Origin of the sequence: Bradyrhizobium sp. HKCCYLRH1034 (genome assembly GCF_051168375.1) — a bacterium.
Lineage (GTDB): Bacteria > Pseudomonadota > Alphaproteobacteria > Rhizobiales > Xanthobacteraceae > Bradyrhizobium.
In genome coordinates this window covers 1-230,686 of the sequence record NZ_JBNPUW010000008.1, presented here as the reverse complement: position 1 = coordinate 230,686, position 230,686 = coordinate 1, and the positions used below count along the sequence as shown (strand labels likewise).

Below are 230,686 nucleotides of genomic sequence, written 5' to 3'. Positions count from 1 at the left end.
ACCGAGGCGATCTGCGTGCGTGCCAGCCCCTCGCGCAGGCGTGCCTCGACGCCGTGCGCCCTGGCCACGTCGAACAGCCGCCGCGGCTGGCCGGAGCTCGTCAGCGCGATCGCATCGACCTTGCCGGCGATCATCTCGTCGATCGCGGTGAGGATGTTCGCATCCGCCGCCTTGGCGTCATAGACGTAGGGCAGCACGGGATCGACCTCGGCGCCCGCGGCCTTGATGGCGCCGATCAGTGCCGAATGGTCCTTGTCGGGATAGAGCTGCAGGCCGAGCCGATGACCCTGGAGATCGTAGCGCGACAGCAGCTCAGCCACGCCTTCGGATGTCGGCTTCTCGGTCGTGACCTGCGGCTCGAGCCCGAGCTCGCGCAAAGCGCGACCCGGCTTCGGGCCACGGGTGAACTTGCGTGTTTTGCCGAGCGCGGCGATGAACTCCGCTTGGAGGCCGATCCGGCGCACCACGGTCATCAGCCGCCGCAGGCCTTCGCCGGTCATCAGCACCACGTCATCGAACGGCCGCTCGATGCAGCGGCGGATCCAGGCCTCGATCGGCACCGGGTCCGGCGCATCCTCGATCGTGAACATCGGACATTGCAGCACGTCGGCGCCCTGCTCGGCGAGCAGTCGCGAGAACTGCGCCTCCTCGCGGGTTTCCAGGATCAGGATGCGGTTGCCGGTCAGCCTGTCAGCCATGGCGATGCTCGAAGTTTGAGAGTTGATGTTTTGTTCATCCTGCCCCCGCGCCGGGCGTTGGCGCAAGCGCGCGGAGGGTGGTAGAGCAGGGCCCGAACGGGCGCCAAGCCTGCCGCATCATTCCCCTCATATCATCCGCCCGGTACGTCATCGCCATGTCCGACCACCAATATGTCCTGACCCTGTCCTGCCCGGATCGTCCCGGGATCGTCTCGGCCGTTTCGACCTTCCTCGCCCACAATGGCCAGAACATTCTCGATGCCCAGCAGTTCGGCGACTTCGAGACGGGTCACTTCTTCATGCGGGTGGTGTTCACGGCCGCCGATCTCGCCGTCAACCTGCCGGCGCTGCAGACCGGCTTCGCCGCGATCGCCGAGCGCTTTGCGATGGACTGGCAGATGCGCGACCGCGCCGGGCAGCGCCGGGTGATGCTGCTGGTGTCGAAGTTCGACCATTGTCTGGTCGACATCCTCTATCGCTGGCGCACCCGCGACCTCGCGATGATTCCGACCGCCATCGTCTCCAACCATCCGCGCGAGACCTATGCCGGGCTCGATTTCGGCGACATCCCGTTCCACCACATGCCGGTGACCAAGGACACCAAGCGCGACCAGGAACAGGCGATCCTGAAGCTGGTCGATGAGACGAAGACCGATCTCGTCGTGCTGGCGCGCTATATGCAGATCCTGTCGGACGAGATGTCGGCGAGCCTGTCGGGCCGCTGCATCAACATCCATCATTCGTTCCTGCCGGGCTTCAAGGGCGCAAAACCCTATCACCAGGCCTATGAGCGCGGCGTCAAGCTGATCGGCGCCACAGCTCATTACGTGACCCGGGATCTCGACGAGGGTCCGATCATCGACCAGGATGTCGAGCGCATCAGCCATCGCGACACGCCGGAGGACCTCGTGCGCAAGGGCCGCGACATCGAGCGGCGCGTGCTGGCGCGGGCGATCCGTTATCACCTCGAGGATCGCGTCATCCTCAACGGGCGCAAGACCGTCGTCTTCATGGATTGATGTCGCGACCGCCCGTCAGCGGCCGGGGACGGTCGCCTGCGCGTTGGCGTTCGACTGCGTCTCCTTGTCGCGTTCGGCGGCCGGCATCTGCCGCTGCCGCTCGCGCTCCTGCATGAAACGGTCGTATTCCGGGGTTCCTGGACGGGGCGGCGCACCGGCCGGCAGGCCGCCGGCCCATTGCGGCATCAGGTCGCCCATCCCCGCGCCGACCTTCTCATTGATCGACGAGCAGCCGGCGAGGATCGGCCCAGCCATGGCCAGAAGCATCATCGCGGCCGGAAACAGTCTGGTCCGGTGGGGGTGTCTGGCCGGCATTGATGGGTGACCTTTCGTGCTGCGGGCGACCCGCGGCCCGGACCCTAACGACTTGCCATCAATTGGCAAAATTTGGCCGTTCGATGATTGGGGTATTAATATACCTATCACGGATTGGTGGTCCGTTGCGGAAACCTACCGTTCACGAAGCCTCCCATGATCGCCATTGACAACGGGGTCCCGAGTCCGCAGCGATGCGCCCGCGATATCGTGAACGAGATCGCACGGTTAAGACAACAATGGCCGGGGGCTGCGGTCCTGATCCGACCAGGGAGGTAGTTTCAATGTTCGTGCGAAGCAAGACACTGACGCTCGCCAGTGCGGCTCTTGCCGCGGCTGCGCTCGCGTCCGGTGCGGCGCGGGCCGAAGACGCGTTCAAGATCGGCCTGATCGTGCCGATGACCGGCGGCCAGGCGTCGACCGGCAAGCAGATCGACAATGCCATTAAGCTCTACATGCAGCAGAACGGCGACACCGTCGCCGGCAAGAAGATCCAGGTCATCCTCAAGGACGACGCGGCGCTGCCCGACAATACCAAGCGTCTGGCGCAGGAGCTGATCGTCAACGACAAGGTCAACGTGATCGCCGGCTTTGGCGTGACGCCGGCGGCCTTCGCCGCCGCGCCGCTCGCCACCCAGGGCAAGATCCCGGAAGTCGTCATGGCGGCCGGCACCTCCATCATCACCGAGAAGTCGCCCTACATCGTCCGCACCAGCTTCACGCTGCCGCAGTCCTCCACCATCATCGGCGACTGGGCGGTCAAGAACGGCATCAAGAAGGTCGCCACGCTGACCTCGGACTACGCGCCCGGCAACGACGCGCTGGCCTCGTTCAAGGAGCATTTCACCGCTGGCGGTGGCGAGATCGTCGAGGAAATCAAGGTTCCGCTGGCGAACCCCGACTTCGCTCCCTTCCTGCAGCGCATGAAGGACGCCAAGCCGGACGCCATGTTCGTGTTCGTGCCGGCCGGCCAGGGCGGCAACTTCATGAAACAATATGCCGAGCGCGGCCTCGACAAGAGCGGCATCAAGGTGATCGGACCGGGTGACGTCACCGACGACGACCTGCTCAACGACATGGGCGACGCCGTGCTCGGCGCCGTCACCGCGCACATCTATTCGGCGGCGCATCCGTCGGCGAAGAACAAGGAGTTCGTCGCGGCCTACAAGAAGGCGTTCAACAGCCGTCCAGGCTTCATGGCAGTCGGCGGCTACGACGGCATCCATCTGATCTACGAGGCGCTGAAGAAGACCGGTGGCAAGACCGACGGCGATTCCCTGATTGCTGCGATGAAGGGCATGGCCTGGGAGAGCCCGCGCGGTCCCATCTCGATCGATCCGGAGACGCGCGACATCGTTCAGAACGTCTACATCCGCAAGGTCGAGAAGGTCGACGGCGAGCTCTACAACGTCGAGTTCCAGACCTTCGACGCCGTCAAGGATCCGGGCAAGGCCAAGAAGTGACGCGATAGGCGTCATCGAGGGACGCGCGGCACGACAGGTGCCGCTCCCTCTCCCGCTTGCGGGGGAGGGCTGGGGTGGGGGCGCCCCGCGGCGCGCTGGTTGTGTGCAGAGAGTTCCCCCACCCGGATCGCATCTTCGATGCGATCCGACCTCCCCCGCACGCGGGGGAGGCGCAGACCGAGCGAAGCGTGACATGTGTGCCCTTCCCTGGAAGGGATAGGACCGGGGACCGACGTACACTTCAATGACCGCCATCCTCACCAACCTGTTCGACGGCGTCGCCTACGGCATGCTGCTGTTCGTGCTGGCCTGCGGGCTCGCCGTGACGCTCGGCCTGATGAACTTCGTCAACCTCGCCCATGGCGCCTTCGCCATGGCCGGCGGCTATGTCTGCGCCGTGCTCGTCAACCGGATGGGATGGCCGTTCTTCGCGGCGCTGCCGCTGGCCTTCGTCGCGAGCGCCATGATCGGCGCGCTGCTGGAGCGGACGCTCTATCAGCATCTCTATGCGCGCAGCCATCTCGACCAGGTGCTGTTCTCGATCGGGCTCGTCTTCATGACGGTGGCCGCGGTCGACTACATCATGGGCTCCTCGCGAATCTTCATCAATCTGCCCGATGTGCTGCAGGGCCAGTTCGACGTCTTCGGCGTTGGCATCGGCCGCTATCGGCTGATGATCATCGTGATCTGCGGGCTGCTCACGGTGGGGCTGCAGCTGGTGCTCTCCAAGACCCGGTTCGGCAGTCGACTGCGCGCCGCCGTCGATGATCCCCGCGCGGCGAGCGGCCTCGGCATCAACGTGCCGCAGGTGTTCGCCTTCACCTTCGCGTTCGGCTGCGGGCTCGCTGGCCTGGGCGGCGCGCTCAGCGCCGAGATCCTCGGCCTCGATCCGTACTTCCCGCTGAAGTTCATGATCTACTTCCTGATCGTGGTCACCGTGGGCGGCTCGTCCTCGATCACCGGGCCGTTCCTGGCCTCGCTGCTGCTCGGCATCGGCGACGTCGCCGGCAAATACTACGTGCCGAAGCTCGGCCCCTTCGTCATCTACACCATCATGATCGTGATCCTGATCTGGCGTCCGAACGGCCTGTTCGGTCGCACGGCGACGCGGTGAGGATCGCATGACCACGAACGCACAAGCCGAGGTCGGATTTCACGCCAGGCAGCATGGCCGCTGGCACTGGAGCGAGTTCGCCTTCTGGATCGTCGTGCTGGCGGTTGGCCTCGCGTTTCCCTCGCGCTACCTGATCATGACCGAGATCCTGCGGCTGGCGTTGTTCGCGCTGTCGCTCGACCTGATCCTCGGCTATGCCGGCATCGTCTCGCTCGGCCACGCCGCCTTCTTCGGCGTCGGAGCCTATTGCGCGGGCCTGCTCTCGGTGCACGGCATCATCAACGAGCCGGTGCTGGCGCTGATCGTGGCCGGCCTCGCCGCCACCGTGCTTGGCTTCGCCACCAGCTTCCTGGTCATCCGCGGCGTCGACCTGACGCGGCTGATGGTGACGCTCGGCATCGCGCTGTTGATGGAGGCGCTGGCGGAGCGCTTCTCCAACATCACCGGCGGTACCGACGGTCTCCAGGGCATCGACATCCAGCCGATCTTCGGCGTGTTCGCCTTCGACATGTTCGGCAGGACCGGCTTCTTCTATTCGCTTGCGGTGCTGTTCGTGCTGTTCCTGCTGGCGCGGACCATCGTACACTCGCCGTTCGGCTTGTCGCTGCGCGCGATCAAGAACAATCCGTTGCGCGCGGCCGCTGTCGGCATTCCCGTCAACAAACGCCTGATCGCGATCTACACCGTCGCGGCGTTCTATGCCGGCATTGCGGGGGCGCTGTTCACCCAGACCACGGCGCTCGCCTCGCTGGACGTGTTCGCGTTCGAGCGCTCGGCCGATCTGGTGCTGATGCTGGTCATCGGCGGCTCCGGCTATCTCTATGGCGGGCTGATCGGCGCCGCCGTGTTCCGGATGTTGCAGGAACTGTTCCAGTGGATCACGCCGCAGTACTGGATGTTCTGGATCGGCCTCGTGCTGGTCGTCATCGTGCTGGTCGGCCGCCACCGCATCCACGCCTATGCGCTGTGGCTGCCCAACCTCGTCCTGCGCCAGATCGCCGGCCGCAAGGCCGCGGTGGCCCTCACCGATAACGAGGCGCCATGACCTACGCATTGGAAACCCGCGGCCTCGACAAGCATTTCGGCGGCCTTCACGTCACCCGCGACCTGTCGCTGCAGATCGCGCCCGGCGCGCGCCACGCGCTGATCGGTCCGAACGGCGCCGGCAAGACCACGGTCATCAATCAGCTCACAGGCGTGCTGGAGCCGAGCGCGGGCCGCATCCTGCTCGAAGGCCAGGACATCACCGATCTGCCGGTGCACAAGCGCGTGCTGCGCGGCCTGTCGCGCACCTTCCAGATCAACCAGCTGTATCCCGACCTGACGCCGTTGGAGACCATCGGGCTTGCGGTCTCCGAGCGGCTCGGCGGCGGCGGCAATTGGTGGCGGCGCATGGGCACGCGCGACGACATCAATGCCGAGATCGCCGAGACGCTCGAGCGCTTCCGGCTGCTCGACGTGATGAACGACCGCACCTCGACCTTGCCCTATGGCAAGCAGCGCCTGCTGGAGATCGCGGTCGCGATCGCCGCCAAGCCCCGCGTGCTGCTGCTCGACGAGCCCGCCGCCGGCGTGCCCGAGGGCGAGCGCAAGGACATCCTCGCCGCCGTCGCCGCGCTGCCGCGCGACGTCACGGTGCTGCTGATCGAGCACGACATGGACCTCGTCTTCTCCTTCGCCGACCGCATCTCGGTTCTGGTCTCCGGCGCTCTGCTGGTTGAAGGCACGCCCGACGAGGTTGCGCGTGATCCGCAGGTCAAGGCGGTCTACCTCGGCGAGGCCGCGTGATGACCGATCTGCTCGCGATTGAAAATCTTCGCGCCGGCTACGGCCAGGCGGTCGTGCTGCCGAACATGTCGCTCAAGCTGCCCGAGGGCCAGGTGCTGGCGCTGCTCGGCCGCAACGGCACTGGCAAGACCACGTTGATCAACTCCATCGTCGGCGTCACCCGCCGCTTCTCCGGCAAGCTCGCGCTCGCCGGCACCGACATCACGGCTCTTCGCGCCGACCAGCGCGCCCGCGCCGGCATCGGCTGGGTGCCGCAGGAGCGCAACATCTTCCGCTCGCTCACGGTGGAGGAGAACATGACGGCGGTGGCGCAGCCGGGACCCTGGACGATCGAGCGCGTCTACCAGATGTTTCCGCGGCTCAAGGAGCGACGCAACAATTTCGGCAATCAGCTCTCCGGCGGCGAGCAGCAGATGCTGGCGATCGGCCGCGCGCTCACCCTGAATCCCAAGGTGCTGCTGCTCGACGAGCCGACCGAGGGCCTCGCGCCGATCATCGTCGAGGAGCTGCTGGCCGCGATCGGCACCATCAGCCGCGCCGGCGGCCTGTGCTCCGTGATCGTCGAGCAGCACGCGCAGAAGCTGCTCGCGCTGGCTGACCGCGTCGTCATCCTGGAGCGTGGCACCATCGTGCATGACGCGCCGTCGAGCGCCTTGAAGGCCGATCCGGCGCCATTGGAGCGGCACCTCGGCGTCGCGAGCGCGGCCGCGCATTGACCTGATCGTCGGGCTTGAACGCTACAGGGCGAAGCGTCATCCTTGGTTGCAGGGACGGTGTGGCTCGCGCAGTCAGCGTGAAGGCCATGCCGGAAGATCCGGCGGTATGGTGCGGCCGCCGTGGACACCGGTATGCAGGATCCGGTCGTTACAGCAGGAAGGCTGGCCAGCGCCGTTGTCGCGATGGCACTTCACCTGGAGGCGGATTTGATGGGTTCACCTCAGGATGCCCCATTGAACGAGGTCAGGGTAGGTCAGCCCATTGCTCGGGCCATGGATTGCGCCATGCCCCTCCACGATCTCTCCTCGATAGAATTGTATACCGACCGGATACGGGGTAGGGGATGGACCCAGTCCATCACGCTTTGCCCAGGTAACCAGCCAGGACAGATCGCAGCCGGTCCAACAACCCTATCCAACGAATCGACGCCTTCCAAGGAGTGAGCACATGCAACGCACCAAGCCCCCATTCCGCGCCGACGAAGTCGGCAGCCTCTTGCGGCCGCAGAAGATCAAGGAAGCCCGCGCCAAGCTCGAGAAGGGCGAGATCTCGGCCGACGATCTCCGAAAGATCGAGGACATGGAGATTGAGAAGGTCGTGCATCGCCAGGCCTCGACCGGTCTCAAGCTCGCCACCGACGGAGAGTTCCGTCGCTCCTGGTGGCACTTCGACTTTCTCGCCAAGCTGACCGGATGCGAGCTGTTTCACCCGGACACCGGCATCCAGTTCACCGGCGTGCAGACTCGTCATGACGCGGTGCGCGTGATCGGCAAGCTCGACTTCCCGGATAGTCATCCGATGCTCGACCACTTCCGCTTCCTCAAGAAGCACGCCGACACCGCGCATGTCACGGCGAAGATGACGATCCCGTCACCGGCGGTGCTGCACTTCCGTGGCGGCCGCAAGTCGATCTCCAAGGACGTCTATCCCGATCTCGACGCCTTCTACGAGGATCTCGGCAAGACCTATCGCAAGGCCGTGAAGGCCTTCTACGACGCCGGCTGCCGCTACCTGCAGTTCGACGATACGGTCTGGGCTTATCTGTGCTCGCAGGACGAGCTCAAGAAGGCGCGCGAGCGCGGCGACAATCCCGACGGTCTGCAGCAGATCTATTCGCGCATCATCAACTACGCGATCGCCGAGCGGCCCGCCGACATGACGATCACCACGCATGTCTGCCGCGGCAATTTCCGTTCGACCTGGATCTCCTCGGGCGGCTACGAGCCGGTCGCCGAGACCATGCTCGCCAATACCAACTACGACGGCTATTTCCTGGAGTATGACAGCGAGCGCGCCGGCGGCTTCGAGCCGCTGCGCTTCCTGCCCAAGGGCAACAAGGTCGTCGTCGTCGGTCTCGTGACCTCGAAGGTCGGCGAGCTCGAGAAGAAGGACGACATCAAGCGCCGCCTGGAAGAGGCCTCGAAGTTCGCCCCGCTCGACCAGCTCGCGCTGTCGCCGCAATGCGGCTTCGCCTCGACCGAGGAGGGCAACATCCTCTCCGAGGAAGAGCAGTGGGCCAAGCTGCGCCTCTGCGTCGAGCTTGCCGAGGAGATCTGGGGGAAGTAAGCGCGCCGTGAACACTGCACGCCTCGACATGGGGCGTGCTGATCAGTGATGCGGAAGCGGGGCCGGAGCAATCCGCTCCGCTTCTTTTTTGCGCAGCAGCGCGCGGCGGATCAGCCGCTGTGCCGGGGCCTCGAACCCGGAATAGGTGAGATACGCCGCGGTCAGGGTCAGCCCCATGAAGCCGACCCAGAACGAGGGGCTGCCGTAGGGCATCGCTCGTCCAAGCGCGCCGAAAGCCAGCGCGATCGTGAGCTGGATCGGGAAGTGCAACAGGTAGCACGAATAAGTCATGTTGCCGGCGGCCTGCAGCAGGACTTCGGTGCGCCGTGGAAGCGTGATGGGCGTCGCGCAGACGAACAAGAGGATGGGTGTATAAACGAGCAGGAGCGCTGCGGAGCGCTCGGCAAGCTCAACGCCGGAGAGCCAGAGGGCCGGCGGAATTGTAACGACGGCGCACGCGGCGAACGCTTCCAGCCGCGCGCGGTACGGGGCATCGGCGACGCCCTGCCGCGCCATGGCGGCCAGTCCGCCGGCATAGAAGAACACGAAACACTTGCCGACCAGTGTCCCGCTCGCGATGCCGGCCAGGATCATCGCCAGGTTCAACAGCGGTGATGTGGTGACGAAACGCAGCGCCAGGAAGAAGGCCGCATAGACCAGAACCTCGATCGAGACCGACCAGATCGGGCCGTTGAAGCTGACCCCGGTCGGCGGCAGCCAGTCGCTCGCCATGAAAAGCTGGGTGACGAAATGAGCGAGATCGTTGCTCTGGTAGACGAAGAAGACGCCGTGCTGCGCGGCATAGAGGGCCTGCAGCCCCGCGACCAGCAGCAGCGTTGCGAGATGCAGCGGATAGAGCCGCGACACCCGGTTGACGAAGAAGGTCCAGCCATCGACCGTGCCATCCGGGATGATCGCGCTGTACTTCCAGAAGAAGATGAAGCCCGAGATGCACCAGAAGATCACCACGCCGTATTCGCCGAGCTCATAGAACGGAAACAGGACATTGTAGAACGGCAGCTCGCTGCGGACGAGATCGACAGGGGCATCGGCGATGTAGGCGAAGTGCGGGTAGTGCCACAGCAGCACCGAGATCGTGGCGAGGAAACGCAGCAGCTCCAGCCCGAGCAGCTTGTGAGTCCCAGGCGATGTCGATGTGTGAAGCGGGGCCATGCGGTGATCGTTAACCGTCTCGACGGGATGTGCGCCCCCATCCTAGCCGGCGCGAAGTGAAGGATTGTTTTCGCAGCCTGCGGGATCAGCGGCAGGCGAGCTCGGTTCCCTGCAGGATCGCCTGGTCCCAGGACCGATAGCCCGTGGCATTCAGGTGGATGCCTTCGAGCGTGAACGGCGATTCCATCGGCGGCAGGGGCAGGAAGGTCGCGCCGGTGCGCCTCGCGAGGTCCGGCAGCATGGCGCGATAGCCGGTGATGCTCGCCATGGCGGCCTTCTCCATGGCCGGCGTGAATGGCCCGCGCGCCTCGACGGAGGGAAACTCGGTGACGAAGATGCGCGTGGTGAGCTTTGACAGCTCGCGCAGCAGGGCCGCGTAGCGCCCGGCGAAGGCCTCGCTGGAGTCGGACTTGGCGGTCAGCGCATCGTTCACGCCGAGGGAGACGATGATCGCGAACGGCCGTTTCGGGCCGAGTGCGGGCTTGAGCCAGCCGGCCAGGTCGCTGCGCGTCCCGGCGCCGGCGAGACCGGCGTTGACGATCGGATGTCCGCAGGCGCTGGCCGGCAGCGTCGCCGCCTCGACGATGCTGTCGCCGAGCACGACGATCGGGTCATCGGAGCGCGCCATCAGGTTGTAGTGGACGATGAGTTGGCGAACCGTGCGGTGGTTGCTGCCCGACGGCGTCGCGGAGCGGCGCGCCAGCACGAACGTCGCGGCTGCTGCGGCAATCACCGCAAACAGCACGAATCCCAGCCGCGCCTGCGTCTTTGCTGCCATATGGACGATCGATGCCTTGATGCGACCCGACCGTAGTCTGAATTCGCAAACGGAGCTCTAATTCGCCCGCGTCCAGGTCGAGGAACGGCAGATGACGCCGCCAAAGGCGCAACCGGCGGTCGTCAGGGTGCCGCCGGTGAGCGTCATCTTGGCATCATAGGTCTTGCCGTCATCGGGATTGCTGTAGCTGCCGGCCCAGGCATTGGGGCCGGTCGGCTTCATCCCGGAGAACAGCCGCTGTCCGACCTTGGCGGGAGTGTCGGTGCCTTCCTTGATCCAGACCAGCGTGCCGCAGACGGCGCCGCCGCAGGGCGCGAATTTGACCTTGGAGGCGCCGCTTTCGCGCAGCCAGACGCCGGTGACATCGTCGGCGAGCGCCGGGCCTGCGGCCAGCACGACTGACAGACCAAGTCCAACAACGAAACGACCGATCATGCGAGCCTCCCTGATCCTTCGAGACGAGCTTGTTGCCGGCGGATCGTGTCGGCGATTGGGCGGGCCGACGGCGATACGCTTCGTCTCCATTGTGCGGCAGCATATCAGGATTCGGGCATGCTGCACCTGACTCCCCGAGGGCCGTGACGGTCGGGCTGGGGCAGCGCCTGCCCAGCCGCAGGTCTATCTCGCCGCCAGATAGACCTCACCGAGCAGCGAGGAGTTCGACCACGGCACCTGCTTGTTCTTGGTGCCGGCCACGACCTCGGCGCGAACGCGCGTCAGCATCTGCTGCACCTCGAGACCGGGCGTGCCGATGTGGCGGGTCAGCGCCGCCGAGAACGGGCTGTTGTCGCCGTCGCCGTCGAGCGCGACCTTGCCCGGCGCCGTCGCGAACGCGATCAGCGTGCCGGCCCCGGACGTCGCGCCGGTACCGAGCGACGTTGGTGCGGCGAGCCCGCTGGCGCTGAGACCCCGGCCGGGGCCGGCGCCTGCCGTCTCCGGCGGGGCGAACGGATTGTTGCGGCAGGCATCGAGGATCAGGATGTTGGTGCGGACCTGGTCGTCGAGCCCGGCCAGGATCTGGTCCATGTCGACCATCGCCGTGACCACGTCGCTGCCTGCAGACGGCGCAATGTCGGTGGGGACGAGATAGTTGCGGCCGTCGATCTGCACGCCGTGGCCGGCATAGAACACCACGGCGACCTGCGCCCGCGCCGCCTCGCGCAGGAAGTCGCGCGTCTTCGCCTGCATCGCCGCGCGGTCGAGATCGAGGCCCTCCGTCACCGTGAAGCCGATGTCGCGCAGGCTCCTGGCGATGGTTCGCGCGTCGCGCGGCGGATTGGGCAGCGGCTGCACGTGCGTGTAGGCGCCGTTGCCGATGACCAGCGCCATGCGCTGCCCGGTCGGCACCGCTGCGGCCGAGGAGGGGGCCGGGGATTCCGGCCGCTGCTGGGGGCGCGCCGCCGGCTCCGACAGCAGCGACAGCCGCACCCTGGCGGTGGCCTGGCTGGCCTTGCTGCCGGCATCGGATGCGGTGGGCTTCAGCGCCGCGGCGTAATCCGCCTTGGCCGCATCGAACTCGCCCTTGGCCTCATAGGCCAGCGCGCGATGCACGTGGGCTGAGATGACGACGCTGCCCGGCGGTGTCATCACGTTGGCCGGCGGATTCTGCGCCAGCCGGACCGCCTCGGAGGCGTCGGCAACGGCGCGGTCGAGATGGCCCTTGGCGCGCCAGATCACGCTGCGGTTGATCAGCGGCGAGGCCAGCGCCGGATCGAGCCGGATCGCCTCGTTGATGTCGCCGAGCGCGCCGTCGAGGTCGCCGGTCGCTTCCTTGGAGATGCCGCGATTCTGCCAGGACAGCGCGGATTTCGGCGTCAGCCTGATCGCCTGGTCATAGTCGGCAATCGCCCTGGCGTAGTCGCCGGTGCCGCGATAGGCGTTGCCGCGGTTGTGGAAGAGCGTGCCGCTCGGCGCGCCGCTCTTGATGGCGTCGTTGAAGTCGGCGATCGCGATCTCGTACTCGCCCTTGTCGTAATAGGCCGAGCCGCGCAGATTGTAGATCGCCTGCGCCGGCTGCAGCCGCAGCGCCTCGGTGGCATCGGCGATGACGTGGGTGTAGTCGCCCTTCTTGTTCCAGCCGACCGCGCGCCAGAAATAGATCGTGGCGAGCTGGCTGCCGGAGAACACCTTCAGCGCGATGATCTTGGTGCAGGCGGCGATCATCTGGTCGGCCGGCGTCGTCTCGGTGGTACAGAGGGGGCCAAGCTGGGACTTCGACTGGGCGAGGCCGGGAGACGCCCAGAGGGCAGCCAGCAGCGGTATCAGCAGCAGGAGGGAGCGGCGCATCGGCACGGACCGTGGGGGACGAGAGGCGGGAACCTATCCGGTTTGTTGCGTCCGGAAGGTTCCGGGTTCAGGCTCTTTCCAATGGTGGGCAGATGGTGCTAGGAGGTTGGGCCAAGGGCGCGTTGCCCACTCCTGTTTCCCACCCGTCGAGCCGAATGAAGAACGACCAGCTGCTCGCCCAGATCACGGAGTTCTGCCGCCAGTCGGACATGGCGGAATCGACGTTCGGCCGGCGCGCCGTGAACGACGGCAAGCTCGTGCAGCGGCTGCGCGAGGGCAAGCGCATCACCATCGACACGCTGGATCGCATCCAGGCCTATATCGCGGCCTCGACTGGCACGCTGCCGCCGCCGCGGCTCGACGTCGTGCCCGAAAAGCGCGATCCCAAGAGCAATTTCCGCTTCTTCGAGAACCGTCAGAAATACCTGCTGTTCGTGCACACCTGCAGCGAGAAGCGGGTGGTGGCCGAGCGCGTCGGTCTCGAACTCGCCAGCATCCATCCGCGGCCGCCGGCGCTGCGGCTGTTCGACGCCGGCGTCGGCGACGGCACCGTGCTGTCGAAGGTCCTGCGCACCATGCACGGCCGTTTTCCACACATTCCGTTCTATGTGGCCGGCAAGGAGCTGAGCCTCGAGGATGTCAGGCTGACACTGGAGAAGGTCCCGGACCGGCTGTTCGAGCATCCGGCCAGCGTGTTCGTGTTCACCAACATGAACTATGCCGAGGCGCCCTGGCTGACGCCGGCGTCGCCTTCGGTAGCCGCCTCGATGATCTGGCACGAGGTCGTGCTGCAGGGCGATTCGTCCGGGGATTTCGAGGCCCAGATCACGGCGCTGAAGCCGTTTCTGGAGCAGAACTGGCGCGCCAACGTCTCCCCGCGCACCGGCATGCCGGTCTATGAGCGGCCGATCGCCTTGGTGCTGTATCGCGAGGATCACCGCTTCCTGCTCGACGGCATCATCCCGCGGGCCGGTCGGGTCGAGGCCAATTTCGACCTGATCATCGCCTCGCAGCCCTACCGGGCCCGGTCCTCGGTCAATTTCCGCGCCAAGCGCATCATCGCACCGCTGGCGCGGGCGCTGAAGCCGGGCGGCCGGCTGATCGGAATCCACTCCCACGGCCAGGATCCGGGCCTGGACATCATCCAGGCGGTCTGGCCGGGAGAAAATCCTTTCTCGGTCAGCCGCCATGAGCTATTGCGCGCCGTGAAATACGAGCTCGGCTCCAGTGGGCGGGACTTAAATTTTAACGCCTATGCGGACAATCGCTCGATTTTCAGGTATGAGATGGAGGCTCTGCCCAACGAGGTCACCGGTGCGATCGGAACCTCGACGGCCTTTGCAGCCTGGAACGCGGCGGTGTATGTCGCGCAGATCGAGGAAGACCGCCTGACCGAGGTGGCCCACTCGTCCCGCGCGCTCGACGCCGCCAGAGAGGTTCTGCGAAAGCACAACGGGCTGTGGTTCTACGATGAATCCTACGTCATCTCGCGGCGTCGCGACTGACATTCCTTAGGGATCAATACAAACGACCGCCGTGGGCGGCGAAGAAGGGGTTGCTTGATGCGCGCGTCATATCTGTTCACCTCGGAGTCGGTGTCCGAAGGCCACCCGGACAAGGTCTGCGACCGTATTTCCGACGAGATCGTCGACCTGTTCTACCGTGAAGGGCCGAAGGCCGGCATCGACCCCTGGCAGATCCGCGCCGCCTGCGAGACGCTCGCCACCACCAACAAGGTCGTGATCGCCGGTGAGACCCGCGGCCCGGCTTCGGTCACCAACGAGCACATCGAGCACGTCGTCCGCGAGGCCATCAAGGACATCGGCTACGAGCAGGAAGGTTTTCACTGGAAGACCTGCGACATCGAGATCCTGCTGCATCCGCAGTCGGCCGACATCGCCCAGGGCGTCGACGCGCTGCAGCCCGGCGAAGTCAAGGAAGAGGGCGCCGGCGACCAGGGCATCATGTTCGGTTACGCGACCAATGAAACGCCGGATTTGATGCCGGCGCCGATCTTCTATGCCCACAAGATCCTGCGGCTGATCTCGGAAGCCCGCCACGCCGGTGTCGAGAAGGTGCTCGGTCCGGATTCCAAGAGCCAGGTCACCGTGCAGTATGAGAACGGCAAGCCGGTCGGCGTGCGCGAGATCGTGGTGTCGCACCAGCATCTGGTCGAGGACATGACTTCGGCGCAGGTCCGCGAGCGCGTCGAGCCCTATGTGCGCAAGGCGCTGCCGGAAGGCTGGATCACGCCGAAGACGATCTGGCACATCAACCCGACCGGCAAGTTCTACATCGGCGGTCCCGATGGCGACGCTGGTCTGACCGGCCGCAAGATCATCGTCGATACCTATGGCGGTGCTGCCCCGCATGGCGGCGGCGCGTTCTCCGGCAAGGATCCGACCAAGGTCGACCGCTCCGCCGCCTATGCCGCGCGCTACGTCGCAAAGAACATCGTCGCCGCCGGTCTCGCCGATCGCTGCACATTGCAGCTCGCCTATGCGATCGGCGTGGCGCGGCCGCTGTCGATCTATATCGACACCCACGGCACCGGCAAGGTGCCGGAGGAGGTGCTCGAGAAGGCGGCCGCTCAGGCGATGGACCTGACGCCGCGCGGCATTCGCACCCACCTCGACCTCAATCGCCCGATCTATGCGCGCACCTCGTCCTACGGCCATTTCGGCCGTACGCCGGACAATGAGGGCGGCTTCTCCTGGGAGAAGACCGACCTCGTCGAGGCGCTCAAGCGTGCGGTGTAGCTCTTAGTGCCGTCATTCCGGGGCCGCGCGACAGCGCTGAACCCGGAATCTCGAAGTGATGGATTCCGGGTTCGCGCTGACGCGCGCCCGGAATGACGCCTTTTACAGACAGGAACCCCACATGACCGCCAAGCCAGGTTTCAACGACTACATCGTCAAGGACATTTCGCTCGCCGAGTTCGGACGCAAGGAGATCTCGCTCGCTGAGACCGAGATGCCCGGCCTGATGGCGACGCGCGAGGAGTACGGCCCGAAGCAGCCGCTGAAGGGCGCGCGCATCGCGGGCTCGCTGCACATGACCATCCAGACCGCGGTGCTGATCGAGACGCTGAAGGCGCTCGGCGCCGACATCCGCTGGGTCTCCTGCAACATCTATTCGACCCAGGACCACGCGGCCGCCGCGATCGCCGCCGCCGGCATTCCGGTGTTCGCCGTCAAGGGCGAGACGCTGGTCGACTATTGGGACTACACCGCAAAACTGTTCGACTGGCACGGCGGCGGCCATCCCAACATGATCCTCGATGACGGCGGCGACGCCACCATGTATGTCCATCTCGGCCTGCGCGCGGAGAACGGCGACACCGCGTTCCTCGACAAGCCGGCGTCCGAGGAAGAGGAGGTGTTCTTCGCGCTGCTGAAGAAGCAGCTCAAGGAGAAGCCGAAGGGCTACTTCGCCGAAATCGCCAAGTCGATCAAGGGCGTCTCGGAAGAGACCACCACGGGCGTGCACCGCCTGTACGACATGCAGAAGGCCGGCACGCTGCTGTGGCCCGCGATCAACGTCAACGACAGCGTCACCAAGTCGAAGTTCGACAACCTCTATGGCTGTCGTGAGTCGCTGGTCGACGGCATCCGCCGCGGCACCGACGTGATGATGTCGGGCAAGGTCGCGATGGTCGCCGGCTTCGGCGACGTCGGCAAGGGCTCGGCCGCCTCGCTGCGCCAGGCCGGCTGCCGCGTCATGGTGTCCGAGATCGACCCGATCTGCGCGCTGCAGGCGGCAATGGAGGGCTATGAGGTGGTGACGATGGAGGACGCCGCGCCGCGCGCCGACATCTTCGTGACCGCCACCGGCAACAAGGACATCATCACCATCGAGCACATGCGCGCGATGAAGGATCGCGCCATCGTCTGCAACATCGGCCACTTCGACAACGAGATCCAGGTCGCCTCGCTGAAGAACCTGAAGTGGACCAACATCAAGCCGCAGGTCGACGAGATCACCTTCCCTGACGGCAAGCGCATGATCCTGCTGTCCGAAGGCCGCCTCGTGAACCTCGGCAATGCGATGGGCCACCCGTCCTTCGTGATGTCGGCGTCCTTCACCAACCAGACCTTGGCCCAGATCGAGCTCTACGCCAACAACAAGGACGGCAAGTACAAGAAGGAAGTCTACGTGCTGCCGAAGTCGCTGGACGAGAAGGTGGCGATGCTGCATCTCGCCAAGATCGGCGTGAATCTCACCAAGCTGCGCCCCGACCAGGCCTCCTACATCGGCGTCAAGCCGGAAGGCCCGTTCAAGTCGGACCACTACCGCTACTGATATCCGGCGCACCGCGCGGCTGACATGGCGAAGGCCGGGGCATTGCCCCGGCCTTTTGCTTGCTTCGGCGTAGTTGTGAGTTGAATCTGCGCCTGCCTCCGATCGGCATTGCGAGCCACCTTGTCCCCGCAGGTGCGCGGCCCGATGACAAGCTCCGCGAAGCAATCCAGAGTCGTGGACGGGACTCTGGATTGCTTCGTCGCTTTGCTCCTCGCAATGACGGAGATCGCGGCGCGCTCTATGAAATCAGCGGAACGCCGCGACCTGCGGTGAACGTGACAATCAGCTCGTTCGCCGCGAGGCCAGCGCCGACGCGCGGATCGCCTTCGTACGCTTCGCCGCATGATGCTCAGGCCGTGCCGCGATCCGCTTGTGCTTCTTCGTCTCCGCCGCTGCCACCTTCACGGCCGGCGCGCGATGCTTGGCATATTCCTCGCCGTCGACCGGGCCGACATGCGGCGGGTCGTGATCGAGATAGGGCCGGCCGATGCCGAACGTCTTGCCGTTGGCATCGACCCATTTCCACAGCGCCTCGGTCGCCACCCAGCGCTGTGCGCGCGTCGCGCCGTTGACGCTGACGATGTCGGCCGCGAGTCCGTGGCCGTAGCCGCCGCGCAGGCTGCCGCCGTGATAGGAGCGGTTGCTGGCGGCCTTCAGGCCGCTCGCGATCTCCTGCCGGTAGTCGTCGCGGAAGCCGCTGGTGATGCCGGGCGCGAGCCCTGCGGCCTCGGCGGCATGCAAAGTGTGAAACAGCTTCAGCTTGAAGCCGCGGTCCATGCCGCCGATCACATACTCCATCATGCTGCGGCCGATGCGCTCGGCCGCCTTCGGATCCTTCCAGGTGAAGTCGTTGTCGACGAGCTTGGTGAAGCTGCGCGTCACCTTCACCATGCGTCCCTTGCGCTTGACCGTGACGACGCGGCGCTCGGTCTCGCGGATCTTGTCGAGCTTCGGTGCGCGCTCGTACAGCGCCCACAGATAGCGGTCGATGCAGGCATCGATGTCGGGGCACTCGTCGAGGATCTCGATGCGGTCGGCGCTCGCGACGGTGGGCCGGGGCGGTTCGGTCGCCGCGCCGGGCGCGGCCTGTTCGTCCGCCGGCAGGACAGCCGATGGAGTGATCGACGCGGTCGTCAGCGCAGTCTCGGCTGCGGTCGGCTGCGGCGACGTCGCGATCGGCTCCGCGGCGACGGGCGGCGTCGCTGCCTCGATCTCGGCGGCGGCCGCGGGCCATGCCGCTGCACAAGCTACCAGGACAACGGACCGACACAACGCACGCGCCAAAAGCTGCTGCGAGCTCATCATCCGGCCTCCCCAAAATCCGAGCCCCTGCTGGTGAGGGGCGGTCAGGCATCCGATACCTGCGATTGTTCGGCGCAAGACGGCCCGGCGCAATAACGCATCTCCGCGCCCGCGCAGCTTTTGCGAGAACTGTGGCCTGCGTGCAACGATCGTGAGTTCCGTGTGTGGCGCGACTCGCAGCGAACGATCGTTCAGCGATGACAGGTGGCGGAGACCGCAGGGCCTTCGGCCGACGCTCGGTTGCCAACGCCAGCCGCGCCGCGTACTCTCTTGGAACTCGTTCGTGGAGCTGGCTACATGAGCACCATCGAGATCATCGTCGGTGGCACGAGGTTGATCCGGGACTACGCGCCCGAGGATTCGATCTGGTCGCTGCCCGAGGAAAAGCGCGAACGCAAGGCGCTGGCCGATGCGCAGTGCGATCTCGCCGTGTGGGGGCCGACCGTCTGGCACAGAGGCCCTACGCCGTGCGCGGCTGAGCCGCCCGGTCAGCGCGAGCCGCGCCGCAGCAGCTTGCGCCCCGTCAGCATGGCGCGGGCGAGATTCTCGCGCTGCAGGCGGCTCACCAGCACGACGCCGGCGACATGCAGCACCACCAGCGGGATCAGGAGATATGACGTCACCTCATGGGTGTCCTCGACCCACCAGATGCCGAAGAAGCGCACGGTCACCTGCATCGCGCCGGTCATCGCGGAGACGATGAGCAGAAGCAGCAGTGCGAGTTGCATCGCCGTGCCCGCGGGATTCAGCCCGAGATAGCGCCCGGTCTTGCCGCGCCGCAGATTCCACAGGTAGGCCGGCGTCGCGCGCAGCCGGGGCTTGAGACTGCGGAAGCGCGAATGGCGCGTACCCATGATGCCCCAGATCAGGCGAAAGGCGAGCAAGCCGAGGATCGCGTAGCCCGCGATCCGGTGCAGGCCGTCATGGACGTTCGGCGTCACCCAGGCGATGAGCACCAGCACGGCCAGCATCCAGTGCCACAGCCGCAGCGGCAGGTCCCAGACCTGCACGGTCTCGGCGGCGTCCTGGCGTTTCAGGCTGGCTCGGGAGGCTGTGCCGTGCATGGCTCTCACGTCACGTCGTCCAGCACGCTGGGCGACGCTTGCGCCAACTACTTGGCGATCGTGTGCTTCAGGCTGAGATCCTCCGGGCTGTAGAACAGCTCATGGAGCTTGCCGCCCTTGACGCCGTAGACCTCGTAGCAGGAGCCTTCGATCTTCGAGCGGCGCACCTCGTAGCCCGCTTCCTTGGCCTTGGCTTCCGCCTCGGCGGCCGGCTTCCACTGGGCCTTGTCGAGCTTGGTGCAGTCCTTGTAGCCGTCGGCCAGAGCCGGCGAGATGGCGAAGCCGGCGAGTGCGGCACCGAGCACGGCCGCGATGGTCAGTCTCATCAATCCCTCCAATGAGCAAATTCAAATACGATGCATCGTGGGATCAGTGGAGACGGCAACCGCCCCGATGTGTCAACGGAGCGGCGGCTGGAATCGCTCTTAGAGCTTTTCCAAGTTCGTGAGATCCGCGATTTCGGCCGAGAAACGCAGACGGCGTGATGCGCGACGTTACGTCTCGCTCGTGCCGCTCGTCGCGACGCCGGCGTCAGAATTCCAGGTTCGCACCCAGATAGAACGAACGTCCGGGGCCGGGAACGGCGGTGCCCCACATCGTCGCGGTGCCCGATACGCCGCCGCCGGTGGCAGCGACGGTGCCGGCCTCCTTGTTGAACGACATCGATGCGCCCTCGCCGATATAGGCGCCGCCGAGCGGCAGGTAGTAGAGCTTGTTGAACAGGTTCTCGACGCCGAAGCTGATGCGCAGCCTCTGCCAGGTGTAGTTGCTGCGCAGGTTCACCAGGCTGTAGCCCGGGGTCTTGAGCTCGTTGCGGGCGACGGAGACGTCGGACTTGCGGCCCACCATCACCAGCTCGAGGCCGCTGTCCCAGCCGTCGAGCCGGTGCGTGAGCGTCAGCTTGCCGTTGATCGGCATGATGTTGTAGAGGCCGCTCCCGGTGTCGAGGTTCCTGCCGTTGGTGTAGCTCAGGACTCCCTTCAGGCCGAACTCGCCGATCGACGTCGTGCCCAGCGGCACTTTGCCGGACAGATCGAACCCGTACAGCCGCGCCTGCTGGTTCATGTATTTCATGATTACGAACTGGTTGGCGACGGCAGGCACGGCGGCGGTGTTGGTGGCGGCCTTCCACTGCACCGCATCGATGTAGTCGCGCACATGGGTGTAGTAGGGGGTGAGCCGGATCTCGGCCTCATGGTCGGCGCTGTGCCAGGCGCCGGTGAAGCTCACGGTATGGGCGACCTCGGGTCTCAGATTGGGGTTTCCGAGATAGCCGTTGCCGTCGCCGACGAAGTTGTTCATCTCCAGCGCCATGGTGTTGCGCGACCAGGAATAACGCTCGTAGAGATTCGGCGACCGGGTCTTCTGCATCGCGCCGAACTCGAAGGTGAGATGGGCGCTCGGCGTGTTTCGAAACAGCGCCGTCAGGTCGACATTGTTGTCCTTTCGCGAGCGATCCATGGCGTTGAACGCCGCGCGGGAGCCGACCGAGCTCGTCTCGTACATGCCGGACATGAATCCCGATGTCAGCGGCGTGGTGCTGGTGTTGTAGCCGACGACCGGTCCGGTGTCGGTCTCGACGCGTTCGAACCGCACGCCCAGCAGCGACAGCCAGGACGGGCTCCACTTCGCCTCCCACTCGCTGAACACGCCGGCTCGGTCGCGCTTGCCGCCGTTGATGTTCCAGAACGTCAGCGGCGCCATGCCGCCGATGCAGTTGCCGACGCCGCAATCGGGGGCCGGCGGCCACCAGTCGTCGAGACGGTAGGTCTGCAGGTCGACGCCGACGCGGACCACGTCGCGGGGCGACGGCGTGATGTCGGCCTTGGAGGTCAGGCCGTTGGTCTTGGTGCGCGTATACATCGGCATGCCGTTGACCGGATAGCGCGGACCCGTCGTGTTCGGCGGGCTGAGTGTGCCATACGAGAACAGCCGATCACCGCCGAAGTCCATGTAGTGATCGACGGACTGGTGGTAGAGGCGGGTGTCCAGATCGCCCCAGTCGAACCGGCCGAGATGGTGCAGGTTGAAGCTGTAGGCATCGTTGCCCAGCATGTCCATGCGCTGGTTCGGGTAGAGCTGATAGGGGACCTCCTGCACTCCCGCCTTCAGCTCGATGAGCTGGCCGTCCTTGTTCCAGGCGATGCCCATCAGATGATTCCTGGTCTCGTAGGCGGACGAGCCGACCTGATCGAGGGGAAGCACCGGCGTGATCGCACTCCTCAGGGTGAAGTTCTTGAAGTTGCCGCCGGCCGTATAGTTGTCGGCCTTGACCGCAGCGCCGCTGTAGCTGACGCTGTAGTTCTCGGTGGCCATGGTGGCCGACAGGTTGACGCCGCGCACGTTGCCGTTGCTGCGGTAGAACGTGCCGATGCTGCCTTTGGTCAGCAGGCTCTGCCCCGGCGCCGCGAACAGGGCCGCCGGCGAGCTGACGGCGACGGTGCCGCCGATCGAGTCGCCGCCGACGCTCACGGGCGTGATGCCCGCCCAGACCTTGGCCGCGGCGACCTGGGCCGGATCGATATAGGACAGCGCCGGGTTCATGTGATTGGGACACGAGGCGATGGTGTCCATGCCGTCGACCTTGATGCGCAGGCGGTCGTCGGCGAGGCCATGGATCGCCGGCAGGCTGGAGACCCCTCCGGCCGAATAGAGGCTGACTCCGGGGACATCGGCAAACAGCGCAGCCGTGTCGTTCGTGGTGGCCCGCTTCGCCAGGATGTCATCCGGTGCAACCGAAGTGGCGCCGGGAGGCGCGCCGACGCCGTCGGATGAGGCCGCCTGCGGCGGTGGCGCGCTGGCCGGATTGGTCGCCGCATGTGCGCCCCTGCGGCGGGCTGCCGTTCGGGCGGCCGGCCGGGGCTTCGGGACAGCGACCGTCACCTGCGGCAGCGTGGCGGCGGAGCGAGCCTGCGATGGGCCCTGCGCGAGCACGGGACTCGAAAGGGCGAATGCCAGCAGCGCCGGCGATGTGAGCACGGTGGTTGAGCGGAGCAACCGCCGCCGGACGGGTGTCGAACAATGGTCCATGAGGGGATCTCGGAATAGGAATGGGAGAGGCGCCCGGCTGCGAGCGCGCCGTGGCCTCGTGAACATGTCGCGACGAGGCGGCTCCGGGCACGGCTGCGGCGACCGCCGGACGGCAGCCCACAGCGCGCGCGGACGAGACCGGCCGCATCGTGACGGGATGAGATGTCTGGAGTATCGGCCTAGAGGGCCGCCGGTGGTCCGCGAGCGACCGGCAGTTCGAGCGCAGGCCGAGGCGCCGCAACGAGGTCTGTCCGCTCGATCAGGATCGCCACGACCACCGGCATCGGCCGCGCCACGGCGGGGACGTGCGGGACAGTGACGCCGCGCCCGAGCGCACAGAACGGACAACTCGCGCATTGCTTGGCCGCAGTGCCGATGTCGTCCGACGTCGGACCGTCGACGGAGCTCTGACAGATGATGGCGACGGCATCGGGAGCAGCAACCGCAGCGCTCATCGCGGAGAGCGCCAGCGCGGACTGGAAGATCAGGGCCCATGCCGCAAACCAGACGAGAGCGCCGCCGAGCCGCGACAGCGCTGCGCGCCGCCGTGCTGAGCGCATGCGCGCCTCACGTCGTCCTGATGCGATGCCTTGTAGTTGACGCCCTTGACGAGCCACCGACTGACGCCCCCGTCCCTCGCAACTACCTACAGGAGCGGACATCCGGTTGGCAATGGACGACACGCGGCCGGCTCGACTCCCGTCGCAGTGGATCAATTCGGCCACAGTGAAGTGAGTTCAACTCATTCGCGAGCGGCCGGCCCGACTGAAATGCGCGCGGGCCATTCTTGCGAGTCGAACTCAATCGCGGTGCGGTCTCGCGACGGATGACGGCCGGGCCTGGACGCCGTCAGCGACATCTGTCAAATATATCCTCATGACCTTCCGCATTCGCATCGCAGGCGCTGCCGTCAGCAGCCGAATTACCGACCCGGCCTGATCCGTCGGGCCGGGCGCTTCCGCCTGCGAGAATTGCCTGTGAATGCTCTTGGCGCCCGAAGCGGCGCCGTATGCGAGGTCTGTATCCGTGTCTCCCAACCAACCGACGCTGCACCTCGTGTGCGGCAAGATCGCTGCCGGCAAATCGACGCTCACCGCGGAGCTCGGCCATCGCCCGGCCACCGTCGTGGTCGCCGAGGACGACTGGCTGTCGCGGCTCTATCCTGGCGAGCAGAGCAGCCTGGCGGACTACGTGCGCAATTCGTCACGGCTGCGCAGCGTGATGGGGCCGCACGTCGTCGCGCTGTTGCGGGCCGGCGTTTCGGTCGTGCTCGACTTCCCCGCCAACACGCCGGCGAGCCGCGCTTGGATGCGCGGTCTGTTCGAAGCCGCCGGCGTGCCGCACCAGTTGCACCATCTCGACGTGCCCGACGAGGTCTGCAAGGCGCGGCTGCGCGCGCGCAACGCAGAAGGCCGCCACGCCTTCACCGTGACCGACGAGGAGTTCGACCTGTTCACTTCCTACTTCGTGGCGCCGACCCCGGAGGAAGGATTCGACGTGATCGTGCATCGGCCGTGACCTTGCGGAGGCGACCGGGACTGCTGTCGTCCCGCTGGCTTGTTGGCGGCAATCCTGGCGGTGCGCGTCGCCGCGCAACCGTCAGCCGTGCCGCGGCGATCACCGCCTGGTCTCAGAAGATTGCGTCCAGCGCGCTTTCGGCAGCGGAGATGAGCTCGCGCACCTTTGCGCTCTCAGACAGTAGCGCGGCGAATGACGGGTCCGCGCCGATGTGCTGATCCAACTCATCCAAGGCGTTGCGCCACTGCTGCAACTCTTGCTGGAGGCGTTCGGTGTGGGGACGCAGGAGTGCCCGACAAGCCGCCACGGCGTGCTGTTCGACGAATCGCGAGGAATCGGGAGCAGGAAAATGAATGATGTCGGCCACGGTCTTCTCGTCAGCGCCTTCTTGTGAACGCCCCCATTCGATCGCTTATGGGGCGGCGGCCCGCCGGGCTCCGCCGCCCTGGTCGCGCGCAGCTAAGCCGCGGTCCGGGCGGCCAAGGCCTGAGCTTCGGCTGCGGCGCGGGCCATGCTGGACGACATCTCGTTCGTCACCGTGCTCTGCTCTTCTACCGCCGCCGCCGTCGAGGTGACGTATTCGCTGACGCTGTTGATCGCCTGCTTGATCGAGTTGAGCGCCGTCACGACGTCGCCCGAGATGCCGTTGAGGTTCTCGATTTCCTGGGCGATCTTGTCGGTGGCCTGCTTGGCCTGGTTGGCGAGGTTCTTGACCTCGGCGGCGACGACCGCAAAGCCACGCCCGGCTTCGCCGGCGCGGGCGGATTCGATGGTGGCGTTGAGCGCGAGCAGGTTGATCTGCCCGGTGATGTTGTTGATCATCTCGACGATGCCGCTCATCGCCTGCGTGGCTTCGGACAGCCGCTGCGCCTGGCCGTCGGCGGATGCTACCTGACCGACGGCGCCCATCGCCGTCTCGCGGGACTTGGTCATGGCTTCGGAAATCTCCCGCACAGACGCGTTCAACTCCTCGGAGCCTGCTGCGACGGATTCCATCATCGCACGGACGCGCTCGTTGCCTATGCGCACCAGCACCTGCCTGGTGACGTCGGTCGCATACTTCACGACCTTGAACGGCTTGCCGTTGAGATCGAGGATCGGATTGTACGAGGCCTGGATGTAGACCTCCTTGCCGCCCTTGCCGATGCGTTTGTATTCCGCCGCCTGATACTGCCCCCGGTTCAGGTCGGCCCAAAACTCGCGATATGCGGCACCATCGCGCTCCGAAGGCTCCACGAACATGCTATGATGTTTGCCTTTGACCTCGGCCAGGGTGTAGCCGAGCACATGCAGGAAATTGTCGTTCGCGGTGATGATCGTGCCGTCCATGTTGAACTCGATCACAGCCTGCGACTTGCCGATCGCATCGATCTGGCCGGCCAGATCCGCGTTCCTGAGCTTCTGCGCGGTGACGTCGGTCGCGAACTTGACCACGCCGAACGGCTTGCCGGCGGTATCGAGCATGGGATTGTAGGTGGCGAGAATCCAGACCTCCTTGCCTCCCTTGCCGATGCGCTTGTATTCGCCGCCTTGATATTCGCCGCGATTGAGGGCCGTCCAGAACTCGCGATACGCCGCGCTGTCGCGCTGTGACGGCTCGACGAACATGCTGTGATGCCGGCCCTGGATCTCGTCGAGCCGATAACCCAGAACGTCGCAAAAGTTCTGGTTCGCCGTCACGACCGTTCCGTCCAGCTTGAACTCGATCACGGCCTGGGCGCGATCGATGGCAGCGATCTTGGAGCCGTCCGCCATGCTGCGCAGCTTTTTCGCGGTAATGTCGGTCGCGAACTTCACCACCTTCACCGGTCGGCGGTTGCCGTCGAGAACCGGATTGTAGGACGCCTCGATCCAGACCTCGCCGCCGCCTTTGGTGATCCGCTTGAATTCTGCGGCCTGGAATTCGCCGCGGTTGAGAGCCGCCCAGAATTCGCGATAGGCCGCGCTGTCCCGCTCGGCCGGCGCCACGAACATGCTGTGATGCTTGCCCTGGATCTCATCCAGCCGGTATCCGAACGTATCGAGGAAGTTCTTGTTTGCCGTGATGATCGTGCCGTCCATGTTGAACTCGATCACGGCCTGCGAGCGGCTGATCGCGTCGAGCATGGCCTGTGCGTCACCCTTGGCGTGTCTGCGGCCGAACATTCTCTTTCCTCTCTAGGTCTGCTCTGCCGGGGTTTCGGCACATGCACGTCTGTCGATTTCCAGGACCTTGGTTCGCTGGGGCCAAACGCCGCCGCGAGGCCCGACTCTGGTCCAGAGTGAGCGGATCGTAGTTGAATCGAATTATCCAAGTATTTGTCCGATCCCCGACAGATCGGCCGTATGCTGCCGCTCCGATGACCCCGATACCCATCGCATTTGGCCGCTTGGTACGCCGTTGTTCCGAGCGAGCCATTGGACGACCCGGCGCAGACCACGGCCAGCCCCGCGAGGCAGCATTCTGTCCGTAACAATACGGGGTGTTCGGTTATCACCGCGAAAATCGTACGCCCCCTCGCGCCGGGACGTTGTCCGAACTGTGGAACTGAACGAAATTCGTGCTTGCCACGTGTCCTAACGCACGGCCTTGTGCTCACGCGCCTGACGATTGCACGAGGGTTGACCAGGTGGTGATGCCGATCGGGCGGAGGAGCTGTTTGGGTCAAATCTCATATCTCGATCGATATCCGCTGTTTCGCTCGCGTGATCGCGAGTTCGCGCGCGATCGCTTGTTCAGCATCTACGCCGTCGATCGTTTCGACAGCTCCGACTCCAGCTTCGGCATCGAGGCCAATCTTGCGCGGCTCAGCACCGCGGGGCTGGCGTTCTGCTCATATGCGGGCGCGGCGTCGGTGTCGTTTCCGGAATCGACGATCTACAGACAGTTCTTCTCGATCCAGGGCACTGCCGGATACAGGACTGCGCGAGGCCACCAGGCGATCGTCGCCTGGAGTCCCCTGATATCCGGGGATTCAAGACTGGATCTCGAATTTCCTGCCGGCTACTGCCAACTGGTGGTCAGGGTCGAAAGCGCGCCTTTGCACCAGCTGTTGAGAGCCATGCTCGGCGATGACAGAGATACGAATCTGACCTTTGACGAAGGCCCAACCGATCCTGCTGTCATGGCTCTCGTCCGCCAGGACGTTTTCAGGCTTGCCGGTGAGTTGCAGATGTTCGGAGCGGACTACTCGCCGATAGCCATCGCAGAGCTCGAGCGGAGCTTGATGATCCGGCTCCTGCTTGCAAATCGGCACAGCTTTAGCAGCCGCCTGCTGAATGCGCCCCAGCGAGTCAACCGTATGGTTGTCGATACCGTCGAGTCCTATATCGAGGCACATTGGGACGAGCCTCTGGACCTCGAGAAGATTGCCGCGATCGCGGGGGTCAGCGTCCGGTCGATTTTCCGCGAGTTCTCGGAGTCGGGACGCGGATCACCCGGCCAGTTTGCCAAGCGCGTCCGACTTCAGCGGGCATCCGAACTTCTGCGACGGCCCGATGCCAACACAAGCGTCGTGTCGGTCGCCTTCAAATGCGGCTTTGGCAATCTGGGCCGCTTTGCCAGCGAGTACCGTCAGATGATGGGTGAGTTGCCCTCGGAGACGTTGCGGAACGCAAGGAAGACGTGAGCTTCCATGGGATCACGGACGCGCCTGCGTTACAATCGTATCGGACGTCGAGCGATGATATACGCGTTTGACAATGTGCATTGCGACGCCGGCCGTTTCATCGCGAGCCGCGCGATTCTCAAGCCGTGACGAATCCGATCCTCAACCGCCGGTTCTGCCGGCCCTTGTTGTCGACCTTGAGAATGCGGATCCGCCGCGCCTGCGCCGTCGAGACCAGGTGCGTGCCGCCGCAGGCCTGGCGGTCGAGGCCGTCGATGTCGACGATGCGGATCAGGCCGTCGGCCTGGCGCGGCGGGGCGACCGATTTGGCGCGAAACAGGCCCGCGGTCGCCTGCGCGTCGTCATAGGGCATGTCGAAGGCACGCACCGGACGATCGTCCGAAATCGCGGCATTCACCGCATCCTCCACCGCGCGCAGTTGCCCCGGCGCCACCTTGGGCAGATCGAAATCGACGCTGAACTCGTCGGTCTCGGTCATGCGGACGCCGGTCAGCAGCGCGCCGTCGAACAGGGTGTAGACGGCGCTGTTGACGAGATGCGCCACCGTGTGCTGCTCGCTCATGCGCTGCCGGAACGCCGGATCGACGCGCAGCTCGATCGCCCCGTCGGGGATGGCGTCATCACCGATCAGGTGCCAGATGCCGTCGGCGGTCGGCTCGAACCCGGTGACGACGCGGACGATCCCGTTCCACGCGATCGTGCCGCGGTCCGGCAACTGGCCGCCGCCGCCGGGATAGAACGGCGAGCGCGCCACCAGCACCGCGCCGGGGCGCGCGTCGAGCGCGGTGATGTCGAGCTCCAGCACGTCGGGACGATCGACAGCGAAAGGGCGGGGCAGGAAGTCGGTCATGCAGAACGGCTCGCAATCGCATCGCCCGGATGAGCGGAGCGACGTCCGGGTTCATCGAGACGGCGCGTGAGGCCCCGCATATCGCTGCGCTCATGCGGGCCACGAAGCTACGACGATACGCAGCATCGCCGCGCTGCGCAAATGGCCGTTCCTGTCTCGGCCGCAGCGCCGGGTCTCAACGGCATGCGGCCACCGTGAACCACGCCATGCGAAACGCGCCATCGCCCAGGCGCAGGCACACGGTGTCGCCCGGCTGCAACCTTTCGTACAGCGCCTGCGCAACATGGGCATCGGTGGCTCGCGCGAACGGGCCCCACGGCTCGAGCGTCACCTGATGCGTGGCGAGCCGGCTGTGGCCGAGATGCTTGGCGAGCACGCGGCTGCGCAGCAGCGCCGGCGCCGAGTGGTCGAGCGCGGTGTTGAACTGGCCAAGCGTCCCGAACGCATAGGCAGCGACGAAGAGAGCGGCGAGCAGCAGCCGCCAGCCGCGGCGGCGGAGCTGGGTTTCGAACCGCGCGGCGACGATGAGGAAAATGATCGCGACCGCGGTCGCGAAGGCTGTCAGCGGCAGCCAGTCGACGAGATTGATGTCCGACAGCGTGCGCGCGGCAAGCGTGCCGGCCGCCACGATGCAACCGGTGCCGAGATTGGCGCCGTAGCCGGAGCCGAGGCCGATGCGGAACCGCCCGGGAAAGCGCAAGGTGAGGATGAGCGCCACCAGCGGGATGACGGTGACGACCGCGATCAGCTGGCCGGCCGGAAAGCTCGGGAAGAGCGACCAGGCTGCGAGCCCGATTGCGAACAGCGAAAAGCCCAGGGCGATGCGCTGCGACGGCGCACCACTGCCGTCCCGGCTGTCGCTGTCGCCGGGCCTGTCGTCGCGCGGGTGGGGAGCGTTCATCACCAGATCCGTATCGAGGGTGTTTCCCGCTGATAGCGGAGGAGGGTTGACCGACGACGAATGCGCCGGCGATTTGACAGCGACGAGCCGGGTTGCGACTGTCCGCAGCCAGAGCAAGAAAGCCGCACCAGGAAACGCCAGGAACACCTCATGTCAACAGAGCATGTCGACGTGCTGATCGTCGGCGCCGGGCTGTCCGGCATCGCCGCCGCCTATCATCTGCAGCACAAGTGCCCGAGCAAGCGCTTCGCGATCCTGGAGGGGCGAGGCGCGATCGGCGGCACATGGGACCTGTTCCGCTATCCCGGCATCCGCTCCGACAGCGACATGTACACGCTCGGCTATTCGTTCAAGCCGTGGACCGATCCGAAGGCGATCGCCGACGGGCCGCAGATCCTGAAATACGTCCAGGACACCGCGACCGAGAACGGCATCGACCGCCACATCCGGTTCAACCATCGGGTCCGGCGCGCGTCGTGGTCGAGCGCGGACGCACGCTGGACCGTCGAGGCCGAGCGCCGGACGGAGCAGGGCACGGTCGAGACAGTGTCGATGACCTGCGGCTTTCTGTTCATGTGCTCCGGCTACTACCGCTACGAGTCGGGCTATCTGCCGGACTTCAAGGGCATGGCCGATTTCAAGGGCCGCATCGTGCATCCGCAGGCCTGGCCGGAGGATCTCGACTATGCCGGCAAGCGCGTCGTCGTGATCGGCTCCGGCGCGACCGCGGTCACATTGGTGCCGGCGATGGCCAAGTCCGCCGCGCATGTGACGATGCTGCAGCGCTCACCGACCTATGTGGTGTCGCGCCCGGCGCAGGACGCGCTCGCCAACAAGCTGCGCCGGCATCTGCCCGCTGGCCTCGCCTATCACCTGATCCGCTGGCGCAACGTGCTGTTCGGGATGTACTTCTTCCAGCTCAGCCGGCGCAAGCCGCAGCGGGTCAAGCAGCTGATCCTGGGCGGGGTGCGCGCCGCGCTGGGTCCCGATTACGACGTCGCCACCCATTTCACGCCGCGCTACAACCCGTGGGACCAGCGGTTGTGCCTGGTGCCGGATGGCGACCTGTTCAAGACCATTCGCGAGCAGCGCGCCTCGGTGGTGACGGCCGGGATCGAGACCTTCACCGAGCGCGGCTTGCGCCTCACCGACGGCCGCGAAATCGAGGCCGATATCGTGGTCACCGCGACCGGGCTGGTGCTGCAGGTGCTCGGCGGCATCGAGGTCGTCGTGGATGGCCGCACCGTCGATTTCGCCAAGACGCTCAACTACAAGGGCATGATGTATTCCGACGTGCCGAATCTGGCGGCGACGCTCGGCTACACCAACGCGTCGTGGACGCTGAAATGCGACCTCACCTGCGAATATGTCTGCCGTCTCCTGAACTACATGGACCGGCACGGCTATCGCCAATGCGTGCCGCACAATGACGATTCCACCGTTACGCCGCTGCCGTCGCTGAGCTTCAGCTCCGGCTATGTGCAGCGCGCGGTCGCCGACCTGCCGAAACAGGGCTCCAAGCGGCCGTGGCGGCTGTACCAGAACTACGCGCTGGATATCGTCTCGCTGCGCTTCGGCAAGGTCGACGACGGCGTGATGCGGTATTCGTGAGGGCAGGGGGGCACGAGCGGCGCTCGCCTCTATGACGTCAGCTTGGGGCGGCTCTCTCCACATCGTCATGGCCGGGCTGGATCCGGCCATCGATGTCGTTGGGCTTGGAAGAACGCGGATGCCCGGAACCGGTCCGGGGCATGACGGGTAAGCAACCAGCAGTTTTGCTTGGGCTTACCGCTCCGCCGCCCCCTCCCGCAGCGGCGCGCGGCTGAGATCGTTGCCGGCGGCGATCGCCTTCTGCATGAGGCGGACCAACTCCTTCGCCTCGGCCTCGCTGAGGCCGCGCACCATCAGCCGCTGCGCTGCCTCGACCGCCGGCGTGATCGCCTCCAGCGTCCTTCTCCCCTCATCGGTGATCAACAGCTCCCGTGACCGGCGGTCGCGCGCGCTCGCACGGCGGACGACGAGGCCCTTCTGTGCGAGCCGGTCGATCACTCCGGTGATCGTGGTGCGGTCATAGGCGATCAGGCCAGCGAGCGTGATCTGGTCGATGGCCGGGTTGGCCGCGATCGCCGCCAGCGCCGCATATTGCACCGGCGTCAGGTCGAAGCCGGCCGCTTCCACCTCCGCCAGGAACACCGCCACGGCGATCTGCTGAAACCGGCGCGCCAGGTGCCCCGGCATGTCCCGCATCTCGGTCAATTCGAATCTCCTGTCACCAGCTTGACAAGCATACTGATGATCAGCATACTGATCAATAAGAATGGCGAGGGAAGGTGGTCACGTGCAGTTTCATCTCAACGGCTTCCAGCCGGGCGATCCCGAGATCTTCGACGCGGCCGAACGTGTGGCGAGCGCCGGCGCGACCGGCCCGCTGCCGCCCGAGGCCGATGTCCTCATCGTCGGCTGTGGCCCCGCCGGGTTGAACCTCGCTGCCCAGCTTTCCGCTTTTCCGGACATCAGGACCTGCATCGTCGAGCAGAAGCCGGGCCGGCTGCTGCTCGGCCAGGCCGACGGCATCGCCTGCCGCACCATGGAGATGTTCCAGGCCTATGGTTTTGCCGAGAAAGTGCTGAGGGAAGCGTGCTGGATCAACGAGACCACGTTCTGGAAGCCGAGCGACCAGGACAGCAAGCATATCGCGCGCAGCGGTCGCGTGCAGGACGTCGAGGATGGCCTGTCGGAGATGCCGCATGTCGTGCTCAACCAGGCTCGGGTCCACGATTTCTTCCTGGACGTGATGCGCCGTTCGGCCGCGAAGCTCGAGCCGCACTACGCGCGGCGACTGCGTGATCTGCGGATCGATCCGGCCGCAGGCGTCGACGCGCACGGCGTGACCGTCAGCTTCGATCGCATAGACCCGGAGCATGAAGGCCAGGTGGAGACGGTGCGCGCGCGCTACGTCGTCGGCTGCGATGGCGCGCGCAGCGTCGTGCGCAAGGCGATCGGCCGCGAACTGCACGGGGATTCCGCCAACCACGCCTGGGGCGTCATGGACGTGCTCGCCGTGACCGATTTTCCCGACATCCGCTTCAAATCGCTGATCCAGTCCGCCAAGGACGGCAGCCTGCTGGTGATCCCGCGCGAGGGCGGCTATCTCGTCCGGCTGTATGTCGAGCTCGCCAAGCTCGAGGTCGGCGAGCGCGTGGCCGGGCGCAACATCACCGTCGACGAGGTGATCGCCAAGGCGCAGCGCATTCTCGCGCCGTATACGCTTGAGGTGAAGGAGGTCGCGTGGTGGTCGGTCTACGAGATCGGCCAGCGCATCACCGACAAGTTCGACGACGTGCCGGAGGCCGAGGTGGCAACGCGGCTGCCGCGCGTCTTCATCGCCGGTGACGCCTGCCACACCCACAGCCCGAAGGCGGGGCAGGGCATGAACGTGTCGATGCAGGACACGTTCAATCTCGGCTGGAAGCTCGCCGCCGTGCTGGGCAGGCGTTGCGCGCCGCAGCTCCTGCACAGCTATTCGGCCGAACGGCGGGCCATCGCCCAGGAGCTGATCGATTTCGATCGCGAATGGTCAGGAATTCTTGCCTCCGCCGCCAAGCAGGGCGGCGCCGACGCGGCCAAGACGCAGGACTATTTCGTCCGTCACGGCCGCTACACGGCGGGCACCGCCACGCACTATCGGCCCTCCGTCCTCACCGGCGACGACACCTTCCAGCCGCTCGCCACCGGCTTCGTCATCGGCAAGCGCTTTCACTCGGCGCCGGTCATCCGGCTCGGCGACGCCAAGCCGGCGCAGCTCGGACATGTCGTGCAAGCCGACGGCCGCTTCCGCATCTTCGCTTTCGCGGCCGCGGAGGATCCGGCCGCGCCGGGGTCCGCGATCCGCCGCCTGTGCACATTCCTCAGCGAGGATTCGGCCTCGCCCGTGCGCCGCCACACCCAGGTGGGCGCCGACATCGACTCCGTGATCGATCTGCGCGCGGTGTTCCAGCAGGGGCATCGCGAACTCGCGCTCGAACGAATGCCGGAGCTGCTGCTGCCGCGGAAGGGCCGTTACGGTCTTATCGACTACGAGAAGATGTTCTGTGCCGATCTGAAGAGCGGCCAGGACATCTTTGCGATGCGCGGCATCGATCGCGCCGCGGGCTGCATCGTGATCGTGCGGCCCGATCAGTATGTCGCCGACGTCCTGCCGCTCGACGACGTCGGGAGGCTGTCGGCGTATTTCGATCGTGTGCTGCTGCCGGTCCGCTGAGGGATGCAGAGGGTAAACGAAACCCAAATCCGGTCGCCGGATTTCCGGGCTTGGCGCTAGCCAGATCCCAAGGTTTCCTCGCTACAAACGAGGTCTCCGGATTGGACGATTGAGTGGGTGAGACGTCGAAATGTTGATGTTGGCGAACCGTCGCAAGAGTGAACGTCGGCTGTGCAGGAGGATCGCGAAGATTCACTATGGCAACGGCAGCCTGCCGCGGGACTGCACGGTCACGGATATTTCCGACGGCGGCGTCAAGGTGATCGCCGAATTCGTCGAGATTCCCCCGCAGTTCACCATCGTCTTCGCGCCCGACCACCAGCGCAAGTGCCGGCTGGCTTGGCGCATCGGCTGCGAGTTCGGCGCCGAATTCATCGATTGAGCGGGCCGGCCGCGCCCGCTTAACGGGACCTTAGGGTTAATCTGCCAGCGTGCAGATCATCTGGTCCCGAAGTAGTTCAGTTGCATGCGTACGCGGCCCCTTCGCTCTCTCCCTCTGCTCCGGCCGGCCGCGTTCGCGCTGTCGTTCACGGCCGTGCTGCTCGGTCTCGGCGCCTGCCAGACCACCGATCTCAGCGAGGTCACGGGGGCACTGGGCGGCAATCCCGAAAAGAGCCGCGCGGCCGCCGCCGACCCGCGCGCCGAGATCGACCAGCTCCGCGAGCGCTTCCGCGCCAATCCCAACGATCCCGAGGTGGCGCTGCGCTATGGCAGCGCCCTGCGCGGCACCGGCCAGCGCTCGCAGGCGGTCGCCGTGCTCGAGCAGGCGACGATCGCCAATCCCGGCAACAAGGCGCTGCTGGCGGCCTTTGGCCGCGCGCTTGCCGACAACGGCAATTTCCAGCAGGCGTTCGACGTGCTCAGCCGCGCGCATTCGCCCGAGGATCCCGACTGGCGCATCCTGTCGGCGCAGGGCGCCACGCTCGACCAGATGGGGCGCAACGAGGAGGCCCGGCAATACTACATGACGGCGCTGAAGATCGCCCCTGACGATCCTTCCGTGCTGTCCAATCTCGGTCTCTCCTATGCGCTCTCGAACGAACTGCCGAAGGCCGAGGAGCAGTTGCGCAAGGCCAGCGCGCACCCCGATGCCAGCCCGCGGGTCCGGACCAATCTCGCCGTCATCGTCGGCCTGCAGGGCCGGATGAGCGAGGCCGAGAGCATCGCGCGTTCGGGGCTGCCGCCGGAGCAGGCCAGCGCCAGCGTCGCCTATGTCAAGCGCATCCTGGAGCGCCGCAAGATCGCGCAGCGCGAGCTGTCGCCGCGCCGCGACCGTCCGGTGGCCGGCGAGCCCGACAAGGCGCTGGCGCGGGCACTCAGCCGGTCCGACGACTAGAGCATGATCCGGAAAGTGGAAACCGGTTTTCCCTCGCGACAAACGCCAACGGCATTTACGCGGAGATCATGCCCAAACAAAGAGATGAGATCATGATGCGAGTCCCTGGAATCGCATCATGATCTCAGGCGCTATTTCGCGCCGAGCAGTTTCGCGATCGGCGCCAGCAGCGAGCCGCGCTGCGGCTTGTGGTCGATCCGTCCGGTGAGCCGGTTCGCGATGTCCTGGAACAGTTTTGGCGTGCGGCTCAGCCCCGATATCTCCGCGATCATCTGGCCGTTGTTGGCGGCGGTGCCGAACAGTTTGCAGTCGAACGGGATGACCGCGACCGGCTCGGCCTCGACGGTCTTGGCGAAGCGCTTCAGGTCGATCTCCGGCCGCTTGGGCATGCCGACCTGGTTCAGGCAGTACAGCGGCGGCCGGTCGTTGGGACGGGAGGCCTTGAGCACGCCGAGCAGGTTCTTGGCGTTGCGCAGGTTCGCCAGATCGGGCTCGGCGACCACCAGGATGTCGTCGGCATTGATCAGCGCATGCCGCGTCCAGGCCGACCATTGGTGCGGCACGTCGAGCACGATGCATTGCTGGGTCATGCGCAGGGTGTCGAAGATCGCGTCGAACGCGTCGGCGCCGAAATCATAGACGCGGTCGAGCGTCGCGGGCGCGGCGAGCAGGTTGAGATTTTCGGTGCATTTGGCGAGCAGGCGCTCCATCAGCGCCGTATCCGGCCGGTCCGGCTGGAACACGGCGTTGGCGATGCCCTGCAGCGGATCCTGGTTGTAGTCCAGCCCTGCGGTGCCGAACGCCATGTCGAGATCGATCACGACCGAATCCAGCGTCAGGTCGCGCGCCATGCTCCAGGCGACGTTGTGGGCGACGGTGGAGGCGCCGACGCCGCCCTTGGCGCCGACCACGGCGATGATGCGGCCGGTGATGACGGCCTCCGAGGCCGAGAACAGGCTGCAGACCGAGCGGATCACGTCGATGGTCTCGACCGGGCCGAGCACGTAGTCGTTGACGCCGCGCCGGACCAGCTCGCGATAGGCGACGCCGTCGGACGGGCTGCCGATCAGCACCACGCGGGTGCCGGGATCGCAGACGCTGGCGAGATCGTCGAGGCCGCCGAGAATGTCGCCGCCGGGCCTGGTCTCGATCACGATGACGTTCGGCGTCGGCTGCGAATGATAGGTCTCGATGGCGCGCGGCATGCCGCCCGCCTTGATCGTGATGTGCGCCTTGCCGAGCCGGCGGTCCTGGCTCGCGGCGAGGATCGCGGCCGAGGTCTGGTCGGTTTCGCAGAATGCCTGCACCGAGACGCGCGGGACCGGCGCGATGTGATCGTCGAGGGCCGGGCCGGTGGGGCCGGGCTGCTCATCCTGGCTCTGACGGGACGCGTTGATCATTTGCCTGTATCGCTGAGCTTGGCCTTGTCGGACTCCGGATACGCCACCGCCGTCGACTCGCCCTTGCGGTACTTCTCGAACAGCGCGGAGCGGCGCGGCGTGTAGGCGGCCATCTCCGAGCGCGGCTGCTCGAGATCGGCCGGGTTGTCGATCATCGCAGCGAGGTTGCGCTGCGTGGCGCAGCCGAAATTCTGATAGTGCTGGTTGCTGCTGTAGCCGGGATTGCTGAAGTTCGGCCCGAGGTCGTCGGGCCACAGCCCGCAGGGACCGGCGACGGCGGCGATCTTCGGATAGCTCAGCCGGATGACGGCGAGCTGCCGCGGATCGTCGGGCATGGTGTTGCGCAGGGTGATCGCGTGCGAGGGAACGCCGCCGGCGGTCAGCACGGCGCGGATCTCGCGGTAGGCGTCGGCCGCGGCGCGCGCATTCGACGTGCCCGTCGGCACCTCCGCCATGATCCCGCCGGTGCCTTCGCGCAGCCATGAGCGCGCGAGCCCCGCGACGTCCACGCGCTGCTGGTAGGTCAGGCCGCCGCGGCCGCTGCCGATGAAGACGACGGTCGACTGCCGGCCTTCCTCGATCGCGATCGGATGGCGGATCTTGTAGTCGTCCGGGATCGTCGCGACGACCTCACCGGTGGTGGTGTTGCAGGCGCCGAGCGTGAGCGCCAGCCCCGCGATGGCGACGATCCGGCGCAGCGCGCGCCTGCCGTCTGGTATGGATGTTGCCGACATGATCGTTCCCCCGTGCCCCGTCGTCCCGCAATCTCAGTCGATGATGAAGCCGAAGCCGGCCGGCTGCCCCGTGGCCGCGTCGACCCTGGCGGCGATGCCGTACAGCCGGTTCATGCGGCCGAGCAGCGCCGACTCCGAGTCGGTGGCCGGCGCGAAGCCGTCGTCCGGACGCGACAGCTCCTTCTGGGCGACGGCGCGCACGACATAGGGCGTCACCAGCACCATCAGCTCGGTCTCGTTGTTGACGTAGTCCTGGCTGCGGAACAGCTGGCCGAGCACCGGCAGCTGGTTGAGCCCGGGCAGGCCGTTGATCGCCTGCTTGGTCTGGTTCTGGATCAGGCCGGCCATCGCCATCGAGCCACCGGAGGGGATCTCGACCGTGGTCTCGGCGCGGCGGGTGCGGATCGCGGGGATCGTCACCGACGAGGTCGAGGCCGAGGTCAGCGCATAGGACACCGTGATCGCGTTGTCGTTCGACAGCTCCGACACCTCCGTCATCACCCGGAGGCTGATGCGGCCTTCGCCGAGCACGACGGGCGTGAAGTTGAGCGAGATGCCGAACTTCTTGTAGGTGATCGACGTGCTGCAGACCCGCGTGGTGGGATCGCAGGAATAGCCGCCGGGAATCGGGAACTCGCCGCCCGCGATGAAGGTCGCGGATTCGCCGGAGATCGCGGTCAGGTTCGGCTCGGCGAGCGTCTTGACGACACCGGCCGTCTCCATGGCGCGCAGCGTCGCCGAGACCGACGACAAGCCGCCGCCGGTGGCGGAAAGGCCGTTGGGGCCGACCAGCGACTTGCCATAGGCGGTGAACGGGTTGGTGTTGTTGAAGTTCACCACCGCGGTGCCGTAGTTCAGGCTGGCGCTGAGATCGATGCCGAGCTGCTTGACGATCTCGCGCCGGACCTCCGACACGTTGACCTTCAGCATCACCTGATCGCGGCCGCGCACGACGATCGAGTTGACCACCTTGTCGGCACCGCCGACCAGGCGTGCGGCGATCTCGCCGGCCTGCTGCGCCTCGACCGGGCTCGACACCGATCCGGTCAGGATCACGCCTTCGCCGACGCCGTCGATCTTGACGCCGGGAATGCTCTGGCTCAGCGCCTGGCGCACGCCGTTGAGATCGCGCTTGATCGCGATGTCATAGGCCGCGACCTGCTGTCCCTCGCCGTCGAAGAACACGACGTTGGTCTGGCCGACTGCGGCGCCGATGATGTAGGCGCGTCGGGCCGAACGGACGACGGCGTTGGCGACCTTGGGATCGGCCACCAGCACGTCCTTGACGTCCTGCGGGAAGTCGACGACCACCGACTTGCCGATGCCGAGCGAGAGGAAGCGCACCTTCGACGAGCCGACCGAAACCACCGGCGTCTCCAGCCTGTCGTCGGCCGCCTTCACCGGCGTCAGCGCCGGATTGAGCGCAAGCCCGATCACGGCCGATGTCGATAGCGCGCGGACGACCCACGTCCCGAACTTTGCGCGTTGATGCCCACCCATCATCTTCCTCGTCCTTTCGGTCACTTCTGCGCCGTCAGCGAGCTCGTGATCCCATAGCGAATGATCTCGATGGCGCTGCCCCGACGCGCCATCTGCTGCTGCTGTTGCTGCGCCTCGGTCTTGTTGCCGTCGGCGGCGTTCACGTCGGCGATGCTGCGCAGCGCCAGCGCCAGCGAGCCGGCCTGTCGCGCGCGCGCCAGGGTCTCGGCCTGCTCGGGCCTGAGCTCGAGCGTCACCGTCTTGCCGACGACGGTGTTCTGGCCTTCCTTCTCCTTCGGCGCCTGATCGATCGCGAGCACGCGGACGTTGGAGAGAATGATCTCGGAGCTGACGAAGTCGGCGGCGCCGGGCTTGTCAGGGTTCTTGTCGCGCTTCGACAGGATGACGTCGACGCGGTCGTTCGGCAGGATGAAGCCGCCGGCGCCGGTCTCGGGCGAGATCTCGGTGGAGATCGCGCGCATGCCCGCGGGCAGGATCGCCGCCATGAAGCCGGAGCCGTCCGCCTTCACCAGCTTCTGCTCGCGGATCGGCTCGCCGATCACGAACGGCGAACGGGCGATGGTGCCGACCAGCTGATTGGCCGCCTCGGGACGGTCGCCGCGCCGGATGAAGATGTTGCTCGCGGCCTCGGGCCAGGTCTGCCAGATCAGGTCGCCGGGCTTGATCGCCTGTCCGAGCCCGATGTCGGTCTTGGCGACCAGCACCTCGACCGTCGGCAACTGCACGACCGGCGCCACGGGCGCCTGCCGCTGGCCGTCGGAATTGCTGACCAGATAGGCCGCAACGCCGCCCGCGCCGAGAGCGATGGTTAACACCACGATGCGTGCGGTCATCATACGCGTGACTACTTTGCTTACTCATACGCCCGGGGCGACGCGCGAGCCGACTGACAGCCGTCCCCCTCACTTACGACTAAGCGGCAATAGTATATGCGAAATTGAACAGCATAGGCGGCAGCCGCTGCCGTGCGGACCGATTGCGCAAGTGGTGAACAGGTTGTTAGCGAGCAAATAGCGAAACGACACGAACGTGTTAGCTGTTTGCTGGCAGCGCGGTTGCGCGCGCTGATAGTTGCTCATCTGATTGAATGAAATTGTGAGTTGCAGCTGCGCCTCAGTGGCCGCGCGTCAGAGTGAATCATTGACTAATCGCGTTGGACGCGAACGCACGCTCATCGTGAGCCGGTGTGCGTCGTGGCGCGATGGCGCCGCGGCTGATGCGATCAGCCGCTCGTGCCCGGACGAACAAGTGCCGCGCCGCACCGTAATCCGACGGGCCGACATTTTCAGAAAGCAGAAACGGGTTGGACATACGATTCCGTTGAGCGGGATTTCCGTTTCGGATTCAGATTTCCTCAAGAATTTGCGCGCACGGTCCGGGGCATGGCGGCTTTGCCCATTTCGAGTTAGTTCGACCGAAAATGCACGCAGAAATTGTAACAGGCATATCGTGCCTCGGCGGGGGCCGGGCCATCGGGGACATCATGGGTTCGAGGGGAGACGTGCAATGTCGGTTGCTCGATTCCTGAAGCAGCGCGCGGTCAGGATTCAGACGGTCGGGTCCTACACGCTTCCGAACTGGTATTCGCCGGAAGGACGGCTGCGATCCTTCGCCTGCCGCACCACGCGGGTGTCGCCGTTCCGCGCGCTGCTCGAGGTGCCCGTGGTCGGCAAGGTCGGCGATCGCCTGACCTCGTATTTCCGCGACTTCGGCAAGTTCGAAGGCGAGATCAGCGACACCGTGCATGGCGGCTTTCTGCTCGAGCTGGAGATGACGCGCGCCGAGCGCGCCAAGCTCGCCGAGAAGCTGGTCTGGCTGGAGAAGAAGCAGAAGGATCCGTCGATCCGCGATTCCCGCCGCGATGCGCGCTTCGTGCCGAACTCGCCGCATTCGGCGCTGACGCTCGCCGACGGCAGCTGCATCCCGTGCTTCGTGATTGATGCCTCGATGTCCGGCGCCGCGGTCTCGGCGGAGATCCAGCCGGAGATCGGCACGCCGCTGGCGGTGGGCAGTTGCATCGGCCGTGTCATCAGGCATTTCCCCGACGGCTTCGCCGTCCGCTTCGTCGACCAGTTGCCAGGCGCCAACGAGCTCGAACGGCGGGTCATCACGCCGCCGGTGCGCCCGATGCGGCGGAAGCTCGTGGTCCACGGCGATGACCGCCTGATCGGGGCGCCGGAGGACTTCTTCCTGGTGTGACGGCGGCGCTCCTGCGGCGCTCGACGGCGGCCGCGCCGGCCTGCGCGGTTTCGCGTATGGAGCGGCGGCAGGAATCGCGGCATGGGAACCGGCGGCCGTCCGCACGGTTAACGCGATGTTAATCGGCATCGTGACAGCTTGCGCGTGCCGGGTGCATTGCCAGGAGGACCAGTCCCATGGAGGCCCAGAAGACCGCGGTGGATGCCATCGTCGTCCTCACCGGCTACGACCGCGACGCGGTGGCCGCCTTCATCCGCCGCATGTATCTGGCCGGCGTCCGGGACCCCAAGCGGCTGACCTTCAAGGGCCTGCAGGAGCTGACGCGGGCTTAGCGCGATCGCGAGCCGGGGCCGGCGGCTGTTGCAGCCGGGTCACGCCGCAGAACTTTCAACCCCGATTCCCGTTCACAACCCTCGTGCGAAGGGATGCGGCCGGTCGCGCTTGCGGCTAAATTGAGGCCCTTGGCCGGCATCAGAGCACCCCTTCGATCTCGCCCAGAAGGCGACACATCTGCGCAACACGCTCTGAGCGGCCGGATCATGGGTCCCGGACATGCTCAGACAGCTCTTCGCGCCACAGCTCATCGGCCTCTACATCCTGATCGGGGCCACCATCTACGTCCACTTCCGCGGCAAGCAGCGGCTGCGCTTCGCCCGCCAGCTCGGCGACCACTCCACCTATCTCGCCCCCTACAATGTGCTGATGTATGCCGGCTCGGCTGTGCCCAACACGCCGGTGATCCCGGTGGAGCAGTTTCCCGAGTTGAAGAAGCTCACCGATAACTGGCAGACCATCCGCGAGGAGGCGGTACGCCTGTTCGACGAGGGCTTCATCCGCGCCGCCGCCGCCAACAACGACTGGGGCTTCTACTCGTTCTTCAAGAGCGGCTGGAAGCGCTTCTATCTGAAATGGTACGACGACTTCCTACCGTCGGCGCGTACGCTGTGTCCGAAGACGGTCGAGCTTTTGAACTCCATCCCGAACGTGCATGGCGCGATGTTCGCGATGCTGCCGCCCGGCGGCAAGCTCGGCGCCCACCGCGATCCCTTCGCCGGCTCGCTGCGCTATCATCTGGGGCTCGTCACGCCGAACTCCGACAAGTGCCGCATCCTGGTCGACGGCGTGCCCTGCGTCTGGCGCGACGGCGAAGCCTTCATGTTCGACGAGACCTTCATCCACAGCGCCGAGAACGCCACCGACGTCAACCGCATCATCCTGTTCTGCGACGTCGAGCGCCCGATGAAGCTCGGCTTCATCGCCGCCATCAACCGCTGGGTCAGCCACCACATCGTCAAGGCCTCGGCGACGCAGAACGTCGACGGCGAGCACGTCGGCGTGCTGAACAAGGTGTTCGGCAAGCTGTATGAGCTTCATCTGGCCACGCGGAAGGTGAAGGCGTGGAACAGGACGGTGTATTATGCGGCGAAGTACACGTTGACGGTGGCGATCGTCGGCGCCATCGTGGTGTCGGCGTTTCGGTGAGATTGGGGAGTAGGGCGGATTAGCGGAGCGTAATCCGCCGCTTCTTCTCCGCGGAGGGACGGCGGATTACGCCTTCGGCTAATCCGCCCTACGCGTTCCAAAGATGGGTTCGGAACGGACGTTCGCGGTCACTCTGCCGTGGTCAGGGGTATGGCGGGTGCCAAATCGCAAATGGCGGGCTCCATTGGCCGGAATCGTTCAGTACGAGCAGGACCGCAGCGCCACGCGCCGCCGAGGTCCCATTGAAGAGCGAGAACTGGATGCTGTGGTCATTTCGTTCCTCTCCCTTGAAGAACGCCGAAGTCTTCATCGCCTTCGACGCCACGTCGGCCGTACAACCTTCCGCGGGAAGGTGACGGTGCACGACCGAAAGAACTTCATTCAAGTCTCGAGGGTGCTGCGCCAGTAGATTGTCGATCTTCAAGACGAACGTGGAAAGTTGGCTTTCACAGTTAGCGCGCCCGGCATCTTGCGCGTTGGTTGAGGGCGTGCCACCCGAGACGCCAACGAGTGCTGCTGCCAACGCCACTATCAATTTTCTCTGCATCTACTCCACCTGGGCTCAGGTACCTTGCCGCAATCGACGCAAACGGCAAATGGATGGCCAAGACGTTGAGATCTCGATGATTGTGTTATTGCCTACGTCAAGCCCGGCCGCTATCGGCGCAGCGATGGTTCGTTAAGCGGAATCTAACGGAGCTAAGACTGTCCGCTGTGCGGATCACCATCAGGGGACTGCCGACCTCTTCTAAAAAGATACGAGCTGCTTGACAATTTCGCCAAATCAGCATTATGGTCCGCCCCATCCCGTTGCACGGTAGGGGACGGTTCGCGGTCGTCACGGACGTTGGCAGCGGGGAGCGGTGGACGCGGGGCGGCGGCGTGTGATGAGCACGGACGAACGCTTTCCTCGTGGACGGTGAAGGCGTGTGGTTCTGATACTCCGATGCTAGTATCAACGTTGCGACAAAGCTTCGCTTTGCGCAGCGGATGGTGGCCAGAAAGCCCGGTGCACCAGGAAGAGCGCGCTATAGCCCGTTAAAACCATCGCGCGGGGAAGGCCGGGTGTGTTCGGCCAGACCTGTGGTGACTGCCGCCTGCTTTTTTTCTGCAGGCGGGCCACGGGCGCGGCCAGCGCCCGGCCTTCCCTGCGCCCTCCATCTGGAGAGGGCGGGAATTGGAGCATCACTCGGGCGCGGAATGCGTCGCGAGAAGGTGGGTGCTCGTCTCTTCCTTGATGCTGTTTGAGATTGTGGATCAGTGTTGCCGCTCGGCCGGTCCCACCCTCCCCTGGAGGGGGAGGGTCGCTCGCGCGCGAAGCGGGCGAGCGGGGTGGGGTGATCTCTCCACGCGCACCGGTGCCAGAGGAGAGATCACCCCACCCCGCCTCACGTGTCGCTTCGCTCCTCGTGAGGCGACCCTCCCCCTCCAGGGGAGGGTGAACCAGTCCTCGGCTGCGATTGGGCTTCAATGAAGGAAAGCCGTTCAGGGCGCGGACTGCGTCGCGAGAGCGTGGATGTTCGTCTCAGCCTGAACGCTGTTGAGATTGTGGATCAGATGATGTCGCAAAGCAGGTCTGACCCTCCCCCTCCAGGGGAGGGTGACCCCGGTGCCTGGCTGCGATCGGGCGCCAGACCGAAAAAAGCCGCGCAGAGCGCGGCCTTTTTGGAAGTGTTGCGAGGGACCGTGGGCGCCGCTTACGCCGCCGCAGGCCCGATCGAGACCTTCAGTGTGCCCACGCCGTCGACGCCGCATTCGATCTTGTCGCCCGGAACGACCGCCGCGACGCCGGCGGGCGTGCCGGTCATGATGATGTCGCCGGCGGCGAGCTCGACCTGCTGGGAGAGCTTCCAGATGATCTCCGGCACGTTCCAGATCAGCTCGGAGAGGTCGCCGGTCTGGCGCTCGGTGCCGTTGACCGACAGCCAGATCTTGCCCTTCGCGGGGTGGCCGATCTTGGCCGCGGGCTGGATGGCCGAGCAGGGCGCGGAATGGTCGAACGACTTGCCGACCTCCCAGGGGCGCTGCATCTTGCGGGAGGCGAGCTGCAGGTCGCGGCGGGTGAGGTCGATGCCGACGGCGTAGCCGTAGACGTGGTCGAGCGCCTTGTCGGTCGGAATGTTGAGGCCGCCGCTCTTCAGCGCGACCACCAGCTCGACCTCGTGATGCATGTCCTTGGTCAGCGGCGGGTAGGGGATCACGGCGCCGTCCGGCTCCAGCATGTCGGCATGCTTGGCGAAGAAGAACGGCGGGTCGCGCTCGTCATTGCCCATCTCGCGGATGTGCTCGAGATAGTTGCGGCCGACGCACCAGATGCGGCGGACCGGAAAGACGCCGGCTTCGCCGACGACGGGAAGCGAAGGCTGCGGGAAGGCCGGGATGACGGTGGAGGCGCTCATGAAATGGATCTCGGGTGCGGTGAAATAAGCGGGTCAGGAGGTTGCGGTCATGGGGATGACGTTAGGCCCCATGTCGCGCTGTTGCAGGCGGAAGAACGAAGCATAGCGGCCGCCACGGCGCAACAGATCGTCATGCCGGCCGCGCTCGACGATCTCGCCGGCTTCGACCACCAGGATGGCGTCGGCGTTCATGATGGTGTGCAGGCGATGCGCGATGACGATGGTGGTGCGGTTCTGGCAGAGATGCTCGATCGCCTCCTGCACCTGGCGCTCGGATTCGGAGTCCAGCGCCGCGGTGGCCTCGTCGAGCAGGATGATCGGCGCGTTGCGGATCAGCGCGCGGGCGACCGCGATGCGCTGGCGCTGGCCGCCGGAGAGCTGGGTGCCGTGCTCGCCGACCGGCGTGTCGTAGCCAAGCGGGAAGCTCATGATGAAGTCGTGCGCGCAGGCCGCCTTCGCCGCCTCGATGATCTCGGCCTCGGTCGCGCCGGGCTTGCCGAAGGCGATGTTGGCGCGGATGCTATCGCGGAACAGGTAGACGTCCTGGCCGACATAGGCGGCCTGCTCGCGCAAGCTACGGCGCGACACCTGCGCGATCGACTGGCCGTCGATCAGGATGTCGCCCGCGGTCGCCTCGTAGAACCGCAGCAGCAGCGCCAGCACCGTCGACTTGCCGCCGCCGGACGGGCCGACCAAAGCGGTGACCTTGCCGGGCTCGGCCGTGAAGCTCATGCGGTTGAGCACCGGCTCGTTGTCGCGATAGGCGAAGGAGACGTCGCGCAGCTCGATCTTGGCCTGCGTCAGCTTCAGCGCCGGCTTGTCGTCGTCCGGCTGCTCGCTGGCGGGGCTGTCGACCACTTCGAGCAGCATGCGGGCGCCGACGAGCTGGCTGTTGAGATCGATGTTGAGCCGCGCCAGCCGCTTCGCCGGCTCGGTCGCCATCAGGAAGGCGGTCATGAACGAGAAGAACTGGCCGGGCGTGGCGTTGAGCGCGACCACGGCATAGCCGCCGTACATCAGGCAGCCGGCGACGGCGAAGCCGCCGAGCATCTCCATCAGCGGGTTGGAACGGTTGGAGACGCGGGCCATCTTGTTGGCGTTGCGCTCGACCACTGCGATGTTCTCGTCGATGCGGGCGCGCATCGCGTCCTCGAGCGTGAACGCCTTGACGGTGCGGATGCCCTGCAGCGATTCCTGCATGGTCTCCAGGATGTCCGCATTGCCGGTAAACTGGCTGTGCGCGAGGCCCTTGATGCGCTTGACCAGCTTGCGCAGCACCAGCATCGCCGGCGGCACGACGACGAGGCCGAGCAGCGACATCCAGGGGTCCTGCGCGACCATCACGGCGATCATGCTGATCAAGAGCAGCAGGTCGCGGCCGATCGCGTTGATCAGCATGGTCAGGACGTCGGTGATCGACTTGGCGCCGGCGGTGAGGCGGGCGAGGAACTCCGACGAGTGCCGCTCGGAGAAGAAGCCGATGCTCTCGCTCATCAGCTTCGCGAACAGCGCGCGCTGGTTGTTGGCGAGGATCGCGTTCGAGATCTTCGACAGGATCACCGCGTAGCCGTAGGTCGAGACGCCCTTGACGAACAAGAGCAGCACGGTGACGCCGGAGAGCACCGCGATGCCGGGGATGCTCTTGTCGACATAGGCCTTGTTGATGACCTGGCCGAGGATGTAGGCGGCGCCGGCGCTGGCGCCGGCCGAGACCGCCATCAGCGCGAAGGCGGTGAGATAGCGGCGCCAGTAGAGAATGCCCTGTTCCATCACGAGGCGGCGGATCAGGATCGCGGCGCCATAGGGATCGTCGGTGATCTTCTTCGGAAATTCGGCCATTCTGGTCCCTGGCCGCCGGGACAAATCGCCGGGCGGACAGCAGTGCTTGCCCGCTCGGGGCGGCTTTTTCAAGCCCCCCGGCGTCCGGCTAAGTCGTTGATTCTAGGCCGAGGCCCGCTGCAGCACGCCGCTGTGGCGTTCCAGGAACAGTTTCTCCTCCCAGGCCAGCGCATGGGCGGCGATCGTTTCCAGATCGTCATAGATCGGCGTCCAGTCGAGCAGCGCCTTCAGACGGCTGGTGTCGGCGACCATGCTCATGATGTCGCCGGGGCGCCGCGGCGCGTATTGGACGGGAATGGCGCGGCCGGAGACGCGCCGGACGGCCTCGATGGTCTCGAGCACGGAATAGCCGCGGCCGTACCCACAATTCAGCGTGACCGAGCTGCCGCCGGCGCGCAGATAGGCCAGCGCGGAGCGGTGCACCTGGGCGAGATCGCAGACATGGATGAAATCGCGGATGCAGGTGCCGTCGGGGGTCGGATAATCCGTGCCGAAGACGTCGATCTTGGCGCGCTGGCCGGTGGCGACCTCCATCGCGATCTTCATCAGGTGCGTCGCGCCGACGGTGGCAAGCCCGGCTCGTCCGAACGGATCGGCGCCGGCGACGTTGAAGTAGCGCAGCACCACGTAGTTGAGGTCATGTGCCGAGGCCACGTCGTGCAGTATGATCTCGGCCATCAGCTTCGAGGTGCCGTAGGGCGAGGTCGGACGGGTCGGCGCGCTCTCGGGCACCGGCACCTCGTTCGGATTGCCGTAGACGGCCGCGGTCGAGGAGAACACGAAGCGGCTGACGCCGCGCTTGACCGCCGCATTCAACAGGCTGCGCGTGGTCATGGTGTTGTTGCGGTAGTAGAGCAGCGGATCGCGCACCGATTCCGGCACCACGACCGAGCCCGCCAGATGGATGATGCTGTCGACGCCGTGCTGGCCGATGACGCCGTCGACGAGATTTTCATCGCCGGCATCGCCGATGAACAGCGGCACGCCGTCGGGCACGAAGGCGGAAAAGCCGCTCGAAAGGTTGTCGATCACCACGACGCTTTCGCCGGCTTCCGCCAGCGCGAGCACCATGTGGCTGCCGATATAGCCGGCGCCGCCGGTCACGAGCACGGTCATTGTTTGACGCGATCCCTGTTTGTTTCCGGCAGACTAACGCCCGCGAAATGAACGACCTGTTGCGTGCATAGCGAACTGGCGGCGATGCTTAATGTTGCGTATAGGGAACCGCTGCAATTGGAGTTGAGTGTGCAAGCCGAGCCGTTTTCCGCCGCAGATCTCGACGTGATCGTGCCCAACCTGCACCGGCGCTATTCCGGCGTGACCGCGACCAACCGGATGGTGGCGCCGAAGCTGGCGAGGCTGGTGCGCGCGGCGTGGCTCGGCTCCTACGCGCCCGAAGGGATCGCGCGGATGCGCGCGAGCGATCTGTTCAAATTGTGGGGCCGGCGGCGGCCGCTGATCTGGCATGCCCGCCGCAACGACGAGATGATCGTCGGCGTGATCATGCGGGCGCTCGGCTGGCCGTTGAAGCTGGTGTTCACCTCGGCCGCGCAGCGCCATCACAGCTGGATCACGCGCTGGCTGATCCGCCGCATGGACGCGATCATCGCGACCAGCGACATCTCGGCGTCCTATCTGAAGCGCGAAGCGACGGTGGTGACGCATGGCGTCGACACCGACGTGTATTCCCCGCCGGCGGATCGCGCCGCGGCCTTCGCCGAGAGCGGACTGCCGGGCAAATATGCCATCGGCTGCTTCGGCCGCGTCCGCGCGCAGAAGGGCAGCGACGTGTTCGTCGCGGCGATGTGCCGGCTGCTGCCGCGTTTTCCGGATTTTTCCGCGGTGCTGGTCGGCGCCGTGACGCCCGAGCAGATGCCGTTCGCGAGCGAGCTGAAGAAGCAGATCGCCGCCGCGGGCCTGGAGCAGCGCATCGTCATCACCGGCGAGCTCGACATCGCCGACGTGCAGCGCTGGTACCAGCGTCTCACGATCTACGCCTTCACCTCGCGCAACGAAGGCTTTGGTCTCACGCTGATCGAGGCAATGGCGGCAGGAGCCGCCCTGGTCGCGGCGCGTGCCGGGGCGGCGGAGATCGTGGTCGAGGATGGCGTCACAGGCGTGCTGGTCCCGCCCGGCGACGTCGATGCGCTGGTCGCAGCGCTCGAGCCATTGATGCGGGATCCGGATGCCGCACTAGCGATGGGCGCGCGGGCTCGGACGCGCGTGGTGGAGAAATTCAGCCTCGAGGCCGAGGCCGACAAGATCGCAGCCGTCTATCGCGAACTGGTCTGAGCGATGATGTCGGCGACGAACGCATCGAGATCGCCGCCGGCGAACAGGAAGCCGGGCAGGCCGGCGGCTTCGGCCGCCGCGATGTCCGAGGCGCGGTCGCCGATCACGAAGCTGCCCTCGCGCCTGATGGGCCAGTGCTGCATCAGGTCGAGGATCATGCCGGGCGCCGGCTTGCGCCAGGGATGCTCGCGCAGATAGCGCTCGACCGAGCCTTCGGTGTGGTAGGGGCAATAGCGGACGTCGTCGATCACAGCCCCCTGCGCCGCGAGCTCGGCCCGCATCCAGTCGTGCAGGTCCGTGACGTCATCCTCCGAGAACAGCCCGCGCGCCACGCCGGACTGGTTGGTGAACAGGAACACGTGATAGCCGGAGTCGTTGAGCCGCCGGATCGCCTGCGCCACGTTCGGCATCCAGCGGATGCGATCGGGCGAGCCGATGTAGTTGTCGTCGTGATTGATGACGCCGTCGCGGTCGAGAAACGCCGCCGGCTTGAGCTGAGCGGTCGTCATCTAGCCCTCGTCCTGCATCAGCGCCGCCTCGATCATCTCGCAGATGCCATGCGCCGTCGCGAGATGGATCTGCTGGATCAGCGGCGTGTCGTCGCTCGGCGCCACCAGCAGCTCGTCACACAATTCGCCCATCGGGAGGCCCTTGGCGCCGGTGAAGCCGACCGTGACCAGTCCGCGCTCGCGCGCCTTGCGCAGCGCGTTGAGGATGCTCGGCGAGCGGCCGGAGGTCGAGATCGCCAGCAGCACGTCGCCCGGTGTACCGAGCCCTTCGACCTGGCGGGCGAAGACGTGATCGAAGCCGTAGTCGTTGCCGATCGCGGTCAGCGCCGAGGTATCGGTCGTCAGCGCGATCGCGGCATAGGCGGGCCGCTCCTGCCTGTAGCGGCCGACGATCTCGGCGGCGATGTGCTGCGCGTCCGCCGCGCTGCCGCCATTGCCGACGATCAGCAGCTTGTGGCCGCCACGCAGCGCAGAGATGATTTTCGTTGCGATCCGCCCGGCGCTGGTGAGCATCGCGGCATCGTCGGCCGCGCGCTCCATGGCGGCGCGGGAGCGGGCGAGATGGTTGGCGATCGGGTCGAGGGCGCGGGTCACGTGGCGGCTCAGGTTACGTCAGGGCCGGTGTATGGGGCGCGGTGTCGCTTCGCAAGCTAGTGCACGACCGGTATTGCCGCGTCGGCAAGGACCTGCTGGGCGATGGCGGCGACATCGGTCGCCGGAATGTCGCGCATGCAGCGGTGGTCGTTCATCCGGCAGACCGGCCGGTGGCAGGGCTGGCAGGGGACCTGTGTCCTGGTCTGGACCGTCGCCGCGAGGCCGTTCAGCGGCGCCCAATGGTATGGGCTGGTCGGACCGAAGATGCCCATGGTCGGCGTCCCCAACGCCGCGGCGATGTGCATGAGCCCCGAATCATTGGAGATCGCGACGCTGGCCGCCGCCATGGCCAGGATGCCGTTGCGCAGGTCGGTTCCGGTGAGGTCGCGGACGTCCGGGCCGCCAGCGGCGACGATCTCGGCGGCGAGCGCTTTCTCGCCGGGGCCGCCGACCACCCAGACGTCGAGGCCGGCCCCGCGCAGCAGCCGGGCCGCCTCGCCGTAATAGGGCCAGCGCTTGGCGGCACCCACCGATCCCGGTGCCAGCGCCACGGCCGGGCGGTTCCCCAGGCCATTGGCCTCGCGCCAGCGCGCGACGTCCTCCGGCGGCACCCGCAGCTGCGGGACCGGCCATTCCGGCGGCAGGGGCGCCCCGTCGGGCAGCGCCAGCGCGGCATTCTTGTCGATGAAGCGGGGCAGCGCCTTCTCGCCCCAGCGCCAGCGGTTGAGCAGGCCGAAGCGGACCTCGCCGACGAAGCCCACCCGCTCGGGGATGCCGGCCAGCGCCGGTGCCAGCGCCGATTTCCAGGTCCGCGGCATCACCAGGGCGGTCCGATAGCGACGTTCGCGCAACATCGCGGCGAGCTGCCATTGCCGGCCGAGCGCCAGCCGGCTGCGCGGCAGATCCCAGACGATGCCGGAGCGGACCCCGGGCATGTAATCGACCAGCGGCGCGCACAGCGACGTCACCAGCAGGTCGACCGGCCGATTCGGCCAGCGCTCCTTGAGCACCCGCACCACGGTGTGGCCGCGCACGAAATCGCCGATCCACATATAGGGGATGATCAGGATCGGGCTGGTGTCCGCCGCGTCCACCTCGACCTTGGCCGAATTCGAATTCATTCTTTGTCTGCCTAGCTCAGGCGCGCTGGTAGCCGCTCGGCCGCCGCAGGTAAAGTGGGCCGAGCGGGCCGTCACCAAAGCGCTTACACTTTGCCGCCGCATGCGCTACGCGAGGGCCGGGGTTTTCGGGATCAGGACGGGTTGCGGAATGTTGCTGGTGACCGGCGGCGCCGGGTTTATCGGATCGAATCTGGTCGCGGCGCTGAACGACGCCGGCCGGACCGATGTCGTGGTCTGTGACACGCTCGGCAGCGAGGGCAAGTGGCGCAACCTGGCCAAGCGGCAGCTGGCCGACGTCGTGCCGCCTTCCGATCTGGACGTCTGGCTGAAGGGGCGCCGGCTCGAGGCCGTCCTGCACATGGGCGCGATCTCCGCGACCACGGTGGTCGACGGCGATCTCGTGATGGAGCGCAACTTCCGCAGTTCCTTGCGCCTGCTCGACTGGTGTACGGCCAACACCACGCCGTTCATCTACGCCTCGTCGGCGGCGACCTATGGCGACGGCGCGCAGGGCTTCGTCGATGAGCCGTCGCTGGCGGCGCTGAAGACGTTGCGGCCGATGAATCTCTATGGCTGGAGCAAGCATCTGTTCGACATGGCGGTGGCCGCGCGCGCCGAGCGCGGCGAGAGGCTGCCGCCGCAATATGCCGGGTTGAAGTTCTTCAACGTGTTCGGTCCCAACGAGTACCACAAGGGATCGATGATGAGCGTGCTGACCCGCCGCTTCGACGACATCAAGGCCGGACACACCCTGCAACTGTTCAAGTCGCACCGCGAAGGCATCGCCGACGGCGACCAGCGCCGCGACTTCATCCATGTCGACGACGTCGTCCGCGTGATGCTGTGGCTGTTGGCCTCTCCCTCCGTCTCGGGCCTGTTCAACGTCGGCACGGGCCAGGCGCGCAGCTTCAAGGACATGATGCTGGCGGCCTATGCTACGCTCGGTGCGACGCCGCGGATCGAGTACATCGACATGCCCGAAGCGATTCGCGGCAGCTACCAGTATTTCACCCAGAGCAAGGTCGACCGGCTGTTGGCGGCCGGCTACAACGGCGGCTTCACGTCGCTCGAGGATGCGGTCGCTGGCTATATCCGGAACTATCTCGATTCCGCCGACCGCTTCCGCTAGACGATCTGGTTCCGACCATTGCACCGAGACTGCCGCTGATGTTCGACTTTGACGATCTCTCGCAAGCGATCGCCCGCCAGACGGTGCTGTGCATCGGCGACCTGATGCTGGACGAGTTCGTCTATGGCGAGGTGTCGCGGATTTCCCCCGAGGCGCCGGCGCCGGTCATCGCGGTCCAGCGAAGCGAGACCACTATCGGCGGTGCCGGCAACGTCGCGCGCAACATCGCCGCGCTCGGCGCCCGCTGCATCTTCGTCGGTCTCGTCGGGCAGGATGCGGCCGGCGACCAGCTGGAGGCCGAGCTCGCCAAGGAGGGCGGCATCGAGAGCGTGCTTGTCCGTGATCCTTCGCGGCCGACGACGCGCAAGGTGCGCTTCGTCTCCGAGCATTTCTCCACCCACATGCTCCGCGCCGACTGGGAGCGCGCCGCACCGGCGGCCGGCGAGATCGAGCAGAAGCTGATCGAGGCCATCCTGCCACTGATCGCGCGGGCCGATATCGTGCTGCTGTCGGACTACGCCAAGGGCGTGCTCACGGCGCGCGTGTTGCGCAACGTGATCGACGCGACGCGCAAGGCCGGCAAGCGCGTCATCGTCGATCCCAAGAGCGCGAATCTCGCGATCTATCGCGGCGCGAGCGTGCTGACGCCGAACCGCAAGGAGTTTTCGGAAGCGACCCGCAGCCGCGCCGAGACCGAACAGGAGATCGCCGCGGCCGCGCAGGATGCGATCTATCTCGCGGACTGCGAGGCGATCCTGGTGACGCAGAGCGAGCGCGGCATGACGCTGGTCCCGCGCGAGGGCGATCCGATTCACGTGCCGGCCTATCCCGTGAAGGTGCGCGACGTCTCCGGCGCCGGCGACACGGTTGTTGCGGTGCTTGCCGCGACGCTCGCGGCCGGCGCCGCCTGGGCGGATGCGTTGCGGATGGCGAGCGCCGCGGCGGCGGTGGCCGTCAGCAAGCACGGCACCGCCAGCGTGACATCGGCCGAGCTGCGCCGAAAGATCCTGCCGCATGCCTATCGTGCCGCTGAGGAGAAGATCATCGAGAGCGATGACGAGCTCGCCGCCCGCGTCGAGGTCTGGCGGGGAGAGGGCCTGCGCGTGGGCTTTACCAATGGCTGCTTCGACATTCTGCATCCCGGCCACGTCAAGGTGCTGACCGCGGCGCGCGCCGCCTGCGACCGGCTCGTGGTCGGGCTGAACAGCGATGCCTCCGTCAAGCGGCTGAAGGGCGAAAGCCGGCCCGTGCAGGACGAGCGCGCGCGCGCCGAGGTCCTGGCCGCGCTCGAGGCGGTGGACCTCGTCGCCATCTTCGCCGAGGACACGCCGCTCCGCTTGATCGAGCTGGTCCGGCCGAGCGTCCTGGTCAAGGGCGGCGACTATACGCGCGAGCAGGTGGTGGGGCATGAGGTCGTCGAGGCCGGCGGCGGCGAGGTGATCCTGATCGACATCCTGAAAGGGCACAGCACGACCGCGCTGGTCGATCGCGCCCGGAGCGAGGCGCGATGAGCGCGCTGGCAGGTCATCCCGGCCCGGCGCTGCTGGCGCGCCGCTGGCGCGATCCGGCGGCGTGGCGGACGACGGTCGATGTCGTGGCGATTCTGCTGGCGGCCTCGCTGCCGTGGTCGACCTCGCTGGTGTCGATCCTCGGCGTCGTCATGCTGATCACGATGGTGCCGTTTCTCGATGTCGAGCGTCTGCTGCAGGTCCTGAAGCGGCCGATCGCGCTGGCGCCGATCGCGCTGTTCCTGCTGGCGCTGGTGGGAACGCTGTGGTCGGACGTCGCATGGGGCGCGCGGTTCTACGCGGTGGGACCTGCGGCCAAGCTTCTGGTGCTGCCCGCGCTGCTCTACCATTTCCAGCGGTCGGAGCGCGGCCTGTGGGTCTTCACCGCGTTTCTCGCCTCCTGCGTGCTGATGGTCGTGGTGTCGACCGCGGTCGCGTTCAATCCTGCGCTCGCGCTCAAGGCCAATGCCGATCGCGGCATCTTCGTGAAGAACTACATCGACCAGGGCCAGGAGTTCTCGCTCTGCGCCGTGGCGCTGGCCTATCCGATCGCCCAGTTGCTGCGCGCCCGCCGCTTCCTTCCGGCCGGCCTGCTCACTGCGATCATGATCGCGTTCCTCGCCAACATGATCTTCATCGTTGTCTCGCGTACCGCGCTGGTGACGATCCCGATCCTGCTTGCGGTGTTCGGGCTGATCCACCTGAAATGGCGTGCCAACCTGCTGATCGCGGCCGTTGCCCTTGCGCTGGGCCTCGCGGCATGGACCGTGTCCCCGCAATTGCAGGGCAAGGTGGCGACGTTCACGAGCCAATATCAGGACTACAGGAACGATCGCGCGGTGACGTCGATCGGCGAGCGGCTCGAGTTCTGGCGCAAGTCGTTGCGGTTCCTGGCCGACGCGCCGCTGATCGGGCACGGCTCGGGCTCGACGCGTCATCTGTTCGAGCTGGCCGCGAGCGGGTCGCGCGACCTCTCCTCGAGCCAAGTCGTCAGCAATCCGCACAATCAGACGCTCTACGTGGCGGTCCAATGGGGGGCGCTCGGGATCGTGATTCTCTACGCGATGTGGGCCGTGCACCTTCTGTTGTTCCGCGGCGACGGGCTGGTGCCCTGGATCGGGCTGCTCGTCGTCGTGCAGAACATCTTCACCTCGCTGTTCAATTCCCACATCTTCGATTTCCACGAGGGGTGGATGTACGTGATCGGCGTCGGCGTGGCCGGCGGAATGGTGTGGCGATCGCGGACGCCGCCTGATGCTAGGCAGGGGACGCTCGAACCATGACGCGTCCGTCTCAACTGACCTACCGGAATATGCTGATCGCCGCGCATGACCTCCTGGTCAGCGTCGTCGCGCTGTTCGCGGCGTTCTATATCCGCTTCGAAGGCGCCAGCACCTTCTGGGAGCGGGTGTCGCTGCTCTTGCAGATCCTGCCGTACTTCATCGCCTTCAGCTTCGTCGTCTTCTACTTCTCGAGCCTTCTGACGACGAAGTGGCGGTTCATCTCGCTGCCGGACGCGCTGAACATCGTCCGAGTCGCGACCGTGCTGACGCTGGCGCTGCTGGTTCTCGACTACATCATCGTTGCGCCGAACGTCCGCGGCACCTTCTTCTTCGGCAAGCTCACGATCATTCTCTACTGGTTCCTGGAGATCTTTGCGCTGAGCGCGCTGCGTTTCGCCTATCGCTACTTCCGCTACACGCGGGTGCGACGGCACGCGCGGTCCGAGGACGCTGCCCCCGCGCTCCTGATCGGCCGTGCTGCCGACGCCGAGGTCGTGCTGCGCGGCATCGAGAGCGGCGCGGTCAAGCGGATCTGGCCGATCGGCATTCTCTCGCCATCGGCCGCCGACCGGGGGCAGTTGATCCGCGGCGTGCCGGTGCTGGGCGGCATCGACGATGTCGAGGATGTCGCGGCCGACTTCGCCCGCCGCGACCGGCCGATCGCGCGCGCCCTGATGATGCCGACGGCGTTCGATCCGGACTGTCATCCGGAAACCTTCCTGATGCGGGCGCGCCGGTTGCGCCTGATCGTGAGCCGCCTGCCGTCGCTGGAGAGCGGCGATGCGCCGAGGCTCGCGCCGGTCGCGGTCGAGGACCTCCTGCTGCGGCCGAGCGAGAAGATCGATTACGGACGTCTCGAAGCGCTGGTGCGTGGCAAGGCGGTGGTCGTCACCGGCGGCGGCGGCTCGATCGGGGCCGAGATCTGCCAGCGCGTCGTGGCATTCGGCGCGGCGCGGCTGCTCATTCTGGAGAATTCCGAGCCGGCGCTCTACGCGATCACCGAGGTGCTCGCGGCCGATCCCGAGGCTGCCGTCGCCGTCGAGGGGCGCATCGCCGACATCCGCGATCGCGACCGGGTGTTCGCGCTGATCGGCGAGTTCAAGCCGGATCTGGTCTTCCATGCCGCCGCCCTGAAGCATGTGCCGATCCTCGAGCGCGACTGGAGCGAGGGCGTCAAGACCAACATCTTCGGCTCGATCAACGTGGCCGATGCCGCGGTGGCCTCAGGGGCCGAGGCCATGGTGATGATCTCGACCGACAAGGCGATCGAGCCGGTGTCGATGCTCGGCCTCACCAAGCGCTTCGCCGAAATGTACTGCCAGGCGCTCGATCGCCAGCTCGCCGACCGGCCGGTGGGACGGCCGCCGATGCGGCTGATCTCGGTGCGCTTCGGCAACGTTTTGGCGTCGAACGGCTCGGTGGTGCCGAAGTTCAAGGCCCAGATCGAGGCGGGCGGTCCTGTCACGGTGACGCACCCGGACATGGTGCGCTATTTCATGACCATCCGCGAGGCCTGCGATCTCGTGATCACCGCGGCCTCCCATGCGCTGGCGCCGCAGCGCCCGGACGTCTCGGTCTATGTGCTGAACATGGGCCAGCCGGTCCGCATCGTCGAACTGGCCGAGCGCATGATTCGCCTGTCCGGCCTGCAGCCGGGCTACGACGTCGAGATCGTGTTCACGGGCATCCGGCCCGGCGAGCGCCTCAACGAAATCCTGTTTGCGAGCGAGGAGCCGCCGGTCGAGATCGGTGTCGCCGGCATCATGGCCGCCAACCCGAACGAGCCGCCGATGCCGACGCTGAAGGCCTGGATCGCGGCGCTCGATCAGGCGATCGCGCGCAATGATCCAGTGACGATCAAGTCGGTGCTGAAGGATGCGGTGCCGGAATTCGGCTCGAGCGCGGCCTGAGTCTTCAATGGCGCCGCCGCGAGAAGCGGCTCAGCACCCAGGTGACGGCGCCGAGACCGAAGACGAGCAGGATGGCGTCGACCGTCATGGAACGCTGCGCGACCGAGATGGCTGCGAGCGTCGCAAGCACGATATTGAGAATGAACACCTCGCTGACGACGCGCGAGACGGTGAAGCCGTTATCGGTGGCCTGTTGATAGAAATGCGTGCGGTGCGCCGCCCAGAATGGCTCGCGCTGCGCCATCCGCCGCAACAGGGTGAAAGTGGCGTCGATTAGATAATACAGCGGCAGCAGCAGCGCCGCTGCGACGTCGCCCTGCCAGGCAAGATGGAGCAGGCCCCAGCCGAGCAGCAGCCCGATCGGCAGGCTGCCGACATCACCGAGAAAGACCTTTGCGACGGGACGGTTGAAGGGCGCAAAGCCGAGCATGGCGCCACCCAGCGCCGCAGTGATGGCAGTCGCCGGCCAGGGCAGTTCACCGGAGAGGCCAAACAGGACGAGCGCCGCCGTGATCGGCACCGCCTCGGCCACGGTCATCAAATCGAGCCCGTCCATGAAGTTGACGAGGTTGACGAACCACAGGCCGGCGATCAGCAGCAGCGCGCGCTCGACCGCCAGCGGGATCGGAAACAGCCTGAGATCGTCAGGCGCGGTGAATACGACGAGGCCGACGGCCAATCCCTGCAGGACCAGGCGCGGCAGCACCGGGATCGGCCTGATGTCGTCGATCAGGCCGACCAGCGCCAGCATCGGCACGGCGATGAACAGCATCAGCAGCGGCGCGAAACCGGCCACGGAGGCGAACGCGCCGCCGACAACGATCGTGGCGCCGATCACGGCAATGCCGGCCCCCTGCGGCGTCGGGATCTTGTGCGACGAGCGCGCATTCGGCCGCGCCAGCGCGTAGCGTTGGAGCACTGGACGCAACAGCACGATCAGGATGGCGCACATCGCGGCCGCGAGCACGGCGATGGCGGCAAGGACCGCGGTGGGATCGGCGATCATCCGCAGACCTCTGCGGCCGAGATGAGGCGATCATAGAGCGCCACCACCGAACGGCCAATGATCCTGGCCGAGAGCTTGTCCTCGACCAGTTGACGGGCCGCCGCGCCATAACGTGCGCGCATCTCGGGCGACGCCGCCAGCTGCGCCATCGCCTGCGCGAGCGCCGCCGCATCCTCGACCGGCACGGCGAGTCCGGTCTGGTCGTGGATCGCAATCTCGCGGCAGCCGGGTGCATTGGTGGAGATCAACGGCCGGGCGCAGGCGGCGGCCTCCAGCAGGCTGACCGGAAGTCCTTCGCGATGCGACGGCAGCACGGCCACGTGGCAGCGGCGCCAGAGCTCGGTGATGTCCTTGATCTGGCCGAGCAGGGTGATGCCGGGTTCCTTCCGCCAGGCCTCGACCTCCTCGGCCGAGACCGAGGCAGGATTGGCCGGATCAGGCGAGCCGGCGATCAGCAACTGGTCGTCGCGGCCCTGCTGGCGCAGCATGCGGTGCGCAGCGACCAGGGCGCGGACGCCCTTGTCGGTCAGCAGCCGTCCTGCGAAGCCGAAGGTGATCGGCCCGTCCGGTTCTGGCAGCGGCTGGAAGCGGTCGGTATCGACGCCCGAGCCCGGGATCAGCGTGATCTTGTCGCCCCGGACGCCCATGGCTTGAAGCGCCTCGCGATCGTCGGGATTCTGGACCAGCACGCAGCTCGGTGTCCGGTTCATGAGCTGCGGCAGCAGCCACAGCAGGCCCTGCTTGAGCAGACGCGAGCGCCAGCTCGCCGATGTGAACACATAGCCGAGGCCGGTCATGGCGTTGACGACCGGAGTGGTGCGTCCAAGCGCGGCGAGCGAGCCGAGCACGCTCGACTGCAATCCGGAATGATGCACCACGTCGGGGCTGATCGCAGCCTCGACGGCGCGGATCGCGCGGATCGTGGGCAGGGCTGATGACGGCGACAGCCCGCCGCGTTGGAACGGGATCGGATGCAGCAGGAACCGCTCGGCGGCGATCGCGGCGGCGCCGGCGTTGACGTTGGTCGCGACATGTACCTCGTAGCCGGCCTCCCGCGCCGCGCGCGCCATCGGCAGGCGATGCATCAGGAAGGCGTAATCCTCGTTGGCCACGTAGAGCAGGCGGCGCGGCGAAGCGGAGCGGGGCGGGGGCATCAAACTCACGGTGTAGGATGGTCGAAGCGCCGTATAGGGCAAGAGCGGCCCTCGCGCGAGCCGTTATCTGTCCTGCGGCGGGCGGAAACCGCCCGCCGGGCACCCTTCGCCCGCCGAATGGCGGAGACGACGCCTCGAATGCCGCCGGTCTCAGACCAGATGGAAGCTCGACAGATGAGACAGCAGCTCGGCCGTCGACACGTGCTGAATCGTGATGGTGTCGAGTGCCGGATCGGTGATGACGGCGTTGCCCGCGGCGTCGTCATGGATGGCGGCCTGCAGCGTGGACGGGTCCGCGAAGATGCTCTGGCTGAACACGATCTTGTCGGTGCCGACCGCAAAGTCGGCGATGTTCACCTGACCGAAATGCTCGGCGAACACGAAGGTGTCGTGTCCCTGCAGCGACACCGATGAGGATGCCGCGCCGGAGATCGAGGTCCCGGAGATCAGAGTGCCGCCCTGGCCGTCCGCTGCGAAGTGAAAGCTGTCCTGCGACAATGGGCCGACGAAGTGCAGCGACGCGCTGTTGGACCCGTCGCCCAGCGACAGCATTCCGCTCGTCTCGTCGAAATGCATCTGAAGCGATGTGAATGCGATGCTCTTGAGATCGATCTGAGCGGCGGTGCTACCGAATCCGATGAGATTGCCGCTGAAGGAAGGCGCGGCGAGGACCAGGTCGGTCGCACCCGACGTCGTGGCCGTCTCTGCGCTCGCCGTCACCGAGCTGACGGTCGGGATCCCGATCGTGCCGTCGCCATTCAGATCCTGATGGAAGCTGCTCTCGAGGGCTTCAAGGGACGTCGAGCTGCCGGAAACGGCGCCGATGGCATTGCCGGTGTAGTTGCCGCTGCTATCGGTGTTCCAGACCGTGTAGAGGTCGGCGCCGGCCATCTTCCAGGCGACCTGATAGCCGCCGCCCGAGACCTCCGCAGCGATCGCCGCCCAGCCGCCGAGCTGGCCGGCAACGATGACGTTGCCGCCGAACATGACCTGCGTTGCGGTGCCTCCCGACACCGGCGCCATCAGGTAGGTCGTGCCCGACAGCGACAGGCTGGTAGACCCGAGCGCTTCGATCACGCTGCCGCTCGGTGTCACGCTTGGGGCGCCGATGGTGCCGTCGCCGTTCAGATCCTGGTGGAAGCTGGGCTCCAGCGCTTCCAGGGCTGCGGAGCTTCCCGCAACCGCGCCGATGACGTTGCCGGTATAGTTGCCGCTGCTGTCGGTGTTCCAGACGGTGTAGAGATCGGCGCCCGCCATTTTCCAGGCGATCTCATAGCCGCTGCCGGACGGCTCCGCGGCGATCGGCGCCCAGCCGCCGAGCTGACCGACGGTCACGATGCTGCCGCCGAACATGATCTGCGGACCAGTGCCGCCGCCGACGGGATTGAGGAAATAGCTCGACCCGGCCAGCACCAGGCTTGTCGATCCCGCGGCCTCGATGACCGTGCTCGGAACGCCGATCGTGCCGTCGCCGTTCAGGTCCTGGTGAAAGTTCGGCTCCAGCGCCTCGAGCGCGCTGCTGGCGCCATTGACCGCGCCGATGGCGTTGCCCGTGTAGTTGCCGCTGCTGTCGACGTTCCAGACGGTGTAGAGGTCGCTGCCCGCCATCTTCCAGGCGATCTGATAGCCGCCGCCGACGGCCTCTGCAGCGATCGGAGTCCAGCCGCCCAGCTGCCCGGGGCTGACGGTGCTGCCGTTGAAGCTGATCTGCGGTCCTGTCCCGCCCGCGACCGGATTGAGGAAATAGCCGTTGCCGGACTGGACCAGGCTCGTGGCCCCCGCGGCCTCGATGACCGTGCTGACAATGCCGATCGTGCCGTCGCCGTTCAAATCCTGATGGAACGCCGTCTCGAATGTTTCGAAAGCGGACGAGCTTCCGGAGACGGCGCCGATCGCGTTGCCGATGTAGTTGCCGCTGCTGTCCACGTTCCAGACGGTGTAGAGATCCTGCCCCTGGAATGTCCAGGCGACTTCGTAGCCGCCGCTTCCATTGGCTTCGACGCCGATCGGCGTCCAGTTGCTGAGCTGGTGAACGACGACGTTGGCGCCGTTGAACCGCAGCGCCACCGATGTGCTCGCACCGATGGTGTTGAGATCGTAGATGACGCCGACCTGGGCGAGGCTGATCGATCCGAGCGCCTCGACGATGGTGTTGGCGAAATAGGGGGCCGATCCGACGGCAGGATTGATCTGGGCGAGACCCGCGCCGGCGACCGCCGGATTGGCCATCGGCACCGCCGTCTGCTGCAGGATCTCCGAGACGTTGGCGTAGCTCAGCGTCGGGTTGGCCGTCAGGATCAAGGCCGCGATCGCGGCAACGCTCGGTGCGGCTGCGGAGGTGCCGTAGAAGTCGGTCATTCCGGTGACGGTCGTCGAGATGTTGTCGATGCCGGAGACCACGACTGGGCTGAGCTGGAGCGGCGTCGTAAGGCGCGTGCCGTCGTTGGCGAACAGGATCTCGGTCCCGGCGCCCGACGATGAAAAGCTTTCCGAGACCGGTGTTGCGCCAAAGGCAGGCGTGTTGGCGGCATCGACGGCTCCGACGGTGATGACCCCCGGGGTCATCGCGTGACCGAAGACAGTTCCGATATTGGCGCCGCTGATGGAGACCGGGAGGCCGTTGCCTGCCAGGATCTCCTTGATCGTCGATGGCGTGGAGCCGGAAACGTCCGCAATGACGATCTGGTAGGTGCCGGAGACCGCGAAATGCAGGCCGATCCACGGGTTCTGATAACTGTTGGGAACGTGTCCGAGATATTGTCCATTCTGGTACACGTTGACCGAGAGATGAGACGCGGCTTGACCCCAAGCCTCGTCCCATTGCACGAGCAGGTTGGCGCCCGCGGTCACGGTGATGGTTTGCGCGATGTTGCCGCCGAAGCTCAGCGCATTGCCATCGTAGTACATTCCTCCGATGCTGCCGGAGATCGAGGTCCAGGACGTCTGATAGGCCGTGCTGCCGTTGTTGCCGGCCGACGTCACATAGGTCACGCCCATGGCCTGAACGGTCTGAATGGCCTGGGCGACAACGCCGTTCTGGAAGAACGGCTCGTCCGAATAGCTCACATCGTCGACGATGACCTTGCAGCCGGCATTGGCGAGCGCGATGATGCCGTCGGCGAAGTCCTGTTCGCTCTGGAACGCGGTATAGAAGGCGAGACTGGCGTCAGGCGCAATGTCGTGGATGACCTGCATCATCGCACGGCCTTCGTCCGTCCCGCCCGATGGCATATCCTTGAGGATCTGAATCTTGGAGGCCGAAGGCAAGGCTCCGCCGGCTTCGTCCGCAGCGGCGCCGCCGAGATTGTTGAAGCTGCTGGAGAGGACGCCGATCTTGATGCCGGCTCCCGTCACGCCCGTGGAGTTGCCGCCGAGCGCCTGAACGACCTGGGCGCTGGTCGCACCTTGTGCACTGACCGCCGAGGCGATGGCTTCCGTCACTGCGTCCTGAAGCGACGGCGCGGGCGCGCCGCTCGGCCCGGCCTGCGCTGTCGCGGGCTTTCCGAGGCTGCTGAACGACCATGTCTGCAGCGATGCGCTGGCGCTTGACCACATCTCGACGCTGATCGAGAGGACGAATCCGGTCTCGTTGGTGCTTGGCCCGGCATACGCCGGTTCGACGGAGACGTTGCCCGCAATCGCTGGGGCCGGATGGAAGGACGTCTCGGTGACTTGCCAGGTCGAGCCGGCGACCACCGTCCGAGCCGTTAGCTCGGCCGCCTCCTGGGCCGACGTCTGGGCCCGCGCGCTCACGTCGAAGAGTTGTGCGACCACCGTTGCCTCGCCGTCGCCGTGCGCGAGGAGGCCCGGCGCCTCGCTCGGAGCATCGGCGCTCGGCGCAGGAGGGGCAGGATCGATCTGCCCGGCCGGGCCAAGCAGCGTCTGCGCGATGGCGGAGGCCGGCTTGAATTCGTACTCGGCGGGCGCGGCAGGCTGCTGCACATGCGACTCGTGACGGCCGCCAGCAACAGGATCGAAAATGAGGGACTCGGCAGCTTCCCGCCAACGGTCAGGAATGTCTTCGGTACGGCCAGATTGGTAAAGCATGCATGCAGCGATGGTGATCCTGTCCTCGAGGCCGACAGGCGAAATGGGATTGAAGCATCGCGCAGTGATGCCCCTCGATCTTGTATAAAATGGTACCGAAGAATGGCGGCTCCGGCCATACGTCATTGTTCGATCTGTTTGATCGATTTCAACCATTGATTGTGTTCGGGGGTGGCAGCTCCGGACGGTCGCGGAGATCGGAGCGTGCGCTGCAGCGGATCGCTCCCGCCAGCCTGCCCCGAAGACCGCTGGCGCGCCGATCAGACCAGGTGGAAGCTGGACAAATGGGTCAGCAGGTCTGCCGTCGTGACGTGCTGGACGGTGATCGTGTCCTGCGCGGCATCGGTGATCACGGCGTTGCCGGCCGCATCGTCGTGAATCGACGCCAGCAGAGCCGCCTGACTTGCGAAAAGGTCGTGGCTGATGACGATCGCGTCGCTGCCCAGATGGAAGTCGGCGACGCTGACCTGGCCGAAATGCTCGGCGAAGACGAAGGTGTCGTGTCCTGCCAGGGAGACGGCCTGCGGAGCAGGGCCGCTCGCCGGACCCGCGGCCGCCGAGATCATCGTGCCGCCCTGGCCGTCATTGGCGAAGCGGAAACTGTCCTGCGACAGCGGTCCGAGGAAATGCAACGAGGTGCTGCTCGCGCCGTCGCTGAGCGACAGCAGCCCGCTGCTGTCGTCGAAATGCGCCTGCAGCGAATGAAAGGCGATGCCGTTGAGGTCGATCTGATCGCCGCTGCTGCCGAACCCGATCAGAGAGCCGCCGAAGCTGCCGGGCACCGTCAGGACCACGTCCGGGCCACCGGCCAGCGTCACGGCTTGCGTGCTCGCCGCGACGTGCGCGGGCACACCGATGGTGCCGTCGCCGTTCAGATCCTGATGAAAGCTGGTCTCCAGCGTCTCCAGCGCCGCCGAGCCGCCCGGAACGGCGCCGATTGCATTGCTGACGTAAGCGCCGCCGCTGTCGGTATTCCAGACCGTGTAGAGGTCGACTCCCGCCATCTTCCAGGCGACCAGGTAGCCGCCGCCGGAGCTCTCTGCGCCGATCGGGTTCCAGCCGCCGAGCTGACCAACGGTGACGACGCTGCCGCCGAACACGATCTGTGGCCCGGTGCCGCCGCCGACCGGATTGAGGAAGTAGGTCGAACCGGATTGCACCAAGCTCGTCGATCCCAGCGCTTCGATCACGGCCGAGGGGATGCCGATCGTGCCATCCCCGTTCAGATCCTGATGGAGGTTCGTCTCCAGTGCTTCCAGCGCGCTGTTGGTGCCGTTGACGGCGCCGATCGCGTTGCTCGTATAGGCGCCGCTGCTATCGGTATTCCAGACCGTATACAGGTCCGCGCCCGTCATCTTCCAGGCGATCTGATAGCCGCCACCGACGGTGTCCGCCGCGATCGGCATCCAGCCGCCGAGCTGACCGACGACGAGAACGGAGCCGCCGAACGTGACCTGCGGACCGGTGCCGCCGCCGACCGGGTTCAGATAGTAGCTGGATCCGGATTGGACGAGGCTGGTCGATCCCAGGGCTTCGATGACGGTGGTCGGAATGCCGATCGTGCCGTCGCCGTTCAGGTCCTGGTGGAGGTTGGTTTCCAGCGCTTCCAGCGCACTGTTGGTCCCGCTGACCGCGCCGATCGCATTCGTCGTATAGGCACCGCTGCTGTCGGTATTCCAGACCGTGTAGAGGTCGGCGCCGGCCATCTTCCAGGCGATCTGATAGCCGCTGCCCACGACGTCGGCTGCGATCGGCGTCCAGCCTCCGAGCTGACCGACCACCAGGTTGGCGCCGCCGAACTTGACCTGCGGGCCGGTGCCGCCGCCGACGGGATTGAGGAAATAGCCGTTGCCGGCCTGGACGAGACTCGTCGATCCCACGGCCTCGATGACCGTCGTGGGAATGCCGATCATGCCGTCGCCGTTCAAGTCCTCATGGAACGACGTCTCGAACGCCTCGAATGCAGCCGTGCCTCCCGAGACGGCGCCGATGGCATTGCCGGTGTAGTTGCCGCTGCTGTCGACATTCCACACCGTGTAGAGATCCGCCCCCGACATCTTCCAGGCGACCTGATAGCCGCTGCCGCTGGTCTCGCCCGCGATCGGGGTCCAGCCGCCCATTTGTCCGGGCTGGACGACGCTGCCGCCGAACTTGATCTGCGGTCCGGTACCGCCGCCGACCGGATTGAGGAAGTAGCTCAGTCCGAGCTGCACCAGGCTGGTCGATCCCAGCGCCTCGATCGTCACCGGCGTTGCGGAAACGAGATGGAAGCCGAGCGCGTCCATCTGCTTGAGATCCACGGCCGTCAGCGTCTGCAGCGTGCTGTAGGTGTAGAATTCGTTGAACGGATCGTTGCCGCCCTGCACGCCGCTGTTCAGGAAGTCGCTGGGGTCCGAGGACTGGCCGTAATCCGCGAGCTTCGTATAGCCGCCGTCGACCGAGAAATACGCGGTCCCCGCCGTCGCGCCGCCGGTCATCAGCCGGACGCCCGGGCTGGAGAAGCGGAACAGATCGAACACGTCCGGCTGCGGCCCGTAGGGCACGCGGCCGAACGCGTGCGTCAATTCGTGCAGCGCCACGCCGACCAGCAGGTTTGAATTGATGTCAGTCGCGAAGGTCGCGCTGCCGTCGTCGGTGGTTGCATCGTTGGCGCCGAGGCCGCCCCACAGCTTCAGCTGCGAATTCCACACCGCGACGTAGGACTGTCCCTGGATGCTGGATCCCGCCGGCAGGGCATTGAAGGTGGTATCGCCTGGGCTGGCATAGTTGATCAGGTTGGAGCTGACGCTCGAATAGCTCATCCACTGGCCGCCGTCAGGACCGGCCGCCGCGCCGCCGCCGACGCCGCTATAGTCGATCTTGATGTTGACGGTGATATGATCCGAGATCATCGAGGTGAGGATCGCGGCGGCCTGCTGAATGCCGGCGCGAAAGCTCGCCGGTGCATTCATCGCCGCCGTGTCGAACAGCAGATTGATTGTCAGTCCGCCGGCGCTCACCGCGGTGACCGCGCCGATCCCGCCGAAGTCACCCTGCGCGAGCTGGGCCTGGACCGCCTCGTCGGGCAGCTCCACGGGATTCGACGGCGGAGGGACCCCCGCGTCGTACGGAGGTGAGGTCGTGACCGACTGTAAGGTGGACACTCCGGGCATTGCCTCAGTTCCGGCTAATCGCATGAGCGGCGCATGGCTCGACCGTATCGACGCGCTGCCGAGCCGAATCGCGACCATCCCAAGTTACAGGGCATCGATCTTGCTCGGAGGTTAACGGGAGCCCCGAAGCACTGGAAAACGACCCGCGATGGCCGTCGCGGGCGTTGATCGAACCGAGGCCGGGTTACGCGTTCAGTGCAGCAGCTCGGGCAGGCGGTCCAGGAACGCGGGGACCGGTAGCGCAGCACCAAAATTGTAGGGGTTGCTGCTGAGCGCTGCGCGATAGCGATCGAGCTGCGGGCCGCCCTCACGCAGGGATCTGCCGGTTCCGTCCAGGCAATCGAGCTTGTAGCGGACGGCTGCCGTGATGTCCTGTGCGGTATTGGGGTGGATTTCGAGCCCGTGACGGGCCAGCACGGCGGTGTCGATCAGCAGCGCCTGCAGCGGCTGGCGGTAGGTCTCGCGCAGCGAGAGGTAGCGCCGTCCACGCCGGTCATAGACCGGCCGCACGGTGAAGTCGGTGCGGTCATGCCAGAACTGGCAGTCGTTGGAGATGCAGTTGACCAGCAGCATCGGCGTTCCCAGCGCCTGCACGGCCGTGGTCAGGCCCGATGTCGTGCCGACGAACAGACGAGCTGCGGCGCAGAGATAGAGGTCCATCTCCGCCGATTTGATGTCGCTGTGCGCGTAGTCGAACACGCCGGCCATGCCGCGCAGCGGCGTCATGCTGCGATCGCCGAGCCTGACCACGGCGCCGCCGCGTGAGGTGATTGCGGCGATGGCGTCCAGGTAGTCGCCGACATTGGCGGAGCGATGCTGGCGCGTGGTGCCTGGTCCGTCGCCATGATAGCCGCCCTCGCGGATGTGCATCGCGACGAACCAGTCCGCGGTGACACCTGCGGCGCGCAGCCTGGCAGCCCCGGTGTCCATCAGCTCCGATGGGACCTTCACGATCGGCAGCCGCCGCTGTTCGGCCCAGGCGACCTGCGCGCGCGACGCCGCGTGGGCCCATGGCTCAGCCAGGCCGTCCTGGCCGCGGACGGCGATGAACTGGTCGCCGACCAGCCGCTGATAGGGCAGCAGGTCGTCGACGAGAGCGGGGTCCTCGACGATCGTGACATGCGGCGCGAACAGCCTGAGGAACGGTTGGTTGACCACCTTGCTCGCCGGAGCAAGCAGGACGTAGTTGGCGCGCGGCAGCATGCCGAGCGCGGCCATGCGCAAATGGCAGTCGATGAAGCCGATGTGGCCGATCAGCGTCACCCATTCGTAGCCGAGCAGCCGGACCGGGAGCGCGGGATCGAAGATGCTGCTGGCGCCGGCAATCCGATCGATCAGCGCGCCGGGAATCGACCATTTGGCCGCCAAGGCGTCCTGATGGTCGAGCGCGGCCTGATAGCAGCGGAACGTGTCCTCGTAACGGCCCTGGTGATAGAAGTTCTCGCCGAGCTGGATCAGATTGTCGTAGATCAGGAGCTCGCCGGCATGCTCCAGCTCCCAGGCGCTCGGCGTGTAGGTCGACGGATCATAGCCGCCGGCATAGTTCTGGTGCGCCATCACCGAGCGGGGATCGCGCGCGACCGACGCCCTGAAGCAGGCGGCGGCCCGGACGTGGTCGCCGGCCAAGGCGTGGACGGCGCCGAGCTTGCGCAGCGCGTTGCCGTCGCCGGAGGCCGCAGCCGCTGTCAGGAAATGGGCCGCGACCGGCAGATTGTCGCGATACATGTGGGCGACGCCGACCGCGAAATTGATCGCGAAGCTGTCGATCGTCTCGGGCCGTGGCACGTCGCGCACGATCCGGTCATAGGCGCTGCACAGCGCCAGCGTGGTGAAATAGGCCTGCGCGCCCACACCGGCTCGCGCACGCACGTTGCTGCGGAAGATCAGGTTCAAGATCCGCACCGCACGCAGCGCGCTCGGCTTGCGGCTTGCGGCCAGATGAACCTGCGCGGCGGCGGCCAACGTGGTCGAGGTCGTCAGCGCCAGCAAACGGCCAAGGCGCGATCCCCTTGCCAGTTGCCGGTCCATCAGCCGGAGCAGCGTCGCCCCGGCCGGCGCAACGATGAGCCTGCTGTCGACGATGTTCGCGGCACGAGTGGTCAGCGGCAGCAATTGCCGGCGCCGCGCGCTCAGGAACGCGTAGAGACGAAATGCGGATGTCGTCAGCCACGTCCGCGGCGACCAGCGGCTGCGCGGCGCCTGCGGCGATGGTTGCGCCGTCGGCATCGCGCGGATCGGCGCAGGCGCCGCCTTCGCGCCGAGGCGGCGCCGGAGAGAGCCGAAGGGGGCGCGGACCGTCATGGCGCGCGATAGCCGGGCGTGGTGGACAAGATCGCCCGTCGCGTGGCGGCCTGGGCGAGCAGGCGAGACAGCGACATCGGCCGCGTCCGCAAGGTGATCCAAGCCAGCGCAGCAAGGCGGCCGCTTGCGCCGAGGCTCAACATCAGCCCAAGCAGGTGCGTATCGAGCGCATTGCCGTCGAGCAAGGCGGATACGCGCGCTGCCTTGGCCGACGCTGCCGTATCGCCGCCCAGTACCATCCGCGCGGCGCCGAAGCGATTGCGCCGGGCGAACACATCCTCATACCCCTTTGGGAACAGCCTGCTCTGCGCAATCAGCGCGCCGATCTCCGCGAGCTTGGCGTTGAGCGAAGCCGGATCGGTTGCGGTCGCCGTCGAATAGTTCTGGCCGTGGATGCGCCAGTAGCCGAGCGCCTCGGCGATGAAGCAGCAGCCATAGGTCAATGCCAGCCGCCGGGCGAGAAACGCGTCCGAGAACGAGCCGAGCTTGACGTCGAATCCGCCGAGCGCCTGCAAGGCCGTGCGGCGGTAGAGCGAGGTGGTGCCCGAAAAGTAGTTGTCGCCAAAACGCAGCGCGTGGCGAACGTCGGCCGGCGTCAGCATCGCCGATGCGGAAGCCGGCAGCATCACCGGCCGCAGCATCCGTTTTGCGGACGGTCCCTGAGGGCCGATGATCTCGCAGCAGGCGAAGACCAGACCGGCTTCGGGATGGGTGGTCGCCTGCGCCATCGCCTTTTCGAGATAAGCCGGATGCAGCGCATCGTCGGCCCCGAGAAAACCGATCCATTCGGTGTCCGCGATCGCCAGGGCCTCGTTCTGACCGCGCACGACACCCTGGTTGGTCTCGTGGCGGATCAGTCGCCAGCTCGGCCGTTCCGCCACGAAGCGTGAAATGACCGCGATGCTGTCATCCGTCGAGCAGTCGTCGATGATGATGACGCGGTCGGGGGCGCGGGTTTGGTTCGCGATGCTGCCGAGCGACTCGGGCAGGTAGTGGGCGTGGTTGAAGTTCGGGACGACCAGCGTAACGGTCGGGGAGGCAGCGCGGGCGGGCGTCGTGGTCATGGTTCAGCGAGCTTCCTGCCGCATGCTGTCGAGCCCGGCCGCTCAAACCTTGGGCAGCTCTTTCAGAACGTCGTCCAGGGCGCCGAAGGCCCGCACGCGGCCGCCATCGAGATAGAGCCCGAGATTGCAGGTGTCGCGCAGCAGGCCATGATCATGGGTGGCGAGCACGACGATTCCCGAGCGCATCGTGATGTCCTGCAGCCGGCCGTGAGTCTTCTTGCGGAACTGCGCGTCGCCGACCGCGATCCACTCGTCCATCAGGATGATGTCGCCGTGAATCGAGGCTGCGATCGAGAACACGAGACGCAGCAGCATGCCCGAGGAATAGGTCCGGATCGGCAGCTCCAGATAGTCGCCGAGCTCGGCAAATTCGGCGATCTCGGGCACGCGCTGCTCGATCTCCTCGGGCGAGAGCCCGAGGATGAGGCCGCGGGTGCGAATGTTCTCGTAGCCCGAGGCCTCTTCGTCCATGCCGAGACCGATGTCGAACATCGGAACGTTACGCCCTACGGTCCGCAGCGAGCCGCGCGTCGGCTCGTAGATGCCGGCGAGCACGCGGATCAGCGTGGTCTTGCCGGCGCCGTTGTGGCCGATCAGGCCGAGCCGGTCGCCCTGCTTCAGGGTGAAGCTGATGTCATCGAGCGCCTGGACGAACTGGAACGAGCCGTCGCTCTTCGAGACCCGGCCGCCGACGCGCGAGGCCGCCTTGATGGCCAGATGCCGGAATGATCGTGCGTTCGGCGGCGCGACCGGAAATTCGATGCCGATTTGCTTGGCTTCAATGAGAGTCATTCGAGGCGGATCCAGAGCTCCCGGCCATGATGTCAGGCCCAATACACGACGCGCGACCGATAGCGCGTGTAGATATAGATCATGGCGGCGGTCAGGACCGCGACCGATCCAATGGCACCGGCCCAGGTCGCAAGGCCGGGAACGTCGCCCATCAGCGGACCGCGCGTGACCGACAAGAGATAGGCGATCGGATTGAGCGTGACGATGAGCTCGCCGCCGCGGATACTCGACGGTTCCCAGATGATCGGAGAGATGAAGAACAGGAGCTGCAGCACCGCCGCCATGACGGGCGGCACGTCGCGATAGCGCACGCAGATCATCGAGACGATCACCGAGGCGCTGACGACGAAGACGTAGACGATCATCAGGCCGAGGATGGCGAGGACCATTCCGAACCCGACCGACCATGGATAGACGAGCCAGATGAACGGGATCACCGCGATGTTGTGCAGGAAGATGATCAGGTTGCGCTGAACCATGCGCATGACATGGATCAGGATCGGCATGTCGACGGCTTTGATCATGCCGCCTGCATTGATCATCGTATAGCAGGCCTCGCTGAGCGAGGACGAGATGAAGCTCCAGATGGTCATGCTGACCATGAAGTGGGGCAGGTAGGTCTTCATGTCGGCGCCGAGGAAGCGGCCGGCCACCGTGCCCATGATCAGGGCGGTGATCGCGTTGGTGGCCGTGATCCACCACGGGCCCAGCATGGTGCGGCGGTATTTCGATCGGATGTCACCGGCAGCGAGCGCGCGCCAGGTGACGTGACGGGTGATGAAAGGCGCGATGTCCTCGCGGCAGCGCGCCCAGGAGATGCGACGCCGATCCGCAACCACGAACCGCTCGACCTGTCCATCGGTCAGGGTGGTCATCCTTGTACCTCGCGAGAGCCGTAAGTGTTTGTCTTACCAGCTGAATGCGGTTGGACCCCCGCCACGCCGGCGGCCCATCGCCGGGGCTTGCTGGACCATGTTACGAGGGCACTGTCAACCGGTCAGCTCAGGCCGCCGCCGCGGCTCAGATCGCGACCGAGCCCGAGGCGTCGACGATCCGCGGCTCCGGCAGCGGCACCAGGAATCGACCGCCTGCGTCCAGGTAGGCCTGGTTGCGCTTCAGGATCGGGTCCGCATAGATCCAGGCGAGGACGACGACGATGTCGGGCTTTCGCGTCGCGAGCTCGCTGGAGGGCAGCACGGGGATGTGGGCGCCCGGGCTGAAGCGGCCGTGCTTGAGCTGGTTGTCGTCGACGATGAACTTGATCCGGTTCTCCAGCTCGAAATGGTAGAGCAGGGTGGTGGTGGTGGTCGAGGCGCCGTAGGCCGCGACCAGCTTGCCCGCGGCGATGGCCTCGTCGAGAGTAGCGAGCACCCGGCGCTTGCAGTTCTCGATGGCGACGAACCAGTCACGGTAGATCTGCGGCTTGGTGACGCCGCGCCGTTCCTCCTCGGCGATCAGCGTCGACAGCTCCGCCGAGCGCGGGCGCTTGCCGGTCGATTTCGGCTGCGCAAAGGCGCGGATCGAGCCGCCCTTGGTGCCGGTGCGTTCGACGTGGAACAGCGTCATGTCGTGCCGGTTCAGGAAGGTCTCGAGCGGGATCAGCGCGTGATGCGAGACGTGCTCGTGGTAGATCGTGTCGAACACCATGTTGTCGATCATGTCGACGATGTAGGAGACCTCGAACACGAAGGCGCCGTCGTCGGCGAGCAGGAGGCGGATGCCCTTCACGACGTCGGACATGTTGTCGATATGCGCAAACACGTTGTTGGCGCAGAACAGCTTGGCTTCGCCCTGCTCCGACTTGATGCGGGCCGCCAGCGCGCTGGTGAAGAAATCCGGGATCGTCGGCACGCCTTCCTTGGTGGCGGTCGCCGCGATGTCGCGGGCGGGGTCGATGCCCTGCACGCGCATGCCCTCGTTCTTGAACGCCTTGAGCAGCGAGCCGTCATTGCTGCCCATCTCGGCGACCAGGCTGCCCTTGGGGATGGCGAGCGAGGACACCACCGATTGCGCATAGCGCTTGAAATGCTCGACGAGGCCGAGCGAGACCGAGGTGCGGTAGGTGTAGTCGCGGAACAGGATGTCGGGATCGACGACATCGAGATTCTGCAGATGGCCGCAGTCGAGGCAAAGATAGCAGTCGAGCGGGTAGAGGTCCTGCTTCTCGCCCAGCCGGTCCGCCGTCACGAACGCGTCGCCGATCGCCGAAGGCCTGATCGGCAGCACGTGATCGAGCGAGGTCGAGCCGCAAAGGCGGCAATCGGTCTTGTGCTTGACGTGCTGCATGAGGTGTCGATCCTGGGTTGGCGATCCCGCAGGCGGGACGGTCGGCCGAAGAGGAATTTGCGGCGGGTTTTACAGGCCGGCGAAGCTCTTGGCGACCTCTTCTTGCCAGACTGTGGACACTCCGCCATCCAGAAACAGGCTCTGCCCGTTGATGAACGAAGCGCGCGGGCTGCAGAGGAAGTCGAGGGCGTCGGCGCATTCCTCGGCCGTCCCGAGCCGGCCCAGCGGGACCAGCTTGCGGTAGGTCTCCATCAGCTTCTCGTTCTGCTCATAGAAGATGCGCGATTCGCGCTTCAGATAGGTCAGCGGCATGATCGCGTTGACGCGGATGCCGCGCCGGCCGAGCGTCGCGGCGTAATGCCGGACCATGGCGTTGAGGCCGCCCTTCACGACATGGTAGCCGACCGGCTGCGAACTGCCGACGAATTCGGCATAGACCGAGCTGACCACGCCGATGGCGCGGTCGCCATCGTCAGCGAAATGGCCGGAAAAGCCCTCGATCAGGTCGCGCGAGGCGGTCAGGCCGACCTGGATTTCCCCGGCCCAGGGATCGCCCTGGCCGCGAAAGCGCTGGCTCAGGACGAGGTAGCGGACCGGGCCGTTGGCCTCGGCGATCTCACCCCAGAGCCCGGCAAAGCTCTCGCTGCGCTCGAGATCGGCGGAAAAATGCTTCAAGCCGGGCTGATCGGGAAAATCGGCCGGGCGCTGCCGCGACACGACGCTGACGGCGCAGCCGCGCGCCAGGAAGCGTTCGACGACCACGCGGCCGAGGCCGCGGGTGCCGCCGACCACGACGGCATGGCTGGTCATGCGGCAACGCCCTGCCGTGCGGCGACACGCCGGACGAGATCGGCCTGATAGGCCTCGGCCCCGGCGGCGTCGCTGTCCTCGGGCGCGAAGTCGGCGAACACGCTGGCGCCGGGGCGGAACGGGCCGTTGGTGATCTCGTGCACGATCAGCAGGTCGCTGCGGATGATCAGGGTGTGAAAGAATGCATTCGACATGCGATAGTAGAAGGGGCGCGCACCGCCCGGCGGCCCCAATTCGACGACACGCTCGATCTGGCCGTCATCGTCGAACACCACGATATCGACCTCGCCCTCGATGATGTGGAACGCCTCGCTCTTGCCGGGGTGCTTGTGCGGACGGATGTAGGAGCTGGAATCGATCGCGATGATCATTTCATGCAGGCTGTCATCGCCGTCCGGATGGGCGTTGATGCGGGCCCGCCGCTTCGGGCTGGCCTTCACCGCGGCCTTCAGGGTGTTGATCTCGGCCGCGCCCACCGATGAAATGGGGCCCTCGGCCAGGAATACCTCGGGGGATTTCTGGACGAGCGTCATGCGTGATCCCTCATGATCGAATTGTCGAGCGCCGCGTAGATCGAGCGGAATTCCACGCCCCTGGCAGCGAGCGGCGCGAGCTTTTCACGCACCTTGCCCTCGATGTGCGGCGCGATCGCAAACAGGCAGAGCCTGATCCGCTCGTCATCCAGCAGCCGCTGGGAGCCTACCACAGGTGTACGGAAGCCGGGGGGGAAAAAGCCTGTCTTGTCCGCATCATCGTCGACGGCCACCGCGATCAGGTCGGCCAGGCCGAAGGCGTTGACGAACATGATGGCGTGATGGCCGATGCCGAACAGCGCGATCCGGTCGCGGTCGGGACCGGCCAGGGCCGTCAGCCTGCTGCGCAGTCGCGCGCGGGCGGGGACGAAATTGTCACGGTAGACCTGGAACAGGCTGGAAGGTCCGCGGGGCTCCACCGGAGTGGCGGGAATATCGGCCGGGGTGAGGACGGCGACCAGGGCATCTTCCAGGGCTCCCGGATAGCGAAGCAGGGCCAGAACGCGATAGCCGCTCACCTCAGCCAGGCGCCGCAGCGTGTCCTCGACGAAGTAGCAGCTATGCTCCTCCCACAGGAAGCAGTAGTCGCGCGCCGCGAGGAACTTGCTGCTGTCGGGGACTTCGATCAGCAGCAGGCCATCGGGATTTAGCAGAACCCTGAGCGCTTGCAGCGCCTGCACGGGCTCCGGCGTGTGCTCGAGGATGTAGCGGCACGATACGATGTCGAAAGTGCCAAGCTGCGCCGCTTCGGCGGCCAGCCGTTCCTCGCGGAGGCTGGCCTGCCAGGTTTCCAGATAGGGATAGCGCCCCGGAGCGCCGGCGGCGCCGAGCGCGAGGGCGCTCGCGGTGAGCCCGCGGGCCTGCAACCTGCCCAGCAGAGGCCCCTCGAACGGACCGGTGCCGAGGGCGGTGCCGGCCCGTGGCTTCAACGACAGCAGCTCTCCGACCAGGGCGTCGAGATGGCCTTCCGGCTCCCGGTAGCGGATCCATGGCACCTCGGGAACAAGCGCCTCGGGTGGCGGAAGCTCGCGGAGCTGGACGAGTTGACAAGTGTCGCACGCGACGATGTCGAGGGTTACCCGAAGCTGGACACGGTTCTCACGCGCGAACCGGTTGCAGACCGGGAGCTCACCAAGCGGGAGCGCCTGCGTGGAGATCGGCTGACCGCACAATCGGCAGCCGGATAGTGGTCCGGTGGACATGGCTCGGCTGGATCGCTCGATCAATGGGCACACTCAGGCTCGCCGCTGCGTCCAGCGCGCCGGCTGCTATGGATGTTGCCATCTGGAGGCAACCTCAATAGCAGTGTAATCGGGAACATGACAACGTAAAATGTTCGCCTGGCACAGACCCTGGAACTCGCGTCATTTGTGATGTTTCGCGCTGCTGTTGCTCTTTGAGCGCTCGCATCACTCCCTCTCGGTTCAACCGGCGAATCAGTGTCAATAACGCCAGCAGATTTTTGTTCTACCGCAGCGGGATTGCGCGACTGGGCAGTCTTCCAGCGGAGATGCTACAGACGATGCTGAGGGGCTTTGGCGGCTATTGTTCGGCCACATGAGATCTAACGTTGGTAAGAGGGGGCGCCTGCGTGAAGGATATGGTTCTCGTTTTGCGATCGATCTTGCGCACCGTCTGCGTGAGCACGGTCCTCTTCTGTGTTCTTCTTGCGGTCGGCGCAGGGTTCCTCAACGCCTTGCTTGCGGGATTTGTGGCTTTCGTATTCATCTCGCTGGGAATCGGCCGGCTCGTGCTCGAGCGGCTGGCTCTGTGGTCGACAATTCTGCTGATTGTCGACAGGGCAGGGCTGTTGCCGGTCACCGAGTGGGTTCATGGGATCATCATACTCATTGGTCGTGGGTTGGCTTGACAGCCCGATAGGCATGCGGCGTGTATTGCTGAAGCCAATTCGAGACAGGCGACAAACGGCATAGCCTTCTCCTGGTCTGCCGCAGGGCGGTCTGGATGTTCGAGAACGGGGGCTGGCCGTGAGCCGGAGATGGAGTTGGGGTAGCCGATGCAGCGCTTCAAGGAGCCGCTAGTTCTGCAGAGCCCTGTGCGCAGACGCGGATTCCTTGAGCTGTTCAACGCACTGGAAACTCTGCCAGCCGAAACGGCGCGTTGGGGAGAGCGGTCTCTGTTGGCGCCGCAGCGATGGGCGCGCATCCTGATTGTCGGCACTGCCAGGCTGCTGCGCCTGCTGCCGCCGCGGCTGGCCTTTCTGATCCTCGCCTTGTTCGAGATCGGAGAACTTCGCGACCGCCGCCTGCTGCAAAGAGCCTATCAGGTCCACTGCGCGTCTCTGCTGGCGAAGGACCCTGACCTGCGGTTTTCGGGATTGCTCAGACGGAGCTTTCCGATGCTGGCAGCGGAACTGCTGCTTCGGATCGGAGCCGATTGGGAAGCCTATGATCTGGTCCTCCGGCGTCAACTCGCAGCCCGCTCGCCGGAACTTGCGCACATGATGGTTCGCGCGCTCTTCGAGCTCGGGGAGTTCGACAAGGCCTATCGGTTGGCATCGCAGCTGGATCTGAGGGCAAGGTCGGAATCGGAGATACATCTCACCTTTCTCAAGGGCATGCTCGAGATCATGGTCGGCAACGAGGCCCGCGCGGTCGAATGCATGTCGGACGCATGCCGTGGTATTCCCGACTACATGCGTCCTCATCAGAACATGGCGTCGCGGCCGGCGCGAAACTATCATCCCAACCCTCTTGATTTCGCCTGCGGCGCCGCGGGCAGGCTGTTCGATCTCTGCAACTTCACCGGCCAGCGCGTGACTCATGTCGGCTCTGGCGACATCGGCATCGGTCTGTTCACGAGAGCGCTCGCGGCGCAGTCGGAGCTCGGCGAGGCGGCGCCAGCCATATCAGCGGAGGCCAGCCACCTGTTGCGCAGGTTGGGAATTCCATTGGAGCAATTGCGGGTCCTTCCCGAGGAATGGACGACCCAGATCGGTCACCTCGGCATGCTGGACATCCTGTTCCGAATGCGCGACCTGGGGTGGTGGTCGGGAAGACCGCTGATCGTCGTCCGTCCGAACTGCGTGGCCAACAGGGCGTTTCTTCGGCTGTTCGAAAGGTTCGCCGATGTCGTCGTGATCGGGGAAACCGTCTCTCACGCGCTCGGCGAAGAGCTGCTGTCGCTGCAGCGCTGGTACGGCATGAACTTCAATGTGTTCCGGCTGCCGAACGGCGACGTCGTGCCGTGGCAGGAAGCCGGGGCGCTTGCCATGCTGCAGTGGGAGCGGGATGGCCGCGGGCATCCCTTGCGCGACCAGTATGACCGGATCTACGAAGCGGCGCCGAAGGTGCAGGACGATTATCGGCGGATGCGCGAATCCTGGGGCATGAAGCCGGACGACTGGTACGTGTGCCTGCACACCCGTGACGGTTCCCACTATTCCGAGGTCGACGGGACCGGCCAGACCCACCGCAATGCGCCGATCGAGACCTACCTCGATGCCATCCACGCGATCACCCGCAGGGGCGGCTGGGTGATCAAGCTCGGTGGCCCAAATTCACCCGGACTTCCGCCGCTCGACCGTGCAATCGATTATGCGCAGAGCAAGTTCAGATCCGAACTGATGGACATCTGCCTCATCCGGAATGCCAAGGCCTTCATTGGCACGACTTCAGGGTTGACGAATGTCGCGATCAGCTTCGGCATTCCAAGTGCCCTCGTGAATTGCATCACCACGGATCCGCAATTGTGGAACAGCGCTGTTCGGTTTGCGCTGAAGCCGGTGCGTCTCGCCGACGGAAGGATGCTGACCCAGACGCAGCTCACCTCGTCCCCCTGGCGCTGGCGCCTGTTCGACGCCTGCGTTCTCAGCCGCAACGGAGCGCAGCCGTTGAACAACACGTCAGACGAAATCCTCGCGGTCGTCGAGGAGGTCGTCGATCTCGCTTGCGGACATGCGGCCGACACCGCCTCGCAGCAACTCTTGTCGCTCTGGAGGGAGCAGCTTGTGCCGCCTCACTATTACGGCGGCGGCACGATCAGTGCCCACTATCTCGCGAAGTACGAAAGCGCATTCTTGGTGCCTGGAGCGGCCCCGCCGAGGAGCCTTCCCGAGGTCGCCAGGGCGCGACAACGTTAGTCCGACAGCATGGCCCTACTGTTCGCGGCCGACGTCCTCAGGTGCGCGCCAGGTCCGGGCGGCATCGCTTGATGCATCGCGCTGTCCTCACGGTTCTCTCAGCAGGTCTTGAGCGTATTTCTCGAGGAAGTACCTACTCGGCCGCGAACTGCCGAAGAAGCCCGGCACCTGGACGTGACGCTCCCATTTGCCGTCCACGCCGGGGGCGGGTCCTTTCCGCCGGGGATCGGAGATTTCGAGCACCTCGCGCACGGCTTCCAGGATTTCGTCCGAGCTGCTCTCGCTCACGACGAGTTTGGCACGCGCCATGGATTCATGGGTAGGGTAAGCCCAGCGATACTCTTCCGAGGTCCATTCGCTCAGCGAAAGCATCTGGCCATCCGCCCTGTGCACGGGCTTGAGCGCGAAGCGGGTGTCCGTCGACCACAGCAGGCCGATCGAGCTCAATGCATTGACCATCGCAGTCGGGATGCCGAAGCTGCTTGCCACATAGGCGAAGCCGGAGGTCGTGCCGATGAACATGCGGGCACGGCGCATCAAGTGAATGTCCATCTCCGGAAACGCGTCGTCGCTGCGGGCGTAGTCCACCACGCGTTCCATTTGCGGGAACGGCGGCACCTTGCGACCGCCCATCCGGACAACCCATCCGCCGCATTCGGTGATGTGGCGGACGGCATCGAGATAGCTCGCGAGCGACGCGTTGCGGATGGATTCGCCGACGCCTTCGGTATCATTCCGGGTCTGGGCATCCCGCACGTGCAGGCAGACGAACCAGTCGCCGTCCGCCATGCCCCACTTGCGCCGGTAGTCCTGGTACGTCTGCTCGACGCGGTTGTCGGAAAGCAGGCGGCGGTCGTAGATGTCGCGCAGCGGAAAGCTTCGCTGCCGGCTTTCCCATTGCTTGAGCGCGAGTGAGCCCGCATCGTTCCAGTACACCGCGCGTCCGTCCTCGAAGCGGAATGCCTGGTGGGAGTCGCCGATGAACGGGGTGAGGCTGGCGAGTTCGTGCCAGACTCCGGCGGTGACGTTCTCGCCCAGGGTGAGCGTCGGACAGATCTCCGAGAACAGCGACAGGAACGGCTTGTTGGCGATCCGGTCCTTGTAGGCCAGGAGCAGCGGCTGGCCCTGCCACCACCCCATCTCGCGCATCATCAGATGAACGTTGAGATGGCCGTTATGGCCGATCAGCGCGCTCCAGTCCGGCGAGAGCAGCCTGACGTCCGACAGATCGGTGTCGAGCTTCTTGAGAAGGGCCTTGAGCTCGGGGCTGGGCGCGGGAAGATGACGGCGCAACCGCTTCTGTGTCTCCGTCAGCTTGGTGTAGACCTGCGGGACATGGAAGCCCTCGCCGCTGTGATATGTCGTCAGCAGCAGGTGGCGATAGGCGTAGAACAGGTTGATCTCCGACAACACCTTGCGCTGCGGATGATCGGCGGGAAAGCGCTCCCAGTATTGGCCGCGGTCCTCGCGTGCGGCGAGGATATCGTCGTGCCGGGGGAGACCGAGCTGAGTGACGAGGGTCTCGATCAGCTCCTTGTCGCAGAAGAAGTCGGGAACGTAGCGGTCGAGCGGGGCTTCGAACGGCTCGGGGTCGCCGTCTCGGCGCGCATCGTATTGCCGTCCTTCGAAGGACGTCTGCTCGAAACGAAAATTCCGGTGCTCCAGCATGATCTTGATCAGCTCGGCAAACCGGCGCAGGTCCTGCGGACGAAGCGCGGTCCAATTGATGGTGTGGGCCTGCGCCAGCAGCTCCATGAAGTAGCCGGATGTCAGCTTTTTCGTCAGCTTGCCGATCGCCTCCATGAACTCGTCATCGACCCGGTCCCAGTCGATTCTGGGAAACAGCTCCAGAACGCGCTTCTCCTTCTCGCACATGAGAAGGAAGAGGATCAGCTCGTTGCAGTACTGACCCGAGTGGCCGCGGGTGAGCACCCATTGCATCTCTTTTTCGATGTCGGGACCGCAGAAATAGCGGAATTGCCGGTCAAACTCGTTCCGGTGTGCATAGCGGTGGAAGACGAGCGCCACCATGAAGGCCTGTCTGAAGGTCAACAGGGCGAAGATCAGGTCCTTCAACGATTCCGCCCGTTCCTGCCCGGCTGCATTCAGAAACCAGCCGATCGCCCTCGCGGCACGGCCGGCGAGGTTCGACTTCAACGCCTGGACCCGACTGCGTTGGCGTGGCGCGGGATGCCCGGCTGGATTTGAGTGGACGGACTCGACGAACATTTCCAAGGCCCCATGACGAAAGCGAAGGTTTCACCGGCGCACTGCTTCGGCAGCACAACCGCCCGGCATTGAAACAGGCCTGCCAGCTTTCCGGACTGGACAGGGATCGCGCCCAAGCGTGGCACGAGCATAGAGCGCGCGTGGGTTGGCCGCCAGTCCAGGCGCTCGCCGCCCGTCAGGAGAGAGGGACTTGAGCGGACCACCGCCAGCGACACGCGAGGACGGCGGCTTTCCGACCGGAGGTGGCGGCTTCTTTCGCCCGATTCGGGTTGATCGGGTCGGGCCTTCACAGTAATCGTTGCCTGCTGTTTCCGAGGTTGCGCCGGAGGTGCGGTTTGCCGCTCGACACCATTTCGACCGAGGGCCGGCCTGTCGGCAGCGCTCCGGTCCGCGACCTGACTCGCGCGGAACGTACATTCGGCCGATATTATCCTCTATTGCGCCTTCTCGCGCGGCTTCCGGGTCGGCATTTTCTGCGCAATCTGGCATTCACGGTGTTGCCGTTCAGGGCGAGATTTTGGCTGACGGTACAATTCCGCCACTTCTTCCAGCATCCGGGCCTGGACCGCCACTTCGTCTTTTTCTGCGGTCCCTTCCTGGGCCGGCACTTGCCCTGGATATTCAACAGCTCTGTTTGGGAGCGCTACCCGAACGAGGTGGCATTCTATCTTCTACTCGCGGGGTACCGGAAAGAAGCGCTGCCGCTGTTCCGCCGGTTGAGGTGGGACGGGGAGCGCCCGATCGCCGAGCTCGCCTTGCACGGAACGGGCGTCGTCGGTGACGGCTACTCGATGGATCTGCTGACGCAGATTCATTTTCTCGACTGGCAGCAGGTTGCCGAGCGGTCGCCGGCGATGCGGACCTTCGTCCGGCTGATGTTGGAGCATCGCAACTTTCAATATGAGGAACGGGCTTTTCGCGGGCGTGTCGAGTTCGATCACGTTCCGAGGGACGTCCCGGTCGAGCAATTCATTCCTTATTTCTTCCGCGACCGCGAGGTGATCGTTCGCCTGATGCAGGAACTCGGTCTCGTCGATTCGACGGGCGTCCTTCGAAAGCTGGACGAGTCCGGGCAGTACTGGGAAAGCCTTCCCAGATATCTGCCCGACCGCATGGTCTGTCTCGACATCTACCTGTTCTATGCTTATCGCGAACTCCTGCTGAGGACTTACCACAACGGGGAAGGGGACAAGGTTCCTCTCGTGTACAGCCGCGGTCTGGATACGCAGCGTCGCCTTCGCCGTCAGCTTCCGAAGCCGTCCGCCGAGCTGAAGCGCGTGCTCGACGGGGTCGGTGTCGAGCTCGGCGATGTCAGATTGCTCTCACCCGATTGGAGCGCGCTGATCGGTCACAATGGTCATCTGAACGTGCACCTGATGATGCGGAGCATGGGGTGGTGGAAGGGACAGCCGGTCCTGCTCGCCTACAAGGATCGGATCGCCAACAAGCCTTTCCTGTCGCTGTTTTCCGAGATTTGTCCGACGCTCACCCTGGGTGAGAACGTTTCCCCCGGTGTCTGGTACGAGCTCGCCAGCCTGACGCCTTTCCTCGGTGACTCGCATCAGGCCTTCCAGTTCGAGGATGGCCGGACGATGTACTGGAACGATGCAGGCGCGATGGCACTCCAGCAGTGGGAGCGCGAGGGCAAGGGTTTCCCGTTGCGCGACATCTATGACGCGCGCATGCAGGCGGACGACAGGACCGAGGTGCTGTACCAGTCGCTGCGTCGGAAATGGGGGCTCACGCCCGGTGATTGGTTCGTGTGCCTGCATATGCGCGACGCCGAGGCGCGCGGCGAGACCCTCGGAACGGGCGAGTCGATCCGCAGTGCCACCATCGGCAACTATCTCGAGACCGTCCGCTACATCACCCAGCAGGGCGGTTGGGTGATCCGCATGGGCGGACGCAAGGCGCCGCCGCTGCCGGACATGCCGCGCGTGGTCGACTACGCGCGAAGCGAGGATCAGGTGGCGGAGATGGACATTCACCTGATGCGCCGTGCCCGCATGTTCATCGGCACGACCTCGGGCTTCGCCTATGTCGCGACCAGCTTCGGCATTCCGACCGCCATGGTGAACGCCTTGAGCTCCGTCGGCTTGCTGTGGTCGAAGGATACGCGCTTCTCGCTCAAGCCCGTGCATACGCGCGAGGGGCGCATGCTGTCGTTGAGCGACGTCACCTCCGAGACATGGCGCTGGACGTTCCCGACCTATGAGACGGTCAAGGCTGCCGGCCTCACGGTCGGCGAGAGCTCCGCCGACGAGATCCTGGAGACCACCCGGGAGGTGCTGGATCTGTCGTCCGGGGCGCCGCCCGTCATTCCGCCGGTCGACGATGTCTGGGAAAAATGTGTGAACATCCAGGGATTCTTCGGCAATTCACGGCCGTCCCGCTATTTCCTGGACAAATATGCGGCGTCTCTGCTCGATCGCTCCTGAAACGAAACGGTCCGATGAACTTCGCCCAACCGAACATGACCCTGGAAGAAGCCCGCGCCACCCCGCTCGGCTATCGCGCCGACATCGACGGCCTGCGTGCCGTCGCCGTGCTGCCGGTCCTTCTCTACCACGCGTTTCCCGCGGCCGTCCCCGGCGGCTTCTACGGCGTCGACATCTTCTTCGTCATTTCCGGTTATCTGATCACCGGGATCATCCACAAGCAGATGCTGTCGAAGACGTTCAGCATCGCCGATTTCTATGCCCGCCGGATCCGCCGCATCTTTCCGGCGCTGATCACGGTGGTGCTGGTCACCTTCCTGATCGCCTGGTTCTTCCTGCCGCCGCGCGAGCTGAAGTCGCTCGGCACCAACATTGCCGGCGGCGCCGTCTTCATCCAGAACTTCATCCTGCTCGGGCAGGTCGGCTATTTCGACCTCGCCGCCGAGAAGAAGCCGCTGCTGCATCTGTGGTCGCTGGCGATCGAGGAGCAATACTACATCGTCTGGCCGCTGCTGCTGATGCTGATCGGCTCATGGCGGCGCAGGAGCCTGGCGATCACGGTCGCGCTGGCGGCGGCGTCGTTCGTCGCGTGCCTGATCGTGCAGCCGCGCGCGCCAGAGTATGCGTTCTATCTGCCGGTGACGCGGGCTTGGGAATTGCTGGTCGGCTCGGGACTGGCGCTCTGGGTCAACGGGCGCAGCGCGGAGGCCGGCCCGCGGCCGCTGATCGACGTCCCGCTCGTCCGCGAGCTCATCGCGCTGGCCGCGATGCTCGCGATCGTGGTCGCGTTCTGGCGCTACGGTCGGCTCACCCCGCATCCAGGCGTTCACACGTTGCTGCCCGTGCTGGGCGCAGCCGCCCTGATCGCGACCAGCGGCACGCTGGTGCATCGTTATGTGCTGTCCGCGACGCCGGCGATCTTTGTCGGCCTGATCAGCTATCCGCTCTATCTCTGGCACTACCCGCTGATGGCCTATGCGCGCATCCAGTTCATCGATCCCGTGCCGGCGTGGGTCATGGGTGCGATCATCGTGGCCAGCCTGGTGCTTGCCTGGGCCACCTACCGCTTCATCGAGCGGCCGATCCGCTTCGGCCGGCGCCTAGTGCCGCTCAAGGTCGGCGGACTCGTCGGCGGCATGGTCGCGCTGGGCATCGTCGGCGTGGTCGCCGACCGCACCAATGGCCTGCCGGCGCGCATTCCCGCCGAGCTTCGCGGCTTCATGCTGGACGGCAGCGAGACGGCCCGCTTCTGGCGGGCCGACAAATGCCTGCTGAAGCCGGATCAGAGCGCGTCCGAATTCTCACCGGAATGCGCCGGCACCGGCCGCCATCCGCTCATTTTGGTCTGGGGCGACTCCTATGCCGCCTCGCTCTATCCGGGACTCGCTCATTTCGGTGCCGAGCGAGGATTCGAGGTCGCGGAATACACAGCCTCCGCCTGCCCGCCGCTGCTCGGTTTCGTCCATCCGGAACGGCGGTTCTGCAAGGGCGCGAACGACTTCGTCATCCAGAAGGTCGCCGAGCTGAAGCCGGATCTGGTCGTGTTCTATTCGACCTGGAGCTATGGTCCGGACGACCTGCGCAACGGGCTGGACAGAACGGTCACGGCATTGAAGGAGCTCAACGTCCCGAAGATCGTCCTGCTCGGGCCGCCGGCGACCTGGCTTGGCGAAAGCCTGCCGGCGAACATTCTCGACTATTATTTCCGGACGCATTCGCTGCTGCCGGCGCGCACCAAATTCCGCTCCAACGACAATTGGACGCGGGCGCTGGACGAGTTCCTCGAGGCGCAGGCGCAGCGCGTGGGCATCCAGTACATCTCGGCGCGCCGCATGATGTGCAACGATGACGGCTGTCTGGCGCGGATCGGCGCGGACGGATCGGACCTGACCGCGTATGACAGCGGCCATTTGACTAACCCCGGCTCCCTCTTCATTGCCAGACAGGCGCTGGAGGCGTTGCCTGGCTTCGATAAATAGCCGCGTCGTCCGCCCCGGGGCCACCATGGATCGTCGGACAGAGCAGAGCGGTCGCGCCGGATACGAGGCCGGGAACGACGACCTCGGCCGCGCGGGAGGCCGCTATCTCGCCAGCGTGCTTGGACTGGTGGCGGCGATGCTGGGCGGTGTCAGCCTGTGGCTGGCAGCGCAGGGCGGCGACCATTTCAGCGCGATCAGCAGGGCCGGCGATCGGTCATGGTACCGCAATTTCGGCGGCGACAGCGTCACCGAGATCCAGGACCAGGATCTGTTCTACCATGGCATCGGCCGGTCGATCGACAACGCCCGCCAGGCCGACGTCATCATCCTCGGCTCATCCCTGGTGTCGTTTGCGCTCGACGAGACCGTCATGCGCGAGCGCCTCGAGCAGCCCTACGGCCTGAAGTTCTACAACATGGCGTTCGTCGGCGTTGCCAGCGGCGAGTTCGCGCGGCAGATCGCGCTGAAGTATCACCTCCATCCGCGCCTGTGGATCTTGAACGCCGACGATGGCGGCGGCGGCGGCAACTTCTTCCACCGCAACCTGACCCGCGCGTTCGGCGCCGACGTCCGTCCGATCCCGAGCACGAAGCTCAGTCGCTACGGCGCGACCTACGAGATCATCCGGCGCAATCTGCGCTGGCGCTTCGAGGACGTGACGCGGCCATGGCGCCAGGCGCTCACCGGCCCGCGATCCGGACCGCTGCCGCGCTTCGACCGCGATGATCGCACCGGCGCGGCCGACATGAGCACGTTTCCGCGCTTTCTCGCCGACGGCAATCCGGGCGTGAAGATGACGCGCGATCCCGATTGTCACACCACGCCCGACGTGATCGCCAATGCGCGCGACCTCGTGCAATCGCTGGGCGCGCCCGTGGTCCTGACCCTCGTTCCCAATTTTCACGGCTGCCTGACCCAGGTTCGCGAGATCGCGGCTGCGATCGGCGTCGAGACGGCGCTGCCGGCGCGGACCGACTATTCGAGCTGGGATGGCGGCGGCCATCTCGACGCCAGGGGCGCGGCTGATTTCACCCGCGACCTCGTCGGCGCTCTGGAAAAGACGCGAGCGTTTCAGGGAATGCGTGAGAATGGCGATCACCGAAAGCCTTGATCATGCGGCCGCAGCGGATCGCCATGCGCGGCCGATCAGCCGGGCGCACGCGCTGCTCTATCGTCCCGACATCGACGGCCTGCGCGCGATCGCCGTCGTCGCCGTGCTCGTCTTTCATACCTTCCCGCGGCTGCTGCCCGGCGGTTTTGCCGGCGTCGACGTGTTCTTCGTGATCTCCGGCTATCTGATCACGGGCATCATCGATCGGCAGTGCGAGGACAACAGCTTCAGTTTCGCGACCTTCTACGCCCGTCGCATCCTCCGGATCTTCCCGGCTCTCATCACCGTGGTGCTGGCGACGTTCGTGATCGCCTGGTTCGTATTCCCGGTCGCCGAGATGGAAGCGCTCGGGTCCAACATCAAGGGCGCCGCCGCCTTCATCGAGAATTTCATGCTGCACGAGCAGATCGTGGGCTATTTCGATCCGGGCGCGGAGCGTCTCCCGCTGCTGCATCTGTGGTCGCTCGGCATCGAGGAGCAGTACTACATCGTCTGGCCCGCGATGTTCGTGCTGATCGCCCGATGGCCGTCACGGAAGGCGGCGATCGTGGCCGCGCTCGCGTGCGGCTCCCTGGTGGTCTGCCTGTCGACTCCCGAAAGAGAGGCGGCGTGGGCGTTCTATTCCCCGACCACGCGGGGCTGGGAGCTGCTGGCCGGCTCGCTCCTGGCGGTGTGGCTGCGCCGGCGCGCCGATCGCCCGATCGGTGCGGCCACCAGCAATACGCTCGCGGCTGTTGGCGTGGCGGGCATCGCCGTCGCCTTCTTCGCGTTCAGCGCCGCCTCGCCTTGGCCCGGCATTCGCACCACGGTGCCCGTGCTGGCGACCATGGCCCTGATTGCGGCCGGCGGTACGCTGGTTCAGCGGGTGTTGGCGTGGCCCGCGCTGGTGTTCGTCGGCCTGATCAGCTACCCGCTCTATCTCTGGCACTTTCCGCTGATCGCCTTCACCAAGCTGCAGTTCGGCGGCGCGGCTCCGGCGTGGATCCTGCTCGCGGTGCTCGGGCTGAGCGCCGTGCTGGCCTTCCTCACCTATCGCTTCATCGAGCTGCCGATCAGGTTCGGAGCCGCGCCCGTCGCGTGGCGGGCGGGGTCTTTGCTGGCCGCGATGGCGGCGATGATCCCGATCGGCGTCGCGGCGACGAGCACGCGCGGCCTGCCGGTCCGATTCGCGCCGGAGATCAGGGGCTTCATGCTCTCGGGCTCCGAGACCTCCTCGCACTGGCGCCGCGGCCGCTGCCTGCTGCTGCTGCAACCAGCCTCCGCGTTCGGCGCCGACTGCGCCGGGCAGGGGCGCCGGCCGCTGCTGCTGATCTGGGGCGATTCCTACGGCGCGGCGCTCTATCCAGGGCTGCTGCATCTGTCGACGGAGCGCGGCTATGACGTCGCGCAATATACGGCCTCCGCCTGCCCGCCGCTGATCGGCTACACCTTGGAGGCCCGCCCGTTCTGCAAGAGCATCAACGACGACGTCGTGTTGCGGATCGGCCGTCTCCGGCCGGACGTCGTCATCCTCGACGCCACCTGGGGCCATGCCGAAGCCGTGCTGCGCGAGGATCTGCCGCGCACGGTCGCGCTGCTCAAGGCCAACGGGATCGCGAAGATCGTGCTGATGGGACCGCCGCCGAGCTGGCAGGGCGTCGGCCTGTCGCACAACGTGCTCGACTACTACCGGCAGACCGGAACCGTGTTGCCGGAGCGGACCCTGTTCCGCTCCAACGACGAATGGACGCGGGGCCGCGACGCGCTGTTTCGCGAGCTGACCCGTCAGCTCGGCATCGATTACATCTCCGTGCGCGACGTGTTCTGCAACGACGAAGGCTGTCTCAGCCGGATCGGCCCGGGCGGCTCGCAATTGACGGCATTCGATCCCGGGCACCTCACGGTGCCCGGGGCCATCTTCCTGGCGCGCCACACCATCGACAGCCTGCTCGGCCCGGCCCAGCGGCCGCCGCCGTGAGCAGCGTCAGGTCGGATCGGCCGGGATGCCGCGATAGGAGTGGATGATGAAGCGAGTGCCGCCGACCGAATAGTCGCCGCCGTTGGAGGCCTCGATCGCGAACATCTCGACCAGCTCCTTCCAGGCCTGCCGTTCGCCCGTGGTCGGAATGGCACGATTGGCGTTCCAGTCGTCGAAGCAGATGACGGCGCCGGTCGAGATCATGCCGCGCTCGAACAGCGGGACGAGCGCATCCATGGTCGACTGGTAGAGGTCGCCGTCGAAATGGATCATCGCAAACCGCGTCTCGGGCGGCAGCGTCTTCACGGTGTCGGCGAACCAGCCTTCGTAGAGTTGAAAGCGGTGCGGCGGAATGATCTTGCCGATCAGCGCGCTCAACTGCGGCGCGGCCAGCACCTTGCAGCCGCCCTTGGCCCACGCGCCGGAGATGACGTGCGGCGCGGCTTGGTCGACCGGCGAGGTGATCTCGGGAAGGCCCTCGAAGCTGTCGAACAGGCGTAGAATACGGAACGGGTTTTCCCCGGACGCGCTCTTGCCGAGCGGCTGGCGCTGCAGGTCGAACACCATCGACGTGGCGATTGCGCGGGCGCTGAAGCCGCCCATCGTGCCGAACTCGGCGATGTCGCCGTTCACGTGGGCGCTGTTGATGTACTGGACGCACAGCGTGAGCGTCTTGGCGATCTCCTGTGCCGGCAGGATCAGCACGTCGGCATAGCTGTAATACGCGCCGGGCGAGGGAAGCTGCCGCGCGCTGTATTTCTCCAGTGCGATGTCCTGGATGATGCGTCCGTCGTCGACCGTGTCGGCGGACGGGGCTGCGATTGCGACGGCCGGAGGCCTGTCCTGTACGTTGGCGCTGCTGCTGCCGTTTCCATAGGGCCAGGGCAGCGGCGGCTGGAACAGGATCGCCCGTTTCACCGAGCGCATCCAATACAGCACGTCCGGCGGCAGCGAGGTGGCGAGCGCATTCTTCAACGGTTGCAGCATTCAAATCTCCAACGCGGCGCTGTTCGATGACCGCAAAACGACCTTGAGGGATGGCGCAGACATGATGCTGCGCCGAACAGGGGTGTTCGCCTGGCGACGCCCAACAGGCGGCGTTACGCCGAGACGGGATTCCGCGCTCGGTGGCGGTGCCGGCTCCGCATGCACCGGCCGCAACGGGATGAACATCCGAAATCTCCGAGCGATCCCGCTCATGGCCACCCAGAGGTCGGCATCGGCGGTGAGCGCGCCGTCGCGCGCAAGCCCACCTGCTGCCTCCTGGCTTAGCCGTCCTCCATTCCTGGTGCAAGCGGGCGGCCATGCGTCAATAGAGGCTGGCAGCCCGGCGTCCGTCGGCCAGCGCGTCGTGGACGTCTGCGGTCCGCTCCTTCGGCAGCTTGACGAAGAACGGGTCCGCCGGCCAGTGGTTCATGCCGGCGACCATGATCGTCATCTCCTCGTCGGGCATGCGCGGCATGAATACCAGATCGATCGCGGAGCGTGTCTTGTGCGACGGCGGGCTGCCGCGATGCATGAGGCGGGTTGCGTCGAACACCAGCAGATCACCGGTCTTGCCCAGAACCGTGTGCTCCCGGTAATTGGCGTCGCGATACTGGAACGGACCGGTCTGCTCGTCGACATCGCAGAGATAGAGCACGCCGCGAATGACGCCGGCGGGACAGTGGTCGCTGTGCCATTCCTGGGGGCCGACGCCCTCGGTCACATGCGGCTTCGAGCGCACCAGCCGGACATTGGCGACCTTGGCCGGGCAGCCGAGCACACCGCGGAAGAAGGAATCGAAATCGCCGCCGCTGAACAGCGCGTGCAGATAGTCGACGAGGGCGGCCGACGGCATCCCGGTCTGCAGATCCTGCGTGTAGGAGGCGACGCTGTTGCCGGCCCAGTCCCACGCCGAGTGGCGATTGCTGACGTCGCGATCGAAGCTCTCGGTTTCCCGGAACATGGTCGCCTTTTCCGGATTCGTGCTGATCACCGTGACGCCGTTCTGCTGGAACGCGACGATCTTGTCGGCGAGCTGGCTCGGCGTCTTGTGCGGATCGAACTTCGGCGCATGGGCCGTGCACAGCGGCGGGGCGCTGTTCGCGGCCGGGAGCAGCGTCAGCCGGCGCGGCTGCGCCGTGCCGTTCTTGTCTGCGGGGGCTGCGTCAGGACTGAGATGTCCATTCAGGCGGTCGAGCGTGTCGGCCCGCACCAGGCGGTAGCCGAGAGCGCCGAGCGCCTGGTTGACGCCGCCCTTGAGTCGCTGCTTGGCGGTGCTGATCATCGATCCCAAGGCCATGCTGTCCTCATGCTGCGTTCGGCTTGGTCGGCTGGAACGGGTCCAGGCCGCACGCCATTCGATAATACAGTTCGTATCGCGGATGATTGGCGACGAGGCCGCGGCTGTCGATCGCGTGATCGATCAGCGCCTCGAGCAGGAGACGGGCGCCCTTCGGCGGCAGATGCACCCCGTCGAAATCGAACTCCGGACGCAACAGATCGCCGTCCGTCAGGTCTGACCAGCGGTCGATCATGAACAGGTTCACCGAACGCACCTTCTGCGCCAGCTTCCAGTTGAACGCCTGGACCAGCTTGGTGCGCACCGACACCGGGCAGTCGTAGTTCTGCAGTTCGCGGATGCGCGCTTCCTGCCGGGTCGGAGGAACCACGCTCTGCACGTAGACGCGCTTGAAGCCGGCTTTGACCAGCTGATCGAGCCCGGCGACGAACGGCCCGAGCCGGGCCTCGATCGCCTCGTCGATGAGATCCCACGGCACCAGCGGCTTGTCGAGCAGAGGCAGCGTCGTGGCGAACGGCGGAACGAAGTCGTGGGTGTCCTTGAGGAGTTGCAGGAGCGGACCGCGAACGTCGATCTCGCCGACGGTGATCATGATCAGCGGCGGTCGCACGGCCTGGCCGACCGCTTTGGCAATGGCGAAATCGGCCTCGTCCATCGACAGATGCGTCGCGCGTCCGTTCCGGACCAGGCCTTCATATTCGAGGAAGGCGATGAAGTCGGGATGAAACTCGCCGGTGGCGGGATCGTAGAACTCCCGCGCCGTGGCGCCGGGGATGTACTTGGTGCGGGCCATCACCCAGGCGCCGGTCCAGCGCTCGCGGAACACCATGTTCCGATACGGCAGGGAATGGCTGTCGCCGACGATATAGACCGGCAGAACCGCTTCGAGCTCGGTGTCCACGCTGATACGTCCCCTCACATCACAGGCTCGGCCGCAGCCGCCGCTCGTCCTCAGTTGTTACGGCTCGCGGCCAGTGCGCGGTAGAACTCGTCCTCGTCGCAGATGATCTGCGGCGCGGTCGGAGGAGCCGCCGGTTGCGTTCGTTCGTCATCACGTGCGGATCGCACCTCTGCGCCAGCGTCCTCGCCGGTGAACTGCGCGAAGAACAGCTTCATCGCGCGCGCGACGCCCTCGGACGTGACCGAGCGCGCATCGTCGGCGAAATACGCTCCCGCGTTCTTCGCATTGGTGATGATCTCGTAGGATGCGAAGTAATGCACGTTGTCGTAGCGCCGGACCATCTCCTCCGCGGCGACGCGCAGCACGCTCTTGGAATAGGCCGTGGCCTGCAGCACGTGGCGCGGCTCCATGGTGGCCGCAAGCGGGACCGGCGAGACCGTCAGGATGATCTGCAGGCGCGGATTGGCTGCCGACATCAGGTTGATCGCCTCGGCAAGATAGCCGGTGGTCTCCATGACCGAGAGATTGTGGAACGCGTATTTGGCATCGTCGAAGTCGCCGGCGCTGCCGCACCCCGGACAGGTCGGATACACCGTGCCGTCGAGCTTGGACACCCAGCTCTCGGTCAGACCGAGCGTGAAGATGAAGATGTCGGTGGTTTCGAAGAGCCGCCGCACCGCCTGCAAATGCTGCTTCAGATCGACTTCGGCCTCGACCATCGAGACGTAGCCGCGCGGCGTGATGCGGGGGCGCAGCAGATCGAACACCCAGCCGTCGCTGTTTGTCCAGAACTGATCGGCTGGCCGGAAAGCTCCGAAGGCGCGTTGCAGCAACTGCAGAAGCTGCAAGGTGCTGTAGACGTTGCCGTAGCGCGCGGAGAACACGCCATAGCCGAAGCGCTCCTCCTGCTCGGGCGTCAGATGCGGCGGTGCGGGCTCGGTGACATGGTAATTGTAGCCCCGCTCCTTCAGGGCGCGCGAGATGTGCTGCGCGAAGCAACTGCCGGCCGAGGCGACGCGCTGATCTGGACCGAAGCGGAGCCGCGCGGTCAGATGAGGATCGAGATCGGATGGGCTGCGCTCGGCAACGGCCTGCCGCCAGAAGCTGCTCGCGGGCAGCGTGGTGTAGGGACAACTCATGCACTCACCCTCTGACCGCATGGGGCCGCGACGCAATGAAAGCGAAGCGCATGCTGCTCAAGCCCTCGGCTTCATTCCGAGATAGGAATGAATGATGAACTTGGTACCCTGGATCGAGTAGTCGCCGGAATGGCTGGCGACGATGTTGAAGCGGCTGACGAGGTCGGCCCAGGCCTTGCGCTCGCCGGCCTCGGGGTCGGCCTCGTTGCAGTTCCAGTCGTCGAAGCAGAGCACGGCGCCCTTCGAGATGAAGCCGCGTTCGAAGCACGGCACCAGCGCGTCCATGGTTGACGAATACAGGTCGCCGTCGAAATGGATCAGCGCAAAGCGCGTGTCGTCCGGGAGCAGCTTCACCGTGTCGGCGAACCAGCCCTCATAGATCTCGACCCGGCTGGGCGGGATGATGGCCTCGACCATGGTCCGCAGATCCGCGGCGCTGAGAATCCGGCAGCCGCCCTTCGACCAGGTGCCCGATTTCACGTGCTGCGACTCGAGGTCGACCTGCGCCGTGATTTCCGGCAGGCCCTCGAAGCTGTCGAACAGGCGCAGTTTGCGCAGCGGCTGGTTCGGCTGATAGCGCGGGTCGAACACCATCGCGTTCGCCAGGGTGCGTGCGGTGAAACCGCCCATGGTGCCGAATTCGGCGATATCGCCTTTGACGTCGGCGCTGTTGATGTACATCACGCTCAAGGTCAGCGTGCGCGCGATCTCCTTGGCGGGGAGGATAAGGACGTCGTCGATGTCGAAGAACAGGTACGGTGCGCTGATCTTGTGGGCGTCGAGCCGTTCCAGGGCTTCGGTCTGCCGCGTCCGCGGCTCCGACACCGCTTCGACGACCGGCGCGGGGGCCGGTTGAGGCTCGGGCTGGGGCTCTGGCTCCGGAGCGGCCTGCGGCCGTTCCGGGGGCGGCTGCCCCATCAGCGCGCGCTTGATCGAGCGCAGCTTGAACAGCGTCTGGGGGGGCAGGCCTTCGGCAATCGCCACCTTCAATGACTTCGTCATGACAGCCCCGTTCCCCGCCGTTCGCGATGTCCGCCGCCAATTTATAGATACATTTTGCAAAGATCGCAAAAGCGGCATGCGGGCTCTGCACTCGTTTTGCGTGGGTGTCGGCCGGCGAGGCGCCGCTGATGGTCGAACCGGTCCTGCGTGCGCGTCAAAGACGAATTGGTCCGCATCTTCAGGTGCATCACCCCTGTCCAGTCCTGCCGGGAAAAATATTCTTCTTTCGTTTTATCGGAAAATATGGTTCTCTCGCGTCATCCCGCCTCATGCAGAGGGACGTACGCGTCGTCACGATACGTGGAGGTGGGCTGCGATGGACGTGACGGCTGCGCCAGACGAGCGCAATCGGCGCGGACGGCGAAGTCGTGTGGTCCTGGCCTCTCGACGCTGAGGTCTGCGCAACGCGCCAAAGGCGCGTTGTCGCAAAATGGGGGCAAGAACGCCGATCCCCAGGGAGAGCACGAAGGACACCGTTAAAACCAGTCGCGCGGGGAAGGCCGGGATGTCCCAGCCGAACCTGTGGTACCTGCCGCCTGCACTTCTTTCTGCAGGCGGGCCATGGGGGCGGCAGGCTCCCGGCCTTCCCCGCGCCCTCTCGTTCGAGAGAGCGATCGTCGACTGATAGCTCGGATGCCAATGCGTCGCGAGAGCGCCTGTCGACGCTCTCAGCTCACACTCATTCGAAGAAGATGAATTCGTGGTCGCCGGTGTAGCCGGAGCGCTTGAATTCGAAGGCCCATTCCTCGGGGGTGTGGAAGATGCGGCAGGTGAGCTGCCAGTACATCAGGTTCACCTTCTCGCGCTCGTTGCGGTAGCCCTCGACGCAGAGATACTTGGCGCCGCGGCTGACGCGCTCCATCTCGCGCAGGGCGGCATCGAGATCGTAGTTGTAGAGGTTGTGCAGCGTGTTGATCGAGATGACCAGATCGAAGTGCTTGTCGGGGTAGGGCAGCTTGGCCGCGGTGCCGACCTGGCAGAACGGCTTCACGCTCTCCATCGTGTGCTCGATGCCGTAGGAGGAGACGTCGATGCCGGCGACCTCGAGATCCGGGATGGCTTCGCGGAAATCGTGCAGGATGAAGCCCTTGCCGGAACCGACGTCGAGCACGCGCATGCCGGGCTTGATGCCGTAGGTCGCGATCATCGCATCGGCGACCTTGCGCCAGCGGCCGTCATATTTGTAGCCGCCATAGCCGGTCTCGCGGCTGCCGTCCCAGTAGTCGTAGTCGTACTTGATCGCCATCTCCGCGACATCGGCCTTGTCGCGCTGGGTAACGCGCGCGAGATAGTCGCGCTTGGTCGATTTGTGGACGAGACTGACGAACTCGCGATAGGCCATGAAGATCTCCGGGCGTTACGATGTCGGTTAGTCGGATGTGGCGCCGATGAGGTCGAGCTTGGCGTCGGCCTTGGCGAGCTGCGCGGCGCAACGCTGCGCCCAGGCGCCTGTGTCGGCGAAGGCGCGTCGGGTGGCGCCGAGCGGCAGGAAGTCGTTCAGGATGATGCAGGTCCACTTGACCTGGTAGGCGTCGAGCAAGAGCCGGCAGCGCGCGACGCTGGCCGCGTCCAGTCCGAGGCCGTCCGTGAGCCGGTCGATGAAATGCTCGTGCACCGCCAGCGGCACCGGCACCTCCGGCTGGCAGAAGAAGTCGGAGACGAGCTTGGCCGGATCGTCGCGGCCGGCATATTCGAAGTCGAGGAAGGTGAGCTTGCCCTGGTCGTCGATCAGTGCGTTGTGGAAGCCGAAATCGGACGGCGACAGGCAGACCTGATCGGCGGGGATGGCGGTCTCGAAGGCGAGCCCTTCGGCCGCGGCGCCGCGCAGAATGGTCGCCTTCACCTCTGCCCAGGCCGGCTGCAGCCGTGCGGTCACGAACTGTCGGGCGTCGGCCACATGGGGCACGTCGCCATCGAGCGTCGCCAGCCGCGCCACCCGGCGCTCGACGGTGGCGAGGTGCTCGGCGAGGGAGAAGCAGGCCTCGGATCCGGCCGCCAGCGCCGGGCGGGGCGGAGCATTCACGGCGAGCACGAAGTCGATCGCGGCATCGACATGAACGGGCGCCAGCTCCGCGACCGTCAGCTTGCGTCCCTCGACGAAGCTGTACAGGCCAGCCTGTTCGGCGCGGTCGCAGGCCAGGGGCTCCGGCACGACACGGACCCCGTGCGACCAGGCATGGCTGACAAAACTCCATTCGGCGCCGAGCCGGTCGCGGGTGTCGCGAGCGTCGGTGAAGTAGCGCTTGAGGACCAGCGGGCCGTCGGCCGTGTCGAGACGGAAGACCTGGTTGTTGCGGCCGCCGGCCAGCCGCGTCAGTCCCGTAGGGCTGGCCTTGCCGGCCTGCGCGGCGAGGCGCTGGGCGAGCGCCAGCAGGGCGGCGTCGGCGTTGGCCTCAGCCGCGGTCACGGACGACATCCGCCGCGATCTCGGCCCACGAGGCGCGGCGCTCGTAAGGGACGGCCGTGGTCGCGAACTGGTTCTCCGGGTCGAACAGCACCTTGCGCATCCCTTGCGGGAATCCGGTCATGCCCAGGATCTCCGGCAGGTCGTCGACAAAGACCTCGCAGGCCAGCGCATGCGCACGGGCGACCTTCTCGTCCTTGGTCAGCTCGAAGAACACCCGGTCCGGCGCGATCTGGCTGGCGGCCGATCCCATCAGCCCGCGGTCGGTCAGGAAGCCGCGCGCGGCGGCATGCATGTCGTGCTTCGGACCGAGAATGGGGTGTCTGGTCTTATGACTGACGATGAACAGGTCATGCCCGGCGCCGCGGGCCGCGGCGACGAACTCCGCGAAGCCAGGGTAGGGCGACACCAGGTCCATCCGGGCGCCGTAGACATAGCCCTGCAGCTCGGTGAAGTCGTCCTTGCGCCCGCTGCCGTTGAGATGGTCGCGGACGCTGTTCTTGTCGCGGCCGAGATCGGCCGGGATCAGGCCGCGCTCGAGCGCGGCCGCATGAAACACGCCGTCATAGCAGGCGATCGTGTTGTCGAAGTCGATCCCGATCCGCATGGCCTGGACTTAACGCAGCGACATGTCGATCAGCGGACGGCCGACCTTGCCGGCGGCCAGATCCTGCAGCGCCTGGTCGGCCTGGGCGAGGCTGTAGGGCTTCGACAAGAGATCCCGCACCGGGAAGCGGCCGGAGCTCAGCAGCCGGCCGTAGCGGCCGTAGTCGCGATCCGGAACGCTGTCGCCGCCCCAGGTGCCGAGCAGGCTCTTGCCCTGATTGAAGACGCCGGGATTCAGCGTGAGCGCCGCGCCATGCTTGGCGTTGCCGATCACGACCGCGCGGCCGCCCTGCTGACGGGTGGAATTGATCGCCTGCTCCATCACGGCCGGAATGCCGGAGGATTCGACCGCGAGATCAACGCCCTGCGGCACGATCTTCTTGATCTCGGCCAGCACGTCGCCGCTTGCGTCGATCACATGCGTCGCGCCGTAGATCTGGGCAAGCGCACGGCGGGTCGGGTTCGGGTCGATGCCGATCACCGGCATCGCGCCGGCCAGCGCGGCGGCCATCAGCGCGTTCAGGCCGATGCCACCGGTGCCGAACACGGCGACTGCGTCGCCGGGCTGCACCTTGAGCACGTTGTAGACCGCGCCCATGCCGGTCGGCGCAGCGCAGCCGAGCAGCACCGCGACATCCATCGGCAGGTCCGGCGGCAGCAGGGTCAGGCGGTTCTCGCTGACGACAGCGTGGCGCTGGAAGGTGGTGACGCCGCCGGCGTTGACCTTCTTGCCATCCCAGTCATAGACGGCGCCGCCAGCCTCGATGCCCGTGCCTTTGATCCAGGACAGCACGACCTTGTCGCCGACCTTGACCTTGGTGACGGCGCTGCCGGCCTCGATCACCGTGCCGGTGCCCTCGTGGCCGAGGCAATGCGGCACCCATTTGTCCTCGCCCTTGTCGCCGCGCCACTCCATGACCTGGGTGCCGCAGGCGCCGGAATAGGCGATCTCGACCAGCACCTGGCCCGGCTTGAGGGCGGGGGTCTCGATCTCGGCCAGCACGAGCGGCTGGCCGGTCTGGACCAGGAGGGCAGCTTGGGTCTTCATGTGATGTCTCAGCTCAACGCGTGGATGATCTTGTCCGCGATCTGGTGGCCGGTCAGTCCCAGCACCTCGCGGGCATATTCCTGTTCGCCTGATTTCTTGAAGAACGCATCCGGCGTGCCGAAGCGCAGAAACTTCTTCGCCTGCGTCTCGGTGTCGGCAAGCCATTCGGACACGGCGGAGCCGAAGCCGCCGATCAGCGAATGCTCCTCGATGGTCGCGACCAGCTTGAAGCGGCTGAAGGCCTGCTTGAGCTTGTCCTCATCCAGCGGCTTCACGGTGTGGAAGCTGACGACCTCGGCGGAGATGCCCTTCTCCTTCAACTTATGTGCAGCTTCAATGACTTCCGGCAACATGTTGCCGGTCGAAAGCAGGCAGACGTCGGAGCCTTCCTCGATCGTGATCGCCTTGCCGATCTTGAAATCCGCGAGGGGGCCCTTGTGAACCACCGGCTCACCCTTCTTGCCCATGCGGATGTAGACCGGCCGGTCCTGCTGCATCGCCGCGCGCAGCGCACCGCGCACCTCGAAGGCATCGCCCGGGCAGATCACGACCATGTTCGGGATCGAGCGCAGGAACGAGATGTCCTCGCAGGCGTGGTGGGTCGGGCCGAGGCCGGAATAGGCGAGGCCGGCGCCGACCGCGACGATCGTCACGGGGACCTCGTGATAGCAGACGTCGGTGCGGATCTGCTCCAGGCAGCGCGTCGTCACGAACGGCGTGATCGTATAGGCGACCGGGCGCAGGCCGTTCATGGCCATGCCGGCGGCGACGCCCATCATGTTGGCTTCCGCCACGCCGCAGTTGAAGAAGCGGCTGGGGTGCTTGTCCTTGAACTTGTCGAACAGGCGGTTGCCGATGTCGCCCGAGAGCATGACGACGCGGGAATCCTCGTTGCCGAGCTTGGTCAGTTCGTCAGCGAACGCGTTTCTCATGACAGGCCGAGCTCCTTGAACGCCTTCGTCACTTCGTCTGCGGTGGGGGCGCGATAATGCCAGTTGTTGTCGTCTTCCATGAACGACACGCCCTTGCCCTTTACGGTGTGGGCGATCAGCGCCACCGGCTTGCCCGAGCCGTTCGGGATGTTCTGCATGGCTTCCGCCAGCGCGCCGACGTCATGGCCATCGATCTCGTGCGCGTCCCAGCCGAAGGCGGCCCATTTGTCGCGCAGCGGTGCCAGCATCAGGGTTTCGTTGGAGCGCGCGGTGGCCTGCCACTTGTTGTAGTCGACGACGACGCAGACGTTTTCGAGCTTCTGGGCGGCGGCGAACATCGCCGCCTCCCAAACCGAGCCCTCGTTGTTCTCGCCGTCCGAGAGCAGGGCGTAGACGCGGTAGTTCTCGCCCTTGATGCGCCCGGCCAGTGCCATGCCGCAGCCGAGCGGCAGCCCGTGGCCGAGCGAGCCGGTCGCAGCCTCGACGCCGGGCAGCAGGTTCGCCGGCGGATGCTCGGCGAGACGGCCGCCGTCCTGGCAGTAGGTGTCGAGTTCCTCGATCGGGAAGTAGCCCTTCATCGCCAAGGTCGCGAACAGCGCTGCGGCGGCGTGGCCCTTGGAGAGGATGAAGCGGTCGCGCAGCGGATCGGTCGGGTTTTTCGGGTCGATATTGAGCACATGCCAATAGGCCGCGGTCATCGCATCGGCGCAGGACAGCGACGAGGCCAGGTGTGCGGCCTGGGCCTTGTGCGACATCTCGATGATCTTGCCGCGCAGCCTTGCGGCCTGCGCCTTCAGGGCGGCGGCGTCAGGCTTGGCCGCGGTGCTCCGGACTGCAACGTTCATCGTGCTCTCCAGTCGCGCTTCCTCGGGGAAGCGCAGGGGTCTCGATCAGGGTTTATGTTCGTACTTGGTCGGCAGCTTGGCCATGACATCCTCGAAACGTCGCGCCCAGGCGATGACGTCGTCGATGCCCTGTTCCAGCGAGAAGGTGTCGCGCCAGCCGAGCTCGGTGCGCAGCTTGAAGCTGTCGAGCGTATAGGCGGTATCCTTGCCGGGACGCTCGGGTCCGATCTCGACGCAATCCTCGAACGACTTGCCGAGCCGGGCCAGGATCATCTCGACCAGGGTGCGGATCGAGACCAGCTCATAGCCCGAGATGTGATAGGTCTCGCCGAGCTTGCCGCTGCGCCCGATCTTCACGGTCGCGTCCGACACGTCGGTCATGTGGATGAAGACGCGGATCGACTTGCCGCCGCCGTCGAGCCGCAGCTTCTGCCCGGTCATCGCCGCCACGATGGTGCGCGGCACGATGCGATAGAGCTGCTGGCCCGGGCCGTACACATTGGCCGCACGTGTGAAGACCACGGGGAACTGGTAGTTGGCGAAATAGGTGCGCAGGCTCATGTCGCCGGCCGCGCGCGACACCGCGTAGGGCGTCGACGGGTTGAACGGCGCGTCCTCACGGACCCAGCCCTCCGTCGAGCCGTAGACCTCGGGCGTCGTGACGTGGACGTAGCGGTCGAGGCCGTCATAGTTGCGCAGGATGTCGTGCAGGCGGACGGCGGAGACGACGTTGGTCATCATCCAGTGGTCCGGATACAGCCAGCTCTCGCCGACCATGCTCTGCGCCGCGAAGTTCACGACGTGAGTCGGCCGCTCCGAGGCCAGCAGCGTCTTGAGCGCATCGAGATCGTGATTGAGATCGACGCGCTGGAAGCGGACCTTGCCGGGACGCTTCTGCCATTTGTACGGCAGGAAGGCGTCATGCGGCTCGTCCGAGCGGCTGGTCGCGATCACGTCGTGACCGGCCGCAGCCAGGAAGTCGACGAAGGTTGCGCCCGAAAACGAGTTCGAGCCGAGGATCAGGTACTTTTCGTTCGCAGCCATCGTCCTTGCCCGTCAGACCTCGCGCGTCGTGATGATGTCGCCGCGCTGGGCGTACAGCCACTGCATGATCATGTGGCCGATCACCATCTGCGCGTCCTCGGCGATCTGCATGTCGTCGACCGCGAAGTGGATCGGCACGTCGGCGAGCGCCTTGGCCTTGCCGCCGGAGAAGCCCAGCACGGCATAGCTGGTCATGCCGATCTTCTTGCCTTCTTCGAGCGCCTTCAGGATGTTCGGCGAGTTGCCGGAGCCGGAGAAGGTGATCAGCACGTCGCCCTTGCGCGCGAGCACCGCGAGTTGCAGCGAGAACACCTGATCATAGCCTTCGTCGTTGGCGAGGCAGGTGATCACGGACGGGTTCGACGACAGCGAGTGCACGCGCAGGCCCGAGCCGGGCGTCTTCGACAGCGCGTAGAGGAAATCGTTGGCGAGGTGGTTGGCGTTGCCGCCGCTGCCGCCATTGCCGCAGAAGAACACCTGGCGGCCGGTCTGCCAGCAATCACGCAGATCATAGGCGAGCTTCTCGACCGGGCTCCAGTCGAAATCCTTCAGCACGGTGCTGAAGCGGCTGGTGTAGTCGGCGAACAGGCTGCCGGGGGTCTTGAAGGCCAGGACGTTCATTTCACGACCTCCTTCTCCATCCATTTCAGATTATACCAGCGGTCGTCGTTCTTGAGCTGGCCTTGCGAGTACATGCCGATGATTTCCTTGATCGCGTCCTCCACCGTCTTCTTCGGCCGGAAGCCGGTCGCGAGCAGGCGATCGGAGTTGACGCGATAGCTGCGCGGGTCGTTCGAGGGCGTCACGATGACCTCGGCCGGCACGTGCTTGGTGACGAGCCTGGCGATGTCGAGGATCGAGATGTTCTCGAAGCCGGCATTGTAGATCCCGGTGTGCTCAGGATGATCGAGCAGGAAAAGATACAGATCGGTGATGTCGTCGATGTGAATGTTCGGGCGAGTCTGGTCGCCGCCGAACACGGTGATGCGGCCGTTCATCAGCGCCTGCATCGTCAGCATGTTGACGGAGACGTCGAGCCGCTGGCGCGGAGAGTAGCCGCAGACGGTCGCGGGGCGCACGATCTGCACCACCATGTCGTCCTTGTAGGACAGCACGATGCGCTCGCCGCACATCTTGGTCTTGTTGTACTCGGAGATCGGCAGCAGCTCGAGATCCTCGGTGACCTGCTCCTCTTCCTTGACGCCGTAGACGCTGCCGGAGGAGGCGTAGATGAAGCGCTTGATGCCGTGGCGATAGGCGCGATCGGCGAGCTGCATCGTGGCGAGGCAGGAGATCTCCCAGGTCAGCTTTGGGTCGAGATCGCCGCAGGGATCATTGGCGACGCTGGAGAGATGAATGATGGCGTCGACCCCGGTCAGGTCGATGGCGTCGGGATTGCGGACGTCGCCCTGGACGACGGTGAGATCCGGATGCGGCTCGAGAAAGTTGCCGAACCACATGATGTCGAATGCAACGACCTTATGGCCGGCCTTCAAGAGCTTCGGCACGAGCACGCTGCCCTTGTAGCCGCACGCTCCGGTCACGAATATCTTCATCTGAGCAATCCCCGTGGCTCGCCTGTCGTGTCGCCGGCTGGCGCGTCGCGCGCACCTTTATACAAATTGGCAGAAGAAGGTGACCAGCCCGGCGGCGAAACCCGCCCGTCAAGCGTCCCCGCCACGGCGTGGTTCGTGATTAAACTCCAAATGGGCCCGGCGCAAGCTTTCCGGGTTGCCGATGTCCCGATGATAACCGCTGGTTTCCACGCAGAAAATGCGTCCCAAATAGTTGGGGATGATTTCCGTGGAGAGATCGACGATCGGCTTTCCCAGCGCGGCGATGTCGGCGATGACGGCGGGATCGAATACATAGACCGCGCCATTAGCGAGGTTCCCGGGCGGATTCTTGACCTTCTCGTGGAAGGCGATGACCCTGTGCTGATCGTCGAGCTCGAGAATCCCGCACGAGCTCGGATCATCGGTGCGGAATGCGAGCATCGTCATGATGCAGCCGGGCGGGCGGTTGCGATGGGCGGCGAGCAGCCCCGCGACGTCGAAATCCGTCAGATTGTCGGCGTGAGCCACGAGGAAGGGCTGGTCGCCGAACCAGGCGCGGTTGGCAAGCACGGTGCCGCCCGTCCCGAGCAGTTCATCTTCGTGAACAAGATCGATGCGGTCCCGCCAGCGCGATTGCGCCACGTGGGCGCGCACCTGTTCGGCGAGCCAGTGTGTGTTGAGCAGCGCGCGCTCGATGCCGCCTTCGAACACGAGATCGAGCCAGTAGTCCAGCAATGGACGGTCGTGCACACGCACCAGGCATTTCGGCGTCGTATTGGTCAGCGGGCGCAGCCGGCTTCCGATCCCCGCCGCGAGCAGGAGGGCACGCATGACGACATCCTACTCCTGGCTGAATCCGGTCTCGTCGATTTCCCGCACCAATTCCGCCGTCGTCAACGGCAGATTGCCGACGCGGGAAACCTGGAGGGCAGCCGCCAGCGATCCGAGATAGGAGGCCTGCCAGATATCGGCGCCCGCGCGCAGGCCCATCGAGCAGGCCATGAAGAAGCTGTCGCCGGCACCGGACACGTCCTTCGGGGATGGATTGAACGCCGGCAGGCGGTCCGAGGTGAAGGTGCCGTCCGCCATGGTGTTGATCAGCGCGCCCTCGGCGCCGAGCGTGATCACGAGATTCTTGGTGCGGGCCCGTTCGACCAGCCGCTCGCTGATCACGGCGAGACCCGAAATGAAGTCGTTCAGTGCGACGCGCGCCTCCCGCTCGGTCGGCGTCAGCAGGGTCATGCCCTTGAAGCGGGAGACGTCGCCGGTCTGCGACGACACCTGGCTGTCGGCCGCCATCATCACGCCCTGGGCGCGGGCGCGATCGGCGATCGCGTCGACCAGATCCTGCGGCAGGCAGCCGTAGTTGAAGCAGGAGAACAGCAGCAGATCGCAGGTCTTCAAGGCGCGCTCGACCGAGGTCAGCATCTGCCGCTGCAGGTCGGCATCCGACGCGTGCTGGCGCAGATGATTGACGCGCAACAGCGTCTTGTTGAGCGCGCGAAAACGCTGCTTGCGCGTGGTCGGCCGGCTCTGGTCGGTGAAGGCGTTGAAGTTGACGCCATGCTGTTCGAGCGTGTTGCGGGCGAACCGCGCCGCTTCGTCGTCGCCGACCAGGGTGAAGAATTTCACGTCGGCGCCGAGCCCGTGCGCATGCGCCGCAACCGCACCCGCGCCGCCGACGAAGGTGCGGGTCATCAGCGGCGTCACGACGATGGTCGGGTCCTCCTGGGACATGCCGACCGCATCGCAGGTGACATATTCGTCGACGATCAGGTCGCCGATGACGGCGACCCGCATGCCGGACAGCTTGCGGAGCAGATCCTTCAGATTCGCGATCTCGAAGCCGTGGCGCCTGGGAAATTCCTGCGGCTTGCGGACCGTGGAGATGTCGATGTTGGCGTCGCGTTCCAGCAGCGACAGCGACGCAAAGCGCAATTCACCGGACGAGAAGATCAGCCGTCCGCCATAGGCGTCCACGGCCTCCTGCTCGGGATTGGCGCGATCCTCGAACTCCTTGCCCTTGACGACGACCGTCGGCTTCAGATGCGCGATGAAGTCGGACGCCGATGTTTCCAAGCGCACGACATGGTGCACAAAGGCGATGGAACGCACATTTTCGAGGCGCATGTCCTGCGCCAGGGTCACGCCAGGCGTCGAATCGGGATTGACGCCCACGACCAGCACGTCGGCCTGCTCGGCGGCGAACTTCAAAAGCCGTAAATGTCCGGGGTGCACGACGTTGAAGTTGCCGGACACGAACGCAATCGTCTGCCCGGAGTCGCAGGAGGCGCGAACAGTCTGACAGGCCAGATCCATCTCACTCATATCGATCACCTGATCCAAGGAATTCGCCTCCGGTTCGATCGGGCTGAGGTCGGATAATCGGCCACCGTGTCATTCGCGGGCCGAGGAACTCCGATGCAAAGCGTCGCTGTCGCCCGGCACATCTGCACCGCGAATCCCGTTCCGATCTGCATCTTTCATGCTCGACATTGATTTCGTTGCGAAAAAACAAGCACGGTCCCCCGATCGGAGCGATGGAGGGGCCGGCGGCGGTCATTTCCAGCGGTCTCTTTATCAGGTGTGCGCAGCAGCACAAACAGTCCTGTTAGCTTACGGTTGTGTGGTCGCGTTGGAATGCGGCTTCCGGAGAGCTCATCATCCTTTCTCCGCGATGCTCAGCATCTTTGCTGACGAATCAGGCGGAGGATGGATCCGAGGATGCTCCGACGAGAGACGAACTGCTTCGCTGGTGGGCGGGCCAATCGGAAAAGCCTCGGAGGACGCAAGTCTCTCGCAGCATGCCTCAGTGATAGAGATCGAACTGTTCACCCTGTCCCTTTTCGAGATCGGCTGCCAAGGCGCTGCGGTCGATCCGCGGAAACAGCTTGCTGAACTCGGTCCGGTCCAGCAGGGCGAGGTAGGTCTTGAGCATGCCCCTTTCCGAGGGATGCGCGGGATCGAAGAAGTTGCCGGAATCGCGCGATATCTCGGTGCGGCTCATATCGAAGAACTGGATGCCAAGCTGCGCAAATCTTTCGACGGTCTGTGGACTCCTGATCTCGCGCCAGAGCCCGGAATAGGGCCAATAGGCCTCGTCGGTGTCGAGAAAGGCGCCAGCGCTCTCCAGGAACGGATATTGGATCGCAACCACCGAGAACCCGCGCTCGCGGGAAAGCCTGGAAAGTCGCTCGATCTCGCCAAATTCGCGTTCGCTGAGATGAGGGGCGCCCGGAAACGAGGAGGTGACGTACTGAGCGCCGCGCGCCAAGGTTTCGGCCGCCGCATTTCGATAGGGTGGTGCGACCATGACGGAACCATCCTTGCGGAATCCGAACTTGCCGCGGATTGCCTCGGTGCCGACGAGCCTGTTGTTGTCAACGGGCTCGAGTTGCGGCGTCATCATGGCCGAACGGATCGCATCGAGATCTCCGTGATTCCGCATGACGAAGTCCGCGACGTCGTGCAGCTTCCGCCGATGCGAATCGATGCCTTGGGCGAAGTCCATCGTGCGCTCTTTCCGCCAGACGTCAGCGAGGAAATCGCCAAAGAGGAAGTAGTCCAGCGCCACGACGACCACGCGCGGCTTCGCCACCGTGGTCGCGCGATCGACGAAGTCCACAACGTGCGTGAGAGGCCAGGCCGTCAGGCACGCATTGTAGGCCACATAGGGACGGAACATCTGCTCGCGCGCCTGACCGCAGCGCGAGCTTCCCACCAGCAGAACCTCGGGCTGGACCTGTTTGATTCGTTCGAGCTTGTAGGGAGCGTAGTCCTTGAAGGTGCCGAGCCAGACCATCCGTTCGGTGTGCGATTGCTCGGCTGCGAGCACCGAGAGCGGGACGGTCGCGCCCAATCGCCAGCCGACCCATTCGAAAACAGCCAGCAGCGGCAGGAAGACGATGGCGAACAGAGCCACTACGATCGCAAGATACCGCGCCAAAGTTCGAGCCCGCCTTGGTGATTGTGCTTCGGGAGTAAGCGAGTTTGGCTCGCAATCCGCGTCGTGCTGGAAGTTGATTGCGCCAGAATCAGGCTAATGGCTGGGCGTAGCCGCTGCAAGCGGACGATGCGCCGTCGGCACGCCGCCCGCCTGGACAGCTTCGACAAGAACATATCCGCCTTCATAAGGCCGAATGTCGGTGGGAGGGTCCGAGGCCCGTCGCTCGCCATCTCCTGCGCGTTCAGAACTGGAAGTAGAGGAACTGGGAGGTGTCTCCGGCGATGATGTTCATCAGAACCGCCGCCACGAGCGCGATCGAAGTTCCGATGGCCCACGGCAGGGACGGTCGCCACTTCAGGTTCAGAATGCTCCAGGGACGAGGGTTGTGGTAGGTGTCGAGCCCGACCTTCCAACGCTCGAACATCGTGTTCACGTTGGGCAGGGTGAAACAGGCGACGTAGCCTGCCAGGATTGCGATCATGAGGCGCGGATCGACGAGGTTCGTTGCCGTGATCTTCTCCGGGTTGGACAGGGCGAGCATCCCCTTGATGAGCCTGACCGCGGCATTCGGATTGTCGGCCCGGAAGAAAACCCATGCCAGAACCACGACGAACTGTGTCAACAAGAGCGCCGCCACCGCATACCAGGCGGTCGTCGACAGGCGGGTGAGGGCCGGTCGCTGTGCGACGAATTTGCTCCAGCGATGATTGACGATCAGAAACAGCCCGTGCAGCGCTCCCCAGATGATGAAGGTGAAGCCTGCTCCGTGCCAGAGACCGCCGAGCAGCATGGTGGCAAAGAGGTTGGCGTTTCTCCGGTGCTCGCCGTAGCGATTGCCGCCAAGCGGGATGTAGAGATAGTCGCGGAGGAAGCGCGATAGCGAGATGTGCCAACGGCGCCAGAACTCGACGATGCTCAGCGACTTGTAGGGGGAATCGAAGTTGAAGGGCAGCCGGATCCCGAACATGATCGAAATGCCGATCGCCATGTCGGAGTAGCCCGAGAAATCGAAGTAGATCTGCAGCGAGTAGGCGAGCGCGCCGCCCCAGGCGTCCATCAGGTGAAGGTGGCTCGAATTGGCGGCGTGGAACACGGGATTCGCGATCAGGCCGAACCCGTCCGCGATGAACGACTTCTTGAAAAGTCCGATGGTCAGAATCGTAAGGCCGACCGCGACCTTCTCGATGGAAATTCGTCGGCTCTCCTCCGAGCCGAATTGCGGCATCATCTCGCGGTGATGGAGAATCGGGCCGGCGACCAGATGCGGAAAATACGTGACGAACAGGCCGTACTTCACAAAGCTTCGTTCATCGGAATACCCGCCATAGACGTCGGCGAGGTAGGCGATCTGGGTGAAGGTGAAAAACGAAATGCCAAGCGGGAGAACGATCGCAAGCGAGGGGTGCTTCGACGCGGTGATCGCATTGAGGATCTGGATGCCGAAATTCGTATATTTGTAGAACGCGAGCGCGGCCAGGTTGAGCGTGATGGCAGCTGAAAACAGGCCGGTGCGGAGCTTTCCGGTCTGTCCGGCAATCAGCAGACCCATCGTATAATTGAAGACGATGGAGATTAGGATGATCGGGACGAAGTGGATGTCCCAATAGCTGTAGAAGGTGAGCGACGCCGCGGCGAGCCAGCTGAGGCGCACGACAGGGGCGGCGAAAAAGCGAGCCAGCAGAAAATAGCCGACCAGGGTCACCGGCAGGAACAGGAACAGAAACTCAAACTGCGTGAAGAGCATAACAAGTTTCTTGATGTTGCTGCATATTGCGCTGCTTTATCAATGATTGAGGGCGCTGCCAAGTTGCGTGCGCCGCTCCAGCTGCGAATTTCGGGGGATGCCGCCTGCTGACGGCAGCGACGTGCGGCCGGCCTCTCGAACAGGGCGGACCCTTTTCGATCAATGATTCTTCTGCTATGGCAGCTCAAAATTCGACCCAATGACGCCAATCCAACGCCGCCATGATGGGGGGCGCGCAATCACTCTCGCCGACGACCGCAGCGGCGAAGAAACCCCTCGATGGATCATGCAGATGACATCCCGATAGGTCTGCGCTCCCGCGCAAAGCAAACTTGGGAGGAGTGGGAAGCCCTCTGTTCCACCGGCTGACGTCGTGTCTAGACTCTCGTCGTCGAAGCCGAAAGCAGCTGCCACGACACCCACCGAGACAACCTATCGAGCGGAAATTGCGTCATGTCGACAGTCGGCCGGTCTGCACCGGAAAAGTCAGCTGAACCGGCCGGATTCGGGCGCTATCTCATCGCAGTCGGAATTGTCGGCCTGGCGGCCGCGTTCGCGTTTTCGCTCGGTTTGTCGCTCTTCTCGTTCGACGCGTGGACGTTGCGCGATGGGCTGTTGCAGATTCCGCGTCAAAGCGACACCAACTGGTATCGTAATTTCGGAGGCCGCAGCATTCCGCAGATCCAGGACCAGGATATCTTCTACAGCAATCTGGGAGGATCGGTCGGAGCCGCCGAGCAGGCTGACATTGTCTTTCTCGGTCCGTCCTTCGTCAGCTATGCCGTAGACCGGCAGACGCTCGCGCAATCGCCGGTGCTCGGTCGATTGGGGATCTACAACATGGCCTTCGTGGGAATTCGCGGCGGTGAGTTCTCGCGGCTCGTGATCCAACGCTGGAAAATCCGTCCGCGTCTGTGGATCATCAATGCCGACGATCAGTTCGTGCACTTCTTCAGCAACGACCTCAACGTCACTCTTGGTCCGCAGAAGCAGCCCATTGCCGCCGTCCAGCGCAACCGACTACGGGGGTACCTGACGGTGGTCGGCCGCAATCTGCACTGGCGTATCGAGGACTTGATTGCGGCGTATCAGAATGGCCATTTCTCGCCCACCGGCCTCTATCGCAACATCGCTGATGGTGACATGGGGCTGGATGACAATCCGGGCTATGTCGCCTTGGGCAACAAGCCGATGCTGTCGGCCCGCGATCCCGACTGCCATACGACCCCCGCGATTGTCGACTATGCGAAGAGATTTCTCCATGAAGTGGGCGGAGAGGCCGTGCTCACATTGGTCCCGCATAGCCAGTCCTGCGTCCAGCAGGCGGCAGAACTGGCGAAGGAATTGAACATCGAACTGATCGCGCCGCCATTCGATGGCCTGACGACGATCGACGGCGGCGGCCATTTGGACAGGCACGGGGCGCAGATCTTTACGAGCTATCTCGCTCGCGAGATCGTCAAGACGGCGGCTTTCAAGCGGGCATTTCCCGTTGGAGCTGGCGACGGCAAATGATGCCGATTTTGCTGAATTCCAACCAAGGAGGAGCCGGCCGGCTCCACGCGGGGTCGTCCGACACGCTTCGTCCGAGCCCTCGCGCATCAGGTGGGGCTCCCCGAGACCAATCGGCGCCGGGCTTAAGATTCTGAATTCTCATTTCATCCGGTTATGCTCGCGTTCATCCCCATGTTCGGCTTGGAAAATTCCCGGCACCTCTGTTATAGCTGCGATCCAATCGGCTCAATCCTTGGTTGGCATTTGCGGCGGCGATGTCTCCACGGGGAATTCTCCCATTGGACCCGGCGAGCGTACTGTCCTTATCCCGAGACGTGATCCTTGGCGCGCAGGCGACTTGAATGGCCGGTCGTCCAGGCTCCTCCTTGATCCGAACGCGCGGAATCCGGGATTTCAAGGTTGTGTGGAACTTGGTCGTATGAAACTGCAAAAGCAAAGGCCGATGCGCGGCGGCCGCCGACGGTTTGTCTACCAGGTCTTCGTCATAGTCGGAGCGACCCTCAATCTGCTGCCGCGACGCGCGGTGTTCCTTGGTCTGGTCATCGCTTTCGCCGCGAGACTTCCACTCCGGCGGCGCCTTGCTCAGGCCTATTTTCCCTATGCGACGTCGCATCTTGCAGCTCGGCCGGAGTTTAGTTTTTCGACGGCTCTCAGCCGATATTTCCCCGGCGCTTCGATTCAAGCCCTGAGCAGCATCGGCGCCTATCGCGAGGCGGCCAGGACTGTCGGCCGCGAAACCTTGGCGTTCGATGATGCGGACACCAGATACGCGCTGGTTCGATCCTTGTTCGAACTGGGCGAGTTTTCGGAAGCGCGCGATGCCGCGGCGGGAGCGAAGCCCGAACAGCTCGAAGCGACGGTCGATCTCGCCTTCTACAAGGCCATGGTTGACGTGATCGAAGGGGATGAAGCTGCGGCGCTCGACGCGATGTTCTGGGCGGGCCGGAGCAGCCTGCATTTTTTCCGTCCCCACCAGAACATCGCAGCTCGGAATTCACCGCGCTATGTTCCCAACAGCCTCGATTTCCTCTGCGGCGCTCCCGGCCGGCTGTTCGACCTGTGCAACTTCACGGGCCAGCGCGTGATGCATGTCGGTCGCGGCGAGATTGCAATTCGGTTGTATGAGCGCGCCTTGGATGCGCAGCGGGAACTGCGGGCATCGCCGCCACCGCTTTCTGATGAGTTGAAGCGTCTGCTCGACCGGCTCGGCGTCACCTTCGATACGCTGCGGCTCGTTCCTGAGGAATGGGCGACGCAGATCGGCCATCTCGGCATGCTCGACATTCTGTTTCGGATGCGAGAGCTGGGCTGGTGGTCAGGCGAAGCCGTGATCGTCGTCCGTCCCGATAGCATCGCCAACGCGGTCTTCTTCAAGCTGTTTGAAGGTTTCGGCAAGGTCGTGGTGATCGGCGAAACCGTATCGGAGCGACTGGGTGAGGAGCTGCTGTCCTTGCAGCGCTGGTGCGGGTTGAACTTCAACGCGTTCAGGCTGCCGGATGGGCGGGTCGTGCCCTGGCAGGACGCGGGTGCGATCGCCATCGAGCAATGGGAGCGTGAGGGCAGAGGGCATCCGTTGCGTGATGCCTACGACCGGAGTGCGGCCGCCGCTGCGGCTCGCTTCGATGCGTTCCGTTCCAGGTACGGCATGAAGCCCGACGACTGGTATGTTTGCCTGCACACCCGGGACGCAGCGCATTATTTCGAGTTCATGGGCACAGGGCAGACCCACCGCAATGCGCCGATCGAGACGTCTTTGGACGCCATTCGTCTGATCGCCTCCCGTGGCGGATGGGTCATCAAGCTCGGTGGTCCGAACTCGCCGAGGCTTCCGCCGATGGCTCGCACGATCGATTACGCGCTGAGCGAATTCAGATCGGAGCCGATGGACATCCACCTGATCCGCCACGCCCACGCCTTCATCGGGACGACGTCCGGGTTGACGAATGTCGCTGTCAGTTTCGGCATTCCTTGTGCGATCGTGAATGCGATCACGACCGACGCCCAGCTGTGGAACAGCAACGTCCGTTTTGCCCTCAAGCCCGTCAGACTGGCAGACGGCACCGTGCTGACGCAGCACCAACTGACAACGTCGCCCTGGCGCTGGCGCGTGTTCGATGCAGCCGTGCTGGGCCGGAGCGGCGCGCATCCGGAGACCAACTCGGCGGACGACATCCGCCACACGGCGGATGAGGTCCTGGCCATCGCCGACGGTCGGTTGGCTGAATTCGAAGGCGATCACGATGGCGCACGACTGCTGTCGCGCTGGAGGCGTGCGCTGGGGCTGCCCTATTACTACGGCACCAGCCGTCCGAGCCTCGGTTTCCTGGCCAATCATGAGACGGAATTGCTGCACGACGCTGGTGAGGGTCACTGAGCCATGCAGATGGGGGACGAAGCAGCGGAGCGGGGACCATGTGCGGCATAGCCGGCCTGTTTCGCCCCGGCGGAGCCGACCAGGCCCAACTGGCCGGGATCGTCGAACGGATGACGGCAGCGCTGGCGCATCGCGGCCCCGATGCGTCCGGCAGTTGGATCAGTGCTGCGAAGGGGCTTGCCTTCGGACATCGCCGTCTGGCGATCCTCGATCTCTCCGAGGCCGGGGCGCAGCCGATGCACAGTGCCTGCGGACGCTACACCGTCACCTTCAACGGCGAGATCTACAACCATCTCGATGTCCGTGCAGAACTGGAGGCCGCCGGCGCCGCGCCGAATTGGCGCGGTCATTCCGACACCGAAACGCTGCTCGCCGCGATCAGCCGATGGGGCGTTGAGCCGGCGCTTCAGCGCCTGATCGGCATGTTCGTCTTCGGGCTCTGGGACGCCGAAACTCGGCAGTTGATCCTGGCGCGCGACCGCTTCGGCGAAAAGCCGCTGTTCTACGGCTGGAGCGGCGCCGATCTGGTGTTCGGCTCCGAGCTCAAGGCGCTGGCGGCGCATCCCTCCTGGGCGCCGTCGCTCGACCGCGCGGCGCTCACGGCGTTCATGCGCTATTCCTACGTGCCTGCGCCCGCCACGATCTGGACCGGCATCCGCAAGCTGCCACCGGCGTCGTTCGTGAGCTTCGCCTCGGATGCGGCTCCCGGCGGCTGGCCACTGCCGCAACCCTATTGGTCGCTGCGCGATCGCGTCGCTGCCGCCCAGGAGGATCGCATCGCCGACGAGCGCGAGGCCGTCGATCGGCTGGAGCAGTTGCTGTCGGTCGCCGTGAAGCGGCAGTGCCTGTCGGACGTGCCGCTCGGCGCGTTCCTGTCCGGGGGCGTCGATTCATCGACCATCGTGGCCTTGATGCAGGCGGGGGCGAGCCAGCCGGTCCGCACCTTCAGCATCGGCTTTGCCGAAGGTGGCTACAACGAGGCCGAGGACGCCCGCAGGGTTGCCCAGCATCTCGGCACGGATCATACCGAGCTGTACGTCGATGCGCGGACCGCGATGGACGTGGTGCCGAAGCTGCCGCGGATCTATGACGAACCGTTCGCCGACTCCTCGCAGATCCCCACGCATCTGGTCGCGCAGCTCGCGCGCCGGCATGTGACCGTCGCATTGTCAGGTGACGCGGGCGACGAGCTGTTCGGCGGCTACAACAGGCATGTCTGGGGCGGCGCGCTGCAGGCGCGTCTTGGTCGCGTGCCGATGCCGCTGCGGCGTGCCATTGGCGCCGTTCTCGGCGCGATCGCCCCAGAGCCGGCCGAGACGGTTCTCAGGGCGCTGCAGCCGGTGTTGCCGGCCCGATTGAAGGTTCGGCATGCCGGCGATCAGGTGGCCAAGCTCGGCCGCGTCATTGCCGCCGACGGCTTTGATGGCCTCTACCGGGCGCTGTGCTCGATCGATCAGGATCCGGCCGGGACGGTGGTGGGTGGCACGGAGCAGGAGAGTTGGGCGGGGAGCGAGATGCGGCAGCTCGCGGCGCGGCTCGATCCGCTCGACCGCATGACCCTGGCGGATTCCCTCAGCTATCTCAGCGACGACATTCTGCAGAAGGTCGATCGCGCGGCGATGGCGGTTGCGCTGGAGACGCGTGTGCCGTTCCTCGACAAGGACGTCGTCGAGTTCTCCGCCAAGGTGCCCGCCGGCATGAAGGTGCGGGACGGCCGCGGCAAATGGCTGGTGCGGCAGGTGCTGTATCGCCACGTACCGGCCGAGATGATCGATCGGCCGAAGACCGGCTTCAGCATTCCGCTCGAGGCGTGGCTGCGTGGGCCGTTGAAATCCTGGGCCTCGGACCTGCTGTCGCCGGAGCGGCTGAGGCGGCAGGGCCTGTTCGATCCGGTGCGGGTGACGCGCATGTTCGACGAGCATCTCAGCCGCCGCCACAATCATTCCTACTGGCTGTGGAACGTGCTGATGGCGCAGGCCTGGCACGACGAATGGGCGCGCGCCGCTTAGAGCATGATCCGGAAAAGTGGAAACCGGTTTTCCGAAAAGATCATGCTCAAACAAAGAGATGAGATCATGATGCGATTCCGTGGAATCGCATCATGATCCAGGTCAGTCTTCGACCGTCGCGGGAACGGCGAGGCGGCCGGCGCCTTTTTCGGCGCTGAGAATCCACACCAGCCCGCCCATGCCGCCGACGATGAAGTAGACCGCGCCGAACAGGATCGAGACCACGGTGCCGTCCGCCGGCGCCAGGCCGGCATAGCCGAAAGCCACCATCATCGTCGCCTCGCGCACGCCCCAGCCGGCGATCGAGATCGGCAGCATCGTGATCAGCATGATCGGCGGGGTCAGCAGGAACAGTTGTTCGAATGCGGCTGGCGCCGCGATGGAGCGCACCGCGCACCAGGCAATGACGACGGCCAGCACGTGAATTGACAGTGACAGCGCGGCGATCTTCGCAGCCGTGGTTCGGCCGAAGATCACCTTGTTCGCGATCACCGAGCAGGCATAGACGTGACGCGTCGGCCACCACGCCTTCATCCACGCCGCCGGCAGATGGCCGATGGTGAGGAAGCCGACGCCGGCCGCCAGCGCGGCGGCGTCGACCAGCACCAGGGCCAGCCGCCCGTGCTCGTCGGCGATCATGCCATAGCTCCACGGCAGGCTCGAGACGATGATCAGCGCTAGCGCAATGAAGCCGACGGCGCGGTCGGTCAGGATCGAGTAGCTGGCCGCGCGCCAGCCGGCGCCGGTGCGCCCGATCAGCCAGAGACGCACGGCATCGCCGCCGATCGAGGACGGCAGGGTCTGGTTGAAGAAGGCGCCGATCATGTTGTAGCGGAACGCCTGCAGGTCCGTCAGCGGCGCGCCGCACAGCGCGGAGATCTCGCGCCACCGCAGGGCGCCGATGAAGATCTGCACCAGCGTGATGGCTACCGCCAGCCCGATCCAGCCGATGTTGATCTGGCTGAGCCGTTCGCGGATCGCCGCAAAGTTGATCCCGCGCAACGCGAGATACAGCAGGGCCAGCGACACCACGATCCGGAGGAGAAGAATCAAAAACGCACGCATGCCAGGCTGGCTTCGCTCTTGGTTGAAACGGTCCAAGCCGAGTGCGATACGCGCAACTCCCGTCCTGGCAAGGCCGGACCCCGGTCGAGGGGGAGCCTTAGCCGCCCCTTGCGGTCCTGATGCACCGGTGGCTAAACAGTCGCAGGGGTGGCGTCAATGGCCTCCGAAACGACCGGAATATCAATTTATGTCTCATGGCCGGAAGATTGCGGTGATAGGCCTTGGCTATGTCGGCCTGCCGGTCGCGGCTGCGTTCGCGCGGACAGGCTGCCCGACGATCGGGTTCGATATCGATGCGGTCCGGGTCGCGGAGCTGAAGGATGCAAGGGACCGGACCTGCGAGGTCGATGCGGCCGACCTGCGCCGGCCAAGCCTGCGCTTCACCAGCGAGCCGGATGATATCGCGACTGCCGATTTTTTCATCGTCACCGTTCCGACCCCGATCGATAGCGCGCGGCGGCCCGATCTCGGCGCCATGCTGGCCGCGACGCGCACGGTGGGGGCCGTTCTGAAACGCGGCGACATCGTCGTCTATGAGTCGACCGTGTACCCGGGCGCCGTCGAAGAAGACTGCGTCCCGTTGCTGGAGAGCTGCTCGGGACTGAAGGCGGGGACGGATTTCAACGTCGGCTATTCGCCGGAGCGCATCAATCCCGGCGACAAGACGCATCGCTTCGAGACCATCACCAAGGTGGTCTCGGCACAGAATCCGCAGACGCTCGCGATCGTCGCCGCCGTCTACGGCTCGGTCGTCACCGCTGGCATCCATCGCGCGCCATCGATCAAGGTCGCCGAGGCGGCCAAGGTGATCGAGAACACCCAGCGCGATCTCAACATCGCCTTCATGAACGAGTTGTCGCTGATCTTCCAGGCACTGGAGATCGATACCGGCGACGTGCTCGCGGCTGCCGCGACCAAGTGGAACTTCCTGCCGTTCACCCCCGGCCTGGTCGGCGGCCACTGCATCGGCGTCGATCCCTATTACCTCACCTACCGCGCCGAGAAGGCGGGCTACCATCCCGAGGTGATCCTGGCGGGCCGCCGCATCAATGACGAGATGGGCCGGCGCATCGCGCGCGAATGCATCCGCGGATTGCTGCGGCGGAAGGGCCGGGGGGGCGTCGTCACCATTCTCGGCATGACGTTCAAGGAGAACGTGCCGGACATCCGCAATTCGCGGGTGATCGACATCATCAGCGAATTGCAGTCGTTCGGCGTCGAGGTGCAGATCGCCGATCCCCTCGCCGATGCAGCGGCGGTGCACGAGGAGTATGGCATCGGCCTGACGGCGATCGAGGCGCTGCGCCCAGCCGACGCGGTGGTGTTGGCCGTGTCGCACGATCAGTATCTCGCCGGAGGCTGGGCTCTCGTGCAGGGCCTGCTGCGCGAGGAGAGCGGCCTCGTGCTCGACGTGAAGATGAAGCTCGACCGCGCGAGCAAACCCGCCGCCATCGAACTGTGGCGACCCTGACGGAGCGACCATGGCAGATCATCCCATCCTCGTGACCGGCGCCGCCGGCTTCATCGGATTCCACCTGTCGCAGCGGCTGCTTGCGGAGGGGCGCCGGGTCATCGGCATCGATAACGTCAACGCCTATTACGATCCGAAGCTGAAGGAGGCGCGCCTCGAGATCCTGAAGGCGCAGCCGGGTTTCGTTTTTCATAAGCTCGATCTCGTCGACCGCGCCGGCATCAAGGCGCTGTTCGCCCAGCATCGCTTTCCGGTCGTGGTGCATCTCGCCGCTCAGGCCGGCGTGCGCTACTCGCTGGAAAATCCGCACGCCTATGTCGACGCCAATCTCGAAGGCTTCATCAACGTCCTCGAAGGCTGCCGCCATCATGGCTGCGAGCATCTGCTGTTCGCCTCGTCCTCATCGGTCTATGGCGCCAACACCAAGCTGCCGTTCTCGGTCAAGGACAATGTCGATCATCCGATCAGCCTCTATGCGGCGAGCAAGAAGGCCAACGAACTGATGGCGCATTCCTACAGCCATCTCTACCGCCTGCCGGCCACCGGGCTGCGCTTCTTCACCGTCTACGGCCCCTGGGGCCGTCCCGACATGGCGATGTTCATCTTTGCGAAGGCCATCCTCGCCGGGCAGCCGGTCAAGCTGTTCAATCAGGGCCGGATGCGGCGTGATTTTACCTATGTCGACGACATCGTGCAGGCCATCGTCCGCCTGATCGGCCGCCCGCCCCAGGGAAACCCGGATTGGGATGGAAACAGACCCGATCCGTCGAGCAGCCGGGCGCCATGGCGGATTTACAATATCGGCAACAATCATCCCGAACAGCTGATGGACGTGATAACGTTGTTGGAGAAGGAATTTGGGCGGCCGGCCATCAGGGAGATGCTGCCGATGCAGCCCGGCGACGTCGAGGCGACCTACGCCGATGTCAGCGACCTCGAGCGCGACATCGGCTTCCGGCCGGCGACGTCGATCGCCGACGGCATCGGACGTTTTGCGAAATGGTACCGCGACTATCACCGAATTTAACGGGTTGATTCATGACCGGACGCATCATTCCTCTCATCATGTGCGGCGGCGCCGGGACCCGGCTCTGGCCGGCCTCGCGCGAGGTCAGGCCGAAGCAGTTCCTGCCGCTGTTCGGCGCCCGTTCCACGTTCCAGGACACGCTGCTGCGCGTCTCCGATGCCGATCTCTTCGAGCGGCCGATCATCATCACCAATCTGGCCTATCGCTTCATGGTGCTGGAGCAACTGGCCGAGATCGGCATCGAGGCCGACATCCTGCTGGAGCCGATGCGGCGCGATTCGGGCCCGGCCATCGCCGCCGGAGCGGCGTTCGCCCAGTCGCGCCATCAGGACGCTGTCGTGCTGGCCCTCGCGGCCGATCACGTCGTCCGTGACACCCCCGCTTTTCTCGCGGCGTGCCGGCAGGGGCTCGCGGCCGCCGAGGCCGGCCGCATCGTCACCTTCGGCGTCAATCCGGAGCGCGCGGCCACCGAATATGGCTATATCAGCCCGGGTGCATCGGTATCCGGGGAAGTGCGGGCCGTCGCGAAATTCGTCGAGAAGCCGGATCAGCCGACCGCCGAGCGCTACATTCGCGAAGGCTATCTCTGGAACAGCGGCAACTTCATGTTCCGCGCATCGGTCCTGCTCGATGAATACCGCAAGTTCGATGCGGGCAGCGTGCAGACGGTGATCGACGCTGTCTCCAAGGCCGGCCGCGACCTCGGCTTCATCATCCTGGACTCCGATGCCTTCGCGGCGGCCAAGCCGATCTCGATCGACTATGCCGTGATGGAAAAGACCGAACGTGCCGCCGTGGTGGCGGTGTCGTGCGGCTGGTCTGATGTCGGCTCCTGGCATGCGGTCTGGGAACTGTCCGACAAGGACGGGCAGGGCAATGCCGCGCGCGGCACCGCCGTGTTCGAGGATTCCCGCAACTGCAACGTGGTCACCGACAAGGCGCTGGTCGCGCTCGAGGGCGTCGATGATCTCGTCGTGGTGGCGGCGCAGGATGCCGTGCTGGTCTCGCGCCAGCGCGATGCCAACGGGTTGAAGCGGCTGGTCGCCAAGCTCAAGACCGTCGCGCCCGAAGTGACCGAGGCGCACATCAAGGTGCATCGGCCCTGGGGCAGCTATCAGTCGGTCGACAATGGCGAGCGTCATCAGGTCAAGCGCATCATCGTCAAGCCCGGCCAGCGGCTGTCGCTGCAGAAGCACTATCACCGCTCCGAGCACTGGATCGTAGTGCGCGGCGCGGCGCGGGTCACCATCAACGAGACGGTCAAGACCGTGCACGAGAACGAATCGATCTACATTCCGATGGGCGCGGTGCACCGGCTGGAGAACCCGGGCAAGATCCTGCTGGAACTGATCGAGGTCCAGACCGGGTCCTATCTCGGCGAGGACGACATCATCCGCATCGAGGACGATTACCGCCGCGAGTAGGGCGGGGTCTCGCCGCGAATCACGCGAGCCGTGCTAGATAGCCCCGGACGTCGTCCGCCGGAGAGCTTCCTTGCAAAGCACGATCGGATCGCGCGCGTTCCAGAACGCGCGCCTGCAGAAGAAGAACCGCAAGCAGGCCGACGGCCTGCTGCCGAAGGCCGTCGAGGCCTACCGGTCGGGCCGGCATGCCGACGCCCAGGCCATCTGCGGTCAGGCGCTGGCCCTCGTGCCCGATCATTTCGACGCCCTTCACCTTCTCGGCGCCTCCGCGCTCGACAGCGGTCGGCTCGACCTCGCCGAGCAGGCCCTGACCCGCGCCGTCGCGGTGGAGCCGCGCAATGCCGAGGCCCTGGCCAATCTCGGCCTCGTGCTGTTCAGCATGAAGCGCTACGAGGAGGCGCGCGCGGTGCAGGAGCGCGCCGTCGCGCTCAAGCCCAATTTCGCCACGGCGCTGACGAGCCTCGGCAACACCCTGATGAACATGCAGCTGTTCGCGCAGGCGATCGAGGTGCATGACCGCGCCATCGCGCTGAAGCCCGACTTCGCCGACGCCTACTGCAATCGCGGCATGGCGCAACTGCTCCTGCTGCGCAACGAAGAGGCCAGACAGAGCTTCGACCGCGCCTTGGCGCTGGCGCCGCGGCACATGCAGGCGACCTTCGGCAAGGGGTTGGTCAGCGTCAATCTGCGGCACCTCGAGCAGGCGCTCGCCGCCTTCAACGCCGCGCTTGCCATGAAGCCGGGCACGGCGGCCGTCATCGCGCAGCGTGGCCGCCTCTATGTGCAGATGGGACGGTTCGCCGAGGCCGAGGCCGATTTCGATGCCGCGCTGGCGACCGACCCCGGGCTCGAGGCGGCGCTGCTTGGCAAGGCGCATGTCTGCGTGCTCACCGAGCGGATCGCTCCGGCGATGCTGGCCTGCAAGCGGGTGCTGGAGCAGAATCCGGCGTCGGAGGTGGCGCTGATCTGGCTCGGCACGTGCCTCGCAAAGCAGGGAGATACCGCCGGCGCCATCCAGCACTTCGACCGCGCCCTCGAGATCAAGCCGGATTTCGAGGATGCGATCATGAAGAAGATCTTCGCGCTCGATTTCTATCCCGGTGCCGACGTGGCCGTGCATCAGGCCGTCCGCCGCGAATGGTGGGAGCGGATCGGCGCGCATGTCTCGCAGCGCCAGCTTGCCGCCATCGACCGCGATCCGGATCGCCGCATCACGGTCGGCTACGTGTCGTCCGACTTCCGCAGCCATTCGGCCGCGCTGACCTTCCTTCCGGTGCTGCGCCATCACGACCACGCGGCGTTCAAGGTCATCTGCTACTCGTGCTCGCCGCTGGTCGATTCGGTCACCGAGCAGTGCAAGGCGGCGGCCGATGGCTGGGTCGACGGATCTCAGCTCTCCGACGATGAGTTGGCCGATCGCATCCAGGCCGATCAGGTCGACATTCTCGTCGACCTCTCCGGTCATTCGGCCGGCAACCGGCTCACCGTGTTCGCCCGCAAGCCCGCGCCGATCCAGGTCACCGCGTGGGGCAATGCGACCGGCACGGGATTGCCCACGATGGACTACTTCTTTGCCGATCCAGTGACGGTGCCGGCGGCCGTGCGGCCGCTGTTCGCCGAGCAGGTCTACGATCTTCCGGCGCTGATCACCACGGATCCGCTGCCGGACGCGCAGCCGACGCCGCTGCCGATGCTGCGCAACGGCTACGTCACCTTCGGTGTCTTCAACCGCGTCGACAAGATCTCCGACGAGGTGCTGAGGGTGTGGTCGGCGCTGCTCCAAGCGTTGCCGGACGCCCGCATCGTCATCAAGAACGGCGCGCTGGAGGACGCATTCCTGCGCGACACGCTGATCGCCCGCTTCGCCGCGCACGGTGTCAACGAGAGCCGCCTCACCTGTCTCGGCGCTTCGATGCGCCACGAGCACATCGCGGCGTTCGCCAACATCGACATCTCGCTCGATCCGTTCCCGCAGAATGGCGGCGTCAGCACCTGGGAATCGCTGCAGGCCGGCGTTCCCGTCGTCGCCAAGCTCGGCAACAGCGCGGCGTCGCGGGCCGGCGGCGCGATCGTCAAGGCGATCGGGCTCGACGACTGGGTGGCCGAGGACGACGAGGGGTACATTGCGATCGCCCTGAAATACGCGGCGCGGCCGGCCGAACTCGCTCAGCTCCGTGCGGAGCTGCCGATGCGGGTGGCCGACTCGGCCGCCGGCAACGTCGAGACCTACACGCGCAAGGTCGAGGAGGGGTATCGCCAGTTCTGGCGCCGCTATTGCGCTACTGGCGGCTGAGGCCCATCCGTCGCGGCCTGAAGCAAGGTCGCGCGTGAACAAGCCCGATATGTAGATCCACGCGTTATTCGGAGGCCGTCTTTGGCAAGCGATGTCGGTTCCCGTGCGTTTCAGAATGCGAGGCTGCAGAAGAAACACCGCAAGCAGGCCGACGCGATGATGCCCACGGCCGTCGCCGCCTATCGCGGTGGTCGGCGGGCCGAGGCCCAGGCGATCTGCGGCAAGATCCTGGCGTTGCTGCCGGACCATTTCGATGCCCTGCATCTGCTCGGTGTGACGGCGCTCGACGGTGGCCAGATCGATCTCGCCGAGCAGGCCCTGACCAGGGCCGTGGAGATCGAGCCGCGGCATGCCGAGGCGCTCTCCAATCTCGGTCTCGCGCTGTTCAACCGCAAGCGCTTCGAGGAGGCGCGCAAATGCCAGGAGCGCGCCGTCGCGCTGAAACCGAATCTGCTCGTGGCGCTCACGGGCCTCGGCAACACGCTGATGCGCCTGGGCCGGCCGGAGGAGGCGATCACCGCGCATGACCGGGCGATCGCGCTCAAGCCCGACTATGCCGACGCCTATTGCAATCGCGGCATGGCGCTGCTTCCGCTCGCCCGCAATGCAGAGGCCAATGCGAGCTTCGATCGCGCGTTGTCGCTCAACCCGCGTCACATGGAGGCGATGTTCGGCAAGGGGCTGGCCAGCATCAATCTGCGTCACGTGACCGATGCGCTCGCGGCCTTCGATGCGGCGCTCGCCATCAAGCCCGGTGCACCGCAAGTGCTCGCCCAGCGCGGCCGGCTGCATCAGATGGCCGGGCGTTTCGACCAGGCGAAGGCGGACTACGAGGCGGCGCTGGCGCGTGATCCGATGCTGGAGATGGCGTTGCTCGGCAAGGCCCAGCTCGGCCATTTCAAGGACGTCGCCCAATCCGTCGACGCCTGCCGCAAGGTGCTGGAGCAGAATCCGCGCTCCGAGGAGGCCTGGCTGTGGCTCGGCGTCTGCTATGGCAAGCAGGGCGAGGTCGCCTCGGCCGTCGCACATTTCGATCGCGCCCTCGAGATCAGGCCCGATTTCGCCGAGGCGATGACCGCCAAGATCTTCACGCTCGAGTTCATGCCGGAGGCCGATTTCGCGCTCCAGCAGGCGGCGCGGCGCGAATGGTGGCAGCGGATCGGCGCCCACATCCCGCGCCGGCCGGCGGCCAAGCGCGATCTCGACCCGGAACGACACCTGACGATCGGGTACGTCTCGTCCGACTTCCGCAATCATTCGGCCGCGCTGACATTTCTGCCGGTACTCAGGCATCGCGACCCGCAGAATTTCGCGATCGTCTGCTACGCCTGCTCGCCGGTGCAGGACAGTGTGACCGCGCAGTTCCGTGCCTGCGCCGATCTCTGGGTCGACGCCGTGCAGATGTCGGACGACGAACTCGCCGACCGCATCACGGCCGATGGCGTCGATATCCTGGTCGATCTCTCCGGCCACTCCGCCGGCAACCGGCTGCCGCTGTTTGCCCGCAAGCCCGCACCTATCCAGGTCACGGCCTGGGGCAGCGGCACTGGCACCGGCCTGCCGACCATCGACTACTTCCTGGCCGATCCGGTGACGGTGCCCGACGCCGTGCGTCATCTGTTCGCCGAGCAGGTCTACGACCTGCCGGCGGTGATCACCACCGAAGCGTTGCCGGACATCGCGCCGACACCGCTGCCGATGCTCAACAACGGCTTTGTCAGCTTCGGCGTGTTCAATCGGCTCGACAAGATCTCCGACGCTGCGCTGATCGTCTGGACCCGCATCATGCAACAGCTGCCGGACTCGCGCATCGTGATCAAGAGCAGCTCGCTCGATGATCCCTTGTTGCGCGATCGTCTCCTGGCGCGCTTCGCCGCCCATGGTGTCGCGCCGGAGCGGGTCGTCTGCCTCGGCTGGTCGACGCGCGAGCAGCAGATCGCGCAGTTTGCCGAGGTCGACATCTCGCTCGATCCGTTCCCGCAGAACGGCGGGGTCAGCACCTGGGAATCGCTGCAGGCCGGCGTGCCGGTCATCGCCAAGCTCGGCTGCAGCGCGGCGTCGCGTGCCGCCGCCGCGATCGTCACGGCGGTCGGGCTCGGCGAATTCGTGGCCGAGGACGACGAGGGCTATGTTGCGCTCGCCGCGAAGTGGGCCTCTCAGCCGGCGGAGCTCGCCAAGCTGCGGGCCGCGCTGCCGGCGATGGTCGCAGGCTCGGCCGCGGGCAACGTCGAGACCTACGCGCGCAAGGTCGAGGAGGGCTACCGCCTGTTCTGGCGCCGCCATTGCGCCGGCGCCGGCTAGTCCTGGTGTCGCGGCATCCGCTCGTGCCGCATGTGAGTTCACCGCGTTCCCGCGATCTGCACGCTCCTCGTGGAGGCAAGTCTCTTGGCAAGCAATGTCGGCTCTCGCGCCTTCCAGAATGCGAGATTGCAGAAGAAGCATCGCAAGCAGGCCGATGAGCTCATGCCGCGCGCCGTGGCGGCGTATCGTGCCGGCCGTCACGCCGAGACGCAGGCGATCTGCGGCCAGATTCTGGCGCTGCTTCCCGACCATTTCGATGCGCTGCACCTGCTCGGCGTCACGGCGCTTGACGGCGGCCAGCTCGACCTCGCCGAGCAGGCCCTGACCAGGGCCGTGGAGATCGAGCCGCGGCATGCCGAGGCGCTCTCCAATCTCGGTCTCGCGCTGTTCAACCGCAAGCGCTTCGAGGAGGCGCGCAAATGCCAGGAGCGCGCGGTCGCGCTGAAACCGAATCTGCTCGTGGCGCTCACCGGCCTCGGCAACACGCTGATGCGCCTGGGGCGGCCGGAGGAGGCGATCGCCGCGCATGACCGGGCGATCGCGCTCAAGCCCGACTATGCCGACGCCTATTGCAATCGCGGCATGGCGCTGCTTCCGCTCGCCCGCAATGCAGAGGCCAATGCGAGCTTCGATCGCGCGTTGTCGCTCAACCCGCGTCACATGGAGGCGATGTTCGGCAAGGGACTCGCCAGCATCAATCTGCGCCATTCCGACGAGGCGCTCGCGGCCTTCGACGCCGCGCTTGCGATCAAACCCAACGCCGCGCAGGTGCTGGCACAGCGCGGCCGGCTGCATCAGCAGGCCGGACGTTTCGACAAGGCGATGCCCGATTTCCAGGCCGCGCTGGCGCTCGATCCGCGGCTGGACGTCGCGCTTCTGGGCTTCGCGCAGCTCAGCGCCATCAAGGACAATATCGCGCCGGCGATGGATGCCTGCCGCAAGGTGCTGGAGCAGAACCCGCAGTCGGAGGTTGCCTGGACCTGGCTCGGAGAATGCTTCTGCAAGCAGGGCGATCTCGCGACGGCCTTGCAGCACTTCGAGCGTGCGCTCGAGATCAAGCCGGATTTCGGTGATGCGATCACCGCGAAGATCTTCCTGCTCGACTTCATGCCGGATACCGATTTCGCTCAGCACCAGGCGGTACGCCGGGAATGGTGGACCAGGATCGGCAGCAAGATCACGCGCCGGCCGCCGCCGGTCCGCGACCGCGATCCGGAGCGGCGGCTCACCATCGGCTACGTCTCGTCCGATTTCAGGAATCACTCGGCTGCCCTGGTGTTCCTGCCGATCCTGCGCCACCACGACCATCAGGCGTTCAGGGTCGTCTGCTATTCCTGCTCGCCGCTGCAGGATGGCACGACCGAGCGATGCCGTTCTGCCGCCGACCTCTGGGTCGACGCCTGGCAGATGTCCGATGAGGAACTGAGCGACCGTATCGAGGCCGATCAGGTCGATATCCTCGTCGACCTCTCCGGCCATTCCGCCGGCAACCGGCTGCCGGTGTTCGCGCGCAAGCCGGCGCCGGTGCAGGTCACGGCGTGGGGCAGCGGCACCGGCACGGGGCTTCCGACCATCGACTACTTCTTCGCCGATCCGGTGACCGTGCCGGAGGCTGTGCGTCCGCTGTTTGCCGAGCAGGTCTATGATCTGCCGGCCGTGATCACCACCGATCCGTTGCCGGGATGGCAGCCGACGCCACTGCCGATGCTGCGCAACGGCACCGTCACGTTCGGCGTCTTCAACCGGATCGACAAGATCTCCGAGCCTGCGCTCGCGCTCTGGTCCCGCCTGATGGGCGCGCTGCCGGGCTCGCGGATCGTCATCAAGAACGGCGCGCTCGATGCGCCCTTGCTGCGCGACGGCCTCGTCGCGCGGTTCGTGGCGCATGGCATCGCGCAGGAGCGCATCACCTGCCTCGGCCTGTCGACGCGCGACCAGCACATCGCGCAGTTCGCAGGCATCGACATGTCGCTCGACCCGTTCCCGCAGAATGGCGGCGTCAGCACCTGGGAGTCGCTGCAGGCCGGCGTCCCCGTCATCGCCAAGCTCGGCCACGGCGCGGCGGCGCGCGCGGCCGCGGCGATCAACACGGCGGTCGGGCTCGGCGACTTCGTGGCCTCCGACGATGACGGCTACATCGCCATCGCGCTGAAATATGCTGCCGCACCCGCGACGCTGGCGAAGCTGCGTGCTGAACTGCCGGCCATGGTTGCCAACTCGGCCGCCGGCAATGTCGAGACCTACACGCGCAAGGTGGAGGAGGGCTACCGCCAGTTCTGGCACCGGTACTGCGCCTCCTCCTGACCGCATACTACAATCGCGCCGCGCCGACGATGCGCCCGTCCGCCGCTTCGAGAATCACGGCGGCATCCTCGCCCTCCGGCATGGGTTCGGTGAGGCGCAGCGCGGTGCCGCTCCAATCCCCAAGCGGACGCACCGAGCGCACCACGTTGAGCTCCTCCAGCGTGCGGCCGCCATTCTCGCCGCGGCGGATCGCCGTTTCATGCCGATGATCGAAGCCGACCAGGAGGAGGCGTCCGCGTCCTTCGCCGCCGTCGACCTCGACCGTGAGCCTGTCGCCATCGCGCGCGAGCTTGAGCCGCGCCGCCGTCGCGCTCGCGCCCCTGGCGCGATCGATCGCGGCTCCCACCTCGGCCCTGTTGGAGCCGACATGACCCGTCACCCCGTCGACGACGATCTCCGGCGTGTAGGAGCCGTCGCCGAAGCGGCTGCCGTAGCGGGCCTGGCGGTCGGTGGCGGCCGGCAACGAGAACGGATCCTTCCAGCCCAGCCGGTCCCAATAGGTGACGTGAAAGGCGAGCGGCAGCACGTCGCGGCGCTGCCGCACCAGCTCGTTCAGATAGGCATTTGCAGGCGGGCAGGAGGAGCAGCCCTGCGAGGTGAAGAGCTCGATGACGACAGGCCGATCCACCGCGGCCACCGACGGCGACCACGGGGCAAGCGAGGCGAGCAGCACGGCGAAGGATGAGGCGTAGCGGAGCGAGGCGAGGCTGAGGGTCATGGGTGTTCTCCGGCGATGTGACGTGATCTCCTTCGCCGGCGGGATCCACCGTGTTACCTCCTGCCGTAGCCAACACGCAGGCGTGAAGACGCATCGACCGTTACCTTCGCGGCCTGTCGTGACGCGTGAGCAGGGCGCTCGCCACACGTGAAGGGCATCGTGCACGCCGTTCAAAAGACAGCGCTTTTCGTCCGCACCCGATGTAACTTTCTGAATCAAATCGTGTCCTGAAAAAGGTTTCCGCATTCGCCTCGCTTCAAGCGGCATGCTAGGAGAGCTTCGACCGGTGATTTGCCGTTCGTTAACCGTTGCGGCCAATCCGTGACGTCGCAATCCGGGGACATTGATGGGGTCGATGACATGAGTTCCAAGGGGGCGGGCCACAAGGCCGAGCTGAGGCAGGCGCTGCGAGTCGGCGTGATCGGAGCCGGCGTGATGGGCAGCAATCATGCCCGCGTGCTCGCCGGTCTGCCCGACGTGCACCTCGTCGGCGTCGTCGATCCGCTGCCGGCGCATCGCAGCCGCGTCACCGAGCTTGCTAACTGCCCGACCTTCGAGACGCTCGATGAGCTCGTCGCCGAGGGCGTCGACGCCGTGACGATCGCCGCGCCGACCCATCTGCATCACGAGCTCGCGCTCGCCTGCATCGCCCGCAAGGTGCATCTGCTCGTCGAGAAGCCGATCGCCTCCACGGTCGAGGAAGGCAAGGAGATCGTCTCGGCCGCGCACCGCGCCGGCGTCACCCTGATGATCGGCCATGTCGAGCGCTTCAATCCGGCGGTTGCCGCGATCAAGAAGGCGATCGCCGGCGAGGACATCCTGTCGATCGCGATCACCCGCGTCGGCCCGTTCCCGCCGCGCATGTCCAATGTCGGCGTCGTCATCGACCTCGCCGTGCACGACATCGACCTGATCCGCTGGTTCACCGAGTCCGACATCATCGAGGTGCAGCCACAGCTCTCCAGCGCGGTCGCCGAGCGCGAGGACATCGCGCTTCTGCAGTTCCGCACCGCATCGGGCGTGTTGGCCCACATCAACACCAACTGGTTGACGCCGTTCAAGGCGCGCAACGTCACCGTGGCGACGCGCGGCAAGTACATCATGGGCGACCTGCTGACGCGCCAGGTCACCGAATGCTTCGGCTTCAAGCCGGACGGCAGCTACTCGATGCGGCATCTCCCGGTCGGCCATGACGAGCCTCTGCGCGCCGAGCTGATCGCGTTCCTGCATGCGGTGCGCTCGGGCACGTCGCCCGCCGTCACGGGCGACGAGGGCGTCGCGAGTCTGGCGATCGCCACGCAGTGCCTGGAAACCTCGAGCCATCGTCCGGCCGAGGCCGCCGCCACCAAGCTGCGCGCGGCCGGCTAGCCGGCCCGGCCTTCGCTTCATCCTCATTTCCGTTTGCGAACATGTGTCAGAGCTCATGAACCAGCACCTGCGTCATCAGCCTATTCCGTTCATCGACACCGCCGCGCAGCGCCAGCGGCTCGGCAAGTCGCTCGATGACGCCGTCGCCCGCGTGCTGGCGCATTGCCAGTTTCTCGGCGGCCCCGAAATCATCCAGCTCGAGAAGGAGCTGGCTGAATTCTGCGGCGCCAAATACGCCGTGAGCTGCTCCAGCGGCACCGACGCGCTGCTGATGGTGCTGATGGCCCAGGGCATTGGCCCCGGCGACGCGGTGCTGTGCCCGTCCTTCACCTTCTGCGCCACCGGCGAAGCGGTGGCGCTGACCGGCGCCACGCCGGTGTTCGTCGACGTGCTGGAGGACACCTTCAACATCGATCCGGCCTCGCTCCGCCGCGGCATCGCCACCGCGAAGCGGCTTGGCCTGAAGCCGAAGGCCGTCATCCCAGTCGACCTGTTCGGGCAGAGCGCCGACCACGATGCGGTCGCCGCGATCGCGGGGGACGAAGGCCTGTTCGTGCTCGACGACGCAGCCCAAGGTTTTGGCGCCAGCTACAAGGGCCGCCGCATCGGCACCTTCGGCCTCGCCACCGCCACCAGCTTCTATCCGGCCAAGCCGCTCGGCTGCTTCGGCGACGGCGGCGCCATCCTCACCGACGATGCTGGCCTCTTGGAGCGGCTGCGCAGCGTGCGCGCCCATGGTGGCGGCAGCGACAAATACGACAATGTCCGCCTCGGCCTCACCGCGCGGCTCGACACCATCCAGGCTGCGGTGCTGATCGAGAAGCTCAAGATCTTCGAGGACGAGATCGCCGCGCGCAACGCGGTGGCCGAGCGCTACACCGCGGCGCTGGCCGACGTCGTGAAGGTGCCGCGCCTCGCCGAGGGCTGCACCTCGGTCTGGGCGCAATACACCATCCGCCTGCCCAAGGGCGTCGACCGCGACACCTTCGCTGCCGCGCTGAAGGCGCAGGGCATTCCGACCGCGATCTACTATCCGAAATCGATGCATCAGCAGACCGCCTACCGCATCTTCCCGAGCGCCGATGGCGGCCTGCCGGTCAGCGAGCAGCTGTCCAGCGATGTCATCAGCCTGCCGATGCACGCCTATCTCGACGAGCCGACGCAAGGGCGCATCATCGACGTCGTCCGCGGCGCAGTCCGGGCCTGAGGCCTTACGCATCCTTGACGTCACGCCGCTTGCTGCGGCGCGGCTCACAGCGCCGGCGGGCGATCTGCCCCGTTGGCAGCCCCAAATCACACTGTCGTCCCGGCGAACGCCGGGACCCATACCGCGTGATCTCTGAAACGGGCAGGCGGCCCGATCCACGCGCCCCATCGGCCGCACGGCGTATGGATCCCGGATCAGCGCCCGCCGCCGCTTCGCGTCGGCCGGCTTGTCCGGGATGACAGCGGAGTGCTTGGCACGCATCTGGCGCCTTCTCCGGTGTTGTTCGTGCTGACGCCGCATCGGCACACTCATCGTCATTGCGAGCGAAGCGACTTGTCCGCCATAGCCCGAAGGGCGACGGCGGAAGCAATCCAGCGCTGCGCGTGCGGCCCTGGATTGCTTCGTCGCTGACGCTCCTCGCAATGACGGTGGTGAGTTGCGTGCTCGCAGCAAGCCTCGCCCCGATGAGCGCATCGACATCCGGAGTACTAATCGGCCCTACGGGCTGAGCGAAAGATCGTTGGCTACTGCGAACCGTTGATCACTCGGCCAGCTCTGAAGAGAACAGGGATGAGGGCAACGATGGCAATCACGACCAGCGGTCCGGCCCAAACGAACGTGCCGCTGTCAATGTAGCCCTCCGCCAACGCCGTTCGCAGCAGCGTGGCGGTGACCGGCAAATTGATGAGCACTGCAGTTGCAGTCCCCGGCGCATAGCGGCGCATCGCCAGTGTCGACAGAACATGCGGGACGGCGACGTTCAGCAGCATGGCCAGTGCGTAGCCACACAACAAGTAGGATCCGAGACTTTGCTTGCCCTGCAAATTCGCGAGAACGGCCGCGACCGCTGCCACCAGCGTCAACACCGCCAACGCAAACCGAAACTCACTGCTTCCTACGGTATGGTGCCATCTCCCAGCCGTTGCCGACCATCCCGGCAACCAAACGGCCTCTTCGACGTTGTGAACGGCAATTGCCGCCACAAAGAACCATGCGAGAGTTGAGTAGCTCACTCTGGGAACCAAGCTTCTAACAACGCCACATTGCATGCCTACCTTGGTCGGGACATGACCCATTTGACATGTCTCAAGTGTCCGCGAACCGGAGGTCGGACATCGGCCCGAGCATGCTTGCCAGCCGGCGGAGCGCAAGATCCGAGACGATATGTGCTGGCGCTGGCCGCAAGTCGGGAGAGGGGGCCGCGACCGGGTCGCCACAATTTACCCCCAAGCAGGCATCGCCCGCGTTCTCCGCTTCAAACCCGCCCCCCAATGCTCTAGAAGCCCCCCATGCTCGGACGTATCTTCACCGTCGGCGGCTATACGCTGCTGTCGCGCCTCACCGGCTTTGCCCGCGACATCATGCTGGCGGCGATTCTCGGCGCTGGGCCGGTGGCGGATGCGTTCTTCATTGCGTTCCGGCTGCCTAATCATTTCCGGGCGATCTTCGCCGAGGGGGCGTTCAACGCGGCCTTCGTGCCGGCCTATGCGCATGTCCATGGCGAAAAGGGGCCGGCCTCGGCGAGCCTGTTTGCCGACCGCATCTTCACCCTGCTGCTGGCCTCGCAAATCGTGCTGCTGGTCCTCGCCTGGGTGTTCATGCCGCAGGCGATGACGATCCTGGCGCCCGGCTTCACCGACGATCCGGCGCAGCGGGACCTGGCGATCACGCTGACCCGGATCACCTTTCCGTACCTGCTGTTGATCACGCTGGTGACGCTGTATGGCGGCATGCTCAACGTGATGCAGCGTTTCGCCAGCGCTGCGGCGGCGTCGATCTTCCTCAATCTCGCGATGATGGGGACCTTGGCGCTGGCGGCGTTCTTCCCCGGCGTCGGTCATGCCGCGGCCTGGGGCGTGCTGATCTCGGGCTTCCTGCAATATTTCCTGCTCGCCGGCGATCTCGCCCGTCACGGCGGGCTGCCGCGCTTCGCGCCGCTCAAGCTCGACGACGACATCCGCGCCTTCTTCAAGGCGCTGGGGCCGGCCACGCTCGGCTCGATGGGCACGCAGGTGGCGATGTTCGCCGACACCATCATCGCGACGTTCCTCCCCGCGGGCGCGATCTCGGCGCTGTATTATGCCGACCGTCTCAACCAATTGCCGATCGGCGTGATCGGCATCGCCATCGGCACCGTGCTGCTGCCGGAAATGTCGCGGCGGCTGACGGCGAACGATCATGAAGGGGCCATGGAGCAGCAGCGCCGCGCCTTCGAGTTCACGCTGCTGTTCTCGGTGCCGTTCGTCGCCGCCTTCCTCGCGGTGCCCGACGTCATCACGCGGGCGATGTTCGCGCGCGGCGCCTTCACCAAGGGCGATGCGGCGGCGGCGGGTGCGACGCTTGCCGCCTATGCCGTCGGCCTCATTCCGTTCGTGATGATCCGCAGCGCGGTCTCGACCTTCTACGCTCGGAAGGACACGGCCACGCCGGTGAAGGCCTCGCTCACCGGGCTGACCGCCAACGTCGTGCTGAAGGTGCTGCTGATGGGCTCGCTGGCCCAGGTCGGCCTCGCGCTGGCGACGGCCGTCGGCGCCTGGATCAACCTGCTGCTCGTGCTCGGCTTCGCCGTGCACAAGGGCTATCTGCGCTTCGATCGGCGGCTCACCATGTCGCTGCTGAAATTTGCCGGAACCGGCGTGGTGCTCGCGGCGGCGCTGTGGGCGACGGCGTTGGTGGCATCGGCCCATCTCGCTTCGCTCGGCCGCTTGCAGGACGAAGCCGTTCTCGGCCTGTTGATCGTGGTGGGGGCCGTCATTTATGCCGGCGCCATTCTGGTGCTGTTCGGCCCGCGCTGGCTCAAGGCCCTCGTGCGGCGCTGATGTTTGCGCTGCAGCATCGAGCTGGTGGCATGCCTGCGGAGAGTTGACCGCACGTGGGTCCAGGGGCGGCCATATGGCGTTTGCGCGAGTCTTCGTTCCGCTGCAATATGCCGTCCAATATTTGCGACAATGCAAGCGGGAAGTGAAACCAGATGGCAGCTCCTATCAAGTTCGGCGTCGGACAAAGCGTTCTCCGGAAAGAGGACGACGCGCTGATTCGCGGCAAGGGCCGCTATACCGATGATCTGGCGCCGGCTGCCGCCTTGCATGCGCTGGTGCTGCGCTCGCCGCATGCCCATGCCAAGTTCACCATCGATGTCACCCAGGCGCGGCTCTTGCCGGGCGTGGCGCTGATCCTGACCGCCGCCGACACCGCGGAGCTCGGTGGGCTGCCCTGCCTGTTCAATCTCGAGACCGATCCCTTCACCGCGCCGCCTTATCCGATCCTCGCCAAGAACGAGGTGCGCCACGTCGGTGACGCCATCGCCTTCGTCGTCGCCGATACGCTGGATCACGCGCGCGACGCGCTGGAGGCGATCAAGGTCGAGTGGACGACCTTGCCGGCCGTGACCGGCGTCGTGAACGCGATCAAGCCGGATGCGCCGCAGGTGTGGGCCGAACACAAGGGCAATGTGCTGTTCGACGTTTCGATCGGTGACAAGTCCGCGACCGAGGCGGCCTTCGCGAAAGCGCATGCGGTGGCCGAGATCCGCATCGTCAATCCGCGCGTGGTGGCGAGCTTCATGGAGACGCGCGCCGCGGTCTGCGAATACGACACCAAGCGCGATCATCTGACCCTGACGGCGGGCAGCCAGGGCAGCCACCGGCTGCGCGACATCCTCTGCCAGAACGTGCTGAAGATCCCGACCGAGAAGATGCGGGTGATCTGCCCCGACGTCGGCGGCGGCTTCGGCACAAAATTGTTTCCCTACCGGGAGTATGCGCTGCTCGCGGTCGCCGCGCAGCGGCTGCGCAAGTCGGTGCGCTGGGCCGCCGACCGCTCCGAGCATTTCATGGGCGACGCGCAGGGCCGCGACAACTTCACCACGGCGAAGATGGCGCTGGCCGAGGACGGCAAGTTCCTCGCCATGGACGTCGACCTGATGGGCGACATGGGCGCCTATCTCTCGACCTTCGCGCCGTACATCCCGCATGGCGGCGCCGGCATGCTGCCGGGCCTCTACGACATCCAGGCGTTCCACTGCCGGGTGCGCACGATCTTCACCCACACCGTTCCGGTCGACGCCTATCGCGGCGCGGGCCGCCCCGAGGCAGCGTACGTCATCGAGCGCCTGGTCGATGCCTGCGCGCGCAAGCTCGACATGAGCGTCGATGCGATCAGGCGCAAGAACTTCATTCCGCCGCGCGCGCTGCCCTACAAGACCGCGACCGGCAAGGTCTATGATTCCGGCGACTTCAATGCGCATCTCAAGCGCGCGATGGAGATCGCGCAGTGGAAGGAGTTTCCGAAGCGCGCCAAGGCCGCCAAGAAGCACGGGCTGATCCGCGGCATCGGGCTCGCGAGCTACGTCGAGGTCTGCGGCGTGATGGGCGAGGAGACCGCCAATGTGCGGCTCGACCCCAATGGCGACGTCACCATCCTGATCGGCACGCAGTCGAGCGGGCAGGGCCATCAGACCGCCTATGCCCAGATCGTCGCCGAGCAGTTCGGCCTGCCGCCGGAGCGGGTCCACATCCACCAGGGCGACACCCAGGAGATCGCGACCGGCCTCGGCACCGGCGGCTCGGCCTCGATTCCCTCCGGCGGCGTCAGCGTGCAGCGCGCCACCCATGAGCTCGGCGACAAGCTCAAGCAGATCGCCGCCGAAGCGCTCGAGGCCGGCCTCGGCGATCTCGAGATCGCCGACGGCGTGATCCGCGTCGCCGGCACCGACCGCGCGATCTCGTTCGCCGATCTCGCCAAGCGTCCGGGCACAGATCCCGCCAAGCTCAACGGCAGCGCCACCTTCGCCAGCGCCGATGGCACCTATCCGAACGGCACGCATGTGGCCGAGGTCGAGATCGATCCGGCGACCGGCATCATCAAGATCGTCAACTACGTCATCGTCGACGATTTCGGCGTGACGCTGAATCCGCTGCTGCTGGCCGGCCAGGTGCATGGCGGTGCGGTGCAGGGCATCGGTCAGGCGCTGATGGAGCAGGTGGTCTACAGCAACTCCGACGCTCAGCTCGTCACCGGCAGCTTCATGGACTACGCGCTGCCGCGCGCCGCCGACGCGCCGTCCTTCACCTTCGAGACCCACAACGTGCCCTGCAAGACCAATCCGATGGGCGTCAAGGGCGCCGGCGAAGCGGGCGCGATTGGCTCCTGTCCGGCCGTCGTCAATGCGATCGTCGAAGCCCTCTGGCGCGAGTACAAGATCGATCACATCGACATGCCGGCGACCCCGGAGCGCGTCTGGATCGCGATCCGGGAGCAGCATCGCCGTCATAGTCTCTGAGTACTCTCCCTCCGGATCTCCTCCGATATCCGCCTCAATTCCGGAATAACCCGCCGGCTGAGGGGTTGACCAACCAAGCGACCCGTCCAGGTGGGCTGGACGGGATTGTGACAACAAAGGAGCGAATTGATGAAGCGGACTGTCGTGGCTGTCGCAGCTTTGCTGCTAGGGGCCGGCGCCGTGATGGCACAGCAGGATCTGGTCAAGCATAGCCAGGACACGATGAAGGCCAACGCCAAGAACCTCGGCGGTGTCCTGATCGCGATGGTCAAGGGCGAGAAGCCGTATGATCAGGCCGCCGTCAATGCCGCTCTGGCGCAGCTCGAGGAGACCGCCAAGAAGCTGCCGACGATGTATCCGGCGAGCCTGAAGGGCGCCAAGTTCGAAGGCGACTACGGTCCGTCGCCGAAGATCTGGGAAGACCAGGCCGGCTTCAAGGCCAAGATCGAGACCTTCGGCAAGGTCGTCACCGAGGCCAAGGCCAAGATCAAGGATCTCGACAGCCTGAAGGCGACCGCGCCGGGCATCGGCAAGGAATGTGGCGGTTGTCACGAGACCTTCCGTCTCAAGAACAGTTGATCTGACCAGCCATCAACGGGGGCGGACGCGACATGGCGTCCGCCCCCGTTTGTTTGCGCCGCGCGGGCGTCCTGACGTATCACGGCGCCGCCGAGCTCCGGTGATGATCGCCGGGCCGACGATATCCTCCTGCTGTGACGGAGCCACCATGCTACGCCGCCTCCTGCTTGCTCTCTGCGTGCTCGGCGCCGCCGGCCTGGCGGTGTTCTGGTGGCTGACCCAACCGTCGACGATCACGCTCGCAGCGGCGACGCGCGCGCCGGATCTCGCCAACGGGCAGGAAATGTTCAACATCGGTGGCTGCGCGTCCTGTCACGCGGTGCCGAACCAGCCGGATCGACTGAAGCTCGGCGGCGGTCTGCCGCTGAGCTCGCCGTTCGGCACCTTCTATGCGCCCAACATCTCGCCCGACCCCACTGACGGTATCGGGCGCTGGAGCGAGGCCGAGTTCGTCAATGCGGTGGTGAGGGGCGTGTCGCCGGACGGCAGCCACTACTACCCGGCGTTTCCCTATCCCTCCTACGCGGCGGCGAAGATCGACGACGTCCGCGATCTCTTCGCCTACATGAAGACGCTGCCGCCGGTCGCCGGCGCCTCGCGCGCGCACGACATGCCATTCCCGTTCAACATCCGTCGCACCGTTGGGGTCTGGAAGCTACTGTTCTTCGACGACAGGCCGTTTGCCGCCAACGCCGCGCGCCCGGCGGAGTGGAATCGCGGCGCCTATCTGGTCAATACGCTCGGCCATTGCGCCGAGTGCCACAGCCCGCGCAACGCGCTCGGCGGCATCGTTTCGGCGCAGCGTCTGGCGGGTGGGCCGGATCCCGAAGGTCAGGGCTTCGTGCCGAACATCACCCAGAAGGGCCTGGCGGACTGGAGCGAGAGCGACATCAGCTATTTCCTCGAGACCGGACAGCTGCCCGACGGCGACAGCGCCGGCGGCTCGATGGCGCGGGTGATCCGCAACACCTCGCAGCTCACGCCCGAGGATCGCAAGGCGATGGCGGTCTATCTGAAATCGCTGCCGCCGGTTGAAGGCCCGCCGAAGCCGAAGAAGCCGGCAAGCTGATCAGTTCGGCGAGCGCGCGGACGCAGGTCAGATCGGCTTGAAGCTGCCGTCGCTCTGGATCACCGTCAGCGATACCGGCGGTGGATTCTCCTTGCGCGCGTTGCCGAAGCTGACCACCAGTCCGCCGATGTCGAACTGGCCGACCTCGTTGATGATGCGGAGCAGCTCGGCGCGGGTCGGGTTCGGCCCGGTCATCGCCAGGGCGCGGGCCACCAGGCGGCCGGTGATGTAGCCCTCGAGCCCGATGAAATCCGGCGTCTGGCTCGGATCGAGCGTCTTCATCGCGGCCTGGTAGTCGGCGACGACGCGGAGGTCGGTGTCCCACGGAAACGGGACCACCTCGGAGACGATGACGCCGCGTCCCTCCGGACCGAGCTCCTTTGCAAGGGCATTGCCACCGACAAAGGACACCGCCGAGAACGTCGGGTTGAAGCCGCTGCGATGCGCCATCTTGATGAACTCGGCGCACGGGCCGTAGGTGCCGACCAGGATCACCGCTTCCGGCTCCGCGCGCCGGATGACCTTGAGCGCCGCGCCGACCGCGCGCGTGTTGCGCTCGAACGTGCCTTCGGCCGCGAGCTCGAGGCCGCGGCGATCGAGATGCGTCTTCACGCCGGCCAGCACGTCGCGGCCGAACGAGTCATCCTGATAGAAGATGGCGATGCGGGTGAGGTGAAGCTCTTCGGTGAGATGCTTGATGGTGGCTTCGGCCTCGGCCGCGTAGCTTGCGCGGATGTTCACGACGTTCTGGAATTCGGGCGCCCGCAGGAATTCGGCGCCCGAGATCGGCCCGATGAAGGGGACGTCGTTCGACGCCGCGATCGGCGCGGTGGCCATCGCGGTCGGGGTGCCGACGGCGCCGATCAGCGCGAACACCTTGTCCTCGTAGATCAGCTTGATGGTCTCGACCACCGAGCGATCGGGGTCGTAGCCGTCATTGCGGCTCGCCAGCTTCAGCCTGCGGCCGTAGACGCCGCCCTTGGCGTTGAGCTCGTTGAAGGCCGCCAGCAATCCCTGGCGCGCCGCCTGGCCCAGCGCGGCCGACGGGCCCTCCAGCGCCGCCACCTGGCCGAACATGATGGAGTCGTTGGTGACGCCGAGCTCGTCGGCGCGCGCAGACCCGGGCGGGAGCACGCCGGCGATCAGGGCGAGAACGATGGAGATCCGAAGGCTTGAAAACCAGTTCATTGCGATCTTCGATGCACGAGTACGCTTGATGACAACTCAGTCTAGGCGTGTTGAATGAAGACCTCGCTAAAGACGTGGCCCGCGCTTGATCGCGTTTTGGGCGGCCCTCAACAGTCAGCCGTTAACCAAGCCCGGTTTCTGGTACGCCACGACGGATCATCTTTGACCGTCCTTAACTTACCGCGGCCAGCATCGGCCGCATCGTGGTGAGGGGCAGCCGTTTGGCGGGGGCCATATTGCAGGTTGAAGAGTACAGCGCACCGACGCTGCAGGAAAAGGATGATGCTCGCAGCGGTAGCGGGCGCGAGAGGCTGCGCGCGTCGCTATCGCGATACCGGCTTTATCGCCCTGCGATCATCGCGGCATGCGTCGGCGTCGTGCTGTCGGTCGTCGGGACGGTTGCCGTGGGACGCTGGGAAAACCGGCTGGCGCGGACAGATTTCGAAGGCGTGGCCGAAGCTCAGGCGATCCTGGTCCAGAACGGTGTCAACGAATATGTCAGCCGGCTGACCGCGCTGCGCACCCGCTTCGAATCCGCCAACGACGACATCACCCGCAGCGAGTACCAGACCTTCAGCGCGCGCCTGTTCGAGGCGCATCGCGGCATGCTGCGCTTGGCGTGGCTGCCGCGGATCAAGCGCAAGGAGCGCGGCGAATACGAGGCGGCGGCGATCACCGATGGCGTTCCCGCCTTTCGCATCAAGTCCTATCCCGACGGCACGGTCGCGCCGGAGAGCGACGAATATTATCCGGTCTACTTCTCCACCGAGGCGAAGACCTCGCCGGTCTACGGTCTCGATTATTGGAGCATTCCCGACCATCGCGCCGTGCTGGAGCAGTCGCGCGACTACGACGTGATCGGCGCATTGCGCACGCGTCAGAACCTGATCAATCAGAACGAGCGCAACAACGCCGTGATGATCGGCATCCCCGTCTACGCCAAGGGGACGTCGCGCACGACGGTCGCCGACCGCCGCCGCAATCTCAGCGGCTTCATCATCGGCGTGTTCGACCTGCCGACGCTGTTGCAGTCGGTGCGCGCGAACAATCCCAACAGCCCGGCGCTCGCGATCAACCTTCTGCCGCCCGAGCGCGTGATCAACGCCTCCGGCGTGGACCCGCAGCGCTGGCCCGCGGACCCCAGCATCTGGTCGACGACCTTGCGCATCGGCGATGCCGACTGGGTGTTCCAGGCGGCGCCCGCCGGTGGCAGCCTGATGGCGAGCCACAACCGCGCGCTGGCGCTGTATGCGGCCGGCATGGCGACGACGATCTTCCTCGCCGTGTATCTCGCGCTGTCGAGCCGCAACGCCCTGCAGCTCGCGCTCGCCAATCGCCGCGTGCTCGAGCTGGCGCAGACCGACGCGCTGACGGGCCTTGCGAACCGCGCCTTCTTCCTCGAGGAAATGGAGCGCATCAACGACGAGAAGAGCGGCCGCTTCACCGTCTTCCTGCTCGACCTCGACCGCTTCAAGAACGTCAACGACTCGCTCGGCCATGGCGCCGGCGACGAACTGCTGGTGCAGGTCGCTCAGCGGCTGAGATCGCAGCTGCGCGACGAGGACGTGCTGGCCCGGCTCGGCGGCGACGAGTTCGCCCTGATCCAGGCCGGATCCGCCGACCAGCGCGCCGCCGCGATCGAGCTTGCGCAGCGCATCACCAAGCTGATCGCCGAGCCGTTCCAGCTCGGCGGGCAACGGGTCGAGATCGGCACCAGCATCGGCATCTCGCTCGCGCCCCAGCACGGCCGCGACCAGGAGCACCTGCTCAAGAAGGCCGACCTCGCGCTCTATCGCTCGAAATCCGCCGGCCGCAGCTGCTACACGCTCTATGACGATGCGATGTCGGCCGAGCTCGAGGCGCGCAACACGCTCGAGGGTGATCTGCGCGACGCCATCGCGCAGTGCCAGTTCGAGGTGCACTATCAGCCGTTCTACGACGCCGAGACACGCGAGCGCCGCGGCGTCGAGGCGCTGGTGCGCTGGCGTCATCCGGTCAAGGGGCTGGTGCCGCCGGACAAGTTCATCCCGCTTGCGGAGTCGACCGGCCTGATCGTGCCGCTCGGCGAATGGATCATCGGGCGCGCCTGCGACGACGCCACCGCATGGCCGGACGACGTCAAGATCGCCGTCAATCTGTCGCCCGTCCAGTTCAAGCAGGCCGAACTGTTCGACGTCATCCAGTCGGCGCTCGCGAGGTCCGGCCTCGATCCGAAGCGTCTCGAGATCGAGATCACGGAGTCGGTGCTGCTGGAGCGCGCGGCCGAGAACGAGAGCTTCATCGACCGGCTGAAGGGCCTCGGCATCTCGCTGGCGCTCGACGATTTCGGCACCGGCTATTCGTCGCTGCGTTCGCTGACGGCGTTCCCGTTCAACAAGATCAAGATCGACAAGTCCTTCGTCGCCAATCTGAGCGTGCGCGACGAAAGTGCCGCCGTCATCTCCTCGGTCGTGACGCTGGCGCGGGGGCTTGGCATCCAGATCACCGCCGAAGGCGTCGAGACCGAAGAGCAGCTGGTGCAACTTCGCGCGCTCGGCGTCAACTTTGCGCAGGGCTATCTGCTGGGCCGGCCGATGCCGGTCGAGCAGCTCGAGCAGCATCTGGAGATCGCGCGCGCTGCGTCCGATGCCGACGAGCCGCAGCCGGCCGAAGACGCATCTGAGGACGACGCATCCGAGGACGACGACCCGCACTCGGCGGCCGTCGTCGCGCTCATTCCCCGGTCCGGGGCGCTGCTATCCCTCGCATCCAACGGCTGAGCGGCGAGGCGGTTTCGGCGTCCGCGTCGACCGGCAGGCGTGGCGAGCCCAGCATGGCGGCCTCGCGCGCGGCGCTCGGCGTGATGCCGTAGGCGGCCTTGAACAGCCGCGTGAAATGCGCATCGGTCCCGAGCTGCCAGCGCCGCGCGACCTCGCTGATGCGCTGCGTCCGCGATCCCGTCCCGGCGAGATCGAAGAATGCGCGGTGCAGGCGGCGGCTGCGGATGTAGTCGGCGATGCCGCCGATCGGCGCGAACAGGCGATAGAGCGACGCGCGAGACATCCCGAAATGCAGCGCCACCGCGTCGGCGCTGAGTTCAGGGCTCGACAGCCGCGCTTCGATATATTGGCGGACGCGGAGCAGCGAGGCGTCCGGCGTCACGCTGCGGTCGGCATCGCGGCGTTCGAGCTCGCCGCGCAGGCACGCCGAGATCAGCGCGATCGTGCCCTCGACCGCGGCCTGGCACTCGTCGAAACTCATGCGCGGTGCACAGTCGAGCAGCGCGCCGAAATGCCGCGCCAACAGCGGCGCCAGCGCGCCGCTGCGCGGCAGCACCAGGCCGTGCAGGTCGTCGACCTGCAGCAGGCGCGCATCGAACATCGGACGCGGCACCACCAACGTGACGTTCTCGAACGGTGTCGCGCGCGTTTCGAGTGTCTGGGCGAGATCGAGCACGCAGAGGTCGCCGGCCTCGACCCGGATCGGCGAGGCGCCCGCGACGCCCTCATAGCTGCCGTTCACGTAGAGCTGCAGGATGATGTGATCCACGCCGCTGCGGGCGACGGTTTCGGCCGATCGCCGGAACCGCTGGCCGCTCGCACGGGCCGATCCCAGCAGCACGGAGCCCAGCGCATAGGACAGCACGTCCGCTCTGAACGGAGCGGCCTCGCCGGCCGCGAGCTGGTCGACCTCGAAGAACGTCGACGTGGCCTCGCGCCACGCCGCAATGTTCGCCTCGGTGTCCATCTGCTCGGCGCAAAAGCCGTAGCTCGGCAGCAGGGACGAAACGGCTTTGATCTCACTCTTCACGCGGCGCCGCAGTCATTCTTGAGTTTTCGTCTCAACTTCTTGATCGACCGTATCGGATCGGCCGCCCGCCTTGACCCGGTGCTCCGCGTACCCGCTATAGAACGCCTGTCGCCAAGTTGCCGAAGGGAAAGCCGGGCCGTTCGACGGTCCCCCCATTGCCCCTCACGATCGAAAGGTCCGGCTTTCCGGCCCACTGGTGCGAATTGGCGGACAACGGTCTCCGGCCGCCACCGTCTTTCATGACGAAACCATGCTTGACTCATTTTCAGGACCTCGGCGCCCGTCGGTCACGACGGGCGCCTTTGTCGTGAGGCAGGTGTTGAGGCAGGCGCCCGACGGGCAGGCCGCGCCGGGTGAGAAAGCGCGCCTCGTCAGGTGGCGCCGAAGGCCTTGAACGTGATGATGGTGTGGGTGTCCTGAATGCCGGGCAGGATCTGGACCTTCTCATTCACGAAGTGGCCGATGTCGGTGGCATTGTCGACGTAGAACTTCACCAGCAGGTCGTAATTTCCCGCCGTCGAGTAGATCTCGGAGGCGATCTCGGCTTCCGCCAGCGCATTGGCGACCGTGTAGGACTGGCCAAGCTTGCACTTGATCTGGACGAAGAAGGGAACCATTGCGGGCTGTCTCCGGAAGGCATCTTTCGCCTCAATATAGCGTTTTCCGACGAAGTCGATACGCTTTCTCCGGTGGGCCGGCCTGCTTGCCGGGCGCGGCCGGCCCGCGCTAGGAAGGGGGCATGAGCACCCCCGTCGCACTTACCATCGCCGGTTCGGATTCCTCCGGGGGAGCCGGTATCCAGGCCGACCTCAAGACCTTCGCGGCGCTCGGCGTCTATGGCGCCTCGGTGCTGACGGCGCTGACCGCCCAGAACACCAGGGGCGTGACCGGGGTGCATCTGGTGCCGCCCGATTTCGTCGCCGCGCAGATCGATGCGGTGTTCGATGACCTCGCGGTCGGCGCGGTCAAGATCGGCATGGTGGCGCAGGCGCCGATTGCCGACGCCATTGCGGCAAGCCTCGCGCGCTGGCGGCCGCGGCACGTGGTGCTCGATCCGGTGATGGTCGCAACCTCGGGCGCCCGGCTGTTGCCGGAGGATGCGATCGACGCGCTGCGCCGCGGGCTGATCCCGCGGGCGTCGCTGATCACGCCGAACCTGCCCGAGGCGGCCGCGCTGCTCGACGAGCCGGTCGCGACCTCGGACGAGGCGATCGCCGCGCAAGGCCGCCGGCTGCTCGCGCTCGGCTGTCCGGCCGTGCTGATCAAGGGCGGCCACGGGCAGGGCGCCGACAGCACCGATTACCTGATCACATCAGCAACCAGCATCCCATTGCCGTCGCCGCGCATCGACACGACGAACACCCACGGCACGGGGTGTTCGCTGTCGTCGGCCGTGGCCGCAGGGCTGGCGAAGGGGGAGAGCCTCGAGGCGGCCGTACGCAACGCCAAGGCCTTCATCTCCGGCGCGATCGCGGCTGCCGATCGCTTCACGGTCGGACGCGGCCACGGCCCGGTGCATCATCTCCACCGCTATTATTGAGGTCACTCATCTTTGAGGTCACTTCCCGTGGGAAGTCCGCTTAGCTGGCGACAGCCGAAATAGCTGGGGTGGGCAACGGCTGCATCATGTCTGCGCCCCGGGGGAGATGACGGAATGATGACGCGTTTCGCCGCGGTGGCCGCGGTGCTGTTCGCCACGGTCGCAACACCGGTGCTGGCTCAGCGGGCCTATTCGGCCCAGGAGGAGCGCAACAAGGCGATCGTGCTCGACTTCTATGAGCAGGGCCTCAATCGCAAGGATTTCGAGGCGGCGTCGAAATATCTCGGCACCTACATCCAGCACAATCCGAATGCCGAGGACGGCCCGGAGGGATTTCGCAAGTTCATCGAATTTCTGAAGGCCAAATTTCCACAGTCGCACAGCAGGATCACGCAGGTGCATGTCGACGGCGACTTCGTCGTGCTGCGCGTTCACGCCGTCCGCGAGCCCGGCACGCGCGGCAACGCCATCGTCGACATCTTCCGTCTCAAGGACGGCAAGATCGAGGAGCATTGGGATTCGGTTCAGCCCGTTCCCGAGCAGTCGGCCAATCCCAACGGGATGTTCTGAAGAACGCGTCTGAAGCCGTCTCCCGCCGGCGGATCATGGTCCGCGCGCGACAGCGACTTCCCGCCGCACGCCCTCCATCAGCCGCGAGCGGTATTCGCCCGGTGATTCGCCGAACCAGCGATTGGATGCGCGGAAGAAGGTGCTCTGGTCGGCATAGCCGAGCAGATAGCCGATGTCGGTGAGCGTCATGCGGAAATCGGCGAGATGGCGCTGGGCGAGCTCGCGCCTGACATCGTCGACGAGATCGCTGAAGGAGAGGCCTTCGTCCGCCAGCCGGCGCTGGAAGGTTCGGTCGCTCAAGCCCAGCTCGGCTGCGATGGCCGAGCGCAGCGGGCTGCCGTCGGGCAGCAGCCTGACGATCGCGGCGCGGGCGCGATACGCAGTGTCGGCCTTGACCAGACGCTCCAGCGCCTCGTCGGCGATCCGATCGTGGATTGCCGAAAGCTCGGGCGCCGAGGTCGTCAGCTTGCAGGCGAGATCCTGATCCGACACCAGGAAGCCGTTGAATGGCGCGTCGAATTCGAGTGGGGATTGGAACGCCCTGTTGTAGCACGCGATCGATAGCGGCACCGCATGCGAGAAACGCGTGGCGAGCGGCGTCAGCGGACGATCCAGCATCCACCGGCATAGATTGAGCAGATTGACGACGCCGTAGTCATAGCGCTGCCGCGGAATCGGGCATTCACCGCCGAACACGTCGGTCCGCACCCAACGGCCGCCATTGCCCTGCTCGAGCGTGATGGTCACCGCGTCGCTCACCAGGCACATGTAGCGGATCAGTCGCGTCAGCCCGGCGAGGAGCGTGGGGCTCGACATCATGGCATAGCCGGCGACGCCATAGTTGTCAGGTCGCGGCGCATCGAGCTTTGCCAGCCCGATGTCCGGATTGCCCGAACGCTCGGCCGCCAGCACCCACAACCGGCTCAGCGCCTCGGTCGGCCAGCGGCGATCGCAATCGTCGAGATCGTCGATCGACAGGCCTACGTCGGCGAACAGCGCAGCCGCATCCAGACCTTGCTCGTTCAGCGTCGTCGCGACGCCGCGCATCCAGGACGACGATGTGGTTCGAATCTGCTGAGCCATCCCTTGGCCTTCTGGGGCCAGTGCTTTGGCCTCCTCGGGTCATTGTGCAGATGCACATGAGATTGCATAGCACCGGGTATTGGCGATCGCGACACGAAATTCGTTGGTGCGACCGCATGGCTGGCGCGCAGGAGAAAATCATGCCCGTTCTGAAAACCAATGACGGCACAGAGCTTTACTACAAGGATTGGGGCTCCGGCCAGCCGATCGTGTTCAGCCATGGCTGGCCGCTGTCAGCGGATGATTGGGATGCGCAGATGCTGTTTTTCCTCAATCACGGCTTTCGCGTCATCGCCCATGATCGCCGCGGCCATGGTCGTTCGGCCCAGGTCGCCGACGGTCACGACATGGACCACTATGCCGACGATCTCGCGGCCTTGACCGCGCATCTCGATCTCAAGCGCGCGATCCATGTCGGCCATTCCACGGGCGGCGGCGAGGTGGTGCATTACCTCGCGCGCCATGGCGAGAGCCGCGCGGCCAAGGCTGCCATCATCGCCGCGGTGCCGCCGCTGATGCTGCAGACCGCGGCCAATCCGGGCGGGCTGCCGAAGTCGGTGTTCGACGACTTTCAGACCCAGGTCGCCACGCGCCGCGCGGAATTCTATCGCGACGTCGCCGCTGGGCCGTTCTACGGCTACAACAAGCCCGGCGCCAAGCCGTCCGAGGCCGTGATCCAGAACTGGTGGCGGCAGGGCATGATGGGCAGCGCCAAGGCGCACTACGACGGCGTCGTCGCCTTCTCGCAGACCGATTTCACCGAGGATCTCAAGAAGATCACCTTGCCGGTGCTGGTCATGCACAGCGAGGACGACCAGATCGTGCCTTACGCGGATTCCGCGCCGCTGTCGGCCAGGCTGCTGAAGAACGGCGTGCTGAAGACCTACAAGGGCTTTCCGCACGGCATGCCGACCACGGAGGCGGAGACCATCAACGCCGACCTGCTGACCTTCATCAAGGGCTGATCAGAGGAGGCTTGCATGACCTGGGGAATTCCGACGGCCCTGTTTCTTCAGATCCACGTGGTGCTGAGCCTGATCGGAATCGCGACCGGGCTCGTCATGCTCGCCGGCATGCTGGCAGGCCGCCATCTGGCGGCCTGGGCGGCGCTGTTCCTGGTCACGACCTTCCTCACCGGCGTGACCGGCTTTCCGCTGCCGCCGTTCGGTCTCGACCCGCCGCGCATCATCGGCATCATCCTGCTCGCGCTGTTGATTGCGGCCAGCGCCGCACTCTATGCGTTCGCGCTGTCGGGATGGTGGCGACGGGTCTACGTCGTCACCGCGCTGCTCTCGCTCTATCTCAACGTCTTCGTCGCGATCGTGCAGTCGTTCCAGAAGATCGGCGTGCTCAATGTCCTGGCGCCGACGCAGAGCGAGCCGCCGTTCGCCGCAGCTCAGCTCGTCACGCTCGCTCTGTTCATTGCTTTCGGTGTCTTCTCGTGGCGGCGTTTCGCGCCAACCACGCTGGCGCCGCGAGCTTCTCTCACCTGATCGATTCGACCCTTCAAGGAGAACCTCGTGTCCAAGCTCGAAATGCTGACCCCGCAGAACTGCGCCGTGGCGCTGATCGACTATCAGCCCGCGATGTATCAGGGCGTGCAGTCTCATGACCGCCTCGGCGTGTTCAACAACATCCAGATCGTCGCCAAGGCGGCCAAGCTGTTCAAGATTCCGACCGTGCTCACCACGGTCGCCAAGGACTCGTTCTCCGGTCCCTTCATGCCGGAGGTGACCGAGATGTTTCCAGAGCACGACATCGTCGACCGCACGGCGATGAACTCCTGGCTCGATGCCGGCTTCCGCAAGCAGGTCGCTGCCACCGGTCGCAAGAAGTTCATCATCGCGGGACTCTGGACCGAGGCCTGTGTGCTGTTCCCGACGCTCGACATGCTGCGCGAAGGCTATGAGATCTACATCCCGGCCGATGCCTGCGGCGACCTGTCGCTCGAGGCGCACAACAGGGCGATGGACCGCGCGGTGCAGGCCGGCGCGGTGCCGATCACCTCGTGCCAGTTCGCCTTCGAGCTGCAGCAGGACTGGGCGCGTGCCGAGACCTATGACGGCATGATGGAGATCCTGAAGGCGCATTCGCCCTACGGCATCCAGATCCGCTTCTCCAAATGGGCGCTTGGAGAGCACGCCTCGGAGGGCGGGGCCAAGTAGTCCCGGGACGAACGATGAAGATCTATCTGTTTTCGCTCGGGGCAGGGCTGCTGGTCGGCGTGATCTACAGCCTGCTTCAGGTCCGCTCGCCGGCGCCGCCATTGGTGGCGCTGGTCGGCCTGCTCGGCATCCTCGTCGGAGAGCAGGTGATCCCCGTGGGCAAGCAGCTCCTGAACGGGACCACGCTTGCTGCCGCGTGGCAGAAGGCGGCCTGCGCCACGCACATCTTCGGCCTGCTGCCTGGCCACCACGGCCGGGCAGAGACGACCAATTCTACTGTGCAGAATGAGAAGGCCTCATGAGCGATTACCCCGATCTCATCCTCCATCACGGCCTGTTCACGACGCTCGATCGGTCCAATCCCACGGCGAGCGCGGTGGCGATCAAGGACGGCGCCTTCACCGCGGTCGGCCACGAGCAGGACGTGATGAAGCTCGCCGGTCCCCGAACGAAGATCATCGATCTCAAGGGCCGTCGCGTGCTGCCGGGGCTGATCGACAATCACCTGCACATCATCCGCGGCGGGCTCAACTTCAACATGGAGCTGCGCTGGGACGGCGTGCGCTCGCTCGCGGACGCGATGGCGATGCTCAAGGCCCAGGTCGCCATCACACCGCCGCCGCAATGGGTGCGCGTGGTCGGCGGCTTCACCGAGCATCAGTTCACCGAAAAGCGCCTGCCGACGATTGACGAGCTCAACGCCGTCGCGCCCGACACGCCCGTGTTCCTGCTGCATCTGTACGACCGCGCCATCCTGAACGGCGCCGCGCTGCGTGCCGTCGGCTACGACAAGGATACGCCGCAGCCGCCAGGCGGCGAGATCGCGCGTGACGCACAGGGCAATCCGACCGGCCTGCTGCTCGCCCAGCCGAACGCCGCGATCCTCTACGCGACGCTGGCCAAGGGTCCAAAGCTGCCGTTCGACTATCAGCTCAACTCGACGCGGCACTTCATGCGCGAGCTGAACCGGCTCGGCGTCACCGGTGCGATCGATGCCGGCGGCGGCTTCCAGAACTATCCGGACGACTACGCCGTGATCCAGAAGCTGGCCGATGACGGCGAGCTCACGATCCGACTCGCCTACAATCTGTTTACCCAGAAGCCAAAGGGCGAGAGAGACGACTTCCTGCGCTGGACGCAGAGCTCGACCTACAAGCAGGGCAACGACTATTTCCGCCACAACGGCGCCGGCGAGATGCTGGTGTTCTCTGCCGCCGATTTCGAGGATTTTCGCGTACCGCGGCCGGACATGCCGGCCGAGATGGAAGGCGAGCTCGAGGAGGTCGTGCGCATCCTGGTCCAGAACAAGTGGCCGTGGCGGCTGCACGCGACCTATGACGAGACCATCTCGCGCGCGCTCGACGTGTTCGAGAAAGTCAACCAGGATACGCCGCTCGAGGGTCTGCACTGGTTCTTCGACCATGCCGAAACGATCTCGGACCAATCGATCGACCGCATCGCGGCGCTCGGCGGCGGCATCGCCGTGCAGCACCGCATGGCCTATCAGGGCGAGTACTTCGTCGAGCGCTACGGCTTCGGCGCGGCCGAGGCGACGCCGCCGGTGAAGAAGATCCTCGACAAGGGCGTCAAGGTCTCCGCCGGCACCGACGCGACCCGCGTCGCTTCCTATAACCCCTGGGTGTCGCTGTCGTGGCTGGTGACCGGCCGCACCGTCGGTGGCCTGCGGCTGTATCCGCAGCGCAACTGCCTCGATCGCGAGACCGCGCTCAGGATGTGGACCGAGAACGTCACCTGGTTCTCCAACGAAGAAGGCAGGAAGGGCCGCATTGCGGTCGGGCAGTTCGCCGATTTGATCGTGCCGGATCGCGACTTCTTCTCCTGTGCGGAGGCCGAGATCGCCGATATCACCAGCGACCTCACCATGGTGGGTGGCCGCATCGTCTACGCCGCCGCCGCGTTCAAGCCGCTGGACGACGCGGCTCCGCCGCCGGCCATGCCGGAGTGGTCGCCGGTGCGCCGCTTCGGCGGCTACGGCGCCTGGCTGGAGAAGGACGATCACGGCGGCATCCGCGCCCAGGCGATGCAGATGTGCGGCTGCGCCAGCGCATGCGGCGTGCACGGCCATGACCACGCGCGGGCATGGTCCTCCAGCCTGCCGGTCTCCGATCTCAAGAGCTTCTGGGGTGCGCTCGGCTGCGCCTGCTGGGCGGTCTGAGATGGCGGGGATGTCCGACACGCCACGGCCGATCGCCGCGGTGCTCGACTGGCGCTGGCTGTGGCACGCGGCGCGGGTCGCGCTGGTTTCAGCCTATCTGATCGGCGGCATCCAGAAGTTCATGGACTTCCCAAGCGCGATTGCCGAGCAGGCGCATTTCGGCCTGCAGCCAGCGGCGCTGTGGGCGGCGGCCGCGATCGCCGTCGAGCTGATCGGCTCGGTGCTCGTCATCGCGAACCGGTTCGTCTGGCTCGGCGCCGGCGCGCTCGGCGTGCTCACGCTCGTTGCGATGCTCGCCGCCAATGATTTCTGGCACATGTCCGGTCATGACCGGTTCATGGCGCTGAACGCCTTCTTCGAGCATCTCGGCCTGATCGCCGGCCTCGTGCTCGTCTCGATCATCTCCTGGCGCACGCACCGCGCTTGATCCACATCTGCTCATTCGAGGTCGTCATGGTCCGTTCCTGTCATCTGCTCGGCGCCGTCATCGCCACCACGCTGCTCGCCGCGCCCGCGTTCGCCAAGGACGCGGCGCCGCTGATCGGCGTGGGCGCGCAATACGACACCACGCATGTCTATGTCGCGCCGGACGACGTCGAGAAGTTCGCCACCAGCTTCCTCGCCACCTTCGGCGGCCAGAGCACCAAGCAGGTGGTTGCGACGGTGACGCCTGCTCCGAGCAGCACGACCTCGCAGCTGTTGCAGACGCCAGTCGGCACGGTCTCGCTGTTCGGCTTCAAGACCGGAATTCCGTATCCGTTCGGGGCCGAACGCACCGGCTATCTGGTCACCGATCTGGACGCGGCGATCGAGGCGGCCAAGGCCGCCGGCGCCGACGTGCTGGTCGCGCCATTCCCCGATCCGATCGGACGTGATGCCGTGATCCAATGGCCGGGCGGCGTCAACATGCAGCTGTACTGGCACACGACCAAGCCGTCCTATCCGGCGTTCGACACCGTTCCGGAGAATCGCGTCTATGTGTCAGCCGACCGCGCCGAGACCTTCACGCGCGCCTTCCTGCGCTTCTCCAAGGGCAAGGTCATCTCCGATGACACCAGGGCGCCGGGCGTCGAGATCGGCCGTCCGAATGATCACTATCGGCGCATCCGCATCGCGTCGGTGTTCGGCGGCATGACCGTGCTCGTCACCGACGGCCATCTGCCGTATCCGTTCGGACGCGAGACGACCGGCTACGAGGTGACTGATCTCAAGGCAACCCTGGACAAGGCAAAAGCAGCGGGCGCCACTGTGCTGGTCGAGCCGTTCAACTCGGACAGGCGCGAGCAGGCGGTGGTGCAGTTTCCCGGCGGCTATGTCGCGGAGATTCATGCGCCATTGAAGTAGGATGCTGCGGCGATTCCTGAGAGGTCATGGATGGCGTGGCTCCTGAGAAAGACCCTGGTCGCGAGTACGCTGCTCAGCGCGCTGTGTGCAGCCACGCCAGCTTTCGCCGAGGACAACGCCTCGCGTCCGGCGATCCGCACCAACCGCTGGCAGGAGGACTGGTCGGTGCTGGCCGATCCGGCGCTGCGCACGGCGCCATCAGATCCGATCAAGTACATCCCGCTGCAGCAGGACCATCCGCAGAGCTACGTCTCGTTCGGCATGAACCTGCGCGAGCGGTTCGAGAGCCTGGATGCCGCGAGCTTCGGCATCGGTGGAACGCGACCCGATCAGCATGTCCTGCAACGGCTGCAGATCCATGCCGACGCACATCTCAACGAGAACTGGCAGTTGTTCGTCCAGCTGGAGGACGACCGTGCCTTCGGCAAGGCCAAGATCACGTCCGTCGACCAGGACCCGCTCGACCTCCGGCTCGCCTTCCTCGCCTATGTCAATACGACGGACAGCGGCACGTTCAAGGCCCGGGTCGGGCGGCAGGATTTCGACTTCGACCTGCAGCGCTTCGTGTCGTCGCGCGACGGACCGAACGTGCGCCAGTCCTTCGATGCGCTGTGGGCCGACTGGGAAAGCGGCCCATGGCGCTTCATCGGCTTCGTCAGCCAGCCGGTGCAATATAATCTGGTGCGTCCGTTCGACGACACGTCGAACGGATCGTTCCTGTTCCACACCTTCCGCGTCGAGCGCCAGGTGCTCGGCACCAACGAGTTGTCGTCGTATTATTCCTACTATCAGCGCGACAATGCGCGTTTCCTCGACGCAGCCGGCCTCGAGCAGCGCCACGTGCTGGACATCCGCTTCGCCGGCAAGCTCGCGGGCTTCGACTGGGATCTCGAGGCGATGGGGCAGGCGGGCTCGGTCGGGGCGAAGCAGATCCGCGCCTGGGGCGCCGGCGCCCGCGCCGGCTACACCTTCGCCGACCTCGCCTGGCAGCCGCGCATCGGCCTTCAGCTCGACGGCGCCTCCGGCGACCGCCATCCCGGCGACAACAGGGTCGAGACGTTCAATCCGCTGTTCCCGAACGGCTATTACTTCACGCTGGCCGGCTTCACCGGCTACACCAACCTGATCCATCTCAAGCCGTCGCTGACGGTGAAGCCGACCGCCGCGCTGTCATTCATGGCCGCGATCGGCCTGCAATGGCGCGTGACCGATGCGGACGCGATCTACGTCCAGCCCAATGTCGCGGTCGCCGGCACCGCGGGGCAGGGCAGCTCGTGGTCCGGCGTCTATGCGCAGTTGCGCGCCGACTATCGCTTCAACGCCAACCTCACCGGAGCGTTGGAAGCCGTGCACTATGAGATCGGCGAGACGCTGCGCCGCGCCGGCGGCCATGACTCCGACTACATCGGCATCGAATTGAAATACGCGCTCTGAGCAACGAAAGTAGGACGACATGTCGCAATTCGAGTCCCGCAACGTGGTGCCGCTGCTGCTCAGCGTCAATGCCGGCTATGTCGACACCGCCGGCTTCCTGGCGCTGCAGGGCCTGTTCACGGCGCATGTCACCGGCAACTTCGTGACGTTTGGCGCGGCGCTGGCGCTCGGGACCTCGGGCGCGACCGCCAAGCTGCTGGCGCTGCCGGTGTTCTGCGTGGTCGTGATCGCGACGCGGCTGACCGGCACCTTGCTGTCCCGGCGGTGGTCACGCGCTTTCGAGATCCTGATCGGCGTCAAGCTGGTGCTGCTCGTCCTCGGCGCCGTGCTCGCCATCCATTTCGGCCCGTTCCATGACGGCGACAGCCGCGAGGCGATCATCACCGGCATGGTGCTGGTCGCGGCGATGGCGATCCAGAATGCCGTGCACCGGATCCATCTGCCGAGTTCGCCGCCTTCGACCCTGATGACCGGCACCACGACGCAGGTGATGATCGATCTCGCCGACAGGATCTATGTCGGCGACAAGGGCCAGGCGTCGCCGCCGGCGCGGCTCATGCAGATGGCCATCAACGTGCTCGCCTTTGCGCTCGGCTGCGGCGCCGCCGCGCTGCTGTTCGTGCGGCTGGGCAGCTGGTGCTTCGTCGTGCCGCCGGTCATTGCCGCGCTGGCTCTCGCCGTGCGTCTCGCCGGGCCGGAGCCGGCGCGCTGAGAACGCCGTCAGGGGCCGGTGCCGCGCGCCGGCCGGACGTGCGGTGCCGGCGCCGCCGGCGGCAGCCGTGTGCGCGTGTTGTATTTGCCCGAGTTCATCGAGCCATCGCGATGACGTGAGACTGCAACCGCGGCGGCGGAACGCAGTTGACGTTGCTGACGGCGGACCGCGGTGAAGGCGCAGCGGAACGCGCGCCGGCGGCCTTCAATGACGAAAAGTTTAGCCGTCCGCATCGCGGCTCGCCATTGCGTCCACCTGCCTCACCCCCAATTCTAGAAACGAAACGGTTCCGTTCTATTCAAGGAGACGTGATGACACAGCAAGCTCTGTCATCGGCCGAGGTCCCATCGGCGGCCAACGACGATCCGGCGGTCTCGGCCCGCGATCGGGCCGTGCAGCAATGGCGCGGGCGGGCCTCCGGCGAGCCTCGGCAGCAGGTCGAGGCCAAGATGCCGGCGGCGGAGCCCGGCCCGTCGCCGACGGAGCACGGGGAGCGCCAGGAGGGGTCCCGGAGGAGCCTGATCCGGCGGCATCCGCTCGGGGCAGCGCTGGGTCTCGTGCTGCTGCTCGCCGTCGGCGCCGGCGGCTACGTCTACTACGATGCGGCCGGTCACTATGAGACCACCGACGACGCCTTCATCGCGGCCCGCCAGTTCTCCATTGCGCCGAAAGTCTCCGGCTACATCACCGCCGTCCCGGTCACCGACAACCAGCACGTCAAGGCCGGCGACGTGATCGCGCGCATCGACGATCGCGACTACAAGACCGCGCTGGCGCAGGCCGATGCGCAGGTGAAGTCGGCGCAGGCGGCGATCCGCAACATCGATGCGCAGATCGACGTGCAGCAGGCGCAGATCACCGCGGGCCAGGCCCAGGTCGAGCAGGCCCAGGCCGGGCTGACCTTCGCAGAGCAGCAGGCCAAGCGCTATCAGGACCTCGCCCGCACCGGCTCCGGCACGGTGCAGAGCGAGCAGCAATACACATCGCAGCTCCAGCAGCAGAAGGCGGCGCTGACCTCGGCGCAGGCCAACCTCTCGGTCGCGCAACGCCAGTTGGAGTCGCTGAAGGCGCAGCACGAGAGCGCCGACGCCAATCTCGCTCAGGCGCAGGCCCAGCGCGACCAGGCCCAGCTCAATCTGTCGTACACGACCGTGACCGCGGCGCAGTCCGGCCGCATTGTCAATCTCAGCGCCGCTGATGGTCAGTTCGCGGCACAAGGGACGGCGCTTTCGATGTTCGTGCCCGATGACGTCTGGGTGACCGCCAATTTCAAGGAAACCCAGCTCGACGAGATGCGGCCCGGCCAGCCCGTGACCCTCGAGATCGATGCCTATCCGGAGCGCGAGATCCGCGGCCATGTCGCCAGCGTGCAGTCCGGCTCGGGCCCGGCATTCTCGCTGCTGCCGCCGCAGAATGCGACCGGCAACTACGTCAAGATCGTGCAGCGCGTGCCGGTCAAGATCGACATGGACGATCCGCCGACGGACGTCGCGCTCGGCCCGGGCATGTCGGTGGTGCCGACCGTTCGCGTCGATCCCAAGCCGTCGCTCTATGAGCGGCTGAAGGCCGTGCTGTGAGAGAGGTCCGCCATGAGTGAGGCTGCTCCGCTCGCCGCGTCGCGATCCGCAGGCAGTCCGTGGATCATCGCGGTGCTGGTGGCGCTCGCGACCTTCATGGAGGTGCTGGACACCACCATCGCCAACGTCGCGCTGCCCTATGTCGCCGGCGGCATGGGCGTCAGCCAGGACGAATCCTCCTGGGTGGTGACGACCTATCTCGTGTCCAACGCGATCATCCTGACCGCCTCGAGCTATCTCGCCAAGCGCTTCGGCCGCAAGACCTTCTTCCTGCTGTGCCTCGGCCTGTTCACCTTGAGCTCGGTGCTGTGCGGCTTCGCCTGGAATCTGCAGGTGTTGTTGTTGTTCCGGATCATGCAGGGCCTCGGCGGCGGCGGCATGGTGCCGGTGGCGCAATCGATCCTCGCCGACTCCTTCCCGCCGGAAAAGCGCGGCCAGGCGTTCGCGCTGTTCGGCGTCGCCGTCGTGGTCGCGCCCGTCGTCGGTCCGACGCTCGGCGGCTATCTCTCCGACAACGTCTCCTGGCACTGGTGCTTCCTGATCAACGGCCCCGTCGGCGTCGCCGCGATGATCCTGATCGGGCTCATCCTCAAGGAGCCTGAAGAGGTCACGGCCGATCGGCGCAAGCAGGCGCATGGCTTTGACGTGGTCGGCTTCGTGCTGGTCGCGACATTTCTCGGCGCGCTCGAACTGATGCTGGACCGGGGCCTTGAGGACGACTGGTTCGACTCGCGATTCATCATGGTGACCGCCGCGGTCTGCGTCGCGGCCTTCATCGCGATGATCCCGTGGGAGATGAACCAGAAAAATCCGACGGTCGATGTCCGCATGCTGGCGTCGCGCCAGTTCGGCGCCAGCTTCCTGGTGATGCTGGCGACCGGCGCGATCCTGCTCGGCACCACGCAGATGCTGCCGCAGATGGTGCAGCAGGATTTCGGCTACACCGCCACCTGGGCCGGCCTCGTGCTGTCGCCGGGCGGCCTCGTCACGATGGCGATGATGTTCGTCGTCGGGCGCCTCTCGGGCAAGGTGCAGCCGAAATACATGATCATGACGGGCGCGGCCGTCGTGGCGTTCGCGATGTACGACCTCACCCGGGTCTACGCCAATGTGGATTTCTGGTTCTTCGCCGAATCCCGCATGCTGATCGGAATTGGCCTGCCGCTGATCTTCCTGTCGATCACGACCGCGTCCTACAACGGCATTCCGCCTGAGAAGACCGACCAGGCCTCGGCGCTGATCAACGCCGCGCGCAACACCGGCGGCTCGATCGGGGTGTCCTTGGCCGCCAACATCCTGGCGCATCGAGGGCAGTTCCACCAGAGCCGGCTGGTGGAGAATGCGATTCCATCCAATCCGGCCTATCAGGACACGCTGCACCAGGTGACCAACTACTTCACCGCGCATGGCAGCTCGCTGGTCCAGGCGCAGCAGCAGGCGCTCGCCTGGATCGGCCAGACCGTGCAGATGCAGTCCTCGCTGCTCGCTTATGTCGACGTCTACTGGGCGCTGATGCTGATCTCGCTGTCGGCGATTCCGCTGGCGCTGACGCTCCGCAAGGTCAGGCTCGGCGGCGGCGCGGCGATGGCGCATTGAGTAGGCTCTGTTGTTCGGCTGTCATTCCGGGGCGATGCGCAAGCATCGAACCCGGAATCTCGAGATTCCGGTTCAGCCCTGGCGGGCTGCCCCGGAATGACGGTCAAGAACATCAGGGGCGCTTACACCGCCTCGTCGGCGATGCCGTTCCGCAACAGCCCGATGCGGTCGATCTCGACCTCCACCACGTCGCCCGGCTTCATCCACAGCGGCGGTGTTCGGCGCGACCCCACGCCGCCCGGCGTCCCCGTGGCGATCACGTCGCCCGGCTCGAGCCGGGTGAACGACGAGCAGTATTCGATCTGGCGCGGGATATCGAAGATCATCTGGCTGATCGTGGCGTCCTGCACCACCTCGCCGTTCAGTCGGGTCTGCAGCCGCAGCGGACCGAGATCGTCGATCTCGTCCGGCGTGACCAGCCACGGGCCGAACGCGCCGGTCGCGGGAAAATTCTTCCCCGGCGTGAACTGGTGGGTGTGACGCTGGAAGTCGCGCACGCTGCCCTCGTTGTAACAGGCATAGCCGGCGATGTGCTGCCAAGCCTCGCTGCGCGGGATGTAGCGGCCGGGCTTGCCGATGACGATGGCGAGCTCGCCCTCGAAATCGAGATCGGTCGAGACGCGCGGGCGGATGATGTCGGTGAGATGCCCGGTCTGGCTGTTGGCGAAGCGGCCGAACACCGTGGGGTTCTCGACCTCGGAGCGGCCGGTCTCCTTGCGGTGCGTCTCGTAGTTCAGGCCGATGCAGAGGATCTTGTCCGGGTTCGGAATCACCGGCAGGAAGCTGATGGCCGAGAGCGGATACCGCCTTGCGCCCGAGGCCGCTGCAGCCGCTTCCTTCAGCGCGTCCGCTGCGATCGCCGATTTCAGATCCGGGAAGCGGTCGCGCAGGACAGCACCGAGATCGGCGATGTCAGTGCCCTCGACCAGTCCCCAGGTCGGCGCATTGTCGATGGTGAAGCTTGCAAATCTCATCCGATGTCCTCAGGTCGAAACCGCCGCTACGGCGGAGGGAGAAGCCGGTTCTTGCGCCGATTTCGCGAAGCGCGCGATGGTGCGCTCCGGGAAGATCAGCGCGAAGGCCGAGATGGCGCCAACGATCAGCACGCCGGCGGTGAAGGTCATGGCGTGGGCGTAACCAAGCGGCGCGTTGCCGCCGGCCTCGCCGACGATCCAGCCGGTGAGCGCATTCGACACCAGCGCGGATGCCGCGTTGCCGGAATAGATCACGACGATGAGCCGGCCGCGCTGGATCGCCGGCGCCACGGCGCCGAGCGCGACGGGGCCGAAGATCGTGGTGAGGCTCGGTGCGGCGAAGGCGATCGCGATACAGGCGAGCTGCAGCGGGCCCGAGGTGACGATGCTCAACAGCAGTGCGCAGCCGGCGGCGAGCAGCGCGAGACCGGAGGCGTGGCCGAGGCAGGCACGCAAGCTGAAGCCTTTGCGCTGCAGAACTTGCGTCAGCCAGGAGCCGCCGAGCAGCAGCGGCGACTGGAACAGATAGATCCCTGAGATGATCCAGCCGACATCGACCTGCTTGTAGCCGAGCCCGAGCTGCAGATAGGGCGGCAGCCAGGTCGCGGACATGCCGACGATCCAGTACGACGCGGTCGACATGATGATGACGCCGATCACGGTCGGATCGGCCCACAGCACGCGCGCCGGCAACGCCTTGTCCTTGGCCGCCGCAGCCTCCGGCGCATGGGCGGAGTAGGGTCCTTCGCCGCCGATGAAGAACCAGCCGAGCATCCAGGCCAGCCCGAGCAGGCCGCAGAACAGGAAGCCGGTGCGCCAGCCATAGCTCACGATGACATAGGTCAGGATCGGACCGCCGGCCAAGAGGCCGACGCTGATGCCCTGCAGCACCACGGCGCTCGGCACGCTGCGCCGGTCGGCGGGAAACCAGTTGTAGCAGGCGTGCAGCGCGGTCGGCAGCCCAGGCCCTTCGCCGGCGCCGAGGATGATGCGGCAGATCACCAGCACGGCGATCGAGCCGGAGAAGAAGATCGGGATCTGCGTCGCCGACCAGACGCCGGCCATGATCAGGAGCAGCCATTTCACCGGGAAGCGGCCGACGACGAACATGCCGACCGCCATGCCCGACAGCGAGAACAGCAGGAAGAAGCTGCTGCCGATCAGCCCGAACTCCTTCGGGCTCAAGCCCAGCTCCTTCATCATCGGCACGGCCGAGAGGCCGAATACCAGCTTGTCGAAGAAGTTCAGCGTCTGGAACAGGAACAGCATGATGAGGACGGCGATCGCGCGTCCTCCCACATTGGGTCTGGCGGTGTCCGATGTTGTCGTCATGGCGTTTCCCCGTTTGATAGTCTCTTGTTATGATGAGTGCAGTCGTTGGTTCAGCTCGCTCAGCAGCGAGGCGAGCCCTGGCGCGTCCGTCGCGACGCCGTAGACATAATGGTCGGGTCGCACCAGCGCGGCGCCGCAGCCGTGGCGTTCGAACCAGCGTGCGACGACGGCGCTCTCCTCGTGCAGGCCGTGACCGCCGATGGCGATCAGACTGATGCCGGCGTCGCGGGTGGCAGCGTCGATCGCGCTCGAGTTCAGCGTGCCCCGCCCGTCGATGACCAGCCGCCATCCGGTGCCGGCGACGGTATCGAGCAGGGCACGCCCGCCATCACCGACGATCCAGGGCTGCGGAAACAGCGTGCCGTTGGCCGCATTTGCCTTGGTCGCGAGCAGTCCCTGCGTCAGCGGCGGCACGATCTCCTGCCGGGTGATGGTGCGCGGCGCGCCGCCGCCTTCGGCAAGGATACGCGCGTCGCGTGCCGCTGCGGCCTCCGGATCCTGCTCGCAGATGACGCGGCCGATCGCCTTGATGCGCGTGGTCAGCTCGCGCACATGCGTGCTGCGCTCGATCTCGTAGCTGTCGAGCAGCGCCGCGGTCGATTGGCCGCGCAACACGCGCGCGAGCTTCCAACACAGATTGGCTGCATCGCGCAGGCCCTGGCACATGCCCTGGCCGATGAAGGGCGGCTGCTGATGCGCGGCGTCGCCGGCGAGCAGGACGCGCCCCTGGCGCCAGCGGCGTGAGACCAGCGCATGGAAGCGATAGCTGGCCGCGCGCCACAGCGTTGCGTCCTCGGGCCTGAGCCAGGGTGAGAGCAAACGCCAGACCTGCTCCGGCTGCTCCATCGCGTGGCGGTCTTCCCCCGCTCGCAGCATGATCTCGAAGCGGCGATGGTTGACGGGGCCGATGATGTAGGTGGTCGGACGCGCGGGATCGCAGAATTGGGCCGCGGTGGCCGGAAGCTTGCCGACACCGCCGTCATTTACGAGAAGATCGACCACCAGCCACGGCTCGTCGAAGTCGAGATCGTCGAAGCTGATGTCGAGCTGCTGGCGCACGGTGCTGGAGGCGCCGTCACAGCCGATCACGTAGTCGGCGGTGACCTCGCGAACTGTACCGTCCGCCCGCTGCAGCACAACGGTCGCCGCCGTCGCATCCTGCCGGATCGTGACGAGGGTCGTGCCGAGCTCGACCGTGACGGAAGGACAGCGGCGAGCACGATCGCGCATCACCTGCTCGACCGGCGGCTGGGTGAACACCATGCTCGGCGTGTAGCCGAGGGGATAGGGCTCGCCCACCATGTCGATGCGGCGGATCAACTGCCCTTGGGCGCCGAAATGCTCGGACGCCGGGAACGGCGCGACGTACCGGCTGACTTGTTCGGCGATACCGAGATTGTCGAACAGCCGCATGATCTCGTGATCGAGCGCGATCGCGCGCGGCTTGTCGTAGATCTCGACAGCGCGGTCGATCGCGAGCGTTTTGATGCCCTGCATGCCGAGCAGGCTCGCGGCGATGGCGCCGGTCGGACCGAAGCCGACGATCACGGCCTCGAAATGCTTGTGATCTGACGTGGCGGACATGGATCTGGAAACTCTGGAGTTGGAAAACGAGTCAGGCGGCGTAGCCGACCGCGAGCTGCGCGGACTTGACGTGCTCGGCCTTGGGCGGAGCGATGCCCCATTGATCGATGCGGCCGGGCGGCCAGACCCAATGCTCCGGGCCGCGCACGACGTAGTCGTCGTCGACCTGCAGCACCTCGGCGGTGTATTCGATCACGGTCCCGACGGGATCGATGAAGTAGGCGAAGACATTGTCGCCGGGGCCGTGGCGTCCGACGCCCCACGCGATCGGATGGCCGGCATCGATCATGCGGCCCGCACCGCGCATCACGCCTTCCCAGGTCGGCATCAGGAAGGCGACATGGTTGAGCCCGTTGACCTTCGCCGCAGCGATCACGACGGCATGGTGGTCCGAATTGCAGCGAACGAAGGCCATCGCCGCGGAGCGGTCGGTCAGGCGGAAGCCGAGCGCCTTCTCGTAGAAGGCCGCCGAACGATCGACATCGGTGCTGTTGAGATTGACGTGGGCGAGCCGCTCCGGGAGCTCGGGCCGCGGCGGCCTGGCGTCGTGCCTGATGTCACCATGCACGAAGCGCAGCACGCCGCCCTCGGGGCCGCGCAGGCTCATGATCACGCCGCCGTCGGGGCCGGGGTTCGGCGCCGGCGCTGCGATCAGCGTCGCGCCTTCATGGATGGCGTTGCGGCTGATGGCATCGAAATCACTGGACTCGGCGAGGCGGAAAGTCACCGCCTGCAGCTCGGTGCGCTCGCTCTGGTGCAGCGCCACGACATGATGGTCGCTGCCGGTCGCGCGGAGGTAGACGATGCCGGGGGCTTCCGCGACGCGCTCCAGCCCCCAGGTCTGTCGATAGAACGCTTCCGAACGCGCGAGATCTGGCGTGCCCAGATCGACGCTGCGCAGAGCCGCGACCGGAAACCGGGTCATGAGCGTGTCCTCCTGCGCGATGCCCGGGTGAGGACGCGCGACGTTTCTGTTCCTGGCCGGCGAAACCGGCTGGCCCCTTTTATTACATAAAAAATCGAAATCAATCAGAATTTATAAATTTTATGTTCTGCAGCCTCGCTCTATACATGTCGTCTGATTCAGAGGAGATCGGGCGTGGATGCGGTTTTGGAGGCCGAGGGGCAAGGCCCGTCGACGCAGGCGAGTCATGTGTATGACCGGCTGCGCGAGGACCTGCTGTCCGGCCGGCTGGCGCCATCGCGCAAGCTGCAGATGCGGTTTTTGACCGAGACCTATCAGACCGGGCAGACACCGCTGCGCGAGGCGCTCAACCGCCTGACTGCCGACGGACTGGTCGAGGTGCGCGAGCAGCGCGGCTTCTACGTCAAGGACATCAGCCGCGCCGAGCTCGCCGAGCTGACCAAGACGCGCTGCTGGGTCGAGGCGCTGGCGCTGCGCGAGTCGATGGCGGCGGCGACGCCCGATTGGGAAGAGCAACTGGTGCTGGCGCAGCATCGGCTCAGCCGCGCGCCGCGCTCGCTCAGCGCGACAACGTTCGAGGACAATCCGGAGTGGGAGAGGCTGCACCGGATCTATCATCGGGTCCTGATCTCGAACTGCGGCTCGCAGTCGCTGATCGCGTTCTGCGGCCAGCTTGCCGACCAGCTCTATCGCTACCGCCGGCTGTCGATCCGCAAGGCGTTTCCGTCACGCCCCGTCGGCGACGAGCACGCCGACATCGTGAACGCCGTGCTCGACGCCGACACCGAACGCGCGGTTGCGCTGCTCACGGCGCACTATCAGCGCACCGCGGACGTGATCCTGCAGGACGAGACGATCTTTCCGGAGCTGCGCAAGGACAGAAAGATTTAGGATCACGTCGTCGCGGCGAGGAAGAAGTCGACGCGCTTCTCGACATGCGCCTGGGCTTCCTTCTTCAGGGCGCGCATGTCCTCGCCGAGCAGGCTGCGGATCAGCACGGCGAACACGACGAGATCGAGGAAGATCCGTGCGCTGTCCTCGATGCGGTCGGCCGAGAACGCGCCCTTGCCGGCGAGACCTTCGGCGCGCGCGAGCTCGCCGATCGCGTGGCTCACATTGCAGGTGGCGCGCTTGCGCGCCGTGTCCTGGATCTCGAGCGTCAGCTCGGGAAAGCGCGGACTTTCCGCAATCGCGGTGCGCATCAGGCCGATCGTGTCCTCGACGAAGGCGCGCTCGATCAAGGTGAGCCCGAGGCTGATCAGCCGGGCGCGGAAGGTGCGGCCCTGCGGCACCAGGTTCTCATACTGCGTGTTGCGCGCGGCCTGGCGGCCGATGACGGCCGCGAACAGCGCGGCCTTGCTGGGAAATCGCGCGTAGATGGTCGGCTTGCCGGCGCGCGCGGTCTGCGCGATTTCGTCGACGCTCGCGCCTTCGAAGCCGTTTGCGAGGAACACCGTCTTTGCCGCGTCGAGAATGCGCTCCTCAACCTCGCCGGCACGTTCGAGCGGAGGCCGCCCCACCTTGCCGCGCGCCGTCCTGGAAGCAACCATTCGATCCGCCATGGCTTTCTTTCGAGGCCTTTGTGTTCCCGTCCTGTTTGGCACAGGGGTCGGGATTGTTCAATCAACGCGGCCTGGGCCGCCGCTCATGCCTGGGCTGTTAACGCGTTCCACGGAATATCAGCTTGCCCGTGGGGTCTCGAACACCGAGACTGCACAAAACGATTTGGGAGGAAAACCATGGGACGGACATTCGTTCATTTGGCGTTGCTCGCCGTCGCCTGGGTCGCGGCCGCGCCGATGGCTCGCGCCGAAACCGTTGTCTTGAAGTCCGAGCTCAAGGCCGCCAACGAGGTGCCGCCGAACGCGTCCGCCGCGTCGGGCGCGGCCGAAGCGAGCTTCGACACCGCAACCAAGACGCTGAGCTGGAAGGTCACCTTCTCCGGCCTCAGCGGGCCGCCGATCGGCGCGCATTTCCACGGTCCCAGCGAGCCCGGCAAGAATGCCGGCATCGCGCTGCCGTTCAAGAGCCCGGAGCCGCCGATCACGGGCTCCGCCGTGATCACCGATGCGCAGGCGGCCGATCTGCTGGCCGGCAAATGGTACGCCAACGTCCACACCCAGGCGAACCCGGGCGGCGAGATTCGCGGACAGATGACCCGGCAGTGAGGCGCGTGCCCGACGCGCGCGGGCTCGCCGTCAGGCGGCCAATTCCGGCTCGCCGGCCTGGCCGGGAACGGCCGAGGCCCGGCGCACGTCGAGGAACTGCTTGAAGCGGCCGAGCGACAGCGGCGGCGCGACCAGGTAGCCCTGGCCTTCCTCGACGCCGCAGGCGATCAGCGCATCGACCTGCTCCTGATGCTCGATGCCCTCGGCGACCACGGACATGTCGAGCTCGCGCGCCAGCGCCACCAGCATCTGCACCACCACGATGGCGGACTGGTCGCGGGTGATCGCGTCGACGAAGAACTTGTCGATCTTCAGGATGCGCGCGCCGAGCCGCTGGATATAGGACAGGCCACTATGGCCGATGCCGACGTCGTCGAGCGCGACGCGGAAGCCGAGCTCGCTGAGCTCCTTTACGACATCAGTCGCCTTGGCGAGATCGGCGAGCTCCTCGCGCTCGGTGACCTCGAGCACGACCTGGCGGGTGGAGACCGATGACGACGCGACCGTCTTGCGCAGATCGTCGATGAAGCGGTCGCCGAGCAGATGGCGCGGGGTGATGTTGACGGACAGCTTGAACAGCTTGTCCTGCTTCATCTCCGGCTGCAGCTCGCGCAAGGCGGTCTTGAGAAGCTGCCAGGTCAGCTTCTCGATGCGGCCGGTGGTCTCGGCGAGCGGGATGAAGCTCATCGGCGGGATCAGCCGGCCGTCCGGCTTCTCCCAGCGTGCCAGGATCTCGCAGCCGACGATGTCGCCGGTCTTCAGTCGGAAGGTCGGCTGTACGTAGGGCTTGAACTCGTTGGCCGCGAGCGCGCGGTCGAGCTCGGCGACCGGGTCCACCGGCCGGCTGAGATAGCTCGCCAGCAGCAGGCCGAACATGCCGCCCAGCGTGCCGGCGGCGAGCATGGTCAGGAGATAAGCGAGGTCGCCGCGGGTGCTCAGGCTCTGCGGCCGCACATGGATCGTGGCCTGCAGCGGATAGCGGTCGGACACGGTGGTGAACGCGACGGTCTGCGCCGGAGACTTGGCGGATGCATCGGGATGATAGCCGGCCACCTGCTCGCCATCGGGCAGGGTCAGGGTGACGTTGCTCTCGGCGCGCAGGCCGACCGGCATCACGTCCAGCAGGTTGCCATCGATGCGCAGGATCGCAGCCAGAGACCGTTGCGCGTCGATGTCGCGCATCACGCCGAACGCGGCGCCGGTGAACTGCTCGACGCGGAACAGCCGCAGCTCGCCGTCGGCGGACTTGAACATCTCGTCGCGCCGCGCCCAGCCATTGTCGAATTCGAGCGTTTCGGAATAGGCCGCACACTCGACCGCGCCGTCGCGGTCGACGGTGCGGATGTCTTTGATGATGGTGCCTTGATAGACGTGAAGGCGCAGCGCCTGCAGCGCGACGGCGCTGCAGTCCATCGGACCTTTCGCGATCAGGCGGTTCAGGATCGATCCGGCCGAGTCGATGGCCGCCTCGGAGCGGCGCAGCGCCACCTTGCTGAGCTCGCTGAGCTGCCGCGCGGTCTGGTTGCCGATCAGCGCGGTCACGGCGAAATCGGCGCCGGCCAGGAAGATCCCGACGCAGGCGGCCACCGCCCCGACGCGAAGCATGTGTTTGCGCTGCAATGCCATCGTGTCGTGAATGACCCCCGTATGACCACGGGTATCCTTCAATCCAACCTTCAACTTTCCGTATATGCGCTCATGGATGCCCGTCCGCAGCGGCACGGTGAGCGGTGGGCGCAGAAAGCTGGTTAAGAAAGGGCTACCGGCTCAAGCCGCCTTGTCGGTGGTGTCGAGCGGCACCGCCGTCTCGGCGCGCTCGGCCGGCAGCAGCATCAGGGCGGCGAGCGCCGACAGGCTGAGGCTCGCTGACACGATCAGCACGCCGCGGCCGAGCCCATCGATCAGCAGGCCGAACAGCAGCGGCGCGAAGGCCTGGCAGATCCGCGACGGGGCCCCGATCAGGCCGAGCCGGTAGGCGTAGTTGACGGGGCCGAAGATGGCGAGCGGCAGGGTGCCGCGAGCGATCGTCAGGATGCCGTTGCCGGAGCCGTGCAGCAGCGCGAACGCCGCCGCGGCGCCCCCGCCGAACAGCCCGATCGTCACGGCGCCGATCGGATGGGTGATGCAGGCGAGCCGCGCCGAGGCGAGCGGATGGAAGCGGCTGAGGAAGCCGGCCTCGAACACGCGCGCCGCGACCTGCGCCGGCCCGATCATCATGCCGGCGAACAAGGCTTGCGCGGGCGTCGCGCCGAACGCCTGCATCAGCCGCGGCAGATGCACCGCCATCGCCGCGGTCACGGTCCAGGCCGCCGCCATCGCGAACGCGATCAGCACCATCGGGCGGTCGAGCGGGATGTTGGGCTTGCCCGTCGGGATATCGCCGGGCGCCATCACGGTCGCCCGCGGCAGCGACAAATTGAGCGGCAGGCCGATCACGAGATGCGCGATCGCCCAGGCGAAGCAGGTCTCGCGCCAGCCGATCGTCGCGAGCCCCAGCGTGCTCAGCGGCCAGCCGACGGTGGAGGCGAAGCCCGCGATCAGGGTGATGCCGGTGATCGCGCCGCGTGCATCCTTGCCATAGATGCGCCCGAGCGCGCCGAACGCGGCGTCATAGAGGCCGAGCCCCATGCCGACGCCGAGCCACAGCCACGCCAGCGCCATCACCCACAGCGAATGCGACAGGCCGAGCAGTGCGAGCCCGATCGCCAGCACGATGTTGGAGGCGCACAGCACCTGGCGGCCGCCGACGCGGTCGATCTGGCGGCCGATGCGCGGACCCAACAGGCCGGAGATGATCAGCGAGGCGGAAAAGGCGGCGAAGAACCAGTTGTTGGACAGGCCGAGATCCCTGGCGATGGGGTCGGCGAGGATGGCGGGAAGATAGTAGCTCGATCCCCAGGCCAGCGTCTGGGCGGTGCCGAGAGCGATGACCACGCCCAGCCGTCTTGCCTGCATTCCCGTCGACCTCTCCTTGGCTCGGCGTCATGAGCAGCCGCAGCCGCTGCGGCCAGCCAGCTTGGCTTTGGCGTCATCGGCACAGCAACTGTCTACGCCCGATGGCGCCGGTCCGCCACAGCAGCCGGGCAGGGCTGCAATGCTCTCCACTCCGCCGCGGGTGCAGACGCCGGTCTCCGGCAGTTTCAACTCGACACGATGCGCGGCGGCCTTGTCCCCGGCGATGTCGGCGGTGATCGAACGGACCTGCTCATAGCCCGTCATCATCAGGAAGTTCGGCGCGCGGCCATAGCTCTTCATGCCGGCGAGATAGAACCCGGGCTCGTCGGCCTGCGCCAGCTCGCGCGCGCCATGCGGCCGCACCGTGCCGCAGGAATGCTCGTTCGGATCGATCAATGGCGCGAGCGCAACAGGAGCCTCGATCGCGGGATCGAGCCGCAGGCGCAGCTCCGCGAGCAGCGACAGATCGGGGCGGAAGCCGGTGGCGACGATCAGCTCGTCGGCGGTGATGCGGCGGTCGCCGTCCGCGGCGATCCGCAACCGGCCGTCCTCATCGGTGATCCCCGTGACGCCGAAGCCGGGCTCGAGCCGGATGCGGCCCGAACGTACCAGCGCGGCGAAGGCCAGGCCGAGTTCGCCGCGCGCGGCGAGCTGGTCGGCGCTGCCGCCGCCGAACGCCTTCGCGGGATCGTCGCCGCGCAACAGCCAGATCGCCTGCGTGCCCGGCGCGACCTCGGCCAATGCGGCCAGGTCGATCAGGGTGCCGATCGCCGAGTGGCCGGCGCCGAGCACCGCGACCGTCCTGCCAGCATAACGGCTGCGCTGCGCGCCGCGGACGTCCGGCATCGCGTAGGCGATGCGCGCCGCATGCGCGGCTTCGCCGAGCGCGGGCAGTCCGCTATGGCCGGCAGGGTTGGGCGAGAACCAGGCACCGGAGACATCGATAACGGCGTCGGCCTGCAGCGCCGCCTCGCCCTTGCCGTTGTGGATGCGGATCTCGAACGGCGCATCGGCGCGTCCCTTCGACGTGGCCTTGTCGAAGCCGGCCCGGCTGATCGCGGTGACGCGATGCGAGGTCCTGACGACGTCGCGCAGCGCAGTGCGCGTCGCCAGCGGCGCGAGATAGGATTCGATCAGCTCGCGCCCGGTCGGATAGACCTCGGGCTCGGGCGAATTCCATCCCGTCGCAGCGAGCAGCCGCGCCGCCGCGCTATCGATGTTGTACTTCCACGGCGAGAACAACTGGACGTGCTGCCATTGCCGCACCGCGTGCGCGGCTTCCGGACCCGCTTCCAGCACGACCGGGGTCAGGCCGCGCGCCAGCGCATGGGCCGCTGCCGCCAGCCCGACCGGGCCGGCGCCGATGATAGCGACCGTCTTGGCGTCCGTCATGTGCGTCCTCCTATACTTCTAGAATAATCGAATTAAAGGGCGAAATCATCAGGCCGCCGGCCTCGCGGTGCCGCAGTCGCGCTCCTCGACGCAGCATTCTGAGACGAGAAAGCCGAGCAGGGAGCGCATCACGTCGTATTCGGCATGGCAGACCAGCGTCGTGCCCTCGCGCATTTGCGAGATCAGCCCGACCGCGACCAGCGTCTTGACGTGGTGCGACAGCGTGGAGGCCGGGACCTTCAGCCGCTCCTGCAGCCGGCCGACCGGCATCCCGGCATGCCCGGCGCGCACCAGCGCGCGGTAGATCTTCAGGCGCGTGGTATTGCCGAGGGCTTCCAGGCGGGCAGCGGCGTCATCGAGCTTCATGGTGTGGAGGATGCGGCATGCGGCCCGCCGGAGTCAAACGATATTTCTAGAATATTGGAAATATCCATGAGTGCGCGCCGCGCGCGGTCGGTTGTCCGGCGCGCTATCGCAGCCGGTAGCCGGCATGGCAGCCGACGCAGGCCGCCATCGTCTCGCCGAGCGCCTTCAGCGCCGGCTTGAGGTCGCCGGTCACACCCGCATTCTGCGCTTCGATGGCGAAGCGGCTCGCCGCTTTGTGCATGGCGGTGCCGGCCTCCTGCATGCCCTGGGGCATGAACCCGGCGACCTCGGCGGCGCCGTGCAGGCGCAGTGAGCTCATGCCCAGGCGTTGCTCGGCGATCTGGCCGGCTTTGTCCGGCTCGCCCGCCGCAAGCGCGTCGTTGATCTGCTGCAGCGCCAGCAGATGGTCGCGCATGTTGGCGAGGGTGTGCTCGGCGAGATCGGGCGGAAACGCCACCCGCTCGCGCTGGTCTGGCGGAAGCGCCCCATGGCTGCCGTGGTCGTGATGGCCGTGGTGCTGCGCCGTGGCGATGCCTGCGGACGCAACAAGGGCCAGCGTGATGGCGGCGAGACGCAGGCGCATGAGGACCTCCATTTCAGCGAACGCGGTGGCGTCTTCCCTAGACCGCGCGGCCGGGCGGCGCATATGATCCTGATCATATGCCGAGGACCTGCCATCTCTCGCCCGAGGGCACGCGCCCGTCGCTCGACTGGCGCGCTCTTGCACGGCTGTCGCCGTTGCTCGCCGCGCTGCCCGCGGCCGCGCGGTTGCAGACCCGGCGCATCCAGGTGCCGCGCCAGGGCACGGTGTTCTGCCGGGGGGATCGGCCGCGGGCGATGTTCTTCGTGCTGACCGGCGAGGTGAGGCTGGTGCGCCGCTCGCGCGCCGGCGACGACATCGTCCTGCAGCGGGCCCGACGGGGCTTTCTCGCCGAGGCCAGCCTCGATCAGTCAACGTATCATTGCGACGCCGTCGCGACACAGGACTCAGCGCTGCTCGCGATCGACCGCGAGGCCTTCGCCGAAGCGTTGCGTCGTCCCGAGATCGGGGACCGATGGTGCGATCATCTCGCCCGCGAGTTGCGCAAGGTCCGGGCGCAGTCGGAGCGGCTCAGCCTGAAGACGGCGCGCGAGCGGATCGTGCATTTCATCGAGACCGAGGGGGAGGGCGTCGAGGTCGAGCTCGGCCGGTCGAAGAAGGACTGGGCCGCCGAGCTCGGCGTCACCCATGAGGCGCTCTATCGTGCGCTGGCACGCATGGAACGGGACGGCGAGCTCACCGTCGATGGCACCCGCCTGCGCTTGCGGTGAGCCTTCGGGCGCCTCGTCTCCCGATCGTCGACACGGACCATTCGAACTCGTCAGCCTTGACGCCGGATCATCATATCGATAGTTCTGGATATATGGAAAACGAGCAAGCCGTTCTGGCCTTGGCGGCGCTGGCGCAGCCGACGCGCCTGCAGGCCTTTCGCACCCTGGTGCAGCACGAGCCCGACGGTCTGCCGGCCGGCGAGCTCGCACGTCTGCTGGAGGTGCCGCAGAACACGCTGTCGGCGCATCTGTCCGTGCTGTCGCGCGCCGGCCTCGTCAGCTCGATCAGGCACAGCCGCTCGATCGTCTACCGGGTCGACCTCGCGCAATTTCAGAAGGTCGCGCTGTTCCTGCTGCAGGACTGCTGCGGCGGCCGGCCGGAGGTCTGCGCGCCCGTCATCGCAAGTCTCACGCCGTGCTGTCCGCCGAAGCGCAAGGAGAAGAGCCGTGTCTGACCGCATCTACAATGTATTGTTCCTCTGCACCGGAAATTCGGCACGCTCGGTGCTGGCCGAGTCGATCCTGCGCAAGGACGGCGCGGGCCGCTTCCACGCCTTCTCCGCCGGCAGCACGCCGAAGGGCGCGGTGCATCCGTTGGCGCTCGAGACGCTCGCGCGCATGGACTATCCGACCGGCGATCTGCGCTCGAAGAGCTGGAGTGAGTTCGCCGCCGCCGGCGCGCCGGCGATGGATTTCGTCTTCACGGTCTGCGACAACGCCGCCGGCGAGGCGTGTCCGATCTGGCCGGGGCAGCCGATGACTGCGCATTGGGGCATCGAGGATCCGGCGGCGGCCGCAGGCACGGAGCTGGAGAAGCTCGCGGCGTTCACGACCGCCTTCCGCTATCTGAAGAACCGGATCGACGCCTTCATCAATCTGCCGCTCGGTCGCATCGATTCGATGTCGCTGGGCACGCGGCTGCGCGAGATCGGGACGGGCGAGGGCGCAACGTCGTTCCGCTCCGACGTGGCCTGATCCGATGACGATCTTCGAGCGCTATCTGACGGTCTGGGTCCTGCTCTGCATCATCGTCGGCATCGGTCTCGGCCATCTGATGCCGGGGCTGTTCGCGGCTGTCGCGTCGGCGGAGGTGGCGCGGGTCAATCTGCCGGTCGCGGCCCTGATCTGGCTGATGATCATTCCGATGCTGCTGAAGATCGATTTCGCCGCGCTCGGCAACGTGAAGGAGCATTGGCGGGGCATCGGCGTCACCCTGGTCGTGAACTGGGCGATCAAGCCGTTTTCGATGGCTCTGCTCGGCAGCGTTTTCATCGGCCACGTGTTCGCGCCGATGCTTCCCGCAGGCCAGCTGTCGTCCTACGTGGCCGGTCTGATCCTGCTGGCGGCGGCGCCGTGCACGGCGATGGTGTTCGTCTGGTCGAATCTGTGCGACGGCGAGCCGCACTACACGCTGAGCCAGGTCGCGCTCAACGACGTCATCATGGTGTTCCTGTTCGCGCCGCTGGTGGGCCTGCTGCTCGGCGTCGCCTCGATCTCGGTGCCCTGGACCACCCTGCTGCTGTCGGTGCTGCTCTACATCGTCGTGCCGGTCATCGTCTCGCAACTCTGGCGCCGGGCGTTGCTGCGTAGCACGGGTGGGGCATTGGAGCGCACCTTGCGGGTACTGCAACCGGTCTCGCTCGTGGCGCTGCTCGGGACGCTCGTGCTGCTGTTCGGCTTCCAGGGCGAGCAGATCCTGAAGCAGCCGGTCGTCATCGCGATCCTGGCCGTGCCGATCCTGATCCAGGTCTATCTGAACGCGGGGATCGCCTATTGGCTGAGCCGCCGGCTGGGCGTGGCCTGGTGCGTCGCGGCTCCGGCCGCCTTGATCGGCGCCAGCAATTTCTTCGAACTGGCGGTTGCCGCCGCGATCAGCCTGTTCGGGCTCGACTCGGGGGCCGCGCTCGCGACCGTCGTCGGGGTTCTCGTCGAAGTCCCCGTGATGCTCTCGGTCGTGCGCATCGTCAGGGCGACGCGTCGCTGGTACGAAGCGGGACTGCCGGCTTAGCTCCGGTCAGTGCTTCGGCAGAGCCGGTTTGCCTCACCGCCGCGACTCGTCCTGATCGTCGTCGTCGCCTTCGCGCTCCCGGCGGGCCGGCTCGTAGCTCAGCGGCTCGCCTTCGGCCCGCGCATGCAGCGCCGCAAGATGCGGGTAGGCCCCAAGACCAGCTCCAAGATCAGCTCCAAGACCAGCTTCAAGACCGCCGTCAACGGCACGGGCCACCGGCACCAGCGTGGGCGCTGCGTTCCGGCTGGCTTGTGACATGGCCAAGAGGCCGCCCAGCCCCGCCAGCACGGCTGCCAATGTCATCGTCTTACGCATTCTCGTCTCCGAACTCACCGCGCCCCCGGCTCGCTCCGTCCGGACGCGATGATGTCGCAACGAGCGTGACAGCATCCTGTCAGGTTGAGTCAGCGAGACGTCAGCTTGTCTCGGGCAGGATGCCGATCCCTTGGAGTTTCCCACCCCCGCATCGGCCTGAGCGCAATTCCGACATCGGAAGTTCAAACTAAAATCCGCACCATCTCCTTAGCATTTGCGAACGCTCCGCAAGTCGACCCCCGCAAGTCGAACCCCGCAATTCGAACCCAGTGGCGAGAGCGCAACAAATCACGACGAGCTTTGAAGATCAGAGCGTCAGGCCCCGGGAAATTCATGCATTTGCCTCAAATCGGACGGTTCATGCGCATCACGGTATTTGCGATGCTGATCTCGACGGCGGCATCCGCGGCGACGGTGGCGCGCGAGGACGATCGCGAGCGCCGTGACGCCGTGCGCCGCGCCGTCGAGGCGGGCGACGTCCTGCCGCTATCGGAGATCCTGCCGCGATTGCGCGGCCGGGTCGCCGGCGACGTGATGGGAATCGATGTCGACCGCCAGCGGGGCCGCTGGCGCTATGAGTTTCGGGTGATCGGCCGCGATGGCCGCGTGCGCGAGGTCTATGTCGATGCGCGCAGCGGCGAGATCGAACGGATCGAGGAAAAATAGATGCGAGTGCTGCTGGTCGAGGATGATCCGCGGCTGGCGTCCGACCTGGCCCGGACGCTTCAGGCGGCGGGCTATCTGGTCGAAACGTCCGACAACGGCGAGCAGGCCTGGTTTCTCGGCGACACCGAGGACTATGGCGCCGTGATCCTCGATCTCGGCCTCCCCGGCATGGACGGGTTGTCGGTGCTGAAGCGCTGGCGCGGCGCCGGGCGGCACGTGCCGGTGCTGATCCTGACCGCGCGTGCGAGCTGGGCGGAGCGGGTCGATGGCATCGATGCCGGCGCCGATGACTACCTGCCGAAGCCGTTTCGCAATGAAGAGCTGTTGGCGCGGCTGCGCGCGATCGTGAGGCGCTCCGCCGGCCATGCGGCGCCCGTGCTCTCGTCCGGCGACCTGACGCTCGACGAGCGCCAGATGAAGGTCAGCCTGTCCGGCGTGCCGGTGATGCTGTCGCAGCTCGAATACCGGCTGATCGCCTATCTGCTGCGGCAGAGCGGCCGCGTCGTGCCGCAGCACGAGCTGGAGGAGAACGTCTACGGCCTCGGCCACGAGCACGATTCCAACGCGCTCGAGGTGCTGATCCGGCGCGTCCGCAAGAAGCTCGGTGCCGAGATCATCGAGACCCGCCGCGGCTTCGGCTACATGATCCCGGAGACGGCGGAATGAGGCTCGGCTCGCTGCGGCTGCGGCTGGTGGCGGCGGGCACCATCGCGCTGCTGGTCGCGCTCGGCGTCGCCGGCTTCGGCATGGTCGTGCTGTTCAAGCGCCACGTCGCGCGGACGCTCGCCTCCGATCTCGACATTCACCTGCGCCAATTGCTGAACGGCCTCGAGGTCGATGCGGAAGGGCGCATCGTGGTCGCGCGGCCGCCAGCCGATCCGCGCTTCGTGGTCCCGCTGTCGGGGCTGTACTGGCAGATCTCGGACGATCACGGCCAGTTGCTGCGCTCGCGCTCGCTGTGGGACACCATCCTGCCGCTGCCGATCGACGAGCCCGGACCGAGCGACGTGCATCAGCATGAGCTCGCCGGGCCGGATGGCGAACACGTGCTGGTCGCCGAGCGCGGCATCCTGATGAATCCGGAAAGCCAGATCCGCGTGCGCGCGGCCGTGGCCTACGACCTCGACGGCGCCACCAGCGCGGTGCGGACCTTCGCCAAGGATCTGTCGATCGCGCTCGCCGTGCTGGCCGTCATCCTCGCCGTCGGCACGTCGGTTCAGGTCACGCTCGGCCTGCGTCCGCTCGGCGTGCTGCGCCGTGGCGTCGCCGAGATCCGCAGCGGTCGGCGCCAGCATCTTCCCGTGGACGTGCCGACCGAGGTGGCGCCGCTGGTCGACGAGGTCAACGCGCTGCTTGATGCGCAGAGCCGCGAGATCATGCGCTCGCGCAGCCGTGCCGCCGATCTCGCCCACGGCTTCAAGACGCCGCTCGCCGCACTCGCGGCCGACGCCGCGCGGTTGAGGGAGCTCGGCCAGCTCGAGCTGGCGCGCAACGTCGAGGATGTCGCCGAGGCGATGAGCCGGCAGGTCGATCGCGAACTGGCGCTGGCGCGGCTGCGCGGCAAGGCCCGCGGCGGGCCGGAGGCCGCGACCGAGCTGGCGCCCCTGGTGAATGCGCTGCTCGGGACGCTCGGCCGCACGCCGGCGGCCGCCCATGTCAGCTTCGATGGCCAGGTGCCCCCAAGCCTGCGCGTCGGCATGGATCGGACGGATCTCGCCGAGGTGCTCGGCAATCTCTTGGAGAACGCCGCGCGTCATGCGGCGAGCACGGTTCGCATCGTCGCCAGTGCGACCCCTCTGATCGTCACTGTCGAGGATGACGGTCCGGGCATTCCGGACGCGAAGATCGGCCGCGTGCTCGAGCGCGGCGGCCGCCTCGACGAGCAGGGGCCGGGCAGCGGGCTGGGGCTCGCGATCGTGCAGGACGTGCTCGAAGCCTATGGCTGGCGGCTGCAGATCGGCCGTTCCCAGCTCGGCGGCGCCAGGATCACGATCGCGCCGGCCATCGTCTCGGCACTCCGCTGGCCGCAGCCTGCGACGTCCCAGGCCACCCCGGCGCCGTCCATTCTGACAGCAGGCTGACATCCCGCGTCAGCGGCGCGACGCCCCCGGTCAGCTATCTCCTCCGGTCCTACCACCCCGCGCTCCGGCTTGCCGGCAGCGGGGCCAAATGGCCGAAGGAAGCTGATCATGCGTATTCGAAACTCCGCCAAGACGTATGGCTCCGTCGCGATCGCACTGCACTGGATCGTCGCCGTGCTGGTGCCGGCGGCCTGGATTTCAGGCCATCTCGGCGACATGCTGCCGCGTCCCTCTCATGACACGGGCCTATTCATGCACGTCTCGCTCGGGCTGGCGATGCTGGGCTTCGCGCTGGCGCGCCTGGCCTGGCGTCTGGCCGATCCGCCGCCGGCGCCTGCAGCGACCAAACTCGGCCCGTGGACGGTTCATGTCGGCGAGATCACGCATCTGCTGATCTATGGCATCATGTTCGCCATTCCGGTCCTCGGCATCGTCACCCAGTTTGCCCGCGGCTACGGCTTGCCGGTGTTCGGCCTGTTCGAGATCGCCTCACCCTGGGTCGGCGACCGCGGCTTCGCCCACGACATGAAGGAGATGCACGAGGCGCTGGCCAATGGCCTGATGATCCTGATCGGCCTGCACGCAGGCGCTGCCTTGCTGCACCATTACTGGCTGCACGATCGCACCCTGCGGCGAATGGTGCCGGGACTGCGGTGATCGCTCCTGTCATCCGGGCCTGCTAAAGGGCCTCCGTCGAACACGCCATCGGAGGCCGCCATGCCGGCAACGCCGCATATTGAAAAGCACTTCACCGCGTCGGAGGTCGTCCGCGACGTCGTCATCGGCATGGCCGACGGTCTCACGGTGCCGTTCGCGCTCGCCGCCGGTCTTTCGGCGGCGGTCGCCAAGACCGACGTGATCGTCACGGCCGGCCTCGCCGAGGTCGTCGCCGGCGCGATCGCGATGGGGCTCGGCGGCTATCTCGCCGCCCGCTCCGACGCCGAGCATTATGCCGCCGAGGAGAAGCGGGAGCACGACGAGATCGAGAAGCTGCGCGGTCGCGAGGTCGAGGAGGTCGCGGCGATCTTTCGCGGCTATGGTCTCGAAGGCCAGGCCTTGACCACCGTGGTCGACGCCATCGCGTCCGATCGCAAGCGTTGGGTCGACTTCATGATGCGCTTCGAGCTCGGTCTCGAACGCCCGGATCCGAAACGCGCGCCGGTCAGCGCCGTGACCATCGGCGGCTCCTACGTGATCGGCGGCCTGATCCCGCTGATCCCTTACATGCTGGCGCCTGACATCTCGTCTGCGCTCCGGATCTCCGTGGTCGCCACCGGCATCGCGCTCCTGATCTTCGGCGCCATCAAGGGCCACTTCACCGGCGTCAACAAGATCAAGTCGGCGCTGCAGACCGCGCTGGTCGGCGGCCTCGCCGCCGGCGCCGCATTCTGGCTGGCGCATCTGTTCGGGTGAGGCGGGACAGGATTGCGGCTGCGATATTCGCCAGCCCGTCACGGGTCTTAGTGGTTCCGCCTGCCATGCGGCGCAACGCGTCCGCTCGTCACTTTGCCCACCGCAGCCAAGATATATCCCCACGTCATTCCGGGGCATCGCGAAGCGATGAGCCCGGAATCCATAACCACGAATTGCTGTGGCGTGCGTGACGGCGGCGACGAGCTTCTCGGGCCCTACGGGCATCCTGAGTATGGCTTCCGGGCTCGCGCTGACGCGCGCCCCGGAATGACGACGAGGGGAGAGTTGCCAAGCGCACTTGCATCCGTGCGTGGAGGACCATTCCACGTAGATCGTCAATCCATCGGGGACCAGGAAGCATAAGCGACAACGCCGCGTCGCATCGTGCCCACCACATTCGGGCGGTGGCAATGGTGGGCGCGCGCGGCCTGACGGCAGGGCGTGCCATCTCGACGCAAGCGTCAAGAACGGTGGCACGCTGGATCAACGAGCACGGTGTCGTCGCGGCGAACGCCGGGACCCATAAACCGAGGGAGCCGTTTGGGGCAGGCGCGTTGGCGCGGATGCACGGTAGTCACGCGCCGCTTCGCCAGCTCGGTGCCGCGTCAAGATTGATGGCGCGCTGGATTAACGAGGGACCGTGTAGGGTGCGCAACGGCGCGCCGCGTTGCAGTCTTGTCGGGCGAGCTTTCGCGCGCGCCGTGTCCACCGCCCGCACCCAGCGCCGCCGATGGTGGGCACGCGCCGCCTTTGGTGTCGCTTTGCCCACCCTACGGCAGCATCGTCTGCGGCAAAGGGCTTTACCCGAGTTCGAGATCTTTGGTGCCCTGCGGATATGGAGACGCTCTGCCGTAGCGTCCTGACGACGGCGTTGGGTTGAGACCATTTGTCAGCCTTGAATTGGCATAGCTCAGCTTTAGGCCAGAGAGCCGATCGTCTTGGTCGGGATGCGGCGGCTTTGGCCACAAGCGGAATCCTGCTCGGCTTGATGAGACGCTTTCGCATAAGATTGACTCCTGTCAGAATGCGTGCGCGCACGGCCGTGATGCAAACCGCCGCAAACAGGTGACGAGTTGGATCTCTCGAAGCAAGCATTGCTCGTAGTTGATGTTCAGTCGAGCTTTCATGTGCCCGATGCGATCGTCGCGGGTATCACCGAGCTCACACGGAAGGTTCCTACGATAGCCACCGTGGAACGGCATAACGAGGCCGTCACGCCCTTTCTAGGTCAGTTGGGCTGGACCCCCAGTGCAAACGACAAGTGTTTGGTGCCTGCTGACAAGGTCTTTATCAAGCACGGCTATCTTCCGCCTAAGGCCGCCATTGACTATCTAAAGGACCTTGCTGTGGACCGAGTGCTCGTCTGCGGCATACAAGCCGACACCTGCTGTCTGGCTGCGGGCTTCATGCTGTTTGACGCAGGCCTAAGGCCGACGCTCCTGAAGTGGCTCAGCGTAGGGTCGTCCCTCGATCGATCAGCTACCTTAGGAGCTAAGCTCTGGAAACATCATTTTGGATGCGTGCTGAGCGAGCCTAGTGAATTGCAGATCTAGACCACCGCGTTGGAACGGACAAACCGCAAAGTGTTTGGGGGAGCGAGGTTCACTACAACTAACAATACTGAGCGGAGACCATTGCATCACAGGAATACAGGGACGCTCAGACCGACCATGTCTGATTCGGGTCGCTGTCGAGGAAGGCTGGTCGGCTTCACCCAGGAAAGCCATACGTCGGCGGGCAGCCCCCCATCAGCTTCGGTCGGCGGGCGTGTGCACCGGAGCAAGAGATGGTCACCTGACAACGCGGATACCGAAACCCGCCGCGCCTGCAGATCAAGCCCGCGTGGACGTGGCCGCGCCGGCAGACCCTTTCGGATTGGTCAGCCTCATGCCATGATGTGCGATGATGCGCGCGCTTCTCCTCATGACTTCGATCATCGTGCTTGCAACCGCTCCAGCCGCAGCTCAACGGTTCGATGGCAATGATCCGGTGTGCCTCCAGACATGCGAATGGGGCGGTTCCAGCACAATCTCGTGCCAGTATCGGTCGTGGGAGGCGTGTAGAGCGGGGGCTGCGGGCCTTTCGGCCATGTGCTTGCCGAACCCCTATGCACAACGCCCGCCGGAGCCAAGCCGCCGTCGGCCTCCCCGATAGGCGCCGGTTGCGGTCTGACAACACCCCAAGCTTCAACGGAGCTGGCACGTGCCATCCGATGCTTGCTCGGGCTGATTGGATCCGGTCTTCATTCTGAGAAAAATAAATCGATTGCTATTTTTCAGAATATGTGCTTGATTGTCGCCATCCCGTGCTCCTCGAGAGGGACGCTTCGCGATCGTCACGGAACGTTGGGCGCGGGATGCGATGGCTGCAGGGTGCCGCAGCGTGGGGCGACTTGCGCGGACGAACGGCAGCTTGCGGACGCGAAGTCGCGTGGTCCTGGCGCCCCGATGCCGGCGCCAAGTCGTCGGGCGATGATCCCGAGGGCGACGGTGGCTACCAAGCCGGACACCGGGGAGATCGCGAAGTAAGCGTGAAAACCATCGCGCGGGGAATGCCGGGATGTCTCGGCTGAACCTGTGGTGACTGCCGCCTGCTTTTTTTCTGCAGGCGGGCCATGGGGGCGGCCAGCTCCCGGCATTCCCTGCGCCCTCTGCCTGATCAGGGGGCAACACCGATGACATCACTCGGGCGCATGGCGCCGCGAGAGCGGCGACGCACGTCTTCATGGCGATGCCCAGGGGGGAGGGAGCCCGTCGCGGGAACCAAATTCCGCAGCCAAGGTTAGCTGGCATGCAGGAGGACTCCCGATGCGCCGTCCGAAGATTCAGCCATCCCGCAACAAGCTCGACATGACCGATCAGGCCCAGGTCCGCGTGGTGACCAAGCGGCTGAAGATGTCGCCCGGGGAATTGACCGAGATGGTCGAACGCATTGGCAACTCCATCGCAGCCATCACCAAGGAAGTCGCGCAGCAGCGGGCCGCGAAGGCTGCGCCGGAAGGAGCCGTGATCGCCTCGGTGACGGTGACCGAGACCAAGGCGGAAGTCATCGTGCCGGACGAGACGCCAGCGGCAACCTAGCAATCGACGCTGATCATCGAGACCCCCGGCAATCGATCTGGGGACTCGGACGAAGGGGGCAAAGGATGGACCAACGCACCGACCTCGGTGACGCTTTGACGCAGGCGGCGTTCAATCTTCGCAAGACCAGGATCAGCGAAGGCCGTCCGTTTCCTCTCGGCGCGACCTGGGACGGGCTCGGCGTCAACTTTGCGATCTTTTCCGCGCATGCGACCAAGGTCGAGCTGTGTCTGTTCGACGACACCGGCGAGACCGAGCTCGAGCGCATCGAGCTGCCCGAATACACCGACGAGGTCTGGCACGGCTACCTGCCGGCCGCGCGGCCCGGCACGGTGTATGGCTATCGCGTGCACGGACCCTACGAGCCGGACGCCGGTCACAGGTTCAATCCCAACAAGCTCGTGATCGACCCCTATGCCAAGCAGCTCGTCGGCAACCTGCGCTGGGGGCCGGAGCTGTTCGGCTATCGGCTCGATCATGCCGACAAGGATCTGTCGTTCGACGACCGAGACAGTGCGCCCTTGATGCTGAAGTGCCGGGTCATCGATCCCGCCTTCACCTGGGGAGGCTCGCGCAAGCCGGAAATTCCGTGGGAGCGGACGATCTTCTACGAGATGCACGTCAAGGGGTTCACCAAGCTGCATCCAATGGTGCCCGAAGCCGACCGCGGCACCTTCGCCGGTCTCGCGCACCAGGACATTCCGGCCTATCTGCGCTCCCTGGGCATCACCTCGGCCGAGCTATTGCCGATCCACGCCTTCATCGATGACAGCTATCTGGTCGAAAAGGGCCTGCGCAACTACTGGGGCTACAATTCGATCGGATTCTTTGCGCCGGAGCCGCGCTATCTGAAGACGCCGTTCGCGACCGAATTCAAGACCATGGTCAACCAGTTCCACGCCAACGGCATCGAGGTGATCCTCGACGTGGTCTACAACCACACCGCCGAAGGCAACGAGCTCGGGCCGACCTTGTCGTTCAAAGGCATCGACAATGCCAGCTACTACCGGCTGATGCCGGACCAGAAACGCTACTACATCAACGACACCGGCACCGGCAATACGGTGAACCTGTCGCACCAGCGCGTGCTGCAGCTCGTCGCGGACTCGCTGCGCTATTGGGCGACCGAGATGCGGGTGGACGGCTTCCGCTTCGACCTCGCCACCATCCTGGCGCGCGAGCCCTATGGCTTCGACGAGGGCGGCAGCTTCCTGGATGCCTGTCGTCAGGACCCGGTGCTGTCCAGCGTCAAGCTGATCGCAGAGCCCTGGGACATCGGTCCGGGCGGCTATCAGGTCGGCCAGTTTCCGCCGGGCTGGGCGGAGTGGAACGACAAGTTCCGCGACACCGCGCGGGCGTTCTGGAAGGGCGACGGCGGCACGCTCGCCGATTTCGCCAAGCGCATCTCGGGCTCGGGCGACCTGTTCAACAAGCGCGGCCGAAGGCCCTGGGCGAGCGTGAACTTCATCACCGCGCATGACGGCTTCAACCTCAACGACCTCGTCTCCTACAACGACAAGCACAACGAGGCCAATGGCGAGGATAATCGCGACGGCCACAGCAACAACCACTCCTGGAATTGCGGCGTCGAGGGACCGACCGACGACCCCGAGATCACCGCGTTGCGGGAGCGGCAGAAGCGCAATCTGCTGGCCACGATGCTGCTGTCGCACGGCACGCCGATGCTGCTCGCCGGCGACGAGTTCGGCCATACCCAGAACGGCACCAACAACGCCTATGCGCAGGACAATGAGACCACCTGGCTCGACTGGATGGGCATCACGCCGCAGGGGCGGGCGTTGCGCGAATTCACGCGCAAGCTGATCGCCATGCGCAAGGCGTTTCCGATCCTCTATCGCAGCCGCTTCCTGATCGGCTCGCACAATGAGGACCTCGGCGTCAACGACGTGACCTGGCTCGACCCGTCGGGCGAGGAGATGACGACGGAGCAGTGGACCGACGATCACGCGCGTTGCTTCGGCATGCTGCTCGACGGCCGCGCCCAGGAGACCGGCGTCAAGCGGCGTGGCTCGGATGCGACGCTCCTGCTGGTCTACAACGCGCATTTCGACGTCGTGAACTTCACGCTTCCGTCCGTGCCCGAAGGCCACAATTGGCTGGCGCTGCTCGACACCAACCAGCCGGATGCTCAGCCGCAGTCGTTCCCGTTCGGCCACGTCTACGCGGTGACCGGGCGATCGCTGCTGGCCTTCGGCCTGTCGTCGGAGCAGCAGCCGATGCGCGGCCTGCGCCATGGCCTCGGCGCGCTGCTCGACGTCGCGGAGGCGCCGCTGGGGTAGGATGTTCGGCGGATCTTGCGGTCAGGCACCGCGGGCGTATTTCGCAAGCCGCGCGTCGAGCACGCCGAGCATGGCCTCGCGCGCCGGATCGCGCGAGCCGCGCAGCCAGACGGCCGCGAGCGGAAGCCGTCCGGCGGTGCTGCCGCGTGTCATCCGCAGCGGCACGAAGCGGACGCCGGAGACCGCGAGCCGCGAGGTCCAGCGCGGCACGATGGCGATGCCGAGCCGCGCGGCGACGAGATGCACGATGGTCTGCTTCTCATCGGCGAACTGCGCGATAGCCGGCGACAGCCCGGCCTGTGCGAACAGCTTCATGGTGAGGTCGTGGCTGTGCGGCCGCGACCGGCGGTCCGGGACGATCAGCGGCTGGTCGGCAATGTCGGCGAGCGAGACCACGGCACGCGAGGCCAGCCGGTGCCGTTGCGGCAGGGCCACCACGGCGCTCTCGCTGAGCAGCGCGCGGAATTCGAGCCTCATATCGGTGCGCTCGGGCGGCCTGACAAAGGCGAGGTCGAGCGCGCCGGACAGGATCCTGGGCAGCAGCCGGATCGTCTTCTCCTCCGTGAGCTGCACCGCGATGTCGGGATGCCGCGCGCGAAAATCGTGCAGCAATTGCGGCAGCAGCCCGGCGGCCGCGCTGTCGATGGCGCCGACGCGCAGCCGCTGCGCCTTCGTGCTTCGGGTACGGCGGCGGAAGCCGGTTTCGACCGCCTCGACACGGGCCAGGATCGCCCGGGCATCGCGCAGCAAGGTCGTGCCGTGCTCGGTCAGCGACACCGCGCGCGTGGTCCTCGCGAACAGCGGGGTCGCGAGATCCTCCTCCAGCAGCTTGATCTGGCGTCCGAGCGCCGAGGGCAGCATCTGCAGCCGCTGCGCCGCCTTGCCGAAATGCAGTTCCTCGGCGGCGGCCACGAAGCAGCGGAGCTGGTGCAATTCCATGGTGGGGTCCTGAAGAGGCGATGGGCCAGATTATATCATTTTTTTGTATAATGATGCGAGCATTGAAGCCGGCCTGGTTCGACGCCTACGCTTGTCAGATCAACGACAAGACGGGACAGGGAGGTGACGATGGCCGGAGAGCTGGAAACGCGCGTGCTGCGCAGGATCACGTTGCGCATCGTGCCCTTCATCATGCTGCTCTATTTCGTAGCCTTCATCGACCGCGTCAACGTCGGCTTCGCAGCGCTGACCATGAACAAGGACATCGGGCTGTCAGCCTCGGCCTATGGGTTCGGCGCCGGCATCTTCTTCTGGGGCTATTTCCTGTTCGAGGTCCCCTCCAACCTTGCGCTGGACAAGTTCGGCGCGCGCATCTGGATCGCGCGGGTCATGATCACCTGGGGCATCGTCTCCGGCGCGATGGCGTTCGTGCAGGGACCGACGAGCTTCTATGTGCTGCGCTTCCTGCTTGGTGCTGCGGAAGCAGGCTTCTTCCCCGGCATCATCCTCTATCTCTCCTACTGGTTCCCGGCGCGCCAGCGCGCAGCCGTCACCGCGCTGTTCATGGCCGCCGCGCCGCTCTCCACGGTTCTCGGCTCTCCGGTTTCCGGCGCGCTGCTGGAGATGGACGGCATTCTCGGCTTCAAGGGCTGGCAGTGGCTGTTCCTGATCGAGGCGCTGCCGGCGGTGCTGCTCGGCTTCGTCGTGCTCGCCTACATGACCGATCGTCCGGAGCAGGCGCGCTGGCTCGCCGACGACGAGCGCGACTGGCTGGTGCGCACCATGAATGCAGAGGTGGCGAGCAAGGCCGCCACCGCGAGCCACAGCATCTGGCGCGGGCTGGCCGACATCCGCGTGCTGGCGCTCGCGCTGGTCTATTTCGGCACCTCGGCCGGCCTCTACACGCTCGGCGTCTGGGCGCCGCAGATCATCAAGCAGTTCGGCCTGTCGTCCTTCACCGTCGGCTTCCTCAACGCGGTGCCACCGACCGTGGCCGTGGTCGTCATGATCCTGTGGGCGCGCCATTCCGACCGTACCGCCGAGCGCACCTGGCACGTCGTGCTGGCCTGCGTGGCCGCAGCCGTCGGGCTCTGGTTGGCCGGGCTGTCGACCAGTGTCGCCGCCGTCCTCGCTGCGCTCACGCTCGTCAATGTCGGCATCTCCTCCTCGAAGCCGCCGCTGTGGAGCATGCCGACCATGTTCCTGTCCGGCTCGGCCGCCGCGGCGGGCATTGCAACCATCAACTCGATCGGCAATCTCGGCGGCTTCGTCGGTCCCGCGATGATCGGCTGGATCAAGGACCAGACCGGCAGCTTCAATGGCGGGCTCTATTTTGTCGCCGGCCTGCTGGTGGTATCGGCGGTGCTGACCCTGTTGCTGTCACGTTCACAAAGTGCGAAGGCCCAAGCAGCCACGCCGTCCTGACCTCATCAACGGAGCTCTTTCATGCGCACCCATTCCATCGCCGCCATTCCCGCCGACGGCATCGGCCCCGAGGTCATCTCCGAAGGCGTCCGCGTGCTGGAGGCGCTCGCCAAGCGCGCGGGCGACATCAGCTTCAACGTCAAGACCTTCGACTGGGGCTCGGACTACTACAAGAAGCACGGCGTGATGATGCCGGCCGATGGACTCGCGGAGCTGAAAAAGTTCGACGCGATCTATTTCGGCGCGGTCGGCGCTCCCGACGTGCCCGACCACATCACGCTGTGGGGCCTGCGGCTGCCGATCTGCCAGGGATTTGATCAGTACGCCAACGTCCGTCCGACCAAGATCCTGCCCGGTGTGGCCTCGCCCTTGCGCAATGTCGGCGTCGGCGATCTCGACTGGGTGATCGTGCGCGAGAATTCCGAGGGCGAATATGCCGGCATGGGCGGCCGGGCGCATCGCGGCCTGCCGGAGGAGGTCGGCACCGAGGTCGCGGTCTTCACCCGCGTCGGCGTCACCCGCATCATGCGCTACGCGTTCAAGCTGGCGCAGTCGCGCCCGCGCAGGTTCCTCACCGTCGTCACCAAGTCGAATGCGCAGCGCCATGGCATGGTGATGTGGGACGAGATCGCCGCCGAGGTGGCGCGGGAATTCCCCGACGTGACCTGGGACAAGATGCTGGTCGATGCGATGACCGTGCGCATGACGCTGCAGCCGAAGAGCCTCGACACCATCGTCGCGACCAATCTGCATGCCGACATTCTGTCCGATCTCGCCGGCGCGCTGGCCGGCAGCCTCGGCGTGGCGCCGACCGGCAACATCGATCCGGAGCGGCGCTTCCCGTCGATGTTCGAGCCGATCCATGGTTCGGCGTTCGATATCACCGGAAAGGGCATCGCCAACCCGGTCGCGACGTTCTGGACCGGCGCGCAGATGCTCGAGCATCTCGGCGAGACGGACGCGGCCGCGCGGCTGATGGCTGCGGTCGAGAAAGTCTGTGCAGCGGGCATCCTGACCCCCGATGTTGGCGGCACGGCGACGACCAAGCAGGTGACCGACGCCGTCATCGACGCGATCCATGGCTCCAACGCCTGAGGCGTGCTGTTCTCTTGCACAATTCTGGCGTGTTCCGTGTCGCGCTTGCAATGGACGCTGCGGGGCGTATATCAGCGCTTCCGCTGCGTCCGCGCATGCCAATCACATGCGTGTCATAGAGACGCGAGACACGGCTTAAGGAGAAAGGACACATCATGCGTCGTCACCGTCGAGCCAAGATCGTCGCGACTGTCGGTCCCGCGAGCAATTCTCCGGAGATGCTGAAAGCGCTGTTCCTCGCCGGTGTGGACACCTTTCGTCTCAATTTCAGTCACGGGACGCAGGCCGATCACGCCAAGGTCCATGCCGCGATCCGCGCGCTCGAGAAGGAAGTGCGGCGGCCGATCGGCATCTTGATGGATCTGCAGGGACCTAAGATTCGCGTCGGCACTCTGCGCGATAAGAAGATCCAGGTCGAAGCCGGCGAGACGATTCGGTTCGTCCTCAACGGCACCGAGGGCGACAAGACGTCGATTCCGCTGCCGCATCCGGAGATCTTTGCGGCGGTCACGCCCGGTCACGATCTTCTGATCGATGATGGCCGCGTCCGCGTTCGTGTGACAGGCCTCGGCGACGACTGGATCGAAGCCAAGGTGATCGTCAGCGGCGCGATCTCCAATCACAAGGGCGTCAATCTGCCCGGCACAATTCTGGAGCTGTCGCCGCTGACGGCCAAGGACCGCTCCGATCTCGCCTTCGGGCTCGATCTCGGCGTCGACTGGGTGGCGCTGTCCTTCGTGCAGAAGCCGTCCGACGTGCTGGAGGCGAGGGGCCTGATCGATGGCCGCGCCGGCATCATGTCCAAAATCGAGAAGCCGGCGGCGCTGGAGCGCATCGACGACATCATCCAGCTGTCGGACGCGATCATGGTCGCGCGCGGCGATCTCGGCGTCGAGATTCCCAACGAGGACGTGCCGGGCAAGCAGAAGGAACTGGTCCGCGCCTGCCGGCTCGCTGTGAAGCCGGTGATCGTCGCGACGCAGATGCTGGATTCGATGGTGGCGACGCCGACGCCGACGCGCGCCGAGGTCTCCGACGTCGCGACCGCGATCTATGACGGCGCCGACGCGGTGATGCTGTCGGCGGAATCGGCCAGCGGGCAATATCCGCGCGAGGCCGTGGCGATGATGGACAGCATCATCAAGGCCACCGAAGGCCACAAGATGTATCGCTCCATCGTCGAGGCGACGCAGCCGGGCGAGGAGCAGACGGCGCCGCATGCGGTGGCGACCGCGGCGGCCGATCTCGCCTCGGCGATCCACGCCAAGGCGATCGTGGCCTATACGTCGAGCGGCACCTCGGCCTCGCGCGTTGCGCGCAAGCGGCCGAGCCTGCCGATTCTGGCGATCACGCCGAATGAGGACACCTCGCGGCGCATGTGCCTGTTGTGGGGCGCGCACAGCGTGTTGTCGCAGGACGTGAAGAGCTACGAGGAGATGGTCGAGCGCGCGACCTTCTTCGCCGTGCAGGAGGAGTTCGCTGAAGCCGGCGACCTGCTCGTCGTCGTCGCCGGCATTCCGTTCGCGCAGACCGGCACCACCAACAATCTGCGCGTCGTCACCGTGCCGAGATAGGAGGCTGATTTTCCCTGTTCGCGCTGCCCGCCTGTCGCCTGATTGTCGCACCCCGCTGGTATCGCGGGGCAGTGACGAGGGACATCGCGAGTCGTCAAACGAGCGGTGTCCGGTCGCGGTCCGGCAGGATGGGTTCTGCCGGTGCGGCGTTTCGTCATCGCGGTGTCATCAGGGACTGTTAGGTGGGCGCGCATGGGACTTGAGACTGCTGGTGAAGAAAGCCCGGCTCGGCGCTTTCGGACGTTGTTCATCTCGGACGTTCATCTCGGAGCCCGCGGCTCGCAGGCCAATCTCCTCGTCGATTTCCTGCGTCACCATGATGCCGACACGATCTATCTGGTCGGCGACATCATCGACGGCTGGGCGCTCAAATCGAGCTGGCATTGGCCGCAGTCGCATAACGACCTGGTGCAGAAGATGCTGCGCAAGGCGCGCAAGGGCGCCAAGATCGTCTATGTCCCCGGCAATCACGACGAGTTCCTGCGCGGTTATTACGGCACGCATTTCGGCGGCATCGACGTCGTCGAGAACATCTTGCACACCGGCACCGACGGCAAACGCTATCTGGTGATCCACGGCGACATCTTCGATCTGGTCGTGCAGAATGCGCGCTGGCTCGCCCATCTCGGCGACAAGGCCTATGACTTCGCCATCCAGATGAACCGTCTGGTCAACTTCTTCCGTCGCATGTTCGGCGTTCCCTATTGGTCGCTGTCGCAATGGGCCAAGCAGAAGGTCAAGAACGCCGTCAACTACATCGGCGCGTTCGAGACGGCGCTGGCCTCGGAGGCGCGGCGGCATGGCGCTGATGGCGTGATCTGCGGCCACATCCATTGCGCCGTCATCCGCGACCAGGACGGCATTCGCTACATGAATTGCGGCGACTGGGTCGAGAGCTGCACGGCGCTGGTCGAGCACGAGGACGGCCGTTTCGAGATCCTGACCTGGACCGATCCGCAGCGGCAACCCGCGCCGGTTCCGCAGCTGGCCGCCCGCGCCGCCTGACACCGGTTCCCTTGCCTCTCGGCAATCGGGCGCGGTAAAATAGGGGTATGACAGCTCATTCCCCGATCCTGCCCGTGACCGCCGCCGACATCGAGGCGGCGGCACGCGTCCTCGCGCCCGTGGCCGTGCGGACTCCGCTGCTGCCAGCCCCCGTGCTCAACGAGCGGTTCAAAGCGAACGTCTTCGTGAAGCCGGAGGTGCTGCAGCGGACCGGCTCGTTCAAGTTCCGCGGCGCCTACAACAAACTGGCGTCGATCCCGCAAGCAGCGCGCGGCAACGGCGTCGTCGCATTCTCCTCCGGCAATCATGCGCAGGGCGTCGCCCATGCCGCCACATTGCTGGGCATGGACGCCACGATCGTGATGCCCTCGGATGCGCCAGCGGCCAAGCGCGAGCGCACCAAGGCGTTCGGTGCCGACGTCGTGCTCTATGATCGCGATCGCGAGGACCGCGAAGCGATCGCGCGCGACATCGCAGCAAAGCGCGGCTCGACGGTGGTGCCGCCCTATGACGATCCCTACGTCATCGCAGGGCAGGGCACCGTCGGTCGTGAAATCGCCGAAGATCTCGCGGCGCTCGGCCTGTCGCCGGATCTGGTGATCGTCCCGGCTTCGGGCGGTGGACTGCTTGCCGGCGTCTCGACCGCGGTCAAGGCGCGCTTTCCCAACACCCGGATGGTCGTGGCCGAGCCAAAGGGTTTTGACGACCATGCGCGCTCGCTACGGGCCGGCCACCGCGAGGCGCACGACGCAAAGGGCCGGACCATCTGTGACGCGCTGATGGCGGCGATTCCAGGCGAGATCACCTTCGCCATCAACAGCCAACTGCTGTCGGCCGCGGTCGAGGCTTCGGATGAGGAGGTGGGGCGCGCGGTCGGCTTTGCCTTCCGGGAGCTGAAGCTCGTGGTCGAGCCCGGCGGTTCGGTCGGGCTTGCAGCATTGCTGGCCGGCCGGCTGGATGTGGCGGGCAAGACGGTGGTGATCGTTTTGTCCGGCGGCAATGTCGATGCTGAGCTCTACGCCAGGCTGATCGCCTGACGATCAAGCCTCAGTGAAAGCTGAGGCCGCCTTTTGCAAATCCCCCGCCGCCCATCCGCAGTCCGGACTGCGCGACGTGCGGCGTGCTCCGCGCCGGGCCGCCCTGCATCCCGCCTTGGCCACGCGCCATCGACGGATGCGACGCGTTGATGTTCGGCTTGAACGGTCCGGAATTGCCGGGGAAGGGACGCCGCACTTCGCGGGCGTCGAATGGCCGCCCAGGACTGCGCTTCAGTGGATCGCGCTGGATTTTCGTAGCCACGGGCGGATTTGTCGGCGGCACGATCCTGTCGCGCAACTTGGTCTGAGCGATAGGCCCGGGATCGACGACCTTGTTGGGACCCGCGTTGTTGATGGCATTGCCTTTCGTGACCACCGTTGGCGGCAGCGGTCCGTGCGGCACGGTGGCGGCCGGCAGCGTCGGTTGCGGGGCTGGATGGCTCTGGATCTGCGGACCGGGATTGAACGGTCGCGCGATCGGTGCCAGTTGCGGTGGCATCATGAGACGGCTCGGTTGCAGCACGGGGATGGGCCGAGGCTGTCCCTGCAGCCGCAGTGCGACCGGCGCATATGGGCTGTCGGCATAGGATTCACGGAAGCTCTGATAGGCGGCCGGCGAATTCGCCAGCACGGCCTGGTGCCACGCCGCGGCCTGCACGAGGCCGGCGAGCAGTGCGCGGATGCGGTCGGCGAGCGGATCGCGCGGATACAGCTCGATGAACTCGCGATAATATTGCGGACGGTTCTCCGACAGCACGTAGTCATAGGCCTGCCGCACGGAACGGCTCGGCAGGTTGGCCGCCATCTGGATCACCGGCGTATTCTCGGCAGGGCGCGCCGCCGCGACCAGCGTATCCCCGAAGAAGGTGAAATCACTGGTCAACGAGGAGCTTTCCCATGGCGTCTGTCGTCCGTCGGTGCTCTGGTTCACCTGTAGGCGAATGCGCTTGAACAATTGCTCGATCGGCAGGTTCGGCTGCCGCGCCAGGTTCAGGAACGCCTGCGCGTACGGGCTGTGCTCGCCACGCCCGTCGAGCGCCTCCGCGCCAGGCGAGGTCGAGTATCCGAGGATCGAACCGTTCGGCGCGTCGACGATGGCAAGTCCGCGTCCGGCATCGTTGATGGCAGGGAATGGATTGTTGCGGCAGGCGTCCAGCACGACGATCCGCATGCGGCTCGGGATGGCGTCGAGCGTTGCCATCAGGTCCACCAGACGGATGGTCCCCGTCGTCAGGTCGGAGGGCGCTGAGATACGGGCATCGATCGGGATCAGATAGTTCTCGCCCGCGAGCTGAACCCCGTGGCCGGCGTAGTAGACCATTGCCACGGTGTTCGGGCCGTGTGCTGCCACCCGGCTCGAGAAATCCTCGACGACCTTGAGCATCTCGTTCTGCGTCAGATCGGTCGCCGTGATCACCTCGAAGCCGGCCGAGTTCAACAGCTTGGCAACAGCATGGGCGTCGTTGTCCGGGTTCTCCAGCGGCGGCGCGTTCTGATAGCTCGCATTGCCGATCACGAGCGCGACGCGTGGCTCGGCTCCTTGAGGGATCGCGGCGGGCGTGTTGCTCTCCTTGGCCGGTGAGGGAGCTGCCAGCGCGCGCGGTGGTGTGTGAAGGTTGTCGAGCTCACTGCCGGCGGCGAACGCCGAGTCCGGGCCGACCCAGGCCATCAGGCCCAGCAGCGCGGACATGAGCAGGGATTTCCAGGCGGATGTTACAGCGCGAAATTTCGGAACGGACACGGCGTTCTCCTCGAGCATGCGCAAAGCGAATGGCTTGAGGATCAGGCTACGCAGGTCACGCAGCAGCGTAAGTGATCCGCGTCACCCATCAATGCGGCACCTTTCGGTGCTCAGCGATCGAGGTTCAACAGGAGGCGGCCGAGATGCACTCGCCCTACGAGAAGAATGCGATCTTCTCAGGCTGGGTCATGCGACGGATCGGCGCCAACGAGTCGTTGGCGGGTGCCTGCGGCCGCTGCAGAAGGCCGTTCGACAGCAGCGTCGATCCCAGCGACGGCTCGTAGGCAGGCTTGGGCATCGCGGACGCGCTGGTGCTGTGAGCCGCGGCGGCGGTCGGGCGGACCTGCTGGATCGGCGCAACGTCAGCCTTCGGGGTCGCTGCGGGAGATTGAGCTGCGACCGCAGCCGCCACGGCGGCCAGGGTCTCGATGGTGATCGCCTCCGGAAGCGGTGGCGATACGGGCACGCTGGGGACCGGCGCCGGGGCTGCAGGCGAGGCCATGCGCGGGGCCGCCGCGGGCGGGGCCGGCATCGGAGGGGAAGACATCGGCGGAGCCGACATCGTGGGCGCAGCGGGAGCCGGCGCCGCGCTGGCAACCGGGGCTTCTGCCGTGGTCAGCACGAGATCCGGCTCCGACGGCGCTGTCTCGCTGAAGCTCGCGACGATGTCGTCGTCGACCGAGGTCGGCTCCTCAATGTCGAAGCCGAGCGTCCTGGCCCGGCTGAACTCCTCATCGTCGATCGGATCGGGGGCACCCATCTCCGCCGCGACCAATTCCAGGATGGCTTCGTCGTGGGCTTCTGCGGCGACGGCGTCATCCAGGGCCGCCGCGGCGTGCTGCTCGATCTCGAGCAGGGCTTCGTCCACCGACGGCTCGGTCGCAGCTTCCGGGGGCTGCACCACCGCCGAAGCGGCGGTGTCGACCATCCTGGCCTCAACCGCTGCAGCCGCCATGATCACGGCATCAGCGCCGGAGGATGTCTCGACCGATTCGATCGCGGCCACTGCGGCAACGAGCGGAATGGTCATCTCGAGCCCGGCTTGGGCCGCCTCCATCTGTTCCGGCACGGGCTGCGGCTCCGAAGCCACCTGTGGCTCAGCCGAGACCGTCGCCGCCGCAGTCGGACCCGATGCGACATCGGGTGTCGGCGGGGCCGCAGCCTCGGTCGCCGGTTCGATCTCGTCAGCCGCGGGCGGAATGCTTGCTTTCTCCGCGTCGAACTCCTTCAGCCGCGTCTTGATGATCTCGAAGGCCGCAAGCAGCGCGACCTTGGGGTCGGCGCACGCAAGCTGGTCGCAGGCGGCCTCGATCGACGTGACCTGTGAATCGATCAGGTCGCAGATCCGCGAGTCCGCACCGATCTCGCGCCAGCGCCAGGAAATTTCCTTGATGATTCGGATGCCCTTGCGCACCGGCGCCAGGTTCTGCTCGAGGGCCATGCTGTCGACCGCAGTGGCGGCGGCGAGTGCGGCGTCTTCGACCGTGGCGCGGATCGCGGCCAGCGCTTCGGGCAGTGCCTTGCTGTCGGCCTGCTCGAATTCCTGCTGCTGCTGACGCTGTGAGGCCAGCGCATGCTCGATGCGGGCCACCGCGTCGAGCACCATGCTGGTGTCGGCATTGCGGTTGCGCTTGGCGTATTCGCCAAGGAACCAGCGGCCTCGGGACGTCTCCATGAAGGCGTCGCGGATCGCCTCGTAATCGGCCTCGTTCGGCTGAGCCGCACGGGCGGATATCGGCGAGAGGGCGAAGACTTCATCGACCATGGCAAACCTATCGCGCACATTGCTGCGCGTTGGCATAACGATCACCATGATATTGATCGAATCGCAATTGAATTGATGCCACTGTCCCGACAAATCTCCACCACATCGCCGGTATTGTCGCGCCGATTCGCGGACAGGTTGGGGCTGTTCTATGGCGCTGTGTTCGTGCTCTCGGGCACGCATCTGCCGTTCTTTCCCGTATGGCTACGGGCGATCGGGCTGGATGCCGCATGGATTGGGGTCATCGTTGCGGTTCCCGCCGTAACCCGCTTCACCGTCCTGCCGCTGATCACCGCGGTTGCCGAGCGCCGGCAGGCCCTGCGCGCCGCGATGCGGCTGACCACCTTCGCAACGGCATCGGGCTTTGTGGCTCTTGCCTTCCAGCGCGAACCCTGGCTGGTATTCTTGGTCTACGTGGCAACCTGCTGCCTCTGGACACCCGTTGTCCCGCTGACGGACGCTTATGCGCTCCGTGGCGTGATGAGCTATGGCCTGAACTACGGTCGCCTGCGGCTGTGGGGATCGGCCGCATTCATCGCCGGAACGCTGCTGTGCGGCGGGCTGGTCGACTTCGCGCCGTCGTCCGAGCTGATCTGGATCATCGTCTCGGTCGCGCTGTGCGGTGCGGCAAGCAGCCTGCTGCTGCAGGCGCTGCCGCCGCTGCCGCATGGCGCCGGCCTGGCCCGGGACGGGCGCAGTCTGCTGGGCAATCCGAGCTTCCTCTGCATCATCGCCGCTTCGGCGCTGATCCAGGCAAGCCATGCGGCCTACTACACGTTCTCCGCCATCGAGTGGAAGGCGCAGGGCTTCAGCGGGCTGACCATCGCTTGGCTCTGGACCATGGGCGTGCTGGCCGAGATCGTCGTGTTCGCCCTGTCGCCACGGTTCACGCTGTCGCCCGCCAGCCTGGTCATGATCGGTGCAGTGGCGGCCGTGCTGCGCTGGAGCCTCACGGCCCAGGAGCCGCATGCGGCCGGGCTCGCCGCGGTCCAGATCAGTCACGGCTTCACCTTCGGGCTGACCCTGGTTGGAACCATGGGGCTGTTGGTCCGCCAAGTGCCGGCGCAGCTGACGGCGCGCGGGCAGGGCTATTATGCGGCTGCGAGCGGCGTGGTCGGCTCGGCGGCATCGGCCCTCTCTGGGCCGGTCTATGCGGCCTATGGACCCGGTGTCTACTACGTGATGGCCGCGATGGCCGGAGCGGGCGGCGTCCTGATGTGGATCGCGCACCGAAGCCTGTCGTTTCAGCCCCACAACGCCTGATCGGGCGGATAGACCAGGCTGTCCTCGTAGTGCAGGCCATGCTCGCAATCCTCGGCGAGCAGCAGCGGACCGTCCAGATCGACGAAACGGGCGAAAGGCGTCAGCAGCATGGCCGGTGCCATCGACAGCGATGTCGCCACCATGCAGCCGACCATGATGTCGAAGCCGACCGCGCGCGCGGCTTCGACCATCGCAAGCGCCTCGGTTAGTCCTCCGGTCTTGTCGAGCTTGATGTTGACGGCGTCATAGCGTCCGCGCAGCGCTTCGAGCGAGTCGCGGTCATGCACGCTCTCGTCGGCGCAGACGGTGAGCGGGCGCGCGATCTTTCCGAGCGCTTCGTCTTTCCCTGCGGGCAGCGGCTGCTCGACCAGCGTGACGCCGGCGATGGCGCAGGCTGCGAGATTGGATTCCAAATTCGCTTCGGTCCAGGCCTCGTTGGCGTCGACGATCAGTTGTGACTGCGGCGCCGCCGCTCGCACGGCTGCAATCCGCGCAGGATCGCCGTCGCCGCCGAGCTTGATCTTGAGCAGCGGGCGATGCGCGGCCTTGGCCGCAGCTTTGGCCATCACATCGGGGCTCCCGAGCGAAATCGTGTAGGCCGTGACGCACGGTGCCGGTGCGCGACGTCCGAGCAGGTCCCAGATGCGCCGGCCGCTCCGCTTGGCTTCGAGGTCGAGCAGCGCGCAGTCGAGCGCATTGCGCGCCGCGCCCGGCGGCAACGCCGTCTGCAGGGCGGCGCGGTCGAGACCAGAGGCGACCGCATCGCGCATCGCGAGCAGGGCGCTCAGCGCCGCATCGGGCGTTTCGCCATAACGCGGATAGGGCACGCATTCGCCGCGGCCAACCATCGTCCCGTGTCGCAGCTCCGCGATCACTGTCACGGCTTCGGTCTTGGCGCCGCGGCTGATCGTGAAGCTGCCGGCGATCGGCCAGTGGCCGATCCGGGCGTCCAGTATTGGAAAACCGTTGGAAGTCATTTGAAAGTCTGGCGCTTTGTGAACCGGAATGAGGCGCTTGGGACTTGCGCGATCTGACCGACTATGGCTGTTGATAGTGGTCTCCGGCAAGGTGGTAGCGACGCGGTGGGATTTTTCTCGTCAAGGAGCGGACGTCCAAGGCTCCGAGGATGGCCGTCGTGAAGGGCGGCCCTGATTTGCAGCGCAGTGGCGATGGCAACGCGCTGTCGCTGCGCGCGACCGGCGCCTGGACTGCGCCCTTTGCGCCGTCGCTCGAACGGCTCGTCGCCGATGCCGAAAAGCTCGCCGGCAAGAAGATCGATGTCTCCATCGACGTCTCCCAAGTCTCCAAGCTCGACACGTTCGGCGCCTGGCTGATCGAGCGGCTGCGCCGCAGCTTCACGACCGGAACCGTCGAGGTCCGGATCGATGGGCTCTCTGCGAACTACGCCAGCCTGGTCGACGAGGTTCGACGCGTCAGCACCGCGCCCAATGGCGACGCGACGATGGTGACCATCACCGGCATGCTCGGCCAGATCGGCCTCAGTGTCGCCGGCATCTTCGGCACGATCGCCGCGCTGATCGACATGCTCGGCGCCGTGATCGTCGCCAGCGGCCGGGTCCTCATTCATCCCCGCAGCTTCCGATTGACCTCGACCATCCATCATCTCGAGCAGGTGTGCTGGCGCGCGGTGCCGATCATCGTGCTGATCACCTTCCTGATCGGCTGCATCATCGCTCAGCAGGGCATCTTCCATTTCCGAAGGTTCGGCGCCGACATCTTCGTCGTCGACATGCTCGGCGTGCTGGTGCTGCGCGAGATCGGCGTGCTGCTGGTGGCGATCATGATCGCGGGCCGGTCGGGTAGCGCCTACACGGCCGAGCTCGGCTCGATGAAGATGCGCGAGGAGATCGACGCGCTGCGCACAATGGGCTTCGATCCGATCGAGGTCCTGATCCTGCCGCGCATGCTCGCGCTGGTGATCGCACTGCCGATCCTGGCCTTCCTCGGCGACATCGCCGCGCTCTATGGCGGTGGGCTGGTGGCCTGGTTCTATGGCGGCGTCGATCCCGAGGCCTTCCTGCTGCGCCTGCGCGATGCGATCTCGATCGATCATTTCAAGGTCGGGCTGCTCAAGGCGCCGGTGATGGCGGCGGTGATCGGGATCGTCGCCTGCGTCGAAGGACTGGCAGTGCAGGGCAGTGCCGAGTCGCTGGGGCGCCACACCACTTCGTCGGTGGTGAAGGGCATCTTCTTCGTCATCGTGATGGACGGCGTGTTCGCGATCTTCTTCGCCGCGGTCGGGATGTGAGCTGAGATGACGCAGGAGGTCTCCGATCCGATCATCCGCGTGCGTGACGTTACCGTGCAGTTCGGCAAGACGCGCGTGCTCGACGGGCTCGACCTCGACGTCAAGCGCGGCGAGATCCTGGGCTTCGTCGGTCCATCCGGCGCCGGCAAGTCGGTGCTGACGCGCACCATCATCGGCCTCGTGCCGAAGCTGTCGGGCAACATCGAGGTGTTCGGCGTCGATCTCGACGCCGCCGATCGTGCCGGCCGCCGCGCCGTCGAGCGGCGCTGGGGCGTGCTGTTCCAGCAGGGCGCGTTGTTCTCCTCGCTCACCGTGCGGCAGAACATCCAGTTCCCGGTCCGGGAGTATCTCAAGGTCTCGCAGCGTCTGCTCGACGAGATCATGATCGCAAAGCTGGTGATGGTCGGATTGCGGCCCGATGTTGCTGATCGTTTCCCGAGTGAGCTGTCGGGGGGCATGATCAAGCGCGTGGCGCTGGCACGCGCGCTCGCGCTCGATCCGGAGCTGGTGTTCCTCGATGAGCCGACCTCGGGGCTCGACCCGATCGGCGCCGGCGATTTCGACGAGCTCGTCCGGACCCTGCAGCGCACTTTGGGACTGACGGTTTTCATGGTAACCCATGATCTCGACAGCCTGTATACGGCGTGCGACCGCATCGCCGTGCTGGGCGACGGCAAGATTATCGCCGCGGGATCGATGGCCGACATGCAGGCCTCGGAACATCCGTGGCTCCGACAGTATTTCCACGGCAAGCGTGCCCGAGCCGTGATGGGGTAGCGCGACGCGCCCCAGGGACGATTTTTGTGAGCGGGAGTGGGGACTGCCGCGACAAAGTTGATGGGGTGGGTGCCGCTGTCCGGCGCCAACCGACAGTGCACGGAAGCGGGGGCCGGATGACCGCCGCGACGTGCCGGTACCGGAGTTGGTAATGGAAACGCGGGCGAATTACGTCCTGATCGGGTCGTTCACGCTGGCTGTGATTGCCGCGGCGATCGGATTTGTCCTCTGGTTTCAGAGCCTGCACACGACCAAGCAGCGCAGCCCGCTGCGGGTCGTGTTCGAGGGTCCGGCCGCGGGTCTGCGCAACGGCGGCAGCGTCAACTTCAATGGTATCCGGGTCGGTGAGGTCATCTCGGTCAAGCTCGACAATCCGCGCCGCGTCGTCGCGCTGGCGATGGTCGAGAACAACGCACCGATCCGCAAGGACACCCTGGTCGGGCTCGAGTTCCAGGGCCTGACCGGCGTCGCCGCGATCTCGCTGAAGGGCGGCGAGGAGGCTGCGCCGCCGCCGCTGCTCGACGAGGATGGCGTGCCGATGCTGCGTGCCGATCCGACCCGGCTGCAGGACGTGACCGAAGCGATCCGAGCCACCTTGCAGAACATCAACAAGGTGGTCGCGGACAACCAGGACGCCGTGAAGAACTCGATCAAGAATCTCGAGGTGTTCACCCAGTCGCTGGCCCGCAATTCCGAGCGCATCGATGGCGTCATGAGCCGTGTCGACGGCATCATGGGCAAGGCCGATACCCTGATGCTCGGTCTCAACACGCTGGCCGGCGGCAAGGATGGCGGCGAGCTGTTCCTGACGGTGAAATCGATCCGGGAGCTCGCCGAGGATCTGGACAAGCGCTCCGGCGCGCTGATGGCCGATGGACGGCGCACGCTGTCCGACATCAGCCGCGCCGTGAACAATTTCGACCGCAATCCGACCCGGGTCCTGTTCGGGGCCAGCAACGCCAGCCCGAGCAACGCCCAGGCCTCGCAGCCCGCGCCCGCGGCGCCCACCAGCGGGCGGCGGTGAGGGAGGCGGGCGGGCGCAGGGCGTAGCGAGAGGCAGCGCCTCGGTGCCCTCCGCGGCGATGCACCGATTGCTCCACGCTCGGCTTGGCATTGTCCCGTCTCATGCTGACTGGCATCCCGGGCGCCTGCAACGACGGCTGCCGTGCCGGTCGGGCCGGCGACGGGCAAATCCGAAAACGCTTCACTGGACCCCGATAAGCGAAACGGAGGCCTCGCGGCCTCCGTTGTCTATTCTCATCGCGGTCGGCTCCTCGCCATCCGCTAGTCGCTGTTCGCTGCTCCCGTCACGCCAGCCTTCCGGCGGCGTGGGCGAGCAAGGTGTAGACCAGCCCGGTCTCCGAGGTGAGCTGGGCACGCAGCGCCTGCGGATTGCGGTCGTCGCGTGCGACCTCGTCGAGCAGCCGCTCGAACTCGGTGATGTAGCGGTCCACCGTCTGCTTGAAGGTGCGGTCGGCGCGGTACTTGCGGGCGACCTCGTCGAACGCCTTCTGGCCGGCCGGGGTGTAGAGACGCTTGGAGAACGCCTTGGTCTCGCCGCGCTGGTAACGGTCCCACATCTCGGCCGCGAGATTGCGGTCCATCAGCCGTGCGATGTCGAGCGACAGCGACTCCAGCGGATTGCCCGACTGCTGCGCCGGACCGCGGCCACGCGGCGGCTGGGGCTGGCCGGCGGTGCTGTTGTCGGCCCGGTTGAGCAGGTCGGACAGCCAGTTGTCGCTGCGCTGATCGGCGACCGGACCCATCGGCGGCGCCTCGACCCGGCGTGGCTGCGGCGGCGGGGCCGGCGGCTGCATGCCGAGATCCGGCGGCGGCAGGTTGGCGACGCTGGTCGCAGCCGGCTCGCGCAGGCGCATGTCCGGCCGGCCGCCGACGGCTGCGGCGACGATCGGCTCTTCCTGACGGATCACGGCCGCTGGCGCCGCGACCGCGGCGGGACGCGACGCGCTGACCACGTCGAGACCGCGGCCGTGATGCGCGACGATCCGGTTGAGTTCGGCCAGCGCCTCGATCTGGTCGACGATGACCTTGCGCATCTGCGCCGTGCTCTCGGCGGCCTCCTGCGGCATCTCCAGCACGCCGCGGCGCAGCTCGTTGCGCGTCGCCTCGAGCTCGCGATGCATCTCGGCGGTCATCTGCTTCATGCTCGACACCAGCGTGGCGAACTTCTCCGCCGACTGCTTGAACATCGCATCGGCTTCCTGCGTGCTCTGCTGGTAGATCTCCTGCATCTGCGACGTGGTGAGGCGGCGTTCCTCCTCCGCGTTGGCGCGGATGGCCTCGAACTGGCGGCTGAGCGCGGTCGAGCCGGCCCCCGCCGTTTCCGCCACGACCCGGGCGATGTCGCGGGCGCGCTCCTCGGCGGCCGCCAAGGACTCGTCGAGCAGGGTGGTGAAGCGCGTCAGACGCTGGTCGAGATCGGCGGTGCGCAGATCGATGGTGGTGACCAGCGATTCCAGCGTCGTCTTGCGATCCGAGATCGAGACGGTCGCATCGCGGTTGCTCTGCTCGACGATGGCCGCCGCCTCGATCAGCGCCTTGCCATGCGCGTCGAACTGGCCGGACAGCGAGTTGAGATCCTCCAGCGCCCGCGACGTCTTGGAGTTGAACACGTTGAGCTGGTCCTCGAGCGTCTGCGTCGCGGTGCCGTTGCGTGCGGTGACGTCGTTCATCGCGGTGACGAAGTCGGCCACCCGGGTGACCAGCGCCCGCTCCAGCGAGTTGAGGTTGTCGTGGGCGCCGGTCAGAACCTCCTGCAGCAGGATGTTGCCCTCGCGCAGACGTTCGAACAGGGCGACCGTATCGGTGCGCAGGATCTTGCTCGTCTCCTGCATCTCGGTGACCGCAGCCACCGAGACCTGGCGCGACTGCTCGATCGCCGCGCGCGAGGCCTGCTCCAGCTCCTTGAGCGACTTGGTGATCGCGGTGGTCGCGAGCTCTCCCGCCGAGGTGATGGTGCGGGCGACCTCGGAGCCGTTGCCATTGACGCTCTGGGCGAAGTTCTGGCCGCGGACCTCGATCGCCTTCAGCGCGTCGGTGGTGACGCGATCGATCTCGATCGTGAGCTGGTTGGTCTTCGAGTTGAGTGCCTCCACAAGGGTGCCGCGCTTGCCGTCGAGCATCTGCGACAGCCGCTCGCTCTGCTGCTGCACATAGGTGACGATCTCGTCGGTCTTGCCGGTCATGGCCGAGCCGAACGAGTTGCCGGCGGCGAGCACCGAGCGCTCGATCTCGGTCGAGGTCGACTTGACCCGCGTGGAGACCTCGTTGGAGGCGGCGACGAGCGCGCTCTGTGCATTGAGCGCGCTGCTCTGGATCGCATCGGTGGTGTTCGCCGCGACGGAATTGATGACGCGCTCGATCTCCGACGACATCGCCTTGAGCTGGCCCGCGGTGTCGGTGGAGGTGGCGGTCAGCAGGTTCTGCGCCTCGCGCGCGCCGCCGACGATCACCGCGACCGTCTCGGTCGTGGTCGTCGTCAGCACCGCCTGGGCTTCGCGTGCGCTGCCGACCAGGGTGGCCGCGGTGTCGGCCGACGTGGCGGTCAGCGACATCTGCGCCTGGCGCGCGCTGTTGAGGATCGAGGTCGCGGTATCGGCGCCGACGGACGACAGCGTCCGCTCGACGTCGACGGCCAGCGACTTGACGTGCTCGGTTGCTTCCATCGAGGCGGTGACGAGCTTCGACTGGACGTCGCGGGCGCTGTCGACGATCGCTGCGGCGGTGCTGGTTCCGACCGCGGCGAGCGTGCGCTCGACGTCGGCCGCCAGCGACTTGACGTGATTGGCCGCTTCGGACGAAGCGCTGATCAGCGTGCTCTGCGCTTCCCGGGCGCCGCCGGTGATCGTTTCCGCGGTGGTCGTCCCCGCGATCGACAGCGAGCGCTGGACGTCGACGGTCAGCGCCTTGACCTGTTCGGCCGCTTCGCTCGATGCCGCGAGCAGGGCATGCTGGGCATCACGGGCGCCCGCCGTGATGGCTTCGGCGGTTTCCGTCCCGGCACTGGTCAGCGAGCGCTGCACGTCGGCTGCGAGCGACTTCACGTGCTCGGCCGCGTTGGAGGAGGCGGACACCAGCGTGTTCTGGACCTCGCGTGCACCGGCGAGGATCGAGGCTGCCGTGGCCGAGCCGGCGGCCGTCAGCGCCTGCTCGACGTCAACGGCGAGCGACTTGACGTGGGTGGCGGCATCGGAGGAGGCGGACACCAGCGTGTTCTGGGCCTCGCGCGCACCGGCGAGGATCGAGGCTGCGGTGGTCGAGCCTGCCGCCGTGAGCGTGCGCTCGACGTCGGCCGACAGCGACTTGATCTGGTCGGCGGTCTCGCCGGAGGCCGCGACCAGCGTGGCCTGGGCCTCGCGTGCACTGGTCAGCACGGCCTCGGCCGCGCTGCTGCCTGCGTTCGACAGGGCACGCTCGACCTCGGCGGAGGTGTTCTTCAACTGCGATCCGACGTCGGTCGAGACGTTGAGCAGCGCCTGCTGTGCCGAGCGGGCCCCGGTCTGGATGGTCTCGCTGGTGTTGACCACGAGGTTGGTCAGCGCCCGCTCCGCATCTTCCACATGCGACTTGATGCTGGCGGACAGCAGCTCGGCGCGGGTCATCAGTTCGTCGCTCGCCTGGCGGCCGCTGCTCTCGATGCGGCCGGCCACGGCCTCGACGCGCGAGCCGAGCAGGTCCTCGAACTGCGACACGCGATGGTCGATGTCCTTGGCGATCGAGCCGACGCGGGTCTCGATGCCCTGATGGATGTCCTGGAAGCGCGCGGTGACGGCTTCGGTCAGCTCGTAGCTGCGGCCGTCGATGATGTTCGACAGGCTGTGGATGCGCTGATCGATCGCTTCGAGCGCCTTGTCGGTGCCGTCAGTCAGCGAGGAGGTCAGTATGTTGAGGCGGGAATCGATCGACTGGATCGCCTGCGCCGAGCCATCGGTCAGCGAGGAGGTCAGCACGGTCAGCCGCGAGTCGATCGCGTGCAGCACCTGGGCAGCGCCGTCGGTCAGCGAGTTGGACAGAGTGCCGAGGCGGCCTTCGATCGTCGAGGTGACCGAGGTCGCGCGGTTGTCGAAGTTCTCCTCGAGCGACTTGAGGCGGCCCTCGACGCTGTCGTCGAAGGTCTTGATCTTCGCATCGAGCGAGGTGTCGAGGGTGGTGATGCGGGCCTGCAGATTGGTCTCGAACTGGTTCAGCCGCTGATCCAGCGTCGCCGTGATCTCACCGCTGTTGGACGACAGCCGCGTATCGAACGTATCGACATAGGACTTGAGATTGTCGGAGATTTCCTGGGTCCGCTGGCCCATGCGCTCGACGATCTCGCCGCCATAGGTCTTCACCGTGCGGTCGAATTCGGTGATGTGCCGGGTGATCAGCGCGCCCAGCGTCGAGCTGTCGCGTGCGAAGCGCTCGGCGAGCTCGGTGCCCTGGTTCTTCACCAGCTCGTCGAAGGCGCTGATCTGGATCGACAGCGTGTCGTGGGTGCTCTCGGTCTGGCTCACGACCTTGGCGACCAGTGAATTGACGGTCGCATCGAGCGACTCGCTCGCCTTCTCGCCTGACGTGACGATGTGGCCGGACATGCGCTGGCTCGCCTCGTCGATCTTGGTGACGAGATCGCCGCTGCGCAGCTCGAGCTCCAGCAGGAGGGACTCGCCGGACGCCTTGAGCTGGTCGTGAACCTGCTCGGTTCGCACCGAGATGCCGTCGACGATGGCCGCCGTGCGCTGCTCGAACTCGCTGGTGATGCGGTCGATGCGCTCGTTGAGCATCTCGTGGACTCGGTCCGACAGGTCGGCGAACTCGTCGTGGACGTGGCCGGTCTTGAAATTGAGGCTGGTGGTGAGCCGCTCCGAGGCGTCGAGCACGGCGCGGGTGGTCTCGGCGCTGGCCTCTTCGAGCCGGTCGAGCAGATCGCCGCCGCGCTCGCCGAGCGCGAGGATCATGTTGTCGCCGGCGTTGCCGAGCGCGGCCGTGATGTGGGCGCCGCGCTCTTCCAGCGCGCCGGTGATGCTCTTGGCGACCTCGTCGACCCGCGAGGCGATCGCGTCCGAGATCAGCGCGATGTCGTGGCGAAGGTCGATCTGGACGCCCGAGATGGCGCTGCGGACCTGCTCGGCTTGGCCCACGAGGTTGTCGCGCTGATGGGCGATGTCCTGGAGCAGGGCGCGGATGCGGACCTCGTTGTCGCTGTAGGCGCGCTCGAGCGCCGCAACCTCGTTGGCGACCAGCATCTCGAGCTCGCCTGCGCGAGCGATCGCGCGCTCGACGCCGTCGCCCATCGCCGCGACCTCGCGGCGGATGGCCTGGCCGACGGTCACGATCGAATCGCTGACGGCGCCTTCCGGCTCGGAGAAGCGGATCGCGACCTGCGCCATCGACTGCGCGATCATGCGCAGCTCCTGGCCGCGCCAAGCGAGGCTCGCGAGGAAATAGAACAGCAGAACCGGGGCAAAGAACACTGCGGCGAGGCCTGCCATGACCAGCACGCCGCCGCTCTGGCCGATCAAGGTCTGCAAAGCGGGCAGGAAGCCGATGGTCAGCAGGACGCAGCCGACGATCCAGATGCCTGCAAAGGCGGTTGCCAGCGTGTAGACGCCGCGTGACGGGCGGCCCTTCTGGATCGCCTGCAGCAATTGGCCGATAGTCTCGCGGTCGTCATTGGCCGGGCGGCGCGCGGCGAGCGGCGGCGGCTCGATCTCGTCAAGGCTGCTGCGGTCGATGCCCGGACGCGAGTCGAACGAATCCAGACTGGACACGCCGTTCGGCATGACGGGCGGAGCCCCGTCAGCGTGGACCGAGCCCTGCGAGTCCGTGGGCGCGGACGAATCGCTGATGTTCAAAGCCTCCTGAATGGCGGACAGCGCAACTTCAGTCGGGTCTTTGACCTTTTTCGGAGTGTTCGCCATGTTGAGTCCGAGCCCTCGTCTTAATTTCGATCCGGCGAGCCGCGTACGAGTGCCCTCTCGCAACGCTCGAACCGGACGTCATCCCTCGCAGGCACCAGGGGTGGCAAATTCCGCCAGGTGACCCACTCCATCCGGGCATCATCCTATTGGCTGTGCCTGTTGAAAGAAATGGCCGTGGTTAAGAGATTCTTAATCATCGTTAACAGCAGCCGCCGTTAACACTCTAGAAGTTCTGCGAATTCCCGTTTCTGCCGTGATTGGGGCAGAGCCGGGCCCAAATCACGGCAAACCCGCGGCAATTGGGCCGGTAACAATGCATTAACCATTGTCGTGCTTGGCTTACCACAGGCGCGCGCGGCGCGCCCGGACCGGATTGCCGCCATGATTCCCGACCTTTCACGGATCGAATGGATGCCCTCGCCCCCGCTGGTTCCCGATGACGGGCCGATCAGCCTGGACCTGCTGCGCCGGATGACGCTCGGCGACAGCGCGCTCGAGCGCGAGGTGCTCGCCATGTTCTCCAGCCAGGCCGTCCGCCTGCTGGAGCGGTTGCAGGTGATGCCCGAGGACGCCGCCACCGTCGCCCACACGCTGAAGGGCTCGGCCCGCGCCGTCGGCGCGCTCGACGTCGCCGACGCGGCGGAAGGGCTCGAAGCGGCGCTGCGGGCGGGCGACCCGGCCGATGCGCTGGCCTGGCTCGGCACGGCGATCGCGCAGGCCCGCGCGGCGATTTCGGAGATGCTCGGCGCGGCCTGAGCGGCCGGCGGCAGCACTAGCGCGGAGCGGAGCGGTCCGTTATAGGACAGCCCGACCTCATTCCCTGCGCAGCACGAGCACACATGGCCAAGATCACCTTTGTCGACCATACCGGCGAATCCAGAACCGTTGAGATCGAGAACGGCGCGACCGTGATGGAAGCGGCGATCCGTAACGCCATTCCCGGCATCGAGGCCGAATGTGGCGGCGCGTGCGCCTGCGCGACTTGCCATGTCTATGTCGACGAAGCCTGGCGCGAGAAGGTCGGCCCGCCGACCCCGATGGAAGAGGACATGCTCGATTTCGGCTACGATGTCCGGCCGAATTCCCGTCTTTCCTGCCAGATCAAGGTCTCCGACGAACTCGACGGCCTCGTCGTCTCCACCCCCGAGCGTCAGGCCTGACCGTTCGTCTCGCGCCCTCATCGTCGCGCTTCGGCTGATCGCCGCCAGGCCTATGCCGGCGGCGCGATCGCCATGCCGCGGCGGACCCAGGGCTGTAGCGCAGCAACGAGATTCGGCGTCAGCGGCGCCGGTTTGCGCGTCACCTCGTCGATCAGGACCATGACCGCGGTGGCCGACGCCACGCAGCGCCCGTCCGAGAACACGACCTGCTCGCAGGTCACCGACGTGCGCCCCAGCCTCACGACCCCCAGTCCCAGCTCGATCGTGCCCGGCCAGCGCAGCTCGGCCCGGAAATGCATGTCCAGCCGCACCATGATCCAGGCCAGCCCGTCCTGGGTCAGGCCATGGCGCGGGTCTTTCATCAAGGTCACCCGGCCGGTCTCGAAATAGGTCGCGTAGACCGCATTGTTGACGTGCTGGTTGGGATCGAGGTCGCCGAAGCGGACATTGTCCGTCAGCCGGTAGGGAAAGTCCTCCAGGCGTGGCGCGTGATCGCGGCGGGCCGTCTCTGTCACCGATTGATCTCCATCATTCATGTCCCCTTCAAACCCGGCTAAGCCCACCGCTGCAAGCCGCGCGCGAGGCAGGGGCGGCTTTTGTGCCTTCCCTGCGACCACACCAATGGCTACAAATTCGGAACCGCCATCTGCCGCCATCCGTCGAGCGGCGCCTCCAACGAGAAGAGCGACATGAGCGAAGCGATCAAGACCGATGTGCTGATCATTGGCGCGGGCCCTTGCGGACTGTTTGCCGTTTTTGAACTGGGGCTGCTCGACATCAAGGCGCATCTGATCGACATCCTCGACAAGGTCGGCGGCCAATGCGCCGAGCTGTATCCGGAGAAGCCGATCTACGACATTCCCGGCGTGCCGATGGTGACGGGGCAGGGCCTCACCGATCAATTGATGGAGCAGATCAAGCCGTTCAGTCCGACCTTCCATCTCGGCGAGATGGTCGAGAAGGTCGAAAAGATCGGCGATCCCGGTTTTCGCGTCACCACCGATGCCGGCAAGGTGTTCGAGTGCAAGGTCGTGGTGATCGCGGCCGGGGGCGGCTCGTTCCAGCCCAAGCGCCCGCCGGTGCCGGGCATCGAGGCCTATGAAGGCACCTCGGTATTCTATGCCGTGCGCAAGATGGAGCAGTTCCGCGACAAGAATGTCGTCATCGTCGGCGGCGGCGACTCCGCGCTCGACTGGACGCTCAACCTGCACCCCATCGCGAAGCGCATCACGCTCGTTCATCGCCGCGACGACTTCCGTGCCGCGCCCCACAGCGTCGAGCAGATGCGCGCGCTCGTCGCCGGCGGCAAGATGGATCTGCGCATCGGCCAGGTGACGGCGCTCGAAGGCGCCAATGGCCAGCTGTCGGCTGCGACGATCAAGGGCAACGACAACGCGGTCGAGACCGTCCCCTGCGAGATGATGCTGCCATTCTTCGGACTGACGATGAAACTCGGTCCGGTTGCCGAGTGGGGCCTCGCGCTCGAGCACAATCTCATTCCGGTCGAGACCTCTGCCTTCGAGACCTCCGTGCCCGGCATCTTCGCGATCGGCGACATCAACACCTATCCCGGCAAGATCAAGCTGATCCTGTGCGGCTTCCACGAGGGCGCGCTGATGGCGCAGAAGGCGCACCGCTACGTGTATCCGGAGAAGCGGCTGGTGTTCCAGTACACGACGTCGTCGTCGAGCCTGCAGAAGAAGCTCGGCGTCAACTAATTTGTCGGCGGTATGGAACCTTCCGCCGCCGGACCAACTCAAATGTGAAGAAATGTTTCCTGCGCGTGCCGGTTTCACCGGCGCGCCAGACCTGTTATGGGGCTGGAACGATGCATGAAACGGCCGTACTGTGCGGCCATTCATTTTGTGACTTGGTCAAGGTGAGATGATGATGCGCAATGCGTTTCCCCGACTTCGGCTGGTGCCTGGTGTGACGAAGCTCGCGATCGGCGCGCTCGTCGTTGCCGGTGCTCTGCTGACGCGGCCTGCGCTCGCGGCTGAGCCGACCGCGGCCGGTCTGTGGCAGAAGGTCGAGGATGGCAGGCCCGTCGGCTGGTTTCTCTTCATCGACCACGACGGCGTGTTCGAGGGCGTGATCGCCAAGACGTTTCCGCGTCCCGGCGACAATCCGAACGAGGTCTGTTCGAAGTGCAGCGATGACCGCAAGAATGCGCCGGTGCTCGGCATCTCCTTCGTGCGCGACATGAAGCGCGAGGGCCTGAAATACGAAGGCGGCAACGTGCTCAATCCGCGCGACGGCAACATCTGGAAGGCCAATATGCGGGTCAGTCCGGACGGGCAGACGCTGATCCTGCACGGCTATCTCGGCATCTCGCTGTTTGGCAAGGACGAGACCTGGACCCGCCTGCCGGATAGCAACATGGCGCAGATCGATCCTGCGATCCTCGCCAAATATCTGCCCTCGCAGGCGACGACGGCAACCGGCCCCGCCACCAAGCAGGCGCCTCCGATGATGAAGAAGCCGGCTGCGGTCAAGTAGACTGCTTCCGAACTGCGACCGTCCTCGCTCCTGGCCGACAAGGGATCGCGATCTCGGACACCGCGTCGGCGAAGAGCTTGATCCAGACCAACCGCGTGGTCGAGGACAAGGTCTCCATGATCATTCGAGCGTTGCTTGCCGGTGATCGCGCAGGCCATTGGCCGCAGCGGTCGGAATTCGACGAGGGAGCGATGCTGATGCTGCGTTGGATAATCGCGGGGAGCGCGGCCATCTCCATGATCCCGATCGCCGCTGCTCAGACCTATGAGTCCAATTATCCTGTCTGCCTACAAAGGTGGGAATGGGGTGGTAGCACCTATGTCGAATGCACCTATACGTCCTGGGATCAGTGTCGAAGGGCAGGCCGGGGCCTCGCGGCCATGTGCGTGAACAACCCATATTGGGTACAAGGACAATCAGGATCGCTTGGCGGTGGTCGCCGTCGATTTGCGCGGTGAGCGTTGGGACGTCGAGGCCGATACGTTCTTTCGAGGCGGCCCGGCTCTCCATCCGCTCCCAACTCCCCATGAGGCTCTGCAATCTCGCCGCTCCACAGCCTTTGTTCCTGAGCGCCCGCTCACGGAGGGCGTCCCGAAAGACGGTGTGCGGAGCGGAGCGCTTCAGGCCGTTCTTCCTCTGCGATCCCTACCCGAATGGCCGACTACTGCCTCACCATGCCCGCCGGCGGCAGCGGCTGGCTGGTGACGTTGGGCTCGGCCGCATCGAGGTTGAGCACTTGCGCCGCGGCCGGAAAGGCGGCGTCGGCCATCGCGGCATGGCCCTCCGCCGTCGGATGCACGGCGCCGCCATAGACCGCGGACAGCACGCCCCAGCTCGCATCGTGGATGTCGGAGGGCTGCATCGCCGCCGGCAGCCCTTGCGGATAGGTCATCGCCGAGAAGTAGCTGTCGTTGGCATCGCGGATCCAGCGCGCGCGCGGCAGATAGGGACGATACTCGCTGGCGCCGCGGCCGCACAGCAGCGGCTCGTTGGCGGCGCTGACGATGTTCGGATCGAAGCTGGCGCCGTCGGCCGAAAAACATTCGCGGTCGAACGGCGGATCCTGCGTCGAGCGGGCGCAGAAGCCGTGATCGGCAAACGCGGCCTGATGCGCGTCAACGAAGGTCATGCGGTCGGCCTGCGGATCGCGGCACAGGACTCCCGCGGTACATTGCGCCAGCCCGCGCAGTGACGGCAGGAACTCGTTCTCGACGAAGCCCGCGACCTTGGCGAGCCGCTGCGGATTGGCATTGAACGATGGGTGGACCTCGAAACCGGCCGGACCACCCGGGCAGGGCGTGCCGGGGCCGCTCAGCGCCGGGTTGCCGTAGGAGGTGTAGATGACGTGCGAGAGGTCGCCGACCAGCGGCTTCAGCGCCTCGCGCAGCTTGGCAAAACCCTGCGGCAGGTCGCGCGCCAGCTCGCTGCGCGATTCCTCGACCGAGCCGATCACGCCCGAGCGCTTGAACAGCGTGCGTTCGGTCGGCGTATCGACGATGACGTCGGCGACGAGACCGGAGAAGTTGATGTCGTTGGCGCCGATCGACAGCAGAATCAGATCGAGCTTGCGGTCCGGCTGGCGACGCTTGGCCGCGGTCAGCGCCTCGCGCAGCTCGCCGAGCTGGCCGTTGACGCTGCCGGCGCAGGTGGTCGCGGCGCGGCCCGGCGTGCATTCGCGCGCGCGCTGGCTGCCGAACAGGCCGTCGGCGATGGTGGCGCCGGTGCAGGCGAGCGGCAGGTAGGTGACCGCGACGTGCGGATAGCGCACCGCGAGCGCCAGCGCCGTGCGGGTCTGGTAGCTGTAGAGCGAGCGATGGCAGGCCGCGTTGAGCCAGACCGCGCTGTGCTTCTGCCAGTTCTGCAGCGTGTCCGGCGCCTCGCAGGCGCGGCCGCCTTTGAAGCCGGCCCGGCTCGGCCGATAATATTGCGCGGTCGGGCCGCCGAGATAGGAGCGGAAGCAGAAGCCGTCGTCGGCGAGCGCGATCGGGCGGTCGGGATTGCCCTCGCCGGAGGCGATGCTGTCGCCGAGGCCGGCGATCAGGACGTCGCGGACCTGGATTCCGGTCGAGACCTGCTGCGTGCCTTCCGGGCTGGCGACATCGACGGATGCGACGGTCTGGCGGCCGTAGCGGACGCGCAGGTTGACCGGTTCGGCGCAGTCGAATGTCGAGGTCTGCGGCCCGTCGCCGTCGTCGAACGACCACGCGCAGGTGGCGCCGACCGGGACCGGGCCGGTCAGGCGCACCGTGACCGGATGGTCGATCGGCGTGAGATAGCTTTCCTTGACGTTGTCGCGCGTGCACGGCTCGTTGATGCGGCCGGCGAGGTCGATGCAGAGCCGGTTGACGACGTTCCGGGCCCAGCCGCGGCCGTCGCTCTGCACCGCCAACGCCTGCTCGGCGGCGAGGATGGAGCGGTCGCGCGTGCTCTCGGTATGCAGCAGGAAGTCGCGCTCCTCCCGGAAGAGACGGAAGCGGTTGCGCACCTCCCAGCTGATCTGCAGCGGCGCTGCGCCGAACTGCGCGGCCGCCTCGGTGGCGGCGAGAGGGGCGAGCAGGCCGGCCAGGACGCAGGCGGCGAGCAGCGGACGAAGGGGCATTCGGGTCATGCGCAAGGATTCACGTCAGGGATGGGGCGGAAATAAGAGGATCGCACGCGAGTTCAACCGGTCGAGGGTCGAACCGTCGCGTCATCCGCGAGACGATTGCTGCTCAGCGCTGGGAGTGGCGCTTGATGCGCTGGGGAACCGCGGCGGGCGCCGTGGCCGCGGCGCGCTTGGCGGCGACCTCGTCCTCGCAGGCTGAGTTCAGCCGGCGCCGCTCCTGCCACGGCTTCACGACGTTCAGCCAGAGTTCCCTGATGCCCATGATGGAGATCGCCGTCGCGAACGGGATCACGAAATACAGCACGCGGAAAACGAGCAGGGTGGCCAGCAACTGCTCGCGCCCGAACTGCGGCAGCGCCACGAGCATCGCGGCATCGAACACGCCGATGCTGCCGGGCGCGTGGCTGGCAAAGCCGAGCAGGGTGGCGAGGATGAACACCACCGACAGCGACAGGAAATCGATCGGCGGAGCGGCGGGGACGAGGAGGTACATCGCCAGCGCGCAGAAGCCGAGGTCGACCACTCCGATCAGGATCTGCACGAGCGTGAGCTGCGCCGAGGGCAGCACCACCTTCCAGCCGTTCTGGCCGAGCTGGCGCCGGTTCTTGCCGGCGGTCAGCCAGCCGAGATAGGCGAAGATCGCCCCGAGGATGCCGATCGCGATCAGCTGGTTCACCGCCGGGGGCAACTGGTCCATCGCGGTGGCGGCGGCCGGATGCAAGGTCATGCCGATGCCGAGTACGAACAGATTGCCGAGCCAGAAGGTCAGGCCTGACAGGAAGCAGATCTTGGCGACGTCGATCGCGGACAGCCCGTAGTCGGAGTAGATCCGGAACCGGATGGCGCCGCCGGTGAACACGGTGGCGCCGATGTTGTGGCCGATCGAATAGCTGGTGAAGGCGCTCATCGCCGCGATGCGATAGGGCACGTGTTTCTTGCCAATCGTTCGCAGTGCAAAATAGTCATAGAAGGTCAGCGTGCAGAACGCGCCGACCACACACAAGGCCGCGAGGGCGATGTGACCGGGCGGGATTTCGGTGAGCGCGGTCAGGATGACGCCGGCATCGACGCCCTTCAGCGTACGCACGAGTGTCGTGATCGCGAAGGCGATGATCGCAAGGCTCGCTGCAATCCCCAGCCGCTTCCAGCCGATCCATTTCTTGAAGCCACGCCCAAGCGTGGTCAGCAGGCGCTGCATTCATCCTCCCGGCGGGGCGGTACTAGATCTTGGAAAAGAGGCGAAACCATTGATCGATGGGGCGGGCAATTCGTGACAGCCTGTTCCTTATGCTAAAATGCGCGCGTTGTGCAGTCCTTGACACAGCTCAGCTCCGACCCATGCGGCGCAGGTCTGTCACACTCCGGTCACATAGCTGGCGGCCCGTCCGCCTCAATTCGGTCCAACTGGTCACCCGCGCGGTTCACGAGAACCCTCGCCCCTGCGACCGGTTCGGCAGGGCCGGTACGCCGGAACAACCGCCGTAGCCGCCGGTTAGCGCACAGCGAACATGGCGACGATCGGTCGGGGGAGGGACCTGCCATGTTCCGAACCGAGAGGACGTGAAACAAATGGGACTGTTCACCAAGGACATCAAGACGATGAACGATCTGTTCGTTCATCAGCTGCAGGACATCTATTACGCCGAGAACCAGCTCGTCAAAGCGCTGCCGAAGATGGCGGACAAGGCGACGGATCAGAAGCTCAAGCAGGGCTTTCTGACCCATCTCGATGAGACGAAGACGCATGTGACGCGTCTCGAACAGGTGTTCAAGATGCACGGCATCGCGGCCAAGGCGGTCGACTGTCCGGCGATCGACGGCATCATCGAGGAGGCCGACGAGGTCGCCGGCGAGGTCGACGACAAGGCGGTGCTGGACGCAGCGCTGATCAACGCCGCCCAGGCGGCCGAGCACTACGAGATCACGCGCTATGGCAGCCTGATCGCCTGGGCCAAGCAGCTCGGCCGCAGCGACTGCGCCGCCGTGCTGCAGAAGACGCTCGACGAGGAGAAGGCGACCGACATGAAGCTGACCAAGCTCGCCGAGAGCGGCGTCAACCTGCGTGCTGCGAGCTGATCGCGTCACCAGAGCCGATGAGACAAAACGCCGCGCGGACATCCCGCGCGGCGTCGTCGCATCCGGATGCCGCGCGTCAGCTCTTACGCAACGCGAAATTGGCGCCGCAGAACGCCATCAGGGCGCCGAGGCAGAGCGCGGCGAGGCCGGCCAGCACACCCGAGGCCGACGGCACCGGGCTCGGGCCGGAGATCGCCTGGCCGATGCCGGCCAGCATCAGCACGCCGACCACGACCAGGAAGTTGCGCATCCGCTGCGGGATCTCGCCCGATACCGCGCTGTGCATGATGTTGGCGATGAAATAGCCCGAGGAGAAGCCGACGGTGGCGATCAGCCACCAGGCGATCGCCGATCCCGCCGGCATGAAGGCGCCGCTCTCGGTCTGCCACAGGCCGCCGAGATCGAGGCCGTAGCGGGCGCCGAGCATGTGCACCGCCAGCGCCAGCAGCACGCCGGCGGCCATCGCTCCGGCCAGGATCAGGTGGCGCGGAAAATAGATCGTTTCGCTCATGCTCCGTTTGTAGGATAAGGCGCGCGCCACACGCAACAGGACCGATCCATTTCCGAGCGCACCACCACGGCCGGCGATGATGCGATCCGCTACGCCTACAAGGCGTCGCTGATCGGGGCCGCGCACCAGTTCGAGCTGACCGGGCAGGGGCTGTCGTGGCGGTTCGCCGGCCGGACCGGCCTGTGGCCTTACGCCGACATCGCCGCGATCCGGCTGTCCTACCGACCGGTGTCGATGCAGGCGAGGCGTTTTCGGGCCGACATCACCCATCGCGATGGCCGCCGCCTCAGCATCATCTCCGTCTCGTGGCAGACGGCGGCCCTGATGGCGCCGCAGAGCGATGCCTATCGTGCTTTCATCCTCGGCCTGCATGCGCGGCTCGCCTTCAGCGGCAGCAACGTACGGCTGACTGCGGGCCTCGGCCGCTTCACCTACGGCGCGGCGCTCGCCGCGATTGCGCTGCTCGCCGTGGCGATGGCCGGGCTTCTGGTGCGCGCGCTCGTCATCGCCGAATGGTCGGGCGCGTTGTTCCTGATCGGCTTCGCCGCGCTGTTCGCCTGGTATGTCGGCGGCTTCATCACCCGCAACAGGCCGCGCAGCTACACGTTCACGGAGATTCCGGCCGCGCTGCTGCCGTGATCACGCAACCTCATCGCCGGTCACCGAATGTGATCATGCAGATTTCGCGCGCCATGCCAGACTGAGCGAGTCGCCTTCGGAGTGGGACGATGCAGGATCGCGCGCTGCGCAGACCGGATGACGCCGAGATCGCCGCGGTCAACGCGCGGCATTTCGCCGATACGCCGCTGCGGCCGGCCGATCTCCTGTTCGTGTTCGGGACCCGCGTCGACGAGGAGCTGCGTGCCGAGACGGCGGTGAAGCTGTGGCAGCAGGGCTACTTCCGCCACGCCATCGTCAGCGGCGGGATCACGCCGGGCGCTGATCTTTCGGAGTGTACGCTGATCAAGGCCGCCATGGTGAGGCGCGGCATTCCGGCCGAGCGCATCCTCGAAGAGCACCACGCCACGAATACCGGCGAGAACGTCGCGCTCGCGCTGCCGGTGATCGACGCCGCGCTCGGCCTCGCCAATGTCGGCAGCGTGATCTGCCTCGGCAACAGCTGGACCGCGCGGCGCTACGCGATGACCCTGCAGCGGCACTGGCCCGAAGTCGAGAAGATGCTGCTGACGGTCGACGGCTTCGGCATCCCGCGCCATCTCTGGCACACCCATCCCGAATTCCGCCGTCGCGTGCTCAGCGAATGGGACAAGATCGCGCCGTACAAGGCGAAGGGCTTCATCGCGGAGTGGCCGTGACGGGGTCACTCGCGGAATGCTAACGCGCATTGCGAAGCAGAAGCCTCTCGTGTCAGGAGCGCACGCGGATGGAGGCATAAGCCTCATCGGTCCAGCCAAACTCGCGTACGCAAACTATGTCGCAACCTTCCAGCTTGGCGATCGCAGTCGCTTCGACCGTAAAGTCTTCGCCCGCAAGTAACGTTGGACCGCGAGGAGCTGGAATTTTCCTCAGCGTGTGAGAAATCGCGCGGCTGGTCACGACCCCATCAGGGAATTTCAGGACAACGGCATATCTGCGCACTTGAGGGTTCGCAGAGAATTGCTTGGCCAGCTTCGGGCCAATGGCCTTCTTTATGGACGGAGTATCAGCCGCAACGTCATAGATAATAGCGGGCTTTAGTGGCATCTTGTCTCGTGCCAGATAGCACCAATTTGCGTCCCATCCGTATCATGCCACTGGTCGAATGTCGCGTTTGAATCTTATGGGGGGTCTTCGGGCGGCGACGAGGATGTCCGCTCGCGGGCTTGATCGGGAGTCGTCGTTTTGGGGACGGTGCCTTCGACCCGTTGGGTAATTCGTCAGCCTAGGCATGTTGAAAAACGAAGCAGGCATATCAATGCGTACCGCCCGACCACGCGATGATGCTCTCGATGAGAACGATACCGATAACAAGCTCATTGGGGTTTACAGCAGCGCTGCCGAGGCGGATGCCGCAAGAAAGCGCAAGCTTCAATTCGAGGGCTTTCGCGACTATCCCGATTGTTTCGTTGTCGACGAATATGTAGTCGATAGGGACGCTTGGAGCGAAGGGTTCGTCACCGGTGCCGCCGGCTGAGTGAGTCCGTGGGGTGGGCAAAGACGTCGTGTGGCGCAAGCCACGCGATGTTGTGCCCACCAAGCAACTTTTCGCGCAAGACGGTGGACACGGCGCGTTCAGATAGCACGGACAAACAGGCTGTCTCGGACGCGCCTTTGCCCACCCTACGCACTGTGGTGTTTGTCGCGAACCAAGTTCAATGACTCAATTTTTTGATGCAGATCGGTTGGCCATTGGGGACAGGAGTGCAATCCCAATCCGGACCAAATCCGGTATTCGGCTTAGAATTCGGAAACCAGTAGAAGCTGGAAACGAGAAGGCAAAGCAGAGCGAGGATGAACAGAATACCCAATACGTCACCGCGCCTTGGATAAGGCAGAGGCCATCTCATGAGAGTGTCCTCAGTCCGCATTTCGGTCGGGCAATAGGATCGAGAAACACCCAATGCGATAGCAATAGCTGCGAAGAGGGAATTGTTCTACGCGCAGTATGCGTTGGAGGAGGCCGCCACTCACGGCCTCACCACCAGCACCGAGCACTTCGCGTAGCGCACGACATGCCCGGCATTGCTGCCGAGGAAGTAGGTGCGCATCGCCGGGCGGTGCGAGGTCATCACGATCAGGTCGGCGTTGACCTTGGCCGCCTCCTCGAGGATCTCGTGATAGATGCCGCCCTGGCGTACCGTGTAGCTGATGCGCTCGGCCGGGATGCCGGATTCGCGCGCCACGATCGACAGCGCTTCCTCGGCGGTCTCGCGCTGCTGCGCATCGAAATCGGCCGGGACGTATTCGGCGAGCATCACCGGCGTCATCGGCATCACGTTGAGCAGATGCACCGTGCCGCTCCAGGTCTGCGCCAGCGTGGCCGCGGTGGCGATGGCCGGCTTGGCGAGGTCGGTGTCGGCCAGATCGATCGGCACCAGAATCGAGTTGAACATCGAAGGTCCTCCTCTCTGTCCGCCGGCATTACGCGCCGGACCCGACCTGCCTGTCAATCGACCGAGCCGTGCTTGAGCAGCTTGGGCGTGACGAACCTCAGGAGATGGCCGCGGGTGAAGCTGATATCGCCCCAATCGTCGGTGTCGAAATCGAGCACCGCGAGTCCCGCGGTCGGCATGTTGCGCTTCAGTTCGTGGCGGGCCTCGGAATCGCCCTCGCCGGTCAGCGCCAGCGCCAGCTCGTGCATGCCGGGATTGTGCCCGACGAGCAGGAGCTGCTTCGGATCATGCGCTGCCGCAAGGCGGATGTGATGCAGCATCTGCATCGGCTCGGCGCCGTAGAGCTCGGGAACGGTCTCGACCTGCGGGGGCGGGACGCGGTCCTTCATTGCCGCGAGCGCGAGGTCCCAGGTCTGCTGCGCCCGAACCGCGGTCGAGACCAGCACCAGCTCCGGCACCGGCGGGTGGCTGGCGATGAAATCGCCGATCATGGCGGCATCCTGGTGCCCGCGCTCGTCGAGACGGCGGTCCTGGTCGCGGCCGGTCGGCGCGTCAGTCTCGGTCTTGGCGTGGCGCAGCAGCATCAATCGGCGCATGGAATTCCGTCTCGAATCGTTCAGGCTGGGTCAGCCTGTACCACGTCTCTTTATCGCCATTAAAAGCGTCATGACGTCCGGCGCAGGGTTCGCTAAGAAAACGCCATGAACGAGACTTCCACAAGCGTGAACGATGACGCGGATGCCGCAGGTGCACACGGCCGCACCAGGCTGAATTTCGACCTCGATGTCGACGTCTGCGTCGTCGGGGCGGGATTGGCCGGCTTGACGGTGGCGTTGTGCGCGGCCCGGCAGGGGGCGAGCGTCGCGGTGCTGGAAGGCCGCCAGGTCGGATGGAACGCATCCGGTCACATGATCGGCACGGTCATGCCCGGGTTCGACCTGCCGCTGCCGGATCTGATCGAGCGCGTCGGGCTCGCGCATGCCCGGGCGCTATGGGCGTTGTCCTGGTCCGGTGCCGAGTTCATCCGCGCCCAGGCCACCGCGGCGATGCCGGGCATCGGACTCAGCGAAGGCGCGCTCGAAGTCTCGAATGTCGACGCCGGCGACGCCTTGATCCGCCGCCTCCAGATGCTGCATGAGGATTTCGACACCGAGGTCGAGGGCTGGCAGGTCGAGCGCGTCAGGACCGAGCTCAAGACCGACCGCTACTTCCATGGCGTCCATTACCCCAAGGCGTTCCAGCTCGACGGCCGCAGGTACGTTCACGCGCTGGCGCGGCTCGCGCACCGGGCCGGGGCAAGGATCTTCGAGGACACGCCGGTGGTCAGCATCGACGCGTCGGGCGTGCGCAAGCGCATCGTGACGCCCTCGGCGCGGATGCGCGCCTCGCACATCGTGCTCGCCGGCAACATCCATCTCGGCGCGCCGCTGCAGAAGCTGTCCGATACGCTGCTGCCGGTGTGGCGCTATGGCGGCGTCACCGCGCCGCTCGGCGAGCGACTGGCTGATGCGATCGCCTTCCGGGGCTCGGTCAGCGACACCGACGGCATCGATCATTTCCGCGTCGTCGACGGCGACCGGCTGATGTGGGCGAGCCCGGAGACGACCTGGGACGCCCGGCCCAGCGGATTTGCCGCGGCGCTGCAGCGCCGAATCCGCACGGTGTTCCCGCAACTCGGCCGCGTCGAGATCGCCGAGACCTTTGGCGGCGTCACCGGCCAGACCGTGCACGGCATGCCGCAGATCGGCCAGCTCCGCAAAGGCCTGTGGGTCGCGAGCGGCTTCGGCCGGCAGGGGCTCAACACCTCGGCGATGGCCGGGCAGTTGATCGCGCAGGCGATCCTCGCTGGCGACGACCGCTGGAAGCTGTTCTCGCCGTTCGAATTGGTCTGGGCCGGCGGCGTCAGCGGCCGGGTCGCCGGCCATGTCGTCAATCTGTGGATCCGGGGCCGCGCCGCCGCGGCCGGGACGCTGGCGCGGCACCGCGAGCGCGTCCGCGCGCAGGAGCGTGTGCGCGAGATCAGGGCGGCCGAAGCGCGGCGCCGGGCGGCCGAGCGGCCCGGCTCGCGGCTCCCGCTGCGGCCGCAGCCGTCCGATCTGAACCGCCGTCCCGACGCCGGGGAGGGCTGACACCTCGCAAGAAAGTGAGCCGTCGCGCCCGCGCCCGACGTAACTTCGCGGGATCCCGTCCGTAGATCCGGTAACCCATCGCCGCACGGAGACGTCCATGATCGACCGCCGCATGATGTTCACCACCGCCGCCGGACTGTTCGGCTTCGCCGCCCTGCGCTGGCTCGGCGGTTCCGCGCCGGCCCGCGCCGCCGAGAAGTTCGAGATCGAGAAGACCGAGGCCGAGTGGCGCGCGCAATTGACGCCGCAGCAATACGAGATACTGCGCGAGGAGGGCACCGAGCGGCCCTGGACCAGCCCGCTGCTGAAGGAGCATCGCAAGGGCACCTTCGCCTGCGCCGGCTGCGACCTGCCGCTGTTCTCCTCCGACACCAAGTTCGACAGCGGCACCGGTTGGCCGAGCTTCTTCAAGCCGCTCGACAATGCCGTGGCGACCCGCCAGGACAAGACCTACGGCATGGTCCGCACCGAGGTGCATTGCCGCCGCTGCGGCGGCCATCTCGGCCATGTGTTCGACGACGGCCCCAAGCCGACCGGCCTGCGCTACTGCATGGACGGGCTCTCGCTCACGTTCCACCCGGCAAATCCGTCGTCGACCTGACAGGAATTTGCGCCAGGATATTCCGGCTCGTCCGTTCAAGGCTCGATGGGGGTCTTCAGGACGCGCCGGTAGCCGTGACGAGCGGCCGCGCCGGAGCGCGATTTGGCGCGTCCGGCCCGGCAAGAACTGCCGGCTCGGCAATTGTTCACCAGTTTTGACGCCGGTTTTTTTACGTTGTTGTTTTACAACGCGCTGATTTCAAAGCATTTTCTCATCTGGCACAGCGATTGCGACAGCTCTCCACGAAACGCGGTGCGGGCCGACCCGCCACCGGCATCACAGTGGAGAGATTGGTATGGGTATCTTCGACGCGATGAACACTTCGGTGAGCGGTCTGTCCGCTCAATCATTCGCGCTGCAGAATATTTCCGGTAACATCGCGAACGCGTCGACCGTCGGCTACAAGGGCATCGGCACCAGCTTCGAAGACCTCATTCCCAACGCGACCAACCCGACGCGCCAGAACGCCGGCGGCGTCACCGCCTTCGCCAAGGCCACCATCACCACCCAGGGCACCGTCTCGACGTCCTCGGTCGCCACCAACATGGCGATCAACGGCGACGGCTTCTTCAACGTGCAGAAGGCCTCCTCGGTCGTCGATAACGTGCCGGTCTTCACCGGCGTCACCAACTACACCCGCCGCGGCGACTTCCAGCTCAACGCCAACGGCAACCTGATCAACGGCGCCGGCTATTACCTGATGGGCGTTGCGGTCGATCCGAAGACCGGCAACGCCACCGGCAACGTGCCGACCGTGCTGCAATTCGCCAACAATTTCGTGCCGGCGCAGGCGACCACCGCAATCCAGTATGCGGCCAACCTGCCGACGCAGCCGAAGACCGCCGCCAGCGGCAACGCTGCGACCGGCACGCTGGTCGCGGCCGGCGGCCTCAACTCGGCCGACCTCTCCAACGTGCCGCTGCCGGTCGGCACCAATTTCTACGCCGACTCCACCGTCACCGGCGCCACCGCCGTGAACAAGGTGCCGGCGCAGATCACGACCTCGACATTGCTGAGCGGCGCCAGCGGCGACTCGATCTCGAGCAATTTCACCACCGGCGACACCATCACCATGACCGGCAGCGCCGGCGACGTCGTCACCTTCACCTTCGTCGCCTCCGGCGCCTCGGGTACCCAGATCAATGTCGGCGACTCCGTCGGCACGCTGCTGGCGAAGATCGCGGCCGTCACCGGCGTGCAGCCGACCATCACCGCCGGCAAGATCACGCTGCATTCCGGCAGCGGCGAGGACTGGAACTTGAGCAGTGCCTCCCCGGGTTTCACCGCGCTCGGCCTCACGTCACCCGTGGCACTGACGCGCACGGCGAGTCCCGGCACCGGCATCGTGATCGGCAACGATCTCACCAACTTCAACAACGAGACGATCTCGGGCGGCGCGGTCACGGCCTACAACTCGTCGGGCACGCCGGTGAACGTGCAGCTGCGCTGGGGCAAGGTCGACAGCTCGACGCTCGGCACGGGCCACAAGGACACCTGGAACCTGTTCTACCAGACCAACTCCAGCGCCACTGGCTCGACCGTGGCCTGGCAGAACGTCGGCACCAATTTCACGTTCGCCTCCGACGGCTCGCTGGTGTCGCCGACGACCTCCAACATCTCCATTCCCAACGTCGTGGTCGACGGCACCACGCTCGGCACCGTCAGCCTCAACATCTCCTCGGGCGCGCTGACGCAATATGCGAGCACGATCGGCTCGGCGACGATCAACCAGATCAATCAGAACGGCTTCGCCGCCGGCCAGCTGCAGTCGGTCGCCGTCAACAACAGCGGCGTCGTCACCGGCACCTTCTCCAACGGCCAGACCATCAACCTGGCGCAGGTCACGCTGTCGCATTTCAACGGCACCAACTACCTGAAGGCGCTCGACGGCGGCGCCTACGAGGCGACCGACCAGTCCGGCCAAGCCATCATCGGCGCGACCGGCAAGATCTCGGGCGGCTCGCTGGAAGGCTCCAACACCGACATCGCCGACGAGTTCACCAAGCTGATCGTGACCCAGCAGGCCTATTCGGCCAACACCAAGGTGATCACGACGGCCAATTCGATGGTGCAGGATCTTCTGAACGTGCTGCGCTGATCGCGCTGAGACGTGGCAGTTGAATTGACATAAGGCTACCGAACATGGGTTTGAGTTCTGCCCTCGCCACCGCGATGTCCGGCCTGCGCTCGACGCAGGCCGCGCTCTCGATCATCTCATCGAACGTCGCCAACGCGAACACGCCCGGCTACGTCGCGCAGAACCCGAACCAGATCGAGGTCGCCAGCGGCGGCTTCGGCTCGACGGTGACGACGACGGGCGTCAACCGTCAGCTCGACTTGTTCGTCCAGAACCAGCTCCGCACCGAGACCTCGGGTGGGACCTATGCCAATCAGATGGCCAACATCCTGAGCCAGCTGCAGACCGTGTACGGTACGCCCGGCGGCAGCGGCACGCTCGAGACGGCGCTGAACAATTTCACCACGGCGCTGCAGTCGCTGTCGAACAATCCGAGCAACCAGTCGGCGCAGTCGGTGGCGCTGTCGGCGGCGCAGGGCGTGGCGCTGCAGCTCAACGCGACCACCAAGGGCATCCAGACCCTGCGCACCAATGTCGAGCAGGACATCGGCAATTCGGTCACGCAGGCCAACGCGGCGATCAAGCAGATCGCGACGCTCAACACGCAGCTGCAGGGCCTCGACAGCTCCGACCCGCTGGCGGCGACCCTGCAGGACCAGCGCGACAACGCGATCAACACGCTTGCCAAATATGTCGACATCCGCGTCGTGTCCGACCCGACCAACGGCACGAGCATATTCACCAATTCGGGCATCCAGCTGGTCGGCGCGGGCCTCAGCTCCGAGTTCACCTTCTCGTCGCCGGGGACGCTCGACGCCACCTCGCTCTACAACAGCGATCCGACCAAGACCGGCGTCGGGCAGCTCAACATCAAGCTGTCGAACGGCGTGTCGCTCGACGTCGTGTCGAACAATCTCCTGAACTCGGGTCAGATCGCGGCCGACCTCAAGCTGCGCGACCAGACCCTGGTGCAGGCGCAGACCCAGGTCGACCAGCTCGCGGCGACGATGGCCTCGGCGCTGTCCGACAAGACCACGGCGGGTACCGCGGTGGCGGGACCTCCGGCCGGCTTCGACGTCTCGACCAGCGGGCTGCTGGCGGGCAACACCATCAACCTGACCTACACGGATTCGAGCAACGTCCAGCGCCAGGTCAAGATCGTCAACGTCAACGATCCCGCGGCGCTGCCGCTGAAGAACGCCTCCGGCGCCAACCCGTCCTATGTCGGCGTCGACTTCTCGCTCGGCATGGCCTCGGTGGTGTCGCAGCTCAACAGCGCGCTCGGTGGCGCGCATCTGCAGTTTTCCAATCCCTCCGGCACCACGCTGCGGATCACCGATGACGGCACCAGCCAGGCGGCGGTCAAGGCGGCCTCGGCCACCACCACGGTGCAGACGCTCGCCAGCGGCAACGCCCAACTGCCGGTTTTCACTGACGGCGGCGCGCTCTACACCGGCGCAATCACCTCGACCGGCTCGCAGATGACGGGGCTCGCGGGAAGGCTCAACGTCAACCCGGCATTGCTGAACGATCCGACCAAGCTGTCGACCTACTCGACCTCGCCGCAGACCGCGGCCGGCGACGCGACGCGACCGGACTTCCTGTTCGCGCAGCTCACCTCGGCGACCTTCAGCTACTCGCCAACCACCGGCCTCGGCTCGGCGGCGCAGCCATTCCAGGGCACGGTGTCCGGCTATCTGCAGCAGTTCGTCAGCCAGCAGGGCAGTGCCTCGACGCTGGCGACCCAGCTCAGCCAGGGCCAGGCCGTCGTGGTCAGCACGCTGAAGGAGAAGTTCCAGGGCACGGCGGGGGTCAACATGGACAGCGAGATGTCCAACCTGATCCAGGTCCAGAACACCTATGCGGCCAACGCCCATATCATGTCGGTCGTGCAAAGCATGATGCAGAGCCTGCTCCAGGCATTTTAGTGAGGCGCGTGTAAGATGTCGATCAGCAGTGTCAACTACGGAAATTCTCTGCTCGGCCTGTCCGTGCGGAACATCTCGAACCAGCTCGCGGACCTTTCCACGCAGCTCTCGAGCGGCGTCAAGGCGAACAACTACGCCGGCATGGGCCCCGACGAGGGCTTCGCGATCGCGGCGCGGGCGCAGCTCTCGAACATCTCGGCCTTCACCCTGACGATGACCCACGTCAATACCGTGATCGGCGCGGTCAATACCTCGCTGCAGTCGCTGTCCAAGATTCATGACCAGGTCCAGAGTGGCGCCTCGGCGACGCCGCAGAACCTGACCAGCACCGGCCAGACCACGGGACAATTGACGGCGCTGTCCAACCTGTCGGCCATCACCGGCATCCTCAACACCCAGGTCGGCGATCGCTACATCTTCTCCGGCAGCGCCACCGACCGGCCGGCGATCGCATCGGCCGACGACATCCTGAACGGCACCACGACGCAGGCCGGCCTGAAGCAGGTCATCGCCGAGCGGCAGCAGGCCGATCTCGGGCTCAACGGTCTCGGGCGTCTGAACCTGTCGGCGTCGGCCACGATGCCGATCACGCTGGCGGAGGACGTCGCCGGCTCGCCGTTCGGCTTCAAGCTGAGCGGCGTCACCTCGTCGCTGACCAATGCCACGGTGACCGGACCGTCCGGCTCGCCCGCGGGCATCTCGGTCGATCTCACCGCCGGCAATCCGAATGCGGGCGACCAGATCAGCTTCACCTTCAAGCTGCCCGACGGCACCTCGGAATCGATCAAGCTGACGGCGTCCACCACGACGCCGGCGCCGACCAATACGTTCGCCATCGGCGCCACGCCGGCGGCCACCTCCGCCAATCTCAATGCGGCGCTCAACACGGCGCTGTCGACGCTGGCCAACACCTCGCTGACCGCCGCCTCGGCGGTCGTCGCCGGTGACAACTTCTTCAACACGGCGAGCGCCGTGTCGGGAACGGTGGTCAACAACAAGCTCGCAACGCCGGCGCCGATCACGGGAGCGACGCTGCTGTCGGGCGGGGCGGGCTCCGACTCGATCGCGACCAGCTTTGCGACCGGCGACACCATCACGGTCAATGGGCAGACGCTGACCTTCGTCGCCTCCGGCGCCAACGGCAACAACCAGATCAATGTCGGCGACAGCGTGCAGACGCTGCTGTCGAAGATCGATACGCTCAGCGGCACGTCGACGCCGTCGACGGTCAGCGGCGGCGTGATCACCTTGCGCACCAACGACGCCGCCGGCTTCTCGGTGTCGAGCTCGAACGCGGGTGCGTTCGGGGCGCTCGGCTTCTCCGGCACCGTGACGGCGCCGACGCCGCCGTTGCGCGTCTCCGGCTCGCCGCTGGGGTCGGCGACCAGCCTCGTCAACGGTTCGGCCAACACCGTCGCCTGGTACACCGGCAACAGCGGTCCCGGCTCGGCGCGGTCGAGCGCGACCATCCGGATCGACACGGCGCAGAGCATTCAGTTCGGCGCCCAGGGCAACGAGTTCGCGATCCGCAACCTCGTGCAGCAGACCGCGGTCTATGCCGCCGTCAACACGCCGCCCGCGGGAGCAAATGCCCCGCAGCAGATCGGTGCGCTCAGCCAGCGCATCGCCGCCAACCTGACGCCGCAGCTCGGCCAGCAGGCGATCTCGGATATCCAGACCGAGTTCGCCAACGCCCAGACCACGATGAAGGACGCCACGGCGCGCCAGACCCAGGCCAAGGCGGCGATGCAGGCCATGGTCGACCAGACCGAGGGCATCTCGCAGCAGGAGGTGGCGAGCCAGATCCTGCAGCTGCAGACCAACCTCCAGGCGTCCTACCAGACGACGGCGATGCTGGCCCAGCTGACGCTGGTGAAATATCTGTAGCGCCCCGGGGGGCGGCGGTTAGGTTTTCGTTAACCACGTCTCTTTAGCTTTTGTTCAGATCTGGGGCGAGAGCCTCTTTGTCTGGAGGCGGACGTGAGTGACGGAACCGACGAGCGCATTCATCTGGTGGTCGCGACACCATGCTTCGGCGGCCAGGTGTCGAGCATCTATGCGAGCTCGATCTTCGCCCTGCAGCGCGAGTTGCGCGCCGCGTCCAACGTCGACCTCACCGTCCACATGCGCGACGGCGATGCGCTGATCACCCGTGCCAGGGCCAATCTCGTCACCCTGTTCCTCAACGATCCCTCGGCTACGCATCTGCTCTTCGTCGATGCCGACATCGGCTTCACGCCGAAGCAGGTGTTCCGGCTGATCGCGTCCGGCGGCGACATGGTCGCCGGCGTCTATCCGGTCAAGAAGGTCAACTGGAACAAGGCGCGCCGCGCCATCAATTCCAACCGCATGGACGTGCCGGCGGCATCGCTCGACTACGTGCTGGAGATCGACAACCCGGACCACGTTGCGGTGGTCAACGGCTTCACCCGCGTGCGCTATGCCGGCACCGGCTTCCTGATGGTCCGCCGCCGCGTCATCGAGACGATGATCGCGCATCCGGCCTACGCCCCGCTGCAGTTCTTCCGCGAGCATTCGCAGGATGCGCTGGCCGGCAGTCCGAACCGCTTCGCGCTGTTCGAATGCATGATCGACCCGGCGACCGGGACCTATCTCAGCGAGGATTTCGCGTTCTGCAAGCGATGGACCGATCTCGGCGGCGAGATCTGGGCCGATCTCGACAGCCGGCTCGATCACGTCGGTCCGTCCGTGTTTCACGGCAATGTCGCCTCGCAATTCGCGTCGGCGGTGGCGGTTCCCACCGCCGCCGCGGCCGACGCAGCCTGACGATCCGCGCGATGACCCCGGCGGTAACCCGGTCGCAGATATCCCAATCATCCCGGATCGACCGGCGCGAGCAGGGCGCCGCGACCGGACTGCGCGATCTCTTTGCCTTGCTCGGCGATCTCCTGATCGATGGCGGCGATACCCGCCTGGCGCTCGATCGCCCCTGGGGCCGCAACGTCTATGGCTGCGGGCCGTCGCCCGAACCCGATGTGCTGAGCTTCGCATCGAGCACGGCTTCGCCGATTTCAGAACGCGCCTATGCGCGCGTCGAGCTGGCGCGCGAGCAGCTGATGCATGCGGCGATCTCGCTCGGCCTCGACGCCGCGCTCGACCGGCGCACCGAGGAGATGCGCTGCGAATTGCGCGGATATCTCGGCCTTGCCGACGAGATCGACATCGTGTTCTCGCCGTCCGGCACCGACTCGCAACTGCATGCGCTGGCGCTGGTGCGGGCGGTGCTGGGCGAGGCCGTCACGAGCATCGTCGTCGGCAGCGACCAGACCGGAAGCGGCACCGCCGCGAGCGCCCGGGGACACCATTTCAGCACGCGGACGGCGAACGGTCTGGCGGTGCGGACGAACACGCCGATCGAGGGGCTCTCGGGCGACGCCGTGTCGCTGCCGCTGCTCGACGGCGCATCGATGCAGCCGCGCGTTGCTATCGATGCCGAGGTGCTCGACAGCGTCGAGGCGCTGGTGCGAAGGGGCCGTGGCGTCCTGCTGCAGGTCATGGATTCCTCCAAGCTCGGCTGGCGCGCGCCGGACATGGCCTGCCTGGACGAGGTGGCGCGGCGCTGGCCGGGGCGCGTGCAGGTTGTCGTCGATGCCTGCCAGATGCGGCTCGGCGCGGCGCGGCTGCGCGATCATCTCGAACGCGGCCATCTGGTGCTCGTCACGGGCTCGAAGTTCTTCGGCGGCCCCGCCTTCAGCGGCGCGCTGCTGGTGCCCGCGGCCGCATCGGCTGCGCTGCGCCGCGGACATCCGATCGCGCCCGGCCTGTTCGACTATGTCAATCGCAGCGATTGGCCGCTCGCCTGGACGGATCTGCGCGCGCGCACGGCGCCGCGCGCCAATATCGGCCAATGGCTGCGCTGGGAGGCCGCGCTGGAGGAGATCGCCGCGTATCACGCCGTGCCCGAGACGTTCCGCCGGATGGCGATCCGGCAGCTCGGCGAGGCCATCGAAAGCCTGCTGATGCTGTCGCCGGTGCTGCGTCCCATCGCCGCCCGCGCGCCTGCGCCGGATGGGAGCGATGGCGAGTTCGGCTTTCCCACCATCTTCCCGTTCGCGCTCCAGCGTGACGGCGGCCCGCTCGGCCTCGGTGAGACGCAGGCGGTGTATCGCGCGCTGCAGCGCGATCTCGGTAGCCGCTTCACTGGACGCGCAGCCGAGATTGCCGCGCGCCAGTGCCTGATCGGCCAGCCGGTGCGGATCGAACGCGCGGGCGAGGCGCCGTCGGCCGCGCTGCGGCTGTGCATCGGCGCGCGCCAGGTGACGGACGCATGGTGCGACGACGTCACCGCGGCCCGGGTCAATCTCGAATCCGACATCGACCGCGTCGCCGACATCGTTGCCAAAACAGAGCTGCTCGTATCGGATCTGAGCAGCCAGGATCTCAGGGACATCTGCAATGCCGACTAATTTGCTCGCGCTGGCCGACGCCACCGACGCAGGATGTGCCGACCGGATCGGCATGGCCAAGCTCGCCAAGGCCGCCTTCGACGGCCAGGACCTGAAACCGATGTGGGCCGCCTTGCTCGCCAAGCTGCTCGACGGCCGCGCGGAGCCGGGCGAGGGGCTCGATCTCGCGCTGATCGCGCAGCTCATCGGCGAGAAATCGTCCGGGCTCGCGATCCAGCACGACGTTCTGCAGTCGCAGCAGCTCTACCGCGTTGCCTGCAACAGCGCGACGCCGCGGCTGCGCGTGCTCGCGCTCGCGGCGGCCACCGACATGGGCAGCAACACGCCGATCGAATTCCTGCTCGAGGACACCGACTTCGAGCTGCTGCTGCTCTATGTCGTTCCGGGCGCGGACCTGCTGGCGCCTTTGCCCGCTCATGACGTCGCCATCGTCATCGCGTCCGATTCCGAGGATTGTCAGCACGCGCTGCGCGAGATCGATGCCGTCGCGGCGCGCTGGCCGCGTCCGCTGCTGAATCCGCCGGAGCGGATCTGGCATCTCGATCGCGACAAGCTGCATGCGCGGCTCGCCGGCATCGACGGGCTCACCATTCCGGCGACCATTCCCGTCGACCGCGAGCGCCTGATCGGGATCGCCGACGAGCGCGAATGGATCACGGACGTCGACCACTCGCTCGTCTTCCCGGTCATCGTGCGGCCGCGCGGTTCGCATGCCGGCGTCGGCCTGGAGAAGGTCGACGAGCCGCTCGAGCTGTCGCTCTATCTCGACGAGCGCAGCGAGCAGGAGTTCTTCGTCTCGCGCTTCGTCGACTATGCCAGCGAGGACGGTCAGTTCCGCAAGTACCGCATCGTGTTCGTCGACGGCACGGCCTACGCCTGCCACATGGCGATCGCGCGACGCTGGGACATCTGGTACCTCAACGCCAACATGGCCGGCAGCGAGAGCAAGCGCCTCGAAGAGGCGACCTTCATGCAGACCTTCGACATCGGCTTCGGCCGCCGTCATCGCAGCGTGCTCGATGCGATCGCCGCGCGCGTCGGTCTCGACTATTTCATCATCGACTGCGCCGAGACCAGGGACGGCACGCTGCTGGTGTTCGAGGCCGACAATACGGCCGTCGTCCACAACATGGATTCGCCGGAGGTCTTCCCCTACAAGCCGCCGCAGATGCAGAAGATCTTCGCGGCCTTCGCGGCCATGATCGAGAAGCGCGCCGCGTCGCGGGCGGAGCAGGCGGCGTGACCGCCGGGCTGCGCATCGATCCTGCGTCGCGGACGGCGGAGACGCTCGATCCGCGACATTGGGACGAGATGCGCGCGCTCGGTCATCGCATGCTCGATGACATGATCGACTATGTCGCCGATATCCGCGACCGGCCGGTGTGGCAGCCGATGTCGCCGGCGACACGTCAGAGCTTCCGCAGCGCGCTGCCGCATGCGCCGACCGATCTCGCCGAGGTCTATCGCGATTTCAGCGAGCTCGTCGTTCCCTACGCGACCGGCAACGTGCATCCTGGATTCATGGGCTGGGTGCATGGCGGCGGCACCGTGGTCGGCATGCTCGCCGAGATGCTGGCTGCCGGATTGAACGCCAATCTCGGCGGCCGCGACCACGCGCCGATCGAGGTCGAGCGGCAGGTCGTCGACTGGACGCGTCAGTTGTTCGGCTTTCCGGCAAGCGCCAGCGGCATCTTCGTCACCGGCACCTCGATGGCCAACCTGATGGCGGTGCTGGTCGCTCGCCGCAACGCGCTCGGCGCGGCGGTTCGCTCGGCGGGTCTCGGTGAGGAGGGGCGGCGCTTGCGCGCCTACACGTCGAAGGCGGCGCATGGCTGCATCGCCAAGGCGATGGACATCTGCGGACTGGGCAGCGACGCGCTCGGCTGCATCGCGGTGGATGCCGCACATCGCATCGACGTCGGCGAGCTGCGGACCGCGATCGCGCGCGATCGCGCCGCGGGACTGCATCCGTTTCTCGTCGTCGCCTCGGCGGGTACCGTCGATATCGGCGCCATCGACGACCTCGCTGATATTGCCGAGCTCTGCCGTGCCGAGGGGCTCTGGTTTCACGTCGACGGCGCCTTCGGTGCGCTCGCGATGCTGTCAGCGGAGCTCGCACCGAAGCTCGCCGGCATCGAGCAGGCGGATTCGATTGCGCTGGATTTTCACAAATGGGGGCAGGTGCCCTACGATGCGGGCTTCCTGCTGGTGCGCGATGGCACCAAGCATCGCGACGCCTTCGCCTCGCCGGCCGCCTATCTGCGCCGGGAAACCCGTGGTCTCGCGGCGGGCGCCGAGTGGCCCTGCGATCTCGGTCCTGATCTGTCGCGCGGCTTCCGGGCGCTGAAGACATGGTTCACGCTGAGGACGTTCGGCACGGATGCGCTCGGCGCCGTGATCGCGCGAAGCTGCGAGCTCGCGCGCCATCTCGAGGCGCGGGTGCGCGCCGAGCCCGAGCTCGAGCTGCTGGCGCCGGTCAATCTCAACATCGTCTGCTTCCGCTATCGTGCCGACGATGCCGATGCGCTCAACGGCGAGATCGTCGCCGACATCCACGAATCCGGCCTCGCCGCGCCGTCGACCACGATGCTCGACGGACGGCTGGCGATCCGTGCCGCGATCGTCAATCATCGCACCGGGACGAGCGACATCGGCCGGCTGATTGCGGCGGTCCTCATGTTCGGCCGCCAGCGCGCGGCCGGTCTCACGCCGTTGATCGAGGTCGATGCGCCGCCGCTGGCGCTCTGAGCGCAAACCGCATCTCGGCGTCGTCCGCTGGTCGATGACGACCGCCGGCAGAATGTCGCCGCGCGTCGAAACCTTTCCAAAGGTGGTTGACGCGTTGTGAACGACGGGCGCGTTTGTTGAATCAACGAGCCTTTTCAAAGGGCGTTCTTGCGCGATGACGCGGCAATCAGCCGCGCCGATGCGCCTGTTCCGCTGATTGAGGCGGCTGCGCACCACAACCCTTCAGCGTTTGTTAGCCACTGCCATTCACCGTGACGCCCGTCGTCCGGGGTCGTTCAAATCGACCTGGGCTGCACCCTGATCTCGAAGGGATCGGGGTTTATTTCACACCAGAAGGGTATGAAAATGTCAGGTATCGTCCTCTCGGCGTCGGTGCGCCAGAATCTGCTGTCGCTTCAGTCGACAGCTCAGCTCCTCGCCACCACCCAGAACAATCTCTCCACGGGCAAGAAGGTCAACTCGGCGCTCGATAATCCGACCAACTTCTTCACCGCCCAGGGTCTCGACAACCGCGCTTCCGACATCTCCAATCTGCTCGACGGCATCGGCAACGGCGTGCAGGTGCTGCAGGCCGCCAACACCGGCATCACCTCGCTGCAGAAGCTCGTCGACAGCGCCAAGTCGATCGCCAACCAGGTTCTGCAGAGCGCGGTGGGCTACTCCACCAAGTCGAGCGTGACCTCGGCGGCTCTGACCGGGGCGACCGCCACCGACCTGCTCGGCTCCAGCTCGACGGCTGTGACCGGCTCGGTCGTGAACAACGACAATACCTCGAGCGCGGTGGCGATCACCGGTTCGACCAAGCTGTCGGGCACGGCGGGCACCGCGTCGAACAACCTCGCCTCCGGCATCACCTCCGGTGAGACGCTGGTCGTCAACGGCACCACCTTCACCTTCATCACCGGCACGTCCTCGACGGGCACCAACATCGGCATCGGCGACAGCGTCAGCAACCTGCTGTCGGCGATCCAGACCCAGACCGGCGTGACCGCGTCGATCACCGCGGGTGCGATCACCCTGACGCCGCCGGCGGCGGGATTGACGCTCTCGGGCAGCACCGGCACCTTGGGCAAGCTCGGGCTGACTGCCGTCGGCGATGGCTTGTCAGGTCAGACCTTGACGGTCGGCGCCACAGGAGGTGGCACGGCGACAAGCATCACGTTCGGTCTAGGGACAGGACAGGTCAAGTCGCTGAACGATCTCAACGCGAAGCTCGCAGCCAACAACCTGCAGGCCACGGTCGACTCGTCCACCGGCAAGATCTCGATCACCACGACCAACGACGCGGCTTCGGCCACGATCGGTGCGATCGGCGGTACGTCGGCTGCATCCAGCCAGGCCTTCAACGGTCTGACGGCGGCGGCTCCGGTGGCGGACGCGACCGCGCAGACGCAGCGCGCGAGCCTGGTCTCCCAGTACAACAACGTGCTGGCGCAGATCAACACGACCGCGGCTGACGCTTCGTTCAACGGCATCAACCTGCTGAACGGCGATACGCTGAAGCTGACCTTCAACGAAACCGGCAAGTCGACGCTGTCGATCACCGGTGTCACGTTCAACTCGGCTGGTCTCGGCCTGTCGAACCTGACCTCGGGCACCGACTTCCTCGACAACAACTCGGCGAACAAGGTCATCGGCGTCCTCAACTCGGCGAGCTCCACGCTGCGCAACGAGGCCTCCACGCTGGGTTCGAACCTCTCGGTCGTGCAGGTTCGTCAGGACTTCAACAAGAACCTGATCAACGTGCTGCAGACCGGTTCGTCGAACCTGACGCTGGCCGACACCAACGAGGAAGCGGCCAACAGCCAGGCGCTGTCGACCCGTCAGTCGATCGCGGTGTCCGCGCTGTCGCTCGCCAACCAGTCGCAGGCGAGCGTGCTGCAGCTCCTGCGCTAAGGCGCGGGCGGCACCCACGAATATCGGAGGCGGCGGGGCTTGCCCCGCCGTTTTCGGCTCTAGACTATTCGCAAATTGACGCCGCTCGGCTGCGGCGCCGGGTCAGCCGGACAGCGAGCACGAGAGCAACGTCGTGTCGACGCGAATGCAGCCTGCCGACGACGCCGCTCCCGAGAGGAGACTCCCGAGAGGAGCCTTCTGAGAGGAGACTGGGCCATGCCCCTGCGGGTCGAGCTGAAGCCTTTCGAGCGCATCGTGATCGGCGACAGCGTCATCGTGAATTCGAATACGCGCGCCCGCTTCATCGTCGAAGGCGACGCGCCCATTCTCCGCGAGCGTGACACCGTCACCGCCGAGACCGCCGATACGCCGGCCAAGCGCCTCTATCTCTGCGTCCAGACGATGTACCTGAAGAACGACGCGATCCGTTATCGCGCGTCCTATCTCGCCTGTATGAACGAGTTGCGCAGGGCGATTCCGGAAGCCGCCGGCCAAGCCGAGATGGTGGATCGCCATGTCACGGAAGGAGCGCTGTACAAGGCGCTGAAGGAGATCAGGGCGCTGATCGAGCGAGAGGATCGCGCAGTCGCGCCGGCCGAAGCGATGCCTTGACATTCCGGCCGCGGAAGGAGCCGGGCTCGCCACAGCCTGAGAGGTCGGTACTACGTCCGTATTAGCACGGACAATAAAATTAACGGGACGGATAAAAGCCCCGCCTAACGATGGCGTGGACGAAAGTCTGTTCAGCCGAGTCGGCGAGGGCCGGGTATCGATCCGCGCTGCTGGTGAAGGCCGGGACCGGCCGTCGCTCTGACAGGATCAGCGGTCGCCCCGTGACCGCGGCGCCAATTCTTGGAAGGCCAGTTTCATGGACGATCTGTTGCGTGAGTTCCTGACGGAGACCAGCGAGAGCCTGGATACCGTCGACAATCAATTGGTGCGGTTCGAGCAGGAGCCGAACAACGCCAAGATCCTCGATAACATCTTCCGGCTGGTGCACACGATCAAGGGGACCTGCGGTTTCCTCGGCCTGCCGCGGCTCGAGGCGCTGGCGCACGCCGCCGAAACATTGATGGGCAAATTCCGCGACGGCATGCCGGTGACCGGCGAGGCCGTGACGCTGATCCTGACCACGATCGACCGCATCAAGGACATCCTGGGACAGCTCGAGGCCAACGAGGCCGAGCCCGAGGGGGAGGACCGCGACCTCATCAGCGAGCTTGAAGCCATGGTCGAGCGCGGCATGGCGGCGATGGCCGCCGGCGAAGCGGCCCCGCCGCTGGTGCCGGCCGCGCCGCCGGCCCCCGCGGTGACGCACGGCTCGCTGATCGACCAGACGCTGGAGCGTCCGCTGCGTCCGGGCGAAGTGTCGCTCGACGAGCTCGAGCGGGCCTTCCGCGAGACCGCGATCGAGTTGCCGCCCGCGCATGAGAAGGCGCCTGAGCCCAAGGCCGCTGCCCCGGCGCCGGTCGCCAAGGCCGGGCCTGCCAAGGCGGAAGCAGAGGCCAAGGCCGAGCCGAAGAAGGCGGCGCGGCCGAAGGTCAATGCCGACGGCGAGGTGCACGAGAACGACAAGGTCGCCAACCAGTCGATCCGCGTCAACGTCGACACGCTCGAACATCTGATGACGATGGTCTCGGAGCTGGTGCTGACGCGCAACCAGCTCCTGGAGATCGCCCGCCGCAACGAGGACACCGAGTTCAAGGTGCCGCTGCAG

General features: G+C 66.0%; 192 protein-coding genes (1 of these 192 cut by a window edge). 104 read left to right on the top strand and 88 right to left on the bottom strand.

The features are described 5' to 3' along the window. A protein-coding gene (locus ACQR0W_RS20860; protein WP_315753580.1) for a uroporphyrinogen-III synthase crosses the window boundary here: on the bottom strand, window positions 1–698 show its 5' portion. The gene continues 145 nt to the left of window position 1, outside the view; 698 of the gene's 843 nt are visible here — the first part of the coding sequence; its start codon is at window positions 696–698; its stop codon lies beyond the left edge, outside the window. Between the two features lie 155 nt (window positions 699–853). Here ACQR0W_RS20860 and purU point away from each other — a divergent pair, with 155 nt between their 5' ends. Further along, entirely contained in the window at window positions 854–1,717 is an 864-nt protein-coding gene (gene purU / locus ACQR0W_RS20855) for a formyltetrahydrofolate deformylase (protein WP_315738990.1), read from the top strand. 15 nt (window positions 1,718–1,732) lie between these two features. On the opposite strand, the gene ACQR0W_RS20850 is transcribed toward purU, so the two are convergent. After that, window positions 1,733–1,972 (bottom strand): hypothetical protein, encoded by a 240-nt coding sequence (locus ACQR0W_RS20850; protein WP_315753582.1) that lies wholly within the window; start codon window positions 1,970–1,972, stop codon window positions 1,733–1,735. A 344-nt stretch (window positions 1,973–2,316) separates the two neighbouring features. On the opposite strand from ACQR0W_RS20850, the gene ACQR0W_RS20845 reads away from it, so the two are divergent. The 6 genes from ACQR0W_RS20845 (at window position 2,317) to ACQR0W_RS20820 (ending at window position 8,680) form a co-directional block, all read left to right on the top strand. After that, a complete protein-coding gene (locus ACQR0W_RS20845; protein ID WP_315712906.1) occupies window positions 2,317–3,495 on the top strand; it encodes an ABC transporter substrate-binding protein in 1,179 nt (392 codons plus the stop codon). A gap of 244 nt (window positions 3,496–3,739) precedes the next feature. After that, entirely contained in the window at window positions 3,740–4,609 is an 870-nt protein-coding gene (locus ACQR0W_RS20840; RefSeq protein WP_315712905.1) for a branched-chain amino acid ABC transporter permease, read from the top strand. 7 nt (window positions 4,610–4,616) lie between these two features. Then, a complete protein-coding gene (locus ACQR0W_RS20835; RefSeq protein WP_315712904.1) occupies window positions 4,617–5,654 on the top strand; it encodes a branched-chain amino acid ABC transporter permease in 1,038 nt (345 codons plus the stop codon). After that, window positions 5,651–6,397: an ABC transporter ATP-binding protein gene (locus ACQR0W_RS20830; protein ID WP_315768765.1), complete on the top strand. Its 747-nt coding sequence runs from the start codon at window positions 5,651–5,653 to the stop codon at window positions 6,395–6,397. Before ACQR0W_RS20835 ends, ACQR0W_RS20830 begins: the two co-directional genes overlap by 4 nt. Next, window positions 6,397–7,113, top strand: a complete 717-nt coding sequence (locus ACQR0W_RS20825) for an ABC transporter ATP-binding protein (protein ID WP_315712901.1) — start codon at window positions 6,397–6,399, stop codon at window positions 7,111–7,113. The genes ACQR0W_RS20830 and ACQR0W_RS20825 overlap by 1 nt, the downstream gene beginning before the upstream one ends. Window positions 7,114–7,561: 448 nt before the next feature. Next, window positions 7,562–8,680 carry a cobalamin-independent methionine synthase II family protein gene (locus ACQR0W_RS20820; protein ID WP_315712900.1) on the top strand — a complete coding sequence of 373 codons (1,119 nt, stop codon included), beginning with the start codon at window positions 7,562–7,564 and terminating at the stop codon, window positions 8,678–8,680. A gap of 42 nt (window positions 8,681–8,722) precedes the next feature. Here the strand turns inward: ACQR0W_RS20820 and ACQR0W_RS20815 are convergent, their stop codons facing one another. The 4 genes from ACQR0W_RS20815 to ACQR0W_RS20800 form a co-directional block, all read right to left on the bottom strand. Then, window positions 8,723–9,853, bottom strand: a complete 1,131-nt coding sequence (locus ACQR0W_RS20815; protein ID WP_315753592.1) for an acyltransferase family protein — start codon at window positions 9,851–9,853, stop codon at window positions 8,723–8,725. Window positions 9,854–9,938: 85 nt separating this feature from the next. After that, a complete protein-coding gene (locus ACQR0W_RS20810) occupies window positions 9,939–10,631 on the bottom strand; it encodes an SGNH/GDSL hydrolase family protein (protein WP_316169710.1) in 693 nt (230 codons plus the stop codon). A 57-nt stretch (window positions 10,632–10,688) separates the two neighbouring features. Then, entirely contained in the window at window positions 10,689–11,066 is a 378-nt protein-coding gene (locus tag ACQR0W_RS20805; protein WP_315712895.1) for a DUF2147 domain-containing protein, read from the bottom strand. Between the two features lie 183 nt (window positions 11,067–11,249). Beyond that, window positions 11,250–12,917 (bottom strand): caspase family protein, encoded by a 1,668-nt coding sequence (locus tag ACQR0W_RS20800; protein WP_316169709.1) that lies wholly within the window; start codon window positions 12,915–12,917, stop codon window positions 11,250–11,252. A gap of 155 nt (window positions 12,918–13,072) precedes the next feature. Between ACQR0W_RS20800 and ACQR0W_RS20795 the strand changes: the two genes are divergently transcribed. From ACQR0W_RS20795 to ahcY, 3 genes are all read left to right on the top strand, one after another. After that, a complete protein-coding gene (locus tag ACQR0W_RS20795; RefSeq protein WP_315712892.1) occupies window positions 13,073–14,422 on the top strand; it encodes a hypothetical protein in 1,350 nt (449 codons plus the stop codon). A 57-nt stretch (window positions 14,423–14,479) separates the two neighbouring features. After that, complete coding sequence (gene metK / locus ACQR0W_RS20790; RefSeq protein ID WP_315712890.1) at window positions 14,480–15,676, top strand: methionine adenosyltransferase; 1,197 nt, start codon at window positions 14,480–14,482, stop codon at window positions 15,674–15,676. Window positions 15,677–15,797: 121 nt separating this feature from the next. Next, window positions 15,798–17,219, top strand: coding sequence for an adenosylhomocysteinase (gene ahcY, locus ACQR0W_RS20785; RefSeq protein WP_315712889.1), 1,422 nt, complete (start codon window positions 15,798–15,800; stop codon window positions 17,217–17,219). Between the two features lie 282 nt (window positions 17,220–17,501). On the opposite strand, the gene ACQR0W_RS20780 is transcribed toward ahcY, so the two are convergent. The 5 genes from ACQR0W_RS20780 to ACQR0W_RS20760 form a co-directional block, all read right to left on the bottom strand. Continuing rightward, window positions 17,502–18,524: a hypothetical protein gene (locus ACQR0W_RS20780; RefSeq protein ID WP_315712887.1), complete on the bottom strand. Its 1,023-nt coding sequence runs from the start codon at window positions 18,522–18,524 to the stop codon at window positions 17,502–17,504. A 485-nt stretch (window positions 18,525–19,009) separates the two neighbouring features. Then, the gene (locus tag ACQR0W_RS20775; protein ID WP_316169708.1) at window positions 19,010–19,585 is read right to left on the bottom strand and encodes a cytochrome b/b6 domain-containing protein; all 576 of its coding nucleotides are present in this window, start codon (window positions 19,583–19,585) and stop codon (window positions 19,010–19,012) included. A 47-nt stretch (window positions 19,586–19,632) separates the two neighbouring features. Further along, on the bottom strand, window positions 19,633–19,911 hold the full coding sequence (locus tag ACQR0W_RS20770; protein WP_315825101.1) for a PepSY domain-containing protein: 279 nt from the start codon (window positions 19,909–19,911) through the stop codon (window positions 19,633–19,635). A 205-nt stretch (window positions 19,912–20,116) separates the two neighbouring features. Beyond that, on the bottom strand, window positions 20,117–22,468 hold the full coding sequence (locus ACQR0W_RS20765) for a TonB-dependent receptor (RefSeq protein WP_434840828.1): 2,352 nt from the start codon (window positions 22,466–22,468) through the stop codon (window positions 20,117–20,119). 326 nt (window positions 22,469–22,794) lie between these two features. Continuing rightward, a complete protein-coding gene (locus ACQR0W_RS20760) occupies window positions 22,795–23,175 on the bottom strand; it encodes a hypothetical protein (protein WP_315825099.1) in 381 nt (126 codons plus the stop codon). 466 nt (window positions 23,176–23,641) lie between these two features. Here ACQR0W_RS20760 and ACQR0W_RS20755 point away from each other — a divergent pair, with 466 nt between their 5' ends. Then, the gene (locus tag ACQR0W_RS20755) at window positions 23,642–24,133 is read left to right on the top strand and encodes an AAA family ATPase (protein ID WP_316169706.1); all 492 of its coding nucleotides are present in this window, start codon (window positions 23,642–23,644) and stop codon (window positions 24,131–24,133) included. 112 nt (window positions 24,134–24,245) lie between these two features. Here ACQR0W_RS20755 and ACQR0W_RS20750 read toward each other — a convergent pair whose 3' ends face one another. After that, window positions 24,246–24,500: a hypothetical protein gene (locus ACQR0W_RS20750; protein ID WP_316169705.1), complete on the bottom strand. Its 255-nt coding sequence runs from the start codon at window positions 24,498–24,500 to the stop codon at window positions 24,246–24,248. Window positions 24,501–24,592: 92 nt separating this feature from the next. After that, window positions 24,593–26,278 carry a methyl-accepting chemotaxis protein gene (locus tag ACQR0W_RS20745; protein WP_316169704.1) on the bottom strand — a complete coding sequence of 562 codons (1,686 nt, stop codon included), beginning with the start codon at window positions 26,276–26,278 and terminating at the stop codon, window positions 24,593–24,595. A gap of 470 nt (window positions 26,279–26,748) precedes the next feature. Between ACQR0W_RS20745 and ACQR0W_RS20740 the strand changes: the two genes are divergently transcribed. Next, window positions 26,749–27,741, top strand: a complete 993-nt coding sequence (locus ACQR0W_RS20740; protein WP_315753626.1) for a helix-turn-helix transcriptional regulator — start codon at window positions 26,749–26,751, stop codon at window positions 27,739–27,741. 118 nt (window positions 27,742–27,859) lie between these two features. Here ACQR0W_RS20740 and ACQR0W_RS20735 read toward each other — a convergent pair whose 3' ends face one another. After that, window positions 27,860–28,591 (bottom strand): alanyl-tRNA editing protein, encoded by a 732-nt coding sequence (locus ACQR0W_RS20735; protein WP_316166162.1) that lies wholly within the window; start codon window positions 28,589–28,591, stop codon window positions 27,860–27,862. Between the two features lie 175 nt (window positions 28,592–28,766). Then, the gene (locus tag ACQR0W_RS20730) at window positions 28,767–29,492 is read right to left on the bottom strand and encodes a hypothetical protein (protein ID WP_315753612.1); all 726 of its coding nucleotides are present in this window, start codon (window positions 29,490–29,492) and stop codon (window positions 28,767–28,769) included. Window positions 29,493–29,552: 60 nt separating this feature from the next. Between ACQR0W_RS20730 and ACQR0W_RS20725 the strand changes: the two genes are divergently transcribed. After that, complete coding sequence (locus ACQR0W_RS20725) at window positions 29,553–31,103, top strand: flavin-containing monooxygenase (protein ID WP_409998680.1); 1,551 nt, start codon at window positions 29,553–29,555, stop codon at window positions 31,101–31,103. A gap of 174 nt (window positions 31,104–31,277) precedes the next feature. On the opposite strand, the gene ACQR0W_RS20720 is transcribed toward ACQR0W_RS20725, so the two are convergent. Then, window positions 31,278–31,730 (bottom strand): MarR family winged helix-turn-helix transcriptional regulator, encoded by a 453-nt coding sequence (locus ACQR0W_RS20720; protein WP_315825457.1) that lies wholly within the window; start codon window positions 31,728–31,730, stop codon window positions 31,278–31,280. Between the two features lie 100 nt (window positions 31,731–31,830). On the opposite strand from ACQR0W_RS20720, the gene ACQR0W_RS20715 reads away from it, so the two are divergent. The 3 genes from ACQR0W_RS20715 to ACQR0W_RS20705 all read left to right on the top strand — a co-directional run bounded on the left by ACQR0W_RS20715 (window position 31,831) and on the right by ACQR0W_RS20705 (window position 35,089). Further along, entirely contained in the window at window positions 31,831–33,753 is a 1,923-nt protein-coding gene (locus ACQR0W_RS20715) for an FAD-binding monooxygenase (protein ID WP_315825095.1), read from the top strand. A 136-nt stretch (window positions 33,754–33,889) separates the two neighbouring features. After that, a complete protein-coding gene (locus ACQR0W_RS20710) occupies window positions 33,890–34,135 on the top strand; it encodes a PilZ domain-containing protein (RefSeq protein WP_315712872.1) in 246 nt (81 codons plus the stop codon). A gap of 84 nt (window positions 34,136–34,219) precedes the next feature. Continuing rightward, the gene (locus ACQR0W_RS20705; protein WP_315712870.1) at window positions 34,220–35,089 is read left to right on the top strand and encodes a tetratricopeptide repeat protein; all 870 of its coding nucleotides are present in this window, start codon (window positions 34,220–34,222) and stop codon (window positions 35,087–35,089) included. A gap of 131 nt (window positions 35,090–35,220) precedes the next feature. On the opposite strand, the gene ACQR0W_RS20700 is transcribed toward ACQR0W_RS20705, so the two are convergent. From ACQR0W_RS20700 to cpaB, 4 genes are read right to left on the bottom strand one after another with little or no spacing between them, the layout of a single operon-like run. After that, window positions 35,221–36,489, bottom strand: coding sequence for an AAA family ATPase (locus tag ACQR0W_RS20700; RefSeq protein WP_315712868.1), 1,269 nt, complete (start codon window positions 36,487–36,489; stop codon window positions 35,221–35,223). Beyond that, window positions 36,486–37,223: a CpaD family pilus assembly protein gene (locus ACQR0W_RS20695; RefSeq protein WP_315712867.1), complete on the bottom strand. Its 738-nt coding sequence runs from the start codon at window positions 37,221–37,223 to the stop codon at window positions 36,486–36,488. Before ACQR0W_RS20695 ends, ACQR0W_RS20700 begins: the two co-directional genes overlap by 4 nt. 33 nt (window positions 37,224–37,256) lie before the next feature. Then, window positions 37,257–38,726: a type II and III secretion system protein family protein gene (locus ACQR0W_RS20690; protein WP_315712866.1), complete on the bottom strand. Its 1,470-nt coding sequence runs from the start codon at window positions 38,724–38,726 to the stop codon at window positions 37,257–37,259. Window positions 38,727–38,743: 17 nt separating this feature from the next. After that, entirely contained in the window at window positions 38,744–39,559 is an 816-nt protein-coding gene (cpaB, locus tag ACQR0W_RS20685; protein ID WP_315712864.1) for a Flp pilus assembly protein CpaB, read from the bottom strand. A gap of 670 nt (window positions 39,560–40,229) precedes the next feature. On the opposite strand from cpaB, the gene ACQR0W_RS20680 reads away from it, so the two are divergent. The 3 genes from ACQR0W_RS20680 to ACQR0W_RS20670 all read left to right on the top strand — a co-directional run bounded on the left by ACQR0W_RS20680 (window position 40,230) and on the right by ACQR0W_RS20670 (window position 42,404). Further along, a complete protein-coding gene (locus tag ACQR0W_RS20680) occupies window positions 40,230–40,922 on the top strand; it encodes a PilZ domain-containing protein (protein ID WP_316186981.1) in 693 nt (230 codons plus the stop codon). A 176-nt stretch (window positions 40,923–41,098) separates the two neighbouring features. Continuing rightward, complete coding sequence (locus ACQR0W_RS20675; protein ID WP_316186980.1) at window positions 41,099–41,254, top strand: hypothetical protein; 156 nt, start codon at window positions 41,099–41,101, stop codon at window positions 41,252–41,254. Between the two features lie 220 nt (window positions 41,255–41,474). Next, window positions 41,475–42,404, top strand: a complete 930-nt coding sequence (locus ACQR0W_RS20670; RefSeq protein ID WP_315768730.1) for an aspartyl/asparaginyl beta-hydroxylase domain-containing protein — start codon at window positions 41,475–41,477, stop codon at window positions 42,402–42,404. A 142-nt stretch (window positions 42,405–42,546) separates the two neighbouring features. Here ACQR0W_RS20670 and ACQR0W_RS20665 read toward each other — a convergent pair whose 3' ends face one another. The 4 genes from ACQR0W_RS20665 to galE all read right to left on the bottom strand — a co-directional run bounded on the left by ACQR0W_RS20665 (window position 42,547) and on the right by galE (window position 47,758). Further along, window positions 42,547–42,951, bottom strand: a complete 405-nt coding sequence (locus tag ACQR0W_RS20665) for a hypothetical protein (protein ID WP_315771443.1) — start codon at window positions 42,949–42,951, stop codon at window positions 42,547–42,549. Window positions 42,952–44,101: 1,150 nt separating this feature from the next. After that, a complete protein-coding gene (locus ACQR0W_RS20660) occupies window positions 44,102–44,803 on the bottom strand; it encodes a fumarylacetoacetate hydrolase family protein (protein WP_316166165.1) in 702 nt (233 codons plus the stop codon). 33 nt (window positions 44,804–44,836) lie between these two features. Next, on the bottom strand, window positions 44,837–46,642 hold the full coding sequence (locus tag ACQR0W_RS20655; RefSeq protein ID WP_316166166.1) for an ABC transporter ATP-binding protein: 1,806 nt from the start codon (window positions 46,640–46,642) through the stop codon (window positions 44,837–44,839). 102 nt (window positions 46,643–46,744) lie between these two features. Continuing rightward, window positions 46,745–47,758: a UDP-glucose 4-epimerase GalE gene (galE, locus tag ACQR0W_RS20650; protein ID WP_316169700.1), complete on the bottom strand. Its 1,014-nt coding sequence runs from the start codon at window positions 47,756–47,758 to the stop codon at window positions 46,745–46,747. Window positions 47,759–47,887: 129 nt separating this feature from the next. Between galE and ACQR0W_RS20645 the strand changes: the two genes are divergently transcribed. Then, window positions 47,888–48,934 (top strand): glycosyltransferase family 4 protein, encoded by a 1,047-nt coding sequence (locus tag ACQR0W_RS20645; RefSeq protein ID WP_316166170.1) that lies wholly within the window; start codon window positions 47,888–47,890, stop codon window positions 48,932–48,934. Here the strand turns inward: ACQR0W_RS20645 and ACQR0W_RS20640 are convergent. The 3 genes from ACQR0W_RS20640 to waaF are packed head-to-tail and all read right to left on the bottom strand — an operon-like array spanning window position 48,916 to window position 51,158. Beyond that, entirely contained in the window at window positions 48,916–49,443 is a 528-nt protein-coding gene (locus tag ACQR0W_RS20640) for a D-glycero-alpha-D-manno-heptose-1,7-bisphosphate 7-phosphatase (RefSeq protein ID WP_315825089.1), read from the bottom strand. The two genes, ACQR0W_RS20645 and ACQR0W_RS20640, sit on opposite strands and share 19 nt — an antisense overlap. After that, window positions 49,444–50,037 carry a D-sedoheptulose 7-phosphate isomerase gene (locus tag ACQR0W_RS20635; protein WP_315768717.1) on the bottom strand — a complete coding sequence of 198 codons (594 nt, stop codon included), beginning with the start codon at window positions 50,035–50,037 and terminating at the stop codon, window positions 49,444–49,446. 56 nt (window positions 50,038–50,093) lie between these two features. After that, window positions 50,094–51,158 (bottom strand): lipopolysaccharide heptosyltransferase II, encoded by a 1,065-nt coding sequence (gene waaF, locus ACQR0W_RS20630; protein WP_316166171.1) that lies wholly within the window; start codon window positions 51,156–51,158, stop codon window positions 50,094–50,096. A 148-nt stretch (window positions 51,159–51,306) separates the two neighbouring features. Between waaF and rfaD the strand changes: the two genes are divergently transcribed. From rfaD to ACQR0W_RS20610, 4 genes are read left to right on the top strand one after another with little or no spacing between them, the layout of a single operon-like run. Then, window positions 51,307–52,287 carry an ADP-glyceromanno-heptose 6-epimerase gene (gene rfaD, locus ACQR0W_RS20625; protein ID WP_315768713.1) on the top strand — a complete coding sequence of 327 codons (981 nt, stop codon included), beginning with the start codon at window positions 51,307–51,309 and terminating at the stop codon, window positions 52,285–52,287. Between the two features lie 38 nt (window positions 52,288–52,325). Then, window positions 52,326–53,798: a D-glycero-beta-D-manno-heptose-7-phosphate kinase gene (gene rfaE1, locus ACQR0W_RS20620; RefSeq protein ID WP_316166172.1), complete on the top strand. Its 1,473-nt coding sequence runs from the start codon at window positions 52,326–52,328 to the stop codon at window positions 53,796–53,798. Beyond that, window positions 53,795–55,078, top strand: coding sequence for an O-antigen ligase family protein (locus ACQR0W_RS20615; RefSeq protein ID WP_316166173.1), 1,284 nt, complete (start codon window positions 53,795–53,797; stop codon window positions 55,076–55,078). The genes rfaE1 and ACQR0W_RS20615 overlap by 4 nt, the downstream gene beginning before the upstream one ends. Further along, window positions 55,075–56,988: a polysaccharide biosynthesis protein gene (locus tag ACQR0W_RS20610; protein WP_316169699.1), complete on the top strand. Its 1,914-nt coding sequence runs from the start codon at window positions 55,075–55,077 to the stop codon at window positions 56,986–56,988. Before ACQR0W_RS20615 ends, ACQR0W_RS20610 begins: the two co-directional genes overlap by 4 nt. Before the next feature lie 4 nt (window positions 56,989–56,992). Here ACQR0W_RS20610 and ACQR0W_RS20605 read toward each other — a convergent pair whose 3' ends face one another. From ACQR0W_RS20605 to ACQR0W_RS20550, 12 genes are all read right to left on the bottom strand, one after another. Continuing rightward, window positions 56,993–57,994, bottom strand: a complete 1,002-nt coding sequence (locus ACQR0W_RS20605) for a glycosyl transferase (RefSeq protein WP_316166174.1) — start codon at window positions 57,992–57,994, stop codon at window positions 56,993–56,995. Continuing rightward, entirely contained in the window at window positions 57,991–59,148 is a 1,158-nt protein-coding gene (locus ACQR0W_RS20600; RefSeq protein WP_316169698.1) for a glycosyltransferase family 4 protein, read from the bottom strand. Before ACQR0W_RS20600 ends, ACQR0W_RS20605 begins: the two co-directional genes overlap by 4 nt. Window positions 59,149–59,298: 150 nt before the next feature. Then, window positions 59,299–63,090: a S8 family serine peptidase gene (locus tag ACQR0W_RS20595; protein ID WP_316169697.1), complete on the bottom strand. Its 3,792-nt coding sequence runs from the start codon at window positions 63,088–63,090 to the stop codon at window positions 59,299–59,301. 365 nt (window positions 63,091–63,455) lie between these two features. Beyond that, entirely contained in the window at window positions 63,456–66,347 is a 2,892-nt protein-coding gene (locus tag ACQR0W_RS20590; protein ID WP_316186978.1) for an NF038122 family metalloprotease, read from the bottom strand. Between the two features lie 192 nt (window positions 66,348–66,539). After that, window positions 66,540–68,648: a TIGR04372 family glycosyltransferase gene (locus ACQR0W_RS20585; RefSeq protein WP_316186977.1), complete on the bottom strand. Its 2,109-nt coding sequence runs from the start codon at window positions 68,646–68,648 to the stop codon at window positions 66,540–66,542. Then, the gene (locus ACQR0W_RS20580; protein WP_315825079.1) at window positions 68,645–69,712 is read right to left on the bottom strand and encodes a glycosyltransferase family 2 protein; all 1,068 of its coding nucleotides are present in this window, start codon (window positions 69,710–69,712) and stop codon (window positions 68,645–68,647) included. Before ACQR0W_RS20580 ends, ACQR0W_RS20585 begins: the two co-directional genes overlap by 4 nt. A gap of 42 nt (window positions 69,713–69,754) precedes the next feature. Then, window positions 69,755–70,504 carry an ABC transporter ATP-binding protein gene (locus ACQR0W_RS20575; protein ID WP_315712834.1) on the bottom strand — a complete coding sequence of 250 codons (750 nt, stop codon included), beginning with the start codon at window positions 70,502–70,504 and terminating at the stop codon, window positions 69,755–69,757. Window positions 70,505–70,536: 32 nt separating this feature from the next. Beyond that, a complete protein-coding gene (locus ACQR0W_RS20570; protein WP_315712833.1) occupies window positions 70,537–71,379 on the bottom strand; it encodes an ABC transporter permease in 843 nt (280 codons plus the stop codon). 145 nt (window positions 71,380–71,524) lie between these two features. Then, window positions 71,525–72,790, bottom strand: coding sequence for a class I SAM-dependent methyltransferase (locus ACQR0W_RS20565; protein ID WP_315753257.1), 1,266 nt, complete (start codon window positions 72,788–72,790; stop codon window positions 71,525–71,527). Window positions 72,791–72,859: 69 nt separating this feature from the next. Continuing rightward, window positions 72,860–73,600, bottom strand: coding sequence for an SDR family NAD(P)-dependent oxidoreductase (locus ACQR0W_RS20560; RefSeq protein WP_315712830.1), 741 nt, complete (start codon window positions 73,598–73,600; stop codon window positions 72,860–72,862). After that, window positions 73,597–74,133: a WbuC family cupin fold metalloprotein gene (locus ACQR0W_RS20555; RefSeq protein WP_315825078.1), complete on the bottom strand. Its 537-nt coding sequence runs from the start codon at window positions 74,131–74,133 to the stop codon at window positions 73,597–73,599. Before ACQR0W_RS20555 ends, ACQR0W_RS20560 begins: the two co-directional genes overlap by 4 nt. Then, entirely contained in the window at window positions 74,130–75,335 is a 1,206-nt protein-coding gene (locus tag ACQR0W_RS20550) for a class I SAM-dependent methyltransferase (protein ID WP_316186976.1), read from the bottom strand. Before ACQR0W_RS20550 ends, ACQR0W_RS20555 begins: the two co-directional genes overlap by 4 nt. Before the next feature lie 398 nt (window positions 75,336–75,733). On the opposite strand from ACQR0W_RS20550, the gene ACQR0W_RS20545 reads away from it, so the two are divergent. Both ACQR0W_RS20545 and ACQR0W_RS20540 read left to right on the top strand, forming a co-directional pair. After that, complete coding sequence (locus tag ACQR0W_RS20545; RefSeq protein WP_316169864.1) at window positions 75,734–76,003, top strand: hypothetical protein; 270 nt, start codon at window positions 75,734–75,736, stop codon at window positions 76,001–76,003. Window positions 76,004–76,150: 147 nt separating this feature from the next. Then, entirely contained in the window at window positions 76,151–78,235 is a 2,085-nt protein-coding gene (locus ACQR0W_RS20540; RefSeq protein WP_434840827.1) for a TIGR04372 family glycosyltransferase, read from the top strand. An 87-nt stretch (window positions 78,236–78,322) separates the two neighbouring features. On the opposite strand, the gene ACQR0W_RS20535 is transcribed toward ACQR0W_RS20540, so the two are convergent. Then, window positions 78,323–80,392 (bottom strand): TIGR04372 family glycosyltransferase, encoded by a 2,070-nt coding sequence (locus ACQR0W_RS20535; protein ID WP_316169689.1) that lies wholly within the window; start codon window positions 80,390–80,392, stop codon window positions 78,323–78,325. Window positions 80,393–80,706: 314 nt separating this feature from the next. Here ACQR0W_RS20535 and ACQR0W_RS20530 point away from each other — a divergent pair, with 314 nt between their 5' ends. Genes ACQR0W_RS20530 through ACQR0W_RS20515 form a run of 4 tightly spaced genes read left to right on the top strand, consistent with a single transcriptional unit; the run spans window position 80,707 to window position 87,949 of the window. Continuing rightward, window positions 80,707–82,902 carry a TIGR04372 family glycosyltransferase gene (locus ACQR0W_RS20530; protein WP_434840826.1) on the top strand — a complete coding sequence of 732 codons (2,196 nt, stop codon included), beginning with the start codon at window positions 80,707–80,709 and terminating at the stop codon, window positions 82,900–82,902. Between the two features lie 14 nt (window positions 82,903–82,916). Next, entirely contained in the window at window positions 82,917–84,881 is a 1,965-nt protein-coding gene (locus ACQR0W_RS20525; RefSeq protein ID WP_316186973.1) for an acyltransferase family protein, read from the top strand. Between the two features lie 25 nt (window positions 84,882–84,906). Then, window positions 84,907–85,992, top strand: a complete 1,086-nt coding sequence (locus tag ACQR0W_RS20520) for a hypothetical protein (RefSeq protein WP_315712819.1) — start codon at window positions 84,907–84,909, stop codon at window positions 85,990–85,992. Continuing rightward, window positions 85,970–87,949 carry an acyltransferase family protein gene (locus tag ACQR0W_RS20515; protein WP_315712817.1) on the top strand — a complete coding sequence of 660 codons (1,980 nt, stop codon included), beginning with the start codon at window positions 85,970–85,972 and terminating at the stop codon, window positions 87,947–87,949. Before ACQR0W_RS20520 ends, ACQR0W_RS20515 begins: the two co-directional genes overlap by 23 nt. 6 nt (window positions 87,950–87,955) lie before the next feature. Here ACQR0W_RS20515 and ACQR0W_RS20510 read toward each other — a convergent pair whose 3' ends face one another. The 18 genes from ACQR0W_RS20510 to ACQR0W_RS20425 all read right to left on the bottom strand — a co-directional run bounded on the left by ACQR0W_RS20510 (window position 87,956) and on the right by ACQR0W_RS20425 (window position 107,400). After that, complete coding sequence (locus ACQR0W_RS20510; RefSeq protein ID WP_315712815.1) at window positions 87,956–88,936, bottom strand: TylF/MycF/NovP-related O-methyltransferase; 981 nt, start codon at window positions 88,934–88,936, stop codon at window positions 87,956–87,958. Between the two features lie 322 nt (window positions 88,937–89,258). Beyond that, complete coding sequence (locus ACQR0W_RS20505; protein ID WP_315753236.1) at window positions 89,259–90,233, bottom strand: hypothetical protein; 975 nt, start codon at window positions 90,231–90,233, stop codon at window positions 89,259–89,261. Window positions 90,234–90,240: 7 nt separating this feature from the next. After that, window positions 90,241–91,134: a hypothetical protein gene (locus tag ACQR0W_RS20500; protein WP_315712811.1), complete on the bottom strand. Its 894-nt coding sequence runs from the start codon at window positions 91,132–91,134 to the stop codon at window positions 90,241–90,243. A 50-nt stretch (window positions 91,135–91,184) separates the two neighbouring features. Beyond that, a complete protein-coding gene (locus ACQR0W_RS20495) occupies window positions 91,185–92,273 on the bottom strand; it encodes a GSCFA domain-containing protein (RefSeq protein ID WP_316169684.1) in 1,089 nt (362 codons plus the stop codon). A 57-nt stretch (window positions 92,274–92,330) separates the two neighbouring features. Then, window positions 92,331–93,275: a TylF/MycF/NovP-related O-methyltransferase gene (locus tag ACQR0W_RS20490; RefSeq protein ID WP_315712808.1), complete on the bottom strand. Its 945-nt coding sequence runs from the start codon at window positions 93,273–93,275 to the stop codon at window positions 92,331–92,333. Between the two features lie 679 nt (window positions 93,276–93,954). Beyond that, window positions 93,955–94,617 (bottom strand): class I SAM-dependent methyltransferase, encoded by a 663-nt coding sequence (locus tag ACQR0W_RS20485; protein WP_315712807.1) that lies wholly within the window; start codon window positions 94,615–94,617, stop codon window positions 93,955–93,957. A 27-nt stretch (window positions 94,618–94,644) separates the two neighbouring features. Continuing rightward, window positions 94,645–95,691 (bottom strand): aminoglycoside phosphotransferase family protein, encoded by a 1,047-nt coding sequence (locus tag ACQR0W_RS20480; protein WP_315753232.1) that lies wholly within the window; start codon window positions 95,689–95,691, stop codon window positions 94,645–94,647. Next, the gene (locus tag ACQR0W_RS20475) at window positions 95,669–96,286 is read right to left on the bottom strand and encodes a hypothetical protein (RefSeq protein WP_315712805.1); all 618 of its coding nucleotides are present in this window, start codon (window positions 96,284–96,286) and stop codon (window positions 95,669–95,671) included. Before ACQR0W_RS20475 ends, ACQR0W_RS20480 begins: the two co-directional genes overlap by 23 nt. Window positions 96,287–96,295: 9 nt before the next feature. Continuing rightward, window positions 96,296–97,333 carry a zinc-binding dehydrogenase gene (locus ACQR0W_RS20470; RefSeq protein WP_315753230.1) on the bottom strand — a complete coding sequence of 346 codons (1,038 nt, stop codon included), beginning with the start codon at window positions 97,331–97,333 and terminating at the stop codon, window positions 96,296–96,298. A gap of 8 nt (window positions 97,334–97,341) precedes the next feature. Continuing rightward, window positions 97,342–98,265, bottom strand: coding sequence for a transketolase family protein (locus ACQR0W_RS20465; protein WP_315828209.1), 924 nt, complete (start codon window positions 98,263–98,265; stop codon window positions 97,342–97,344). Continuing rightward, window positions 98,262–99,110 carry a transketolase gene (locus tag ACQR0W_RS20460; protein ID WP_316169683.1) on the bottom strand — a complete coding sequence of 283 codons (849 nt, stop codon included), beginning with the start codon at window positions 99,108–99,110 and terminating at the stop codon, window positions 98,262–98,264. The genes ACQR0W_RS20465 and ACQR0W_RS20460 overlap by 4 nt, the downstream gene beginning before the upstream one ends. A gap of 45 nt (window positions 99,111–99,155) precedes the next feature. Further along, window positions 99,156–100,154, bottom strand: coding sequence for an NAD-dependent epimerase/dehydratase family protein (locus ACQR0W_RS20455; RefSeq protein WP_315828207.1), 999 nt, complete (start codon window positions 100,152–100,154; stop codon window positions 99,156–99,158). A 12-nt stretch (window positions 100,155–100,166) separates the two neighbouring features. Continuing rightward, window positions 100,167–100,775 (bottom strand): SIS domain-containing protein, encoded by a 609-nt coding sequence (locus tag ACQR0W_RS20450; RefSeq protein ID WP_315712798.1) that lies wholly within the window; start codon window positions 100,773–100,775, stop codon window positions 100,167–100,169. Beyond that, the gene (locus tag ACQR0W_RS20445; RefSeq protein WP_315712796.1) at window positions 100,772–101,710 is read right to left on the bottom strand and encodes an NAD-dependent epimerase/dehydratase family protein; all 939 of its coding nucleotides are present in this window, start codon (window positions 101,708–101,710) and stop codon (window positions 100,772–100,774) included. The genes ACQR0W_RS20450 and ACQR0W_RS20445 overlap by 4 nt, the downstream gene beginning before the upstream one ends. Window positions 101,711–101,818: 108 nt before the next feature. Continuing rightward, window positions 101,819–102,541 (bottom strand): nucleotidyltransferase family protein, encoded by a 723-nt coding sequence (locus tag ACQR0W_RS20440; protein ID WP_315753226.1) that lies wholly within the window; start codon window positions 102,539–102,541, stop codon window positions 101,819–101,821. Window positions 102,542–102,550: 9 nt separating this feature from the next. Then, window positions 102,551–104,038: a PfkB family carbohydrate kinase gene (locus ACQR0W_RS20435; protein ID WP_409977946.1), complete on the bottom strand. Its 1,488-nt coding sequence runs from the start codon at window positions 104,036–104,038 to the stop codon at window positions 102,551–102,553. 481 nt (window positions 104,039–104,519) lie between these two features. Then, window positions 104,520–105,632 carry a hypothetical protein gene (locus tag ACQR0W_RS20430; protein WP_315712793.1) on the bottom strand — a complete coding sequence of 371 codons (1,113 nt, stop codon included), beginning with the start codon at window positions 105,630–105,632 and terminating at the stop codon, window positions 104,520–104,522. Between the two features lie 265 nt (window positions 105,633–105,897). Continuing rightward, window positions 105,898–107,400, bottom strand: a complete 1,503-nt coding sequence (locus ACQR0W_RS20425; protein WP_315828204.1) for an MBOAT family O-acyltransferase — start codon at window positions 107,398–107,400, stop codon at window positions 105,898–105,900. Window positions 107,401–107,853: 453 nt separating this feature from the next. Here ACQR0W_RS20425 and ACQR0W_RS20420 point away from each other — a divergent pair, with 453 nt between their 5' ends. The 3 genes from ACQR0W_RS20420 (at window position 107,854) to asnB (ending at window position 113,298) form a co-directional block, all read left to right on the top strand. Then, window positions 107,854–108,915, top strand: coding sequence for a hypothetical protein (locus ACQR0W_RS20420; protein WP_315828203.1), 1,062 nt, complete (start codon window positions 107,854–107,856; stop codon window positions 108,913–108,915). 418 nt (window positions 108,916–109,333) lie between these two features. Further along, window positions 109,334–111,289, top strand: coding sequence for a TIGR04372 family glycosyltransferase (locus tag ACQR0W_RS20415; RefSeq protein ID WP_316186972.1), 1,956 nt, complete (start codon window positions 109,334–109,336; stop codon window positions 111,287–111,289). Window positions 111,290–111,327: 38 nt separating this feature from the next. Further along, complete coding sequence (asnB, locus tag ACQR0W_RS20410; RefSeq protein ID WP_316186971.1) at window positions 111,328–113,298, top strand: asparagine synthase (glutamine-hydrolyzing); 1,971 nt, start codon at window positions 111,328–111,330, stop codon at window positions 113,296–113,298. Window positions 113,299–113,400: 102 nt separating this feature from the next. Here the strand turns inward: asnB and ACQR0W_RS20405 are convergent, their stop codons facing one another. Beyond that, window positions 113,401–114,363, bottom strand: a complete 963-nt coding sequence (locus tag ACQR0W_RS20405; RefSeq protein ID WP_315712786.1) for a lysylphosphatidylglycerol synthase transmembrane domain-containing protein — start codon at window positions 114,361–114,363, stop codon at window positions 113,401–113,403. Window positions 114,364–114,550: 187 nt separating this feature from the next. Between ACQR0W_RS20405 and ACQR0W_RS20400 the strand changes: the two genes are divergently transcribed. The 6 genes from ACQR0W_RS20400 to ACQR0W_RS20375 all read left to right on the top strand — a co-directional run bounded on the left by ACQR0W_RS20400 (window position 114,551) and on the right by ACQR0W_RS20375 (window position 125,183). Beyond that, window positions 114,551–115,834, top strand: coding sequence for a nucleotide sugar dehydrogenase (locus tag ACQR0W_RS20400; protein ID WP_434840825.1), 1,284 nt, complete (start codon window positions 114,551–114,553; stop codon window positions 115,832–115,834). Between the two features lie 10 nt (window positions 115,835–115,844). Next, window positions 115,845–116,861, top strand: a complete 1,017-nt coding sequence (locus ACQR0W_RS20395; protein WP_315753218.1) for an NAD-dependent epimerase — start codon at window positions 115,845–115,847, stop codon at window positions 116,859–116,861. A gap of 11 nt (window positions 116,862–116,872) precedes the next feature. Then, a complete protein-coding gene (locus ACQR0W_RS20390; RefSeq protein WP_315712782.1) occupies window positions 116,873–118,285 on the top strand; it encodes a mannose-1-phosphate guanylyltransferase/mannose-6-phosphate isomerase in 1,413 nt (470 codons plus the stop codon). A 70-nt stretch (window positions 118,286–118,355) separates the two neighbouring features. Continuing rightward, on the top strand, window positions 118,356–120,578 hold the full coding sequence (locus ACQR0W_RS20385; protein WP_316169680.1) for a tetratricopeptide repeat protein: 2,223 nt from the start codon (window positions 118,356–118,358) through the stop codon (window positions 120,576–120,578). Window positions 120,579–120,659: 81 nt separating this feature from the next. Further along, the gene (locus tag ACQR0W_RS20380) at window positions 120,660–122,879 is read left to right on the top strand and encodes a tetratricopeptide repeat protein (protein ID WP_315753215.1); all 2,220 of its coding nucleotides are present in this window, start codon (window positions 120,660–120,662) and stop codon (window positions 122,877–122,879) included. 84 nt (window positions 122,880–122,963) lie between these two features. After that, a complete protein-coding gene (locus ACQR0W_RS20375) occupies window positions 122,964–125,183 on the top strand; it encodes a tetratricopeptide repeat protein (RefSeq protein WP_316235137.1) in 2,220 nt (739 codons plus the stop codon). A gap of 7 nt (window positions 125,184–125,190) precedes the next feature. Here ACQR0W_RS20375 and ACQR0W_RS20370 read toward each other — a convergent pair whose 3' ends face one another. Further along, the gene (locus ACQR0W_RS20370) at window positions 125,191–125,901 is read right to left on the bottom strand and encodes a DUF1223 domain-containing protein (RefSeq protein ID WP_315753213.1); all 711 of its coding nucleotides are present in this window, start codon (window positions 125,899–125,901) and stop codon (window positions 125,191–125,193) included. Between the two features lie 360 nt (window positions 125,902–126,261). Here ACQR0W_RS20370 and ACQR0W_RS20365 point away from each other — a divergent pair, with 360 nt between their 5' ends. Together ACQR0W_RS20365 and ACQR0W_RS20360 are read left to right on the top strand one after the other, a co-directional pair. After that, entirely contained in the window at window positions 126,262–127,269 is a 1,008-nt protein-coding gene (locus tag ACQR0W_RS20365; RefSeq protein WP_315712777.1) for a Gfo/Idh/MocA family protein, read from the top strand. Window positions 127,270–127,324: 55 nt separating this feature from the next. Beyond that, window positions 127,325–128,476, top strand: a complete 1,152-nt coding sequence (locus ACQR0W_RS20360; protein ID WP_315753212.1) for a DegT/DnrJ/EryC1/StrS family aminotransferase — start codon at window positions 127,325–127,327, stop codon at window positions 128,474–128,476. A gap of 524 nt (window positions 128,477–129,000) precedes the next feature. On the opposite strand, the gene ACQR0W_RS20355 is transcribed toward ACQR0W_RS20360, so the two are convergent. Beyond that, window positions 129,001–129,489 carry an HXXEE domain-containing protein gene (locus ACQR0W_RS20355; protein ID WP_315753211.1) on the bottom strand — a complete coding sequence of 163 codons (489 nt, stop codon included), beginning with the start codon at window positions 129,487–129,489 and terminating at the stop codon, window positions 129,001–129,003. A gap of 276 nt (window positions 129,490–129,765) precedes the next feature. Between ACQR0W_RS20355 and murJ the strand changes: the two genes are divergently transcribed. The 4 genes from murJ (at window position 129,766) to ACQR0W_RS20335 (ending at window position 135,405) form a co-directional block, all read left to right on the top strand. Then, window positions 129,766–131,295, top strand: coding sequence for a murein biosynthesis integral membrane protein MurJ (gene murJ, locus ACQR0W_RS20350; RefSeq protein ID WP_315753210.1), 1,530 nt, complete (start codon window positions 129,766–129,768; stop codon window positions 131,293–131,295). A 152-nt stretch (window positions 131,296–131,447) separates the two neighbouring features. Beyond that, window positions 131,448–133,757 carry a xanthine dehydrogenase family protein molybdopterin-binding subunit gene (locus tag ACQR0W_RS20345; RefSeq protein ID WP_315753209.1) on the top strand — a complete coding sequence of 770 codons (2,310 nt, stop codon included), beginning with the start codon at window positions 131,448–131,450 and terminating at the stop codon, window positions 133,755–133,757. A gap of 129 nt (window positions 133,758–133,886) precedes the next feature. Beyond that, entirely contained in the window at window positions 133,887–134,336 is a 450-nt protein-coding gene (locus tag ACQR0W_RS20340) for a c-type cytochrome (protein WP_315753208.1), read from the top strand. A gap of 148 nt (window positions 134,337–134,484) precedes the next feature. Next, the gene (locus tag ACQR0W_RS20335; protein ID WP_315712767.1) at window positions 134,485–135,405 is read left to right on the top strand and encodes a cytochrome c; all 921 of its coding nucleotides are present in this window, start codon (window positions 134,485–134,487) and stop codon (window positions 135,403–135,405) included. Window positions 135,406–135,432: 27 nt separating this feature from the next. On the opposite strand, the gene ACQR0W_RS20330 is transcribed toward ACQR0W_RS20335, so the two are convergent. Next, the gene (locus ACQR0W_RS20330; RefSeq protein WP_315753207.1) at window positions 135,433–136,593 is read right to left on the bottom strand and encodes an ABC transporter substrate-binding protein; all 1,161 of its coding nucleotides are present in this window, start codon (window positions 136,591–136,593) and stop codon (window positions 135,433–135,435) included. 236 nt (window positions 136,594–136,829) lie between these two features. On the opposite strand from ACQR0W_RS20330, the gene ACQR0W_RS20325 reads away from it, so the two are divergent. Continuing rightward, window positions 136,830–139,352: a bifunctional diguanylate cyclase/phosphodiesterase gene (locus tag ACQR0W_RS20325; protein WP_315712764.1), complete on the top strand. Its 2,523-nt coding sequence runs from the start codon at window positions 136,830–136,832 to the stop codon at window positions 139,350–139,352. On the opposite strand, the gene ACQR0W_RS20320 is transcribed toward ACQR0W_RS20325, so the two are convergent. Both ACQR0W_RS20320 and ACQR0W_RS20315 read right to left on the bottom strand, forming a co-directional pair. Continuing rightward, window positions 139,306–140,370 carry a helix-turn-helix domain-containing protein gene (locus ACQR0W_RS20320; RefSeq protein ID WP_315753295.1) on the bottom strand — a complete coding sequence of 355 codons (1,065 nt, stop codon included), beginning with the start codon at window positions 140,368–140,370 and terminating at the stop codon, window positions 139,306–139,308. The two genes, ACQR0W_RS20325 and ACQR0W_RS20320, sit on opposite strands and share 47 nt — an antisense overlap. 383 nt (window positions 140,371–140,753) lie before the next feature. Continuing rightward, window positions 140,754–140,999, bottom strand: coding sequence for an Lrp/AsnC ligand binding domain-containing protein (locus tag ACQR0W_RS20315; protein ID WP_315712762.1), 246 nt, complete (start codon window positions 140,997–140,999; stop codon window positions 140,754–140,756). A gap of 122 nt (window positions 141,000–141,121) precedes the next feature. On the opposite strand from ACQR0W_RS20315, the gene thiD reads away from it, so the two are divergent. Both thiD and ACQR0W_RS20305 read left to right on the top strand, forming a co-directional pair. Then, on the top strand, window positions 141,122–141,922 hold the full coding sequence (gene thiD, locus ACQR0W_RS20310; RefSeq protein ID WP_315712760.1) for a bifunctional hydroxymethylpyrimidine kinase/phosphomethylpyrimidine kinase: 801 nt from the start codon (window positions 141,122–141,124) through the stop codon (window positions 141,920–141,922). Between the two features lie 114 nt (window positions 141,923–142,036). Further along, window positions 142,037–142,492: a nuclear transport factor 2 family protein gene (locus ACQR0W_RS20305; RefSeq protein WP_409977945.1), complete on the top strand. Its 456-nt coding sequence runs from the start codon at window positions 142,037–142,039 to the stop codon at window positions 142,490–142,492. A gap of 33 nt (window positions 142,493–142,525) precedes the next feature. Here ACQR0W_RS20305 and ACQR0W_RS20300 read toward each other — a convergent pair whose 3' ends face one another. Continuing rightward, window positions 142,526–143,575: an AraC family transcriptional regulator gene (locus ACQR0W_RS20300; RefSeq protein WP_315712759.1), complete on the bottom strand. Its 1,050-nt coding sequence runs from the start codon at window positions 143,573–143,575 to the stop codon at window positions 142,526–142,528. Window positions 143,576–143,715: 140 nt separating this feature from the next. On the opposite strand from ACQR0W_RS20300, the gene ACQR0W_RS20295 reads away from it, so the two are divergent. From ACQR0W_RS20295 to ACQR0W_RS20245, 11 genes are all read left to right on the top strand, one after another. Further along, complete coding sequence (locus tag ACQR0W_RS20295) at window positions 143,716–144,540, top strand: alpha/beta fold hydrolase (protein ID WP_316169679.1); 825 nt, start codon at window positions 143,716–143,718, stop codon at window positions 144,538–144,540. 15 nt (window positions 144,541–144,555) lie between these two features. Continuing rightward, window positions 144,556–145,068: a hypothetical protein gene (locus ACQR0W_RS20290; protein WP_315753202.1), complete on the top strand. Its 513-nt coding sequence runs from the start codon at window positions 144,556–144,558 to the stop codon at window positions 145,066–145,068. A 27-nt stretch (window positions 145,069–145,095) separates the two neighbouring features. Further along, on the top strand, window positions 145,096–145,740 hold the full coding sequence (locus ACQR0W_RS20285) for a hydrolase (protein ID WP_315828191.1): 645 nt from the start codon (window positions 145,096–145,098) through the stop codon (window positions 145,738–145,740). A gap of 14 nt (window positions 145,741–145,754) precedes the next feature. Beyond that, the gene (locus ACQR0W_RS20280; protein WP_315712754.1) at window positions 145,755–146,042 is read left to right on the top strand and encodes a XapX domain-containing protein; all 288 of its coding nucleotides are present in this window, start codon (window positions 145,755–145,757) and stop codon (window positions 146,040–146,042) included. Then, window positions 146,039–147,916: an amidohydrolase gene (locus ACQR0W_RS20275; RefSeq protein ID WP_316169678.1), complete on the top strand. Its 1,878-nt coding sequence runs from the start codon at window positions 146,039–146,041 to the stop codon at window positions 147,914–147,916. The genes ACQR0W_RS20280 and ACQR0W_RS20275 overlap by 4 nt, the downstream gene beginning before the upstream one ends. A 1-nt stretch (window position 147,917) precedes the next feature. Next, window positions 147,918–148,343: a DoxX family protein gene (locus ACQR0W_RS20270; RefSeq protein ID WP_316169677.1), complete on the top strand. Its 426-nt coding sequence runs from the start codon at window positions 147,918–147,920 to the stop codon at window positions 148,341–148,343. 26 nt (window positions 148,344–148,369) lie between these two features. After that, a complete protein-coding gene (locus ACQR0W_RS20265; protein ID WP_316167162.1) occupies window positions 148,370–149,260 on the top strand; it encodes a glyoxalase in 891 nt (296 codons plus the stop codon). Between the two features lie 30 nt (window positions 149,261–149,290). After that, window positions 149,291–150,694: an alginate export family protein gene (locus ACQR0W_RS20260; RefSeq protein WP_316169676.1), complete on the top strand. Its 1,404-nt coding sequence runs from the start codon at window positions 149,291–149,293 to the stop codon at window positions 150,692–150,694. A gap of 19 nt (window positions 150,695–150,713) precedes the next feature. Further along, the gene (locus tag ACQR0W_RS20255) at window positions 150,714–151,406 is read left to right on the top strand and encodes a YoaK family protein (protein WP_316169675.1); all 693 of its coding nucleotides are present in this window, start codon (window positions 150,714–150,716) and stop codon (window positions 151,404–151,406) included. Between the two features lie 311 nt (window positions 151,407–151,717). After that, complete coding sequence (locus tag ACQR0W_RS20250; RefSeq protein ID WP_316186970.1) at window positions 151,718–152,983, top strand: HlyD family secretion protein; 1,266 nt, start codon at window positions 151,718–151,720, stop codon at window positions 152,981–152,983. A 12-nt stretch (window positions 152,984–152,995) separates the two neighbouring features. Further along, window positions 152,996–154,579, top strand: coding sequence for a DHA2 family efflux MFS transporter permease subunit (locus tag ACQR0W_RS20245; protein ID WP_316186969.1), 1,584 nt, complete (start codon window positions 152,996–152,998; stop codon window positions 154,577–154,579). A gap of 122 nt (window positions 154,580–154,701) precedes the next feature. Here the strand turns inward: ACQR0W_RS20245 and ACQR0W_RS20240 are convergent, their stop codons facing one another. From ACQR0W_RS20240 to ACQR0W_RS20225, 4 genes are read right to left on the bottom strand one after another with little or no spacing between them, the layout of a single operon-like run. Further along, window positions 154,702–155,553, bottom strand: coding sequence for a fumarylacetoacetate hydrolase family protein (locus tag ACQR0W_RS20240; RefSeq protein ID WP_315753194.1), 852 nt, complete (start codon window positions 155,551–155,553; stop codon window positions 154,702–154,704). Window positions 155,554–155,562: 9 nt separating this feature from the next. After that, window positions 155,563–156,885, bottom strand: coding sequence for an MFS transporter (locus ACQR0W_RS20235; protein WP_316167151.1), 1,323 nt, complete (start codon window positions 156,883–156,885; stop codon window positions 155,563–155,565). 27 nt (window positions 156,886–156,912) lie between these two features. Continuing rightward, window positions 156,913–158,469: a bifunctional 3-(3-hydroxy-phenyl)propionate/3-hydroxycinnamic acid hydroxylase gene (locus ACQR0W_RS20230; protein WP_316186968.1), complete on the bottom strand. Its 1,557-nt coding sequence runs from the start codon at window positions 158,467–158,469 to the stop codon at window positions 156,913–156,915. Window positions 158,470–158,500: 31 nt separating this feature from the next. Continuing rightward, entirely contained in the window at window positions 158,501–159,394 is an 894-nt protein-coding gene (locus ACQR0W_RS20225) for a VOC family protein (RefSeq protein ID WP_316186967.1), read from the bottom strand. A gap of 174 nt (window positions 159,395–159,568) precedes the next feature. Here ACQR0W_RS20225 and ACQR0W_RS20220 point away from each other — a divergent pair, with 174 nt between their 5' ends. After that, a complete protein-coding gene (locus ACQR0W_RS20220) occupies window positions 159,569–160,285 on the top strand; it encodes a GntR family transcriptional regulator (RefSeq protein ID WP_315828184.1) in 717 nt (238 codons plus the stop codon). A gap of 2 nt (window positions 160,286–160,287) precedes the next feature. Here the strand turns inward: ACQR0W_RS20220 and ACQR0W_RS20215 are convergent, their stop codons facing one another. After that, a complete protein-coding gene (locus ACQR0W_RS20215) occupies window positions 160,288–160,944 on the bottom strand; it encodes a TetR/AcrR family transcriptional regulator (protein WP_315753189.1) in 657 nt (218 codons plus the stop codon). Between the two features lie 189 nt (window positions 160,945–161,133). On the opposite strand from ACQR0W_RS20215, the gene ACQR0W_RS20210 reads away from it, so the two are divergent. Beyond that, a complete protein-coding gene (locus tag ACQR0W_RS20210; protein ID WP_316186966.1) occupies window positions 161,134–161,562 on the top strand; it encodes a CHRD domain-containing protein in 429 nt (142 codons plus the stop codon). Between the two features lie 30 nt (window positions 161,563–161,592). Here ACQR0W_RS20210 and ACQR0W_RS20205 read toward each other — a convergent pair whose 3' ends face one another. The 5 genes from ACQR0W_RS20205 to ACQR0W_RS20185 form a co-directional block, all read right to left on the bottom strand. Then, window positions 161,593–163,167, bottom strand: coding sequence for an EAL domain-containing protein (locus ACQR0W_RS20205; RefSeq protein WP_316169668.1), 1,575 nt, complete (start codon window positions 163,165–163,167; stop codon window positions 161,593–161,595). Window positions 163,168–163,329: 162 nt separating this feature from the next. Continuing rightward, the gene (locus ACQR0W_RS20200) at window positions 163,330–164,517 is read right to left on the bottom strand and encodes an MFS transporter (RefSeq protein WP_315712730.1); all 1,188 of its coding nucleotides are present in this window, start codon (window positions 164,515–164,517) and stop codon (window positions 163,330–163,332) included. Window positions 164,518–164,544: 27 nt separating this feature from the next. Further along, complete coding sequence (locus tag ACQR0W_RS20195) at window positions 164,545–165,909, bottom strand: NAD(P)-binding domain-containing protein (RefSeq protein ID WP_315753187.1); 1,365 nt, start codon at window positions 165,907–165,909, stop codon at window positions 164,545–164,547. Between the two features lie 48 nt (window positions 165,910–165,957). Next, window positions 165,958–166,275, bottom strand: coding sequence for an ArsR/SmtB family transcription factor (locus tag ACQR0W_RS20190; protein ID WP_315712726.1), 318 nt, complete (start codon window positions 166,273–166,275; stop codon window positions 165,958–165,960). 103 nt (window positions 166,276–166,378) lie between these two features. Continuing rightward, complete coding sequence (locus ACQR0W_RS20185) at window positions 166,379–166,858, bottom strand: hypothetical protein (RefSeq protein WP_316169667.1); 480 nt, start codon at window positions 166,856–166,858, stop codon at window positions 166,379–166,381. 77 nt (window positions 166,859–166,935) lie between these two features. Here ACQR0W_RS20185 and ACQR0W_RS20180 point away from each other — a divergent pair, with 77 nt between their 5' ends. The 4 genes from ACQR0W_RS20180 (at window position 166,936) to arsB (ending at window position 169,594) form a co-directional block, all read left to right on the top strand. After that, the gene (locus ACQR0W_RS20180; protein ID WP_316169666.1) at window positions 166,936–167,586 is read left to right on the top strand and encodes a Crp/Fnr family transcriptional regulator; all 651 of its coding nucleotides are present in this window, start codon (window positions 166,936–166,938) and stop codon (window positions 167,584–167,586) included. Window positions 167,587–167,678: 92 nt separating this feature from the next. Next, on the top strand, window positions 167,679–168,041 hold the full coding sequence (locus tag ACQR0W_RS20175; protein WP_316169665.1) for an ArsR/SmtB family transcription factor: 363 nt from the start codon (window positions 167,679–167,681) through the stop codon (window positions 168,039–168,041). Further along, window positions 168,034–168,561 carry an arsenate reductase ArsC gene (locus ACQR0W_RS20170; RefSeq protein WP_316169664.1) on the top strand — a complete coding sequence of 176 codons (528 nt, stop codon included), beginning with the start codon at window positions 168,034–168,036 and terminating at the stop codon, window positions 168,559–168,561. The genes ACQR0W_RS20175 and ACQR0W_RS20170 overlap by 8 nt, the downstream gene beginning before the upstream one ends. Window positions 168,562–168,565: 4 nt before the next feature. After that, window positions 168,566–169,594, top strand: a complete 1,029-nt coding sequence (arsB, locus tag ACQR0W_RS20165; protein WP_316169663.1) for an ACR3 family arsenite efflux transporter — start codon at window positions 168,566–168,568, stop codon at window positions 169,592–169,594. A 33-nt stretch (window positions 169,595–169,627) separates the two neighbouring features. Here the strand turns inward: arsB and ACQR0W_RS20160 are convergent, their stop codons facing one another. Further along, a complete protein-coding gene (locus ACQR0W_RS20160; protein ID WP_316169662.1) occupies window positions 169,628–169,909 on the bottom strand; it encodes a hypothetical protein in 282 nt (93 codons plus the stop codon). A 360-nt stretch (window positions 169,910–170,269) separates the two neighbouring features. Here ACQR0W_RS20160 and ACQR0W_RS20155 point away from each other — a divergent pair, with 360 nt between their 5' ends. The 9 genes from ACQR0W_RS20155 to glgX all read left to right on the top strand — a co-directional run bounded on the left by ACQR0W_RS20155 (window position 170,270) and on the right by glgX (window position 179,449). Beyond that, window positions 170,270–170,575 carry a PepSY domain-containing protein gene (locus ACQR0W_RS20155; protein WP_315712717.1) on the top strand — a complete coding sequence of 102 codons (306 nt, stop codon included), beginning with the start codon at window positions 170,270–170,272 and terminating at the stop codon, window positions 170,573–170,575. After that, window positions 170,576–171,241 carry a response regulator transcription factor gene (locus ACQR0W_RS20150; protein ID WP_315753182.1) on the top strand — a complete coding sequence of 222 codons (666 nt, stop codon included), beginning with the start codon at window positions 170,576–170,578 and terminating at the stop codon, window positions 171,239–171,241. Next, window positions 171,238–172,656, top strand: a complete 1,419-nt coding sequence (locus tag ACQR0W_RS20145; RefSeq protein ID WP_315712714.1) for a sensor histidine kinase — start codon at window positions 171,238–171,240, stop codon at window positions 172,654–172,656. The genes ACQR0W_RS20150 and ACQR0W_RS20145 overlap by 4 nt, the downstream gene beginning before the upstream one ends. A gap of 108 nt (window positions 172,657–172,764) precedes the next feature. After that, window positions 172,765–173,313: a cytochrome b gene (locus ACQR0W_RS20140; RefSeq protein ID WP_316167141.1), complete on the top strand. Its 549-nt coding sequence runs from the start codon at window positions 172,765–172,767 to the stop codon at window positions 173,311–173,313. Between the two features lie 60 nt (window positions 173,314–173,373). Continuing rightward, window positions 173,374–174,069, top strand: a complete 696-nt coding sequence (locus ACQR0W_RS20135) for a VIT1/CCC1 transporter family protein (protein ID WP_315828176.1) — start codon at window positions 173,374–173,376, stop codon at window positions 174,067–174,069. Between the two features lie 1,073 nt (window positions 174,070–175,142). Further along, window positions 175,143–175,622 (top strand): cysteine hydrolase family protein, encoded by a 480-nt coding sequence (locus ACQR0W_RS20130; RefSeq protein WP_316169661.1) that lies wholly within the window; start codon window positions 175,143–175,145, stop codon window positions 175,620–175,622. Between the two features lie 349 nt (window positions 175,623–175,971). Continuing rightward, the gene (locus ACQR0W_RS20125) at window positions 175,972–176,223 is read left to right on the top strand and encodes a DUF3551 domain-containing protein (protein ID WP_316169660.1); all 252 of its coding nucleotides are present in this window, start codon (window positions 175,972–175,974) and stop codon (window positions 176,221–176,223) included. A 653-nt stretch (window positions 176,224–176,876) separates the two neighbouring features. Beyond that, window positions 176,877–177,149 carry a DUF3606 domain-containing protein gene (locus ACQR0W_RS20120; RefSeq protein WP_315712707.1) on the top strand — a complete coding sequence of 91 codons (273 nt, stop codon included), beginning with the start codon at window positions 176,877–176,879 and terminating at the stop codon, window positions 177,147–177,149. 65 nt (window positions 177,150–177,214) lie between these two features. Further along, a complete protein-coding gene (glgX, locus tag ACQR0W_RS20115; protein WP_316167136.1) occupies window positions 177,215–179,449 on the top strand; it encodes a glycogen debranching protein GlgX in 2,235 nt (744 codons plus the stop codon). 21 nt (window positions 179,450–179,470) lie between these two features. Here glgX and ACQR0W_RS20110 read toward each other — a convergent pair whose 3' ends face one another. Continuing rightward, window positions 179,471–180,388, bottom strand: coding sequence for a LysR family transcriptional regulator (locus tag ACQR0W_RS20110; RefSeq protein WP_315712703.1), 918 nt, complete (start codon window positions 180,386–180,388; stop codon window positions 179,471–179,473). Window positions 180,389–180,517: 129 nt separating this feature from the next. Between ACQR0W_RS20110 and ACQR0W_RS20105 the strand changes: the two genes are divergently transcribed. The 5 genes from ACQR0W_RS20105 to ACQR0W_RS20085 all read left to right on the top strand — a co-directional run bounded on the left by ACQR0W_RS20105 (window position 180,518) and on the right by ACQR0W_RS20085 (window position 186,524). Next, on the top strand, window positions 180,518–181,813 hold the full coding sequence (locus ACQR0W_RS20105) for a D-galactonate transporter (RefSeq protein WP_315712701.1): 1,296 nt from the start codon (window positions 180,518–180,520) through the stop codon (window positions 181,811–181,813). Window positions 181,814–181,834: 21 nt separating this feature from the next. Next, window positions 181,835–182,908: a tartrate dehydrogenase gene (locus ACQR0W_RS20100; RefSeq protein ID WP_315712700.1), complete on the top strand. Its 1,074-nt coding sequence runs from the start codon at window positions 181,835–181,837 to the stop codon at window positions 182,906–182,908. Window positions 182,909–183,063: 155 nt separating this feature from the next. Beyond that, entirely contained in the window at window positions 183,064–184,482 is a 1,419-nt protein-coding gene (pyk, locus tag ACQR0W_RS20095) for a pyruvate kinase (protein ID WP_316169659.1), read from the top strand. Between the two features lie 192 nt (window positions 184,483–184,674). Continuing rightward, window positions 184,675–185,487 carry a UDP-2,3-diacylglucosamine diphosphatase gene (locus ACQR0W_RS20090; protein ID WP_315828168.1) on the top strand — a complete coding sequence of 271 codons (813 nt, stop codon included), beginning with the start codon at window positions 184,675–184,677 and terminating at the stop codon, window positions 185,485–185,487. Between the two features lie 47 nt (window positions 185,488–185,534). Continuing rightward, entirely contained in the window at window positions 185,535–186,524 is a 990-nt protein-coding gene (locus ACQR0W_RS20085; protein WP_315753172.1) for a threonine ammonia-lyase, read from the top strand. Window positions 186,525–186,534: 10 nt separating this feature from the next. On the opposite strand, the gene ACQR0W_RS20080 is transcribed toward ACQR0W_RS20085, so the two are convergent. Further along, a complete protein-coding gene (locus ACQR0W_RS20080; protein WP_316167132.1) occupies window positions 186,535–188,214 on the bottom strand; it encodes a caspase family protein in 1,680 nt (559 codons plus the stop codon). 205 nt (window positions 188,215–188,419) lie between these two features. Next, complete coding sequence (locus tag ACQR0W_RS20075) at window positions 188,420–190,030, bottom strand: hypothetical protein (RefSeq protein ID WP_316169658.1); 1,611 nt, start codon at window positions 190,028–190,030, stop codon at window positions 188,420–188,422. Window positions 190,031–190,105: 75 nt separating this feature from the next. Here ACQR0W_RS20075 and ACQR0W_RS20070 point away from each other — a divergent pair, with 75 nt between their 5' ends. Beyond that, window positions 190,106–191,293 (top strand): MFS transporter, encoded by a 1,188-nt coding sequence (locus tag ACQR0W_RS20070; RefSeq protein ID WP_316169657.1) that lies wholly within the window; start codon window positions 190,106–190,108, stop codon window positions 191,291–191,293. On the opposite strand, the gene dgcA is transcribed toward ACQR0W_RS20070, so the two are convergent. Next, window positions 191,275–192,270 (bottom strand): N-acetyl-D-Glu racemase DgcA, encoded by a 996-nt coding sequence (gene dgcA, locus ACQR0W_RS20065; RefSeq protein ID WP_316169656.1) that lies wholly within the window; start codon window positions 192,268–192,270, stop codon window positions 191,275–191,277. The genes ACQR0W_RS20070 and dgcA overlap by 19 nt on opposite strands. 158 nt (window positions 192,271–192,428) lie before the next feature. Between dgcA and ACQR0W_RS20060 the strand changes: the two genes are divergently transcribed. From ACQR0W_RS20060 to ACQR0W_RS20050, 3 genes are all read left to right on the top strand, one after another. Continuing rightward, the gene (locus ACQR0W_RS20060; RefSeq protein ID WP_315713623.1) at window positions 192,429–193,562 is read left to right on the top strand and encodes an ABC transporter permease; all 1,134 of its coding nucleotides are present in this window, start codon (window positions 192,429–192,431) and stop codon (window positions 193,560–193,562) included. A 6-nt stretch (window positions 193,563–193,568) separates the two neighbouring features. After that, window positions 193,569–194,339, top strand: coding sequence for an ABC transporter ATP-binding protein (locus ACQR0W_RS20055; protein WP_315753168.1), 771 nt, complete (start codon window positions 193,569–193,571; stop codon window positions 194,337–194,339). Between the two features lie 151 nt (window positions 194,340–194,490). Further along, on the top strand, window positions 194,491–195,363 hold the full coding sequence (locus ACQR0W_RS20050) for an MlaD family protein (protein ID WP_434840824.1): 873 nt from the start codon (window positions 194,491–194,493) through the stop codon (window positions 195,361–195,363). Between the two features lie 283 nt (window positions 195,364–195,646). Here ACQR0W_RS20050 and ACQR0W_RS20045 read toward each other — a convergent pair whose 3' ends face one another. Next, window positions 195,647–201,259, bottom strand: coding sequence for a methyl-accepting chemotaxis protein (locus ACQR0W_RS20045; protein ID WP_316169655.1), 5,613 nt, complete (start codon window positions 201,257–201,259; stop codon window positions 195,647–195,649). A 381-nt stretch (window positions 201,260–201,640) separates the two neighbouring features. Here ACQR0W_RS20045 and ACQR0W_RS20040 point away from each other — a divergent pair, with 381 nt between their 5' ends. Then, the gene (locus ACQR0W_RS20040; protein ID WP_315753165.1) at window positions 201,641–202,015 is read left to right on the top strand and encodes an Hpt domain-containing protein; all 375 of its coding nucleotides are present in this window, start codon (window positions 201,641–201,643) and stop codon (window positions 202,013–202,015) included. Between the two features lie 83 nt (window positions 202,016–202,098). Beyond that, window positions 202,099–202,419, top strand: a complete 321-nt coding sequence (locus ACQR0W_RS20035) for a 2Fe-2S iron-sulfur cluster-binding protein (RefSeq protein ID WP_315707114.1) — start codon at window positions 202,099–202,101, stop codon at window positions 202,417–202,419. Window positions 202,420–202,469: 50 nt separating this feature from the next. Here ACQR0W_RS20035 and ACQR0W_RS20030 read toward each other — a convergent pair whose 3' ends face one another. Next, a complete protein-coding gene (locus ACQR0W_RS20030; protein ID WP_315753164.1) occupies window positions 202,470–202,934 on the bottom strand; it encodes an acyl-CoA thioesterase in 465 nt (154 codons plus the stop codon). Between the two features lie 174 nt (window positions 202,935–203,108). Here ACQR0W_RS20030 and ACQR0W_RS20025 point away from each other — a divergent pair, with 174 nt between their 5' ends. The 3 genes from ACQR0W_RS20025 to ACQR0W_RS20015 all read left to right on the top strand — a co-directional run bounded on the left by ACQR0W_RS20025 (window position 203,109) and on the right by ACQR0W_RS20015 (window position 205,376). Then, on the top strand, window positions 203,109–204,137 hold the full coding sequence (locus ACQR0W_RS20025) for an NAD(P)/FAD-dependent oxidoreductase (protein WP_315712687.1): 1,029 nt from the start codon (window positions 203,109–203,111) through the stop codon (window positions 204,135–204,137). A 172-nt stretch (window positions 204,138–204,309) separates the two neighbouring features. Next, window positions 204,310–204,918 carry a DUF2147 domain-containing protein gene (locus tag ACQR0W_RS20020; RefSeq protein WP_315713622.1) on the top strand — a complete coding sequence of 203 codons (609 nt, stop codon included), beginning with the start codon at window positions 204,310–204,312 and terminating at the stop codon, window positions 204,916–204,918. A gap of 77 nt (window positions 204,919–204,995) precedes the next feature. Next, window positions 204,996–205,376, top strand: coding sequence for a DUF3551 domain-containing protein (locus ACQR0W_RS20015; RefSeq protein ID WP_316169654.1), 381 nt, complete (start codon window positions 204,996–204,998; stop codon window positions 205,374–205,376). Window positions 205,377–205,579: 203 nt separating this feature from the next. Here the strand turns inward: ACQR0W_RS20015 and ACQR0W_RS20010 are convergent, their stop codons facing one another. Both ACQR0W_RS20010 and ACQR0W_RS20005 read right to left on the bottom strand, forming a co-directional pair. After that, a complete protein-coding gene (locus tag ACQR0W_RS20010; RefSeq protein ID WP_316169653.1) occupies window positions 205,580–207,526 on the bottom strand; it encodes a hypothetical protein in 1,947 nt (648 codons plus the stop codon). Between the two features lie 103 nt (window positions 207,527–207,629). After that, window positions 207,630–208,721: a lysylphosphatidylglycerol synthase transmembrane domain-containing protein gene (locus ACQR0W_RS20005; RefSeq protein WP_315712684.1), complete on the bottom strand. Its 1,092-nt coding sequence runs from the start codon at window positions 208,719–208,721 to the stop codon at window positions 207,630–207,632. 371 nt (window positions 208,722–209,092) lie between these two features. On the opposite strand from ACQR0W_RS20005, the gene ACQR0W_RS20000 reads away from it, so the two are divergent. Continuing rightward, entirely contained in the window at window positions 209,093–209,599 is a 507-nt protein-coding gene (locus tag ACQR0W_RS20000; protein ID WP_315753160.1) for a ferritin-like domain-containing protein, read from the top strand. Window positions 209,600–209,675: 76 nt separating this feature from the next. Here ACQR0W_RS20000 and ACQR0W_RS19995 read toward each other — a convergent pair whose 3' ends face one another. Further along, window positions 209,676–210,110 carry a hypothetical protein gene (locus ACQR0W_RS19995; RefSeq protein WP_315738812.1) on the bottom strand — a complete coding sequence of 145 codons (435 nt, stop codon included), beginning with the start codon at window positions 210,108–210,110 and terminating at the stop codon, window positions 209,676–209,678. A 48-nt stretch (window positions 210,111–210,158) separates the two neighbouring features. Between ACQR0W_RS19995 and ACQR0W_RS19990 the strand changes: the two genes are divergently transcribed. Together ACQR0W_RS19990 and ACQR0W_RS19985 are read left to right on the top strand one after the other, a co-directional pair. Further along, the gene (locus tag ACQR0W_RS19990; RefSeq protein WP_410051241.1) at window positions 210,159–210,749 is read left to right on the top strand and encodes a hypothetical protein; all 591 of its coding nucleotides are present in this window, start codon (window positions 210,159–210,161) and stop codon (window positions 210,747–210,749) included. 89 nt (window positions 210,750–210,838) lie between these two features. After that, window positions 210,839–211,426, top strand: coding sequence for a YdcF family protein (locus tag ACQR0W_RS19985; RefSeq protein WP_316169652.1), 588 nt, complete (start codon window positions 210,839–210,841; stop codon window positions 211,424–211,426). A gap of 52 nt (window positions 211,427–211,478) precedes the next feature. Here the strand turns inward: ACQR0W_RS19985 and ACQR0W_RS19980 are convergent, their stop codons facing one another. Beyond that, complete coding sequence (locus tag ACQR0W_RS19980) at window positions 211,479–211,814, bottom strand: hypothetical protein (protein WP_315828157.1); 336 nt, start codon at window positions 211,812–211,814, stop codon at window positions 211,479–211,481. A gap of 184 nt (window positions 211,815–211,998) precedes the next feature. Between ACQR0W_RS19980 and ACQR0W_RS19975 the strand changes: the two genes are divergently transcribed. Further along, window positions 211,999–212,244 carry a hypothetical protein gene (locus ACQR0W_RS19975; RefSeq protein ID WP_316169651.1) on the top strand — a complete coding sequence of 82 codons (246 nt, stop codon included), beginning with the start codon at window positions 211,999–212,001 and terminating at the stop codon, window positions 212,242–212,244. 493 nt (window positions 212,245–212,737) lie between these two features. Here the strand turns inward: ACQR0W_RS19975 and ACQR0W_RS19970 are convergent, their stop codons facing one another. Both ACQR0W_RS19970 and ACQR0W_RS19965 read right to left on the bottom strand, forming a co-directional pair. After that, window positions 212,738–213,163 (bottom strand): universal stress protein, encoded by a 426-nt coding sequence (locus ACQR0W_RS19970; protein ID WP_315712676.1) that lies wholly within the window; start codon window positions 213,161–213,163, stop codon window positions 212,738–212,740. A 53-nt stretch (window positions 213,164–213,216) separates the two neighbouring features. Next, complete coding sequence (locus ACQR0W_RS19965; protein WP_316169650.1) at window positions 213,217–213,759, bottom strand: SixA phosphatase family protein; 543 nt, start codon at window positions 213,757–213,759, stop codon at window positions 213,217–213,219. 105 nt (window positions 213,760–213,864) lie between these two features. On the opposite strand from ACQR0W_RS19965, the gene ACQR0W_RS19960 reads away from it, so the two are divergent. The 12 genes from ACQR0W_RS19960 to ACQR0W_RS19905 all read left to right on the top strand — a co-directional run. Continuing rightward, on the top strand, window positions 213,865–215,292 hold the full coding sequence (locus ACQR0W_RS19960) for an NAD(P)/FAD-dependent oxidoreductase (RefSeq protein ID WP_315753156.1): 1,428 nt from the start codon (window positions 213,865–213,867) through the stop codon (window positions 215,290–215,292). Between the two features lie 97 nt (window positions 215,293–215,389). Continuing rightward, window positions 215,390–215,893 carry a peptide-methionine (R)-S-oxide reductase MsrB gene (gene msrB / locus ACQR0W_RS19955; protein WP_315753155.1) on the top strand — a complete coding sequence of 168 codons (504 nt, stop codon included), beginning with the start codon at window positions 215,390–215,392 and terminating at the stop codon, window positions 215,891–215,893. A 295-nt stretch (window positions 215,894–216,188) separates the two neighbouring features. Next, window positions 216,189–217,991, top strand: a complete 1,803-nt coding sequence (locus ACQR0W_RS19950; RefSeq protein ID WP_315712671.1) for a flagellar hook-basal body complex protein — start codon at window positions 216,189–216,191, stop codon at window positions 217,989–217,991. A 44-nt stretch (window positions 217,992–218,035) separates the two neighbouring features. Continuing rightward, window positions 218,036–219,898, top strand: coding sequence for a flagellar hook-associated protein FlgK (gene flgK / locus ACQR0W_RS19945; RefSeq protein ID WP_315712670.1), 1,863 nt, complete (start codon window positions 218,036–218,038; stop codon window positions 219,896–219,898). A 15-nt stretch (window positions 219,899–219,913) separates the two neighbouring features. Continuing rightward, entirely contained in the window at window positions 219,914–221,785 is a 1,872-nt protein-coding gene (locus tag ACQR0W_RS19940) for a flagellar protein (RefSeq protein WP_316169649.1), read from the top strand. Between the two features lie 93 nt (window positions 221,786–221,878). Continuing rightward, on the top strand, window positions 221,879–222,685 hold the full coding sequence (locus ACQR0W_RS19935; protein ID WP_316169648.1) for a hypothetical protein: 807 nt from the start codon (window positions 221,879–221,881) through the stop codon (window positions 222,683–222,685). Window positions 222,686–222,696: 11 nt separating this feature from the next. Continuing rightward, the gene (locus ACQR0W_RS19930) at window positions 222,697–224,325 is read left to right on the top strand and encodes a hypothetical protein (protein WP_316169647.1); all 1,629 of its coding nucleotides are present in this window, start codon (window positions 222,697–222,699) and stop codon (window positions 224,323–224,325) included. Between the two features lie 52 nt (window positions 224,326–224,377). Then, window positions 224,378–225,568 carry an ATP-grasp domain-containing protein gene (locus ACQR0W_RS19925; RefSeq protein WP_315753289.1) on the top strand — a complete coding sequence of 397 codons (1,191 nt, stop codon included), beginning with the start codon at window positions 224,378–224,380 and terminating at the stop codon, window positions 225,566–225,568. A gap of 68 nt (window positions 225,569–225,636) precedes the next feature. Then, the gene (locus ACQR0W_RS19920; RefSeq protein WP_315713620.1) at window positions 225,637–227,073 is read left to right on the top strand and encodes a pyridoxal phosphate-dependent decarboxylase family protein; all 1,437 of its coding nucleotides are present in this window, start codon (window positions 225,637–225,639) and stop codon (window positions 227,071–227,073) included. A 345-nt stretch (window positions 227,074–227,418) separates the two neighbouring features. Continuing rightward, window positions 227,419–228,969, top strand: coding sequence for a flagellin (locus ACQR0W_RS19915; RefSeq protein WP_315729343.1), 1,551 nt, complete (start codon window positions 227,419–227,421; stop codon window positions 228,967–228,969). Between the two features lie 216 nt (window positions 228,970–229,185). Then, window positions 229,186–229,581, top strand: coding sequence for a flagellar biosynthesis repressor FlbT (gene flbT, locus ACQR0W_RS19910; RefSeq protein WP_315716969.1), 396 nt, complete (start codon window positions 229,186–229,188; stop codon window positions 229,579–229,581). Between the two features lie 256 nt (window positions 229,582–229,837). After that, on the top strand, window positions 229,838–230,686 hold an 849-nt coding region (locus ACQR0W_RS19905), incomplete at its 3' end, for an Hpt domain-containing protein (RefSeq protein WP_434840718.1).

Bases quoted from the DNA above. Each gene is read 5' to 3' on its own strand.
- ACQR0W_RS20150 (WP_315753182.1), top strand. From the start codon at position 170,576: ATGCGAGTGCTGCTGGTCGAGGATGATCCGCGGCTGGCGTCCGACCTG.
- ACQR0W_RS20315 (WP_315712762.1), bottom strand. From the start codon at position 140,999: ATGGTTCCCTTCTTCGTCCAGATCAAGTGCAAGCTTGGCCAGTCCTAC.
- ACQR0W_RS20510 (WP_315712815.1), bottom strand. From the start codon at position 88,936: ATGCTGCAACCGTTGAAGAATGCGCTCGCCACCTCGCTGCCGCCGGAC.
- ACQR0W_RS20000 (WP_315753160.1), top strand. From the start codon at position 209,093: ATGGGACTGTTCACCAAGGACATCAAGACGATGAACGATCTGTTCGTT.
- purU (WP_315738990.1), top strand. From the start codon at position 854: ATGTCCGACCACCAATATGTCCTGACCCTGTCCTGCCCGGATCGTCCC.
- ACQR0W_RS20405 (WP_315712786.1), bottom strand. From the start codon at position 114,363: ATGCGTGCGTTTTTGATTCTTCTCCTCCGGATCGTGGTGTCGCTGGCC.
- ACQR0W_RS20810 (WP_316169710.1), bottom strand. From the start codon at position 10,631: ATGGCAGCAAAGACGCAGGCGCGGCTGGGATTCGTGCTGTTTGCGGTG.
- ACQR0W_RS20110 (WP_315712703.1), bottom strand. From the start codon at position 180,388: ATGGAATTGCACCAGCTCCGCTGCTTCGTGGCCGCCGCCGAGGAACTG.
- ACQR0W_RS20155 (WP_315712717.1), top strand. From the start codon at position 170,270: ATGCGCATCACGGTATTTGCGATGCTGATCTCGACGGCGGCATCCGCG.
- ACQR0W_RS19970 (WP_315712676.1), bottom strand. From the start codon at position 213,163: ATGTTCAACTCGATTCTGGTGCCGATCGATCTGGCCGACACCGACCTC.
- ACQR0W_RS20080 (WP_316167132.1), bottom strand. From the start codon at position 188,214: ATGTCCGCGCTGCTGGGCCTGATGGCCTGGGTCGGCCCGGACTCGGCG.
- ACQR0W_RS20805 (WP_315712895.1), bottom strand. From the start codon at position 11,066: ATGATCGGTCGTTTCGTTGTTGGACTTGGTCTGTCAGTCGTGCTGGCC.
- ACQR0W_RS20745 (WP_316169704.1), bottom strand. From the start codon at position 26,278: ATGTTCGGCCGCAGACACGCCAAGGGTGACGCACAGGCCATGCTCGAC.
- ACQR0W_RS20280 (WP_315712754.1), top strand. From the start codon at position 145,755: ATGAAGATCTATCTGTTTTCGCTCGGGGCAGGGCTGCTGGTCGGCGTG.
- ACQR0W_RS20580 (WP_315825079.1), bottom strand. From the start codon at position 69,712: ATGACCACGACGCCCGCCCGCGCTGCCTCCCCGACCGTTACGCTGGTC.
- ACQR0W_RS19915 (WP_315729343.1), top strand. From the start codon at position 227,419: ATGTCAGGTATCGTCCTCTCGGCGTCGGTGCGCCAGAATCTGCTGTCG.
- ACQR0W_RS20070 (WP_316169657.1), top strand. From the start codon at position 190,106: ATGCCACTGTCCCGACAAATCTCCACCACATCGCCGGTATTGTCGCGC.
- ACQR0W_RS20550 (WP_316186976.1), bottom strand. From the start codon at position 75,335: ATGTCCACCGGACCACTATCCGGCTGCCGATTGTGCGGTCAGCCGATC.
- galE (WP_316169700.1), bottom strand. From the start codon at position 47,758: ATGACCGTGCTCGTGACCGGCGGCGCCGGCTATATCGGCAGCCACATG.
- msrB (WP_315753155.1), top strand. From the start codon at position 215,390: ATGATCGACCGCCGCATGATGTTCACCACCGCCGCCGGACTGTTCGGC.
- ACQR0W_RS20235 (WP_316167151.1), bottom strand. From the start codon at position 156,885: ATGACGACAACATCGGACACCGCCAGACCCAATGTGGGAGGACGCGCG.
- ACQR0W_RS20270 (WP_316169677.1), top strand. From the start codon at position 147,918: ATGGCGGGGATGTCCGACACGCCACGGCCGATCGCCGCGGTGCTCGAC.
- ACQR0W_RS20655 (WP_316166166.1), bottom strand. From the start codon at position 46,642: ATGGCCGAATTTCCGAAGAAGATCACCGACGATCCCTATGGCGCCGCG.
- ACQR0W_RS20600 (WP_316169698.1), bottom strand. From the start codon at position 59,148: ATGCCCCCGCCCCGCTCCGCTTCGCCGCGCCGCCTGCTCTACGTGGCC.
- ACQR0W_RS20840 (WP_315712905.1), top strand. From the start codon at position 3,740: ATGACCGCCATCCTCACCAACCTGTTCGACGGCGTCGCCTACGGCATG.
- ACQR0W_RS20245 (WP_316186969.1), top strand. From the start codon at position 152,996: ATGAGTGAGGCTGCTCCGCTCGCCGCGTCGCGATCCGCAGGCAGTCCG.
- ACQR0W_RS20175 (WP_316169665.1), top strand. From the start codon at position 167,679: ATGGAAAACGAGCAAGCCGTTCTGGCCTTGGCGGCGCTGGCGCAGCCG.
- ACQR0W_RS20180 (WP_316169666.1), top strand. From the start codon at position 166,936: ATGCCGAGGACCTGCCATCTCTCGCCCGAGGGCACGCGCCCGTCGCTC.
- ACQR0W_RS20555 (WP_315825078.1), bottom strand. From the start codon at position 74,133: ATGACGCTCGTCCAGAAATCCCCCGAGGTATTCCTGGCCGAGGGCCCC.
- ACQR0W_RS20340 (WP_315753208.1), top strand. From the start codon at position 133,887: ATGAAGCGGACTGTCGTGGCTGTCGCAGCTTTGCTGCTAGGGGCCGGC.
- flbT (WP_315716969.1), top strand. From the start codon at position 229,186: ATGCCCCTGCGGGTCGAGCTGAAGCCTTTCGAGCGCATCGTGATCGGC.
- ACQR0W_RS20140 (WP_316167141.1), top strand. From the start codon at position 172,765: ATGCGTATTCGAAACTCCGCCAAGACGTATGGCTCCGTCGCGATCGCA.
- ACQR0W_RS20330 (WP_315753207.1), bottom strand. From the start codon at position 136,593: ATGAACTGGTTTTCAAGCCTTCGGATCTCCATCGTTCTCGCCCTGATC.
- ACQR0W_RS19965 (WP_316169650.1), bottom strand. From the start codon at position 213,759: ATGCGCCGATTGATGCTGCTGCGCCACGCCAAGACCGAGACTGACGCG.
- ACQR0W_RS20200 (WP_315712730.1), bottom strand. From the start codon at position 164,517: ATGCAGGCAAGACGGCTGGGCGTGGTCATCGCTCTCGGCACCGCCCAG.
- thiD (WP_315712760.1), top strand. From the start codon at position 141,122: ATGAGCACCCCCGTCGCACTTACCATCGCCGGTTCGGATTCCTCCGGG.
- murJ (WP_315753210.1), top strand. From the start codon at position 129,766: ATGCTCGGACGTATCTTCACCGTCGGCGGCTATACGCTGCTGTCGCGC.
- ACQR0W_RS20680 (WP_316186981.1), top strand. From the start codon at position 40,230: ATGTCGGTTGCTCGATTCCTGAAGCAGCGCGCGGTCAGGATTCAGACG.
- ACQR0W_RS20420 (WP_315828203.1), top strand. From the start codon at position 107,854: ATGTCGACAGTCGGCCGGTCTGCACCGGAAAAGTCAGCTGAACCGGCC.
- dgcA (WP_316169656.1), bottom strand. From the start codon at position 192,270: ATGACTTCCAACGGTTTTCCAATACTGGACGCCCGGATCGGCCACTGG.
- ACQR0W_RS20305 (WP_409977945.1), top strand. From the start codon at position 142,037: ATGATGACGCGTTTCGCCGCGGTGGCCGCGGTGCTGTTCGCCACGGTC.
- ACQR0W_RS20390 (WP_315712782.1), top strand. From the start codon at position 116,873: ATGACCGGACGCATCATTCCTCTCATCATGTGCGGCGGCGCCGGGACC.
- ACQR0W_RS20440 (WP_315753226.1), bottom strand. From the start codon at position 102,541: ATGCGTGCCCTCCTGCTCGCGGCGGGGATCGGAAGCCGGCTGCGCCCG.
- ACQR0W_RS20505 (WP_315753236.1), bottom strand. From the start codon at position 90,233: ATGGCCTTGGGATCGATGATCAGCACCGCCAAGCAGCGACTCAAGGGC.
- ACQR0W_RS20365 (WP_315712777.1), top strand. From the start codon at position 126,262: ATGAGTTCCAAGGGGGCGGGCCACAAGGCCGAGCTGAGGCAGGCGCTG.
- ACQR0W_RS20215 (WP_315753189.1), bottom strand. From the start codon at position 160,944: ATGGTTGCTTCCAGGACGGCGCGCGGCAAGGTGGGGCGGCCTCCGCTC.
- ACQR0W_RS20705 (WP_315712870.1), top strand. From the start codon at position 34,220: ATGCGTACGCGGCCCCTTCGCTCTCTCCCTCTGCTCCGGCCGGCCGCG.
- ACQR0W_RS20640 (WP_315825089.1), bottom strand. From the start codon at position 49,443: ATGACGACCGCTCAGCTCAAGCCGGCGGCGTTTCTCGACCGCGACGGC.
- ACQR0W_RS20470 (WP_315753230.1), bottom strand. From the start codon at position 97,333: ATGAAGACCCAAGCTGCCCTCCTGGTCCAGACCGGCCAGCCGCTCGTG.
- ACQR0W_RS20825 (WP_315712901.1), top strand. From the start codon at position 6,397: ATGACCGATCTGCTCGCGATTGAAAATCTTCGCGCCGGCTACGGCCAG.
- ACQR0W_RS20700 (WP_315712868.1), bottom strand. From the start codon at position 36,489: ATGATCAACGCGTCCCGTCAGAGCCAGGATGAGCAGCCCGGCCCCACC.
- ACQR0W_RS20570 (WP_315712833.1), bottom strand. From the start codon at position 71,379: ATGACCACCCTGACCGATGGACAGGTCGAGCGGTTCGTGGTTGCGGAT.
- ACQR0W_RS20710 (WP_315712872.1), top strand. From the start codon at position 33,890: ATGTTGGCGAACCGTCGCAAGAGTGAACGTCGGCTGTGCAGGAGGATC.
- ACQR0W_RS20665 (WP_315771443.1), bottom strand. From the start codon at position 42,951: ATGCAGAGAAAATTGATAGTGGCGTTGGCAGCAGCACTCGTTGGCGTC.
- ACQR0W_RS20795 (WP_315712892.1), top strand. From the start codon at position 13,073: ATGAAGAACGACCAGCTGCTCGCCCAGATCACGGAGTTCTGCCGCCAG.
- ACQR0W_RS19950 (WP_315712671.1), top strand. From the start codon at position 216,189: ATGGGTATCTTCGACGCGATGAACACTTCGGTGAGCGGTCTGTCCGCT.
- asnB (WP_316186971.1), top strand. From the start codon at position 111,328: ATGTGCGGCATAGCCGGCCTGTTTCGCCCCGGCGGAGCCGACCAGGCC.
- ACQR0W_RS19975 (WP_316169651.1), top strand. From the start codon at position 211,999: ATGTTGAAAAACGAAGCAGGCATATCAATGCGTACCGCCCGACCACGC.
- ACQR0W_RS20615 (WP_316166173.1), top strand. From the start codon at position 53,795: ATGAGCGCGCTGGCAGGTCATCCCGGCCCGGCGCTGCTGGCGCGCCGC.
- ACQR0W_RS20450 (WP_315712798.1), bottom strand. From the start codon at position 100,775: ATGAACGTCCTGGCCTTCAAGACCCCCGGCAGCCTGTTCGCCGACTAC.
- ACQR0W_RS20800 (WP_316169709.1), bottom strand. From the start codon at position 12,917: ATGCGCCGCTCCCTCCTGCTGCTGATACCGCTGCTGGCTGCCCTCTGG.
- ACQR0W_RS20740 (WP_315753626.1), top strand. From the start codon at position 26,749: ATGCCGATCGGGCGGAGGAGCTGTTTGGGTCAAATCTCATATCTCGAT.
- ACQR0W_RS19925 (WP_315753289.1), top strand. From the start codon at position 224,378: ATGGCCAAGCTCGCCAAGGCCGCCTTCGACGGCCAGGACCTGAAACCG.
- ACQR0W_RS20495 (WP_316169684.1), bottom strand. From the start codon at position 92,273: ATGAGTTGTCCCTACACCACGCTGCCCGCGAGCAGCTTCTGGCGGCAG.
- ACQR0W_RS20725 (WP_409998680.1), top strand. From the start codon at position 29,553: ATGCGCCGGCGATTTGACAGCGACGAGCCGGGTTGCGACTGTCCGCAG.
- ACQR0W_RS20050 (WP_434840824.1), top strand. From the start codon at position 194,491: ATGGAAACGCGGGCGAATTACGTCCTGATCGGGTCGTTCACGCTGGCT.
- ACQR0W_RS20560 (WP_315712830.1), bottom strand. From the start codon at position 73,600: ATGACCAGCCATGCCGTCGTGGTCGGCGGCACCCGCGGCCTCGGCCGC.
- cpaB (WP_315712864.1), bottom strand. From the start codon at position 39,559: ATGATGACCGCACGCATCGTGGTGTTAACCATCGCTCTCGGCGCGGGC.
- ACQR0W_RS20335 (WP_315712767.1), top strand. From the start codon at position 134,485: ATGCTACGCCGCCTCCTGCTTGCTCTCTGCGTGCTCGGCGCCGCCGGC.
- ACQR0W_RS20255 (WP_316169675.1), top strand. From the start codon at position 150,714: ATGTCGCAATTCGAGTCCCGCAACGTGGTGCCGCTGCTGCTCAGCGTC.
- ACQR0W_RS19940 (WP_316169649.1), top strand. From the start codon at position 219,914: ATGTCGATCAGCAGTGTCAACTACGGAAATTCTCTGCTCGGCCTGTCC.
- ACQR0W_RS20545 (WP_316169864.1), top strand. From the start codon at position 75,734: ATGGTTCTCGTTTTGCGATCGATCTTGCGCACCGTCTGCGTGAGCACG.
- ACQR0W_RS20690 (WP_315712866.1), bottom strand. From the start codon at position 38,726: ATGATGGGTGGGCATCAACGCGCAAAGTTCGGGACGTGGGTCGTCCGC.
- ACQR0W_RS20210 (WP_316186966.1), top strand. From the start codon at position 161,134: ATGGGACGGACATTCGTTCATTTGGCGTTGCTCGCCGTCGCCTGGGTC.
- ACQR0W_RS20370 (WP_315753213.1), bottom strand. From the start codon at position 125,901: ATGACCCTCAGCCTCGCCTCGCTCCGCTACGCCTCATCCTTCGCCGTG.
- ACQR0W_RS20660 (WP_316166165.1), bottom strand. From the start codon at position 44,803: ATGAGCGCCTCCACCGTCATCCCGGCCTTCCCGCAGCCTTCGCTTCCC.
- ACQR0W_RS20770 (WP_315825101.1), bottom strand. From the start codon at position 19,911: ATGAGACTGACCATCGCGGCCGTGCTCGGTGCCGCACTCGCCGGCTTC.
- ACQR0W_RS20295 (WP_316169679.1), top strand. From the start codon at position 143,716: ATGCCCGTTCTGAAAACCAATGACGGCACAGAGCTTTACTACAAGGAT.
- ACQR0W_RS20230 (WP_316186968.1), bottom strand. From the start codon at position 158,469: ATGTCCGCCACGTCAGATCACAAGCATTTCGAGGCCGTGATCGTCGGC.
- ACQR0W_RS20590 (WP_316186978.1), bottom strand. From the start codon at position 66,347: ATGCCCGGAGTGTCCACCTTACAGTCGGTCACGACCTCACCTCCGTAC.
- ACQR0W_RS20485 (WP_315712807.1), bottom strand. From the start codon at position 94,617: ATGGCCTATCGCGAGTTCGTCAGTCTCGTCCACAAATCGACCAAGCGC.
- ACQR0W_RS20395 (WP_315753218.1), top strand. From the start codon at position 115,845: ATGGCAGATCATCCCATCCTCGTGACCGGCGCCGCCGGCTTCATCGGA.
- ACQR0W_RS20260 (WP_316169676.1), top strand. From the start codon at position 149,291: ATGGCGTGGCTCCTGAGAAAGACCCTGGTCGCGAGTACGCTGCTCAGC.
- ACQR0W_RS20205 (WP_316169668.1), bottom strand. From the start codon at position 163,167: ATGCTTCGCGTCGGGGCGGTGGCCGCCTGCGTCGGGATCTTCCTGGCC.
- ACQR0W_RS20035 (WP_315707114.1), top strand. From the start codon at position 202,099: ATGGCCAAGATCACCTTTGTCGACCATACCGGCGAATCCAGAACCGTT.
- waaF (WP_316166171.1), bottom strand. From the start codon at position 51,158: ATGAATTCGAATTCGGCCAAGGTCGAGGTGGACGCGGCGGACACCAGC.
- ACQR0W_RS20040 (WP_315753165.1), top strand. From the start codon at position 201,641: ATGATTCCCGACCTTTCACGGATCGAATGGATGCCCTCGCCCCCGCTG.
- ACQR0W_RS20835 (WP_315712904.1), top strand. From the start codon at position 4,617: ATGACCACGAACGCACAAGCCGAGGTCGGATTTCACGCCAGGCAGCAT.
- ACQR0W_RS20025 (WP_315712687.1), top strand. From the start codon at position 203,109: ATGAGCGAAGCGATCAAGACCGATGTGCTGATCATTGGCGCGGGCCCT.
- ACQR0W_RS20735 (WP_316166162.1), bottom strand. From the start codon at position 28,591: ATGACCGACTTCCTGCCCCGCCCTTTCGCTGTCGATCGTCCCGACGTG.
- ACQR0W_RS20265 (WP_316167162.1), top strand. From the start codon at position 148,370: ATGGTCCGTTCCTGTCATCTGCTCGGCGCCGTCATCGCCACCACGCTG.
- flgK (WP_315712670.1), top strand. From the start codon at position 218,036: ATGGGTTTGAGTTCTGCCCTCGCCACCGCGATGTCCGGCCTGCGCTCG.
- ACQR0W_RS20820 (WP_315712900.1), top strand. From the start codon at position 7,562: ATGCAACGCACCAAGCCCCCATTCCGCGCCGACGAAGTCGGCAGCCTC.
- ACQR0W_RS20425 (WP_315828204.1), bottom strand. From the start codon at position 107,400: ATGCTCTTCACGCAGTTTGAGTTTCTGTTCCTGTTCCTGCCGGTGACC.
- ACQR0W_RS20250 (WP_316186970.1), top strand. From the start codon at position 151,718: ATGACACAGCAAGCTCTGTCATCGGCCGAGGTCCCATCGGCGGCCAAC.
- ACQR0W_RS20780 (WP_315712887.1), bottom strand. From the start codon at position 18,524: ATGATGAGCTCGCAGCAGCTTTTGGCGCGTGCGTTGTGTCGGTCCGTT.
- ACQR0W_RS20490 (WP_315712808.1), bottom strand. From the start codon at position 93,275: ATGACGAAGTCATTGAAGGTGGCGATTGCCGAAGGCCTGCCCCCCCAG.
- ACQR0W_RS20730 (WP_315753612.1), bottom strand. From the start codon at position 29,492: ATGAACGCTCCCCACCCGCGCGACGACAGGCCCGGCGACAGCGACAGC.
- ACQR0W_RS20675 (WP_316186980.1), top strand. From the start codon at position 41,099: ATGGAGGCCCAGAAGACCGCGGTGGATGCCATCGTCGTCCTCACCGGC.
- ACQR0W_RS20275 (WP_316169678.1), top strand. From the start codon at position 146,039: ATGAGCGATTACCCCGATCTCATCCTCCATCACGGCCTGTTCACGACG.
- rfaD (WP_315768713.1), top strand. From the start codon at position 51,307: ATGTTGCTGGTGACCGGCGGCGCCGGGTTTATCGGATCGAATCTGGTC.
- ACQR0W_RS19980 (WP_315828157.1), bottom strand. From the start codon at position 211,814: ATGCCACTAAAGCCCGCTATTATCTATGACGTTGCGGCTGATACTCCG.
- ACQR0W_RS20520 (WP_315712819.1), top strand. From the start codon at position 84,907: ATGGATCGTCGGACAGAGCAGAGCGGTCGCGCCGGATACGAGGCCGGG.
- ACQR0W_RS20465 (WP_315828209.1), bottom strand. From the start codon at position 98,265: ATGAGAAACGCGTTCGCTGACGAACTGACCAAGCTCGGCAACGAGGAT.
- ACQR0W_RS20845 (WP_315712906.1), top strand. From the start codon at position 2,317: ATGTTCGTGCGAAGCAAGACACTGACGCTCGCCAGTGCGGCTCTTGCC.
- ACQR0W_RS20135 (WP_315828176.1), top strand. From the start codon at position 173,374: ATGCCGGCAACGCCGCATATTGAAAAGCACTTCACCGCGTCGGAGGTC.
- metK (WP_315712890.1), top strand. From the start codon at position 14,480: ATGCGCGCGTCATATCTGTTCACCTCGGAGTCGGTGTCCGAAGGCCAC.
- ACQR0W_RS20085 (WP_315753172.1), top strand. From the start codon at position 185,535: ATGACAGCTCATTCCCCGATCCTGCCCGTGACCGCCGCCGACATCGAG.
- ACQR0W_RS19920 (WP_315713620.1), top strand. From the start codon at position 225,637: ATGCGCGCGCTCGGTCATCGCATGCTCGATGACATGATCGACTATGTC.
- ACQR0W_RS20005 (WP_315712684.1), bottom strand. From the start codon at position 208,721: ATGCAGCGCCTGCTGACCACGCTTGGGCGTGGCTTCAAGAAATGGATC.
- ACQR0W_RS20125 (WP_316169660.1), top strand. From the start codon at position 175,972: ATGATGCGCGCGCTTCTCCTCATGACTTCGATCATCGTGCTTGCAACC.
- ACQR0W_RS20760 (WP_315825099.1), bottom strand. From the start codon at position 23,175: ATGCGCTCAGCACGGCGGCGCGCAGCGCTGTCGCGGCTCGGCGGCGCT.
- ACQR0W_RS20695 (WP_315712867.1), bottom strand. From the start codon at position 37,223: ATGTCGGCAACATCCATACCAGACGGCAGGCGCGCGCTGCGCCGGATC.
- ACQR0W_RS20400 (WP_434840825.1), top strand. From the start codon at position 114,551: ATGTCTCATGGCCGGAAGATTGCGGTGATAGGCCTTGGCTATGTCGGC.
- ACQR0W_RS20585 (WP_316186977.1), bottom strand. From the start codon at position 68,648: ATGACGGTCCGCGCCCCCTTCGGCTCTCTCCGGCGCCGCCTCGGCGCG.
- ACQR0W_RS20455 (WP_315828207.1), bottom strand. From the start codon at position 100,154: ATGGCTGCGAACGAAAAGTACCTGATCCTCGGCTCGAACTCGTTTTCG.
- ACQR0W_RS20120 (WP_315712707.1), top strand. From the start codon at position 176,877: ATGCGCCGTCCGAAGATTCAGCCATCCCGCAACAAGCTCGACATGACC.
- ACQR0W_RS20435 (WP_409977946.1), bottom strand. From the start codon at position 104,038: ATGAGTGAGATGGATCTGGCCTGTCAGACTGTTCGCGCCTCCTGCGAC.
- ACQR0W_RS20185 (WP_316169667.1), bottom strand. From the start codon at position 166,858: ATGCGCCTGCGTCTCGCCGCCATCACGCTGGCCCTTGTTGCGTCCGCA.
- ACQR0W_RS20525 (WP_316186973.1), top strand. From the start codon at position 82,917: ATGAACTTCGCCCAACCGAACATGACCCTGGAAGAAGCCCGCGCCACC.
- ACQR0W_RS20240 (WP_315753194.1), bottom strand. From the start codon at position 155,553: ATGAGATTTGCAAGCTTCACCATCGACAATGCGCCGACCTGGGGACTG.
- ACQR0W_RS20290 (WP_315753202.1), top strand. From the start codon at position 144,556: ATGACCTGGGGAATTCCGACGGCCCTGTTTCTTCAGATCCACGTGGTG.
- ACQR0W_RS20045 (WP_316169655.1), bottom strand. From the start codon at position 201,259: ATGGCGAACACTCCGAAAAAGGTCAAAGACCCGACTGAAGTTGCGCTG.
- ACQR0W_RS20565 (WP_315753257.1), bottom strand. From the start codon at position 72,790: ATGCAGCACGTCAAGCACAAGACCGATTGCCGCCTTTGCGGCTCGACC.
- ACQR0W_RS20010 (WP_316169653.1), bottom strand. From the start codon at position 207,526: ATGACCCGAATGCCCCTTCGTCCGCTGCTCGCCGCCTGCGTCCTGGCC.
- ACQR0W_RS20775 (WP_316169708.1), bottom strand. From the start codon at position 19,585: ATGCACGGCACAGCCTCCCGAGCCAGCCTGAAACGCCAGGACGCCGCC.
- ACQR0W_RS20480 (WP_315753232.1), bottom strand. From the start codon at position 95,691: ATGTCGTCCGTGACCGCGGCTGAGGCCAACGCCGACGCCGCCCTGCTG.
- ACQR0W_RS20415 (WP_316186972.1), top strand. From the start codon at position 109,334: ATGAAACTGCAAAAGCAAAGGCCGATGCGCGGCGGCCGCCGACGGTTT.
- ACQR0W_RS20575 (WP_315712834.1), bottom strand. From the start codon at position 70,504: ATGACTCTCATTGAAGCCAAGCAAATCGGCATCGAATTTCCGGTCGCG.
- ACQR0W_RS20475 (WP_315712805.1), bottom strand. From the start codon at position 96,286: ATGCGGATCGGGATCGACTTCGACAACACGATCGCCTGCTATGACGGC.
- glgX (WP_316167136.1), top strand. From the start codon at position 177,215: ATGGACCAACGCACCGACCTCGGTGACGCTTTGACGCAGGCGGCGTTC.
- ACQR0W_RS20345 (WP_315753209.1), top strand. From the start codon at position 131,448: ATGGCAGCTCCTATCAAGTTCGGCGTCGGACAAAGCGTTCTCCGGAAA.
- ACQR0W_RS20090 (WP_315828168.1), top strand. From the start codon at position 184,675: ATGGGACTTGAGACTGCTGGTGAAGAAAGCCCGGCTCGGCGCTTTCGG.
- ACQR0W_RS20020 (WP_315713622.1), top strand. From the start codon at position 204,310: ATGCGCAATGCGTTTCCCCGACTTCGGCTGGTGCCTGGTGTGACGAAG.
- ACQR0W_RS20670 (WP_315768730.1), top strand. From the start codon at position 41,475: ATGCTCAGACAGCTCTTCGCGCCACAGCTCATCGGCCTCTACATCCTG.
- ACQR0W_RS20105 (WP_315712701.1), top strand. From the start codon at position 180,518: ATGGCCGGAGAGCTGGAAACGCGCGTGCTGCGCAGGATCACGTTGCGC.
- ACQR0W_RS20445 (WP_315712796.1), bottom strand. From the start codon at position 101,710: ATGAAGATATTCGTGACCGGAGCGTGCGGCTACAAGGGCAGCGTGCTC.
- ACQR0W_RS19960 (WP_315753156.1), top strand. From the start codon at position 213,865: ATGAACGAGACTTCCACAAGCGTGAACGATGACGCGGATGCCGCAGGT.
- ACQR0W_RS20075 (WP_316169658.1), bottom strand. From the start codon at position 190,030: ATGGTCGATGAAGTCTTCGCCCTCTCGCCGATATCCGCCCGTGCGGCT.
- ACQR0W_RS19985 (WP_316169652.1), top strand. From the start codon at position 210,839: ATGCAGGATCGCGCGCTGCGCAGACCGGATGACGCCGAGATCGCCGCG.
- ACQR0W_RS20460 (WP_316169683.1), bottom strand. From the start codon at position 99,110: ATGAACGTTGCAGTCCGGAGCACCGCGGCCAAGCCTGACGCCGCCGCC.
- ACQR0W_RS20190 (WP_315712726.1), bottom strand. From the start codon at position 166,275: ATGAAGCTCGATGACGCCGCTGCCCGCCTGGAAGCCCTCGGCAATACC.
- ACQR0W_RS20850 (WP_315753582.1), bottom strand. From the start codon at position 1,972: ATGGCTGGGCCGATCCTCGCCGGCTGCTCGTCGATCAATGAGAAGGTC.
- rfaE1 (WP_316166172.1), top strand. From the start codon at position 52,326: ATGTTCGACTTTGACGATCTCTCGCAAGCGATCGCCCGCCAGACGGTG.
- ACQR0W_RS20610 (WP_316169699.1), top strand. From the start codon at position 55,075: ATGACGCGTCCGTCTCAACTGACCTACCGGAATATGCTGATCGCCGCG.
- arsB (WP_316169663.1), top strand. From the start codon at position 168,566: ATGACGATCTTCGAGCGCTATCTGACGGTCTGGGTCCTGCTCTGCATC.
- pyk (WP_316169659.1), top strand. From the start codon at position 183,064: ATGCGTCGTCACCGTCGAGCCAAGATCGTCGCGACTGTCGGTCCCGCG.
- ACQR0W_RS20360 (WP_315753212.1), top strand. From the start codon at position 127,325: ATGAACCAGCACCTGCGTCATCAGCCTATTCCGTTCATCGACACCGCC.
- ACQR0W_RS19995 (WP_315738812.1), bottom strand. From the start codon at position 210,110: ATGAGCGAAACGATCTATTTTCCGCGCCACCTGATCCTGGCCGGAGCG.
- ACQR0W_RS20145 (WP_315712714.1), top strand. From the start codon at position 171,238: ATGAGGCTCGGCTCGCTGCGGCTGCGGCTGGTGGCGGCGGGCACCATC.
- ahcY (WP_315712889.1), top strand. From the start codon at position 15,798: ATGACCGCCAAGCCAGGTTTCAACGACTACATCGTCAAGGACATTTCG.
- ACQR0W_RS20100 (WP_315712700.1), top strand. From the start codon at position 181,835: ATGCGCACCCATTCCATCGCCGCCATTCCCGCCGACGGCATCGGCCCC.
- ACQR0W_RS20830 (WP_315768765.1), top strand. From the start codon at position 5,651: ATGACCTACGCATTGGAAACCCGCGGCCTCGACAAGCATTTCGGCGGC.
- ACQR0W_RS20515 (WP_315712817.1), top strand. From the start codon at position 85,970: ATGGCGATCACCGAAAGCCTTGATCATGCGGCCGCAGCGGATCGCCAT.
- ACQR0W_RS20225 (WP_316186967.1), bottom strand. From the start codon at position 159,394: ATGACCCGGTTTCCGGTCGCGGCTCTGCGCAGCGTCGATCTGGGCACG.
- ACQR0W_RS20605 (WP_316166174.1), bottom strand. From the start codon at position 57,994: ATGATCGCCGATCCCACCGCGGTCCTTGCCGCCATCGCCGTGCTCGCG.
- ACQR0W_RS20160 (WP_316169662.1), bottom strand. From the start codon at position 169,909: ATGCGTAAGACGATGACATTGGCAGCCGTGCTGGCGGGGCTGGGCGGC.
- ACQR0W_RS20540 (WP_434840827.1), top strand. From the start codon at position 76,151: ATGCAGCGCTTCAAGGAGCCGCTAGTTCTGCAGAGCCCTGTGCGCAGA.
- ACQR0W_RS20815 (WP_315753592.1), bottom strand. From the start codon at position 9,853: ATGGCCCCGCTTCACACATCGACATCGCCTGGGACTCACAAGCTGCTC.
- ACQR0W_RS19930 (WP_316169647.1), top strand. From the start codon at position 222,697: ATGACCCCGGCGGTAACCCGGTCGCAGATATCCCAATCATCCCGGATC.
- ACQR0W_RS20720 (WP_315825457.1), bottom strand. From the start codon at position 31,730: ATGCCGGGGCACCTGGCGCGCCGGTTTCAGCAGATCGCCGTGGCGGTG.
- ACQR0W_RS20055 (WP_315753168.1), top strand. From the start codon at position 193,569: ATGACGCAGGAGGTCTCCGATCCGATCATCCGCGTGCGTGACGTTACC.
- ACQR0W_RS20195 (WP_315753187.1), bottom strand. From the start codon at position 165,909: ATGACGGACGCCAAGACGGTCGCTATCATCGGCGCCGGCCCGGTCGGG.
- ACQR0W_RS20300 (WP_315712759.1), bottom strand. From the start codon at position 143,575: ATGGCTCAGCAGATTCGAACCACATCGTCGTCCTGGATGCGCGGCGTC.